Raw genomic sequence first — 230,686 nt, 5'->3', positions numbered from 1 at the left:
TTGAAAGTGCTTACGACAGCACAGAAGCAGCATATGAATTAAGTGATAAAGAAATTACTTTCACACTTGATGACATTGAAAATAATGATGCCGTAAGCACTAATCCTGATGCTCATGCTTTTATGGTTAGTTTTTTGGCAAATTCGAATTTAGGAATTCCGTCTAACTTTGAATATCAAAAAATGAGTTCTTTAGTTGGGATTAAATTTAACGAATCAGAGATTACTGAACAACCGATTTTTGATATAGCTTCTGTTGATTATGATGGATTAACTCGTTCTACTGTCAATCTTTTAAATGCAGTAAGTGAAGATGGCGTTACAGTCGGTTGGGGAAGCGCTCCATACGATAAAGTATCTTTTACACCTGATGGTGAAGATGATGCAGAAACGTGGTTTACTCATGAATTTATAGAACGTGGAATTGTAATAAGCGCTGATGGCAGTGTAAGTGTTGAGTTAGAGCCTGAGTTTAATGAATACGGTGGCACAAGCCGCGCTAACGATATTGTTAAAACTAACAGTGGTTATACCGTTGTAGGTAATATGTCTACAAGCATTCCAGATGACAGACAAGATAATATTGATGATAACTGTGATAATGAAGACGAACCTACGTCAGTATGTATCAACTTGTTAAATTCAAATATTACACGAGGCTTATTTAATAAGCGCGCTGTTAAATGGGAACTTGATGAATCACTTAATATCACGTCTGTTGAAGAGCTTGGTATGGCACTGACACCTGATGAAGGTGAAGCGGAAGATGATGCATTTACAAGTACTGCTTTAGCAGTGAACAGCAACGGGACAATTGTAGGTTCATCGAATACACGTTATTACAAAAATGACGATACAATTCTTACAATGCCAGTTTATTTTAAAGACGGTGCGGTTGTTGATTTTATTAATCAAGAAGATGACTGGCAGTCTGGTAAATCAATTGCTATTAATGATAACGATGTAATTACAGGTTATGCAACTAAACGTATTGAAGGTACTCTTCGTAATAAATTCTTTTACCATGATATAGCAACGGGTAGTACGGTTTTCCCTACTGATTACTTTTCAAGCTCAAGTTCTTACGGTAACGATATAAACAACCAAGGTTATATTGTAGGTGAAGGGGAAGTGGGTGTTTCTGATAGCTCGCGACTCAAAGAGGCCTTTATTTACAAAATTGGTGAAGACAAAATCACTAATCTAAACGATTTACTGCCTTGTTATGACACCGACGGTGAAACTGATTACGCTTATACTATGGTTGAAGCGACTGCTATCAACGAAAATAATGAAATATTTGGTACTGCGACTAAAACAGTTGAAAAGCTTGATTCATTAGGCGGTGTAGTAACTGATATTAATGGTGAAATTGAATATGAGAGTATTGCAATAGCAGTTAAACTAACGCCAATTGCAAATGGTGAAGTAGAAAGCTGTGCTCCAGTAGAAGCTGAAGTTTATGAGCGTAACTCTGCTAGCTTCCCTTGGTATACATTATTGTTATTACCACTGGTTGGCTTAAGGCGTGTATTTCGCTTTTAAAGTTTATTGATTATAAAAAAACCAACTTGATAAAGTTGGTTTTTTTTCGTCTATAATATTTTATTAGATTAGAATTGCAGCGATTATTTAGCTTTAACGCCACTAATTATTTCGTGATAACCATGCTTTTTTCACAGAGCGGCGCCAAATTATATCAATACCAAAATATCCTATAATTGATGCAATAGAAGCACATACTAATGAACCTAATAAAAATGCAGGACCAATTGTTTCTATACTTTCTAAAAACCAAGACCAACTTGCTTCAAATACAAAGTGTTGTTCTGGCTGATTAAGTATTAACGTACCCACTAAGTATGAGCCATAAAAGATAGGTGGCATGGTTAATGGATTCGTAAGCCATACTAAAGCAACTGATATGGGTAAATTAACCCTAAATAATATAGCACCTGCTGCGGCTAAAACCATTTGAAAAGGAACAGGGATGAAAGCAAAAAATAACCCAACCGCGAAGGCCCCTCGAGCTGAACGTCTATTTAAATGCCAAAGATTTGCGTCTTGCAAAAGTCGTCCAAATATTTTTAGTGATTTATGATGTCTAATTTTATTTGGATCAGGTAAAAATCTTTGGATCGTTTTTTTAGCCATTTAAAGCAACCATTTACATCAGTGTGGATAAGTCTTGGGTTTGTAATTGGCTGTGTAGCAACCGTGTTTTATTATCAAACTCTCGAATTTACAGTCTTCACAATTTTCATTGTAATAGTGAGCGCTTATTTTAAGCCGTTTTTAAACGTATTGTTAGGCTTTATTTGTGCAATTTGCTTTGTTGGTATGCATTTTTACCTTTTTTATAGTTTTGAAATACCAAAACCGAACGAAAAGTATGCACTTGATTCTACATTGGTTGTTGAAGAGGTTATTTCTGATAAAAAACCTCAGTATATCAAAGCCAAAATAGTGGCATTAGACGGGAGTAGTTTTTCGAATTTTAGAGCACCCAAAGCAATGCTCAGTGTTAATTCTGCACAGCCTTTTACAGTCGGGGATGAATTCTCTGCATTAATCCATTTAAAATATTTTCGCAGTAATAAAAATTTTAATGTGTTTGATACTGAACGTTATGCATTTATAAATAGAATATTATTTAAAGGAAAAGTTCTCAATAAAGAGCTTAATATAATACACAGCGATAAACAAAGCATCGTACTAGATTATCAAAACTTCATTAAAAATACCTATACAAATACAAGATTGCAGTGGCTCTATTATGCATTACTCAGTGGTGATAAATCGTTAATGAGCTATACAGATAAACAATTAATGCAATCACTTGGGTTAAGTCATTTACTAGCTATATCGGGCTTACATATTGGTTTGATTTTTAGCTTTGGTTATTTATTCATTCGATTTATCTGTACGAAAATAAACTTTTCAATTGGTCAATCATTTAACCTTACACTTTACTACAGTTCGTTCGGTTTTATAGCTGCATTAGTTTACGTATATTTAAGTGACTTTTTAGTATCAGCAACGCGAGCGCTAATTATGCTGGGTTGTTATTTGTTACTTTATTTTCTTGCTAAACAGCCGCTGCGTTGGCGTAGTATTTTATTTGCCTTGGTAATAGTGCTTGCTGTTAACCCATTTAATTTACTTAATCCAGGTCTGTATTTTTCATTTTTAGCGGTCGCTATAATTTTTACTGTTATTAATAAATTACCAATATTAAATACACGAATAAAAAACAAAATTATTGCGTTATTTGTTATTCAAGTAGCATTGTTTATCGGTTTATTACCACTTTCACTTTATTTTTTTAATGGCGTAAGTATTGCGGGCCTAGTGATTAACTTAATTGCGATACCGTTTCTTTCCATCATTATTTTGCCATTTTTGATTGTTTTTACATTACTGAGTACTTTTATAGATATAGGTAATTTAATACATTTGTTTGATACAGGGTTATATGCGTTATTTAAATTACTTTATGAAATACCCGAGTCGTTAAGATGGCTGACAACAGGACGAATCGAGTTAATATTCGTCATTTTTACCTATATTACTATGTTGATGATTTACTTCCTCCCCTATAAATTGCTCTCTTTTATTCCTTTAACAGTACTATTATTGAATAATCTTCTAAAAGAAAAGCCTAACTGGCAACTTCATGTGTTTGATGTTGGGCATGGTCTCATGGCATTAATTGAAAAAGATAACCAAGTGCTTATCTATGATTTTGGTCCAAGTTATTTTAATCGTTTTAGCCGTACGCGAAGTATTTTATTGCCTTATATAAAAGCAAATAATTTCACAGTAAAAACAGCGATTCTAAGTCATGAAGACAGCGATCACGCTGGAGGAATACAGCATTTTATTGAAGCTGGATTTGGGGAAACACTAAAGCAATTTCATCCTGAAAATACACTTAATGTGTGTGAAGTTCAAAATGTTGATTTTGTTGGTTTAAGAGTAGAAAGCTTTAGCACTAGAGGCTATGGGAATGAAAACGACGATTCATGCGTTGTTAGAGTATCGAGTAATACTCATAGTGTGTTATTTACAGGTGATATATCAAAATCCCGTGAAGCTTCTTTATTAGCGAATAATACACCGTTGAAAAGTACAGTCATGTTAAGCCCGCATCATGGCAGTGATACATCCTCAAGTGTTAATTTTATTAGTGATGTAGCTCCTAAAGTTGTGATTCATTCAAGTGCTTATAAAGGACAGTGGGAATTTCCCAAGCCAGTTGTTGTCGAGCGTTACAAAGCAATAAGCGCCGAGCAATTTACAACAGGCGTTGAAGGACAAATTAGTATTAAATTCTACTCAAACAATTTGGTCATAGAAACAGCAAGAGGGCAGGAAAGTTATTGGTTTATCAAAGATTGACGTTTAGTTTTATCTCATCGAAGGATACAATACAGGGAGTTACTGTATTTAGAGAGTGTTATGGATCAAAGTACTGCACAAATTTATAAACGTCTTGTCTCGTATGTTGGCGCATACAAAAGCGTCGCTTTTATCGCAATTGTTGGGATGATAGGCTATTCAGCAATGGATGCTTTATTCATTCAATTAATGAAGCCGTTTATTGATCAAGGTTTAAACCAGCGAAATACAGAAGTTTTAAAGTACGCTCCTTTTGTCGTTATCGCGTTAGTACTAGGGCGTGGTGTTTTTAACTTTATGTCTTCGTACTGTTTAAGTTATGTGGGCTCTCAAGTTGTACGCTCTTTACGCCAAGAGTTATTTGAGCACATATTGCATTTACCCGTTTCTTTTCATGACAAAAACTCAACAGGCGATTTAATTTCAAAAATCACTTTTGACACAGAGCAAGTTCAACAAGCAATTACTAAAGCGTTACTTATTGTTGTACGTGAAGGGGCCTTTGTTGTCTTTTTACTTGGTGTAATGTTTTATACCAGTTGGAAGCTCTCACTTATATTTTTAGTCATCATCCCTCTCGTTGCCATTATTGTAGCAGTTGTATCGAAACGTTTTCGCCATATTTCTAAAAGTATCCAATCAGCTATGGGGCAGGTTACACGTAGCTCTGAACAAATGCTTAGCGGACATAAAGTTATTCATGGATTTGGCGGACAAGACCAAGAAATAAACCATTTCTCAAAGATTAATAATCATAACCGCCAGCAGCGCATTAAAATGGATGCGACAAAAGCTTTAAGTGTATCAATTATTCAAATATTAGCTGCCAGTGCCATGGCTGTTATTTTATGGGCTGTATCTCTTCCATCAATGATTGATACGATTACCTCTGGTGACTTCATGGCATTAATTGCCTCAATGATGATGCTATTGCGACCGCTAAAACAACTCGCTAATGTTAATAGTGATATGCAGCGTGGTATCTCTGCTGCACAAAGTATATTTTTAGTTTTAGATGAAGAAATGGAAAAAGATACTGGCACCGTTTCAGTCGATAAAGTTAAAGGGTTAATTGAAGTTAAAAATGTAACTTTTAAGTACCCAACAAAAGATGAAGCCGTATTAAACGATTTGTCGCTAACGATTAAAGCGGGTGAAAGTATTGCCTTAGTAGGGCGCTCAGGCTCGGGTAAATCAACAATTTCTAATTTATTACCACGCTACTATGACCTAGAGTTACCGAGTGAAATATTACTTGATGGTATAGCCCTGCAGGATTATAAATTAACAGATTTGCGTCGCCAGTTTGCTTTAGTGTCTCAGCAGGTCGTGTTATTTAACGATACGATTGCTAACAATATTTGTTATGGCATAAAGCATGATGTGTCTGAGAAAGAATTAGAGCAAGTTGCTAAACAAGCGCATGTTTGGGAGTTTGTTAAAGACCTGCCAGAGCAATTAAACACCATGGTAGGTGAAAATGGTGTAATGCTCTCCGGCGGTCAACGTCAGCGTATAGCGATAGCACGTGCAATATTAAAAGACGCACCTATTTTGATTTTAGACGAGGCAACATCAGCACTTGATACCGAATCTGAAAAGCTTATTCAGCAAGCATTAGAAACGCTAATGAAAGATAAAACCTCAATTGTTATTGCGCATCGCTTATCTACAATCGAAAACAGTGACCGAATCTATGTTATTGATAATGGTCGTGTAATAGAAAGTGGCGATCACAATAGCTTATTAGCAAATGACGGTACTTATTCAGCCCTTTGTAAAATGCAGTTTGGTGATCAGGCGTGAGTAAAATAGAACAAAGCTGGTATAAACCATTTGGTCTAATTACTTTACTGTTATTACCATTAAGTGCTTTGTTTTGGGTTGTATCGTCATTTCGAAAATACTTATACAGCGCTAAAATACTTAAACCTTTTGAGTGCAAAACGCCTGTAATTGTAGTTGGCAATATAAGTGTTGGCGGTAATGGTAAAACGCCTTTTGTTTTGTGGCTGTATGGTCATTTAACACAGCAAGGTTTATCAGTGGGAATTATTAGTAGAGGATATGGTGGGCAATCAAAAAATTACCCGCTGTTAGTTACTGAGCTTGTAGATGCTCAGCAGGCTGGAGATGAGCCCGTACTTTTATACCATCGTTTAAAGTGCCCAATAGCGGTTGGGCCTAATAGACAACACAATATCGATTTATTAGAAAATAATTATACACTCGATGTTATTATTTCTGATGATGGAATGCAGCATTATAAAATGCCTCGTAGCATTGAGTGTTGTATTGTTGATAGTGAGCGTCGTTTTGGTAATGGCTTTGTTATGCCAGCAGGGCCACTTCGTGAAACAACTAAACGTTTGCAAAGTGTTGATATAGTAATTGAAAATGGTGGTGAGGCTAATAATAGCTACACATTACAAGTAAGTAATCTTCGCTTAGTTAACTCAAGCGATTATGCAAAAAGTAACGTAAGTGAAGCACATGCAATAAGTGCAATTGGGAACCCTAAACGGTTTGAAAACTCATTAGAAGCACAAGATATTACGTTATTATCGACTCATCATTTTAGAGATCATTATGCTTATACAGTAGATGATTTTGCCCAATTTGGTGATGATTGCATTATAATGACCGAAAAAGATGCCGTTAAATGTAAGTCCTTTGCAAAGCCTAATTGGTATTATTTACCAGTAGATGCACAACCTACCGATAGCGTAATAAACAAATTAAATTCAATATTAAAAGAAAAAGGAATACTCAATGGCCTTTGATACAAAATTACTCGAGATAATTGCGTGCCCTGTTTGTAAGGGAAAATTACGCTTTGACAGAGAAAACAACGAACTAATTAGCACAGCAGCTAAGCTTGCTTATCCTGTTCAAGATGATATTCCAGTATTACTTGAAAATGAAGCACGTGAGTTATCTTTAGAAGAGGTTGAAAAGTGGAATTCGTAGTTGTAATTCCTGCTCGTTTTGCATCGACCCGACTACCAGGTAAACCGCTTGCTGATATTTGTGGCAAGCCAATGGTTCAACACGTTTACGAAAAAGCATGTTTATCAGGTGCTAGTAAAGTAGTTATAGCAACCGATCATCAAAAAGTATTTGATGCAGTAAGTATGTTTACTAATGATGTAGTAATGACGCGTGAAGATCACCAGTCGGGTACTGAACGATTAGCTGAAGTGGTTGATTTCCTTAAACTTGATAGCAATACAATTGTGGTTAATGTACAAGGCGATGAGCCACTACTTGCACCAGAAAACGTATCCCAAGTTGCTGCACTATTAAGTGATTCAACAGCACCAATGGCAACGTTAAGTGTTGCTATTGAAGAACGTGATGAAGTATTTAATCCTAATGCCGTTAAAGTGGTTAGCGATATAAATAAAAATGCCCTGTATTTCTCTCGTGCAAGTATACCGTTTGATAGAAATACGATGATGGATGATAGCACTGCCCTTAATTTAGCCCCGTTTCAACGCCATGTAGGTATTTATGCGTACAGAGCGGGTTTTATTAAACAATATATAGAGCTGAGTGTATCACCACTAGAATTACTTGAATCACTTGAGCAGTTACGTGTTTTGTATCACGGTTATAAAATTAAAATAGAACAAGCTCAAATAGCCCCTCATGCAGGTGTAGATACGCCTGATGACTTAGCTAAAGTGATAGCGCATATTAAAAGTAAAAACGTGTGAGTGAGCAAGTAAGTAAGATATTAAAAGTTGTTTATACACATAACGACTTTTATATTTTAGAAAAGCCAGCGGGTCTTAATTTTCATTCTGAAGAGGGACCTGGCTTTGTTGTTTTAGCCGAACAACAATTATCGCAAAAGCTTTATGCCGTTCATCGTTTAGATAAAGTGACATCAGGGCTGATTATTTTAGCGCGAAACAAAGCCGCTGCGGCCACCTTTACTGTTATGTTTACTGAGCATGCAATTGCTAAATTTTATTTAGCGATTAGTGATGCTAAACCAAAAAAGAAGCAGGGGTGGATAAAAGGCGATATGGTTAAGTCTCGCCGTGGCTCGTTTAAGTTACTAACGAGTACACTTAACCCTGCAATCACCCGATTCTATTCTCTGAGTTATAAGCCAGGGTTTAGAGGGTATATTTTAAAGCCTTACTCTGGTAAAACACATCAACTAAGAGTGGCACTAAAAAGTGTGGGTGCAGCTATTTTAGGCGATGCAATGTATTCAGGCTCGCTATCAAATCGTACCTATTTACATGCATATGCATTGAGCTTTTTATGGCAAAGTGAACAAATACAGCTAACTTTATTACCCGATAATGGTGATGAGTATTTGGCGTTAATTAAACATCAAGATTTTCAAGCATGGCAATCACCATGGCAACTGGATTGGTAAATGAGCGAAAAAGTTACAGATATACGTTTTGGTGGTATTAAACGTTTATATGGTCATCAACAGTTTGATTGGCTTCAAGAAGCACATTTTTGTGTAGTAGGTATTGGTGGTGTAGGAAGTTGGACAGCAGAAGCACTTGCACGTACTGGTGTTGGTAAAATAACACTTATAGATTTGGATGATATTTGCGCCACTAACGTCAATAGACAAATTCACGCGTTAACGGGCACTATTGGTCAAGCTAAAGTCGATGCAATGAAAGCGCGCTGCGAGCTCATTAACCCAGAATGCCAAATTAGTGTAATAGATGATTTTATTACACTTGATAATATTCAAGAGCATATTCAAGGTTTTGATTATGTGATTGATTGTATTGATGCGGTTAAAGAAAAGGCGGCATTAATAGCGCATTGTAAACGTAATAAACTCCCTATAATTACAACCGGTGGTGCTGGCGGGCAAACTGATCCTAGCCAAATAACTTTTGGTGATGTAGCTAAAACTACGCAAGACCCATTACTTGCAAAGGTGCGCTATATTTTGCGCAAGCAATATAATTTTAGTAATAATCCTAAACGTAAGTTTAATATTGATTGTGTTTATTCAACAGAGCAATTGGTTTACCCAGGAAGCGATGGCAGCGTATGTCATGCTAAGCAAAGTGCTGATGGCACGATGAATATGGACTGTAATAATGGTTTTGGCTCTGTGACTATGATCACAGGAAGCTTTGGTTTTTTTGTTGCTGCTAAAGCTGTACGTAAATACCTAGATAAAAAACAACGCTCGCAAGCCTAGGATCTGCCTTGCCTAAATACCAAACAGACTGCTGCAATTTAACTTTGAAAGATCAACAGACCTTGGTTAACTAAGCTTGTGTTGTGCCATGGTTTGAATTTTTTCAACCATGGCTTTAATACCATTACCACGTGATGCGCTTAAGTGGCTGATAAGGCCTAGCTTTTCAAATTCTTCATACGCATTTTTATTCACTACCTGTTCTGGTGTGAGCCCGTTATAAAGCGCTAAAATAATAGCTAATAATCCTTTTACTATACGAGTATCAGAGTCACCTATTACAACAAGTGTATTTTCGGTTAAGTCAAATTCAACGAACATCCATACTTTGCTTTCACAACCAGAGACAAGTGCGTCATCAGTTTTTAAAACATCAGCTAAAGCCGGTAATGTTTTTCCTAAAAGCATTATTTCACGATATTTTTGCTGCCAAGCAGGTGCATTTTTTATAGATTCTGTGACTTTGTTAAACGTATTTGTCATGAGTTATCCTAATTAATTCTATTAAACTGGCGTTCAATCTAATAAAGCGATACATTTTTTTAGTGAATCAATGAATATATCTACATCTTTGTAGGTATTATAAAAAGAAAAACTCGCTCTTAACGTTCCATTAAGCCCTAAATGTGTCATTAACGGTTGCGTACAATGGTGTCCGCTTCTGACTGCAACCCCATATCCGTCAAGTAAAGTTGCCAAATCATAAGGATGTTCATCTTTAAAATTAAAACAGAGTGTACCAATATTGTCAGATAGGTTGCTGAATATGGTAATGCCATCCACCTTTACCAATTTTTGTGCCGCGTAACTAAACAATTCTTGTTCATATTGCTGTATTTGCACGTGATCCAATTCATTTAAATAATCTAAAGCGGCACCAAAGCCTAAAACTCCAGAAATATTTGGTGTGCCAGTTTCAAATTTTGCAGGCGCAGGGCGATAAGTGCTATGAGTTAAGTAAACTTTATCGATCATTTCACCGCCGGATTGGTAAATATCTAGCGTATTTAGCTCTTCATATTGGCCATAAAGTACACCTAAGCCTGTTGGACCAAGCATTTTATGGCTTGAGCAGACATAAAAGTCACAGTTTAATTCACGTAAATCGGGTTTTAAATGCAGTGCACCTTGGGCTCCGTCCACTAAAACAAGCGAATTCACCTCTTTTGCAGCTACAATTAGTGGCTTTAAATCAGTGATATTACCCAGTGTGTTCGATGCTTGTGTAATAGCTAATAAGGCAGGTTTTGTTTCTTTTATAAATTCACAGCATTGTTGGGTGTTTAGCGTGCCGTTATTATTTAGCGGCAGAGAGACTAATTTAGCTCCCGTCTGTTGGCTTACTAGTTGCCAAGGCACTATGTTTGCGTGATGCTCAAGCGGAGATATTATTATGGTATGACTTTCATCTAAGCGCTTTTTTAAGCCGTTAGCGACCAAATTTATGGCTTCTGTAGCACCTTTAGTCCATACAATCTCTTTACTTAAGACATTAAAAAACCTTGCAGTTTTATCCCGAACTTGTTCATAAGAATAAGTGGCCTGTTCGCTAAGTGTATGGCGTCCACGGTGTACATTTGCATTTTGAGACGTATAAAACTCAGTAATTGTATCTATAACTGATTGAGGCTTTTGTGAGGTTGCTGCTGAGTCTAAATAAACAAGCGGGCAGCCGTTTATTGTTTGATTTAATGTCGGGAAGTCTTTTCTAATTTTATTTATATCAAACTTTAAAGTAGGCATAGCTCATCTACATAGTGTTTTTAAGGCAGGGATTGTAATCGGTTTATGATAATTCTCAAGTGCTGTTAATAAAAAAGGCCGCAAAATGCGGCCTTTTAAACTAACCAGCGCTAATTAACGCTTGTCAGTTGATACGTAGTCACGTTGAGTGTAACCAGTATACATTTGGCGAGGACGGCTGATCTTATGACCAGGTTGAGATAGCATCTCATCCCAGTGAGTGATCCAACCAACAGTACGTGCCATTGCAAAAATTACAGTGAACATGCTTGTTGGAATACCAATCGCTTTTAAGATAATACCAGAGTAGAAATCTACGTTAGGGTATAGTTTCTTCTCTACAAAGTACGGGTCTTCAAGGGCAATTTGCTCAAGCTTCATAGCAATATCAAGAAGTGGATCTTGGATATTTAGCTCAGCTAAAACTTCATGACACGTTTGACGCATTACTGTAGCACGTGGGTCGAAGTTTTTGTAAACGCGGTGACCAAAGCCCATAAGGCGGAATGGGTCAGCTTTGTCTTTAGCTTTAGCAACGTATTCATCAATACGGTCCACAGAGCCAATCTCTTCTAACATGTTTAAACATGCTTCGTTAGCGCCGCCGTGAGCAGGTCCCCATAAAGAAGCAATACCAGCTGCAATACATGCATACGGGTTAGCACCTGATGAACCAGCAAGACGCACTGTTGAAGTCGATGCATTTTGCTCATGATCTGCATGAAGCATAAAGATTTTATCCATAGCTTTAGCAGTTACAGGGTTAACTTTATATTCTTCAGCAGGTACAGAGAACATCATGTGTAAGAAGTTTTCTGCGTAGCTTAAATCGTTACGTGGGTATACAAACGGTTGGCCAATGTTTGTTTTATAAGCCATTGCAGCAATAGTTGGTAACTTAGCAACTAGCTTAACTGCACTTGTTTTACGTTGTTCTGCATCAGTAATATCAAGGTCTTCATGATAAAAAGATGATAATGCACCCACTACGCCACAAAGCATTGCCATTGGGTGAGCGTCAAAGCGGAAACCTTGGAAAAAGTTAGCAATCTTCTCGTCAAGCATAGTGCTTGTAGTGATTTCATTCTTAAAAACTTCATATTGTTCTTTAGAAGGTAACTCACCATTTAAAAGTAAGTAGCAAAGCTCAATATAGTTAGAATCTTCAGCTAATTGCTCAATTGGGTAACCACGGTGAAGTAGTACACCTTTACCACCATCAATATAGGTGATTGCAGATTCACAAGAACCAGTCGACATGAAACCTGGGTCATAAGTAAAGTGACCATGTGAACCTAACGTACGTACGTCGATTACATCTTGGCCAGCAGTGCCTTGATAAATTGGAAGTTCGATTGGATCTAGTCCATCAATATGGACTGTGGCTTTTTTATCTGCCATCGCTATGTATCTCCTATTAAGATATCTATTCTGATTTTTAGATTTTAAAGTTCTGAAATCTGTTTTAAGCACATCTTCGCATTTTAACGTGAAAGAGGGGGTTAAAGTCAATTTTTATAAACATTATGCATATATGTATAATAAATATTCGGTATTAATTAAATATAATACTATTGGCTAATTCGCAAACATCTCTAAATAAACAAGAATTGTAAAAAGTCCTGTGGGTATATATACTAACGGTGGTTTTAAACCGTATTGTATTTGGGTAAACATATTCTTAACAGCTTAAAATTTACTGTTTTGTGAACTTTAACTATTTTGATACGTTTATTCTGATAGTTCCATCAGTAATATTTGGTGGGTTTTTAGAAAAACAAGTAGATGAGCTCCACTGTGAGCAAAGATGGGCAAGTAACTGTGAAAAAGCAAAGACCTGTAAATCTAGATCTAACAACTATATCTATGCCGGCAACGGCTAAAGCTTCAATTTTTCACCGCGTCACCGGTGTTGCATTGTTTTTTGCTTTAACGTTTGTCATTTGGGCTTGGTCTGAGTCTCTCTCTTCAGCTGAAGGTTTTGAATTCGTCAAGGGTCTGTTTAACGGATTCATTGCCAAATTTATAGCTTGGGGCACTGTTTCTGTATTAGGTTATCACCTTATTGGTGGCATCCGTCATATGATTATGGATATGGGACATTGGGAAGAACTTGAATCAGGTAACCTCAGCGCTAAAGTATCAATGGCTCTTGGTGTTGTGTTTGCCGTATTGGCAGGGGTGTGGATATGGTTTTAAATCAAGCAACTCTAAAACGTGATGGTGTACAAGATTTCGTATCTTTACGTACCACGGCATTAATAATCAGCGCGTACGCGATTTTTATTATCGGCTATTTTTTAGCGACGCCAGAAGTCACTTTCGAAGCCTGGACAGGCCTCTTCTCTAACCTAGCAATGAAAGGGTTTACTTTAATTACCCTTATTTGCATTATGGTTCATACCCGCATTGGCCTTTGGCAAGTTCTTACAGACTATGTTAAGTGTTCGAAGTTGCGTGCTGTTTTAGGTTTTGTTTTAAACCTAATGGCCGTTGCTTACGTAGCTATTGGTCTAATCGTATTATGGGGTGTTTAAGTGAAATATTCTGTTCGTGAATTTGACGCCGTAGTAATTGGTGCAGGTGGTGCTGGTATGCGCGCTGCTTTAGCAATTACAGAATCTGGCAAAACGTGTGCATTAATATCTAAAGTATTTCCAACGCGCTCACACACTGTATCTGCTCAAGGTGGTATTACAGTAGCGCTTGGTAATTCACACGAAGACAACTGGGAATGGCATATGTACGATACCGTTAAAGGTTCCGATTTTATCGGCGACCAAGACGCTATTGAATACATGTGTCAAACTGGCCCAGAAGCTATTACTGAATTAGAAAACATGGGACTACCATTTTCTCGTTTTGAAAATGGCCGTGTTTACCAACGTCCTTTCGGTGGTCAATCGAAAAACTTTGGTGGTGAACAAGCCGCACGTACTGCTGCTGCTGCTGACCGTACTGGTCATGCTTTACTTCATCTTCTATATCAACAAAACGTTAAAAACAAAACAAATGTATTCTCTGAGTGGTATGCACTTGACTTAGTTAAAAACGACAATGGCGATGTAGTAGGGTGTACAGCAATTGAGATTGAAACAGGTGAAATCACTTTCTTCAAATCTAAAGCAGTTGTATTAGCCACTGGTGGTGCAGGTCGTATATTCGCATCAACAACAAATGCTCACATTAACACCGGCGACGGTGTTGGTATGGCAACACGCGCTGGTATTTCTATGCAAGACATGGAAATGTGGCAGTTCCACCCAACGGGTATTGCAGGTGCTGGTACGCTAGTAACTGAAGGTTGTCGTGGTGAAGGCGGTTATCTTTTAAATAAAGATGGCGAGCGCTTCATGGAACGTTACGCACCAAACGCAAAAGACTTAGCGTCTCGCGATGTTGTTGCGCGTTCAATGATGACTGAAATCCGTGAAGGTCGTGGTTGTGATGGTCCTTGGGGTCCTCATATCAAGCTGAAACTTGACCATTTAGGTGAAGAAACGCTTAACCTACGTCTTCCTGGCGTATGTGACCTAGCTAAAACTTTCGCTCACGTTGATCCAGCTAAAGAACCAATTCCAGTAATTCCTACTTGTCATTATATGATGGGTGGTGTTCCTACTAACGTAAATGGACAAGCACTACAAATCGATGCTCAAGGCAACGAAAAAGTAGTTGAAGGTTTATTTGCTGTTGGTGAGATTGCATGTGTATCTGTACACGGTGCAAACCGCTTAGGTGGTAACTCATTACTAGATTTAGTTGTATTTGGCCGTGCTGCTGGTAACTTCTTAGGTAAATACCTTAAAGATGTTGAAGTGTCAAAAGCGGCTTCAGAGTCAGATTTAGAAGCGTCTCTTGCACGTTACAACCGTTGGGAAAATTCAACGGCTGGCCAAGGTGAAGATCCAGTTCAAATCAAAAAAGATCTACAGCAATGTATGCAGCTTAACTTCTCGGTATTCCGTGAAGGCGATTCAATGGCTTCAGGTCTTCAAGAACTTAAAGAAATTCGTGAACGTCTGCAACATGCTCGTCTTGATGATAAATCATCAGACTTCAATACGCAGCGTATCGAATGTCTTGAACTAGATAACTTAATGGAAACAGCTTACTCAACTGCAGTAGCTGCAAACTTCCGTACAGAAAGCCGTGGTGCACATTCTCGCTTTGACTACCCAGATCGTGATGACGAAAACTGGTTATGTCACTCAGTATTCAATCCTGTAACGGATGAAATGAGTAAGCGTGATGTAAACTATGCGCCTAAAACGCGTGAAGCTTTCCCACCTAAAGCACGTGTTTACTAGGAGATAGACGATGGCACAAGTACAATTTTCAGTTTATCGTTATAATCCAGATGTTGACAACGCTCCTCGTATGCAAGAATACACCTTGCAAACAGAGGAAGGTCACGACATGATGGTGTTAGATGCACTTATTCTTTTAAAAGAACAAGATCCTACACTATCTTTTCGTCGTTCATGCCGTGAAGGTGTGTGTGGATCTGATGGTGTTAACATGAATGGTAAAAATGGTTTAGCATGTATTACTCCTTTATCTACGCTACAAAAAAATGGCAAAGGTAAAATTGTAGTACGTCCGTTACCAGGCTTACCTGTGGTTCGTGACCTTGTTATTGACATGAGTCAGTTCTACACTCAGTACGAAAAAGTTAAACCTTATTTAATTAATGATCAGCCTGCAGCAGGCGAGCGTCTTCAATCTATTGAAGAACGTGATAAATTAGATGGGCTATATGAGTGTATTTTGTGTGCATGTTGTTCGACATCGTGTCCTTCGTTCTGGTGGAATCCAGACAAGTTCATTGGTCCAGCAGGCCTTCTTCACGCTTACCGTTTCTTAGCTGATAGCCGAGATACAGCAACTGAAGAACGTTTAGCGGATTTAGACGATGCGTTCAGTGTGTTCCGTTGCCACAGTATCATGAACTGTGTTAGCGTTTGTCCTAAGGGTCTTAACCCGACTAAAGCAATTGGGCAAATCAAATCTATGTTATTAAACCGAGCGGTTTGATTACTTAGTAAACGTAAGATGGCTAATACAGATTATTAGCCATCTTGTTATGATAACTATTAATTTCTGCGCTAAAGAAAAGGGCTTATAAATGCACGAAGGTGTGATGAAGGCATGGCTAGAATCTTCACATTTAAACGGCGGCAACGTTGCTTATGTAGAAGAGCTTTATGAAGCGTATTTAGACGATGCGACTTCTGTGCCAGATGAATGGCGAGAAGTGTTCGAACAATTACCTAAAGTTGATGGTGTGGATGTTGAAGTAAAACATTCAGAAGTTCGAACGCAGTTTGCACAGCTTGCAAAAAACAAGCATAGAGAAGTAGTGGTAGCAGAGGGTAGTGGCGGTGACCTTAAACAGGTTAAAGTTCTACAACTTATTAATGCTTTCCGTTTTCGTGGACACCAAAATGCAAACCTAGATCCATTAGGTATTTGGCAACGAGAGCGTGTACGAGATTTAGAGCTAGAGTACCACGACTTATCTTCAAGTGATTTTGACCGCGAGTTTAACGTAGGATCGTTTGCCGTAGGCCGCGATACTATGCCTTTAGGTGAACTATACCAAGCACTAAAAACTACATATTGTGGTTCAATTGGCGCTGAGTATATGCACATCACATCAACAGAGGAAAAGCGTTGGTTACAACAGCGTTTAGAATCTGTCCAGTCTAGGCCAAAATTCGAAAAAGACGAAAAGCTGCGTATCCTAAAAGGATTAACTGCTGCTGACGGACTTGAAAAATATTTAGGGGCTAAGTTCCCAGGTGCTAAGCGTTTCTCACTTGAAGGTGGCGATGCGTTAGTTCCAATGTTAAAAGAGCTTATTCACCGCGCTGGTGAAAGCGGCCAACAAGAAGCTGTTATTGGTATGGCTCACCGTGGTCGTTTAAATGTTCTTGTAAATGTACTTGGTAAAAATCCATCAGAGTTATTTGATGAGTTTGCTGGTAAACATAAAGAAACATTAAGTTCTGGCGATGTTAAATACCACATGGGTTATTCATCTGACTTTGCTACTAAAGGTGGCAATGTTCATATGGCGCTTGCGTTTAACCCGTCTCATCTTGAAATTGTAAACCCAGTTGTTATGGGCTCAGTACGTGCTCGTCTTGACCGCTTAGGTGACAGTTCTGGTATTAAAGCTTTACCAATTACAATTCATGGTGATTCTGCGGTTACAGGCCAAGGTGTTGTACAAGAAACGTTTAACTTATCACAAACTAACGCGTTTAGTTGTGGTGGTAGTATTCGTATTGTTGTAAATAACCAAGTTGGTTTTACTACATCTAAACAAGACGATGTACGCTCTACAGATTACTGTACTGACATTGCTAAAATGGTTCAGTCACCTATCTTCCATGTTAACTCTGATGACCCTGAAGCAGTTGCATTTGTTACTCAAATTGCACTTGATTTCAGAAACCAGTTTAAACGTGACGTAGTAATCGATTTAGTATGTTACCGTCGCCATGGTCACAATGAAGCTGATGAGCCTAATGCAACTCAGCCTGTTATGTACCAAAAAATTAAAAAGCACCCAGTTCCACGTTTAATTTACGCAGATCAACTTATAGCTGAAGGCTCTTTTTCTGAACAAGAAATAAAAGCACTTGCTGATGAGTACCGTAATGCATTAGACGAAGGCAACTGTGTTGTTTCAGAAATACAACCAGAGACATCACATTCTTCAGATTGGGCAAAGTATGTTGGCCATGAATGGGATGTTGATTACGATGCCAGCGTACCTGTTGAAGAGCTCAAAGCACTCGGTGAGAAAATCGCTTCTTACCCAGAGCAATATAAAGCACAGTCACGCGTTAAAAAGATTTACGATGATCGTAAATTAATGGCTTCTGGTGAGAAACCTCTAGATTGGGGTATGGCAGAAACACTTGCTTATGCAACAATCGCAACTGAAGGCACTGACATTCGTTTAACTGGTCAGGATTCAGGGCGTGGTACATTCTTCCATCGTCATGCTGTTGTTCACAGTCAATCAGACGGCGCTACTTATACACCTCTACAGCACTTAAGCGAAGATCAAGGTACTTTTGAAGTATTTGACTCTGTTTTATCTGAAGAAGCTGTTGTTGCTTTTGAATACGGTTATGCAACTGCAGAGCCTACTTCATTAGTACTTTGGGAAGCACAGTTTGGTGATTTCGCCAACGGTGCACAAGTTGTATTTGACCAATTCCTAAGTTCTGGTGAGCAAAAATGGGGCCGTTTATGTGGTCTTACAATTTTGTTACCACATGGCTATGAAGGACAAGGTCCAGAGCATAGTTCAGCTCGCTTAGAGCGTTTCCTACAACTATGTGCTGATCACAACATGCAAGTATGTGTTCCATCTACTCCTGCACAAGTTTACGCTATGCTTCGTCGTCAATCAGTTCGACCACTACGTCGTCCGTTGATTGTTATGACGCCTAAGTCGTTGCTTCGTCATCCTCTTGCAACTTCATCGCTTGAAGAGCTATCGCATGGTGTTTTCCATAATATGATCGACGAAGTTGATGATATTAACCCTGAGAAAGTTGAACGCGTTGTATTTTGTAGTGGTAAAGTTTATTACGAACTATTACAAGAGCGTCGTAAGCTAGAGCAAGATAATATTGCTATTGTTCGTGTTGAGCAGTTATATCCGTTCCCACATGACGAAATGCAAACAATTATGGAGCGTTACCAACACGTAACTGATTTTGTATGGTGTCAAGAAGAGCCACAAAACCAAGGCGCATGGTACTGTTCACAACATCACTTTATTGATGCAATCCCACAAGGTGCTAAATTAAAATATGCAGGACGTAAAGCGTCTGCATCACCAGCGTGTGGTTACATGTCAGTACATACTAAAGAACAACAAGCGCTCGTTGCCGACGCGCTTACTATAGAAAATAAAGGATAAGCAATGAGCACAGAAATTAAAGTTCCTGTTCTTCCTGAGTCGGTTGCAGATGCTACCGTTGCTACATGGCATGTAAGTGTTGGCGACAAAGTAACTCGCGATCAAAACTTAGTAGACATTGAAACAGATAAAGTGGTTTTAGAAGTTGTTGCACAGCATGACGGTGTAATTACAGAAATATCACAAGAAGAAGGTGCAACCGTACTTGGCGATCAAGTTATGGGTTTACTTGGTGATGCTGATGCAGCGCCAGCAAGTGAAGGTTCATCTAAAGAAGAATCAGCACCAGCTAAATCAGAAGACGCGCCAGCGGCGCAATCAGCACCAGCATCAGAAGGTAAAGAAGTGGACATTAAAGTACCTGTACTTCCAGAATCAGTTGCAGACGCAACAATTGCTACATGGCATGTACAACCAGGTGACGCAGTAACACGCGACCAAAACTTGGTAGATATTGAAACAGATAAAGTTGTTCTTGAAGTAGTAGCTCAAGAAGATGGCATCATGGGTGATATCATTCACAACGAAGGCGATACTGTACTAGGCGAGCAAGTAATTGGTTCGGTTAAAGCAGGCGGTGCACCAGCGGCTCCAGCTGCAAAAGCACACGAAACGCCAGCAGCAGATTCTAGCGAAAGTTCAGATGTGTTAACACCATCTGTTCGTCGTTTAATTGCTGAGAAAGGCTTAGACGCTTCTAAAATTAACGGCACAGGTAAAAATGGCCGTGTAACTAAAGAAGACGTTGATACGTTCTTAAAAGCACCAGCGCCAGCGGCTAAAAAAGCAGAAGCTTCTGCTCCTGCAGCACCGATGGGCGACCGTACTCAAAAACGTGTTCCAATGACTCGTTTACGTAAAACGATTGCTACACGTCTTCTTGAAGCTAAAAATTCAACTGCAATGTTAACAACATTCAACGAAGTGAACATGGAACCAATCATGAGCCTTCGTAAGCAGTACCAAGAAGTATTTGAAAAGCGTCATGGTATTCGTTTAGGTTTCATGTCTTTCTACGTGAAAGCGGTAACTGAAGCACTTAAACGCTTCCCAGATGTTAATGCATCAATTGATGGTGACGATATTGTTTACCATAACTATTTTGATATTAGCATTGCAGTATCTACTCCACGTGGTTTAGTTACTCCAGTACTTAAAGATTGTGACAAACTATCTGTTGCTGAAATCGAAAAGGGTATTCGTGAATTAGCACTTAAAGGTCGTGATGGTAAGCTAACGCTTGCAGATATGACCGGTGGTAATTTCACTATCACTAATGGCGGCGTATTTGGTTCATTACTATCTACACCTATCATTAACTTGCCACAGTCTTCAATTTTGGGTATGCATAAAATCCAAGACCGTCCGATGGCTGTAAATGGTAAAGTAGAAATACTACCTATGATGTATTTAGCACTTTCTTATGACCACCGTATCATTGATGGTAAAGAATCTGTTGGTTTCTTAGTGACTATTAAAGAGTTACTTGAAGATCCAACTCGCTTATTGCTAGATGTTTAATCTAGTTGTATGAAATGTAAGCTGTGAATGAACATTCACAGCTTTTTTTTTGCGCCTTTGGTCTTACTGGGGTTTTCATGTTAAGCCTTGGGATCTATACTAGGTGCGCAATTTGGGATAGTTGTTTATTTGAAAAAATATTCAGCTCTTTTAGTATAAAAAATTGGATAAAGCATCATGAATTTGCATGAGTATCAGGCAAAACAACTTTTTGCCGAATATGGTTTACCAGTTTCTCAGGGTTTCGCTTGCGATACACCTGAAGAAGCTGCAGCAGCTGCTGAAAAAATCGGCGGTGATATGTGGGTTGTTAAAACTCAGGTTCACGCAGGTGGACGTGGTAAAGCTGGCGGTGTAAAGCTAGTAAAAACTATCGACGAAGTAAAAGCGTTTGCAGCTAACTGGTTGGGTAAAAACCTAGTTACTTACCAAACAGACGAGAAAGGCCAGCCAGTAGCTAAAATTTTAGTTGAAAGCTGTACTGACATTGCTAACGAATTGTACCTAGGTGCAGTAGTTGACCGTGCATCTCGCAAAGTAGTTTTCATGGCGTCTACTGAAGGCGGCGTTGAAATTGAAACTGTTGCAGAAGAAACACCAGAGCTTATCCACAAAGCTGAAATTGATCCATTAGTGGGTCCTCAAGCTTACCAAGCACGTGAACTAGGCTTCAAATTGGGTCTTAACCCAGTACAAATGAAGCAGTTTGTTAAGATCTTTATGGGTCTTGGTAACATGTTTACTGATTTTGATTTCGCACTACTTGAAATCAACCCGTTAGTAATTACAGACGAAGGTAACCTTCACTGTCTTGACGGAAAAATCGGTATTGATGGTAATGCACTTTACCGTCAACCTAAAATCCGTGAGTTCCACGATCCATCTCAAGAAGATGCACGTGAAGCACACGCAGCAAGCTTCGAGCTTAACTACGTTGCTCTAGATGGCAATGTTGGTTGTATGGTTAACGGTGCAGGCCTAGCAATGGGTACTATGGACATCGTAAACCTACACGGCGGCAAACCAGCTAACTTCCTAGATGTTGGCGGCGGCGCGACTAAAGAACGTGTTTCTGAAGCATTCAAAATCATCCTTTCTGACGACAATGTTAAAGCTGTTTTAGTAAACATCTTTGGCGGTATCGTACGTTGTGACATGATTGCTGAAGGTATCATTGGCGCAGTTAAAGAAGTTGGCGTAAATGTACCTGTAGTTGTACGTTTAGAAGGTACTAATGCTGAATTAGGTCGTGAAGTTCTTAAGAACTCAGGTCTAGATATCATTGCTGCTGAATCACTAACAGACGCTGCTGAGAAAGTTGTTGCTGCTGCGGAGGGCAAATAATGTCTGTATTAATCAATAAAGATACAAAAGTTATCTGTCAAGGTTTCACTGGTGGCCAAGGTACTTTCCACTCAGAGCAAGCGCTTGAGTACGGTACACAAATGGTTGGTGGTGTAAGCCCAGGTAAAGGCGGTCAAACGCACCTTGGTCTTCCTGTATTCAACACAGTTCGTGATGCTGTTCAAGAAACTGGCGCAACTGCTTCAGTTATCTACGTACCAGCTCCTTTCTGTAAAGATGCAATCTTAGAAGCTATCGATGCTGGCATCGAGCTGATTGTTTGTATCACTGAAGGTATCCCTACGCTTGATATGGTTGACGTTAAAGTTAAACTAGATCAAACAGGTACTCGTATGATCGGTCCTAACTGTCCAGGTGTTATTACTCCTGGTGAGACTAAGATTGGTATCATGCCTGGTCACATCCACAAACCTGGTAAAGTAGGTATTGTTTCTCGCTCTGGTACTTTAACGTACGAAGCGGTTAAGCAAACTACTGATGCTGGTTTTGGTCAGTCTACGTGTGTTGGTATTGGTGGTGATCCAATCCCAGGTACTAACTTTATCGACGTTCTAGAAATGTTCGAAAAAGATCCACAAACTGAAGCAATCGTAATGATTGGTGAAATTGGTGGTACTGCAGAAGAAGAAGCTGCAGAGTACATCAAAGCTAACGTAACTAAACCTGTAGTATCTTACATTGCTGGTGTTACTGCACCAGAAGGTAAGCGTATGGGTCACGCTGGCGCAATCATCGCAGGCGGTAAAGGTACTGCTGATGAGAAATTTGCTGCATTAGAAGCTGCGGGCGTAAAAACTGTACGTTCACTTGCTGAAATCGGTAAAGCACTTAAAGAGAAAACAGGCTGGTAATTGCTTGTTTCCTCTGAAAAGGCCCGCTTATGCGGGCCTTTTTGTTATTGAGGTAAATTTAGAACGGATAACTAATATGCTGAAAAAAGCGTACAGACAAATCTTGTCGTTGTTTATTTATAGCCAGCTCGTTACATAATGCATGAATTGTTTTCTCTACTTGGTTCATAAAGCGGCCATAACCAATTTCATGTTTATCCTGCTGCGTTGCTACAATAACAAAATGTAGTGTTTCTACTAATTTTGTTGCTTCATAAAAATACTTAATTTGATTTTCATTTGATTCAACATCAAAGCTCAACTTTTGTAACTCTGCATTACCTTCATTTTTATCTATTTTACTGTTTCGGACAATGGGTATTGCGCCATTAGCTACCATTGCACCGTGTGTTAGTTTGTTTTGTTCACATGCGCGTTTAAAACTATCTGCAAAGTAATCATAAAACTTTTCCACATCGTTATTGTTCACCATTGTTTGAAACTGTGTTTTGATGGCCCGAGAAACCGCAATGGTAAATGTTGCGTAAGTCATTTCAGCATAGTCACTAGGAATATTACATTGCCTTGATTGATAACGAGGGTAGAGGCTTCTGAGTTTATATCCATAACTCTCTTTATTTCCCTTATCTTTAGCAAATAAATCGTAAGTTAGATGTTGGTGATCGCGAAGTTTAAATTGGGGCTGATTTATAAATAACTGTTCTTGGAGTAAGTTTAATACTTTTTGTACTCTATTGTGAAACAAAGCTGAGTTTGCACGTAAGTCTTCACCCGTGGCTAAAAACAAGAAACGTATTTTCTTGCTTTTTATATCTGGTAAGTAATAAATTTTATGTGCCTCGTGATAACGAGGGTTATAAAAAAACAACATCTGCTTGTCGGTTTCTAGTTGATATGACTCATCATGAAAGCGTACAACTGGTAGTTTATCGTTTGCTAATAAATGTACATTATGCAGTTCATACTCATCACAACATGCAAATAATTGACGTGCAATACGCTCGTAGCAACAGTTTATAGTGCTAAAGCTATTATAAAATGCTTCATTAGGTATTATTTCAGCCAATAAATAGTGGTTAGCGCGTGCATTAGTTGGAATATATACACGGTGTTGATTAAGTGTCGCCATCTTAGAATCCTTATAAAGTAGGTTATTTAGCTACTATAATTGGCTTTGATGACCTAAATGTTGCGTTAAAACAAATTTTATTCATAAACAATTGAACAAGTGGATTAAAGTTAATCAATATCTAAAATAAACCTTAATCTATTGCTGTATGTTATTGTATGTTTTTGTAATAATGCATTAGTTTTGTTATTACGTAATATTTAGAGGATCACACTCCTATGGCGGAAATTGAGAATCGCCCAAGTAACTTTATTAGAACCCGAATTGATGAAGACTTAGCAAGTGGCAAACATGCGACAACGCATACACGTTTTCCACCTGAGCCAAATGGTTTTTTACATATTGGCCATGCCAAATCAATTTGTTTGAATTTTGGTATCGCAAAAGACTACAACGGTTTATGTAACCTACGTTTTGACGATACAAACCCTGAAAAAGAAGACATTAACTACGTTAACTCTATTAAAGAGGATGTACAGTGGTTAGGCTTTAATTGGGATGGCGACATAAAGTATTCTTCTAACTATTTTGATACTTTATATGGTTACGCAGTAGAGCTTATTGAAAAAGGCTTAGCGTACGTTTGTTTTTTAACTGCAGACGAAGCACGACAGTACCGCGGTACATTAAAAGAGCCAGGTAAAAACAGTCCTTATAGAGATACTTCAGTTGAAGAAAACCTAGCGTTATTTGAAAAAATGCGCGCTGGTGAATTCAAAGAAGGTGAATGTGTACTGCGTGCTAAAATTGATATGGCAAGCTCATTTATGGTGCTTCGCGATCCAATTATTTACCGTGTACGTTTTGCTCATCATCACCAAACAGCAGACAAGTGGTGCATTTACCCAATGTATGACTTCACTCACTGTATTTCTGATGCGCTTGAAGGTATTACACATTCATTATGTACATTAGAGTTCCAAGATAACCGTCGTTTATACGACTGGGTACTTGATAACATTAGTTTAGAGTGTCACCCACAGCAAATTGAGTTTTCGCGCTTAAATCTTGAATACACTATTATGTCAAAGCGTAAGCTAAATGATTTAGTAGTAAATAACTATGTAGAAGGGTGGGATGACCCTCGTATGCCTACTATTGCAGGTTTACGTCGTCGTGGTTATACACCAGGTTCAATTCGTGAATTTTGTTTGCGTATTGGTGTAACAAAACAAGAGAATATGGTTGAAATGGGCATGCTTGAAGCATGTATCCGTGAAGACTTAAACGAAAATGCACCACGTGCAATGGCTGTACTCGATCCTGTTAAAATCGTTATTGAAAACTACGATGCAGATAAAGTTGAAACTTTATCAGTGGCTAATCACCCAAATAAAGAAGAAATGGGGCGTCGTGATGTTCCATTTACTCGTGAAATCTATATTGAACGAGAAGACTTTAAAGAAGAAGCGAATAACAAATTCAAACGTTTAGTACTTGATAAAGAAGTACGCTTACGTGGTGCTTATGTTATTAAAGCGCAGCGTGTTGAAAAAGACGAAAATGGCGAAATCACAACCATCTTCTGTACTTACGACAACGAAACACTTGGTAAAAACCCAAGTGATGGTCGTAAAGTAAAAGGTGTTATTCATTGGGTTTCAGCACCAGAGTCTATTACTGCAGAAGTTCGTTTATACGACCGTTTGTTTAGCGTACCAAATCCAGCAGCTGCAGAGGAATTTGAAACTACGCTAAACCCAGAGTCACTGGTTGTTTTACCTAATGCTAAATTAGAACCATCGCTTGCTAACTCGCAAGCAGAGCAGGGCTTTCAGTTTGAGCGTACAGGTTATTTCTCTCGTGATTCTAAATCAGAGAACGTTGTATTTAATCAAACAGTGGGTCTTCGCGATTCATGGTCTAAAACTCAATAAGTAATACCAATTCGCTTAATTAAGTGATCTATTTTGAGGCTGGAAAAACGTGTTGATAGCTAGGCAAAAAATTCGCTATTTAGTTATTCTAAATGAGCATTTTTTAACGCAGGTAACGACACGTTTAGCCCCGCAAAATGATTAAGTATTATTGTGGATTGGTATAATACTTAAAATATACCCAGGAATTACTGGGTATATTTATTACTATTGTCTTTTAGGCACAAAAAAACCTGCACTTAGCAGGTTTTTTTATTGCTTTTAAAAGCGGTATTAGCTGTTAGCGTCGCTAAATTCTTTACACGCTGCTTTATCATTACACTCACCGTATAAATACAAAGAATGGTTTGTAAGAGTAATACCATTTTCTTCAGCAATTTCTAGCTGACGACGCTCAATCATGTCATCTTCAAACTCTACTACTTTGCCACATTTCAAACATACTAAATGATCGTGGTGAGTGCTTCCTGAAAGTTCAAATACTGATTTTCCGCCTTCAAAGTGATGACGGCTTACAATACCCGCATCATCAAATTGGTTAAGTACGCGGTATACAGTTGCAAGACCAATTTCTTCACCTAGATCCAAAAGAATTTTGTAAACATCTTCAGCACTGATGTGTTGGTTATCTGGAGATTGTAAAATCTCTAATATTTTAATACGCGGTAAAGTTACTTTTAAACCGGCTTTTTTAAGTTCCAAGTTATGATCAGTCATTAAATCTGTCTCAATTTTATTTGGTTATACTAGACATCTTGCAAAGATGTACACGACACATTAGCAACAAACAGGATAACGTGCCTAAGCGTTAAGTGCAAAGAACAATTGATATATATTGCCTCTAAAGCTTAAAACGCTAACTGTTTGATAATTATTTAAACAGCTAGCGATATATGCAGTAAATTAGTCAGCTAATTCACTTAAACACATTTCTTCATATACTTGAGCAGACCATGCTTTAACACGTTGTTCTGTAAGCTCTGGTTGACGGTCTTCGTCGATACCCAAACCTACAAAGTGCTTATCATCAGCCATTCCTTTAGATGCTTCAAAGTCATAGCTTTCACTTGGCCAATGGCCCACAACAATAGCGCCACGTTCAGTAACAATATCGTTGATCATGCCCATTGCATCTAAAAAGTACTCAGCGTAATCTTCTTGGTCACCACAACCAAAAATAGCAACAAGTTTACCTTCAAAGTCTACTTCTTCAAGTTCTGGAAAAAAGTCATCCCAGTCACATTGAGCTTCACCGTAGTACCAAGTAGGGATACCGAATAAGATTAAATCAAATTCAGCAATCTCTTCTTTAGAGCTTTTTGCAATATCATGAACAGCCACTAGCTTTTTACCCAATTCTTTTTGGATCATTTTTGCTACGTGTTCTGTGTTACCTGTGTCACTTCCGAAAAAAATGCCTACACTTGCCATGGATTTAAAACCTTTTATGTATCAATAGCCAATCTTTCTTGTAAAATCGTTTCAATCAGCGCACTGCGGCTAATATTTTGTGCATCTGCCATATCACTCAATGCTTGATATAACTGCGATGAAACTTTAAATTCAACACGCTTTAAACCACGTGCTTTATCTCTTTTTATTTGATTACGTTTATTTACCTTTAACTGCATATCCCGAGAAAGGGGATTGGTCTTAGGTCTGCCTGGGCGTTTTTCGTATTCAAATAAATCGAGTGTAGTTCTATCTGTTTCTGACTTCGCCATGCTTAACCTACACCTGCGCCTTGCCAAAATACTTGAATAAGCCCTTTAGCAATAAAGCCTGAACAACCTAAAAAGAGCACGCCCCAAACAATGTATTGTCCGAACTTTGGTACATTGCCACTTTTTAGTACGTCTTTAATTGCCATGCCGATGAATATGAAAATACCGGCTAAGCCAAAATACAACCCTAGGGTATCAAATTCGTTAATTAACTGACTGACCATCAACGTATAACCTTTAAATTAAACGGCGCGTACTATAGCATATAAATATTCATATATTTAGTGCGCTGAATCAAAAACACGCGATTAAAATTGCTTTAAACCGCAGTTAAAAAGTCATTTATCGCTTTATTAACAGCAAGAGGCTTTTGAGCATGAAGCCAATGACCTGCGCCATGAATAATTTTAGCCTTGGTGTTTTTAAAGCGTGCTGTAATTGCAGTACGATGCTCGGGCAATATATAGTCAGAATCATTACCTTTAATGAAAAGAGTATCGCATAAACAAGAATTGTTTTCATTAACATTGGATGTGATTGTCGAATATTTTTCATCAAGCACATTTAGGTTAAATCGCCATGCAAAATGACCTTCTTCATTTTTGGCGAGGCTTTTAAGTAAAAACTGTCGAACCCCCAGCTCTTCAATATAAGGCTGCATAATTGCATCAGCTTGCTTTCTATCGTCTATTGACTGCGTTGAAACTGCTTTTAATGCTTGTAATATTTTTGTGTGGCGAGCAGGGTAACTAACAGGTGCGATATCAAGTACAACCAATTTATTTACCAGTTCAGGGTGTGTTAGTGCTAATTCCATTGCGACTTTCCCACCCATAGAATGTCCAACTAAATGTGCTTTATCTATGTTTAAATGTGCTAATAATTCAACAATATCTTGAGCCATTGCAGGGTAGTTCATTTCATCACTATGAGGAGAAAGCCCGTGGTTGCGTAAATCAACGTTAATAACATTAAAGTGTTCACTTAATGGTTTTGCGATTACATTTAGGTTTTCTAATGATCCAAAAAGTCCGTGGATCAAAATAACATTAGGGCCTTGCCCTTGTTGCTTGTAATTTAACTGCATACACGCCTCCTGAAAATTTCGCCATAGTTTGCCGAGCATTGCTCTAAAAAGCAAAAAATACAGCGACTATTTATTAAATTGGGCTTTTGTTCGTTAAATCAACAACAATCAAGTAAATATTAATATGTTTACGGGAGTGCTTGTTGTAACTCGCATTTCTGATTGGTTTGGGTATAATCACACGGGAGAAAAAAATGTGACCCGTAATGACAGGAAGAACATGAAACAAATCGACATAGACGACGAGTTATATCAGTATATTGCAAGCAATACGCAAAGTATTGGTGAAAGTGCATCCACTATTTTACGTCGTTTATTAAATCTGAACGGCGAAAAAATTCAAACCGCAAACGTAGAACTAACTCAAAATAATCAAACTGCGACTACGTCTACCGCCACATTAAAAAGCTCAGAACCACCTGCTGCTGAGACTTCAAAAAAACAAACGCCTGTAGCTCACGCACCCGTGAAGCAAAAAAGCGATAATGTTTTTAATGTATTAAATAAAGAAGAGCTGGCAATGCAAAAGGGTGTTGTTGGGCGCTTTTTGTTTATTTTAAGTGCATTTTACCGCACACATAAAACTGATTTTTCGGCTGTACTAGATATAAAAGGGCGTGACCGTGTTTACTTTGCTACTAGTAAAGAAGCCTTAGTAAATAGCGGTAGTAGTATGAACCCTAAAAACATAACTGATAGTGAATATTGGGTTATGACAAATTCTAATACAACGCGTAAAAAAATGATGCTTCATGAAGTTGCTCTTTGCCTTGGATATAGTGCAGAGCAAGCTGAAAAAATTCGCGATTACCTGTAAGGAAATATAATGGCTATTCACTCAGGCGCAGGCAAAACTGCTCCACAATCAGCACTGGTTAACGTACCTAAATTAGTATCTGCGTATTACTTAAACGAACCTGATCTTGAACAAAATCCAGAGCATTGTGTTGCTTTTGGTACATCAGGCCACCGTGGTTGTTCTTACGATGTTAAATTTAACGAGTCACACATTTTAGCGATTACTCAGGCTATTTGTGATTATAGAAAACAAAATGATATTTTTGGTCCGTTATTTTTAGGTAAAGACACACACGCACTGAGTGAGGCTGCATTTAATTCAGCTATTGAAGTTTTAGTTGCTAACGAAGTGCAAGTGATAACGCAAGAAAACGGTGACTTTACACCAACGCCAGTTATCAGCCACGCCATAGTTAGCCATAACAAGCTACACCCAAATGAGCTTGCAGACGGGATTGTTGTTACGCCTTCGCATAACCCTCCTGAAGATGGTGGCTTTAAATATAACCCACCTAATGGCGGACCTGCTGACACCGACGTTACTAAATGGATTGAAGACAGAGCAAATCAACTTTTATTAGAAGACTTGGTCGAAGTTGAGTTATTCCCATTCGCTAAAGCTTCACGTTCAGGCTTTATTCGCTACGAAGATTTAATGACTCCTTATATTGATGATTTAGCAAATATCGTTAATTTAAAAGCCATTAGCGATGCAGGTATCAAAATTGGTATTGATCCACTAGGTGGTTCAGGTATTAATTTTTGGCCTGTTATTGCTAAAAAATATAATTTAGATTTAACCGTTGTTAATGATGTTGTTGACCCACGTTTTGCTTTTATGCCACTTGATAAAGATGGCAAAATTCGTATGGATTGTTCATCACCTTATTCAATGGCGAACCTTATTGCATTAAAAGATGATTTTGATGTGTCTATTGGTAACGACCCTGACTACGATCGCCACGGTATTGTAACGCCAGATGGTTTAATGAATCCAAACCACTTTTTAGCAGTGGCAATTGATTACTTACTTAAACACCGTGATTGGAATGAAACAGTAGAGATTGGTAAAACACTGGTTTCTAGCTCTATGATCGATAAAGTAGCAGCGCGCAATAATCGAAAAGTAAAAGAAGTACCCGTAGGCTTTAAATGGTTTGTTGAAGGCTTAAGCAAAGGCAAGCTTGCCTTTGGTGGCGAAGAAAGCGCAGGTGCTGCATTCTTACGTTTTGATGGCTCTGTATGGTGTACAGATAAAGACGGCTTTATTATGGGACTACTTGCTGCAGAAATACTTGCAGTAACAGGTAAAACTCCATCAGCGCTATATAAAGAACTAGAACAAGAGTTTGGTTCTCCAATTTATAAACGCCTTGATGCACCGGCCTCAAGCGGCCAAAAGTCACGTTTAAAAGCATTGAGTGCTTCTGATGTTAAAGCAGATACACTTGCTGGCGAACCTATTTTGCAAAAACTGACTCATGCACCAGGTAACGATGCGGCAATTGGTGGTTTAAAAGTGGTCACTGAAAATGGCTGGTTTGCAGCGCGTCCATCAGGTACTGAAGATATTTATAAAATATACCTTGAATCATTTAAAGGTGAAGAGCATTTAGCGTTACTTGAAAAAGAAGCTAAAAAGTTAGTCGATTCTGTGATCAGCTAACACTGCTTAAACTATTTTAAAACGGCTGATTTATTCAGCCGTTTTTGTTTCTATACCTTTACCTTGTGCATATGTATGCATAAGAGTTGACTCTCACATTATTTTAAAGGGCTTATTACATGTCAGCCAATCCATCTTACTTAAATGAATTAAAACAAACGGGCGATTTTTTAACGCTTAGCCGTAATAACGAATGGCATTTAGATGCAGGTGAATTTGTTTTAGATAATGGAACTTGTGTAAATATACACGATACCGGTGTAATTGAGTTTCAACCTGCTGTCAAAACAAGCAAAGATGTAATTTATTCAAGCGCTGTACACGGTAACGAAACTGCGCCAATTGAAATTTGTGATGCGCTCATTAAACAAATTATAAAAGGTGAGCTAGTCCTTAAACAGCGTGTTTTATTTATTTATGGTAATCCACAATCAATTAATATTGGCCTGCGTTTTGTAGAAGAAAACTTAAATAGATTATTTAATGGTCACCATACAGTTGAAGGTGTACCAATGAATAATGAACGAAACCGCGCTGCAAAGCTTGAGCAATACGTAAGTGACTTTTATGCACGTGGCCAGCAAGGCAGTAGCCGATGTCATTACGACTTACACACTGCAATTAGAGGCTCTAAAAACGAAAAATTTGCTGTGTATCCATTTTTACATGGTAAGCCATGGAAAAAGTCACAGTTACAATTTTTATTGAGCTGTGGTGTAAATACCGTACTTATGATGAAATCACCCGCAACAACGTTTAGCTATTATTCGTCGTTTGTTCATGGTGCGGACTCGTTTACGGTAGAGCTGGGTCAGGTTAAGCCATTTGGCCAAAATGATATGGCCCGCTTTGAAAAAACAAAGCAAACATTAACTGCATTAATTAGCCAAAATGAAGTTAAATACCCTGATTTTAATGCAAGTGAGTTTGAGTTATTTGCAGTGCACCGCACAATTAATAGAACGCAGGATGATTTTAGTTTCCCTTTTTCTGATGATGCTGAGAACTTTACTGGCTTTGCGAAAGGTGAACTACTTGCAACCGACGGTGATACAGCGATTTACGCTGACGTTGAAGGTGAGGCTATTATATTTCCAAATGCGAGCGTAGCATTAGGCCAAAGGGCACTGCTTACCGTTATTCCAATGGATATTGATAGCAATTTCGTCTAATTAAACTCATCAGACCACTGGTGGCTTCAAGTTAACTATATGATTACTATTAATTAAAGTAACCGTATCGTTAACTTGCCACTTATTTAACCTGTATTTGCTTTTGTTTCGTCCCAGATGTGTTGAATAACACTTTACGTTAACGTAAAGTGTTGGCAGCTTTAATTAAAGATAGTGCAGATGTTGCAAAGTTTAACCAGCAACAATCACCCACAATAATAATTTAAAGGGGCACTGTTTTACCGACAACAAAAGAAGGTAGGTTATGAGTAATCCAAATAACGTATCGCTGAATATTAACCACGCGCTTGAATTTATTGATGGCCAAGCACTTAATATTCCAACCCTTAGTATTTTAACTGAGGACGGCGACATTCATCCTAGTGCAACCGCACCTGATATTTCAAAACATACCGCTATTAAGTTATATGAAACAATGCGTTTTATACGTTTGTTAGATGAACGTATGCAAGGCGCGCAGCGCCAAGGTCGTGTTAGTTTTTATATGCAATGCCTAGGCGAAGAAGCCGCAGTTACAGCCTCTGCTGCTGCACTTGATCAAGACGATATGATCATGGCTCAATATCGTGAACAAGCTGCACTACATTATCGTGGTTTTACACTCGATCAATTTATGAACCAAATGTTCTCAAATGAATTGGATTTAGGTAAAGGTCGCCAAATGCCAATCCATTATGGCTCTAAAGCGCTAAACTACATGACGATTTCATCGCCACTGGGTACGCAAATACCACAGGCCACAGGTTATGCATATGGTCAAAAAATAAAGCATATCGACGCTAAAACAGGTGAGCTTGCAAGCACAATTGATAACGTGACTATTTGTTACTTTGGTGAAGGTGCTGCATCAGAAGGTGACTTTCATGCGGGCTTAAATATGGCGGCTGTTCACAAAGCGCCGGTTATATTTTTTGCACGTAATAACGGCTATGCCATATCTACCCCTGCTGATGAGCAGTTTAAAGGCGATGGTATTGCGTCGCGTGGTGTAGGTTATGGTATTAAAACAATTCGTGTTGATGGCACAGATGCACTTGCAGTGTATGCAGCGACTAAAAAAGCACGCGAAATAGCCTCAACACAAGGTGAGCCTGTGCTTATTGAATCGATTGCTTATCGTTTAGGTGCGCACTCTACGTCAGACGATCCAAGTGGTTATCGCTCTAAAGATGAAGAAGCAAATAATCAAATCTGTCCTATTGATAAATTTAGAAAATGGTTGGTCAAGCAAGATTGGTTAAACGAAGAGGACGACATAAAAGCAAAAGAGTCGATTCGTGAAGAAATTTTAGCAGCGCTTAAGCGTGCTGAAGTTGTTGCCAAGCCTGCTTTAGAAGAATTGGTATCTGACGTTTACGATACTCCAATTCCGTTATTGCAACGTCAGTACGAGCAATTAAAAGAACATATAAAACAGCATCCAGATGCTTACCCAGTAACCGCAGGGAGAATTAAGTAATGGCTAAAATGAACATGCTCCACGCAATTAACTCTGCCCTCGATATTACGATGAACGAACACCCTCAAGCCTGTATTTTTGGCGAAGATGTTGGTTACTTCGGTGGTGTATTTAGAGCAACATCAGGCTTGCAAGAAAAGTACGGTAAGCATCGCGTTTTTAATACGCCTTTAACCGAACAAGGTATTTTAGGCTTTGCTAATGGTTTAGCGGCATTTGGTGCGCCTGCATTGGCAGAAATTCAATTTGCTGATTATATATTCCCAGCGTTCGATCAAATAGTAAATGAAGCCGCTAAATTTCGTTATCGCAGTGGTAATGAATTTAATGTTGGTAACTTAACTATTCGTACGCCTTATGGCGGTGGTATTGCTGGTGGCTTATATCACTCGCAATCACCCGAAGCTTATTTTGCACATACACCGGGCTTAAAAGTGGTTGTACCGCGTAACCCTTATCAAGCTAAGGGGTTATTACGTGCCTCTATTAAAGATGATAACCCTGTCATATTTTTTGAGCCTAAGCGTTTATATCGTGCATCAACAGGCGAAGTGCCAGAAGAAGATTATAGTATTGAATTAGGCACGGCTGAAGTAGTACAAGAGGGTACCGATATTACGCTTTTAGCGTGGGGTGCTCAAATGGAGATTATTGAAGAGGCAGCACAGCAAGCAAGCGAGCAAGGTATAAGCTGTGAAGTTATTGACCTTCGTAGTATTTTACCATGGGATGTTGAAACGATTGCTAAATCGGTTATTAAAACCGGTCGTTTAATCGTGAGCCATGAAGCGCCTATAACTAATGGCTTTGGTGCCGAAATAGCAGCAACAATACAACAAGCGTGTTTCTTGCATTTAGAGTCGCCAATTTTACGTGTATGTGGTCTAGATACACCATACCCGTTGGCACTTGAAAAAGAATACGTACCGGATGCACTAAAAGTGTTGGCTGCAATTAAACAATCAATGGATTTTTAGGGGGTACCATGGCGAAAGATTTTATATTACCCGATATTGGTGAAGGCATTGTTGAATGCGAAGTAGTTGAATGGCTAGTACAAGAAGGCGATACCGTATCTGAGGATCAGCCAATTTGTGATGTGATGACAGACAAAGCATTAGTACAAATTCCGGCAGTGCATGATGGCATTATTTCAAAGCTATATTATCAAAAAGGTGAAATTGCTAAAGTACATGCTCCTTTATTTGCTATGGATGTAACTGGTGATAGTACGAGTAATGAAGTAGTAGAAGAGCCAGTTCAAGCTGAAAATCAAGCTAACAACAATGCATCTGATGTAGTTGAGGACTTTATACTACCTGATATTGGTGAAGGTATTGTCGAATGTGAGATTGTTGATTGGTTAGTCGCAGAAGGCGATGAAATAGAAGAAGACCAAGCGGTTTGTGACGTAATGACCGACAAAGCATTAGTACAAATTCCGGCAAAATATACAGGCACAGTAAAAAAACTATATTACCAAAAAGGTGAAATAGCAAAAGTACATAGCCCGTTGTTTCAAATGACAATTGCAGGCAGTGCAGTAAAGCCAAATGTTGATATAAACCAAGCGGTCGTAAAGGCTCAAACTAATGCCGTCGCTGAAAAAGTTGCCCCAGTTGAAACGCAGCAAGCTGCAAAGGTTATCAATCAAAAAGCGGTTGCATCCCCTGCAGTTCGTCGTAAAGCACGTGAGCTAGATGTTGATTTAACCTGTGTACCAGGTAGTGGAAAAAATGGCCGTATTTACAAGCAAGATATTGAAGAGTTTGTAAAAGGCGAAGTGCCAAATACTATTGATACTTCACCGCTTAATAGCGATGCTTCTCAAAGTGCAGTACAAAACCAAACACAGAATCAAAGCGGTGGCGTACGAGTAGAGCAAATTAAAGGCATTAAAGCGGCCATGGCCAAACAAATGGTAGCTTCAGTTTCAACTATTCCGCACTTTACGTTTAGTGATGAAATAGACTTAACACAGCTTATAGCTTTGCGCAGCTCCTTAAAAGAGCAGTACAAAGCACAAGGCGTAAAGCTCACCATGATGCCATTTTTTGTAAAAGCACTCTCGCTGGCAATGAAAGAGTACCCTGTACTTAATTCAAAAGTGAATGATGATTGCTCAGAGCTTACCTATTATAACGATCATAATATTGGTATAGCGGTTGATTCAAAAATTGGCTTGTTAGTGCCTAATATTAAGTCGTGCCAGAGTAAGAGTATTGTTGATGTGGCTAATGATTTAACCCGCTTAACTCTCTCAGCGCGAGAAGGGCGTGTTGCCCCTGATGATTTAAAAGGTGGGACAATTAGCATTTCTAACATTGGTGCGATTGGCGGCACTATTGCGACCCCTATAATTAATAAACCAGAAGTAGCTATTGTTGCGCTTGGTAAACTACAGCATCTACCACGTTTTGACGAAAGTGGGCACGTTGTGAGTAAAGCGATAATGCAAGTAAGTTGGTCTGGCGATCACCGTGTTATTGATGGCGGAACGATTGCTCGCTTTAATAACCTATGGAAATCGTACTTAGAAAATCCTTCGGCAATGATGATGGCAATGAGTTAATAATATAATTGTTTAAACCTAGGGCGTGTTGATCTTTGATGATTGAATTTGCAGCAGTATGTTTGGTTTTTAGGCAAGGCAGAGCCTATGAAGAGTGGTTACTCCCCATAAGTAGGCGATAACGCAGCATAAATGCCAAACATGCGCTGCCCTTCGGGTTCTGCCTAGGGGCGATAAACTCTTTGTTGCTCGGTTTTTACTTAGCCCACTAGGTTACAAACCTCGCGCCGCGATTAAATCGCCCCTAGATTGAACAAATTACAATCCGCAAAGGTCAACACGCCCTAATAAAAAAACCAGCAATTTGCTGGTTTTTTGTTTTAAATGAGTCTGTTTTTATTTAAGATACAAGTGTTACTAAAAAGTAATAAAGTTAACCCTGTTAGGGAATATAAAAAATAACACTAAGGAAATTTCATGGAACATTATATGAACGCGCTTCGCAGCTACGCCGATTTTTCAGGCCGTAATCGCCGCAAAGCATTTTGGATGTTTTACTTAATCAACTTTTTAATCGCTTTAGCACTGGGAGTGGTTGATGAGCTAATGGGTGTAGCTGTGATTGGAACAATATATAGCTTGGCATTATTGATCCCTCAATTGAGTGCTGGCGCACGTCGCCTTCATGATACTGGTCGTTCAGGCTGGTGGCAGTTACTTTGGTTAGTGCCAGTAATTGGTTGGATTGTTTTAATTGTTTTTCTTGCACAAGACTCACATGAAGGTGAGAACGATTATGGCCCAAATCCAAAAGAACTAGCTGCAGAGCCAGCAGCCGTATAAATAAAATAAGTTAACATCCTAAAAGCTCAGCAATAGCTGAGCTTTTTTGTTTATGGTAATTTTAACTTAAAAAGTAAAGGCCATAGCCAACGGCCAAAGCAGGAATAGATGTATACACAGTCGCAATTACAGCCGCTTTAGGTGCCATTGCAATTGCAGGAAATAACGCATCACCATCATTAGATATTGCATTAGCAGTTAATGCACTAAAGGGAATAATGCCTTGAATATATAACGTAGTAACAATTATTTGCGGGCCACAACCTGGTAAAAAACCAATCACTGCAGCAATAAGTGGCGCTAAATAAGCATAATGTGCAAACCAGTTTTTTAAATCAAGCCCTGCAATATTTACTAAAATCTCAAACAACATAAACGATGCCACTACCCATGCGGTCACAAAGTGTGTGTCTTGAAGTACTTTAATAATTTTAGAAGGTGGATTACATTCATCGTCTTCTGAGGTTACTTCTTTATAGCTTTCACCTTTAGAAGAATACGCCCATATAGTTACAGTAAATAACGCCATTGCAGCACCAAAAATACTAATACTTGTGCCTGTGTATTTTCCAAATTGATCAAAGTTGACATTAAATGCAATTAAAAAAGCAATAATGAGGCTTGGAATAATAGCGAACATCCAAACGGGTTTGCTTATTTTAATTATACTAGTTGGCAATACTTTAACTTGGTGTTTTTGTTCTTGCTTTGTTGGGCGTAAAAAGTCTTTTGCATGAAGGGCGTTTACTATAACACCACAAAGCGTGCCTACTACTAAGCCAATAGCCATTATGGTTAAACCTTCAGTAGGGCGAGTGGCAAGGAGTAAAAATGCGGCATCTCCCATTGTAGCTGTTAAAACAGCAACAATAGCCCCAAAACTTGCTTGGCCTTTTGTAAACTGGGTAACCACTATTATTGCACCACCACATCCAGGAAGGGCACCTAAAACGGCAGCAAAAAATATTTCTAATACCGGCGATTTAGCACTTAAATAACTAAGTTCTAATTGAGGTAAATGCTCTATGGCGTAGTAATAAATTAATAATGTAGCAGCAACAAATACGCTAACTTGAAAAAAAGCATCGCTTAGTGCTGTTATTGTAATTTCACGAAGTGATGGCATAGCTAAGCATACCAACAAAAAAAGTGGTAATAATAAACGTTTATTTTGGCTAACAAAGCGTTTAGAAGCGGGCGTAATAAATCCTATTTGAGAGAGTAAAATCATACAGTGTTACCAATTAAATAAACTTAGTAACACTGTATATTTTAATTGAATGATAATCAATATCATTTGCATCTATTTAAATCGATTACTCTCTTTGAGTTTTTCGATGTTAAACTAATGCTACTTACGTTGAAATTCTGAGCTTGCATTCCACGTTGGCCATTGCTCTTGCTCCGAAATATCAAAGCCTACTTTATAAAACAATTGTAAGTCTTGAACAGCACCCGATAAATCCCATTCGTCACGGTAACGATCACATGGTTGATGATAACAACCGCGAAGTACTAAACTCATGCGTTTACGGTAATTAGCTGTTTCTTCATCAGCTGCGACTGTGCCACCGCCTGCGTACATGGCTGGAATGCCCATATTTGCAAATGCAAAGTGATCAGAGCGGTAATAACCACCAGATGATGGTTTAGGGTCGCCTGATATTGTTCTGCCTTGCTCTTTAGCTGCAGTTGCTAAAAACTCATCCATTTGTGATTTACCAATACCAACCACATTCATGTCTTTTACTTTGCCTAATAAATTTAAGCTATCCATGTTTATGTTAGCGACTGTTTTATTCGCTGCAATCACTGGGTTTGCTGCATAGTATTTAGAGCCAAGTAAGCCTTGCTCTTCAGCAGTTACCGCTAAAAATGTCATTGAACGGCTAGGGTGCTTAGGTAACTTAGTAAAGGCTTCAGCTACTTCAATTAGCCCAGCTGTACCCGTTGCGTTGTCATGAGCACCGTTATAAATTTGATCGCCTTTACGTGTTTTATCTGTACCTAAGTGATCCCAATGCGCCGAGTAAATAACATGCTCATTTGGTTGCTCACTTCCTGGTAACGTAGCGATAAAGTTATACGACACTGATTTTTTAATCGTATTTTTAACATTAACAGAAGCAGTTAAATCGCCCATATCAAGATGGTAAGCACCTTTAGCTGCGTTTTCTTTCGCAGTCTCAAAATCTAATCCTGCTTTAGTAAAAAGCTCTTTTGCTACGTCAGTTGTAACCCAGCCTTCAACGGCTACGCGGTCCATATTGTTGTTTTCTTTTTGAAAACCAAACTGCTCGCCACTCCACGAATTTTCAACAACCGACCATGGATATGACGCAGGTGCTGTTTCATGAATAATAATCGCACCTGCAGCACCTTGTCGACTTGCTTCTTCATATTTGTATGTCCAACGGCCGTAATAGGTCATTGCATCGCCAGTAAATAAAGCAGGGTCTTTTGTTGCAAAGCCCGGATCGTTAACAAGCATTACAACCGTTTTGCCCTTAACGTCTAAGCCTTCGTAATCATTCCAATTGTATTCAGGGGCATTAACGCCGTAGCCCACAAATACAAGTTCAGAATTTTCTATGCCTTCTTGTGCGCTAATGCGGCTGCTACCCATAACCATGTCTTTTTTATATTGATAGTCTTTACCACCAATACTAAGCACCATATTCGAATCAGCTTCTAAAGAAACCAATGGGACTTCTTGTAAGTAACTGTCGCCATTACCTGGTTTTAAACCTAAAGCTTTAAACTGCGCAGTTAAATAATCAAGCGTTAGCTTTTCGCCAGGTGATGAAGGAGCACGGCCACCAAATTCGTCCGATGCGAGTACTTTTACATGTTTAGCCAGTTCATCAGCTTGAATACTGTTATATCCATTTGTTACATCAGTCGGGGTAATACTTGTTGTTGCGCAACCTGCTAAAACAGCAGTAGCGAGGAGTGTGAGAGAGAAATAATGTTTCATGTCAGCTCTTTTTTTGTTTTAAGTTGTGATTAGTATATTAACTTCTATTAAGCAGAACCAGTTTTTGCGGTAAACTTCTCGTAAATTATAGGCATAAATTGTTAAAGGTTTAAATGAAGCGTTTTACTCCCCCCGAGCAGTGGCAAATCAGTAGTTTAGAAACAGGTGCATTTGCGCATTTACGTGAGCTATTTAAAGTTAACGAACTAACAGATTGGCCATCGCCGCAGTGGTTTTCTCCATTTTTAACTGCTATTAATGAGAATAATATTCCTATTACTTTTGAAGATGATGCAAAGGTAGACTTTGGCGAGCGGTATTATGAGCAAGTAATTTTTGAAACAGGTGTTGTACCTACACGCAGTGAAAACTGGCATGACTTATTTGGTGGGTTTATATGGTGTTTATTTCCTAAAACCAAAGCGTTAATAAACCATAGACATGTGCAAGATATAGCTGAGCATGGACTGCAACAGCGTACTAAGCATCGTAATGCACTAACGCTTTTTGATGAGTGTGGTGTTGTATTAGCTATAAGTGAGAGTAAATGGCAGCAGTGGCTTTGCGATCACCAATGGAAAACTGCATTCGTTGAACACAAACATGAGTGGGGTAAAACAATAAAACCTTTTATGTTTGGTCATGCTAATTATGAAATGCTAACAAAGCCCTATATAGGTTTAACGGGTAAAGCGTTATTTGTTTGTGTACCTAATGAAATATTTTGTAAAGATTTAGTAACTCAATACCAGTACCTTGACCAAGCCCTTTATGAGATGATTAGTACAGATAACTGCTTAGCCGATAACAAAAAGCTTTCACCACTGCCTTTATTAGGTGTGCCAGGCTGGCATGACGAAAACAAAGACGACTCTTTTTACAACAATACAGATTATTTTAGAGCGAAACGAAGGATGCGAACATGATAGAAGTTGCTGGGCTTAAAAAGAAATTCAAGCTAACTAAAGATCACAAAAAAAATAAAATAGACGACATCGATCCTCGTGAAGATAAAGACTACTTTCACTCAGTACGAGACGTTAGTTTTAGTTGCGCTAAAGGTGAGGTACTTGGATTGCTCGGCCCAAATGGTGCGGGTAAAACGACGACACTTAGAATGATTTCAACCGCGTTAAAGCCCGATGAAGGCTCAATAACTATTGCTGGAAACGATATTGTAAAAAAACCGCTACTGGGCCGTAAGTCTATTGGATTTTTATCAGGCTCTACGGGTTTGTATGGCCGCTTAACTGTAAAAGAAAACATAGAGTATTTTGCAAAGCTTCATGGCATGAACAAAAGCGATATAGCAACGCGTTGTGATGAGCTATTTACATTGCTTGATATGCATAAGTTTGTAGATAAACGGGCAGAAAACCTATCAACAGGTATGAAGCAAAAAGCAAATATTGCGCGCGCAGTTGTTCATCGCCCAGCAGTTGTGGTACTTGATGAGCCAACAACGGGCCTTGATATAATGACAACACAAACCGTTATTAAATTTATCAAAGGTTTAAAGGCGCAAGGGACGCCTGTTATTTTCTCAACCCATCATCTAGATGAAGTAGCCCTTTTATGTGACCGTGTTGCTGTAATTAACGAAGGTATTAGCTGTTTTGACGGAACAGTAGAAGAGTTTAAACAAGCAGGTAATAGTGATGAGCTTAACCAAGCGTTTATGAACATATTAACGGAGAAACATGATGTTTGAGGTATTTAAAAAGGAATTAAGAGAGTTATTACGCGATAAAAAAACGCTATTATTTGTCGTCGCGCTTCCTGTTGCTATATTTCCGTTATTGTTTGCCGTAATGGCATTTATAAGCTCGCAAGCTGCAATGGACGCTGAGCAAAAAGTAAACACTTACGCGATAATCAACGGTGAATACGCACAAGAGTTTACAGATAAAGTGTTTTATCACAAAAGTTTTGAGCTTTATAAAGGGGATAAAACCTTTAACAATATTGATGAGCTTAAAGCAGGTGTAATCGCTGGCGATATTGATATGGGTATTTATTTACCAAGTTATGCTGTGCAAACATTGGACGATGGAAAACAAAGCCAGTGGCAGGTTGTTTTTAACGATTCAAAATCTATCAACTTTTTATTCGAACGCGTTAAAGAGCTCGCAAAAGAATACAGTGACGTGCTGCAAACTCAAAAGCTAATCAGTTTTGGTATTGAAGAGTCTGTTCAAAAATCTATTCTTAATCCAATTGAAGTAATAAAAGTAGATACAGCCGATAAACGTGAAAACCTTGGCGAAAAAATTGGCGGGTTTTTACCTTACCTACTTATTCCATTAGTATTGATGGGGGCAACTTATCCCGCTATTGATTTAGGCGCTGGCGAAAAAGAACGCGGCACGCTAGAAACACTTCTACTTACACCTATTACGCGTACAGAGTTGGTGCTTGGTAAATTTATAACCTTGTTAACTACATCAATTGCCTCCACAACCATAACCGTCTTAAGTATGGGCTGTTGGATAGCATTGGCGCTCGCATTTGCCGATCTTGATTTTATTAAAGCCGCGTTTAGTACATTAGCAGTTACCGATTTACTGATGATATTTGTACTATTATTACCTGTTGCAGCTATATTTTCGGCCTTAGCTCTGGCTATATCTATCTATGCTCGCACGTTTAAAGAAGCGCAAAATTATATGGCACCACTTAGTATGGGCGTATTTTTCCCGATTATTATTTCAATAATGCCAAATATGGAACTTACTGCTAAAACAGCATTCATTCCTGTTACAAACGTAGCATTAGCAATTAAAGAAATAGTAAAAGGGACTGTTGATTACACATTTGTAGGCTTAATATTTTTAGCCACTGCAATCATTGCTGCTGGACTATTGGCATTTTGTGTTAAGTGGTTTAACAGAGAAGATGTGCTATTTAGATAATGTACATAAAGGGTTTTAAGAATATATAAAAGGTAGCTATTGCTACCTTTTATACTTTGAAGCGATTAATAGTTAAAATAGCTCATTTATTAATTTTGTAAGCCCATATTTTTTCACCCATTCATTTAAAATTCACATAAGGGTTGTGCTCTAAATAAAACTAATAATTTAGTCTTTTTATTATAAAAATTATAACGATAACTGATTAGTTGGAGGGTCCAATTCTCTCTTTAATACTCTATACTAATAACAATAAAAACTTATGGTGAAGGTAAATGTTAAAAAGGAATATTTTTTTGAATGTGACAAAAAATAATAAACTAATGCTCGTTGCAACAATAATATTTGTTCTTATAGCTTTACCATCTCTGTATTTGTTCGATCAAAAAGTAAGAAGTGATGTTTATAATTCAGCTCAAATAGAATTAAAGCGTGAACTTGAAACAAAAAGCCTTTCATTAAAAAAACATCTTAAAGACAGTGTTACCGCCATTCGCTTTTTAGATGCTACACCACCAATACAAGGCATTACCCGCGCTAAAGAAAATAAACTAATTGATCCCGTTCTTGGTACGCCAATAGATGTTTGGCAAGAGCGCTTAGCAAGCATTTTTACTGGTTTTATGCAGACCGATGACAGTATTTTGCAAGCTCGCTATATTATGCTCGAAGATGGTGGGCAAGAGATTGTTAGAGTTGACCGAAATCAACTTGGAGAGATCAATCGACTGCAAGGTCTGCAATTACAAAAAAAAGGTCAACGCGATTACATAATCAAAGCAAGCATGCTTGATAAGAAAAGTGTTTATATTTCTCCAATTAACTACAACCGTGAAAATGGACAGATACAAGAACCTTATATAAGCACTTTTCGTGTTGCTAAGCCTGTTTTTGATGAAAATAATAAAATATTTGCAATATTAGTTACTAATTACTTTGCGGATAAATTACTTGAAGATTTAACAGTTGAATCTCCACAAGGGACGCAGATTTACCTTATGAATAATGAAGGTGAATTTTTATATCATCCAAACCCTCAACTTCGATTCAGTTTTGAATTTAATAAAACTAAAACATGGTCTGAAGAATTCTCTACTGCAACTACCATGACAGACCAAGGCACTTTACCAATAAGTAATTATCCAGTGGCTTACACTTTAAAAAAACGAATTTCGTTTGAGGGTGATATAGCCATGCTACCTTTAGAGCTTGGTGTAAGTGTTGATACAAAAACATTGTTTGCAAAGGTGAATGAGAGACGTCAAAACTTTATTGCAATGTTGGTGGTGTTTTTTAGCATATTTTTAGTTATTGCTTTTTTATACCAACGTTTTATAAACCGTAAGCTGTTAATTAATTCTTTAAAAGAGCAAAACAATAAAGTAATAGAAAATTCTTTGGATGCTATTTTTACAATTGAGCAAAACGGGGAAATTGTTCACTTTAATAATACCGCTAAAGAGGTTTTTGGTAGTTCAATTTCAGGCACTAATCCTGATTTTGTCTCCCTGTTTAATTTAAACAACGCAGACACTAATTGTATACAAGAGACTATTACAAACGGTTCAAAAATGCCGTTTGAAGCAATCTACACAGATGGCAATGGCAACAAACAATATTTTTCGATTACGCTTAGCAGTATTTTTGATGTATATAATAATCGTTATCAAGTTGCGGCTATTTTAAGAAATATTAGTTCATTAAAAAATACGCAATCAGAGCTCGAAGCGTTAAACAGTACTCTGGAGCTAAAGGTTTCACAAAGGACCATTGAACTAGAGCGTGCAATTGACCAAGCATTAGCAGCAAGCCATGCAAAAAGTGACTTTGTAGCAAATATCTCTCACGAAATACGCACACCAATGAATGGCGTATTAGGGATGCTTGAAATGCTCAAAGAAGATGGCTTAACCGAACAACAATACCATTATTTAAAACTAGCAAATAGCAGTGCTAATTCATTGATGAATTTGATTAACGATATCCTTGATTTTTCTAAAATAGAAGCAGGTAAGCTTGATATTGATAATCATACATTTGATGTTGTGACAGTATGTAGCGATATGATTAGCTCTTTAGCGTTACAAGGGCAACGCAAAGGTCTTGAAGTATTTTTAGATACTAAAGATGTAGTAGACAGAATGGTTATTGGCGACAGCCATCGACTTAAACAAATTTTAATTAACCTAGTTAATAATGCGTTTAAATTTACTCATAGAGGTGAAGTAAGTTTAACTGTTGGCTCTAAGTACATTACTGACTCAAAGTTATTAATGAGCTTTACAATAAAAGATACCGGAATTGGTATAGCGCCTGAAAACATAGACAAATTATTTGAAGTATTTACGCAAGAAGACTCAAGCACGACCCGCCATTTTGGTGGTACAGGCTTAGGGTTATCTATATGTAAAAAGCTTGCTCAGTTAATGGGTGGTAATATTACGGTTATAAGTGAAAAGGGCGCGGGTAGTACCTTTACCGCAACAGTTGAGCTACACGTTGCACAAGAGAAAAAATTAAACACAGGTATAGAGCTTGCTACAAGTATCAACGTAGCTGCATTAATAGCGCGCGATAACGTTTATAAAAACGTATGCGACTTATTGTTATTAACCTGCAAAGTAAAAGCAGAAAACATTGTACGACTTGACTACTTTAGTGAGCACAAAGAGTTTGAAGCTGATTTATTATTAATTGATGATGAGCATCCTCAAATTGATGCGTTAATTGATTACTGTAAACAGTTTAATAAAAAGTATGTTTTAATTTTACGAGACATGGTGACAGATAAGCCAATCAAAACGGTATTACCTGAAGGCAGCCATATTTTAAATAAACCACTCACTCAAGATCAATTCAGTTATAAATTAGCCAGCTTATTTGGTGCTAGTAGTGACTGTATTATAGCGCCACCTAAAGGCTTGGAAGAGGAACAAGTAGAGCCTGACCTATCTGCTTATCATATATTATTAGTTGACGATAATATGATAAACATTGAAGTAGCAAAGGCGATATTAAAGCGTACTAAAGTAAAAATCACTTGTGCGTCAGACGGTGTAGAAGCATTAGAAGCATTGAGAGAAAACGAAGAGCAAGCTTTTGATGTTATATTAATGGATTGCCAAATGCCTAATTTAAACGGCTACGATACAACAAGTGAAATTAGAAATAGTAAGGCAGGGGTAGATTATACTTACATACCGATTATCGCTATGACAGCGAGTGCGATGGAAGGTGATAGAGAGCGATGTTTAGCTGCTGGAATGAACGACTACATTACAAAACCAATTAAACCAGAAACTTTAAAAGATAAGCTAATTACTTGGTTAAGTTAATCGTTTTTAAAATCAGCTGCTAGGCAGCTGATTTTTTTGGTTTGGTACTTGTTGTCGTATTAAAAGGCGTGTTAAGAATAGCTATGTCTGCGCTATCAAGTATAAATTGTGTATCTGACCAATGTAGTAATTCTATCTTTCCATCTTGCTGCTCTACAAGCGCAGTACAGCTCTCAATCCAATCACCATCGTTACAGTATATAATATCGTCATCCACTTTTATTTTGGGATGGTGAATGTGTCCACAAATAATACCATCTACGTTTTGTTTTTTAGCTTCATGAACTGCGGCATCTTCAAAGGCACTAATCGCTTCTCGTGCTTTGTGTACCCGAGCTTTTATCCATGATGCAAGCGAGTAGTAGTTACCACCAAATATTTTACGTATACGATTGGTCCAGCGATTTAAAAATAATAAAAAGTCGTATCCTGCATCCCCCGCAATACTAACAAGTTTGTTATAACGAGTCGCTGAATCAAAGTCGTCGCCGTGTATAAGTAAAAACCGTTTATTAGCTTTAGTGGTGTGAATAAACTGCTGGTGGATTTCAACACCAAATAATGTTTGATTTATATAGTTTCTAAACGCTTCATCATGATTACCGGGAATATAAATGACACGTGTACCGCTAGCTGCTTTTGTTTGTATGCAGTTTAATACTTCATAATGAGAAGGGGGCCAATAAAACTGTCGCTTCATCGACCATAAGTCAATAATATCACCCACTAAATAAAGTGTGTCAGATTCTACCGAGTTTAAAAAATCAAGTAAGTAATCAGCTTTACAATCTTTGTAACCTAAATGAACATCAGATATCCAAATGGCTGGATAATGTTGTTTTTTACGCAGTTGATTGTTTGTCATGCCCGTCATCCATAGTGTAATAATTAAACACTGTAGATAAATCTAATGACACTTATGAGACACTTTAGCGAAGCCTCCATGACAATTTATACCAAGGCACGTAATTAAAAGATTTCTATAAAGCTAGGAAAGGTGAGTCATTGAGCATCTATTATTACGCATTGCTATTAATCGCGCATAAAAAAGGCCGCATTTTAAATGCGGCCTTTTAGTCTATTTTGAGCGTGCGTGTTATTAACCTTTAACAGCCGCTTTAATTGCATCAATTGCTGTGTCTATATCAATCATTAGCTTTTCACCGGTGCGGCGGTTTTTAAGCTCAACTTTATTCTCGTCAAGGTTACGCTCACCAATCACCAGTGTAAATGGTACACCAATTAGCTCCATGTCATTAAACATAACACCAGGGCGCTCTTTACGGTCATCAAATAACACATCAAGACCTGCATCTTTTAAACCTTGGTAAAGGTTATTTGCAATATCAGGAATACGATGCGATTTGTGCATGTTCATTGGAACAATTGCTAAATCGAATGGCGCGATTGATTTTGGCCAAATGATCCCGTATTGATCGTTGTTTTGCTCAATAGCAGCAGCAACAATACGTGAAACACCAATACCGTAACAACCCATAGTCATGGTTTGGTTTTTACCGCCTTCGTTTAATACTCCCGCTTTCATCGCTTCTGAGTACTTGGTACCAAGTTGGAATATATGACCTACTTCAATACCGCGTTTAATTTGTAAAACGCCTTGGCCACATGGGCTCATATCGCCTTCAACAATATTACGAATATCAGCAACTTCGTAATCAGTTACGTCACGATCCCAGTTAATACCGCTGTAATGCTCGTCGTCTTTATTAGCACCGGCAACAAAATCAGCAAGGATATTAGCGGCTCTATCAACAATAATAGGCATAGATAAGCCGACCGGGCCTAAGGAGCCAGGTTTTGCACCAATAGCAGCAACAATATCTGCCTCTGTTGCCATTTCAAGCGGAGAGTCTACTAATGGGTGCTTTTCAGCTTTTAATTCATTTAAATCATGATCGCCACGAAGTACAAGCGCCACTAAACCACGTGCATCGTTTTCATTAGGTGCACCGTAAACAATTAAGGTTTTAACACCACGATGAGGTTTTACACCGTAATGCTTTTTAAGCTCATTAATTGTTTTAGCGTCAGGAGTAGGGAATGCTTTTAACTCTTTACTTGCTTCTGGGCGTGGATCGTTTGGCGCTAGTGCTTCTGCTTTTTCAATATTAGCTGCGTAATCACTGCCATCACTAAATGCAATTGCATCTTCGCCCGACTCAGCAAGTACATGAAACTCGTGCGATAGGCTACCACCAATAGACCCAGTATCAGCAAGTACAGGGCGGTAATCAAGGCCTAAACGCTCAAAAATGTTACAGTATGCTTTGTGCATCGCTTGATAAGTTGCATCTAAACACTCTTCACTTAAGTGAAAAGAGTAGGCATCTTTCATTGTAAATTCACGAGCTCGCATAACACCAAAGCGAGGGCGACGTTCGTCGCGTACTTTAGTTTGTACTTGATATAAGGTAACTGGTAACTGCTTGTAGCTGCTTATTTCTTTACGTACGAAATCAGTTATTACTTCTTCGTGTGTTGGACCAAGTGCAAACGTACGGTTATGACGGTCTGTAAAGCGCATAAGCTCAGGACCAAATTCATTCCAACGGCCAGACTCTTCCCACAAATCAGCAGGTTGAATTACAGGCATTAGCATTTCAATAGCACCTGCTTTGTCCATCTCTTCACGTACAATGTTTTCTACTTTACGTAGCACACGTAAACCAGAGGGTAACCAAGTGTATAAACCCGAAGCGACGCGACGGATCATACCGGCTCTAAGCATTAACTGATGCGATACGATTTCAGCATCTGATGGCGTTTCTTTAAGTGTTGCGAGTATATATTGGCTTGTACGCATGTTTTTTCCGAAATAGAGTAATTATGTTCTTTTAATAGAGCTTAAGTTTAACAGCGGATGCTTTTACACTAAAGCGCTAAGTGAGTTATTTAGTTTTTTTCTATGTTTGTTACTACGTTATGCTCGCCATTGACTTGCCAGCGAATATTATAATTGTACAAAGTCATACCATAGCTTTGCTCGCCGTCTTTTTGTTTTTTATAGGCAGGGCGGGGATCTTGTTTTAAAACATTAGCTATAAAATCATGTAAATCTGGGTATTGTGTTTGCGCATTAACAAACTCAATTGCCTGAGGGCTAAATTCAACCGTCATTTGTGTTTCTGGGCGTGTATCTGCAAAGCCAGCACTGGCGTCAAACATTGCATCTGAATAGGGTAAGTACGGTTTAATATCGATAATGGGTGTGCCATCAAGTAAATCAATGCCAGCGAGTAATAAACTAAGTTGTCCATTTTTATACTCGATACCTTCAAGTTTTACTGCGCTCATACCAATCGCGTTTGGTCTAAATGTAGCGCGGGTAGCAAATACACCTTTTCGCTCATTGCCACCTAAACGAGGTGGGCGCACCATAGCAGAATAACCTTTATCGGCCGTTTCATGAAAACGAAATAACAACCAAATATGAGTAAATTCATCTAAACCACGTACAAACTCTTCGCGATTAAAATCAGGTGCAAAAATAAGTTTTGCCTTGGCTTGTGGCACTAAACGAGGCTGCCTAGGTATAGCAAACTTTTGTTTATAAGGAGATTCAATGTGGCCAATAGCCGAAATGGTATAATCGCTCATAGTACTCGGGTACAAATAAAATAGAGCGCTATTCTACCTGCATTTAGTATTTATGGCATTAGTGTAAGTAAGTTTATTGCTTATAGACCAAGCGGTTCAAAATCATTTATTAGACTGAGTGGTTTATATTTTGTATTAATGTATTTAAAAAGGACCTAAAACAAAAAAGGGCAAGCTCATAAGCTTACCCCTCTCATACATGTTAAAGATTAATTAAAACATGTATTGAACTGATACAGATGCTACATCCATGTCTGGATCAATATCGTCATCAAGTTTGTAGCGTTCGTACTCTAAACGAAACTGTACATTTGTTGTAAGTGCGTATTCAATACCCGCACCGTAAAATGCATCACCACCATCTGTAGACGCTGTTACACCACCTACTGGTAAATCTTGTGTGTAATCTGCATCCCACTCAAGCCAACCGCCTTTTGCATATACCGAAAAGCTTTCTGTTATTGGGTAGCCCAAACGTGCGGCAAGCGATACGCCATCAATTTCAGCTTTGCTGTCTATATCACTTACTTCATCAAAGTTTTGATAAGCAAGTTCTAAGCTTAGGTATTCGTTAAACTGAGTACCAATATAGCCTTTAAGCATTTGTGCATCGTCGTCAAAGTCAGTGTCGTTGTCACTGTCTTCAAATTCAAAAGAATATTGACCGTAACCGATACCAGTATAAATACGTGGAGAATCGAAATCAGAAATGTCAGCGTGTGCTGCAGAGTTAAAACCCAGTGTTGCTAGTGCAATAGCTGAAAGAGAAAGTGTTTTAATCATTGAATAGCTCCTTTACAAAAAATAATCAAATGCTTGATTTCATTAATCAAACTTCAATTACTTACTTGCAGCGAGCGTGCCAATATTAAAATGGATTAAAAACACGCCATAATTAGTTCTTTTGTATTGGTTTTTACATTATTTAGCGTGTTTTATAATCAAAGTGAACTTTTGTGTAATCGTGTACTCTAAAATAAGTTGTATGTTTTACAAAGTATAATGAGTTTTTTACATAGCCTTACTTTATTTAAATTACTAATTAGACTTCGTGAAGTAAGTTTTCTGTTTCAATTGCTATTTCTTTCATTTTTATAGCGTAATTTTCTAATTTAATGTCTTCATCGGTCACTGCTTTAAACGAAGGCACTTCTATTGGGTAGCCCGTTTCATCCATTGCAATAAAGCTGATAACACAATGGTTTGTTTCAACCATATTTTGCGTTTTTGGATCGCCACACCTAACTTGAATAAATATTTGCATGCTACTTCTACCCGTATGGGCAATTTTAGCTTCTACTTCGACTATTTGACCCACTAAAATAGGGCGTCTAAATTTAACACCCGCAACCGAAACAGTTACGCAGTAATGACCACTCCAACCTGCAGCGCACGCATAACCTGCTTGGTCAATCCACTTCATGACGGCCCCACCATGAACTTTACCACCAAAATTAACATCAGTAGGCTCTGCTAAAAAACGAAAAATAACTTTTGACAACGGCATAAATAACACTCTTATTATTAAAACTACTATTAGCATAACGTAAAAAAGGGGCCGAAGCCCCTGCAATTTAGGATATGTTTATAATTTATATGTAAAAAACGTAGTTATATAGCTATACAGCGCATAATTTAGTTACATATTAGGATAATTTGGCCCACCTGCACCTTCAGGTGTTACCCATGTAATGTTTTGGCTTGGGTCTTTAATATCGCAGGTTTTACAGTGCACACAGTTTTGGGCATTAATAACAAACTCTTTATTGCCTGCAATTTCTTGTACTTCGTAAACGCCTGCTGGGCAATAACGTTGTGCGGGTTCATCAAATTTAACTAAATTTACGTTAATAGGAATTGACGCATCTTTAAGCTTTAAATGACACGGCTGTGATTCTTCGTGGTTAGTATTTGATAAAAACACACTTGAGAGTTTATCAAAGCTAAGGTGTCCATCTGGTTTTGGATACGCAATTTTGTCAGCGGCGTTAGCATCAACAAGGGTAGAGTGATCGGGCGTATTATCTTTAAATGTAAACGGTAAACCGCCATTAAAAATATTTTGATCAAGCGTGTTATACGCACCACCTAAAAATTTACCGAGCTTGTGCATTGCAGGGCCAAAGTTACGAGATTGATATAACTCTTTATATGCCCACGATTGCTCAAACGCAGTTTGATAATGAGTTAAATCGGTATTTGCCAACTCATTTTGCAATGCTTCAAAAATAACTTCAGCGGCAACCATTCCCGATTTCATTGCAGTGTGATTACCTTTAATTTTTGCAAAATTAAGTGTGCCTGCATCGCATCCTACAAGTAGGCCACCTGCAAAATGCATTTTTGGTAATGAATGTAAACCGCCCTTAGCAATAGCACGCGCACCGTAAGCAACACGTTCAGCGCCTTCAAGTACGTTTTTAAATACTGGATGGTGCTTCATTCGCTGAAACTCATCGAACGGGCTTAAATGAGGGTTTGAGTAATTTAAATCAACAATTAAACCCACAACAACTTGGTTGTTTTCACTGTGATACATAAATGCACCACCATTAGTATCGCCGCTAAGTGGCCAACCTGTACCATGAACAACTTTGCCAAGCTCATGCTTACTTTCATCAATTTGCCAAATTTCTTTAAAGCCTAAACCGTAATGCTGCGGCGATGAATCTGCATCAAGTGCAAACTCATTAATTAGCTGCTTACCTAAATGACCTCGGCAACCTTCGGCAAAAATAGTGTATTTTGCACGAAGCTCCATGCCTGGCATGTAACCGTCTTTTTCATTACCATCTTTGTCTACACCCATATCGCCAGTAATAATGCCTTTTACTGCTTCATCTTCAATTATTAAAGCGTGTGCGCTAAATCCTGGAAATATCTCTACGCCTAAGCTCTCAGCTTGCTCTGCAAGCCATCGACATACATTGCCCATAGATACAATGTAGTTACCATCATTATGAAATGTTTTTGGTGTAGCAAAGTAGGGGATTGATGTCGCTTTTTGCTCGTTATTAAACCAATAAATTTCATCGTTAGTTACTTTGGTTGTAACCGGTGCGCCAAGCTCTTGCCAATTAGGTAGTAGTTCATCCAAAGCTTTGGTTTCAAAAACAGCACCAGAGAGTACATGTGCACCTACTTCAGAACCTTTTTCGACTACGCAAATCATGCACTCTTGTTGTTTTTCTTGTGCTAATTGCGCGAGTTTAATTGCACTTGAAAGCCCAGCAGGGCCTGCACCAACAATTACTACATCAAATTCCATGGTTTCACGTTCGACCATAATAACCTCTTTATCTATGACGGACTTATTTGAATGTTTACTACGCATTTAAATAAGGTGTACAGCCTATTTATAACCTTGCAAATTAAACGTTACAGACTGTGAATAGTTAAAGGTTATTTTAGGTTGACGTTTACGTCAACAGGAAGTAGTCTAATTTCATAAAATAAATAGGTTGACGTGCACGTTACCTTGTAGGTTTAAATAATTATGGAGTTCCTATGAAAGTTCTCGTACCAATAAAAAGAGTGATTGATTACAACGTAAAAGCACGCGTTAAAAGTGATAACAGCGACGTTGATTTAACCAACGTTAAAATGGCAATGAACCCGTTTTGTGAGATTGCTATAGAAGAAGCAATTCGCCTTAAAGAAGCCGGTACCGCCACTGAAGTGGTTGCCGTAACTATTGGTCCAAAAGCATCACAAGAACAATTACGCACAGCATTAGCATTGGGCGCTGACAAAGCCATTCACATCGAAACCGATGAAAAGCTCGAGTCACTTCATATTGCAAAGTTACTCGCTAAAATTGTAGAGCAAGAAACGCCTGAACTTGTCATTTTAGGTAAGCAGTCAATTGACTCAGATAATAATCAAACAGGTCAAATGCTTGCTGCATTAACTAATCGCGGGCAGGGTACATTTGCATCAAAAGTAGTTATTGAAAATGGCAAAGTAAACGTAACACGCGAAGTTGATGGCGGGCTGCAAACGGTAGCACTTAACTTACCGGCGGTTGTTACAACTGATTTACGCTTGAATGAGCCTCGCTATGCATCACTGCCAAATATTATGAAAGCCAAACGTAAGCCGCTTGAAGTAATAGCAGCAGATTCGCTTGGTGTTGATTTAACACCGCGTATGCAATTAATAAGTGTAGAAGAGCCAGCTAAACGCACCGCAGGAATTATTGTTGAAGACGTAGCGCAGCTTGTAGAAAAATTAAAAACAGAGGCAAAGGTGATTTAAATGAAAACACTCGTAATTGCAGAGCACGACAACGGTGCCTTAAAACCAGAAACCTCAAAAACTATTAACGCCGCAGTAAAAATGGGTTTTTCTATTGATGTACTAATTGCAGGTAACAACTTAAGCGCAATGAGCTCACAAGTTGCCAGCATTGATGGCGTAGCTAATGTTTTAGTTGCCGATAATAGCGTTTATGAACATCAGTTAGCTGAGAGCATGAGCGATTTAGTTTTATCAATTAGCGACAACTACAGCCACATTGTTGCAAGTGCTACTACAACGGGCAAAAACTTTATGCCACGTGTTGCCGCGCTATTAGATGTTGCGCAAATTTCTGAAATTATCGCAGTAGTGGAAGCTGATACATTTAAACGACCTATTTATGCAGGTAATGCAATCGCCACGGTTAAATCACTCGACAGTAAAAAAGTAATTACTGTGCGTGCTAGTAGCTTCGATTTACAAGGTGAGCAATCAGCTGCTGCTATAACAAGTATTGATACAGTATCAGATTCACAATTAAGCAGCTTTGTAAGTGTTGAGCAAACCGAATCAGAACGCCCTGAGCTTACAGCAGCTAGTGTGGTCATATCGGGTGGTCGCGGTATGCAAAACGGCGAAAACTTTGCATTACTTAATGGTATTGCCGATAAACTAGGTGCAGCTATTGGTGCATCGCGTGCAGCAGTTGATGCAGGCTTTGTACCTAACGACATGCAAGTAGGGCAAACAGGTAAAATTGTAGCACCTAACTTATATATTGCAGTAGGTATCAGCGGTGCTATTCAGCATTTAGCCGGCATGAAAGACTCAAAAGTAATCGTCGCGATTAATAAAGACCCAGACGCACCTATTTTTCAAGTTGCAGATTACGGGTTAGTGGCTGATTTGTTTGAAGTACTGCCACAGTTAGAGAGTGCTTTATAGCCTTTAAATAAACAAACTTATTCTGGTTGAAAGCCGTGGTGCTCATTGAGTGCTGCGGCTTTTTTATACGGTTAATTCAAGACACAAAAAAACCAGCCAATTGGCTGGTTTTTACGGCTAACTTAGTATTAGTAAGTTGCGCTGCCTTTAGTACGAGGGAAGGCAATAACGTCACGTACGTTGCCCATACCTGTTACGTAAGCAACTAAGCGTTCAAAGCCTAAACCAAAGCCTGAGTGCGGCACGCTACCGTATTTACGTAAATCGCGGTACCAGCTGTAATCTTCTTTGTTTAAGCCCATTTCTTCTAAGCGTGCATCAAGCACATCAAGGCGTTCTTCACGTTGTGAACCGCCAATGATCTCACCAATACCAGGTGCTACAACGTCCATTGCGGCAACAGTTTTACCGTCTTCGTTTTGACGCATGTAGAATGCTTTAATGTCACGTGGGTAGTTTTTAATAACTACCGGTGCTTTAAAGTGCTCTTCAGCTAAGTAACGCTCGTGCTCAGACTGTAAGTCTACACCCCATTCAACAGCGTACTCAAACTTTTTGCCACAGTTTTTAAGGATTTCTACAGCGTCTGTGTAGTCAACTTGTGCAAAGTCTTTATCTACAAATTCTTCTAAACGCGTAATTGCGGTTTTTTCTACACGTTGTGCAAAAAATTCCATATCATCACGGCGCTCTTCAAGTACGGCTTTAAACACATACTTAAGCATGTTTTCAGCAAGTTTTGCTATGTCTTCTAAATCTGCAAACGCTACTTCAGGCTCTACCATCCAAAATTCTGCAAGGTGGCGAGATGTATTTGAATTCTCTGCACGGAATGTAGGGCCAAATGTATAAATTTTTGACATTGCAGACGCGTAAGTTTCGCCATTTAACTGACCAGATACAGTAAGGAATGCTTCTTTACCGAAGAAATCTTCGCTGTAATCAACATCGCCTTTATCTGTAAGCGGTAAGTTTTGCATATCAAGCGTAGATACACGGAACATTTCGCCAGCGCCTTCACAGTCACTTGCCGTAATGATTGGCGTGCTGATCCAGTAAAAGCCTTGCTCGTGGTAAAAACGGTGAATAGCTTGTGCTAAACAGTTACGTACACGAGTTACCGCGCCAATCATATTTGTACGAGGGCGAAGGTGAGCGTGCTCACGTAAGTACTCAATGCTGTGGCGCTTAGCCGACATTGGGTATGAATCTGGGTTTTCTACCCAACCTAACACAGTCACAGAGTTAGCTTGAATTTCGTAAGATTGACCTTGGCCAGCAGATTGAACTAAAACACCAGTAACCGACACAGAACAACCGGCTGTTAAGCTAGTAACTTCATCATAATTATTCAGTGAATTAGGAACTACCGCTTGAATAGGATCAAAACACGAACCGTCATGAACGGCTAAAAATGAAATTCCTGCTTTTGAATCGCGGCGAGTACGGATCCAGCCTTTAATTGTTACTTGGCTGTCTACCGCAACATTGCCTTTTAATAGCTCTGAAATCGCTAAATGGCTCATCTTCACTCCAATGATATAAGTTGCCTAACTATTTTATTTTAACTGTGCGCAACACGCGGGCATAAATTGCACATAAACGGCGCTGCACTTGAACCTTGTATCTTACCTAGTAAAGTTAAATAAAAAAACTATTGTGGGCAACTCTTTAAAAGTTTTTATGCATGCGGTTTATTTTTAAACAGTTTTTAGAGTTTAATTGCCACTATTATGATTTGTTGCTCTGAAATTTAATGATTTTGTGGCATTATTAACATCCAAACTAAATTAATATTTATTCACCCTTAAAAAATCGATGCTATGAAACAAGTTTTTATTTTACGAGGACTACCAGGAAGTGGTAAGTCTTACTACGCGCAAAGCCTTGCTGACGAATTAGGTGGAGCCGACGAAAGTCAGTATCTAATTTGCTCAACTGATGATTACTTTAATAATGAGCAGGGCGAATATCATTTTGATAAATTTAAGTTACCACAATTTCATAATTTAAATTTGGCGCGCTTTATAAATGCACTTGCTCAAGGCATTCCATTGGTGATTGTAGATAACACCAATATTAAAAAATGGGAATTTATAGCCTACTCTCAAGCTGCCGTTGCTTTAGGTTATCAAGTAAAAGAAGTGATAGTGGGTGAAGTAAAAGACAAAGCTATGCAGCACCTATACGCTAAACGAAACTCACATAATGTGCCGCTAAAAACAATAAGTAAAATGGCCTACATGTTTGAGTGGTAGTGCTGAATTTTAGACAGCACGTCTAAATTATTTTGAGTTATAGCATCAAAATGAGCAGTGATTTTATCATTGCTCCAATCTCACCAAGCTATATCTAGCAGCGTATTTATTGTTTTATCGTCAAATATAAAAACCTTCCATTGGTGAAGGATTATTGGGGTTTGGTCCGTTCATGGGGTTTCCTCTAATTAATTATGGACGTGTTACTTTTCAGCATATTTTTGTTTAATTGCTAAAATCTCTTCTTGCACTGCAAAAAAAGCATCCACTACTGCGGGGTCAAAGTGCTTCCCACTACCTTCTTTAATAATGGCAAATGTTTTTTCTTGTGAGAATGATTTTTTATAAGGACGTTTTGACGAGAGAGCATCAAATACATCAGCAATAGCAACTACGCGTGCTGCAATTGGAATTTCATTACCTTTTAAGCCATCAGGATAACCAGAGCCGTCCCATTTTTCATGATGTGAGCGGGCAATAATTTCACCGAGTTTAATAACCTCAGAATCAGAACCTGAAAGTATGCTAGCGCCTACAACGGTGTGCTGTTTCATTATTTCCCATTCTGCAGCATCTAATTGTCCTGCTTTTAGCAAAATGTGGTCAGGTGTAGAAATCTTTCCGAGATCATGCATTGACGCTGAAAATAAAATATTTTCAACTGTTCCCTCATCTAGCCCTACACTGCGTGCAACGGCCTCAGAATACAAACTCATGCGTTGAATGTGTGCACCCGTTTCTTCGTCTTTGTATTCAGCAGCTTTGGTTAGTCTATTAATTGTTTCTAGTGATGCGGCTTTAATGCTTTGCATTGCTTGCTTTAATGATTCAGTTCTTTGAGCAACTTCAGCTTCTAATTGTTTCTGATAATTTGTTCTTAAATCGTTATAGTCTTTAATCTTAAGAAGGGACTTAACGCGCGATAATAGCTCGTTTTTATCTACAGGCTTTGTAATAAAATCATCGCAACCAGCATCAATCCCTTTAACTCGCTCTTTTGTCTCTCTTAAAGCAGTAATAAGGACGATAGGTAATAGCTTTAATAAAGCGTCTTCTCTAACTCGGTGTGTTACTTCAAAACCGTTCATACCGGGCATCATTATATCAAGTAAAATAAGGTCTACAGGTTGTTGTGCTAAGATATCTAATGCTTGTTGGCCGCCAGTCGCTGTTACAGTTTTATATCCCTTGGGTTCAAGATAAGCTTGCATGAGTTCAATATTTTGAAGGTTGTCATCTACAACCAAAATTAAAGGGCTATCTTTCATTAACTTTTCCTGTGTATCAAGGTTTAAATAATTTTAGTCATTACTTTATATATAAACTTATTTGTTGAGCAAACGTGCGTGTATCTATAGGCTTAGAAATATACGCACTGTTAGGTATACACAGTAATTGGTCTATATCTGCGGGTAAAACAGAAGCGGTAACAAAAACAATAGGAATATCTGCCGTTTCTTTTTCATCACGCAAAATTCTAGCAACCTCTGTTCCAGACATATCTGGGAGCTGGACATCTAATATAATAATTTTTGGAGTTTCACGCTTTATTGTTAAAAGCGCATCTCTTGCATTCATAGCAGTGAATACTTCAAAATTTGCCATGAGTAAAAGATCTTCCTCTAGCAATAGGTTATTCGCATTGTCATCAACTATAACTATTTTGGTTTTCATTATGCTTTACCACAGACTTTTGTTTAATTGGCAAAGTTATACGAACCGATGTGCCTTTATTAACACCTTCAGATTCAATAACAAACTCGCCTCCATGCAACTTTACTAGACTTTTTGCGATTGGCAGCCCAAGTCCTGTACCTTCTGTTAATCTAGAATAGGGGGTTTCTATACGGAAAAAACCTTCAAATATTTTTTCCATATTTTCAGCAGCAATACCTATACCCGTATCCCAAATTATTATTTCTATTTCTGTATCAGTGTGTCGTGTTTTAACGCCAATTTGACCCTCATCGGGTGTGAACTTCACTGCATTTGAAAGCAAATTATAAAGTATCTGTTTAACCTTAAGGGAGTCAGCTTCAATTGGTGGCAAGTCATCAGCAATATCAAGACACATATTCAATTTTTTCTGGTTAGCTGTATCTGCTGTAAGCCCTGTAATTTCGTGCAATACTTGGCGTATTGGCAAATGCGAGATGGTGAGACTCATTTTGCCTGCTTCAATCTTTGCCATATCCAGTATTTCATTAATAAGTAACAGTAAATGTTTGCCGCTCACCAATACATTTTTAACATACTGTTTTTGTTTGTCATTTAAAGTGCCAAATGTTTCATCGTAGAGCACCTCAGAAAAACCATTTATAGAATTAAGTGGAGTTCTTAGTTCATGCGACATATTTGCTAAAAACTCAGATTTAACTCGAGCAGCACTTTCCAAGTCACTCGTTAGTACTTCTAGCTCTTTATTCGCTTTTACGAGTCCTTCTTGAATCGCGTTACGTTCAGTAATGTCCTCGATAGACAATAAAATAATACGATCTTTTGACTGAGTACGTTTAATCTGCCTTGCGTTGAGCAGCATTGTACGCCAACCAATTGTTTTAAAATTGTGCTCAACTTTATAATCATCAAAGCTCGTTTTTTGAGGCAATATGGTTTCTAATAATTCTCGAAGCTTGGGAATGTTCCATTGATTATTACCAAGGTTGTATATTAGTTTCCCAACTGTGTCTTTATGGTTAGCGCGAAAAAATTCATAAAATGAGCGGCTTGCTGTAACTACTCTTAAATGTTGGTCTAAAACAATCAGTGGTTCTCGAACCGTATTTACAATACTTTCGGAGTATTCTAACAGTTCTTGTTTGGTACTTATTTTATTCACTATCTAGATCCTTTGTACCATTAAGGGCTGAACAACTTTATAAACGTTTAAACGATATTTAAGGTTCAGCAATGCTTGAATATAGTTTTATTTTTGTAATACGTTCGCTAAAAGCAATGCTTAATAATGTGTTTTAATGTATGTGTGTGGTTTTAACTAATATAAAAGGCGTAACCTGATAAGTGATATCTGAGAGGAACTGTTTAACATTAATCTGTGTTCAGTAAACAGCAACAGCTGATTAATAGCAAGAGGTTCATAATTTAACCTGCATATTATTGTTGTTTATTGACTATAGTAAGTTTTTTAAAGTTAAAAAGTATTAGTTTTAAGCGAAATAGGGTTTTAACGGAGAACGTATTTAAACTGAATTTTGGGTCTAAATAGTAAGTATTGATGTAGGTATTAATGTTTAAATTAATGCCTACATCAATATTTTAATCAGTCTATAGATTTATAAGCCGCTAGTGGGTGCGAGGTACTTAGTGATACATGCACTTCGTCGCCAGGATTTACCACAACTTCATGGCTTACTCTGCTAGTTACAACCGTAGAACACGCAAGTTTTACAGCGCACAAGCGGCTGCCACCTTCAAAACGTACCCAAATTACTTCGCCGTTATTGCCAACACTGCTTTGTACAAGTAACACATCGTCTGGTCGAAGTAGTACATCAACGTCGCCACTTCCACAGTCAACGCCATGAGCGGGCGCATTACCAATTGAGGTAGTGGCTTGTCCTTGGCTAAATTGGCCGCTAATAAAGCTGGCTTCACCTAAAAAGCGTGCCACAAAGCGATTGTTTGGGGTACTAAAACAGCGCTCGGGTGTATCGATTTGCTGAATTTCGCCGCCTTTAAGCACACCAACGCGGTCGCCAACTGAGAGTGCTTCTTCTTGGTCATGTGTTACCCAAATAGCGGGTACTCCAGCGGCTTTAAGTGCGTTTCTAATATCCCAACGAAGCATGTCTTTAAGGGCGGCATCTAAGTTTGAAAGCGGCTCATCAAGTAATACAAAGTCAGGTTGGTGGGCAAGGGTGCGCGCAAGTGCAACGCGCTGCTTTTGTCCGCCAGAAAGTGTTGCTGGTTTTTTGTCTCTAAAATCGCTCAGTCCAAGTAGGTTTATCCAATACTCAGCAGGGGCTGTATCTTTTAATCTAAAGCAAATGTTTTGCTGTACGGTTAAGTGCGGAAATAACGCAAAATCTTGAAACACCATACCTACACTGCGTTTTTCAGGAGGTAGTGTTAATTTGGGAGTAGCGCGCCATTTACCCGTGTTTATTTCGCCTTCGCTAATAGGTATAAGGCCAGCAAGGGCTTGTAAAATTGTACTTTTACCACAACCTGTTGGCCCTACAAGCATAAGGATTTCGTTTTCACCCAGCGAAAAGTTTAAATCGCTTACTACGCGGTTACTGCCATAATCTATAGACAACTGACTTACAGATAGCATTGTTTCTTAAATCCTTAATGTTCAAACTGGTTGCGTTTTTCGCCAGACATCATAATAGCTAACCCGCAGGCAGATATCACTACTAACAATAATCCAGGAATAGCGGCGCGACCAAAATAGCCCGCTTCGTATACACGCCATAAATAAGTAGAGAGGGTTTCAAACCCTGTTGGGCCAAGTAATAGCGTGGCTTCGAGTTCGCGCATTGACTCTAAAAACACCAGTGCTGCACCGGCAATAATACCGCGCATAGTTAAAGGCAGTGTTATGCGAGTAAATACTTCACGTGGGCTTGCCCCTAATACGCGCGCAGATTTTACTAAGCTTGGGTCTAAGTGTTCGGTGCTTGTTCTAACAGAGCCTACTGCAAGTGGTAAAAATCGCAGCATGTAAGCAATAATAAGCAATCCCAGTGTTTGATATAAAAACGGCAACTGCAAACCACCGTAAACAAGCGCTGTGCCCATTACTATACCCGGAATACCAAAACCAAAGTAAGTAACACGCTCCATTATACGACCCGCTTTTCCATTCAGTGCGGCATGTGCAACAGGGATCGCAACGATAACAGCTACAATTGCCGCAATACCCGATGCATACGTAGAGTTCCACGCAATATTAAAATCAAATGAGCTAAAACCATCGCGAGCTAACCAAAGCGAAAATATAGCCAAAGGCAAGCCAATAGCAAGCAGTAAAACAGGTGCAAACGTAACAAACATCGCACTTAATTGTAATTTACTTGGAAATAAAATTAACGGGCGACCATGGCGCTCAGGCGCTGTTTTTATTTGTGATTCAACTAAAAGTAAAAAACCGACAATAACCATCAGCTGAAGTGAAAGCATTGCAGCGCGTCCTAACGCGAAGGCATTGTATTCAACGTAAATTACGCGGGTAAAGGTATCTAAGCGCATCATTGCCGGCGTGCCAAAGTCTGATAATGTATAAAGCGCGACTAACAAAGAGCCTGCTGCAATACCGTTAACTACGCGCGGTAATATAACTTTAAATATACTTTGCGTCATCGACATGCCTAGCGTACGCGCGGCATTAACCATGCTTGCGTCAAGGCTCAGTAGGGATGAGCGAGTTGTCATCATTACAAACGGGAAGGTATAAAGCGTCATTACAATGGCGGCACCTGTTAGGCCATACATTGATGGTGTTTCTATTCCTGTTAAGGTATTTATTTCGCCACCGGGGCCAAAAGCAGCATAAAGTGTAAATGCGCCAATATAACTGGGAATTGCCAGTGGGGCTGCAAATACAACCAGCCAGAGCTTTTTAAATGGTAAATGCACATACGCGCTAATAAACGCCAGTGGCACACCAATTAAAATAGATCCAAGTACCGTTAAACCCATTAACGATAACGTGTTACCTAAAATTTGGAGATTGTGGGTGTCAAACACTGAGCTTGCATCGCTTGCAAGCACAATTAATACATAAACAGGGGTAAGCGCAACAAGCGCTGTAAGCAGCGCCATTGGATAAGAGGCAGGTATTTTCATTACAATACGCCGCTGCTTCGCATCAAATCTATAGTAGGGCGTAAATCAGCTAGCTGTGTTAAATCCACTTTAGGTGGAGAAATATTAGCAAGTGACGGTAAACCCTCAGGTTGGGTAATACCATTTACTAACGGAATTTCGTACGCTTCACTGGCTAAGTAACCCTGTACTTCTTTACTTAGTAAGTAACGCATAAAGTTAGTTGCAAGCGGATCGTCGTTAAGCGCTAATACACCCGATGCATTAACTAAACAGCCCGCATCATTTTGTGTAAATGCTAAATCTAGCTTGGCATCAGGCTTACCTGATTTTAAACGCAGAGTGTAATAGTGATTTGCAAAACCAATATCAACTTCACCGCGCTCAACGCCCATAACAACACCTAGCTCGCCGGCGTATGTTTTAGCACGTTTTTGAATCTTTTTAAGCCACTTAGCGGTTTTGTCATCGCCTTCTAAAATTCGCATTGCGGTTACAAACGATTGAAAAGAAGCGTAGGCGGGTGCCCAGCCAATACTTAAATCGCTGTCGGCAATTTCCATAATACTTGTTGGAATTTGATCTTTAGTCAAACGCGACGTGTTATATGGCAATGTACGAATACGGCCAGTTACTGGTGCCCACTCTTTATATCTAAACTGTGGTTGTAACTGAGCAGATAAATCACCCGGGATAGGTTGTGCAAGGCCAGCATCGGTTACTAAACCAATCGCGCCTGAGTCAACTGCCCAAAATAAATCAGCGCGGCGAACGCCAGCTTTAGCTTCTGCAACAATGGTATTTGCTAAAGCAGCAGTAGGACCTCGGCGTATACCGAGTTTAAAGTCTGGATTTTTTTTCTGGATTGCTTGTAATACGTTTTCATACAAACCACCTTCGCCTCGACCTAAATAAAGCGTTAACTCGCCTTTAAGCTTTGGTAAATCGTCAACAGAAACAGGGTTTGCTATATCAGCGGCTAGCGCACGAGAAAGAGGCAGTGGCAATGAGCCAACCACCCCTAACGCAGCTAGGCCTTGAATAAAGGTCCTACGCTTCACTTAAAATACATCCTTACGAGCTTTTTCGGCTTTTTCTATTAAAACCTGAGCGCGGTCTAATTTTGTTTGCATGTCACTGATCACATCGCGTACTTCGTCTACGCTTTTGCTGTTTTTAATGGCTTGTGGCAGTGTTACGTTAAAGTCTTTTTCCAGCACTTCAACTAGTTTTGCATCTTGTTCAATAAGAGTACCTTCAACGCCTTCAAACAGGTGCAGATAAGTATCGTGAACAATTTCAGTTGCTTCGTCTCGTAAACGCTCAGCAAATTTAGCTACTACACGGTCTAATTTGTGCTTAATTTCATCAATTGTGGCACTTTGTGTCATTTGAGCTGTAGCGGTTGCTTTTACAGTGTCTAACAAGCCTTTTTGCTGGAATTTAGCAGCAAGCTTAACAGCCCCAAGGCCTTGCCACAAGGCTATGTTCATCGCTTTTTGCTGTTTACGAACTTCCTCAGCAGGCTCTTTATTATCAATGGCCATTTTTACGCCATAAAGACCCTGCCAAATAGAAGCGTATACTGGTACAAAGTTAGTTTCTATTGCACTGTGAAACTTAACTGATTCCCAATATTCAATTAAATCATCAGTTTTTACAGCTTTTGCGCCTTTAGTATCGTAGTCGCTTACCATGGTATCTACTTTGCCTACCATCCATTCTACTTCTTCTGCGTAACTTTTAAGGTTTTCTTGAAGATGATTAACATGCTCGCCAATAGGGCCGTTAGCTAATACTGGTTGAGCCATAAACGCCGAGGCTAGTAACAGGCTTGCACCTAAAGTTTTGGCTGGTTTAAATAGTAATTTCATAGCAAAGAAGTCCAAAAGGTAATTGTAAATGATAGACATTATCATATAGCTAATAGTTAACGAGATCAATAACCACAAACTCGCTTAATAGATAAAAACACTAAATGTAGCGGTAGGTTACAGCAAATAGCGCTATAACCTGTATTAGGGTTAGTTATTGAGACCGACTATTAAGCGTAATGCTTGCTTTTAATGGCATTATAAATGGCATCACACAGTGTTTTTATACTGGTGTCGTCACTTATATACGGTGGCATAAGGTAAATTAGTTTACCGAATGGACGTATCCATACACCTTGCTCTACAAAATAAGCCTGAATTTTAGCAACATCAACATTGCCCGCAGCCTCGTTGAGTTCAACAACGCCTATTGCACCTAAGGTACGTACATTGGCAACCGCATCTAGTTCACGGCATTTATTAAGTTGTTGTAGTTGGGTGTTTAGTTGCTTTATTCGTTGTTGCCAGTTTTGCTCAAGTAATAAATCAATACTTGCGCAGGCCGCAGCACAGGCAAGCGGATTACCCATAAAAGTAGGGCCGTGCATTAAAACACCTGCTTCACCTTCGCTTATGCCAATGGCTATTTTATCGCTAGTGATAGTGGCTGATAGCGTCATTGAGCCGCCAGTTAATGCTTTACCAATACACATTATATCGGGCTCTATATTGGCGTGCTCTACAGCAAATAATTTACCTGTACGGCCAAAGCCTGTGGCAATTTCGTCGCAAATTAGCAGTACGTTATATTGGGTGCACAATTTACGTACGCAGGCTAAATAATCAGGGTGATAAAAGTTCATACCCCCCGCGTTTTGTACAATAGGCTCAATGATAAAGGCGGCTACTTGGTTGTGGTTTGCTTTAAAGTATTCTTCAAGCTCTTGGGCTTCAGTTTGGTTAAACTCGCCCCCAAATTGACTAACCGGTGCAGGTACAAAAACGTGTTCAGGTAAAAAGCCTGAATATAAACTATGCATTGAGTTAACGGGGTCGCATACGCTCATGGCTGCAAAGGTGTCGCCATGGTAGCCCTTGTAAGGCGTCATTAGTTTTCGTTTTGTAGTAATGCCTTGGCTTAACCAATATTGCAGCGCCATTTTTATTGCTACTTCAACACTTACCGATCCGCTGTCGGCTAAAAACACTTTAGTTAAACTAGGCGGCGTTATATTTACTATTTTTTTGCACAGCTCTACCGCGCTGTTATGCGTAATACCGCCAAACATAATGTGGCTCATACAGTTGATTTGCTCAATCATGGCGTTATTTATAACAGGGTGATTATAGCCATGTATTGCGCTCCACCACGAGGCCATGCCATCGATTAATTGCTCGCCAGTTTCGAGGTGAATAATATTGTGATTAGCATGTGTAACGGGGTATACCGGAATTGGCTTGGTCATAGACGTATATGGATGCCAAATGTGCTCACGATCAAAATCAAGGTTAATCGTATTCTTTTTAGTCATATGTAAACTTTAACTTGGTGGGCTTCGTTGACAATGTTACTTCAACTCGTAGACTAAGCCAATATCACCGTTGAGAAAAAATAAGAGAGTATTATGGAACTTGCACCTGTTCGTCACGATTGGACCCACGCTGAAGTTAAAGCATTATTTGAAATGCCATTTAACGATTTACTGTTTAAAGCCGCATCGGTTCACCGTGCTAACTTCAACCCAAATGAAGTGCAAATTTCTACGTTGTTATCAATTAAAACAGGCGCTTGCCCAGAAGATTGTAAGTACTGCCCGCAATCGGGCCATTACCGAACAGATTTAGAACGCGAACGCTTAATAGAAGTAGAAAAAGTAGTAGAACAAGCACGCCTCGCAAAACAAAAAGGCGCTACCCGTTTTTGTATGGGGGCTGCATGGTCAGATCCAAAAGACAGAGACATGCCATACATTTCGCAAATGGTTAAAGAGGTAAAAGAGCTAGGGTTAGAAACCTGTATGACGCTGGGTAAACTCACAAACGAAAAAGCCCATGAACTTAGAGACGCTGGGCTTGATTACTACAACCATAACCTTGACACGTCTCCTGAGTATTACGAGCAAATTATATCAACCCGTACTTTTCAAGATAGATTAAATACCATTGACCACGTACGCGATGCTGGTATGAAAGTATGCTCGGGCGGAATAGTTGGTATGGGCGAGCAAGCAAGCGACCGCTTTGGACTACTTATGCAACTAGCTAATTTGCCACAACAGCCAGAAAGCGTGCCTATTAATATGCTCGTTAAAGTTAAAGGCACACCGCTTGAAAACGTAGACGATTTAGATCACTTTGAATTTATACGTACCATAGCAACAGCACGTATTATGATGCCACACAGTTATGTACGTTTATCGGCAGGGCGCAACGCCATGAACGAGCAAATGCAATCGATGTGCTTTTTTGCAGGCGCTAACTCAATATTTTATGGTGATAAACTACTTACCACCGAAAATCCCGACGCTGATGCCGATATGAACCTAATTAAAAAACTAGGCATGAACCCAGAAAAACGTCACGACTATTCAGACGAAGCAGTAGAAGCCTCGCTTTCATCGCAAGTAGCCGACAAAGCAACCTCTGAATTGTTTTACGAAGCGTAGGCTTATATCAATGCCTTTTGATTTTATAAATACGCATCTGCAGGCTCGCCAGCAAGATGCGTTACTTCGTAAACGCCACGTAGTACAACATGCAACAGCGCGCACCATAACGGTTAATAATAAAACCTATCTTAATTTTGCCAGTAACGATTACTTAGGTTTTGGTGATGTGGCTGTTAACCTTAATGACTCCCACGCATTAGGGAGTCACAGCTCAGCATTGGTTACGGGTTATCAGGCTCAGCAAAAAGCGCTTGAACAATACTTATGTGAGCAATTTGGTTATGGCGCAGCAATGCTATTTAACTCAGGGTTTAGCGCTAATAGCAGTGTAATTAAAGCGCTGTTTCAAGATAAAGCGGCTGCACAAAACAGCGCTATTTTTCAAGATAAGTTAAATCATGCAAGTTTGATTGACGGGGCTATGCACTCAAACGCGGCATTAGTGCGTTTTAATCACAACGACATGAATCACTTACGTTCACGGCTCGAAAAATCAAAAGCGCAAAACAAGCTAATTATAAGCGAAGGTGTGTTTTCGATGGATGGCGATACCGCGCCTCTTAAAGAATTACTCGCACTTGCAAAACAGCACAACGCATGGCTAATGATTGACGACGCACACGGCTTTGGTGCATTAGGTAAAACCGGTTTGGGTAGTTGCGAAGCGTTTATTACTCAAACGCTGCCAGATATATTAGTCATTACCTTTGGTAAAGCAGTGGCTAGTAGTGGCGCGTGTGTATTGGGCAGTAAACAGTTTATTGATTACATGCTGCAATTTAATCGCGATTACACGTATTCAACTGCTATGTCGCCACTTATGGCAAGTCACACACTTGCGCGTATTAAAAGCATAAAAACAGCTGATGATAAACGCGATAAGCTAAATGCCAATATTGCATTATTTAAGCAACTCGCTAAAAGCCATAATATTGCTGTAATGGAATCAAACACCGCCATACAACCCATTGTATTAGGCTGCGCTGAGCAAACGCTGCAAGCGGCAGATAAACTAAAACAACAGGGTATTTGGCTCACTGCAATTAGACCGCCCACAGTTGCACATAACACCTCGCGTTTACGCATTACTTTAACCGCCGCACATACCGAGCAATACATAACGCACTTAGTTAAGCATTTAGTAGGTGCAATAGCATGATTACTCAGCCAGTATTAAAAACAGACCTAGTGCAAACACAACTTGTAAAACCGTGCCTAGTAAGTAGCGATTCAAATAAAGAATTAAATAAGGAGCCAAATCGAGAGCTAAACAAGGAGCTTAAAAAGTCTACACAAAGTAAGTTCTCAAAGGCGGCGGCGAGTTATAACACCCATGCAAATGTACAAAAACATGCTGCGAGCGATCTATTTTCACTCATAAAACCAGGCTCTAATAAAAATATGCTTTGTGTTGATTTAGGCGCAGGGCCGCTTGTTAATACACTTACCTTACAAAGCGTATTTGAAAGCGTTGTGGCAATGGATTTGAGCTTAAACATGTTGCAAAGTAGTGATTTAACCACACCTAAAATATGCGCCGATATGGATAACTTACCGCTACAAGCAAACAGTGTTGATGTAATTTACAGTAATTTTGCAGTGCAGTGGTCTGCTAATTTTTCGGCTTTAATGCAATCGCTTTACAGCATATTAAAACCAGGCGGGCAGGCGTACATAAGCGCTGTGGTAGAGGGCTCACTTAACGAAATAAAAACAGCCTTTGCCGCGCTTGATTCTAACAGCCACATAAATACCTTTAATAGTGAACTGCATATAAACCAATCAGTCCAAAATGCAGGCTTTACTATTAATAGTGCTAAAAAACGTATTTACACCGATAAATACACAACACCTTTAAAAGCTATTGCCTCTATTAAAGCTATTGGTGCAACAACGCAAAACCATACTAATACGCGCCAAGGGCTACTTACCAAATCGGCGCTACAAAAAGTATGCAGTGCGTATCCGCTTATAAATAATAAAGCATGTGTGTCTTATCATGTGGTGCTGTTATCATTAGAAAAAAGCCATTACAAAAAAGCGATTAATTGCTTAAGTTAAAATTTAAACCAAAGTTAGATTCAGATCATAAGGCAAAGTAATGAAAGAATTTTTTATAACAGGCACCGACACCGATGCCGGAAAAACCCACGTTACCAGTTTGCTATTAAAGTTACTTGCCCAACACAAAAAACAAGCCATTGGCTTTAAACCCCTTGCTGCTGGCTGCGAAATGGCGTTCGATCAGCTGGTAAATGCCGATGCTCTAATACTAATGGAAAGCGCAACAGTCAGCGCTAAATACGACGTAGTAAATCCGTTTGCGTTTGCACCGCCTATTGCACCGCACATAGCAGCGGAGAAAGTTGGGGTGAGTATTACTGTAGATAAACTTAGTGATGCTTATAAAAACGTAAAACAACAGGGCGCTGACATTATACTTACCGAAGGTGCTGGTGGTTGGGCATTACCTATTAATAAAAACGATTATTTATACGACTGGGTTAAAGCAGAGCAACTGCCGGTAATACTTGTTGTTGGTATGAAGCTAGGTTGCTTAAATCATGCGTTACTAACCGCTGCGCATATGCAAAGTATGGGTATAAACTGCGTTGGCTGGATTGCAAACCAAGTCGATAAAAATATGGACGAATACCAAGCAAACCTTGATTCACTCAAAGCACGCTTACCGTTCCCAATACTTGCCATAAGCCCATACAGCGAGCAAACTCCTAAGTTACAAATATACAAAAGCTTGCTTAGTGCGTTATCTATAAACACTTAAGTGGTTTTAAAAAAGTTACTTTTTTAGGTAAATCTTGAAATAGTCAGCCTTAGTACACATATAAACGTTTATAAATACATAGCTTGCTTAAAGACAATGTTACTAAGGACATAACGACTATATGACGCACCCATTTATTGAAAGCTACGCCCCAGATGCGCACGTAAGCGCTGAGCCTAAAGCACTAAACTGTGGCTTACCTAAAAAACGCGTAGGCATAATAGGTGGGGGCACAGCTGGCGCCACAATAGCCATTAGACTTGCTGCGTTAGGGCTAGAAACTTACGTACTTGAAAAGAAAAAGTCGTTAATTGATGGCCCTCCAATGTGCCATTTGCATGCAGGTGGCAACTTATATCGTGAAATACCCGACGAAGACTGCATAGATTTACTCAAGCAATGTATAGATATTGCTCGCCTTTATCCTCACACCATCGATGTTCGCCCCACAGTATTTGCCGTACCTAAACGCGATGACGACTCACCGGAGGATTTATTTCCGCGTTTAAATAAATTAGTAAAAGCCTACAACGAGCTTATTGAACAAGACAGCGCTAATAAAGTATTAGGCGAGCCAGAGCATTATTATCAGTTATATAGTTATGAGCAAATGCTAAAGCTTGCTAAACAAAAACAAGTAGCCAAGCCCACGTCGTTAGATGAGTGGATGATACCCGTTGCTAAGCATTTAGATTTAAATAAGCTAAAGTTTCCGCTTATTGTTGCACAAGAATATGGCTGGAATATATTTCGTTTATCGGCTAGTGCACAACTCGCCCTTGCACAGTACAAACACGCTCATGTTTTAACAAGCACCAGTGTTAAAAACGTATCGCCAGTTATAAATACCAATAATGATAAGCAAACACTTAAATGGCACATTGAATACCAATCAGAGCCAAGCCTTGATGAACAACCTGATACTTCAACCAATACACAAGCCGATTCACAAACCATTGAGGTAGATTACCTAATTAATGCGTGTGGTTTTCAAACCGGTATTATTGACGACCTCGTTGGGGTAGATGTAAAACGCATGGTTGAATTTAAAGCCTCTTACATTACTCATTGGCAAGGTGCTGGTGGGCAAATACCCGAAATTATTATTTATGGTAACCGTGGCACGCCAGAGGGCATGGCGCAACTAACGCCTTACCCTAACGGGTATTTTCAAATACATGGCATGACTAACAACATTACATTGTTTAATGATGGCTTAGCTGATGCCACGCCAATGAGCGCACAACCTAAACTTCCCAATAAATACCTTCATTATATTAAAGATGGCTGGGACAAAGCAGCATTGCAAACACGTACCCAAACAGCAATTGATTATGTAGCCGAGTTTGTCCCTGCGTTTAAAACTGCTAGCACACAAAATAATGCCTTGTATGGCGGGCAACAAATCCCTGGGGATGACGACACCTTGCGCGTAGCCGATGTAAGTTTATATTCGCATATTAGTTACGCACGGGCCGAAAATGTTAAAGCATCGTCAACGTTAATAGCGGCAGATCAAATAGTGGGTGAGTTTATAAAATTGGGAATAATAAGTAGCGATCCTGCTGTAAATCATCACCGCAGTACCCACCAATGGTCGTACCTTAAACATAATAGCAGCGAAAAAATTGACGAAGTTGCACGCATATTGGCACACGAGCGTGGTTTTCCGATTGATATGGCAGAGCTTAATAACAGCTTGTAATAAGCTGATCAATAAAGAAACTTTAGTCTTAAATTTGATGTAAAACCCTTCTTAAAAAAATTATCAATAAACACATAAATAACACTTGTGTTATGACATAGTTTGTCACAGAATAGCGCTAACGTTATGACATAGTGTGTCATAACGCAGTGATTGCTTTAACCTAATTTAATTTTATGTTCGGTGATCAAACCTATTTTTGTGAGGACAATATGAAACGTATATTTTTGTTTTTATTAACTAACCTAGCGGTTATGTTGGTATTAGGTGTAGTGCTTTCAATAATAATGAGTGCGCTGGGCTTAAGCCATCGTAGCCTTGGCGGAATTTTACTTATAGCCACAGTATTTGGTTTTGGTGGATCGTTTATTTCGTTATTTATGTCGAAATGGATCGCTAAAAAATCAACAGGTGCGCATGTGATTACGCAGCCTCGAAACGAAACCGAACATTGGCTTGTACAAACGGTATCTGCGCAAGCACAAAAAGCAGGTATTAAAATGCCAGAAGTGGCTATTTACGACAGCCCAGAAATGAACGCGTTTGCAACGGGCCCAAGTAAAAACAACTCGTTAGTGGCAGTAAGCACAGGCTTAATGCACAACATGACCAAAGATCAGGCCGAAGCCGTACTTGCCCACGAAGTATCGCACGTGGCTAACGGCGACATGGTAACGCTTACGCTAATACAAGGCGTGGTAAACACCTTTGTAATATTTGCCGCAAAAGTACTGGCAGGCATTGTAGATAACTTTATTAATAGCGATGAGGAAGAGGGCGGCAGTAGCTGGACATACTTCTTATTCGATATGTTATTCCAAGTATTATTTGGTGTACTAGCAAGCATAGTGGTTGCAAGTTACAGCCGTAAACGAGAATTTGCAGCCGACAGCGGCGCAGCAAAACTAGTTGGTGCTGATAAAATGCGTTCCGCCCTTGAGCGATTAAAGCAAAACCATCCTTCGCAATTAGAAGGCTCAATGATGGCCTTTGGTATTGCAAGTGGCAAAGGTGTTGCTGAGCTGTTTTCATCGCACCCACCGCTTGATGCGCGAATAGACGCACTACGTAAGTAACTATGTAAGTTAGTAAATATTCTAAGCCAGCTTAACTGCTGGCTTTTTTATGTTTACGTTAAAATGCTAAAATCGCACGCACTGTATTTATATACAGTGTGTTATGTTGCTTTATAAAATCGTTACTTTTTTAAGCTATATGTGTTTACGGGGTTACTAGGTACGAGTAAACTAAAATACCTTAAAGTCAGCAATGCAGCTGGTTTTAATACTTAACATTTAATACTTAACAAGGACGGTTATTGTAGTGGAAAAGGTGCAACACACTAAAGAATGCATTATGTGCTTTAGCGCTATAGATTCACGGGCTAAAAAATGCCCGCAATGCACCTCACTTCAAGCTAAATATTCTAACTTAGAAAACAATCCCATTATTATTGGTGCATTAGCACTTAGTATTGTTGGTATTTTTGGGTTTATTTTTTATCAAAATATTTATGTAGCAGGGCTTAAAGACCAAGCACAAAAAAACTTAATCGCTAATGTAAGCCAAATTAATACTAAAAATGAAAACGATGCATTGTATGTTGCATGCATAGGGCAGGTAAAAAACGAGTCAAACTTTTCGTTTAAAAATATAAAGTTTAAGGTCGATTTTTTAACCGAGCAAAACACGCTAGTCGATACGTTATCAATAACCGACGAAGACCTAATTATACTTCCTAATGACTCAACAAACTTTAGAGTAAGAGGTATTGCGCAAAAACAAGCGGCCAGTTATAACAATTGCCAAGTAACAATAACCGATGCCTGGGCTTATAAATAACTTGTTGTAGTTATTTAAAGCTATTTAAAGTGTGAAATTAGTGAGTAAAAATAATTAAGAAAACCAACTCTAAGCTGGTTTTCTAGTATAAACAGTGATTACTGAGAAAGAATAATCTCAGTAATGCCCTCAGCAGATAGTATTTCAATCCAGTAGCCGTCAGGGTCTTTAATAAATGCTAAGCCTTTCATTGAGCCATCATCTGGTTTTTTAACAAACTCAACATCGTATTTTGCAAAGCGCTCACAGGCATCGTAAACATCCGGTACGCTAATCCCAATATGACCAAAGCCTTTAGGTTCTTGGTTGCCACTATGGTATCCTTCAAAGCTGTCGTCGTTTTCAGTGCCCCAGTTATGGGTTAACTCAATTAGCGCAGGGCGACGAAACACCCATTCTGCTTTAGTTTTATCATCACCTTGTGGCAATTCTTGCTCGTAGCCTAAAAAGTAAAGCGTAAACTTCATACCAGGAAAATCATACTTACCTAACAGCTTCATACCTAATACATTTTGGTAAAATTCGAGCGACGGCTTTGGATCTTTAATACGTAACATAGTTTGTTGCATAACAAAGCCCTGAGTGGCCTGTTCAACTTGTTCTGGAGATTCGTTATAGTTAGACATGGTGATCCTTTCAAAAATGATAAAGCGAAAATAAAGATATAATGCTTAAACCATCATAATCAACCGTAGTTTAAATTTAAACTGTCTAGGTCAAATCATATAATAAAAAACAAGGAATTTTATGGCTATAACTATAACCACAGGCACCATTGATGATGTAACCGCAGTGAGTGAATATATCCCTGAACTACTAACAGCCATTGATAGTGACACTTTACGTAACCGTTTAGAAAACAAAAAAGCATTGATATTAGTAGCACATAAAGAAGATACATTAGTTGGTTTTAAAATTGGCTATGAGCTATCTAATACACAGTTTTATAGTTGGCTTGGTGGAGTGCATTTTAACTATCGTAGATTAGGTATTGCTAAAAAATTACTTGTCCAACAAGAAAAGTGGGCTTATGAACAAGGTTTTACCAATATACACGTTAAATCGATGAACCGGTTTCCTCAAATGCTAACTATGCTAATCACTAATGGTTATCACGTTTGTGGCTACGTTGATAAACAAAGCACAGAGCTAAGTAAAATTAAGTTTGTAAAACAACTAACAAAGTAAATGCAGGCACTTTATTCATCGTTATTTAACTTAGTGCCATGTAGGGTTATAAGTAAAAGCTAATTGCCACCTTTAATAGCAAGGAACCTCTATGTTTTATGATGATATGCAGGGATTATTACGTGTACTTACAATAGGTGTACTGGGTTATATTGCACTGGTGTTTTGGCTGCGTGTATCGGGTAAACGTACGCTTTCAAAGTGGAACGTGTTCGACTTTATAGTCACCATTGCGCTGGGCTCTATATTGGCGTCTGTTATTATTTCAAAAAGTGTTCCGTTAGCTGAGGGCATACTCGCCTTTGTAGTATTAATAGGGCTGCAATATATTATTACGTGGCTTAGTGTGCGCTCGTCAAAATTTGCTGCGCTTATAAAAGCAAAACCCACGTTATTACTAAGTGATGGTGAATACTGCACGGCTGCACTTAAATCGCAGCGCGTAACAAAGTCAGAAATTCGCGCCGCTATTCGTGGCGCTGGTATACTAGCCATAGAAGATGTTGCCGCAGTAGTGCTAGAAACTGATGGCAGTTTTAGTGTACTTAAGCAAAATAACAGCGGGTTAAAAACCGCGTTAAGTGATGTAAGCGGGCATTAAATTAATACGCTAATAGTTATATTAACTAAGGCAGGTATATTACCTGCCTTATTTTGTATTAAAGTTTATTTTTATTTAGCGTGTTGCTCTAATAAACTAAAGGTAGGTAAGCGCCATTTAAAGCGTATTGATGCCATACGTATTAAGTAGCCAGCAACAAGGCTTACAATAATGCTAATATTATCGTCAATATTGTAATGGTGTAGCGCTAAGTATAAACAGGCAACAAGTAACGATACACTCGCGTATAGCTCGTTATGTAATACCAACGGCGCTTGGCGACATATTAAATCACGCAGTAACCCACCAAAAACACCTGTTACAACCGCAGCCACTACACAAATACCGTAATGCAGCCCCATATTTAGCCCCACCTGGCAGCCAATAATACTAAAGGCTGCTAAACCAAGGGCGTCTAGGCGCATAAATATGCCTTTAAATTTAACCACCCATTTAGCAAGCCACGTAGTAACAATACCTGCAATACAGGTAATTAATAAATACTCTGGGTGTTGTACCCACGTAAGCGGGTAATTGCCTAGTAATATATCTCGTACGCTACCACCGCCAATTGCCGTGGCGCTGGCTACCAGCACTACGCCAAACCAATCCATTTTCATTCGTCCTGCGCTAAGTGCGCCGGTCATGGCTTCTGCGGTAATACCAATAATATAAACAACGGTTAGTAACATGAGATAATCACTTAAAATACGTGCGTAAAAATAAGGTGTGGATTGTATAGATAAATTAAGTAAATAACGAATGAAAAATCGTACTAAAAACGGTTAATTCAGATAGAAATAGCTAATGACAAAACCTAGTGTAAACAAGCTGTTAAGCTAATCGGTGAGTGCGCGGTAGTTAATATTAATTAAAGGACATTTGGCCGCAAATTATAAAAAATAAATGGCATTAAACTTAAATACTGCACAATGCAAAACTGTTATAAATAGCGATTTAAAACAAACTCTAGGATCATTCTCTGATCCCAATTTGTGCGGGGTAAATAGTGAGCTTGTTATACGTATTAATTATTTGATGATTCAGCTTCTAACGCCGCCAACCATTGTTCACTATTAGCGCCAACAACACACTCTCCGTTTACGCGCATTGATAAACGCATCATGCAACGAGTTGATACATCAGAAAACGTTTCTTTTGGTAAAAACTTAACAGAATTTACTAATGCTTGGCAGTGAGGGGCGCTTTGCTCTTTAAGGGTATAGTAAACCCACTTACCTTTTTTTTCTAAAGTGAGTAAACCTGCTTTATGTAGCATTTTAAGATTTCGAGAAACGTTATATTGCGTATCACCAATAACATCCATTGCTTCAGCAACATTAATACGCTGGCCAGCATCAACAACTAACCAAAATAACCTTAATCGGGTAGGATCTGATAACGCCTTAAGCGCATCAATATACATTTCATCCATTATGTACCTTCTTGATAATAATAAAATACCATAAAAATTTACAAACGGATTATACCAGAGCCTAAATAAAATTTCCTCAAAACTAACAGGCGCTAAGGCTGTGCTTTAAAATTTTACGTCATCAAAAAGATAGTAAAAGCACCACTTAAAAGTGGTGCTTACTAACTTACATAATGTATTGAAAAATTACACCGCCTGTTACTGCAGTAGTTAATATAATTAATACAAATGCTAATACAGCCTTTCTTTTTAATACCGAAGAAACTAAAGCAATTTCAGGTAAACTTGCACCCGTACCACCTATTATCAGTGCTAAAGCAGGGCCCATACCCATACCTTTTAAAATCAGCACATTTAAAAGCGGTATAGCCATTTCTATTCTCAAATAAAGCGGAATACCAATTAGAGCAGCAATAATAATGGATTTTAAATCTCCGCCACCTACGTATTTTTCAACTAATTCAGCTGGTAAATAAGCCGCCGATAAACCACTAATTAATGCACCCAATAACACATACGGAATAATCCTTTTAAATAAAGATACAGCAAATTTTAAAACATTTTTAAACTTATCAGAATTCGTAGTGTGCAATATTGCGGCACTATCTGAACTGCAGTCTGAACTGCAGCTTTTGCCGTTTGTAGCCAGCTCTAACTCATCACCTCGTCTTACTTCATTTTTCCATGGTGATTTTGATATTAACCACCCACCTATAACGGCGGCACTAAAGGTTAGTGCTAAATATATAGCTGTAACTTTAAAACCAAATGCAGCATATATCATTGCTAGTACAATAAAGTTACATAAAGGAGCTGAAATTAAAAAGCTTAAAATAGTACCTAGCGATGTACCCATAGTAGCCATGCCCATGGTTACAGGTACAACAGCAGCGCTACAAAAGGGGGTTAACATGCCAAAACTAGCTCCCAACAGCGAACCCCACTTATCATGCTTTGTTAATTTTGCTTGAAGTTTGTCCTGCGGAACAAACTCCCTAATCAACCCTGTCAAAATAGAAACAGCAGCAATAATTAATATTAAGCCTCCACCAACATGAATAAATTCATCTAGTGCAACCATCATTTTATCTGTATTCACAATAACCTCTAATGTATAAACCAAGTTTGAGGTTGCAATATAATCATACAAGCACAATTGCGCAAGTGTGCTTATGTGTTTTATTTTAAAAATAAATACATACTTCTAAAATCTTTATTTAGAGCAATAGCTTATAACTTAATAAAAAGTGATGGTAATAAATTAGGAACGTGTGCTAATGTTAAATAAGGAGTATTAAAATTGGCTAAAAGAAGTTTTTAAAGGTAAGAGTAAAAATGAACAAAGGATTGTTAAAGTCGTGGAAAACCGACAAAGGTTTTGATTTTATTAAATCAGACACCCTAGAACACGACACGTTCATACACATATCAGCGCTCAAACACATGAGCCGTAAGCCTAAAGTTGGCGATACCATTTATTTTGAAGTTGCAACACAGCCCGACGGTAAAACCAAAGCAGTTAACTGCCGCATAGAAGGCGTTGCAGAGCTTAAAGCCCCTTATCAAAAACACAATAACCAGCCGTACCGCATTGCCAAATCTAATTTTGCCAGTAGCTTTTTAGACAAAGTCGCCTCAATAAGTATTATCGCCGTACTTGGCTTCATCGCAGTAAATAAATACAACCATTATAAAAGTAACGAGCAATTTAATAACCAAACACCTGTTATTACCAACGCCGATTTAGCCACCTTTGATGGGCAATACCCAAAAACCGTGATTCCAAAAAACACCCATAATTTTACCTGTGGCGGCAGGCAATATTGTACTGAAATGCGCTCACGCGATGAGGCGGTATTTTTTATTAATAATTGCCCGAACACAAAAATGGATGGCGATGGTGATGGAAAACCTTGTGAGAACGATTCACGGTTTTAGCGGCTAGGGCATTTATAAGTTTTGTAGTCAAAGGTTAAGTAAAGATAGGATTTATTGCATGCTGTATGTAAATACAGTAATGCGAGGTTTGCCCCATAACATTATCAAAAGTCGTTATGGGGTTAAATTACAAAGGTTACTGATTAGCAATTGTAATTATCTGTTTATAAATGAGTTGGTTGGTGTGATTATCGAACAACGTAATATACGCCGTTTTGGGTGTTATAAACCACCTAAATTGGGTTCAAGAAGCTGTTAGTGTTTTTTTTAAGTTTAGTCGTTCATAAAAGGATTTTGTAAAATGATTGATGATTTAAGTCTGAGTAAGAATGTACAGTTTTATGAGCTCAATAAAGCACTTACTGTAAAATCTATCGAAGATACATTCAAAGAAATATCTAAAGATCGTGTAGGTAACTATCTTAAAAATAGTTATCTTGTAAGAAAAAAATATACAACAGCAACTGGTAACAAAGTTATCTACTCCATTGTTTCATATAAGATTGAAGCTGAACCTTCATTTTTATTTGGTACTACGGTTAAAGAACAAAAGTATGCTTATCTGCTATTAATTGAATGTGGTGATGCCTTAGCTATTCTTAAGAAGTATGTCGATTCACCTGAAAAACATTTTTCTTCTTTTATAGGTGAGTATGATTATGAAAAGTTCTGTCATTTTCACGGTAAAAAAAATCCTAAATACGAAAGAGTTACCATGAAAAATATGAGTATTTCTAATGCTGTAATAAGATCTCGCTCATTAGAAGCAAAAAGCTTAAATGGAATACTTTCATCAAATTCATCTAGTCGATCAATCCCAAGCAATTTTAGAATGAAAGTCGGTGAAGACTCATACACTTTAACACCTAGCACTTCTAGAGTGAGCCATAGGGATAAAAAGTCATCATTTGATGGCTTAATTGATTGGGTTATTGAAATTAAAAATGAAATTAAAATAACTAACAATGAAAGTGAATTTCTTCGTAATTTTGCATCCCCGATATGTTTGAAGGACATTGTAGACTTAGGCCATCAAGTCGTTGCTATTCTCATCGATTTGAGTGAGATTGAAACAAAGCTTTCTAATGGCAGCGCTGTTTTAAGCAAGGCTGATGGTAGCCAATTAAATCAGAGAGAAATTAACAAACTTTTTAATCGACTTAAGTCACCTATTTTAATTGATGGCAGCTTATTGAAAGTAAAGTGGATTACTCTACCGGGTAAAGTTTCATACTCCAAAAATTTAATTACAATCAGAAATACTAATCTTGACAAGATTCTTGTTACTGAAAATGGTGCGGAAACCTATACTATTGGTAGCTATATAAACAAGGAAAAGCCGTTTTCTGCTGTGTTCGACTCACCAAATTATTCATATTATTCAAAGTCATGTTTTGAAGATAAACACTTAGTTAATAACATTCAGTCTATACTTAATATTTTTGATGATAGTTATAACTTTACTGGTATAGCAAGCGAAAAAGAGAAGCCGCATCCAGCCAATTTAACTAGGTTTCCAGATAAGTCTCTATTTAGGAAAGTAGAAGATCAATATTGTGTTCCTCATAATATCGTTATCTGTGATGACATGAATGACGAATGGTCTGATCATATTGCTATAGATAGCAATAGCGATATTCCGTCTATATCTTTTATTCATTCTAAATTTACTAAGAAAGATACATATGGCGCTAGTGCTTTTCATGACGTTGTTGCTCAAGCATTAAAAAACATTGGCCGAACTCAAGCTGAAAAGCAATTATTTAAGAATAAATATGATAATGAGTGGCATAAAAATTATGAAAAAACCAATATTAGTAGGGTCACTGGTGCCGCTAATTGGCAAGATTTAGAAGTGGCTTTAGACGCAGTAAATCAAAACCCTAACTCTATAAAGAAAATTGTACTTGCAACACCTTTTTTGAGTAAGGCTAAATTGGCTGGAGAATTAAACAAATTGGCTTTGGGTCAAAAATGTAAACCTCACTATGTGCAGTTAATTTGGCTTATAAATACGTTTATAAGTTCATGCAAAGATTTTGGAGTACAAGCTCACATATTGTGTAAAAAATAGACGCATCTGGTTGATTCAGCAGGACAAAAACTTTTAGTTTTCCTCCTGCGTTGCTAATTATAAACAACTATTTTTTGCTACTGATTGAGGCGTTAATTTTACGGAGGAAAGATTGGCTTATAATTTCGATAAATGGAAATCTAGAATGAGTGATCGCCAAGATCTTTCATCCTCTCTAGTCCACTTGACTCGTGGTGCAACTGTTGATGGGCAAGAGTTTACTCCAGTAGATGTACTACTTAAAATTCTTCGTGAGCGAACCATTATTGGTAGCACGACAGATAGCGGCTTTATTCGAGGAACTAGAAGAGCAGTGTGCTTTCAGGATGCCCCTTTATTTTCTATTGCACAAAATCTAAAGTTTGAGAAAGAGCTAAGACAAACGGGTGCAACTAGAAAACGTTATTCTGGCTGTGGCTTGATATTCTCAAAATATTATTTATTCCAAAATGGTTGTAAGCCAGTCATCTATGACAAAGTTGAGGATGGTGAGCAATACTTATCCGATAATGAATTATATAGGTTGGTTAAATTTGATCTATCCAATACAGACAGTCTTATTGACTGGACGCATGAGCGTGAGTGGCGTATTCCAGATAACTTCGAGTTTCGTATTGATTGGAGTGGTATTGTTCTAGAAACCAAAGAGGATTACCGTGAGTTCATTCAAAAGTCATTGATTGAAGAAAACGAATGTATTCTAGAAAGCGTCTGTGGAATTATTGTTCTTGATGCACTGCTAATGTAAAAAGACAGATTCTATATGCTAGGCATTTTCAGTTTAAGCTGAGTTTGGTGTTTATGTTGCAATGGTACTGGTTAGGTGGCTGGTACTTTAATTGTTACAACCCTAAACGTAAAACATCGGCGCATATATGTAATACACGCCGATGTTTATAACTTATTTAAATAAGTACATTACTTGTAAGGTATTTGGCCTTAGTCTGCTTTACGGTAAAGGCTTATTAAGCATATCGCTAAAAGTAACGTTGCAATCATGCCTGAAGCACCAGCAACAGCTGATGGAAGAAATCCATCACGACCAAAGGTAATTAAAATACCATTGGCAAGCACTGCAACACCGCCTGCTAGGGCTGTAAGGCCGCCGATTGCTTTGCCACCTTTAGCTAAGTACGACAGGCCAAATACAAGTGCTGCTAACCCTAATAGTACCTTGGCTGCGTAGTAAATCATGAATGATAGAGACACCACGCCACCAATTAAAGGTTGTGCGCCTTCTACTGTGCCTGCAACTTTGCCAAATGTTGAAAACAACGTAAGTCCAATGCTCACTTGTACTATGTTAAGTACTGCACTAAACGCGATAGCCGACCAGCCTAGTTGTGCGTTTTTTGCTTGCACCATAGCTGTGCCTGCAAAGGCAACAAGTAAAGTAAATACCAGTGCTTCTAGTCCCCAAGCAACCTGTCTTGAAAAACTAATTTCAGCACTGTAAAGGGCTGAATAAATACCCTGTGATATCGCCAATACCAACAATAACGATGCTGTAATTAGGGTGGTGCGTTTATGTGTAAATTCCATTATGGACCTCTTTTGATTTTATATTTGACGCTTTCAACAGCTGTTGCGGATTTGAATGTATCAAACTGCTTAGTATTTGTATTAAATAGCGTTTATCGTTGTAGGTATAAGACAGGTAAAGCGAGTAAATTATTTCACTTAAACCTTTAAAAATAATAATTAATAACAAACAGGCTCAGGCTTTTAATTAAACCTAACTTTGCAAAGCCGCTTTGGTTTAGCCATGCATGTATCTAAAAGCGCAGTGCCTCATGCCCTCTTAGTAAATCAACATTTAATTACCAAGAGGGCACACATTTTGAGTATGTGGTTAAACGGCTTATTACTTATGGCGTTAAGATAAAAACGTAAAATGAGACCAGTCACTTAACGCTGTAATAGTTTGTTCTGTGGGAGGGGCAACATAGATCAAACCTGCAATGGCAATAATTGAAGCTAGCGTAATTAGTTTATTATCTAAGTCAGCTATTTTTAAAGCGGTTCCGAAAGAGCGTTTAATGGTGACATTACTTAAATCTACACTGTAAATTTCATCCAGTAATAAATGAATTAATCCGCCGAGTAAAATAAACCCACCCGTTAACCAAGCAAAGACGGCTGCTTGTGTGGTTGATTGGTCATTCAGTTTCCATGTTACTTGAGTCGTTAATAGCGCGCATAACAGTATAAATAGTAAAGAGTGGCAACTACCTCTGTGTACTGTGATCCATTCAAAAATAGGTCTAATAATGTATTTCATAAATCCGTAAACCAATAACGGCACTACGATTAACTCGATAAAGCTAATTTCAATAATGAGCTCGGTGGTTATGTAATGCAGTACCAGTAATACAGCGCTCAGTGCAAATAAGTTAAAAATAGTATCGAGTGATGTTGAGTTATCTGAATCTATATCTGGTAATAGGCCGCCAATTGAGCCTAAAAACCAAAGCCAGAGTGCGCCCTTTAAATCGATATGGCCTGCAGATAATAAAGTGGCCGAGCCTAAGCCTGTGATGATTACGGCAGTATTAAGATGAGTATTGAAGTTTGCCATTGTATCTCTTTATGGGAAAAAGTAGGGCATTCTATCAATTGAAAAGTTTATTGTTCAATATTCTTTTTAATTAGATTTTTTATTACTTTGATTAATTGCTAATAGTACAATTTTTATTCTGTATTGTGGTTGGTGGTGCAATCATGTTGTAATTTTTTTGATAAAAATCAATAATACAGATAGTTTTTATTGTCTATTGGCCTTTTGTGTTTTTAATAAAAGCCTAGCTATCAACTTATATAAAACGGCTTAACTGGAATTCACATGAACCAAAATAGATATAAAGCATCGTTTCCTGCGCCTAATATTGGTAGTGACTATTTTGTCTCATCAACTTGGAGCAGTTATGGTTTCTGGGCTTTATTAGCACTGACTCCGCTTGCTCATTACATGATGTACTATACCGAAGATGGTCTAGCGCATGGGGAAGATTTAAACACTTTAGTGTATGTAATACTTGGTGCTATTACCTTGTTTGTTTTAAATATTGCAGCCCAATCTATATGTTGGTTAGGCAGGCTTTTGGCAGTGGTTTGCTTTAGCATTAGTCTGTTTTTTATATTATTGCTTATTTACCTCAGTGTATATTCACACTTTCCAATTGCTTATTTAGGTGCTATTTCTTATTTTGGGTTAGCGGCTTATTTTTATAATAAAGACTATTTGAAAGCCATAAAAACATTATAGCATTTACTATGTAGTTACTAATTCACGCCATCTAATTTTTTATATCGTCATAAAAGGCAACTTTCCCTCGGCCTGTTTCTTTTACGTGATAAAGAGTTTTATCACCGTTGTGCATTAATTGATGTAGTTCATTACCATCATATGGGGCTATTGCAATTCCTATGCTTGCACCCACTGCGCATGTTTTTGTGTTTGAAATACTAACCTGCTGTTGTAGCTCATTTAGTAAGGCGATTGCTTTTTGTTGTGTTGCCGTTTTATCGTAGGTTTTAATTTGCTGCGCAACAATAAATTCGTCACCGCCTAGGCGGATACACATGTCGTTTTTTTCGTGAAAAAGTGTTTTAAATCTGTGCGCTATTTCAATTAGCACTTTGTCGCCGGCTTCGTGGCCGTAGGTGTCGTTAATGGGTTTAAACTTGTCTAAATCAATCATCATAAGCACTAAATGTTCATTGTGTTTAATACATTCACGTAGTGCTTTTTTAAGGCGTTTTTCACCGGCGCGTCGGTTTAATAAGCCAGTGAGTGGGTCGTGATCGGCTTCAAAGCGGGTTTGCTGTTCGCGTTCTGCGCGCTCGGTTACATCGTGTAAAATTACTTCTACTAGCTGCTCTTGTTTGGGGTTTCGTTCGTTATCTCTTTGGTCTGTTAACCTTACAAATAAACAATGAAACCATACCGTTTTATAGCCAACTTTACACTCTACATCTAAGGTGGTTTGTGGTGGGTTTTTAGCAGAGCGAATATCTGCCAGTAGGCTTTGTAATTCGTCTACATTGCTAAGTAACTCAGGAAAATGCAAGGTTGGTAATTCTTCTTCACCAGGTACGGTAAAGTAATGTTTAAATGCAGGGTTAAAGGTGGTGATAATGTTTTTGTCATCGAGTAAACAAATACCTGCGCTGGCTTGTTCAAAAATAAGTCTAAATTTAGCTTCTAGCTCTTGAGTTTTTTTACGCAGTGTTTGCTCATTACTAATAGTTAAATGTAGCTCGTGCATTAAGGCATTTATACCTTGGGTTAAACGGCTTATTTCGTCCCGCTTGCCTTGCTTGAAGGTTAGCATTTTAAGGGTTTCTGGCTCGCTTGGATTTATTTTAGCAAAGCTGTCGGTTAGGTTTTGAATAGGCTGTGTAAGCCAGCGCTGAACTACCAGCGATACAAAAAATGCGATAACAATGGATTGAATCAGCATTAAGATAAATTCTTTTATAAGCGCTGACTGTGCTTGTTGTTCAATAAAGTTATCATCAGGGTATATGGCAAGTACACCTATAAAAGTGTCTTCTATAAAAGGGTGAACTAATTTAATTAAAACAGCTTCATTTTTTTTGTTAGTAGATCCTTTTGCTATAAATAAATCCATCTCTCCTTTAGGGTTTACTTCTCCTTCTAGGCTTGCGCCTTGCACTAAGTCGTTACTGAGTAGGCCGTTAATAATTTCTTGGCTTAATTCACGGTCGTTTAGGTAGGCTGCTATGGCGGCTGTTTTTTCCATTGTTTGCGCTAACTGTTGAACGAGTAAGTAATTTGTATTTTTTTTCTCTTTAAAGCCTGAGTAATAAGAGAGCATAGACGAGACTAAAGACACAACAATAGCAACTAACGCAATTGATATAGCGACGCGTATGTAGAGTTTTTGGCTAATAATTTTAATCAAATGTGTATACCACTTTTACTTCATCTGTAACTTGCGATAGCGGAATGTAGCCAATTGCAAATTGTGATGCTGCTATTTTGTTTATTGCGTCTTCTACCGATGTTGAAGGAGTGGGTGGCTTTGCGCGCCCTGAAAATAAAAGCCTTGCCCAATAAGCATTAATTTTTTGCTCATTTTTGTTGACCAGCTGCAGGTAAAAGTCGTTTTTTAATGTTGATTGCGCGGGCAAATCAAGCGGTTTTGAGGTCTCACCATCAGGGAAAGTTAAATACCTGCCCATGTAAATATCAATAATTTCTCGTTTTGATAATGCGTTAATCGCATTGCTTTTATTAACCACGACTACAAACTCTGTAGATTTAGCATAAAAGCTCATAAAAAGCAGGCACAAGGGCAGCAATGCAGTTATAAAAAAGTTGCGAGGGCTCATCATTAAAACACCATACTAGCATTTAGACTAAGTATATGTACTTTGTGGCCCTCATCAACATCTGAAGGGTTGCTAAGACTCCATAAGCCAGCGCCTTGAGGCTTTATATCAAAGCGGTCTAACTGGGCTTTTAATGCTATGCGCTCAGACAGTTGCCATTTTACGCCTACGTTAATTGAGTGTTGGTGAACATTGGTAACTTTAACAGCAGACTGACTGGCAACTGCGAGTTGTTGTATAGGCACTGAAAATTGCTCGGGAGTGCTTGGCGGAAAAGCAGGATCGTTTACTTTTATTACGTGATGTCGGTGTTTAGCCGCTGTAAAACCTGTATAAAATATTGCGTTATCTACACGGTAACCTGCACTAATGTAGCCACTAAGAACTGACGGAGCAACTATCCAATCGGATTCTGAAATACCCATCTCAGATTGGATTAGCCAATTGTTGTGATCGTAAGTAAGCCCAAATGCGGCGTATTCTATACTGTTGCCTTTGGTGTTAAATTTGTTTGATATTTTTTGCGCTTGCGGCCATATACTTTGTGGTATTGCGTTGAGTGCGGCTAAATACTCATCTAAGGAGGTTAACTTATAATCTCCAAAGTCTGACTTTGATAATGAAAAACGCATAGTCCAAGCATCTAAAGAGTAGGTTGCGCTAAAAGTTGTTAAGTTATCAAAATCAATAAAAAAGTCGTCATTATAGGCTTGTAGCTTGGCTGTTGTACTACCATAAGCAAGTTTTAAACGTAAAAAACCGTCGTTAATTGCTTTGCTGTATTCAACATCTACACCATCGAAATTTCCTGCAATGTTTGCAAACGAGTAGTGCGAATGAGGCGGGCGCACCCATAAGTAGGCATATCCTACGTAAGGGTATTCCGATAGTAAGTAAAGGTCACTATTTAACCTGCCTGCACGAATAGCCCAATGACGGGTAGGGCGATAGCGCACAAAGGCGAGCTCTAAAAAATTATCAAAGCTTTTAAAGGCATGATCTTGAATAACTACTTGAAACACAGAGTCCCAATTTTTGGCCAATGATATATTAGCCTGCCCACCTAAAATTGAATCTCGCGTTGCTGAAAAACCAGATTCGTTGACATTTGAATAACTCGATGCAAAGCCAATATCTGAATCGTCCGTGTAGCTGAGTGTTAAGGATGCAAAACCGCTAAATTGCACGTCTACTTCATCTGCATAGCTTTTATTAGCAGCGGAAATTACCAATATAGCTATGGCAATTGTACCTCGGAACAACATGTTAGCGCTTATTTTTATGATATAGATAGTAAAAAGATAGCACAGTTTATTAAATTACCAACTTAAGCATTACAGTGGCTTATCAATTAAATACAAAAAAAACATGACATCCCCCTAAATTTGTACTTTGTTAAGCGAAGTACTGGGACATAAGAAAAGCAAGGCGGAAAATTTGTGTTATCTATTGTTATAAGTGACGACAATATAGATTATGAATAGGGCGGTTTTTTGATATTACTAAATTTAAAACGTGTTGGTTACTGGATGAGCTTTATTTTTATAAGGCTGCTTAAATTAGGCAGCCATTTGTATTTAAAACGTTAAAAGCGATTATTTAAAATGGTGCATAACTATCATTTGGTTTGTTTGGGTTAGTCCAGCGCTGTTTAGCATCAACAGGAATGCGTGGTGCACCTTTTGCTGGTAATCGACCGCGCTCCCCATACAACCACAATACAAAGTTAGTTCGCTCGCCACTGGTAATAGGCTTGGCTGCGTGTGCAATATTGCCTCGATGTAACATGGCAGTACCAGGCTTAAAGGTAAGTGATTTAATGTCACCTGTGTACGGGTGATAAAAGTCCACTTGTGACCCTGTAAACTCTTCGCCTGGTAAGTTTAAGTTAATGTTAAGCGTTACAGCTGATGCGTCGGTATGTGGGCGAATTGACGAATCTGTATTTGGCTCATAATAAATTGAAAAGCCAAATGTTTGTGTATCAAACCCCATAACCTCCGGGAACAGCATACGTGAAATAGGGCGCATATAAGTGTTTAGTATTTCGTTATAAAATGCTTGAAAGCTTGGCGCGGCTAAATAACCTTCTGATCGGCTATCAAGCATGGCCCCACGGCGATTTAACACTATGCCGTATGGCGGGCGCATAGGAATTTGCGAATTCCATACTTGTTCTAAATATCCGCGTAATACAGCTAGGCGCTCAGGATCAAAAAATTGAAATTGAAACACATCAGGGGCTACTTCGTGTAATAACGCTTTTACGGTCAGCTCTTTTGATGGATCTTCCCATGCTTGCTTTACTGCTTCATGGAGGTTTTTATCAAGTAGTGTGTCGTCAAGCGTAAACGTTGAGCTATCTATTGATGTGGCTTCCCATTCGCTCCACGCGTTTGTAATTAGGTCAGTGTTGTTTATCCAAAAGTTTTGTACTGCTGGTTCACGGTAAAGCATGGCTTGTCGTGTTGGTAACTCTAGAGCACGCGCTAGTTGTAATTGGTTGGCAAACATTTTTGTGTAACTCCAGTTGTTGAATTTCGTTTATATCAATTTAGGAGTGCAATTTATTGCATTTGATTTAGTAGATAAACAGCCTGCTTTAGGAAACAGAATATACTATTTATTGATAATGAAAGTTTGTATACTTTTTGAAGCAGAGAAAGCTAGTTTTGTAGATAAACATAAGGCTGCACAATATGCAGCCTTATGTTTATGTAATTTAAGTTGCTTAATAAATACTAGTGAGTTGCTCTGTCGCCCCAAATTTCTTCTAGGCGGCTGTCGCGACCACAACGCCAACGATAAGTGTTGTATCGGATTGGATTGTTTTTGTAATAATCTTGATGAAAGCTTTCCCTCCCTTTTATAGGGTAAAAGGTGCTTGCGTTTAGTATAGGTGTAACCACAGTTTGATTAGGGAACTCGGCAACTACTGCTGCTTTTGTTTTTTCAGCTAATTTACGTTGTTCGTCGTTTTGTACAAATATAGCGCTTAAGTAACTAGGGCCTTTATCGCAAAATTGGCCTTTGGCATCAAAGGGATCAATATTAACCCAGTAATGATCAAGTATGCCCTGATAGCTTACTATGGCCGGATCGTAAGTAATTTCTACAGCCTCGTAATGGCCTTTATGATTACCATTGTATGTCGGGTTTTTAAGTTTACCGCCAGTAAAGCCCGATATTACATCGGTTACGCCTTCTAGCTTTTCAAAGTCACTTTCCATACACCAAAAACAACCTCCAGCTAGAACGGCTTTTTCGGTTTTAGCTGCATGGGAAAATGTACTAAACAAAATAACGGCAGATGTTAATGCAAGCGTAAGTGATTTTTTCATAAAATTATCCATCTGTACTGTGAGTTTATAAATACTTATAAAGTTAGACCCGCTAAGTGCTAATACAATTTCATTGTAGAGGGCTGGCCAACTTATCTATGGTGAAAAATATTGTACTTTGACAAGTTTTATAGGGATAAGGCTAGTAACAAGATCACTATTTAAGTTAGTAGCATGGTTTAATTGGGTTAGCCAAGTATGCGTTATTTAATGGGGTGTTGAATTATGCTTACGTGTTCATTAAAGTGACAACATTCGTGATATAAATTAGCAGGTGATAAATGAACCAGTTAACAGAAACATCAATAAGCTGCCCTTATTGTGGAGAAAGTATAGAAGTATTACTTGATGCAGCAGATATTGATGAGCAATACATAGAAGACTGCCAAGTATGCTGTAAGCCTATTTCGTTTGTGGTATTTGAAAATGATGACGAGCTAAACGTTAATGTTTACAGCGAAGACGATGCATTTTAACTCGTTAATTAGATAGTAGGCTGCAAAATTGCAGCCTTTTTACTGTGTATGTGTTTGGTTAGCTATTTTGCTCACGCGCTAATTGGTTAGGAAGAAGTTCTTCTACTATTTCGCGTGCTGGAAGCGTATAGCGTGTGCCGTCAAACATTACTGAGGTAAACTCGTTAATATTAGTAATGCCTGTTAAGGTCCAGCCTTCGCCGCGCTTTGGGCAATATACTGTGGTAGTGGGTTGTATTACTTTAAAATCGTCACTCATTACGTTCTCTTACTCTTTTTGCTTTAAAGATAATGCTTGTTAATGGGGTATGGTAAGTTAATAATGCGTGCCCATAAAGAGCTAATTTAACTAACCACTTAAATAAAATGTTTAACACCACAAAGCTTGAGCGCGTTACGCTACGTTCAGTTACCCACAAACACGCAGCGTGTTTATTTAATATTTTAAATCACCCGCACGTGTCAGAATTTAACGACTACGAAACACCACTTAGCAAAACGCAAATCAAACAATTAATACAAGATGATATTAGTGCATATTACGAAGGCGAAGTGATTAGAGTCGCAATTGAACATAATATATCTGGAAAGTTAATGGGTACTTGTGGGCTTTATAATTTAACCCCGTGTAAAAGTAGTGCGTTTATAGGATTTGAGCTGCATCCTGACTTTTGGGATAAGGGCGTAATGTTTGAAGTGGTGACCGGTTTTATTGAAACTCTAGTTAAGCATATTCCGCTTAAACATTTGTCTGCTGAGGTGAGTGCACATAATGCACGTTCCCATAATTTACTTATGAAACTGGGCTTTAGTTTAAGAGAAAATTCTATTTGGCATAAATCACTTTAACTCAAGACGGCAATTATAAGTGCTTATCTTTTTTCAATCCTCAATCCTTAAAGCTCAGTAAATAAAATACAAAAAATAGCGGCTTTCTATTATAGTTAAGCGTAAGCAAATGAATTTGTTACCCGTGTTTTATTAAACATTTACGCTTAACAAGGATTTTATATGCTAGAAAAACTCTCTCAAGATGCGCTTGTAATTTGGGCGACCATTGACCCAATAGGCACTATGGCGCTGTTTGCTGCGCTTACTTCTCATTTAACTGATCAACAACGTCGTAAAACTGCATTTAAAACGGTGCTTTATGCCGGGGGCGTATTATTGGGTTCTATTTTAATAGGGCAACTAATACTTAATGCGATGGGAATTAGGTTGGTGTCGTTTCAGTTAGGGGGCGGAATTATATTGTTTTTGTTTGGCCTGCAAATGATTTTTGGAAACGATTCTAACAAAGCCAAACAAGACCCCGACCACGATATAGCCGTGTTTCCGCTTGCTATACCTGCAACGGCGACTCCTGGCGCTATTTTGGCGGTAATACTACTTACCGATAACCACATACACCCAATTACTACTCAAATAGGCACAGCGCTTGTTACACTTGGTGTGTTGGGTATTACCTTAATACTGTTGCTGCTTTCGGGTAAAATTATTAAGCTAATTGGTACTGGCGGCGCGTCTATTTTAACGCGAGTGATGGGCATGATTTTAGCCGCGTTTTCGGTTGAGCTTATTATGACCGCGCTTGAAATAAAACAATGGGTTAAGCTCGATTAAATAACTCCTAAACATTGAAAGGAATGCCGTATGGCAATAAAAATAACAAAACACTATATTATTAATTTAAGTTTAGCCGTAGTCATTTTTGCTATTGGTATTTTAGCTATACGTTATTATAACCATTATGTATCGGCCTATACAGATGTAACAATTAACTCAAGCGTGCTTAATGAGTCGCGCAAAGTGTTTATAAGATTGCCCGCTAATTACAATCCTAAAAAAGCGTATCCGTTAATTATTAAAACCGATGGTAACTTTAATTTAGATACATGGGATAAAGCACTTACAAAACAAGCTAAGAGCGAAAAAGGGGATAAGGCTATATTGGTGTCTATTCCTAATTTGTTTTTTACAGATACACGTAATCGCGATTTAGTACCTCCTTATGCCCGCCAAGATGTAAATACACAAGCGCGTCCAGAGCATGAAACACTTATTGAACCAAATGGTGAAGCCGACAAGTTTTTAGCGTTTATTGAAACTGAGTTACTCCCTTATTTATCAGCAAAATATAAGCTTAGTAATAACCGTGTATTAAGTGGTTTTTCGGCAGGTGGTAGCTTTGTGCTTTATACACTGCATACAAAGCCTGAATTGTTTAATGGCTATTTTGCTTTTAGCCCAGCGGCTTGGTATGACGATATGACCGTAGTTAATAATTTAGAAGCGTTTTTAAGTGCTCAAGATAACAAAGTTAAATCGTCTACTTATTTATATCTTTCGGTGGGTGGGGCAGAGCATCCGCTAATGTTAAAAGCGTTTAGTAATTTAGAGGCCGTTTTAACAGCCAACCCTAACAATAACCTTGTGTGGCAAAGTGCTATAAACAAAGGTGCTGAGCATTCAGATAATCCATCAATTAGTGTGGCTAAGGCATTGGCTGGTTATAGTACGTTTATTAAAAAGTAGGTTAGATAGGTTTAAGCGACAACTGTATACATATACAGTTGTCGTTATTTCATCTATTTATGATAACGAATCAACTTTATAACACTTTACTTAGTTCAATATTATTAACGACTTACAAAAAAAGGTAGGTTTAAATTATTTTTTCACAGCAATCATATGCACTGTTTTTATATACAGCACATGACTATTGAATTAGAATACCGTCAGTACCCATGAGCATATACACATCTATTTGTTACTGGTTTTAATCAGCCTTTAGCCTTTGTGATCAGCAATAAGCAGTGTAAGTACTTTGCTATTTCAATATAGTTTCAGCATCTTTTTATACTCTTAATGCAGTTAATATAAATTGGCTGGTGGCTTTACAGTAAAAGAACACATCATACTAAATGTTACTATAAGGCTAAACTTAGCAATAGAGTCAAATTAGAAAAAAGTAATCAAAATAATAAAGCCTGCGGTAACTACATCCACTAAAAATATAAATGCCGAGTGTGGACTATGAGTGATTAATTAAAGTTTTCCTCGCTCATTTTAATGAGCAGCAAAATGGTAAACGTAAAAAATAGGGGCATCGTGAATGGTGCTATTACAAATTAAAAAAGCAGATACCAATTCGGCTGTTAATGCCTTTTTTGAAATAGCCTTAAATGCAAAATTGAGTATTGAAAAAAGTATGGACAAATAAAAAAAGCCCAGTTAAAAAAGTTAAAAGGGCTAAAAGGGTTGTGCTTAGGGAAGTTGTAGTCGTTTTATAAACTTATATTTAAAACTTATATCTAAAACCAAATGCTATGCCGTCATCTTCCGACTGCTCCATTTGTGCTTGTTGATCGTCGTTATCGCTTTCAAAGTCACTAAAGTCTTTACGCGCTTCTACGTAGGCAATAGTGTCTTCGTCAATTAAGTAGTGAAGGCCAATAACAGCAAACTGACGCTTAAATATATCGTCTGGGTCGGCGTTAAAGTTTGGCTGAATTACGTAATCATCACCGGCATCAAACACGTTGTAGGCAATAAAAGGGCGAAAATCGTTATCAAAGCGGTAAGATGCAAATGTTTCTACACCGATTGCGTCTTTAATTAAGCGACCAATGTTATCTGTGTCGTGGTTTTTATTTTTATTTACGTTGGCTGCAACGTATAGGCCGGGCTCATCAATGTTGCCCCACATAATACCTGCACCATAAATTAAATCTTCAACATTGCGAGTAGAACCATCGCCAAACGTTAAATCAAACTCACCACGGTTAACACCTGCTGTAAGTGTTAGCATGTCAGTTGGGGTATAAGTTACAGACGCACCAAATGTGTAATTAAATTCAACTTCTTGGGCTGCACTATCGCCAGAGTTCCAAAGTGCTTCACATTCTTCTTCTGAAATGTCGGTTACGTCACAGGTATAAAATTCGCTGTTTTTAAGCTGCGCTTGTACTGCAAAACTAAAATCATTATAGCTATTGCGGTACTGAACTAATTTATCTCCACGGCCAGTGCCATTAACAGCGCCATCGTCTTTGTTATAGGTGTAAACACCAGCCGCATTACCATCCCATACAAAGCTATTATTTGTGCCGTAAACTACGTCGTACCATGCACCCCATTGTTTACCAATGGTAAGTTGGCCATATTTTTCGTGCGAAAGCCCTGCGTAACCTAAACGGTTGTATAAAAACTCATCCTGGATAGACTCAAAACGGTTGTTATAAATAATATCGCTGCTGCCCACAGGGTTTACACCCCATTCTACGAGTGCGAGTGCAGTCCAGTCTTTCTTAAGCTTTCGGGTAAATCCAAAGTTAATGCGCGAGGTACCGTTAACAACTTCGGTTTCGTTTTGTGTATTAATTACACGCACATCAAGATATCCACCAACTTCAACAGTATTTTTGTCATCTTTGTATAATTCTACTGCCGAAACAGCGGGTGCGAATACAATACTTGCGCTAATAAGCGTCGCTAATTTTTTGCTCATCTTGTGTGTTGCCCTGTGTAAATTGGTCAATTTTTTACGTAGGTAAAAATTCAGATTCGAAGACTAACAAAGCAATAAACGGCTCAAAAGTGAAAAATACTCAATAAAATTAATCGTTAAACTTAACGGATATTCACTAAAGGTTAATTTTGTTTTTCAGGTGTTGCAAAAGTTTATGTTTTTAATGATTTGATAGGTAAATAGGATGAGGAATTAGCGATGTGTAAAAATTGTAATTTGAATTATTTTCATCTTGGTTAAAAAGTAGTAACTAGTGTAAAAGTTCTAAAAGTACTTTATTTTCATAAATATAACTTTTTATTATTATAGGGTGAACAAAAATGAGTTAAGTAGACACACAAACACGTTAAAAGTGTTTTTACTCTAATTTGTATCGTAATTTCTAATCTCTTATGCCTGTATGTAAAACATACTTTATGGATTTTAATTAGAATAAGTTGAATAAAAATTAACGAAACCATTAAATCTAATCCGTTATTTTTACTACTAACTACATAGCCATAATAAATGGCTAAAACGCAGTGGTTTGCTTTTAAACTTTCATAGAAAAACAGGCCATTTTGGTTTAAACTGCGCGCAATTTAAATACATCATTACTCCTTTGGAGGGTAGCGCTATTATTAGTACAGCTAATGTCACCATGCAATTTGGTGCTAAACCATTATTTGAAAATATCTCAGCAAAATTTGGCGATGGTAACCGTTACGGTTTAATCGGTGCAAATGGTTGTGGTAAATCAACATTTATGAAAATTTTAAGTGGTGAGCTTGAAGCGTCTTCAGGTAATGTAAGTACTGATCCTAACGAACGCGTTGCTAAACTTAATCAAGATCAGTTTGCCTACGAAGAATACTCAGTAATCGATACCGTGATTATGGGCCACAAAGAGCTGTGGGAAATCAAACAAGAACGTGATCGTATTTACTCTTTACCTGAAATGAGCGAAGAAGACGGTATGAAAGTAGCCGATCTTGAAACTGAATTTGCTGAAATGGATGGTTACTCTGCGGAATCTAAAGCAGGTGAGCTTTTATTAGGTGTAGGTATTGGCACTGACCAACACTTTGGCCCAATGTCAGAAATTGCACCGGGTTTTAAGCTGCGCGTACTACTTGCACAGGTGTTGTTTTCAGACCCAGACATTATGCTACTAGATGAGCCTACCAATAACTTGGATATTTACACCATCAAGTGGTTAGAAGACGTGTTAAATCAGCGCGACTGTACCATGATAATCATCTCGCATGACCGTCACTTTTTAAACTCTGTTTGTACACACATGGCCGACATTGACTACGGCGAGCTTCGTATTTACCCAGGTAATTATGACGAATACATGTTTGCAGCAACGCAAGCACGTGAGCAATTACTTAACGAAAACGCGAAAAAGAAAAACCAAATTGCTGAACTTCAACAGTTTGTATCTCGTTTCTCTGCTAACGCATCTAAAGCTAAGCAAGCAACATCGCGTGCTAAACGTATCGACAAAATCCAATTAGACGAAGTTAAAGCATCTTCACGCCAAACGCCGTTTATCCGTTTTGATCAAGAAAAGCAGTTATTCAGAAACGCACTTGAAATGACAAACCTAACACAAGGTTTTGACGACAATACGTTGTTTTCTGGACTTGAAGGTTTAGTAGAAGTTGGCGAACGTATTGCTATTATTGGTGAAAATGGTGTTGGTAAAACAACATTACTTAATACATTAGCAGGGCGCTTAGCCCCTAAAGCTGGTGAGTTTAAGTTCTCAGAAAATGCGAATATTGGTTACTACGCGCAAGATCACGCTGATGAGTTTGCAACCGACATGAACTTGTTTCAGTGGATGGAGCAATGGCAACAAGAAGGCGACGACGAGCAAGTGGTTCGTAGCTTCTTAGGCCGTATGTTATTCTCTCAAAACGATATTAAAAAATCAGTTAAAGTAATTTCAGGTGGTGAGCAAGGCCGCATGTTGTTTGGTAAAATTATGATGCATAAGCCAAACATATTGTTAATGGATGAGCCAACTAACCACATGGATATGGAATCAATTGAAGCGCTTAACTTAGCCCTTGAAGCTTACGAGGGTACATTGATGTTTGTTTCCCACGACCGTCAGTTTGTATCATCAGTTGCGACCCGTATTTGGGAAATTAAAGACGGTAAAGTTATCGACTTTAGAGGCAACTACGCAGAATACCTAGCGAGTAAAGAAGCTTAATTAGCTATTTACCCGTTAACTCTAAAAAGCCATGTTTAAACATGGCTTTTTTTTGTTTTTGTGAGTCGCAATTAAACTTGGTTTGGGTATAATACCCGCCTAAAACCGGACATAAGTCCGCTATTTTTAAAATACATTACTGAGGAGTATTTATGACTGTTGGCATTATTATGGGTTCTAAATCAGATTGGCCAACCATGGAACATGCAGCACTTATGCTAGAGCATTTTGGCATTAAGTACGAAACCAAAGTCGTGTCTGCACACCGCACTCCTCAATTACTTGCTGATTACGCAAGTTCAGCCGCAGAACGTGGTATTAAAGTTATTATTGCTGGTGCTGGCGGCGCAGCGCATTTACCTGGTATGGCAGCTGCTTTTACGTCGCTTCCTGTGCTTGGCGTACCTGTAAAATCAAAAGCATTAAATGGTGTTGATTCACTTTTATCTATTTGCCAAATGCCTAAAGGTGTTGCAGTAGGTACGCTTGCAATTGGTGAGCCGGGCGCAGCAAACGCGGGTTTATTAGCTGCACAAATTTTAGGATGTCAAAATCCAGAAATTTTTGCAAAAATTGAAGCGTTTCGTAAAGCTCAAACCGACACTATATTAGCTAATCCAAACCCTGCAGAGTAATAATGAATATTTTAATATTAGGTGCAGGGCAACTTGCACGTATGATGAGCCTTGCAGGCGCGCCGCTTAATTTAAACGTTGTTGCGTACGATGTAGGCAGTAAACAAATTATGCACCCGCTAACCGGTGACATTTATAACACGTCGCTTGAGCAAGCAATATCAAACGCTGATGCCATTACTGCAGAGTTTGAGCACATTCCTGATGATGTTCTAACCCTTTGCTGTAACAGTAATAAGTTTTACCCAGGTAAAGCCGCTATTAAAACCGGTGGCGACCGCTCGCTTGAAAAGGCATTGCTGGATAAAACAAACGTAACTTGTGCGCCGTACCAATTAATTACTGAAAAAGCGCATTTAGAACTTGCCGTTAAAACTCTAGGTAAACCACTTGTAATTAAAACATGCCAAGCGGGTTACGATGGAAAAGGCCAATGGCGTTTAAAATCGGATGATCAAATAGACGAAATTTGGTCACAAATGGCTGATTTTATTGCATCAGGTACTGAGCTTGCGCCACATACGATTATTGCTGAAAAAATGATCCCGTTTGATCGTGAAGTATCTATTATTGGTGCGCGCGATAAACACGGTAATGTTGCTATTTATCCGCTAACAGAAAACGAGCACACAAATGGTGTATTAACGCTTTCTGTTGCCGGTAAAAATAATCAAAGTGTTGAAGCTCAAGCAAACGATGCATTTACAAAAATAGCAAATGAGCTTAACTACGTTGGCGTGTTAGCTATTGAGTTTTTTGATGTACATGGCACGTTACTCGTTAACGAAATTGCACCGCGCGTACATAACTCAGGCCATTGGACGCAACAAGGTTGCCATTGCTCGCAGTTTGAAAACCACATGCGCGCTGTTGCAGGCTTACCGCTTGGTAATACAGAGCTTAAACACATTACCGCGATGATAAACGTATTAGGCCAACCAAGTATTCCAAGTGAAGTATTAAAAACGTTTGATGTAACGAGCCATTGGTACGGTAAAACAGCTAAGCCAGGTCGTAAAATGGGCCATATTAATGTATCAGCTGTTAATATGGGTGAGCTTGCAGACAAACTTGGTGAACTTACAGAGTACCTACCAGAGCAAGATTATCCTGGTATTTTAAAAACAGCTGCCAATTTAGTGCTCAGCGAATAGTTATCATACCTTTATATAAATACCGGCTTAAGCCGGTATTTTTTTGTCATAAAAATGGGCTTTGAATATGTAATACTGTTAAAGTCTAATTTTAAATTTGTGAAGTAAAACAATGAAACTAAAAACAATATCTGGCGTGCTAGCCATTACTGCATTATTTAGCTTAAATACATTTGCATCGGAATCTCTTCGTGTTGCAACTTTTAATGTAAGTATGGATGCAACTAATCACACGCCTAAAGGTGAGCAAGTTAAAAGTGATGCTTTAGTTAATGCACTTAAAGCTAACCACCAGCAAATTAAGAACATAGCGGAAATTATTCAGCGTGTTCGCCCTGATATTATTTTACTTAACGAATTTGATTACATCCCAAAAGCGCAAGGCATTGAATACTTTAATCAGCATTATTTAAATGTAGGTCAGCAAAAACAAGCCGCTATTAACTACCCTTACTCCTATATTGCACCTGTAAATACAGGCCTAGCTACCGAGTATGATTTAGATAACGATGGCAAAAAAAATGGCGTGATGGGCGATGCACAAGGCTTTGGCTTTTTTGAAGGGCATTATGGCATGGCTATTTTGTCAAAATACCCAATTAATTTTGATAAAGTAAGAACCCTTCAAACCTTTAAATATAAAGACATGCCAAATGCACAAATGCCTGTGATGCCTAAAACAGGTGAAAACTGGTATAACGCACAAGAATGGCAAACACTTAGACTCAGTTCTAAATCGTTTTGGGATTTACCTATTAGCGTAAATGATAAAACAATTCATGTTATTGCATCTCACCCAACACCGCCTGTATTTGACGGTGAAGAGGATAGAAACGGCAAGCGTAACCACGATGAAGTAAGGTTAATTGCCGATTACGTTTCAAATGCTAAGTATATTTATGACGATAAAGGCGAAAAGGGTGGTTTAAAAGCTCACTCTCGTTTTGTTATTTTAGGCGATTTAAATGCAGCCCCTGAGGGGGACAAAGCCCGTACGAATACCACCGACCAATTACTTAAAAACCCACTTATCAACGCAAGCTTTGTTCCAAAAAGCGAAGGTGCTAAAGAGCAGTATGATGTGCCTTATGCACAAAATTACAGTGCTAATTGGCAAGCCCGTGTTGATTACGTTTTACCGTCAAACTATGGTTTAAAAATTAGGGACGGTGGTGTGTTTTGGCCTACTAAAACGAGTAGTGAATATCGTTTAATTAAAGATAGAAACGCATCGAGCGATCACCGCATGGTTTGGCTTGATTTGGTAATTGAATAACGCCTATTAACAAGAGAAGCGCTAGTAAACAGAGCTTTACCCTGTTTAATGGCTATTTATCTTAAAAAATTGCAATAACTTAAGTGCTTCTGCTTAAATACGGCTTAATTATAATAACCGTATAGAAGCACTATGATTTTTAATTTTTCTTCATCTAAAACGTTAGTGGCCTTAGCTGTTGCCTCAAGTGTTATGCTTGCAGGTTGTAGCGCTACCGCTAACACCTCTTCAACACAGCAAAGTGCTTTACCAGCAAGTAAGGTTGCTGCGGTTGTGAACACGCCAGCAGATATCGGCTCACAAAAAATAACGCTAGAACAAGCAATGGCCGATCCTGATTGGATGGGCAATCAGCCAGAGAACGCTTACTGGGCTAGCGATTCGGCTACTATTATTTATGCTCAAAAAGAGCAAGGTAATACACTACGCAATTTATTTAGCCAATCTGTTACTAGCCAAACAGCAGAGCAGGTAGCTCTTAATAAACTTCATACTGTGGGTTCTAATAAAGCCGTTTATTCTAAAAATAAAACAATGGCGGCTTACACGTTTAAAGGCAATGTGTTTGTTAAAAACCTAAAAACCGGTGAACTTAAGCAAATTACAGCTACATCAGCAAACGAGTCTAAACCACAATTTTTAAATAATGGCGATTTAGTTTACCGCCAAGGCAATGTTTTTTTTAAAGTTGATTTAAAAACAGGCTTAACCACTGAGCTTGCTAACTTGAAACTTGCTGATGAGCCAAAAGGGATTGAAGAGCCAAGCACGTATATTGCTAAAGAGCAGCATAAACTGATTAAGTTTGTGGCGCTTCAACAAAAAAATAAAAAAGATCAGCAAGCACGTAATGAGCAAATTAATGAACAAAACGATTCAATTGCTAATACGGCTTACTACTTAGGTGACGGTAATAAAGTTGCAGAGGCTCAGCTTTCGCCAAATGGTGATGCGTTATTAGTCGTTGTACAAAAGCAAACAGATTGGCGTGGTGATGGCGATATTATGCCTAACTACATTACAAATGATGCAACCATTGAGCCTAAAAAAGCACGCCGCCGTGTAGCTGACGCTAAAGAAGAAACCTCAAAGCTTGTGTACATCAATTTAACTAACAAAGAACAAACTTCACTTAGCTTTAATACCTTACCGGGCTTTGACGAAGATGTTTTAGCCGCAGTTAAAAAAGAAAATTATGCACGTGATGGTAAAATATATAAGTCTAAAAAGGCGCCTCGTGGCATTAACCTTATTATGGACTGGGGTTTTGAGCAAAGCCCAATAGTATGGAACGATGACGGCTCGCAAGTGGCTATCATGCTCGAAGCATGGGATAACAAAGACCGCTGGCTTGCTACCGTAGATTTTAAAAACAACAAACTTGTGTCGCAACATCGCCTACATGACGATGCATGGATTGCTTATGCGTTTAACGATTTTGGCTGGTTACATAACTCAAACTCGCTTTATTACCTATCGGAAGAGTCGGGTTACAGCCAGCTTTATAAAAAACCAATTAACGGCAAAGCAACCGCGCTAACACAAGGCCAATTTGAAGTTTCTAACTTAACGCTTACCAGTGACAACAGCGCAATTTATTATAAAGCGAATGTTGAACACCCAGGTCTGTACGAAATTTACCGTGTTAACCCGCAAACTGGTAAGAGTGAGCAAGTTACTGACTTAAACGGCATGACTGATTACACGTTAAGCCCAGATGAAACTAAGTTACTCCTTAAGCACTCTACAATTACGATGCCTAATGAGCTTTATGTAGCTGACGCACAAGCCAATACAAAAGCAACGCGCTTAACTCATACAGTGTCGGATGAGTTTTTAGCTAAAAAGCTAACAGCCCCTAAAATTGTTGCTGTCCCATCTAGCCATACCGAACAACCAATATACGCAAAAGTGTACTACCCAGCTGATTATGTAGAAGGTGAAGTAGGTAAAAATCGCAAAGCAGTTATTTTTAACCACGGCGCGGGTTACTTACAAAACTCACATATGGGATTTTCGGTTTATTTTCGTGAATTTATGTTTCATTCATTGCTCGCTGATGAAGGTTACATAGTAATGGATATGGATTACCGCGCATCTAAAGGTTACGGGCGTGATTGGCGCACCGCGATTTATCGTCAAATGGGAACGCCTGAAACACAAGATTTAGCCGATGGCGTTAAATGGATGGCGCAAAATGCCAACGTTGATACCAAAGCAGTCGGCACTTATGGTGGCTCTTACGGCGGCTTTATGACCTTTATGGCATTGTTTACCGCGCCTGAGTTATTTCAATCGGGTGCGGCACTTAGACCTGTTACCGATTGGGCACATTACAACACGGGGTACACTGCTAATATACTAAACCATCCTGATGTTGACCCGATTGCGTATGAGCGCAGCTCACCAATTTATTACGCTGAGGGCTTAAACAAACGTTTACTCATTAATGCCCCAATGGTTGACGATAACGTGTTTTTTCAAGACTCAGTGCGTTTAGTACAGCGCTTAATAGAGCTTGAAAAACAAAACTTTGAAACAGCTATATTCCCTGTTGAACCGCATGGCTTTGTACAGCCTTCAAGCTGGTTAGACGAATACCGCCGTATTCATAAATTATTTAAAGAAACGCTTTAAGCTTTAATTATAAAAACAAAAACGCCGCATTGGTTTAGTTAACTAATGCGGCGTTTTTATTGGGTTGAACAAAATCTAACTTTATTTTTTCTTTTTAAAGTTCTTTTTAAAGAGCTCTATAACCAGTGGTATGGCAAGCAGAGTCCCGCCAATTACACCAATTAAATGTGCATCAATAGCCACAGTGGAGTTAATAAGCTTTCCTATATCAGCATTAGGGCCGCTAAATTGCTCAAACGCTATTTTAATCCATACGCCTATAAATAATAAATAACCCGACTTAAGCCCTACGGTTATATCTTTAACTGCGCCCCAAATAATTACACCATGCAGTAGAGCACTTAATCCGGTGTAAATATGTATGTTTGGGCAAAACCAATAAACACCGAGTCCACACCACAGTGCTAGCGCACTTGTATTAAAAGCGTAGCGAGTAGGGGATGTGTATTCGCCATGTAGTAACCATATTAGTAAAACACCACTGGCATTTAGTCCCAAATGAGCCCAATTAGCATGAACAAATTGGCTAGAAAAGATTCGCCACAGTTCGCCATCATCAATTAGGCTTCGGTTAAATTCAAGTAAACTATTTAAATCAAATGCAGCAAAAATGGTACTAAAAAGCAGCAAAATAATAGGCGGTGATATATAACGAGGTTGAATAGGTAAATTAAGCATTTTATTATATTTTTTTAGTCAAAATTTTTGCATATTGTGCCTGTTTAACTTTAAGATGCCAAATACAACTACGTAATTAAGTGTTTTTAGTATTTTTATGCATTTTAAACTTAACTCATTATTTGCCATTGGACTGTGCGCAGTATCACTGCCTTCATTAGCACAGCAAACAACTCAAATTGAAACTCGCGAACCTGAAGCTGCTACCGGATTAATCCATAAAAAAGTGGTGCAAGGTGATAAATACATGGTAGCTGCGGCAAATCCATATGCCTCAAAAGCCGGTCAGCAAATTTTAGCCCAAGGCGGCAGTGCCGTAGATGCTGCGATTGCTACTCAACTAGTGCTTACTTTAGTTGAACCGCAATCCTCAGGTATTGGCGGTGGTACATTTATGATGTATTACAACAAAGCTAACAATAAATTGACTAGTTTTGATGGCCGCGAAACTGCACCTGCAAATGCAGACGAAACGCTGTTTTTAGATAAACACGGTAAAGCCGTTAAATGGATTGAAGCCGTAGTAGGTGGACGCTCTGTTGGTGTACCCGGTATTTTACATGCCTTTGCAAGCGCACATAAACAATACGGTACATTACCGTGGGAAGCGCTTTTTAAACCTGCTATTGAACTTGCAGAGCAAGGCTTTGTAGTTTCGCCGCGTTTACATGGCTTATTAGCCCGCCAGTTAAACCCAGGCGTGTTGAGTATGCCGATTATTAACGAATACTTTTACCCAAATGGTAAATTAATTGAAGTAGGTAGCGTTAAAAAGAATCAACCACTTGCTGATTTGTACAAAGACATTGCCAAGCAGGGCATTGATGCATTTTACAAAGGCGAAAATGCAAAACAAATGGTTAATGCGGTACAACACTCTAAAATTGCCCCTGGTAAATTAAGTGTGCAAGATTTAGCAGATTACAAAAGTAAAGAACGCGATGCGGTATGTATTCAATACCGTGCTTATAACGTGTGTTCTATGGCACCACCAAGTAGTGGCGGCGTAGCAGTACTACAAATGCTTGGCTTGCTTGAACATAAAGATATGAGCGCACTTAAGCCAAACGGCGAAAAGGCGATTCATTACTTTAGCCAAGCTTCGCGTATTGCATTTGCCGATCGCGATATGTACATGGGCGATCCCGATTTTACTCAAGTACCTACACAAGAGCTCCTAAACAAAGATTATATGGCCTCACGCGCTAAATTAATTACCGAAACAGACCAAAAAGCGGTAGCTGGTAATCCTGTAGGGTACTTAAGTTATGCAATGGATGATTCATACGAATTACCTTCTACCTCACATGTATCTATTGTAGATAGTAAAGGTAATGCCGTTTCGATGACCAGTTCAATTGAAATGGCGTTTGGCTCTACGGTTATGGTTAATGGCTTTATTTTAAATAACCAATTAACTGACTTTTCGTTATCGCCACGTAAAAATGGCAAGCTTGTAGCAAACCGTGTAGAGGCCGGAAAACGCCCGCGTAGCTCTATGTCACCGGTAATGGTATTTAATAAAGATGGTAGCTTACGCTTAATTGTAGGCTCACCTGGTGGTAGCCGTATCATTGATTACGTTGCACAAGTTGTTGTGGGTGTTATTGACTGGAATTTATCAGCGCAAGACGCCATTAACTTACCGCGTACAACAAATCGTAACGATTATACCAGCCTTGAAAAAGGCACAGCCATAGAAGCCATTGCGCCTGCACTTACCAAACGCGGCCACAATGTACGTATTATTGATTTAAACTCAGGCTTACACGCAGTTGAAGTTAAAAATAATACCTTATATGGTGGCGCTGATCCGCGCCGTGAAGGTGTTGCGTTATCTGATTTAACTGATAATAACGCCACTATCAAATTTTAAATTATGTATAATATACATGCGGGCAGTGAAGCCCGCATGTATTTTCTCTCAATGGTCTGACTAGCTTAATTGTCGTTGCAATTAAACCTCTAACACTGATAATGACAGATCATAACTTAAGACTCCGTTAAAGCCTGGAAATATGACAACTAATACTGATCCTAACTACTTATATATTCATCATTCTGGCCCTGGCCTAATTGAAACACCGCTATTAAATAAAGGCAGCGCCTTTAGTAAAAAAGAACGCGAAAATTTCAATCTTGCTGGTTTACTTCCTCCTCGCTTTGAAACAATAGAAGAGCAAGTTGAGCGTTGTTATCAGCAGTATTCTAGCTTTACCGACAACCTTAATAAGCATATTTACTTACGTGCGATTCAAGATAACAACGAAACACTTTACTACCGTTTAGTACGTGACCACCTTGAAGAAATGATGCCAATCATTTACACACCGACAGTGGGCGATGCTTGTGAAAAATTCTCAGACATTTATCGCAGCGCACGTGGTTTATTTATTTCGTATGAAGATCGTTACCAAATTGACGACATTTTACGCAACGCTACCAAAGGTAAAGTAAAAGTTATTGTTGTAACCGATGGCGAGCGTATTTTAGGCCTAGGCGATCAGGGTATTGGTGGCATGGGTATTCCAATTGGTAAATTGTCACTTTACACTGCGTGTGGTGGTATAAGCCCAGCATACACATTGCCTGTAATGCTTGATGTGGGTACTAATAACGAAAAGCTTTTAAACGATCCTATGTACATGGGCGCACGCCATAAGCGTATTGCTCAAGACGAATACGATGAGTTTTTAGATTTATTCATTAAAGCGGTTAAACGTCGCTGGCCGAATGTATTACTTCAGTTTGAAGATTTTGCACAGCCAAATGCAATGCCATTACTTAAGCGCTACCGCAATGAAATTTGTAGTTTTAACGATGACATTCAAGGTACTGCGGCTGTAACAGTCGGTTCTTTACTTGCTGCGTGTCGCGTTAAAAATTCAACCCTAAGCCAACAAAAAGTAGTGTTTGTGGGCGCAGGCTCTGCTGGTTGTGGTATTGCTGAGCAAATTATTAGCCAAATGGTTTTTGAAGGTATTTCAGAAGCTCAAGCGCGTAGCCAAGTATTTATGGTTGACCGTTTTGGTTTGCTTTCAGAGGGTATGGAAGGCTTACGCGATTTCCAACAAGCACTTGCACAACCTAAAGGCTCTTTAAGTGATTGGACATACAGCGGCGAGTACGCATCACTGCTTGATGTTATGCACTGTGCTGAGCCTGACATTTTGATTGGTGTTTCTGGTCAACCTGGCTTATTTACAGAACAAGTAATACGCGCTATGCATGCCGGTTGTGAACAGCCAATTATTTTCCCATTAAGTAATCCATCTAAGCAAGTAGAAGCGCATCCTGCTGATGTGATTAAGTGGACTGACGGTAAAGCACTTGTTGCCACAGGTAGCCCATTTGATCCTGTTGAGTACAATGGCGAGACGTTCCCAATCCCACAATGTAACAACAGTTATATTTTCCCGGGTATTGGTTTAGGTGTTATTGCCGCTAAAGCGACGCGCATTACAGATGCTATGTTAAGTGTGTCTAGCGAAATGCTTGCAGAGTCGTCGCCGCGTGCCAACACAGGTAAAGGCAGTTTATTACCAGCCCTGACTGAAATTGAAACGCTAAGTAAGCGTATTGCATTTGCCATTGCTAAAAAAGCAATCGAAGAGGGCGTTGCTCTTGAGATTACGGATGATGCGTTATGGGCAGCAATCGACAAAAATTACTGGTTACCAAAATACCGTAACTATAAACGTTGTAGTGTTTAATTAGGTTTATACGTAATTAAAAATAAATAACGTTGTAGGCATAGTTACAACGCTTAACAAAAAACAGGCAATTGCCTGTTTTTTTGTGCTTGTTCATATTTAATTAACCACGTACGGTGTTTACTTGCTTTTACATAATTAAAGGATCGACTTAATGAAAACACTGACTCTTGTTTTAGGTAGTGCACTGGCTTTAAACGTACTTAGCTTTGATGCACTTGCGGCAGCGACTCCCGATGCTCCTCATATTTATGTTAAGGGCGAAGCGACTCTTACTACAATGCCGGATTACGTACAGCTAAGTGTAGGTATTACCGAAGTTGATAAAGACTTAATTGCTGCTAAAAATAAAACCGACTTAACTATCGCCAAGGCAATTAAGCTCGTAAAAGAGATTGGTGTTAAAGAGGGAGATATAAACGCAGGGCAAATTTCAATAAACCGTGATAGCCAATACAACCGCACTACCGGTAATCAAGAATTTAAAGGCTTTAAGGTTTCTCGTACGTTAACAGTAAAACTCAGTGATATAAATAAATACCCAGAGTTACTACAAAGCTTAGTTAACAACGGTATTAACGAAATTAATCAAACGCAATTTTTAGCAAGTAACTATAACGAGCTGCATAAAAAAGCGCAAAAGTTAGCAATTAAAGACGCACGGGATGCTGCAAAAGAGTTTAGTGACGATTATGGCGTTGACTTAAAAGGATTGTACAGCGCATCACTAAGTCCACTTAATGTGCAGTCGCAGCCGTACATGCGCGCAGAAAAAGTAATGATGGCTGATAGCGCACCAAGTAACTATGTACCTGATGCCTACCATGCTGGAGAGATTAAAGTTACTGCCTCAAGCTATGCTGTGTACTACATAGATTAAAATATAGGTTCTTCCTAGGGACGATTAACTCTATGTTGCTCGGTTTTTACTTAGCCCACTAGGTTACAAACCTCGCGCCGCGATTTAATCGCCCCTAGATTGAACAAATTTCAATCCAAATAATTCAACACGCCCTAGTGGTGCCCAAAACGTGCCACCAACTTCTCACCTTGCTCTTGGCTAATACGCGCTATTGAGTTAAGCATATTAGTTACTTCGCGTCTGTCGTATTCATTAGTTACATGTTCATTTATGTCATCAACAATTGCATTTAAATAATTAAATAAACTGTTGCGTGCATCGGTATCTTTATGGGCTACAAACAAAATATTTTTGAATGCCTCAAGCACGTTTGTCATTACGTATGCATCGCCTTTTGCGTAATTACGAAGCGGCGTAAAGTTGTCGTGTAATAACTCATCAAAGCTTGTTTCATGAAGGTATAGCAATGGGGCATTGTCACTGTGCTTAAACGAGTAGTTAATATCGTTAATTGAAAGCCGTTGAATAAGTAAAATGCTCAGCATATCAATTGATTTAACCGCAGTACCTGGATCGTTTATGCCCGGGCTCATTGCTTTAACCGCAATTTCTGATATTTGCGTCAACCCATAACGATAATGATCGCTGATGTACTCTTCTATATAAAAAATAAAGCAGTCGAGAATTTTATTTATCAGCTCTTCATCGTTTGCTATATCTTTATTACATTTTAAAAACGGGTAACCTTTAACTGTAAAATAGCCTTGGTTAACAGAGATATACACTTTTATATCTTGCTCTGCCAAAATGGCACACAGCTTATCGGTATGTACGCCTTTGTAATATCCTTCTGTTTTACTGCTAACCGAATGCCATTTGCTAAAGTCTGGAAAGTCTTCAACTGGGTTCTCTTGTTGTCTTTGTATTATTGTTTTAATTTCGTTTTTAGTTTGGCTAAACAACCCATTTAACACGTTATCAACTTGAATAGCACGTGAGATTGAATGTATAAAAAATACAAACAAACCTAATGAAATCAATCCAAAAATAAGTGCAAACAACACACCTATTGAAGGAATTGCCGTACTGCCACCATCAAGCTTATTAATATTTATAAGCATAATAATAGAGTAAATTATGCTGCCTAAATAAAAGCCCAAAACCATTTGGTGTGATTTACGCGTAATAAGCCCTGGCACTACGCGGGGCGATAAACTCGCACTGGCCGAATTTAAAACCACCATTACCATCGAAAAACTAAACACGGTAAGCGAAATAATACTCCCCGCTAAAGTGCTTAAAATAGTCCGCGCGTTTTCGGCGCTATCTACAAGTACAACCGATATAAATGACTTGAGCTGCTCAACAGGTGCTAAATATTCAACCGACATAGTAATAATGGCAAATACTAAAAAGCCCACTGAAAGCATCGAAGGGTAAAAGCCAATACTGTTAATCATTTCACGGTAACTGTCGGCTACTTTACGAGGTACAAACATAAAATCCTTATGTATTTTCTACTAACTTAATACCTCTAGCTTAGCATAGGCAATTATTAAACTTCTGATAATGCTGCTCAAATTTATGTGTTATTATCACGCGCACAATAATAGAGCGCATATTTATGCGATAAAAATAACAGGAAAACGCCGTGATCATTTCAACTTATGCTGCATTACTCGCATTCTTTTACATTTATTTAAGCTTTAACGTAATAAAAGTGCGCCGTGCGGAGCAAATATCACTTGGTGATAACGGTAATGCAACGCTACAACGTGCTGTGCGTGCCCACGCAAATTTTATGGAATACGTGCCATTTGCTCTAATTTTGCTTTTTTTAGCAGAGTACCAAGGGCTTGCTAGCCATTACTGCCATATATTAGGTGGCGCGTTATTAGTAGGGCGTGTGTTTCAAAATTTAGGCATCGTAGAAAAAAGCCTTAAATATCGCCAAATTGGTACTATTACTACATTTTTAGTCATGATTATCAGCGCCTTTGTATTACTAGTAACACGCGGCTAATTAAAGAAAAGTTAATGAGCAAAATATTTATAATAGGTTTACCACGTACCGGCACAACTAGTGTGTGCCATGCATTTTTAGAACTTGGCATTACAACAGCGCATACCGCGTATACTAATGCCTGTTTTGAAAATGCCAGTGCGATTGCCGACACTCCCATATTTAACGATTTTAAAGCGCTTGATATTCATTACCCAGACTCTAAGTTTATTTATTTAGAGCGCGAACTTGATGCATGGCTGCCTTCAATAAAACAGCTTTTAACGCGTATGCACACTAATTTAACGCGCGGCGACGGGGGCTTTAATATTCATATAAAGCGCTGTTATTTAAATACGTTTAGTGAGCTTTCGCTTGATAATATTAGCGACGATAGTTACTTAGCTCACTGCTATAAAACACATTTTAACGATGCTCACACGTACTTTAATAACCGTGACAACGATTTTTTATCCATTGATATAGCAAAGCCCGATAGCTACAAAAAGCTATGCGATTTTTTAGCATTAAAAAGTGATAAAACTGATTTTGAAAAAATGAATATGGGCGGCAAAGTTACCGCGTGGAACGATATTAAACACCCGTTAAAAGTTGAATCCACCGCTAAAGGGCGCATAGATAAATTACTGCCTTACAAGATTTTTTAAATCAAATACGTTAAAATCCCCGCATTATTATTTAAGTTGTACAGAACATGTTTGAATTAAAATACCACACCCCATTTGAATGGACCGAAGTTGTCCTTGCTGACTTTAATACTTTTTTACAAGACCATGCCGCTGCAGAAAAAAAAGCATCGGGTATGGCTATGTCTATGCTTTCGCATTACCCAGACAAACGTAAATTAGTAAAAGCCATGACCGACTTAGCATTAGAAGAATTAATACACTTTAAACAAGTGCTTAAGTTACTTTTAGAGCGCGATGTAAATTTAGGTGACGACAAAAAAGATCCGTACATAAAACAAATACGTGCACTGTTTAGACATGGTCGTGATGGTTTTTTAATGGACCGATTACTGGTTGGTGGTGTAATTGAGGCACGTGGTCACGAGCGTTTTTCTTTAGTTGCACAAGCACTTCCTGAGGGTAAAGAAAAAGACTTTTATGTTGCGATTGCCAAGTCAGAAGAAAAACATAAAAACCTTTTTGTAGAGCTTGCTTACGAATACTTTGATAAAGAAGAAGTAGATACTCGCCTAGAAGAGTTACTTATAGCAGAAGCTAAAATCTGTGAAAGCATCCCATTTACAGCTGCTTTGCATTAAATAAAACTAGCGCAGAGCCTATTTTATTCGCTTTGCGCCACCTACCTCTACTCTCATTTCTTGGTTAAACCCTTCATGAATTATTGATTTGCAATTTGCGAATCAAAATAATAAAACACACTTTCACACATCTTAATATATTGATAATAAAGCTAAAAGCGTTTGGTCTCATACTTGCTACCTATAGATTAAGCAAATTGAGGGAAAGGCTTATGTTAAAATTTACTTTTATACTATTACTAATATCTTTTAGCGCCGTAGGCAGTGAAAGTCATTTAGATTATATAGAAAATGCAAATGGTGAGCGGGTACAAAAAGTATCACACTTAGTTAAATGGACACATACTCGCTTTGTGTTTACCCGTGATATTTCGCGTATAGCACTTGGTCACGAAACAACGCTTGATGTGAACGTGGTTAATGGTCGCGAGCTACTAATTTTAGCTAAAAAGTTGGGCCGTACATCTATGATGGTGTGGTACGACGATAAAAGCTCGGAAACATTTTTACTTGGTGTTACCGAAGACTATAGCGTACTGGAAAATGCCTTAAACGATATTCACCCTGACGTGCAACTAACCATAGCACCTGATCGCCATGCTGTTGTATTACGCGGTGAAGTACCTACTATAAATTATCGTCATGCCGCTTATGAAGCTGCAAAAAACTATCTATACGCCAGTAGCTCACAAGCATCACAACCTGTTATTACCTCAAACCCTAACCAAGGAATGTTTAATTCTCTCGCTCAACGCCTGCAAGGATTGGGTAACGCAAACGGTGGTACCTCTCAAAACTCGAGCAAAGTCGCTATTATTAATTTAATAAAGGTAACTCAAGCACCCAAGCCAAAAGAAGAACGTATTAGCGAAGTGATTAAATCAATGGGCGCAGATAAAGTGACCATTAAACGCATCTCGGTTGATGAGCTATCAAATGACGACAACGATGTATTTTTACTGTCAGGCTCTGTAAAAAACCAGATAGAGCTAGTGCGCTTATTAAATACAATTAATAAATTATTCGAACCAGAACAAGCATTACAAACTCAGGGTTCTCCCCTTGATCCTAATAATTTAATGGGCGGCGCAACGCAGGATAAAAGCGCAGGTATTGAAGTACTTGCCAACGAGTCAGGCGGTTTAATAAATGATGCTACATCAGGGTTAAACTTAAGTAATGTAAGTTCTAATATTGCAAGAGCAACGTTGCTTTCAGTGGCTGGCGGTAAAGTTTTGTCGAGCATTGAAGTTGAAGATTTACCTCAAGTGCGTGTGTCGGTGCAATTATATGAAGTAAATCAACGTAGATTAAAGCAATGGCGCCCAGATATTAGCGTGCTCTCTAATGGGTATGAAAAAGAAGCGGGATTGTTTGGTCGTGACGGTATGACTGAACGCGAATCAGGCTCTGCAACAATAGAAAATGCGCTGCAATTAATTGGCGGTCAATTAACTAATAACTTACAGCTTTCTACCTCACAGTTTGCCATTGATATGTTGTTTTCATTACTTGAACAAGAAGGTATTTCTCGAACGCTTTCTCGCCCTACAATTACGGTTTTAGCCGGTGAAAGTGCCGTATTTAAGGTCGGTGGAGAAGTACCCGTACCTACAAGTTATAGCCCTTCAGGAATTACAAGCGGGCAGCAAGGTAGTAGTGGTTCGGTGTTTAGCGGTACAGAATTTAAATCATTCGGAGTTGAATTAAATGTACGCGCCATGGTTGACGACAAAGACAGAATCACACTTGATCTAAACCCAGTAATTTCGCTACCCGATACCACGTTAACCGCCGAAATTGCACAAAGCACAGGCAGCAGTTTGAACAGTAGTGCATTTAATACACGCAGCATGCAAACATCAACGCGTTTAAAAGACGGACAACCTCTTATTATTGGTGGCTTGATTAGCACCGATAACAATGCAAGCCACGACTTTGTACCTGATGGCAACGGCAATAGCATGCTAGGAAAGTTAAGTGAAACAACCAGTAAAAGTGAAAACAACCGCGAGCTTATAATTGTTGTAACTCCAAACCTGGTGCGTGAGCCAATTAATACCTTACGTTCGTGGGAACAGGCAAATATAGACACCCAGATACTTAGCTATATACAGGAGCAAGGGCTATGAAAATACTTTATATAATTTTACTGCTTACTTTATCGGGTTGCGCTCATATTGATTACAAGCCAACAGTAAATCCTTACAACGCGCTGGGTGACATAGTTAAAAAATACCAATTAAATGCCCAACCATTAAAGTGCGAAGGCATTAATGCAAGTGACTGTTTGAACCTTGTGCATGAGGTGAATCAGTTAATGCTTGAACACCCCGATAACACGGCAATACTTTCAATATCGGCATATGTACTTTATAAAAGTGGCCGTGCTAACCAGTCTCAACAGGTTATAAACACTTTGCTTAATAAAGCTAACCCGCCGTTAAACGCAATTACTTTAGGAGTCACTTTAGCAATTGAGCAAGGTAATTTAGCTAAAGCGAAAAGCATTGCCCAATACGGCGTCGATGTTTTTGGTACACATGCTTCACCATACCTGCAAATGGCCTCTATACATTATGCCCAGGGCAACTACGTTGTAGCTTCAAACTATTTAGAGCTTTCGGTTAAGTTTGGTTTAAATAGCACCGCCTACTTTTACCATAAAGGGCTAATTGAAGAAGCTAATACCAATAATTTATTGGCCTGTGGCTATTATGAGCAAGTTTTACGTGTCGAACCCACACATCAAAAAGCACTTGCTAGGCGCGGTAAACTCTCTGTTTTAGGTAATTGTTATTCTTAAGGCCTTCGGGCCTTTTTTTATACCTAAAATTTGGCATTATTAAGGAGCCAAAACCACTTTATTATTTATCAAAAATAGTAGTAAAGCTTACGCTAATCATCAGTTTTATAAGTTACCCCACAAGACTGCTTCTAATATTTACCCTTTTTTGAACACCTATTAGTTTTAATAATTTAACAGAACGTCTCTAGCAATAAGTATCTAAAAATTATTTTTTAATATTGATTTGCATTTTGCAAATCAAAAGTAAAAACAGCTAAAGAGTAAATAATAAAAACACACTAACCGACTGTATTTAGAGGACTTAATTAGTTGGCATGGTCCTCGCAATATATAAAGTGAGCATAAGCTCTTCTAATTTAAAGGCTACGATTATGAAAACTATTAAACATAACTTAAATAGCAAAAAGCAAAAAGGTTTTGTACTAACGTCAGAGCTAATCATTCTTTCTACTTCAATGGTAGCGGCACTTGTAATTGGTTTATCTACATTACGTGACTCGGTAACCAGCGAACTTGAAGATGTAGCTGAAGCAATTGGCTCACTTGACCAAAGCTATGTATTTGACGGGATGATTAACGCCGAAGGCACAGCTGAAGTGTCTGGCTCAGGCTTTGTAGATTCAGTTGATGTGTACGCAGGCGATGGTAGTTCATTCACTTTTGTTGCATCAGACTTTAGTGAAAATGCGGCACTTATTAGTGCAACACCAAGTGGTGATGCTGCAACACGTACAACGGCAGGCGGTTCACAAGGTAACTAAGTTTGAATACCAAGCTTAAGGCTCACTGCCACAAAAGAGTGGCAGTGAAAGTTACTCTGGAGGAATATTATGAAAAGTAAAAGTAACAAAGGCGCAACCACAGCGGCTCTCACATTACTCATCACCTCTGGCATGTTAGCTTCCGCTTTGGGTATTAGACAGGTAAACGATGAAAATAGCGTAACAGCCTGGGTAGTAAACAAAAATATGTCGGCCGGTCAAACAGTAACCGTTCACGATGTAGAGCAAAAAAGTATAGATCCAAGTAACTATTCAAATATTGCACTGAGCGTTCAAAACCCACGTGCATTAATTGGTCAAAAATTAGCAACTAATAAAATGGTTGAACAACCATTATTTGACACAGATTTTATTAGAGCGAAAAGCCAAAATTTATCAGAAGCCATACCAGCAGGGCGTGTTTTATATACTTTAAAACTAAACACCTTAGATATTCCGCTTTCGCGTATACACAAAGGTGACCGACTCGACATAGTCGCTAAAACTAATCGTCTAGTAAGAACAGTTGCCCGTGATGTACAGCTCATTGGTGTTTCAAAAGGCCCTAAATCGCAAGCCGAAAAAAATGGCGTAATGGATAACTTAGCTAAAGAGTCTAATTCTGCTACAGGCGGTGTTTCGTTAGTCCTTGCGGTACTTCCAAAAGATGTTTATTCGTTGGCGGGTATAGATAATGCCGACAAAGTTTCAATTATTGTGCATAGCGCTTATGACATTGAACAAGGTCGTTTGCAAAACTTTTCACGCTTACAAACCAGTCGCACAATCGAAGTGGTTAAAGGCGTTAAAAATGAAGCTGTATATGTAGCTAAGTGAGTTTTTATGTTTAATTTATCAAGCAAACATGAAGAAGTTCAAACCAGTTTAAGTACCTTTGAAGAGCTTAAAAAGCTATTGCACGATGCCGTTATCGAAGAGTACGAACAAGAACCAACCGCGCTTTTATCAAGTAATGTTCTCGAAAAAATCTCTGCATTGTGCAGTGAAATTCCACAATTTAATCAATCTTCATTTAACCAACATCAACAAGAGCAGGTTGTTCAGGCTGTATTTGATGAAATTCAAGGCCTAGGTCCTATTGCACAGTTTATGCTGGACGATCAGGTAAGTGATATTTTAATAAACGACACGCAAGATATTTGGATTGATAAACAAGGCAAACTACTTTGCACAGCCAGTAAGTTTGATGACGAACGCCATTTACGCCGATTTGTTGATCGCTTACTTGATGGCTGTGGCCGACAAGTCAATGCGCTTATGCCGATTGTTGATGGCAAACTAAAAGATGGTAGCCGAGTTCATATTATTGTACCGCCTGCGTGTACCAGCGCCGCGATTGTATCGATTCGTAAATTTAATCATAAAAAAATAAACGATGACTTTTTAGTTAATAACCATTTTTTAGATAAAAACATCTTATCATTTTTAAAAAGCGCAGTTAAAACAGGCGTTAATATTTTAGTGTGTGGCAATGCAGGTGCAGGTAAAACCTCATTATTAAACGTACTTGCTAACTCAATTAACCCAAATGAACGAGTTGTAACCATTGAAGAAAGTGCTGAGCTTAATTTGCATCACAACCACGTTGTGCAATTAGAAGCCCACGACACAAACAGCGATGGTAAAGGTGCAGTAAGCCTAAGAGATTTAGTAAAAGCAGCCCTAAGAATGCGCGCAGATAGAATACTTGTAGGTGAGGTACGCTCTGGCGAAGTAATCGATATGCTCCAAGCAATGAACTGTGGTCACCAAGGTTCGATGACGACCATACATGCTAACAGCGCAAATGATGCCGTTATTCGTTTATCTACTTTAGTGCAGTTACACAATGCACAACTGAGTGATACACATACAAGTTCGCTAATTGCGTCTAGTATTCAACTTATAGTGCATGTTTCTCGCTCAACTAATGGCACCCGAACTCTAAAAAGTATTGGTGAAATTAAGCGTGTTAATGGCGGCGCACATTTCAGCCCGCTTTATAGTATTAACGAAGCAGAGCCTGTTCAAAGTGAGCTAATAGATAACTCAAGTGTTATTGAGTTTATGAAAGGCCAAGGCGCAAATGCAAAAGAATTAAAAGCATTACTGCACAATAACCCGGAGGCTAACAATGACTAAACTTGATTATTTATTAGCTATAGCGGCGGTTATTACTTTTGTACTTGCAGCTAGTGTGTTGGTTTCTTTGTATGCTAAAAATAAAAGTAACCAGAGCGCTAAAAAAGTAGATATTTTAGAAGAAAAAGACGTCCTTACTTTGTCACTACGAGTACTAGGCTTAAACATAAGTAACGCTTGGTTTATAAGCATGGCGTGCTCGCTCTCTAGTAGTTCATGGTTTTTAGCTAAATTATATTACCCTGAGGCATCAACCAGCGCATTTATTATTTCAATCGTGGTTTTTGTAACCTGTTTTATAACTGTGATTGACTTGGCTCATTATAAATTAGCAAAATTTGAGCATCATTTTTTAGAATTTATTGAAACCGTACAATCGTGTTTAAGTACGGGGCTGTCGCTACAACAATCAATGCAGTTTGCTGATGAACATGCTGACCCATACATAAAAAAACAAAGCTCTTTGCTATTACAACGCATGAGCATGGGTAGTGATGCCGAAACGTCGTTTGCTCCGTTAATTGAAAGATACAACTGCGAGACCGTAAGATTATTTGCTCATAGCATCATCACACATACACAAAGCCAGTGCGATTTAACTGACATGCTAAAAAGCGTATGCAACATGATGTCGCTTCGGACCCTCGACCGCCAACAGCTAAAAGCAAAGCTTTCGGGTACTAAGTACGCTGCTGTATTTAGTGGTTTTTTACCTTACGCACTAATTCCTTTATTTAGCTATACCGATCCAACCTGGTTTGAACCTTTATTAAACGATCCTAATGGGATTGCATTTATAACGGTTGCGCTTCTTTGTCAGCTATTTGGTTTTTTATGGCTACGCCTTAGCTTAAGGGTAACATTATGATTGATATACTTTTACTTATCGGACTTTTAGTAAGTATGGGCTCGTTTATCCATATTCATAGGCAATCTCTTAAAGTCGAATTAGATAAACCCGATACTAAAAACATTAATTGGTACCCGCTAATCATCATCTCTAAACGTCAATTAAGACAAGCAGGAATACAAATTAATAAAATATTAATAAGCCTGTACTGCTTTAAAGTGGCTGCTACTTTTAGTGCATTTACGGTTATAGAACTAACAGGGTATGAGCTGAGCCAATCGATTAAATTATTACTGTGTTTTGTGTGTTTTTTTGCACCCGAATGCTGGTTTTTATTACGTAAAAACCAACGTAAAACCGTTATAAATAATAGCTTAGAGTTTTTTTTACGGGTGTTACTGGTTTACATGCGCGCTGGATTTTCACTAGAGCGTTCATTTGCACTAGCAGTTGATCATGGATTAAGTCAAAAACACCCATTATACAAAGAGCTAAAGTTATTTTTATTCGAACTAAGCGCAGGTAAAGATCGTGAATTTGCATTTAATTCACTTTTTGAAAGAACCGGCGTATTAGGAATTAAAAAACTCGCAAACTTAATGTTAATAGGGTCAAAACTTGGTACGCCACTTATCCAAGCAGTAGAGGCTCAACTTGAAGGCCTAGCTTTAAAAAAGAACATTTTACTCGCTAAAAAGGTAAACAAAAAAGCGATGCACACAACCTTTCCCATTATCTTAATTTGTTTTCCGATGTTTTTGGTATTGGTGTTTTTTCCCGCAGCATTACAAGTAATGAACGTACTTAAAATGCTTGTAGAAGTGTTATAGGAGCCTGATATGAAAAAGCATTATCAACAAGGGTACATACTTACTATTGAGCTTATATTAATTATAACTATTTTAATTATTGGCTCAATTGGTGGGGTGATTTTAGTAAGGGATGCCCTTATTAAGCGCCATCAAACTAAGGTAGATAATCAAATTACTGTAGTTGATGCTAATAATAGACCACTCGGTATTGCAGTAAGTTTTGATGAGCACCAAGCACCACTCATTTTTTATACAGATCGTGGGGCAAACAACACGTACAGGGCATTAATAGGCATAAGAGATGATAGGTTTACCTCGCGGGAAGCTGTTTATTACGATGCTCCAAATTGCCAAGGTAACCCGTGTTTAAAGGGCTTAAGCGACGAAGCAACAGACAGCCAAGGTGTGAGTAAACTAAATAATACCGGTAATGTAAGTTATATAAATGCGCTGCAGCAAGGTCCAAATTATGCAATAGGGCAGTTAGGTAACACCGTTATTGGTCAGTTATTAAGAAGTACGCCACAACAATGCCCTGCTAATAGTGAACAAATTCTATCTCGTTATGTATCGCAAAAAGTAGTAACAGGCTCACCTTGTGAAAACTTTGAAATAGATAAGCAACCGGCCGACAGCAGTTGTTTAGTTGGAGTGACTGCTTTGGGTCGTCCACTTGTAGGGACCGATGGTCGAGAGTTGGCGGTATCATGTGACACATGTCAAACAGGGTACGAATCGCAAGGCGACATACTTGATTTATACTTACCTGAAGTAGAATCTCTTTTAAAAGATGCACTTAAAGCACTTAAGTTCGTTGGAGTTGCAGTTGGAACAAACTTTGACATAGAGCTTGGCACAATCTGCTGCCCAGAAGGTACACGCTTAGAAGAAGATGAAAACATTGTAGAGACACTCGTCTTCACTATTTTACAAACTACATTTGAGCTCGCTGGTATCGATTTAGTAAATAACCTTATCATTAGTGAAACACTGAGCTTAATAGGGATTGAGCCAGGCATTACATATTGCAAAACATCACTTAATTTAGTTAATGCAGAACAAGTAATTAATATCACCACAGGCGAACCTGCACTTAGTAGCTTAACACCACCATTTAAAGTTTTACTGCCAGTACATAGCGGTCAAAACAGTACAACGTGGATACATACTCCCCCAAAAGGGGAAGGAGAACGTCAATGAACGCCTCAAATATATTTACCTCACATGCTAATTTAGCAGATACACCAACTGATGAAATATCAACAGAAATTAAAGAAACGCTAACGCTATTAAAACAGTTTTATGATGTTCCAATTGTTAAATTTATCGATTTTAGAGAGGTTTATTCAGAGCAGTTAATAACCTGCAACGATATAGAAAGCGTCGAAAATGAGTTATTAAGCTATCAACAACGCTGCACACAAGAAAAACTATATTTATTTGAAGATACTTTTTTTGATGATGTATCAAACAACACGCACAAATTAATTCGTTTTTATGCACAATATCCAATTTATAGTGTCACTAATAAATTAATTGGCGTAGTGCTGATGGCTGATTTAGCACCTAAAACATTAATAGGTTCACAAAAAGATCAGTTTATTTCATTTGCTCAATTATTGCAGACACAGTTAAATAAAAATTCAGATTCAGTAAGTAATCAAATTACTAATCCTGTGAAAAAAAATTATGGGGAAAAGTATATTCATGTATTTAGTTTAGCGCCCGTGGCATTCTTAATTGCATTAGTATTATGCTCATTCACTGCATTACTGCTTTATACTATAGAAAAAAAGGAGCTGCAAAGTAATTACAATGAACAAACTCAGCAATTACGTAAAACGTTATTCAATGCTTTAGAGCGATTTGATAATCAAGGATTATATATATCGCAAAAAGATTTAGTTATCGCAGGCTTTTTACAAAGCCAAAATAGCTATACAAAAGAGCAACTTAATGATTTAGTACAGAGTCAGGTTTCACAAAGCTTAACTTATAAAGGGTATGTTGTATTTGATTCTGAGTATAACCAACTTGCACTTTGGTCAAAAAATAATTTTGATTTAGCCGCGTATGGATTTAAAAACTGGTTAGAAAAATTCAATAATAGAGCGAATAAACAAGCAGTAGAAGTATTTACTGTTGCAGATACGGCCTTCTTAATTTCTGAAATAAAAATTAAACAAGGTTCTATTTATACACTTACAGCATTTGATTTAAGTAAGTTTTTAAAAGCCGTTATTGGAAAATTAAACACTGAAAATTATAACGTTTTTATAGCAACACCACAGTTTACTTTAGGAAAACAAGGAGAAGTAAACCCCAGTATAATTAAAAATAGTATTAGCGCTTTAAGCAGTCGTTTTCCACCTACTTGGCGTTTACATGTGCAACCAATGAATAAAATAGTACGTCCACAAATAACTAAATATAGCCTAATTAGATTAGGACTGATCGCCTTTTGTGTATTCGCATTCGTGTACTATTTTTTACGTTTGCCTAGGCGCTTACACAATGAAATAAAACAAAAAAATCAGTTAATACTTAATAGGGAAGAGCTATTTTCAAGTTCTCTTGATGCATTGCCACATGGGTTTGCTATTTTTAATAGCCACGAATTTCCTGTGATTACTAACAATGCATTTAATCTTTTATTTGCACAGGTGAATAAACAAAACAGTCAGCTATCGTATAGCCAGCTGATAAGTATTGCGCAACAGCATAATATTATAAATCATTACCATGAGCATCATAAGCTTGATGATGATCGTAACCAATTAATAGATATAGGTTTTACAGACGGGAAGTGGATAACTGTATTACAAAGACATACAGATTTTAATGGTTTTGTTTGCTACTTTAGAGATGATACAGAGGCACATCAAAAAGAATGTTTACTCGCTGATGTTCTCGAAAAATCTAAACAAACAAATCAATTAAAAGAAAAATTTGTTTCAAGGCTTAGCCGTCAGTTAAAAACACCTTTATCATCTTTAAAGTCATTAATTGAAATATCTAAAGATCCAATAAGCTTTAACGAATTTAAAAACAATGTGGGGAATATCTCTGATGTGTGCGACCAGCTTGAAAGTGTGATTCAACAGCTAGTAAATATAAATAAATCAGAGATAGGTAAGTTAAAGCTTCAAGCCAAAAACGTAAACCTAAAGAAACTGATCAATAATAATATGTCAATTTTAACGAAAGAGGCTGAAAATAATAAAATAGTTTTGAAAAATAATATTACATCAGAGTTAACGGTAGCAAGCGATGAAAAGTTAATTTCTCAACTGGTTATTCAGTTAGTTACTGAGGTTTTGGATTCATCAAATAATACAACGCTTTCAATTGACGCTCAGATTAAAAAAGAAAGTACGCGTAATTACTTAAACCTCGACTTTTCATTAAGTAATTTAATCAACACTAACCATTTTATAACTGAACTTAAAAGCATTTCGGGTGATGATATAACGCGCTTTATAGATGATAAAGACTTATCATTAGAGTTAAAGTTTTTTATCTCGATATTTAAAATGCTTGGTGGGAAAGCGATAATTATTAGCAGTAGTGCCAATAAAACGACGATATCACTTTCTATGTTGGTAAACCTAGCGAGTAAACAAAACAAAGATGATGAACAAGAAGTATTAAACAGTCCATTAATAACTACCGATTTAGTAAATATTAATCCATTAACTAATGAAGAACAAAACACACTATTACTGGTTGATGACGATCCACTGGTTGAAATTGTTATTAGGGCAATGCTAAAAAATGAGAGCATTAAAATAGATTACGCGCGCAGTGCTATAGAAGCAATGTTGATGGTATCTCAAAACAGTTACGACATTATTTTAATGGACATAGTAATGCCAGAATTATCAGGAACTGATGCTATGTTAAAAATTAAAAAACACAGTGATAATTCTAAAACTAAAATAATTGCACATACATCGACACCCGATCCAGAATCTAAATATGTAAACCAGGGCTTTGATGACATGCTATTAAAACCTGTAAAACAAGGCATATTAATAAACCAAATAGCACGTATTTTAAAAAGGTAATCCGCTATACCAACCGCCTTACATAAGAGGTCTATTTAACGAGAAAGAATTAGCGCTACAACTTAGTAAGTTTTATATCTAATTTCTTTATTTGAAATTTTAACAACATTATAAAGTTATTTTACTCGTTAATTTGTTCAAAAAGTTATAGCGGTTGGTATTAAAAATTAGCAGTAATATATTACTGAAAAGTAATAAGGTAAAAAATGAATAACACTATTGGAAATACAGCGGAAGTTATCGGGTTTAATAAAGTAAAGCCTATAAATAAAACTACACGACTACTTTTAGTCGATGATGATTTACTAATAGAAATTGTAATAAGAAAAATGCTTAAAGAAGAAAACATATTAATAGATTTTGCATCCAGTGCAATAGAGGCGCTATTGATGGTTTCACAAAATATTTACGATATTATTTTAATGGACATAGTCATGCCACAGTTTACAGGCACAGACGCAATGCTAAAAATAAGAAAGCACGCTGATGCATCAGCAACGAAAATTATTGCGCATACATTTAGTGAAAACGAAAATAGTAATAATAAATATATAAAGCTGGGATTTAATGGTTTGTTATTAAAGCCAGTTAAGCAAAGTGTATTAATTGAAAATATTAGATCTTTCTTAAAGTGATTAATACCAATAGTAGGGCGGTTCGCTGTTTATTACTTACTAAAAACTATTTAATAAGAATAATTTCTTCAAATTATTAGCAACTTCGCTTTTGTAATTGTTGCATATATAAGAGTAAACGCTTCACACTTCATAAAGTGGTTTAACAATCACAATTATCAAACTCTATAATAATAAAAAACAAATAAACTTACTTAGCCTTAAGCTCAGGTATCACAAGGGTTTAACTTTTAAAACATTAAGATTTTTTAATAACTAAAAAATACTCATCTTGGGATGGAATTTGCTTTATAAGGCTATATTCCAATTTTATAGTTTACTAAACATTATAATTTTTAAAATTAACGAGGCACAAGCATGAGCAAAACACAGTACGTTACAGTAGAAGGTCATCAAATTGCTTATCAAGAAATGGGACAAGGTACACCTTTATTATTGATACACGGTATTCCGACAAATAAATTTTTATGGCGAAATGTGATGCCAAAACTTGCATCAAAATATCGGGTAATAGCACCAGATTTACTTAACTTTGGTGAATCAGATATGCCAAGTAACACTGATGTATCTATAAATGCGCAATGTAGAATAATGTGTAAGTTTATAGAAGAGCTCGGTATTTCTAAAGTTAATATTGCTGCACATGATATTGGTGGTGGTGTTGCTCAATTAATGGCTGTAAATCATCCAGATAAAGTAAACGGGTTGGTTTTACTTGATAGTGTATGTTTTGATTCTTGGCCAATACCAGAATTTGAACCTTTACTAGAACCAGGCGTAGAAGAAAAAACATCTGTAGATGAATTTGTTGATACATTAAGAGATTTCATGCCCAAAGGTGTTTACGACTCGAACGTAATGACTGAAGAGTTGATGAAAATATACTTAACACCATGGAGTAATGAAAAAGGAAAAGCCGCTTTATTTAGTAACATGCGCAGGCTCAATAAAGAATATACCGAAGCTATTGGAGGCGACCTTAAAAGCTTACCTCATGAAACACTCATAATATGGGGTAAAGAAGACAAGTTTCAAAAGCCAAAGTATGCACCAATGTTAGAAGAAGCAATTCCAAATTCGTCATTGGTTTGGATAGATAAAGCCGCACATTGGGTTATTGATGAACATCCAGATAAAGTGTCTGAGCTTATTAGTGATTTTATGAATGATAAAACATTCTAGTGAATTACTAGGCTTATTAAAAAGCTATTTATTTCAATACGTTAAGTTTTATTGGGTAAAGTAGCGAATAGGCAATTATTGTAATACCGCTTGATTATATTAATAACTAAGCGGTATTTTTATATGTTCAATAAGCTAATACCGTAAATGGGTAAGGCACTAACAATTCAGATAAGTAGGTTAATGCTTATTAAATAGTCAAAATACCGCGTTTATACGTTAATTAATGAAGGTGAGTAACTTAGTTATGTATTTATTTGTACTATTTAACATAATATAAATTATAGGTAGTTAATGTGTATATAGAAAGAGCGCTAAATGCGCCCTCGTTATGTCCAATACTAGACGGTATCGGACATTAAGTGTTTTTATTACAATAACTAGTATTACTAATACAGATACTTTATTTATCAATTTGTTTAATCAATACTAAGTAAACGCTCAGCTGTATATTCGTTAGTAATTAATCCACTGATCATGTTTGACCTTACTGCGCCCAAAATGGCTAACACTTTTTCTTCACCAGCAGCTATCGCATAAATCTGTTTGTTAGCATTTGTTTTTAATGGCGTACTTGCTACACGCTGATTAACTGTGCAATCTAAAAGCTTACCGTTTTTATCAAACACCCAACTAATCATTTCACCAACAGCACCCAGATCTTGTAACTCTTTAAGTTCTTGAGCATCAATAAAACCATCTATATGTAATGGCGACTTTTCACCTAAGCTACCAATACCCACAAATGTTACATCGGCATCTTTAGCGAGTTTTAAATTACCGGTAATATTTTGTTGTGCGTGTAACTGTTCTTTTTCTTCAATGCTTCTTGGTAAAACTGGCAATGGCATTGGATAATGTTTTGCATTGGTGTGCTCGGCCATTCTTACTACAACATCATAAGGTGAAGCCGATCCATCCAAAGCCATATTACCTAGCATGGCTACAATTTTATGTTGCGGACAATCGACAGTTCTTAGCTCATCCACACATGAACGTAAAACTCGACCGGTTCCCATAGCAAGTACTTTGGGTTGTTCTGATTTTAAATGACGTTCTATTTCAGCCGCGCCAGCTTGAGCCAAACCTAATGTAGATGAAGGTTCTGAGGGATCGCTCGGTACAACTTCACACGAATCTAACCCAAAACGGCTTTTTAATTTTTCGGCCAAATCCATACATTTAGCAATCGGGTGGTCAAGTCTAACTTTAATTAATCCTTGGCTCACAGATAATGCGACCATTCTTTGTGCAGATTGACGAGATATATTTAGCTTTTTAGCAATTTCATCTTGTGTATTACCGCCAACATAATATAACCACCCTGCTCTGGCTGCATCATCTAGCTTTCTAATTTCTGTATTTGATAGCTTTACCACGTAAACCTCTTAAAATAGAAGGAAAACTAAGTCCTTATTTTCATTACATAATTTTAATTATATGTGCTGCTATATAAGTTATTTTATTAATTTTGGAGTATCTATTTATCAATAACGTTTTTGTTATTTATAGTTGTAAATATACCATTCCTTAATAAAAAATACCTAGGTTTCATAGGATTATGTAATTAGAATTTAGTTAATAGCACCTTTATAAAGGTGCTATTTAAGGTAATTAAAGATTAGCTCTAGCGAATTGTTAAACCGTTATTATCAAACTTTAATACTTTATCAGCCGGTGCGCTTAGGTAAATACTGTCGCCATATTTTAACGGACAATCACCATCTGCTTTTACTGTTACGGTCCCTTTGCCTTCAATATTTATATGTAAAAAGCTCTCCGATCCTAAATGTTCAATTACACCTACAGTACCAGCCCACGTTCCTTGCTCAGTAGAGAGTGTTATATGCTCTGGTCGTATACCAATACAACTAACATTCGCATCTTCATTTTTTGGATCATCTATAAAATTCATTTTTGGAGAGCCAATAAAACCAGCTACAAATTTGTTTACTGGGTTTTTATAAAGCTCTAAAGGTGTGCCTACTTGTTCAATAATACCGGCATTAAATACCGCGATTCTATCTGCCATTGTCATAGCTTCAACCTGATCGTGCGTAACATAAATCATTGTTGTAGCTAAACTTTTATGTAATTCAGATATTTCTAAACGCATATTTACACGTAGTGACGCATCAAGATTTGAAAGCGGTTCGTCAAATAAAAATGCCGAAGGCTGACGTACAATTGCACGCCCTATCGCTACACGCTGACGCTGACCGCCCGATAATTGCCCAGGCTTTCGGTCTAAATAATCGGTCAAATTAAGAATTTTAGCGGCGTTAGCAATTTTACTTTCGATTTCTGCAGGGCTAACTTTGGCTCTTTTTAAAGGAAAAGCAATATTATTACGCACGGTCATATGCGGATATAACGCATAGGACTGAAACACCATTGCTAAGCCTCTTTTTGCAGGCGGTGTTTTTGTAGCGTCAATGCCGTCAATTTCTATATTACCACTGGTTGTATCTTCAAGACCTGCGATCATACGAAGTAATGTAGATTTACCACAGCCTGATGGCCCAACAAATACGATAAACTCACCGTCTTTAATTTCTAAGTCGAGTGGTTTAATTACGTTAACTTCATCAAAGTTTTTAGTGACTTGTTTTAGTGTGATGCTGCCCATGTGTATTCTCCTATTTTACTGCGCCGAAACTTAATCCACGCACTAATTGTTTTTGACTAAACCAACCAAGTATTAAAATTGGCACAATGGCCATGGCAGATGCTGCCGATAACTTAGCGTAAAATAACCCCTCAGGGCTTGAGTAACTGGCAATAAATGCCGTTAAAGGTGCAGCATTTGCAGCGGTTAAAATAAGTGTCCAAAATGCTTCGTTCCACGACAAAATAACATTTAACAATAGCGTTGAGGCTATACCCGGTAAGGCTATTGGTAATAAAACATGGAATATTTCTTCACCAATAGTTGCGCCATCCATACGTGAAGCTTCAAGTATTTCGTTTGGTATTTCTCTAAAGTAGGTGTACAGCATCCATACCATTATTGGTAAGTTAATGAGTGTCATTACAATTACTAAACCTAATTTTGTATCGAGTAGCGCAAAGTCACGAAACAATAAATAAATCGGAATAAGTACGCCTACTGGCGGTAACATTTTGGTAGAAAGCATCCACATTAATAAATGCTTAGTTTTTTTAGTTTGTACAAAAGCCATAGACCAAGCTGCAGGTACAGCAATTAATAAACCCAGCAAACTTGAACCTAGCGATATAACTACAGAGTTCCAAAAATGGTTAAAGTATGGCGAACGCGACAGTACATCTCGGTAATTTTCGAGCGTCCAATCAAACGCATATAAGCTTGGACTTGCTGAAATTGCTTCAGCTTCCGTTTTAAAGCTGGTGATTAACGTCCATAAAATTGGAAAGAAAATCATGCCGCTTATTGTCCATGCTGCAATGGTATAAATTAGTTTGGAACGACGGCTATTTTTTATAGTCATAATTAACCCTCCAAGTTTTTGCCAATTAAGCGCATTAAAAATATAGCGACTATATTTGCAATAATAACTGCAACTATGCCCCCTGCCGAACCACCGCCTACATCAAATTGAAGTAGTGATTGCGTGTAAATTAAGTACGTTATATTGGTCGACGAATAACCAGGACCACCGCTGGTTGTAACTAATATTTCGGCAAAAATTGACAGTAAAAATATAGTTTCGATTAAAATAACAGCGGTTACAGCGCGCGATAAGTGCGGCAAAACGATGTAAAAAAACTTACTAAATGGCCCAGCTCCGTCTAAATCAGCCGCTTCTAATTGTTCACGGTCTAATGATTGTATTGCTGTTAGCAGTATTAATGCTGCAAATGGTAACCACTGCCAAGACACAATTATGATGATTGAAAATAACGGCATTTGAGCAAAAAAGTCGATAGGTTCAAAGCCAAGCCAAATCGCAAAATGTGCAAATAAGCCATTAACTGGGTTCATTAGCATGTTTTTCCATACCAATGCCGACACAGTTGGCATTACAAAAAATGGGGCTAGTACCATAATGCGAACGTAATTTCGTCCCCATATTGCTTGGTCTAGTAAAATAGCTAAGCCAATACCACCACAAATAGTGATAAGTAAAACCCCAGTTACTAGGTAAAGCGTGTTAAAAAATGATTCAAAAAAAGCCGGATCAGTTAGAAAAAATTCATAGTTTAAAAAGCCTACAAACTCTTTATCCCCTGGAACGAGTAAGTTGTAATCAATAAATGAAAAATACAGTGTCATACACAGCGGAACTATCATCCAAGCAAGTAATAAAATTACACTAGGAAGAAGCATAAACCGAGCAAGCGTGCGCGAGTTAGTTGTTGCCATAAAGGTGACCTTAAAAAAGCCAATTCTATTTACTTGTTAACTATCAAGTGAAAATCAGAAACCCTTGATAGCGTTTATAACTAACAAGTAAATAGAATTGACATAAAATATTGGGTAAGTTTGAGTACTTACCCGCCCATTACATGCTATTTAGGATAGCGAGCTTTACGCATTGTTCGCTCAACGAGGTGCTGAGACGTACTAAGCGCTTGCTTAACGGTCATTTGGCCAGTTAATGCTGCTGAAAATTGTTGCCCAACAGCTGTACCAATTCCTTGAAACTCAGGAATAGCAACAAACTGAATACCTACATAAGGCACTGGTTTAACTGTCGGATTTTTAGGATCTGCAGATTGAATAGAATCTAAGGTAATTTGTGCAAACGGTGCTGCATCCATGTACTTTTGATTACTGTAAAGTGATTTACGTGTACCTGGCGGTACTTTTGCCCAACCTTTTTTGTCGGCTACAAGTTGAGTGTATTCTTTAGATGTTGCCCAGCTAATAAATTTCATTGCGGCATCTGGTTTTTTGCTGCTTGCCGGTACGGCTAAAGTCCAAGACCATAACCAGTTACCGCGTTTACCCAGACCGTTATCTGGCGCAAGTGCAAACCCTACTTTATCGGCAACTTCTGAGTCTTTTTTGTTAGTAACAAATGCGCCTGCAACGGTTGCATCAATCCATATACCACATTTTCCGGTTTGAAATAGTGCAAGATTTTCATTAAAACCGTTTGCAGATGAACCAGCAGGACCAGATTCTTTCATCACATCGACATAATACTGAAGGGTATTTTCCCACTCTGGGGTATTAAACTGAGGTTTCCAGTTTTCATCAAACCAACGCGCACCAAACGAATTTGCCATGGATGTAATAAGCGCAACGTTTTCGCCCCAACCTGCTTTACCACGCAGACAAAGGCCATAAACACCTTCTTTTTTATCTGTCATCGCTTTAGCAGCTTTGCGTATAAAGTCCCATGTTGGGGCTTTAGGCATTGTCAGCCCTGCTTTTTCCATTAAGTCAGTGCGGTACATAACCATTGAGCTTTCGCCATAAAATGGCGCAGCATAAAGTTTGTCATTAATCGTTAAACCACTTCGAATTGCCGGAATTAAATCGTCTAAATCGTAGTTTTCACCTAAATTATCCAGCTCTTTTAGCCAATTTTGCTTGCCCCAAATTGGTACTTCATAAGTACCTATGGTCATAACATCGTATTGGCCGCCCTTTGTTGCAACATCGGTAGTGACACGTTGGCGAAGGATGTTTTCCTCTAGAGTAACCCATTTTAGGTCTATATCTGGGTTTTGGCTGGTAAAGTCACTGCTTAATTCTTTCATGGTGATCATGTCACCATTGTTAACAGTCGCTATTGTAATTGTTTCTTTTGCCGCAGCGCCCATGCTTATAAAGCCACACGCGAGCATAATTAATTTATTTTTCATCGGGTATTCCCCATACACGTTATGTTTTAACAAGTGCTATTAAATTTCAATCTATTGCCAATTCTATTTATGGCAGTTTTAACGCATAAAACTGCCCGCAAAGTGCCTTTTTAGGTCCTTTGTTTAAATAGTTAGACTAGTTGGATAATGATTTAAAATTTAACAGATATTTCAGAAGTGAAGCCGTCAAATCCTTTACCGATTTGGCCGCCCGAATTAACCCCTTCTTCTTGGTTAACATACTCAACTTTTAAAAGCGTTTTATCGTTAAACCAGTAACCTGCGGCTACTTGAATACGCTCTACTGTGTTGTCTGTTTGTTCAATTAAGTCGGAAGTGTTTTCGGCTTCTGCATAACGAGCCGCTACATATAGCTTTTTAGGAATAATATATTGTTGTGCTTCAAACACGAAGTACTCAACCGATGAGTCGCCTTCTATTACACTGTTTGAATCAAAAGTAGTGCCATTTTCATCTGCTATACCGTTTGTACCAAAGTAGGTAATACCGGCAACTGCATTACCAGCGGCATCTGCAAACGTGTAGTCATCAGATGATTTACCAACCATAAAAATTAAGCTAGTTTCGTCAGATGGTTGATAAGCTAAGTTAAGCTGGATGATTGATTGCTCAAGCCCTGGCATTGCGCCAACGTGGGTGTCACGCTCATTCGAAGGTGACGCTGAGAAATTATAGTTTTCACCATCGCCAAAGCGATAGTTTGTTGTGGTTACACCATCAAGACTTGCTACGCCATTTTCAAAACGTAACTGGTCGCCTTGATTGGCTTTTAATAAGTTTAAACCTGCTTTAAAGCCACCTTCAAATTCTAGAGTACCTTGAAGTCGGTAGTTGTAACCTCTGTCTTCTTGAAAGGCTTCACCGAAACTTGAAGTCGTAATGTGACCTGTAACATTATAAGCACGTACTACACCACTATCGAAAGTTTCGCTGTAACTTAGCTGTGCACCGTTTTCTGCGGTTGCGTAATCGGTAATACCATTACCAATAAGTGCATTACTTTGGTTATCAGCGCCGTCTTGAAAACCTTTAAATTGAAAAGGCGACCCACCAATGTTACCTAAACGCAGTGTTAAATTTGCGTTTTCTTTTGGTGTGCCATAAAGGCCTAGTAAGTCAAATTCAACACCTGCAAAATCGTTGTGAAATGAAAAGTCACGATCTTCGCCACCAAAGTCATTAGGCTCTTCTGCAATATCTATATCGGCAGTAATGAACTCGTTAATATGAAATTTAAGCATTAGATTTGCTCTAATACGGCCAAAACCTGATTCTTGTTCTTCATCTTCTGGACGAAATGCGCCGTCTTTAGCCTGAATTGACTGAAAGTTTTGCATTAGTAAAAAGTCTACGTCAACGCGATCTAAATATTCAGAAATATCAGCCTGTGCTGGAGCCGATGTAGCCATAGCTGCCGCTATGAGAGAAATTGCAAATTTAGTCTTTTTATTATTCAACATAATAAGCTCTTTATTTAGTGTGGTGTGTGATGCCAACTTTATTAAATTGCATTTTCATTTAATGAAATTGGTATTAATTCAGTGTGTATAGATGAGGCTGGCTGAGCAAAACATTAAATGGTTAATGAAATTGCACTTGTGAGCATAAGCCCATCTGGTGAGCATAATCACAGAATGGATTTAGAAGGTCAACGATTTTTTATTACAAAACGTTTACAAAAAATCGAATTTATATGTAAATATTTTTGAATCAATAAGTTAAGTAGCAAATTTGTTACATCAAATTTTGATGGAATGTTGTATTGGATTAAGGGATTTCTTATGAATACGTCATTATTGTTCAATACAATTAATAAAAATATAAGTTAGTAGAAGACATAAAAGCAGGTAATCCTTTAAAAATAGGCTGTTTGGCAACCTATAAACAGTTTATTTATTAGTGTTTTTTAAGTAACGTTCTTGAGCTTATGATGGGGTTAGCTTAGTATTAAAGCACTTAGATGTATTCAAAATAGAAGTAACCTACATATGGAATTTGTTCGCCCGCTAGAGCCCATCCTCATTATTGATGACGTTAAGGAAATTCGTGATTATCTAAACCAAATTTTAACGGACTTAGGGTTTGAAGATATATTAGAAAGTGCTGATTTTAGCTCTGCCAAACCTATTATGGACAATAAACCGCCAGGCGTTATATTTGTAGATGTAGATTTACCGGACTCTAACGGTGCGGAGATATTGGAATACATTAATAGTGCTTACCCGCACACTCATGTTGTTATGTGTTCGGGCCACAATAGTCTCGAAAACGTACAAAACACGTGGGAAATGGGCGCTAAAGGTTTTATTGCAAAACCTTTCAATACAAAAAAAGTAGACACTGTAATGAAGCGTCTTGAAATAATAGAATGATAGAAAGGTTAGCATGCATAGTACTGTTACTGCGATTATAGAAGATCTTTCGAGTGTTATATTTGGTAAACAACAACAAATAAAACTGGCACTTACATGCTTATTTAGCGAAGGGCATTTACTCATTGAAGATTTGCCTGGCATGGGAAAAACCACTCTTTCTCATGCATTGTCAGCTGTGTTAGGTTTATCGTATCAGCGTATACAATTTACCAGTGATCTTCTGCCTGCCGATATTTTGGGTACTAATGTATTTAATTCTACCGAGCACAGTTTTACGTTTCATAAAGGCCCTATTTTTAGCCAAGTTGTTTTAGCTGATGAAATAAACCGCGCAGGGCCCAAAACACAAAGTGCGTTGCTTGAAGCAATGGAAGAGCAACAAGTAACAGTTGATGGAAAAAAATATACGCTGCCAAATCCATTTTTTGTGATTGCAACACAAAACCCGCTTTACCAATCAGGTACCTATCCGTTACCTGAGTCGCAATTAGACCGTTTTTTAATGCGTATTAGCTTAGGTTTTCCACCTAAAGAAGCCGAAAAACGCTTAATTTTGAATATGCAAAAACGAGATTACAGCCAATTACCTAAGCGTATTAACCAACAAGAGTTAGCGGCAATTCAAACCCAGATAAGCCAAATTACTTTAAGTAGCCCGGTTATTGACTACATTATAGAGCTTGTTAATTACACACGCACAAGCAACGCTTTTGCATCATCGTTATCACCTCGTGCTAGTATGGCTCTGGCTAAAGCGGCTAGGTCGTGGGCCTTTATTGATGGTCGTGATTTTGTAATGCCAGAAGATGTTCAAGCTGTATTTGCAAGTGTGTGTCAGCATCGATTAGGTTTGCATAACGAGTCAGGTGAAGCGCAAGTAAATGATATTTTAAAAAACGTTTTAGTTCCGGTATAAATTTTTATGCCAAAAAAAACAGCTAAGCGCCCTTCTTTATTTAAGTCATTTAAGCAAAGTGTATTTAATAAGTTATTAAAAAATAAACATTTAAAAAACTCAATTACACTTGAACACAGAACAATTTATGTATTGCCATCATCCCTCGGTTGGTACTTTGTAATTGTTGCTATTTTAAACTTTGTAATGGGCATTAATTATCAAAATAATTTAATTTTAATAATGTCTTATCTTATGTTTGTGGTAATGATTATTGCTGTATTAATGGGCTACAGTAACGCTAAAGGCTTAACAGTTAAATTTAAAGATGCATTTAACAGCTACGCTCCTCAAAAACCGAGTATTATATTTGAATTACAAAGCCCTTCTGTTACCCAATCTATTAATTTAACATATCAAGATAGTGAGCAAACTCACAAACATACCGGCCAAGTTGATAGTAAACCTCAGTTACTTACACTCAACTTACCCTACAGCTCACGCGGTAAGTACTCAGTGCAACGTATTAAAATAGCGAGTAACTATCCCTTTGGTTTGATGACTGTTTGGAGCTACATTCAATTACAAGAAGATATATTTGTATACCCGTCGCTTGAACAAGTACACAGTGATGCGCATGTTTCTATGCTTGATGAGCAAGCCGATAAAGGTATTTCTACACAATCTGGTAGCGAAGAGTTTGAGTCTCTTATCCCACATTTACCTGAAATGGGGTTGCAAAGAGTGTCGTGGAAGCATTACGCAAAAACTCAGCAGTTGTTAGTAAAAGAGTTTGTAGACTTTAAAATAGCAAATGCGCTCTTCGATTTTACGTTAATGAATGGAGATACAGAACAACGCTTAAGCCAATTATGCTTTTTAGTGTGTGAAGCAACCGAGAAAAACACCCCTTTTATGTTAAAGCTACCGAATAAAACAATAAATACAAATACCGGACAGCAACATAAGCAGCAATGCCTAAAATTACTATGCTCATTTAATGGTGATGTGTAATGGACATACTTAAAAATGAAAAAGTAATAAATTATTCGCTGTCTTTTATATATGCATGTTTGATTGTATTTTTTGTATCACATTTACCGCTTGTTTTTGTTGGTGTACTTACACTTATTTGTGCATGGAGCTTTTACATAACGCTAAGTAATAAACCAAAGCCAAATGCTTGGCTGGCAAATATACTCGCAGGTGTGTCATTAGGTTTAATGCTCTACACAGTAGGCATGTCGGATACGGTTATTTTATTTGTGGCTATGCTGCTACTTGCTAGTTTATTTAAGCTGCTGCAGGCTAAAACCAAAAAACACTATCATGTAATTACAACGCTTACGTTTTTTTCACTCTCATCGGTGTATTTATTTAACCAAAGCATTTTAACGACTTTAACTGTAAGTTGTTTATACATATTAAACTTTGCAGTACTTGGCCTACTCGAGTCCAAACATAATTTAAAAATCGCCTCTAAGCAAAGTGGTAAATTGCTACTTTTAGCGCTTCCTTTAGCTATATTTTTACTGCTTTTTTTACCAAAAATGCCCGCCTTTTGGCAGCTTCCTGGGCCTAAGCTTGCTAAAACAGGGCTTTCTGAACAAGTCGATCCATTCGATATTGCAAAGCTTTCAAACTCAGATGAACTTGTGTTTAGAGCTAAATTTAACGAAGAAAAACCTGTAGCGCCTTATTATTGGCGAGCAATAGTCCATGATGAGTTTAATGGTAATGCGTGGCTTACGTCTGACTTTTTAAAATATAATAATGTAAAAACAAATACGCAGAGCGAAAATGATGAGCAACTTATTGCAAGCTACTCAGTTATTGCAGAGCCTGCTACACAAAAATGGCTCTATGGTTTAGCGTATTCCAGTAGTAACTCACCAAATGTTGAAGGTAATTCGCTAGGTTTATTGCGTAAAAAAAGTCGCCAAGCTAAAAACTTACAATACGATGTAAATAGCTTTAACTTCACAGCTTTACCGCTTGGCGAATTTGAAGAAAAACGCTACAAATACCTCTCCAATAAAAAGAATGTAAAAACATCATCACTTGCTAAAAACTTAAAGCAAAATACACATTCTGACCGCGATTTTTACAATAGCTTATTACAGTACTTTGCAGGTACGGGATTTACTTACACATTAACACCCACTCCTATGAGCGGCGATAACACCATAGATCAATTTTTATTTGATAATCAACGTGGCTTTTGTGGCCACTATGCCAGTGCCGCCGCGTACATTTTTAGAACCGCAGGTATACCCGCTCGACTAGTAAGTGGCTATTTAGGCGGTGAATTAAACCAAGATAATAATACGCTCACTGTTCGCCAGTACGACGCACATGCTTGGGTAGAAGTATATTTACAAAACGAAGGTTGGGTTATTTTTGATGCAACCGCTGTTGTCGCACCAGAGCGTTTAAATGGCTCACTTTCGCAAAACGAAGAGCTGAATGACGAATTTAAAAGTAATCTTGATTTTGGTTTAGTGAGTTTAAGTAATTTCCCGGCTATTAATTGGTTAAGGTTGGAACTTGAAAACCTCGATTATCAATGGTCTAGCTGGGTACTTGGTTTTGACGAAGAAAAACAAAATGATTTTTTAAAATCAATTTTTGGTAGTAAAAATATTTGGCTTGTACCATTAATGGTTTTACTAACAGCTGGTTTTTGTTTTATAGGTTATTTTATTTATTTAAACTTACCAAAACGCCCAGCTAAATTAGCGCCTATGGTTAAAGAGTTTTATGAAGTAAAAGCATGGGCTAAAAAACAAAAAATAAATATACCCGATAATTTAACACCGAGTCAGCAGTTAGACTTTTTTGCTGATCAACTTCCTCGTTCTGCACAATCTATAAACACTTTTAGGCAGTTATTTAACCAAGTACGCTATGGTAAAAAACCTTTTACGAAAGAGCGTAAAACTCAGGCTAAAGATCTGATAAAATTAATTAAAATTTCCAAATAGAGAATACTATGAATGCTGTTGTTATAGGCGTTATTTTAATGCTCGGGCTATCTCTGGCTCGCGTTAACGTCATTGTTGCCATGATCATAAGCGCGTTAGTTGCAGGTCTTACTGCAGGCTTGGGCATAAAAGAAAGTGTTGATGCGTTTAATTCTGGCCTTTCAGCTGGAGCTGAAATTGCACTAAGTTATGCTATGCTCGGCGCGTTTGCCGTTGCTATTTCTAAGTCGGGTTTAACACGCATTCTCGCTGATAAGCTACTTGCTAAAGTAAATGCAAAAGGCAGCGGTAATGAAACATTTTTAAGTTACTTCATTTTATTAATTATTTTGGGTTGTGCAATTTCTTCGCAAAACTTAGTCCCTGTACACATAGCGTTTATTCCTATTTTAATCCCGCCGTTACTCGTTGTTTTTAATCAGCTAAGATTAGACAGGCGTGCTATAGCGTGTATTTTAACATTTGGATTAGCAACGTCTTACATGGTGCTTCCTTATGGTTTTGGGGGGATTTACTTATATTCTATTTTGCACAAAAACCTAGTTGATAACGGCCTAGACATTGTAAATACCCAAGTCCCTGTGGCGATGATAATTCCTGCATTAGGTATGTTTATTGGATTACTTATTGCGGTATTTATTACTTACAAAAAACGTCGCGAATACACCGAGCTCCCATTAACAACTCAAAGTAAATCGGCTGAAGTCGAAAACCCTAAAAAAGTAATGATTGTCGGGCTTTTTGCAGTACTTGCCTCACTTGTTGCACAAAACCTAAGTGGCTCAATGATTTTAGGTGGCTTAGTAGGTGTAATGATATTTAGTGTTTTTGGTGTAGTTAAGTGGGAAGAAAACGGCGACGTATTTAGTAAAGGCGTTGCGATGATGGCCATGATTGGCTTTATTATGATATCGGCACAAGGTTTTGCATCGGTTATGCAAGCCACTGGCGATGTAGCAAGCTTAGTTCACAGCGCAGCCGCCCTTTTTGATGGTAATAAACCTTTGGCCGCCGGTGTTATTTTGTTAGTCGGGTTATTAATTACAATGGGAATTGGCAGTTCGTTTTCAACAGTGCCTATTATTGCAACTTTGTTTGTTCCTTTATGTTTAGACCTTGGGTTTTCTGTTATGGCTACCGCTGCGCTTGTTGGTACTGCGGGCGCTCTAGGTGATGCAGGCTCCCCTGCTTCAGACTCAACGCTTGGCCCAACATCGGGTTTAAATGCCGATGGCCAGCACGACCACATTAGAGACTCTGTTATTCCAACGTTTATTCACTTTAACATTCCGCTGCTGATATTTGGCTGGATTGCAGCAATGGTACTTTAAAAAGTATTTATGTAAGTTTAATAAATGTAATTAAAATCTAAATATAACCAAAAAGGTATGTTAAAAGCATACCTTTTTAGTATCCAAATCCAACAACTCTCCCCCCTATCAATCCCCCCCAGTTTGACTACTTTCTTTTAGTTAATACTAACTCTGTTGTTGAGGTTATACTTTATGAATATTTAGTATGATGTGTTCTTTTAATGGGGTTATATAAGCACCAATTAAGGTGCTTATATAAATTTACTTTAGCGCATATTCAAAACTTTAAGTTAATCAAAACCATAAATCATTTTATCGCATACTACCGGAGTTGGTCTGTGGTTATCATCAACTGCTACAAACGTAAAGCTGCCACTAATGGCTGAATGCTTATCGTCTTTGTGCATAGTTTCTAATAGTATATCTACATCAACTTTTAAGCTGGTGTTACCTACATGCACTACTTTAGCTATTAACTCTGCAAAAGTACCTGCTGGTATGGCTTCTTTAAAGTCGACTCTATCAGAAGATATAGTTACCAAAGGCTTACGGCAAAAACGAGTCGCTGCTATAAATGCCACTTCATCCATCCACGCCAGTGCATCACCACCAAATAAAGTATTGTGATGATTAGTACGCCCTGGAAACACGGTTTTAGTTACCGATGTGGTTGAGTCTTCAATACGCTGAGCAATTATTGCATCGCGATTTACGTCAGTCATAATCTCTACTTTTTGTTTGCTAATGTATCTTGCATTAGTAATGCAGGATCAAGGCGTTCGCCTTTCCAGTTAAAACGCCAATCTAGGTGAGGACCTGTTACACGCCCTGTTGCACCAATTTCAGCCACTTTGTTACCTTGCTCAATTTTATCACCCACTTTTACATCAAGCTTACTTAAGTGAATGTAAGTTGAGGTAATACCATGGCCATGATCAATAATTAATGTACCACCTGAGTAGTATAAATCAGGTTCAGCAAATACCACGGTACCACTTATAGGCGCGTAAACAGGAGAGCCTGTTTTATTGGCAATGTCTAAGCCAAAGTGCGGACGACGAGGCTCACCATTAAAATAGCGCTGACTACCGTAAACACCCGATATGCGCCCTTCTGCAGGCTTTAAAACAGGGTCTAAAAAGTACAGTAAATCAGAGTCTACTTCTCTGGCTTTTCGCACAGCAACTGCTTCGCGGCTTATACGCGCACTAACTTCTTTTGGCGGAGATACATATTTTTTAGCTACGCCGGTAATTTTATCAATTTTATATTCGCGCTTAGTGATAGCTAGCGGCTGAGAATGCGATTTACCATTGTTATCTACCCATTTTAAAGTATGAGTAGTTTCAGCGTCACGACCAAAACCAAATACAAAATCACCCTTTGGTGAAAGTTTTAAGCTTTTGCCATCTAAGCTTACTGATTTAGCGTTTTCTAGCTTTCCAGTAACTAAACCGCCTTGTGTTAAATGTCCTTTTAACTCAAGCGCCATAGCACTAAAGCTAGCAGAGGCAACAAGCGCTGTTGCTAAAAGTGTTTTAAACATAACTAATCGATCCTTTTCCAACACCTTCATAAGCGGTTACTTTCACTGCTTTTTCTGGATATTGGGCTTTAATTTGGGCAGCTACATGTTCTGCAATACATTCTACAGTGGTATCTACTGGCAAAATGTCGCAACGAGACTCGCTAATAGCCATTTCAAAATAGCCTTGTGCCGATGTATAAGCAAAACATACATCACCCGCTTTTGCTGTTATGTGTTTTAAATCAGCTGCGTTAATTTGATCTTCACTGGTGGCTAAGTAAATATCTTCCCACTTTTGAGACCATTCTTTTTGCAAGCGCGGCATAGAGATACCATCTAGGCTAATACCAATTTGAGAACGATGCCCATGAATAATACGCTGGCAATTACCGTCATGCTTTTTAAGGCCATGGCTGTAATGATAGTAAAAACTTTGGCTGTGTTCAGGCTTAAGAGACAGCTCAATTTTTTCAATGTTATCTGGTAGCTTCGGTAAAATAGTCGCAATTAAAAATTCGGTAACCGATTCAACCGTTACTTCGTCTGCGTTAATCATGCAATAAGCTTGATGAGGAGCGCTCATAGCTAAGTGATTATTTTCACCAAATGTACAGTCGAGTGTTTTATGCTCGTCAAATTCAGATACAGTGCCATTAAGCCCTGTAGGAATTGCTAAACGGTGATCAATACACTCATCTATAATGCCTTTAATTTGCTTTTTAACTAAACCAAAGTCTAAAACCATAGACTCTTCGTTAAGTTTACCGTGCAAAGTTAAATCAACAATCCAGCTCTCGCCAACGGCGCCGCGTTTGTTACATAAGTAAGAAAAATCAATCACAGTTAGTGAGTTAACAAAAAGGATCATAAACTTCCTTTAGACTGGTTATAAGACAGCGTTAATTATAATGATTTCTGATTGTAATTGCGCGGTTTTATAGTGCAAAAACCAATCGCGTTGATTGATTGATGATTTAATATGCAATATTTTGATTTTTTAACTGCTCCGAGTTGTTTAGCGTACAAGTGTACGCTAAAGTACTTGGCAATTTCTAAGCGAAGATAAGTGTTATGGAACCTAAAAATAGCTATACAAAAGAAGAGTTGATCCTGTGTGGTCAAGGTGAAATGTTTGGTGAAGGTAACTGCCGTTTACCAAGTGACAACATGTTAATGATGGATCGCATTACCTCTATTACTGCTGATGGCGGTATTCATGGGAAAGGCGAAATTGTTGCTGAGCTTGATATTGACCCTAGCCTTTGGTTTTTCGATTGTCATTTTAAAGGCGACCCAGTAATGCCAGGTTGTTTAGGCTTAGATGCTATGTGGCAACTAGTTGGTTTTTACTTAGGTTGGTCTGGTGGCCCTGGTCTTGGCCGTGCGCTAGGTGTGGGTGAAGTTAAATTTACTGGCCAAATTTTACCAACTAATAAAAAAGTAACTTACCGCCTTGTAATGAAACGCGTAATTAAACGTAAATTGTTCATGGGCGTTGCAGATGGCACTGTAGAAGTAGATGGCCGAGTAATTTATGAAGCAAAAGATTTAAAAGTGGGCTTGTTCCAAGACACTAGCGCGTTTTAATTTTTAAATGCGTACAAAAAGGCCTCCAACGTGGAGGCCTTTTTGCTTAAATTCGATTATTGATTTTAGGTTTTGTACATGTTGCGGTTTTCAATCGCTTCACGCCAACCTCCTAACCACTCTGATTTGGGATCTACTTGTTGATAAGGGCATAGCTCTTTTGAGCGACCTGCTAAACCTGCTTTAAAACCTTGAGAATGAGCTCTTTCTAAACGATCTCTTTTCTGTCTCTTCATCGGTAATATCCTCACCTTTTTATTTGTATATTGTGTAGCATTAGTGAAATCTACATTTAATGAATAGTTAATAAAAATGTAAAATTCAAATCGTAAAAGCAATTAAATTGTTTGACTTTAACTAAGCTGCTGATGCAAAAATGAATTAACATTTAAAAAAGTAAGTGGTCATACAACATTTAATTTGACCGGTTTTATGCTAAATAAAATGCGACTCAATAATCGCTAAAAAGCACTTATGTGCTTTATTTGTGACCGACTAATATTGACTAAGTTCCAAACAAAAATGTAATCGTGACACTTTTATTTCAGTTATTTTTATTCACCCGATTTGCATTCTTTTTGAACAATTAAATATTATACTTGATTATTTAAAGTCGATCGGTCTAATATACGTACATGAACAAAAATACATCAACACCAATACGCCGTGGTCGCCCACCTAAAATAGCCAGAGAGAACGCCGATACCAAAGCGTTACTTATTCGCACGGGCCTAGAAACCCTAACTGAATTTGGCTTTAGCGCCACGGGGCTCGATACTATTTTAAAAAAAGCGGCTGTACCCAAAGGCTCTTTTTATCATTACTTTAAAAGTAAAGAAGCCTACGGCATTGCCCTTGTTGATGCATACGACAGTTACTTTATTGCAAAGCTTACCCATTACCTACAGCAAGAAGATGTACCACCACTTGAGCGAATCGTTAATTTTACCCAAAGCGCAATTAAAGGAATGAAAAAATACGATTACAAACGTGGCTGTTTAGTAGGTAACTTAAATCAAGAGCTTAACCATTTAAGTGATGGGTTTAAAACCAGATTAATGCAAAGCTACACCGCTTGGCAAAACCAGGTAGAGGTTTGCTTAAACCAAGCTAAGAAACAAGGCACTATTGCAAGCCATGTAAATACAAAATTGATGAGTGAGTACTTTTGGATTGGCTGGGAAGGTGCGGTTATGCGCGCCAAGCTCACAAAATCAAATACTCCACTTACTTTATATACAGAAATGTTTTTACGCGCATTACTAACCTAATGCGTTTTTATTTACCAATTAAAAGACGATCGGTCTAAAAGGATATCCCATGAGTAACCCAATTAAAGCCATTGTTATTAATAAAGAAGATAATACCTACAGCGCCTCATTATCGACTATCGAAAATAGTGATTTACCAAACGAAAACGTCTCAATCGACGTGCTATACAGCACACTTAACTATAAAGATGGTTTAGCAATTACTGGTAAAGGCCCCGTTGTACGCAGTTTTCCTATGGTGCCAGGTATCGATTTAGTGGGTACGGTTACAAATTCCACCAGCGATGAATTTAAAAATGGCGATAACGTAATATTAAACGGCTTTGGTGTAGGCGAAAAACATTGGGGCGGGCTTGCTCAAAAAGCGGCACTTAATAGCGATTGGCTAATCCCCTTGCCTGCAGGTATTTCTCCAAAACAAGCGATGCAAATAGGTACCGCTGGTTATACCGCTATACTAAGTGTTATAGCTCTTGAAAAACAAGGTATAACCCCTGAATCTGGCGAAATACTGGTAACAGGTGCCAATGGTGGCGTAGGCAGCTTTGCTATTTATTTATTAAACCAGCTTGGCTACAACGTAACAGCAGCTACGGGTCGATTAGATCAAAGTAAATATTTAAAAGAGTTAGGTGCTAAACAGGTAATTGACAGAAACGAGCTTTCAAATCCGGGTAAGCCTTTACAAAAAGAGCGTTTTGCAGCGGCAATAGATTCAGTAGGTAGCCATACACTTGCCAATATTTGTGCATCACTAAAGTATGGGGGTGTAGTAACCGCCTGCGGACTTGCCCAAGGCATGGATTTACCTGCCTCAGTTGCCCCATTTATATTACGTGGTGTATCACTAATAGGCATTGATAGCGTAATGCGCCCTAAAGCCGACAGAATTGAAGCGTGGGATCGTTTAGCAAAATTAGTTAGCGCTGATTACCTAGATAAAATTTCGACTGAAATTTCACTAGAACACGTAATTGATAACGCAGAGCGACTAATGCAAGGCAAAATTCGCGGTCGTGTTGTAGTTAATTGTCAAAGTTAAGCTATTTACTCTGTTAAAGCCTCGTTATTAAATTTATAATGCAATTTGTATTTTAATAACGAGGCAACACCTATGAGCAACCAAGAACTTTTCAGTAATAATCCACTGCAAGGCGTTAAATTAGAACAAGTGGTTGAAGAGCTGGTTGAACAATACGGGTGGGAGCTCCTACACGCTTATTTACAACTTAACTGCTTTAAAAACAATCCTGATATAAAGTCAGCGGTTAAATTTTTACGTAAAACACAATGGGCACAAGAAAAAGTAGATAACTTTTACCTTTATCGCCTAAAAAACTTACCTAGACCTGATGATGTGCAATACGAATTACCGCCACGTGATCGCGTGATCCCAGCTGATCATAAACCTGGTGAGCCATGTGAGTTAAGTTTTAGTGATGCAAAACGTATTATGGAAAAAAAAGCATCAAAGCAACGTGCTCGCGATCGTAAACAACGCTCTAATTCTAGTAACCCTTGGGGTAACTAAACACGCTAATTTAATTTTGTAGAGCTATTTTAAATGGCTCTACAACTCTCTTTTATTAATTTTTATTACATCCACACCATATAGCTAACAAATAGAAATCAATACCCTCGGTTTTTCCAAAAATCTGTTTCAGTACGCTCTACCTCTAATGCCACCTTAAAAGTTTTATCAGCAATAATTTTCCCATTTAGCTCAATCGTCATACGCCAATCACCCAATTTATTCTCTATTGGCAACCAAAGCGTGTCGCCTAAATAAAAGTTCCAATCACTGTTTTTAACGTATACATCACCTTCAAAGGGGGCCATTACATCACCGTCACTGTCTGGAATATCTGGATGGTATATACAATAGTGAAGCTTTTCGCCTTTACCCTTTTTAATATTTACGATTAAGCCAAACTCAACATCTACCTCAGCTATTACATTTGTTGTAAATTGCTCTATTTGTGGCAATGCTTTACTTTCGCTGTCCCACTTAGAGTAAATACCGTGACTTTGTAACGTCACTACAGGTTTTGTTTTAGCCATTAAGGTAACCTTTTATATTAGCTATTTTTGCATTAGTTTAACTTTTTGAAATTTTAAAATAAAACACAATCCAATAAAGTTAAATCTCAACTTAGCTTTAATACTTCGCCTATTTACATCATTGCTAATTTGTCATCATTGTTTACACACTATTTGCACAATTGCTGATTATTGTTTAAGTAACTTAATTGATCAGGTAAGCAGCAATGAAACTACACGCACTTAATATTAAAAACTCAAATAGGGTAAATGCTATAAAGCTAAGCACCTTGGCTCTAGTTGTTTCATCGTTAGTTGCTTGCGGAGGTGGAGAAGGCATAGTTGATACCTCAACAACTACAGATTCATCTCAAAGTATCACAGATAACGGTACAGGTACGAGTAGCTCAACCCAAGGCGTGCTTTGTGAATATAGCTACAGTGAATATAACGAGTCAGAATCAGTACAAGCCACCAGCGCTGCAGATTGGTCATGCACAGGAACTACACGCGACTTAGTCGCTAATGGCATACCTGATCACGAAGTAGGTACATTCCCTAATGCCGATAACCCAAATACTATTTCTGAACAATCAGTAAATGAAAGCTACACACTTGAGCCTGTAGAGACAACACAAGCAACCATGCTTGGTGGCCCTCGCGGAATGATAGGCGTTGTACTTAACGGCATTAAAATAGACGCCGGCACAGGCGGAAGTTGCGATGATTCAGGCACCGATTGCGATTTAGGCGACAACAGCGGTAATTGGAATATAGAAGCCTTAAGCCAAGACACGTTTAGTTTTGGAACAGACGACAACAATGCACACGTACAACCCGATGGCACATATCATTATCATGGTATGCCTGAAGGCTTTGTAGCAATGCGAGGTGGTAATAGCTCCACTATGACTCTAATAGGCTGGGCAGCAGACGGCTTTCCTATTTATGCACGTTACGGCTATTCAGACTCAAATGATGCAACTTCAGCGCTAACCGTAATGACCGGTAGCTACCAACACATAACATCTTTAAGCGCAAACCGCCCTTCTACCGATATATACCCATTAGGTACATTTGCACAAGATTGGGAATACGTAGCAGGCTCTGGTGATTTAGATGAATGTAATGGCCGCGTTGGCGTAACACCTGAGTTTCCTCAAGGGATATACCACTACTACGCAACAGACACTTATCCGTTTTTTCAACGCTGCGTTAAAGGCGAAGTTTAATTAGGAGTAAGTTATGCCTTATATGAAAAATTATCTGTTAAGTGTGTCAACATTGGGCTTATTGAGCACATCAACATTAGCAAATGCGCATTTAATGGTTGCAGATCACGGTACGCTGAATTTTGTTGATAATAACGTGTTTATTGTGCTTTCAATCCCTATGTCGGCTTTTAAAGGGATTGATGAAAACAAGGATGGCAAAGTGTCAATAATTGAGTTTAACGCTCATAAAAAACTAATAACTAAGCGAGTTAAAAAGAACGTTTATTTAGCGGATCATCAGTATAAATTTACTATTGACGGACTTTTGCTAAACCCAGAAGCGTCGCATAAACATAAAAGCGACAATATAGACCAAGTAACCATTACTGGGCGCTACTCTTTGCCAAGTAAACTAACCAAAGTTAACTTTAACGTTAACCTATTTAGTAACAATGAGCACAAGCAGCATTATCAAATTACAGCGACTAATAAAACGCAAAAGCTAACTCATCAATTTGAGCTATCACCAACGTCGCCCTTTAGTAAGGTGTTTAATAATTAGTAATACTTACCTAAATAATTAAGTGGCAAAGAGTACAAGTTAAACCAATTTGTGCTCTTTTTTATCTTTGTCTTCTTATTTAATACTCTTTAGTGAAGGGTTCTTTCTATAAAGATACAAGCTTGGGATTTTTAGGAAAATAATTCTCTTGTTGCTGCTCACATAAACTAAACTCACGGGTGTTTTTATATGGCAACTTCATAAAGCCCGCAACACCCACGTCCGTAATATTTACCGCGTATTGCATAAGTTTATTTAGTAAACGTTTAAACTCAATCTCTTTGCTCGAATCGAGTAAGCGGTAGTAATGGTGAATCTTCATTCTGTCGGGCAGTGCTTCAAAAATAATACACCCAGTATGATGAATTTGGTTAAGCTCAAATACGCACTTAATAACTTTTTTAGGTAGCTGTAGTTGCTCATCAGGGTCTTTACCGTCTTCAAAGTATGAATGCGGGCGGGTTATGTCGTTTGCTTTCATGCTTACAACTTCGTATTCAAGCTCTGGTAGGCTATCAAACTTAAATGCACCGGTGCCATCTCGCTCTAGTTGAATGGTTTTACGGGCATCAAACAAACAACACTTAAATAACCCTTTTTGATTAATCGCTTGCGCAAGCATCACTGTGTTATTAATCGCATCACTAAAGGCATCACCCAATGATTCGTCATGCATAATTAAAGACGATTCAACAAACATTGACTCATCCTTCCAATGAAAACTAAGCCCACCTACTACAGGGTACTTAGCTAATCGGCTTATTGATGCTAAAAATGCTTTTTCGGTATCGCCTGTATCAAACAAAAACTCTTTATAATAGCGGTCAAGTTGCGCGTCGTTTATATCTAGTAATTGCTGGTTATGATCGGCTTGGCGTAAAAACTGTTTTCGTGAACTATATACCACCGTGTCGGGCTGCTCGTCGTTGCCATACCAAAAAGGGATATCTGCTTTTCTTTGTTTTTTATCAAGCTCAGGTAAATACATTTTGGCCATAGTTGTAATGTTACGCATAAAGTAATCACCAGCACCATCACGTATGGCCTTACTTTTTGACAGCATGCCATCAATCACCTTAGCCAGCTCTTTTGGGAGCCCTAAGCTGCTTGCAGGGATGGCTTGTGCACCAAAGCGACACGACTGCGCCGATGCTAGCGCATACAGCGTGGCGGCTACACCTTGTTCGTCGAATCGTGGGGATGATTGCTCTCCCGACATTTGCGCTTCACCAATAAAGTACACATCGCCCATACGGGCATTCGTTGTGCTTAAATCGCCCGACATTAAATCCATAAAGTTACTCGCAACAGGGTTACCATCACTATCGAGCTGTGCATACACAGAGCTGCCCCAATCCACTAACGAAAGCGCATTAGTGTTTGCATCCCAAACAAGGTTTGAAGGTTTTATATCGCCATGCACTATAGGTTGTGGGCTAACGCCATTTTTGTGACTACGTAAATCAATTAATACATTACGTAACTTAACAGCTAGCGCCATTATTTGCGCGGCACTAAAGCGCCCTGTTTTAAGCGATACTTTTTCAAGGTCCTCTCCAATGGCGCGAGCCATCATTAAAATCCCTTGTTTTTTAATTCGCTCAAATGCATAAAAGGTAGGCACTAAGGGGTTATTAATTTGCGAAAGCATATACGCTTCGTCTTCTAGGCGATCGCGTACACTTTGGGCAAGTGTAATACGCGAAAACTTAAATACCCAAGGTAAGCCGTTATCGTCATCACCTGCAAACACAAAACCAAAAGCACCCGAGCCAATCATTTCAACGTTTTTGTAGCCCAGCAGTGTTAGCTGCTTAATACAAATATTAAGCCACTGTCGGTGTTTTTTAGCATCGCGGTGCGAAAGCAAATAAACAGATTGCTCTTCGTTGATATAAAAATTGCGGATTTCTTTGGCTTTCAATACAGGTACTCAAATTTATAAAACTAACCAATTATTAGTTTTATGTAATGAGATTACAATAGGTTAAATAAGAGTTTTGAAATCGTGGAATAAAACAGCGCTAAAGTAGCGCCAGAACAGTAAATTTAAGTGTAAACGTTAAAGCTCAAAGTAAGCTTTTACAATGCACTGTATATAAATACAGTGCATTGCTTTTTGCTAACTTTCTATAACACGAAGCTGCTTAATTGATGACACAGCTATGTGCGTTTGATAATAATATTTATTAGTGGCTCTACCACGGCTCATAAAATCGATAGTTACTCGTTTAGCTTCGCCTGTTACTTCTATTGTTTTATCAATAAAAAAGGTGTCTGCTGGTTGTCCGTATTTACTTTGAAGCTCTGCTACCACATTAGGCTGTATTGATATCGTAATAGAACGCCTGTCGCGATAATCAGTTTCGGTATTTAAATACAACCAACTCCCCTGAGCCCCCGCCGCTTTAATATGAAACTGGTAAGTGCCAGCAACACCCTTTGGTGCACTTTGCTCAGTTAAAGCGATAAGGTTCATATTTGCTGCCGTACTTTGGCTCATTTCAATTTTATGGGGAACAGAACTACATGCACTAAGCGTTAGCACACTTAGTAAGGCTAGATATTTCAAGACACAATTTCCTTGTTTCTTACACCAATTCGCATAATTCAGTGATCTATTTTGAGACAAGAAAATCGTGTTGAGAACACAGCAAAAATTTCGTTATTGAGTTGTTCTATATCAGAAACTTTTAATGCAGTTAGCGATTTAATCCCTTAAATTGATTAACTATTATTGCGAATTGGTATTATGCATTATTAAAAATATGTAGCGTTAATGATACCACTATATGCAGCCATGTTTCTATAATCAATCCAAACAATTAGTTAGCGGGTATTAAGGCGCATTGCGCTGAGAAGGATCTGTTTTAAAGCTTTTTAGCAAACTTTGCGGGTCAACCACCTCGGTATGCTCTTTAGCAGCCTGCGCCCACCATATTAGTTGGCCAAACGTGCGTGAGAAGTAATTAAACCACGATGATTGAATCTCTCCGGCAACAGGTTTGCCATCCTCACTAAACACATCTTGCGCTTTTGGCACGTGGATCATAGCCGATACCGGCAAACAGCCAAGTTCAGATAAAAATGTGCGCATACTAATGGCCGCTCTTACGCCACCCCACTGTCCTGCAGAGTAAGTTACTATTGCACTTGGTTTATACGAAAATAGTGAGCTACCAAAATGATTAAGTAAGTCAGCGAGGGCTGGACTCATGCTGTGATTGTACTCAGGGCTAATCATTATATAACCATCTGCGGCTTTAATTTTATCAGCTAAAAGAGTGAGCTCTGTAGGTGCATTATTTTTAGCGTATGCAAAGTGTGGTTTAAATACGTTTTCGCTAGGAAAATCCAACGTATCAATTAGCTCAAACTCATGATCGCCAAAATGCTCTGTTAAGCATTCTATACAAGTCCTAGAAACCCTTAAGCCTAAGCGAGCTGGTTTTGGTGGAGTGCTATCGCGTACTGTGCCTAAAAATACTAAAAACTTCATATGTAATTATCAACTGTGTTTAAACGATAGCTAAACACTAACATTTTTTAGTTATTGTGTATTACACATACGCATTGTTTATTGATTCAAAGCATAATAATTAAATTTAAAACTGAAATTTAGCAACAACCGCGCCGTTAAACATATTTTATCGTGTGTTAAATTCACTCGCTTGCATACTTTTTACACATTTGACCAGTAATATGCCACAGTATAAGTACGCCAAAACCTATACCGAAAAGGATACAAGTAATGGGCTTAAAAAATTTTAGCGCATGTGCAATCATTGTTACCGCAACAGCTTTAACTCTAAGTGGTTGCAACGACTCATCTACTAACAAAAATACCGAGCAAGTCAGTAGATCACTTAGTGAGGCGCAAAAAGCAAATCAATCAATAAAGCTATCTATGTTCAAACAAGAGGCTTTTATTACAGAGCCTAAAATTGTTGATTGTGAAACCCAGCAAGGTACTAAAACAACCTGTTATGAGTTTACTACATCAGGTGCACCAGCAGGCAGAGAACCTGGCCCATTTTGCCCTCGCAGCACAACAGACGGAGCTGATGTATCAGGTACTTGGTTTGATAAACAAGGTAAAGGAGAGCTAGTTGACTTAACTGGCGACTTTATTCTTAAGTTAGATGAATACTACGGCGATGAAAAATGGGTATTGTATGACGCAAAAACAAATAAAGTTCGTTATACAGCAACAAAAGAATCTTGCTCAGGTGCTGCACGCCCAGATGTAGAAGAACAATACAAACAAAATTGTATTGAATGCGAGCTATCCTATTTAGAAGATAATTTTTCGCTTACGTATTTAATTCCAACTACACCAATAGTGAGTAAAAAATCCAGCCGTTTACATACCGTGGGCTTAGCGCTTGATGGTACTGAACTTTCAGGCCCTGCACCTATAAATGCTATTTTGGGCAGTTATACAATTGCAGCATTTGACGACTGCGGTGGGCATATTAACCTGCACCAAGGTTATCACTATCATTCAACAACCGGATGTACCAATTCAGCTCCAAGTACTGACGGACACGCCCCTTTAATAGGTTATGCCGTTGACGGTTACGGTATTTACGCAATGAAAGATGCACAAGGCAATGAAGAGTCACTCGACGAATGCCGTGGTATAACAGATGAAACCAGAGGCTATCATTATCATGCTGCCAGCCCGAGCGAAAATTTGTTTATTGGCTGCCTTCATGGTGAGTCAGTAAGAGCAGCTGGTGGCCCGCCGCCAGGCAATAAACCACCACCAAAGCATTGAGAAAATTATGTCTATTAAATATAAGTCACTGTTTGTTTTACTTGCTCCTTTATTATTACTTTTAAGTGTTTATACGGCAGCACATTCTCAGCCACTTAATCAAATAGCAGTGAAAGCATGCTTTGAAAAGCAAAAGTCACAATCGTGTCAGTATCAGGGTGGGCATAACGACTTATATATAGGAAGCTGCCAATATATGGCTGATGACTTAATGTGTGTTCGTAATCAACCCATTCAAAAAGTTGATAACAAAGAAAGTAAAACGAATAACAGCAATGACAGCCACGAACATCAAAATAAGCATCTTAAGTAGTTTTAAGAGTTAAGAGTTGTGGGTTTTGTATCATACCAATTCGCTTAATTAAGTGATCTATTTTGAGGGTAGAAAAACGTGATGATAGCTAGGCAAAAAAACGCGATTTGGTTGTTCTCGGCAATTGCTCCTGCATTGCTCTACCTTCTTCATCTATGCAGTCGTAAATGAGAATTTTTTAACTCAGGTAGCGACACGTTTAGCCCCGCGAAATGTTTAAGTATTATTGCGAATTGGTATTAGGTGCAGTAAATTTACTGCACCTAATTAATTTAAACCGTTACGATTAGTATTGATAACTTAGCCCTACACCACCCCAAAATATATTTCGAAGTGTCTCGTCACCTGCAAAGCGTTTCTCATCTTTATTAACTGCAATGCTATAGCTTGAATATGTGTATAGGGCTAACTGATTAAAAAGCTGATACGACAAGTTTGCAGTAAACTTAACGTTGTTTACTCCGTTGTGCCCATCACTAACATACCCCGCATTAAACCCCACGCTTGATTGAATATCTACTGATAGTAAATCGTTAATATAAAAATCTTTTTTTACTGCCATCTCCAAAAATGTACCGCTGGCATCAAATGAATGATAAACACTACTTAATAATTGAATATCGTCCGCATAAAAATACGCAACGTCGAGGCTTAGCTCATTATCGTGAGCATCAATGCCTTCTTCGTGAGCTTTAATATAGTTATAGCCTACATACATCTCTATCTGCTCAGATAAGTGAGCGGTATAAATAACATTTAAATTAAGCTCTGAATAATCACTACTAATACCTTTGGCCGCCCAAGGGATCACCGCAAAGTTTTTATAGTTAACCTCAGTAGCAATTGATGCAATACCATTACCGGAAAGGTTATCTCGACCTTCGGTAACATATCGGCTCTCCCATAATGGGTGAATATGTAAATCAAACTCTTTATTTTTATAATTTACGTCAGTATGGGTATGCTTAATATTTCCGCCTACGCCCACTTCAAGCTCTTGATAGTGTTCTTGTGTTTTTGCTTGTGCGTAAGCTGTATTTACTCCCGCGAGAGTCGTAATAACAAATACATATTTTAAATAGTGAGTCATTTATTAAGTCCAAAACCATCATAAATGGTAAAAAGTGGCGCATAGTATTGTTATAAAACGTGTTAGCGCAATAAATAGATGCATATATATTGTTTTATTTATTAGATTTTGAAGTATTTACTAAGTATTACCCATAAACTACAAGTTGCAATTAGCTCGGGTTTTAACCAACAAGCCAAAGCCTTATACGCACCGAGCAATGCTCTAGCAGGTACTTAATTTAATAGCTAAAATGATAGTTATAGTACTCACGGTGAGGTGTTCCCTATTGCAAAAACAGGAAAAGTATAAGTAGGAAGTGTAAAAAAGTGCGATAAAGGGGAAAACTATAAGCAGCAATAACTCATTAAGCTGCTTATTATTTTTAAAATTATTAACCTAATTTGTTTTTCAGTTTAATGACTTAAATAAGCCATAACGGCAATGAGTGCAACATAAAAACCAAAACCGAGTAAGAAGGTTAAGTCGACTCTTCTAGCTTTACTCGCTTTATAAGATGCAAAGTCTTTAAACTCGCTTTTATACAGCCCAAACGTAACCACTTTTAATAGTAGCCAACCGGTCGAGTAAAATAAAAAGCTCAAGCCAGTATCAACTATTAGCCAAATAAAAATCTCAAATGCAATACTCATTAACTATGTCCATTAGTTTGGAATACAAAAACTATATCAGCTATGTGTTTAAAATACAGCCAGCTAAGTTAATTAAGGTGTAACAGTAAATTTCGTTAAACCTATTAGCTGACCTGATTCGGTGATTACTTTTACCTGCCACTTACCAACAGAGTCGCTAGGGAAATTTACCTTGTGGGTCCACGCTCTATAACCTAGCTCTCTCCCGCCATTTATATTTAACGTGATCCGATCAACTTCTTTTTTATTATGAAGCCACACATGAAATATTTTTTCATTTAAGCCTCTTGGTGCTTTAACAGCGGTCCAACTATATAAACCTTGATGATGCAGTGTATAAGAGTCTAACTGTTTAATACTCCCTACGGGCTTTTTATGTTGTAAATCAACTTCATGAGCTAACGTAATATCGGTTAGGCGCAGCGCTGCCGGAGGCACATAGCTTCTTAATTGCCACACAGCAGTGCTCAAAGCACATAAAATCAATACAAGAATAGGAAAACGCCACCAGCGCGCATTAGGCATTAAATTGTTTAAACTCGGAAGAGTAACCACTACAGCCGTTACAAGGGCTGCAGCTAAACTTTGGCTCGTTGTAAGGTTTAACAAAATAGGTAAGGTAACAAGTAAAACAACGAATAAAGCAAAGTTATGAAACACACTAAATAGCGTACGGTTTTTAGCAAGCTTCTTATAATAAAAAGGGTCGATTACCGATATAACCGCACATAACACAATGAGGGAGGTAAAAAATGCTTGAGGATGGTCCCACTGCGTAACCGCTAAAAAAAACGGCAAAGCAAAAAATAGACTTTCTTGTTGCACCATTTGTAGAGCAAAACGCATTACATTAGGAGATACAGCCACACCAAATTTTTCTTCTACTTTGTCTCGTAGCCAATTATCAATAATTAGCCACAACCAACTAATAAGTAAAAATATCGCAATAACTTGCGAAAAAGACTCTTTTCTATCTACAAGTGCAAAGCTGGCAACACCCGACAAAAACGCCAACACAGCCAATAATCCAGGCCGCTTTTGCATCGCGCTTATAAATTTAGCGATTATATTTTTACAGTAATCCATGTATAAGTGTTTCCGTACGGGTATGTACTTTATTATTTTTATTCAGAGTATGATTAGTTTAACCAAGTTTAAATGAACAACAGATAGACGGATGGATTTAAACGCGTTATTTACCAGTAAATCAAACTAACCGTTTTAATTAAATAAAAGCCCGGCATAGCGCGTCATTGGTACGTTTATTAATTTTTGTAACGCGTAAGCCTTAGCAAGTAATTCATCCTCACTAAGTGCAGGCATTTTATTGTTAAAAGCGAACACAATTTTATTACCGCCTTCAATAATAAAACTAAGAATCTTTCCTGCAAATTCTTTCTCAAGTAGTTGATCAAACGCTTCCCTCTGCCCAACTTTGGTATGGCAAATATTAAGTACTAAAACACCATCAAAAGTGAGCGCATTTTTACAATAGCGTAAGTAAGATGATTGCACCTGATCTGATTCCATCCCTTCTGAGCTGTATAAATCAGAAAAAATAACGTCCGTTTTTATCTGCGTGTTTTTCATGTAGCTTGCCGCATCATCAATGTGAATAAACAAACGTTCTGACACAGGAACTTCAAAATATTTTATAGCCATATCAGCAACGGCTTTACGGTATTCAACGGTATGTATAGTCAGTGCAGGAAACGCATGATAAAGACTTTTTGCTATAGAGCCCGCCCCAAGCCCCATTATCATCGCGGTTTTTAAATTGGGTATAAAAAAAAGCGCAGCCATCATAGCTTGCGTATAAGCTAAGCTTAACCCGTTAATATTATTTAATTTAATACAGCTTTGATAAATTTTTCCGTCAAAGCTGAGAATTAGATTCTTTTTTGTTTGATATACATAAACAGGGCCATGCTCATCAATAGTTGATGCAATACAAGTGCCTTTGATATCCACGAATACTCAATAGGTGAGGTGATGAAAAACGAGTATAACTTAGTTAACGTACTACCATTGCTACTAATATGGCTAATAACGCTTTTATTAATTTACAAGCATTTATACGTACTCAAAAAAGTCGGTTTATCATTTAGGTTAGATGAGCTGAAGTATCTGCCTTTATAGCTAATTAAAACTTATCCAGTGATGAATTTTAGTATAAACAACGACGAAACATACTAAAAATTTGGCTAATGTACTGTTATAGCTATAAAAAAAACCTTTGAATATTCCTCATGTTCAACATGAATAAAGTGCACACCAAAACAATAGAAGTCTAAACGGCTAAGCATCCATCCTTTATTTTTACCGATTTGTGCCTTTTTTCCGTCAATTGCTACGTAATCTAATTTAACAATAATGATTAATGAATATGACTCATGTTTTATGTGAAATTAAACCGTTTTTCTTCATATCCCAATCAACGTATAAATTACTCATCCCTAGCGCTAAACACTATTTAACAACTTAAAGCCGCTGAATACCTAAACCAGCTAAGTAAGTTGCAAGGCTAATAAAGCGCAAAGCATCAATCAGGTTTAAATTATAAAATTGGATATAAACACGATGAAAAAAGATTTTACATTTAATATTAAGAGCGTTTCACTCGACGAAAATTATCATCCATCAACTAATACACGTATCACAACCAACTTTGCTAATTTAGCCAGAGGTGAATACCGCAAAGCAAACTTGCGTAACGCCTTAAACATGATTAACAACCGTTTTAACGCCCTAGCCCACTGGGATAACACCAAGGGTGAGCGTTATGCTGTTGAGCTTGAAATTATCTCTGTTGAAATAGGTATTGAAGACGGCGGCGAAAGCTTCCCCTCTATCGAAATATTAAAAACAAATATTGTTGATCATAAAACAAATAAACGCATTGAAGGCATTGTAGGAAACAACTTTTCATCGTATGTGCGCGACTACGACTTTAGCGTACTCCTACAAGAGCACAATAAAGGCAAGTCTCAATTTAGCATTCCAGATGACTTTGGGGTTTTACATGGCAAACTATTTCAGTCATTCGTAAATTCGGATACATACAAACAAAACTTTAAAAAACCACCGGTTATATGCCTAAGTGTGTCAGATAACAAAACCTACAACCGCACTGAAAACCAACACCCGGTACTTGGCTTTGAATACGAGCCAAATGAATCGTCTTTAACTGAGCAATACTTCAAAAAAATGGGCTTGCAGGTACGTTACTTTATGCCGCCAAATAGTGCAGCGCCTTTAGCATTGTTTTTCTTTGGTGATTTACTTAATGATTACAGCAATCTTGAGCTTATAAGCACCATTAGTACGATGGAGACGTTTCAAAAAATCTACAGACCAGAGATTTATAATGCCAACGCAACAGCGGGTAAATCATATAAACCAAACTTAAAAAACTTGGACCACTCACTAACGCAAATTGTGTATGACCGAGAAGAGCGCGGCAAGTTAGCAAACGAGCAAGGCAAGTTTGCGCAAGAGCATTTTATCAAGCCGTACCAAAGAGTTCTTGAGCAATTCTCTACTAGCTATCTGTCATAACAACTAATAGCAACAACCAGTAATAACGCGCTTAACGATACGTTTAATAATTAACTAAAATATACGGCATTATTTATTATGAAAAAATTACTACCTACATCTACCGCTGGCAGTTTACCAAAGCCTTTATGGCTTGCAGAGCCAGAAACACTTTGGTCACCTTGGAAATTACAAGGTGACGAATTAACCCAAGGAAAACACGACGCCCTACGCTTGTCATTATTCGACCAACAACAAGCAGGTATTGATATTGTTAGCGATGGTGAGCAAACAAGGCAGCATTTTGTAACTACATTTATAGAGCACCTAAACGGTGTTGACTTTGAAAAACGTAAAACAGTAAAAATTCGTGACCGATACGACGCAAGCGTACCTACAGTTGTTGGCCCTGTGAGCCGCCAAAAGTCTGTGTTTGTTGAAGACGCTAAATTTTTACGCAAGCAAACCAATCAACCAATAAAATGGGCACTACCAGGCCCAATGACCATGATCGACACGCTTTACGACGATCATTATAAAAGCCGCGAAAAACTAGCATGGGAATTTGCCATAATACTCAATCAAGAAGCAAAAGAATTAGAAGCCGCAGGCGTTGATATTATTCAATTTGATGAGCCCGCGTTTAACGTATTTTTTGATGAAGTGAACGACTGGGGTATTGCCTGTTTAGAGCGCGCAATTGAAGGGCTTAAATGCGAAACCGCGGTGCATATTTGCTATGGCTACGGCATTAAAGCCAATACAGATTGGAAAAAAACACTCGGCAATGAATGGCGACAGTACGAAGAAGCATTCCCTAAGCTTCAACAATCTAATATCGATATTATCTCACTAGAGTGCCATAACTCGCATGTACCAATGGATTTACTAGAACTTATTCGCGGTAAAAAAGTAATGGTAGGCGCAATTGATGTAGCAAATCACACTATCGAAACGCCAGAAGAAGTAGCTAATACGCTACGTAAAGCACTGCAATTTGTAGATGCCGACAAACTCTACCCGTGTACAAACTGCGGCATGGCTCCACTACCTCACCATATAGCCAGAGGTAAACTAAATGCCTTGAGCGCTGGGGCTGAAATTATAAGAAAAGAGTTATTAAAAAAGAACTAGAAAAGTAGCTTTAAAATACAAATTGTAAACAATAACAGCTGTCGCACCATGCCATGGTTAAACCCATAAACATGGCATGATGTGCTAGTTAAAACCTACAAAAGAACAAAGTTTAGGTAGTTATTTAATTTTTTTATTAAAAAGCTCTAGCCTGTTTTTTGAAAAATCGATAACTGCTTGGTATTGAGTAAAAAAGGGAGAGCCTAACAAACCATGTACTCCCTTTTCACCACCCGCGACCTGAACATGGTCAAGATTAAGTGACACAAAGTCTGGACTTTCAAACAAGGCATTTCCAAACTCAATTGAATGAACTTCTATATCCCCCATAGCGTGATCCGAAGTGCCCAAGCCTGCTGCATTCTCAACATTGAGTATTTCTTCAATGCCTAACTCACTTAGGCATGCCCTGTCTAAAACAGATGTCCCAGCGCCAGTATCTAAAATAAAACGTAACAATTTACCGTTAATTTTAGCTTCAACAATTTGGTGGCCTGTTTCTGATATTTCAAACTCAATTACAGTTTTGCCTTCAGATAAATTCATATACGTTCCTTGTTAGATTTTATTTAGGTGTTGGAAAACGAATACACCCTACGATGAATCGACTTATTTAGCGGCTTTAAAACGCAGAGTCTCACCACTTTTAAAATTTGCAATTAATAGCTAAATGTTACTAGTCGTCCACCTCAGGGCGTGTTGTTATATGTACATTAATTCAAGTCTATTTCAGGGTGTTCTTTAATCCCGTACATTTTTTCCATTATTTTTAAGTAAAAATCTAAAGAGGGCATATTCATTTCTTCACGCCGTTTATCTACATTAGTTTCATCTTCTATAGGGCTAAACACAACTTTACCTTCACTCACGTCAGCTTGAGTACCATAGATTTGTTTCTTTCCTTGTGCAATAAGAGCTCTATCAGTTAAAAGAGCGACTTGTTGTCCGCTAACACCTTCGCCATTCAAATATGATTGCTTTAAATAAGGAAGCATTTTTACTTTAAATGCAACATCAGGTGAATGCTGGATGACTAAAAATGCTGCTCCAACTCCTTTAACTCCGACTAAATCCCTTGTTACCCAATGATGCTTTTTAATGATAGCTTTAAGTTTTCCTGTATTACTTTCATCTATTTTCATCATTTGTTCTAGGAGTGCTTTAGGCGGGTTTTGCCACCCAGCTTCTCCTATTTTGTTTCGAATATGTTGATCTTCAATTTCCATTTCAATTAGTTCTTTTTGCAGAGGAAGGTTAATTTCGGCAAAAGAATAAAAAGGTATAATCAACAGTAAAAATAGGTAACGCATCAACTGAACTCTCCTTGTACATATAACGCCCCGATATGGGGCGCAAAATGCATGGCTATAATTAGCGAGGTACGAGCGCAGCCATGCTTTTTGCGTCCTTACCATTATTGGCTTGCTAGGTACACTTTGCACCTAGCCAAAATATAAACTAAATAGTGGTAAACCAAAAATATAAGTTATACCAACACCCGTTAATGAAATACCAAAACTAACAAACCAAACTAACGCTGAACCGCGAATAAATGATGAGTCAGTACTTTCTAATTGCCGTTTGGCCCAAGCGTTATAGTAGTGAAATACAAAGAACCCACCAAACGACAATGTAATACCAAGGATTACATAAAGCCAAAGATCAAAAGTAGTTAATTCAATCACAAATATTTTTGCCTACATCAATAGATTTCATGTGTACCTAACGAGCCTGTAGATTAACTCGTTTCTATTTGTTTTTATTGATAATCAAACCATAGCTGAGTTCCTATTTTGGTTCAATTGATTACTGTATTTTTACGCAAAATATAGAAGTGTTTGATATTGTTTTAATTGGCGTTTTGGACGGGATTACGGGTGTTTGAGTGGCTTTTATTTAGGGTAAAAGGGCTTACCCTTCTTAATGCATCGTGTTTTGCAGCTTTTCTATATTATGAACAAGGCAATACAGTTGCCGCAGTGTAAAGTAAAGGCATTCACTTTTGTTTGACCCCGTAAGGTCAATTTATTCATGCCTTTGTTCACTGTAATGTTCCGCTTTTTATTTAAAGGAATGTAGTGGTCAACTAATTTTGGCCACAGTTTTAGAATCTTGGTATCTAACCTCAGATTCATTTGGTGCTAAACCTGCATTATAATGATGTGGTCTAACATTGTTGTAATATCCGTTGATATAATCACTCACACTATATTTAGCTTCTTCAAAGTTTTCATATCCAACTTTTGGCATCCACTCCGTTTTAAAGCTTCTAAAAAATCGTTCCATTGGCGCATTATCCCAACAATTTTCGCGCCGACTCATACTTTGTTTGATTTTATAGCGCCATAAACGTTGGCGATACTTCAAGCTTGTATAGTGGCTTCCTTGGTCTGAGTGAAACATCAGTCCTGTCGGTTTTCCTCTGCTTTCATACGCGAGTTCAAGCGCTTTTAGCGTTAAGTTAGTATCTGGCGACAATGACATTGCCCAACCAACGACTTTGCGTGCAAATAAATCAACAACGACCGCTAAATAAGCCCAGCGATTACCTGTCCAAATATACGTCACATCACCGCACCACACCGTATCCGGCTCAACAACATCAAACTGCCTATCTAGAAAATTCGGGATTTCAAGGTGCTCATTACCACCTCAAGGTGCTCATTACCACCGCGTTTATATTGATGTTGTGGTACTTGGCAGCTCTCTAGTTTTAGTTTAACCATCAGCTTAGCGGCGCGATAACGGCTTAATTCAAAACCGTTATTCGTTGCAATTGCTGCGATTGTCCGTGCCCCAGCCGAACCGCCACTCATTGCATGTATTGCTCTAACTTCAGCCTCTAGCCTTACTTGTTCTGGTGTCGGCGTTGTATCCCTTATAGCCCAATATTTATAGCTGCTACGATGCACATTGAATACGTTACACAGCACGCTAATTGGGTAACGCTCTCGTTGATTTAGTTTCTCAATTAACGAGAATTGTTCAGGGAGTCGGACATCAAGAGAGCGGTAGCCTTTTTTAATATATCCTTTTCTAATTCGATGCGTTGGATTTGCTTTTTAAGTTCGCGGATTTCAATTTGTTCGGGCGTCATTGGCGAAGCCGATGGTGGCTGGCCATTACGCTCTTGCTTTAATTGAGTAACCCACTTACTAACGGTTGATTTACCCACACCCATCGCTTTGGCTGCTTCTTCTTGAGTATAACTTTGGTCAACTACAAGCTGAGCTGTTTCTAATTTGATTGCTGCAGAATACGTTGCACGTTTTAATTTCGTCATTTTTTCACCCAAATTTGTATGCTTATCAGCATAACATTTCTTTCTTAATGGGTGGCCAAAATCACTGTACCACTACAGAAAGCCGGTTCGATACAGCCGAGTCGTTTGCGATTCTTTAATAAACAGATATCGTCCCGATTGGGCTGTCTATTGTTACTTTCATTTTGTCTACATAGTTCAGCTTTTTGCGTGATTCATTATTTATAATAATGCACTCTTCATACTGTTTTTGTTGGCTTTTTTCCTAAGAATTAGGATGGGTGTCATCCTAATCATTATTCTTTCGAAACTAATTGGAAACATACTTCTCTCTCTAAAAATTCAGCTTACCCAAACACTTTTCCTATGTAGATAAGATCTTCAAAATTTAGGATGGGTGTCTTGTTTATTTTTTGTTTATTTTTTTACTAAGCGGCGCGAAATTGTTGCCTAAAATTGCGAGGAACGAAGCTAGCCAACTGTTTAGTTGTCCGTTTGAGTAACTTGTTAGTTGCCTTTTGCAAACTGCCAAAAGTCTCTGTTTGCATATAAAACCCAATTTAAACTTTTTGGAACCATATAGAAATAAAGAATTTCTGTAGAGCTTTGAAAAGCATTAAAATTAGCCCAGTTTAAATCTAGCTGTTCAGTTAACCTTTTAGTTAAACCTGAATCTTTGTATATGCGTTCGAAAGACTCAAAGACAAACACAGTATCCTTATTTTGATACTCTAATAGATTTGAGAAAACCTGATTAAATTGATCTTCAGATATCCAAGGCTTCAATTCTGAATTGGAGTTTTTAGTGATTCCCCAAGAGTTAGAAGTAAGCTTTAATTCTTGGTCATTTTCAGTATCGATAATCGATTTCAAATCATCAAAATTCAACTGTGACTCCTAAGGCAACTAACGCTTTGCATATGGGGATTTTAGGAGTGCTTTTCCAGCGAGTAAAATTCCCACCATGATGCACTTGTTATAACTAAACAAGACAGCCACTCTATTTTTAATCTGGCTATTCACTTTTAGGTTGAGAATTTATCTTTTAATATTGGGTTACTTTTATTTCATCCATTAAATAAGTCATTAGCACGTTAAAACCTGAATTACACGCATGATAATAACTACATAATTGCAGTTATAGTGTTTACTGAATGGTTTTACTGAGTAGCTTAAGTATTATGCGAGTAGCTTAAGTATTATGCGAGTAGCTTTTCGCAGTTGCTAATATTTGATCGCCGTTTCCGCTTTAAGTTTTCACAGTAACTTGCTTGTGAAGTGGGCCTGCCTACTGCACCATGAAATACGCGCGTAAATTGCGTAGTCAGTTTTAACCAGTTCTCTGGGGAGATATTAAGCCTTTCTAACAAAGGTAGGTTCATGTTATCAATATACCCACGTTTATCCTCTCGTATTATTCGCCCTGTTAGCTCAACAAGTTCAAGGTACGATTTAAGCTCAAACGGCAGTCCTTTAGGCATAATCTGACGTGGCATACCTGCAAAACGTAGTAACTGTTTAGGCTGTTTACCTTCTGTCGCGCATGTTAAGCGCTTTTGTACACTGGTATGGTCTGACTCTTCTGGTGTGTTAGCCATTTTAGCCCTAATGGGATTTAAATCGACATAGGCCATACACGCTGCAAGTGCTGCTTCATCTAGTAATGCTTGCGATTTGAATCTACCCTCCCAGAATCGTCCTGTGCAGTTATCTTCTTTATTTGCTCTGCGCGCAATGTCTTCATTTAACAACCGCATAAACCAGCTAATACTTGCTAGGCGTTCGCGGTATTGTTTAACCGTTTGGTTGAAAAAGATGAGTTCAACTTTACTTAGCTTTTCACCTTGTACATATTTTTGCGTTAACAATGTGCCTTTACAGAGTTTATGCCAGCGAATAACAATCGCTTTATCATTCAGCCTGTTTGCTTTCTTATCATCTACATATAGTACCAAATGGGTGTGATTACTCATTACGGCATAAGCACATACATCAATACAAAATACCTTTGCTAATTCAAGCAGCTTATCTTCAACCCACCCTCGCCGATGCTCGTAAGACTTCCCAGTAAAGTGGTCTTCACCACACAAAAATGCACGACGAACACACCGTGAAATACAATGGTAGTATTTTGTATCAACCAAACTTACTTGACGCTTTCTTGCGATTGCCATAAGACACCCTGCCTGTTTTTTGCACTAATTAAAACGTAGTCTTTAATTTTAAAAAGAGCAAAATTTAGGATGGGTGTCTAGTTTATTCTATAGGATGGGTGTCTAGTTTATTCTAGTAATTGAGCGAGGAGTTCTAGAGGGCATGTGAGGCCTCCACGATTTATAATTACAATCTTGGTCTAGGAATCTATCAATGTGGTTTTCAAGCCCATTATCCATGCCTCTTTTTGCCATATACTCTGCAGCATCGAAATGGTTTCGTATTACTGCTATAAGCTCATCATTTACGAATGGGAGAAGTGAACCCTCACACTTATAATGATCTATGCTCTCTTGCTGAGTTGCATCTCTGGTTGACCAAGACTCATAAGCAGAATAGAAAATGTTAACTACAGGTAAACTCATAAATCCCTCGATATTAATATATATGGAGTATTTAGCCCTATAACGCCCGCATAAGCTGCGGAGCATGTTGGACGCTTTTTTGCGTCATTTTCTTTTAAGCAAAAAATCGGACAATGTGTGACGTCAGATTTAATGCGCTTGTATGGATAATAAACCCATAAATTAATTAATACTTTAACCTAGTTCGGGTAATGTGAGGCCCAAGCTTTGGCTGCAACCAAAGCCTTTTATACAGTAGTTCGATTGATTGAAGGCTCCTCTATTGAGAGACCGATAACAAGAAAGAACGCTGTATAAACTCCAAGCATTAAACTCGGATAGTCAACGGGGCCTCTAGCCCGAATCGCAAGGCAGGGTCAGCTTATTATGAATACACTCAATAATCAAAATGAAATTAACGTCGGTGTCGATACAGGTAAAACTCAACTCGATATTTACATCCGACCGTTAGATATATATTTCACCGTAGAAAACAATGACGGCGGCATTAAACACGCTATAAAAACACTAAAAAAGCACCCAATAACGCGTGTTACTATTGAAGCAACTGGGCGCCTTGAACACCCCTTTATTATGGCGTGTGCTCAAGCGAATATCCCTTTCGTTGTTGCTAATCCCGTTAATATTAAACGTTTCGCAGGTGCAATCGGCCAAAAAGCAAAAACAGATAAACTTGATGCGCAGCTCATCGCTCATTTTGGTGAAGCAATAAAGCCACCACTCTCATCTTTAAAGCCAGAGCAGATGCGCTTGATGAGTGATTTACTTTCTAGAAGAAGGCAGTTAATGGATATGCAAACGATGGAGAAAAATCGTTCACAGATAATGCCAAAAACAATATCATCGCTAATAAAGCCTATCCTGACGGCATTAAAAAATCAGATTGACAAAGTAGATTTGAAACTACAAAAACTCATCAAAGAATGTGACGAATATAAGGTCAAGAATGACATTATTCAAAGTGTGCCTGGCGTTGGGAATGTTGTCGCATTTAACTTACTTAGTGACATGCCTGAGCTTGGGTGTGTAAACAATAAAGAGGCTGCATCACTGGTTGGTGTTGCACCATTTAATCGAGAAAGTGGTGCTTATCAGGGTAAACGGATGATACGAGGTGGACGGCCAAAAATTAGAACCGCAATGTATATGGCAATGATGTCAGCTATCCAATGTAACCCTAAATTTAAAACTATTTATCATCGGCTAGTCGCGGCAGGGAAACCTAAAAAAGTGGCTATTATTGCCTGTATAAGAAAGCTTATAGTAATCATAAATTCTATGGTGAGGGATGGTGTCATGTGGGATCCTAAAATGGTTTGTAATTAGGAATTGACACCATAGTCACTTGTTATATTTACAACTCGATCATGTCTGCGATTTGATAACCAAGATTGGTAATTCTAAATACTTCACCTTTATGACCACGATCATCAATTAAACCTTCATTCTCTAGCTCTTGGATAGCTGATTTCCAGCGAGCAACCTCTCTAGGTTCTTGTGAGGATATTAAATTTTTACCATTTGTTTGAACGTCATCACCCCCGATGTAACTTAGAGACATAATTGTGCCGCCACTATCGAGACTAGCTTCTTTAAGTAATATACGAGCTTCGTTTGATAACTTTGGAATTGAAGTATTTGATTCTACTATTTCGTTTTGAGTTAAAAATGATTCACTTACATCAATTTGAAATAAAGCGTGTTCATTAACTTTAAGCTGAAGGTGTCGGTAGAATTTTTCTTTAAAATCAGAGTGGCTATCATAACCTTCATATAAACCACGAGATTGACAAGATTTTTTGAACTTACTTAGTTCAGAATATTGGTCAGGATCAACGGTATCCATTACGACGGGCTGACTAGAAAAATAAAGCATTGCGGGCTTATCAGCCGCTATATGTTTTTCTATTTCTTCAACAGTCCCACTAGCGTACTCAGTAGTGGCTGTTCCAATACGAGTCCAGAAAACACCGACGAGAAAATCACATTTATCTAAAATTTGATTGTTTATAATTTCTTGAGGAGAGGCGCCCATTTCTGGAGATGAATGAGATTCCCATCCAACAGGTAACAAAACAATATTTCGTGATTTCGAATGAACAGCGTTCCATTCATAAATCACATCGCGAATAATCGTTCTTTCAGATGCTACATCTCCTGGTGAAGCAATCATCACATTGAATACTTTAGCTTCGTAACTCATAACCTGAACTCTCCTTGTAAATTTTCCTACTTTAATGACTTGTTATATGCCGTAATCTCGTTCCACTTTGGATATACGAACCTTGAATGAATCATACCAAGATTTACGTCCTGTTTTTTGAGCATCTAAGTGTTCAGAGTTAGCTTTCCAGCTTTTAATTGAATCTAGATCTGCCCAGTAAGAAACAGTAATGCCAACATCTTCTCTTGCTGATTCTATACCCAAAAAACCTGGTTGTTGCTGTGCAAGCTCAACCATCCTATTTGCCATATCACCATATCCATTATCACCTTCTGTTCGTGTTGAAGTAAAAATAACAGCAAAATATGGAGGTTTAGGTGTAATAGCGATAAGTGACATTGGTACTCCTAGGCACATAACAATTTTGTCTACGACATTTGTCGTTTTATAAACCGACAAATGTCCATATATTACAGTGCATTTATCTTAACCATCAAATAAACACCTGTAAACAATTAGTTAACTGGAAATTATTTTTAATCAATGCACAAATGCACCGAAATGGTGGAGATCAGTAATATTGGACAAAACAACAAGCACTGTCTATATATACAGTTAACTTTTACTAGAGATTCATATCATGAAATCATCTTTTTTAACTATGATAGCCGAACAAATGTATCTAAAGCGTTATGCTAAAAGTACTATTAAAGCGTATTTATACTGGATAGCTTCGTTTATTCGATTTAACTCTATGAGGCACCCAACAACGATGGGAGATAATGAGGTCGAACTTTTTTTAGCTTTTTTAAACTCGTTTAGTCAACAAACAAAATGTTGCTCCTAACACTCAAACACAAGCCTTAAATGCGTTGAGCTTTTTATTTAAAGAAGTGATTAAAAAGCCATTCTCATTAGGTTTTATTAAGAGCAAACGAGCAACTAATTTCACAACAAATTTCCAACGCCGTTATCAGTCCTTTTAAGATTATAAACTCCCCAATTTAAAACAAAAAAGCATAACCCAAAGAGCTATGCTTTTAATCAACCTTAATCCAGTTCGGTTTACAAACGAATGCCGCCGTCTATTTCAACCACGCGGCCGGTAAAAAAGTCGTTTTCGATTATGTATTGTGCAGTATGGGCAATTTCGTCGCTTTCGCCTAAGCGCCCTACTGGCGTTACCGCGAGCATACGTTGTTTGGCTTCGGGCTTCATGGCGTCGGTCATGGCGGTGCTTATAACACCTGGTGCAATAGCGCCTACACGTATACCAAAACGACCAAGTTCTTTAGCCCATGTGGTGGTAAGTGCTACTACGCCTGCTTTTGATGCCGCGTAGTTTGTTTGGCCTATGTTACCTGCGCGCGCTACGCTCGACATATTGACTATAACGCCGCCTTTGCCTGATTCAATCATGTGGCTTGCAGCTTCCCGCCCTGCTAAAAACACACCTGTTAGGTTTACATCAATCACTGATTGAAATTGCTCAAGAGACATTTTTTTAACGACTTTGCCGTCTTTAGCCTTTATAAACATGCCGTCGCGTAAAATACCGGCGTTGTTTATTAGCACCCCAATGTGGCCAAAATCGCTGTTAATGGTATTAAATACGTTTTCTACTTCGCTCTCATTTGTTACGTTTGCGGCATAACCTTTAATATTGCTAGTTACACCTTCAAGCTGTGTTAATTGCTCGCATGCTGTGTTTAATAAGTCTTGTGCCATATCTATTAGAGCAATGTTAGCACCCATAAGTGCAAACTTTTGCGCCATTGCAAAGCCTAAACCTTGTGCGCCACCGGTTATTACTACCGTGTTATTTTTAATATCCACGCGTTGCTCCTACTTAGAAAACAGTTTAAAAATGGCACTAAAGTCATCACTACCCGCACCTTGGTGTTGTAGCATAGTGTATAAATTTTTAGCCATTGAACCCATAGGGGTTGATGAATTACTTTGCTGCGCGGCTTCCATGGCAAGCCCTAAATCTTTAGCCATTAAATCAACCATAAAGCCTGGTTTGTAATCATTACTTGCAGGGGCTGTATCCATTACACCTGGGCAAGGGTTGTAAAGTTCAAGCGTCCAGTTACGGCCCGAACTTGCGGTCATAATGTCGCTAAGTACTTTAGGATCGAGGCCGTTGTTAATACCCATTTGCAGTGCTTCGCTGGTGCCTGCCATTAAAATGCTAAGTAGCATGTTATTACATATTTTTGCTACTTGCCCTGCGCCAATATCGCCTGCATGAAATATGTTTTTACCCATATCACTAAGCACTGTATTTGCTTTATCAAACGCGGCTTTTTCGCCGCCTACAATAAAAGTAAGTGTGCCTGCGGTTGCCCCTGCAACGCCGCCCGATACCGGTGCATCTACAAAGCTTATGCCTTGTTCGCCAAGTGCAGTGCCTACAGTTCGTGCTGATTCTGCATCTATTGTTGAGCAATCAATTACTAATGTATTTTTGCTCAGCACATTAATTAAACCGCTGTCGTCGTTATTTCCTAAATACAGCGATTTAACATGCTTGCCTGCAGGTAACATACTAATAAGTACGTCAGCATTGGTTGCGCACTGCTTTGCATCTACTGCTGCTTTTGCGCCTTTGCTTGCAAGTTCATTTACGACCGACTGGTTTAAATCGAACACACTCACATTATGTCCAGCTTTAATTAAGTTAGCCGCCATTGGGCTGCCCATATTACCTAAGCCGATAAAACCAATATTGAGTTTAGTCATCGTCTTTCCTTTATTTGTGTGTTGGCGTGTCTAAGCCATTGAGTGGGTGGTTTTCACCAAAGCGATTAGCAAAAAAGCTGTCGATTATTGTTTGTGGTACATCACTAAGAGTTTTGTACTGCCAATTAGGCGCGCCGTCTTTATCTATTAATAACGCTCTTACGCCTTCTTGAAACTCACCTACTTCGCCAGCACGAACCGACATACCCAGCTCCATTTTAAAACACGTTAATAAGCTTTTGCCTTTACTTGTTTTTAATTGCTCACTAACGAGTGCGCAGCTTAGTGGGCATCCGTGTTTAAGTGACTTTTGGGCGCGTTGTAGCCATTTATCGTCAGTAGCTAGAGCTAAAATATAATCAACTTGCTCCTGCAAGGTTGTAAATTCACCCAGCTTTTGAATGGTTGATAAGTTAGCTTTTATATTGCCTTTTGGCATACGCGCAGATTGGTTGTCTAAATCGGTTAATAACTTAGTTAAACGCTCATGATTTAAACTTGCGGTTTTCCCCCACTTTGCAGTTAAAATTTGCTCAAGCATGGCATCATATTTAGTGCTGTCGATGAAGTGATCGGCAAGTGATACAAAACGCGCGTCGTCGCAGTTAATTGATGCCGACGTTAACCCTAAAAATAGCCCCACACTTTGTGGCATTTTATGTAAAAAGTAACTGCCGCCTACATCAGGGTATAAACCTATGGTTTGCTCTGGCATGGCAATGCGTGATGTTTCGGTTACGACGCGGTGGCTAGCACCGGCCATTAGCCCTAAACCGCCGCCCATTACTATGCCGTTACCCCAAACGAGGATAGGTTTATCAAAGGTATGAATAAGGTAATCAAGCTTATACTCAAGCGTAAAAAACTCTTCAACTAAGCTTGTTGGTTTACCTTGCGCCATTGCATGATGAAGGCTTACAACATCGCCGCCTGCACAAAATGCTTTATCGCCTGCGCCTTTTAACAACACCATTGCAATAGCATCATCGTCTTGCCAAGCTCGCAATTGCGGTTCAAGTAATTTGATCATCTCAAAATTAAGTGCATTTAAGGCTTTTGGCGCGTTGAGTGTAATGAGCCCAATTAAACTGCCATTTGCTGCAGTTGCGGTTTCAAATACCACGGGCTCATCGGCGCTATTTAATACTGTTAAAGCACTCATTAGCCGTTTACCCAGTTAGCGCGGCGTTTTTCTAAAAAGGCATTTACGCCTTCTTGTTGATCTTCGGTATCAAATAAACCAACAAATAACTCGCGCTCAAGAGGCAATACACTTGCCATTGGTTGATGGCGCCCTTTTTGAATCAATGTTTTACATGCTGCAACTGAGGTGGGGCTTTGATCGGCCACTTGGTTGGCAAGTTTTAGTGCTGCCGCAAAGCTTTCACCTTGTGGTACTACTTCTTCTACTAAGCCAATTTGCAAGGCTTTATCAGCTTTTAAGCGCTCGCCGCATAAAATCATCCGTTTTGCCCAGCCTTCGCCTACAAGCCATGCTAAATTTTGTGTGCCACCAGCACAGGGTAATAAGCCAACTTTAGCTTCAGGCAATGCCATTTGTGCTTGCTCTTCTGCTATGCGAATATCGCACGCAAGGGCAACTTCTAGCCCGCCGCCCATTGCATAGCCATTAATGGCCGCAACCGACACGCCTCTAAAATTAGTAAGCGCTTCAAATGCTTCACCAAATACACGCGACATATCGGCGGCTACGCCTTTATCGCCACCTGCAAATACGTTTAGGTCGGCACCAGCGCTAAAAAACTTCTCGCCTTCACCAGTCAGTACTAAGGCGTAAATATTTTTGTTATTATTAAGCGCGTTAACGGTATTTTTTAAATCAACTAGGGTGTCTTTTGTCCAGGTATTTGCTGGCGGGTTAGACATAGTTAAAATAGCAACATGACCTTCGGTTGTAAGTTCAATACTCGGATTAGATTTAGATTCTGACATACATTGCTCCTTATAAAACGTCGCTTGCAGACTCAGCCAAAATACGGCGCGCAATAATTACACGCATAATTTCGTTAGTGCCCTCTAAAATTTGATGAACGCGTACATCACGTACATGGCGCTCAAGCGGGTATTCTTTTATGTAACCGTAACCACCATGAATTTGCAGTGCGTCGTTACACACAGTAAAGCCAACATCGGTAGCAAAACGTTTAGCCATGGCGCAGTAAGTGGTTTTTTCAACGTCGTTATTATCAAGTTTAAATGCAGCAAGCCTTACCATTTGGCGCGCAGCTACAAGCTCGGTGTTCATATCGGCAATTTTAAATTGCAATGCTTGAAACGCAGCCAATGGTTTACCAAATTGTGTACGTTCTTTTAAATATTCACGGGCTGTATTAAGCGCCGCTTGCGCTGTACCAATTGAACATGTGGCAATGTTAATTCGACCGCCATCAAGGCCTTGCATCGCAAATTTAAAGCCTTCGCCTTCTGCGCCTAACAAGTTATGCGCAGGAATGCGTACATCTTCAAAGCTAATTAGGCGTGTAGGTTGTGCGTTCCAACCCATTTTTTCCTCAGCTTTGCCGTATTGCACGCCTTTTGCGTCGGCAGGCACTACAAATGCCGAAATACCCGCAGCGCCTTCGCCGCCTGTACGTGCCATTACCACTAATACTTCGGTTTCGCCAGCGCCCGATATAAACATTTTTGAGCCGTTAATAACGTACTCATCACCCTCAAGCACTGCTTTGGTTTTAAGTGATGCGGCGTCTGAGCCCGAGCCTGGCTCTGTTAAACAGTAAGAGGCAAGTAACTCGCCCATGACTAATTGCTCTACGTATTTGTCTTTTACGGCATCGGTACCAAAACTTGCTACCATCCAGGTGGCCATATTATGAATGGTCAACATGGCCGTTGTTGCGGTACAACCCATAGCAAGTTGTTCAAAAATAATGCTCGAATCTAAACGAGATAAACCAAGGCCGCCTGCTTCCTCTGGCGTGTATAAACCACAAAAACCAAGCTCGCCCGCAGCTTTAATCGTGTCTTTAGGAAAAATATGTTCGCGATCCCACTTTGCTGCATGGGGCGCAAGTTCTGACTCGGCAAATTGGCGTGCTGTTTGAGCAAAGGCTTGTTGATCTTCTGATAAGTTAAAGTCCATGGTAGACCTCTTTAATTGTGTTAGTTGTGTTGTTAGTGTGTCCCGTCACAGGGATAGTTTGTGACGAGCGGCGAAGGCTTATGTGTGTGTTGTGTGTGAAGTAGCCTTCGCGCCCATCTTTTTTATTAATTATTCTTTTATTTACTCATTTTTTAATTACGATTATTTTAAGTTAATGCTCATATTTGGACCCGACGCAATTTCGTCTTCAAACCAACGTGATGTAATCGTTTTAGTTTCTGTGTAAAAACGAATACCTTGTTTACCGTACGTGTGTGTATCGCCATAAAACGAGCCTTTCCAACCAGTGAACGAAAAGAACGGAAGTGGCACCGGAATTGGCACATTAATACCTACTTGGCCTACTTCAATTTCGTGTTGGAATTTACGAGCCACTGCGCCGCTTGAGGTAAATAACGAGGTACCGTTACCGTAAGGGCTGTCGTTAATAAGTGCAATTGCTTCATCAAGCGTGTCTACAAACATACACGCTAGTACTGGACCAAATATTTCTTCTTTATATAAATCCATTTCTTTGGTTACATCGGTAAATAACGTTGGGCCAACCCAGTTACCTTGCTCATACCCTTCAACCGTAAAGTCAGAACCATCAATTAAACAGGTAGCGCCTTGCTCTTTACCACCAGCAATAAGTGATAAAATACGTGCTTTTGCTGCTTTTGATGTTTGTGGACCGTATGCCGCATTTGCATCATCCCACACGCCTGGGCGTACATTTTCAAAGCCGGCTTTAATTTCATCTACCCACTCACTTGCTTGACCTACAAATACAGCAACCGAAATACCCATACAACGCTGGCCAGCAGCACCGACCGATGCGCCTACTAAGTTATTTACAACGTGCGATTTACTTGCATCAGGCATAATAACCATGTGGTTTTTAGCGCCAACACAGGCTTGCACGCGCTTAAGGTTTTGCGTGCCTTTAGAATAAATATAAGCACCTACACCACACGAGCCAACAAACGAAATAGCGCGTACTGCTTTATCTTCTAGTAAGCGGTCTACTTGTGTTTTTGTACCGTGAACAACTTGTAATACGCCTTTTGGTGCACCGGCTTCAATAAATAGCTCTGCTAAGCGCATTGGAGTAAGTGGGTCTTGCTCAGACGGTTTTAAAATAAAGGTGTTACCACACACAATAGCCAGCGGGAACATCCAAAGTGGGATCATTGCAGGGAAGTTAAACGGAGTAACACCTGCACATACGCCAAGTGGCTGCATGTAAGAATACGTATCGATTTTACGCGCTACGTTTTCCATTGTTTCACCCATCATTAATGATGGTGCGTTTGCTGCTTGTTCTACTACTTCAATACCACGCCAAACATCGCCTTTTGCATCTTCAAATGTTTTACCCAATTCGTGGCAAATAATGGTAGCAAGCTCATCATGATGTTCTTTTAATAGCGCAGCGTACTTCATCATAATGCGAGCACGTTCAGTAATAGGTACGTCTTTCCATGTTTTAAACGTCTCAGAAGCTGAGGCAATTGCCGCGTCCATTTCTGATTCTGTGGTACATGGCACTTGTGCAAGTACTTCTTGAGTTGCTGGGTTTATAACATCGATAAGCTCTTTTGATGCTGATTGAATAAATTCGCCATTAATAAGTAGTGGTACTTGGTGCATGATTAAATCCTAGTGTGTGAGTTGTGTGTTCTCTTTTAAAATTGGTAGCGCCGCTTTGTTAGTATTATTAGTGCAGCGCATTTATAGTTATTCGTACAGCTTTCTTATAACTATTAAATACCTAGTTAATACGCTTCTACGGCCATAGCAACCGCTTCACCGCCACCAATACATAAAGACGCAATGCCTTTTTTAAGGCCTCGGTTTTTAAGGGCATGAATAAGCGTTACTAAAATACGCGCGCCGCTTGCACCAATTGGGTGGCCAAGTGCACATGCACCGCCATTAACGTTTACTTTGCTTTCATCAAGTTTTAACTCGTTAATAGCCAGCATGGTTACCATGGCAAATGCTTCGTTAATTTCCCAAAGATCAACATCGTTTACAGCCCAACCTGCTTTTTCAAGCACGCTGTTCATAGCCCCTACTGGCGCTACTGTAAATTCACTTGGTTTTTGAGAATGCGTGCTGTGCGCCACAATTTTACAAAGCGGTGTTAAGCCCTGCTCTTTTGCTTTTGATTCGCTCATTAATATAAGCGCTGCGCCACCATCTGAAATTGACGATGAATTAGCCGCTGTAATAGTCCCGTCTTTTTTAAAGGCTGCACGTAAGGTAGGAATTTTTTCTGGGCGGGCGTTACCTGGTTGCTCATCAATCGATACTGTTACATCGCCTTTGCGTGTTTGCATCGTATGCGGTGCAACTTCGTTATCAAAGCTACCATTTTGTATCGCGGCTTTAGCTTTACTTAATGAGCCTAATGCAAACGCATCCATTTGCTCGCGGCCAATGCCGTATTCGTCGGCGGTGTCTTGTGCAAAACAACCCATAGCTTTGTTGTCGTAAGCATCTTCAAGGCCGTCGCTCATCATGTGATCTTTTATTTCGCCATGTCCCATACGCATACCGCCACGCGCTTTTGGTATAAAGTACGGTGCGTTTGTCATGCTTTCCATGCCACCGGCAATAGCAGATTGGATAGAGCCTGCTTTAATTAAATCGTTTGCAAGCATGGCCGCTTTTAAACCAGAGCCACATACTTTGTTAATTGTTGTAGCGCCAGTGCTAAGTGCAAGGCCTGCTTTTAACATTGCTTGGCGTGCGGGTGCTTGTCCAAGGCCTGCTGGTAATACACAGCCCATAATTACTTCGTCTATTGCATCATTAGCTAAACCAGTTTGTGCAAGTGCGCTGGCAATGGCGGTAGCGCCAAGCTCGGTAGACTGCGCATCACTTAACGCTCCCATAAAACCACCCATTGGGGTGCGTTTTGCTGCTACAATTACCACTGATTCTAAAGTCATAACTAACTCCATTGTATTTATATGCAAATAGTTGTTAGTATATTTGCTCTATTAATTTAGTATTCATTTATTATTTAATACCCTTACACAATACTAACGTTTACGCCAACGTCAACTAAAAACAGCTTAATTTTTAGTTTTATAAGTGTAAGGATTATTTTCCATCGGTTACGCTTCACTGACAAAATAAAAATAACCCATTGAATATTAATAATATAAATCAACACCTCGCTTAAACATCCCTTTATAAATAGTTTCAAATCACACCAAGCTTTACCTTTACGTAAACTTCACTTATATTGGAGTTATTCGAATGAGGTAAATACAATTATGAAACCAGATAATCAAACAAACTTTGCAAGCTCAGCCAAAATGCCGGCCAGTAATGAACAAACATTTAGCATTAGCGAACTCGCTAAAGAATTTGACATTACAACCCGCTCTATTCGCTTTTACGAAGACCAAGGGTTAATAACGCCAGAACGTAATGGTCAAACCCGTATTTATTCAAAACGCGATAAAGTGCGTTTAAAACTAATATTACGTGGTAAGCGCCTTGGCTTTACATTGGCCGAAACCGGTCGTTTGTTTGAACTGTACGACGCAGATAAATCAAGCGCTAAGCAGTTGGTTACTATGCTTGACCTTATTTCAGAAAAAAAAGCAGACCTATCTCAACAAATGGACGACATTAAAGTTGTTCTTATGGAGTTGGTGACGGCCGAGCGCCGCTGTAGAGACACGCTTAATAAAATAGACGAGTAAGTTTATTTTTAAAATAAAAACACACTGACAACACACGTCACACAGGAATGAATCATGAGCACTATTTCACTATATAAAGAAATGAACTTTGGCCTTGGCGAAACCGCCGATATGATCCGCGACCACGTAAATAGTTTTGCAAGTCAGGAGATTGCCCCGCTTGCTGAAAAAACGGACTTAGATAACGCTTTTCCAAATCAACTTTGGACTCAAATGGGCGAAATGGGCGTACTAGGTATGACCGTATCTGAAGAACTTGGCGGCGCCGGTTTAGGTTACTTAGAACATGTTATTGCTATGGAAGAAATTAGCCGTGCTAGTGCCTCTATAGGGTTAAGCTATGGAGCACATTCAAACCTGTGTGTTAATCAAATTAACCGTAACGGGTCACAAGCTCAAAAAGAAAAATACTTACCTAAGCTTATTAGTGGTGAGCACATTGGTGCTCTTGCAATGAGCGAGCCTAATGCGGGCTCTGACGTTGTATCGATGAAACTCAAAGCCGAAAAAAAAGGCGATAAGTACATTTTAAACGGCAACAAAATGTGGATCACCAATGGCCCAGACGCACACACGTTAGTTATTTACGCTAAAACAGATTTAAGCGCCGGCGCTAAAGGCATTACCGCGTTTATTGTTGAGAGCAACTTTCCTGGTTTTTCAACAGCGCAAAAGCTCGACAAACTGGGCATGCGCGGCTCAAACACCTGTGAGCTAGTATTTGAAAACTGCGAAGTGCCAGAAGAGAATATTTTAGGTAACTTAAACGAAGGCGTTAAAGTACTTATGAGTGGCCTTGATTACGAACGCGTAGTACTTGCAGCGGGCCCGCTTGGCATAATGCAAGCGTGTATGGACATAGTGGTACCGTACATTCATGAGCGTAAACAGTTTGATACCCCTATTGGTCAATTTCAGTTAATTCAGGGCAAAGTAGCCGACATGTATACACAAATGAATGCTGCGCGTTCATACGTATACACGGTAGCTAAAGCGTGTGACCGAGGCGAAACCACCCGTAAAGATGCAGCCGGTGCAATTTTATACGCCGCTGAGCTTGCAACTAAAATGGCACTTGATGCGATTCAAATTTTAGGTGGCAATGGCTACATAAACGAATACGCAACAGGTCGCCTTCTTCGTGACGCTAAATTATACGAAATTGGTGCAGGTACATCCGAAATTCGCCGCATGCTTATTGGCCGCGAACTTTTCACAGAAAGCCGTTAAGGATTAAACCATGACTATTTTAAAATCGAGCGTTAATCCTCACGATCCAACGTTTGTGCAAAACCATAAAAATATGTCAGCGCTGGTGGATGATTTACGCAGTAAAGTAGCAACAATTAGCCAAGGCGGAGGCGCTGCATTAAAAGATCGCCACGAAGGCCGTGGTAAATTATTAGTACGCGACCGCATAAATACATTAATTGACGAAGGCTCACCGTTTTTAGAAATTTCGCAATTTGCAGCCTTTGGTGTGTACGAACAAGCAATACCTTGTGCAGGCGTTGTAGCCGGTATTGGCCGTGTTAAAGGCGTTGAATGCATGATTATTGCAAACGATGCCACGGTTAAAGGCGGTACATATTTTCCGCTTACCGTTAAAAAGCATTTACGCGCACAAGACATCGCAGAGCGCTGCCACTTACCGTGTATTTATTTGGTGGATTCCGGCGGTGCAAATCTGCCAGAGCAAGATGATGTATTTCCAGATAAGCTGCATTTTGGTCGTATTTTTTACAATCAAGCCCGTATGTCGGGCAAAGGCATTCCACAAATTGCTGTAGTCATGGGCTTATGTACCGCAGGTGGTGCGTACGTACCTGCAATGGCCGATGAAAGCATTATTGTAAAAGATCAAGGCACTATATTTTTAGCAGGTCCGCCCCTTGTAAAAGCAGCAACCGGCGAGGAAGTAACAGCCGAAGAGTTAGGCGGCGCCGATGTGCACTGTAAAATTTCGGGTGTTGCCGATCACTACGCTGAAAACGATGCTCATGCGCTGTCTATTGCGCGCCAATGTATTGAGCGTATTAATTACACACGCCCTACAGCCCCTCTTCTAGATGATGTAAAACCACCCCGTTACGATATAAACGAGCTTTACGGCATTGTAGGCACCGACCTTAAAAAGCCGTTTGATGTACGCGAAGTAATAGCGCGCACAGTGGACGACTCATCATTTGATGAATTTAAACGTTACTTTGGTGAAACGCTGGTCACCGGCTTTGCCAATATTTATGGCAATCCTGTTGGCATAGTGGCTAATAACGGTATTTTATTTAGTGAGTCGGCGCAAAAAGGCGCGCACTTTATTCAACTGTGTGCTCAGCGCAATATTCCTTTAGTGTTTTTACAAAATATTACCGGCTTTATGGTGGGTAAAAAATACGAAGCCGAAGGCATTGCAAAGCACGGCGCTAAAATGGTGATGGCGGTTTCGTGTGCTGACGTGCCTAAATTCACAGTACTTATTGGCGGCTCTTACGGCGCAGGTAACTACGGTATGTGTGGCCGCGCATTTGAACCAACTATGATGTGGATGTGGCCTAATGCCCGTATTTCGGTCATGGGCGGCGAGCAAGCAGCCGGTGTAATGGCGCAAGTTAAACAAGATGGTTTAGCACGCAAAGGCCAAAGCATGAGCGAGCAAGAAATCAGTGATTTTAAAAAGCCAATTATTGATCAGTACGAAGAGCAAGGTCATCCGTATTACGCAAGTGCACGCTTGTGGGATGACGGCATTATAGACCCTGCCGATACGCGTAATGTATTAGGGCTTGCGTTAACGGCTGCTAATAACGCACCAAAACGTGATTCGAAATTTGGCGTATTTAGAATGTAACCGGAGCGCAAAATGTCAGTAACACTACAAATAACAAAATCTAATGTGGCTGTACTTGTGTTAAGTCGCCCAGAAAAAAGAAATGCATTTAACAGTGAAGTAATACACGAACTTATTCAGTGTATTGAACATGCAAATACGCTTGATATTCGTGCTTTGGTTTTAAAAACTGAGGGTAAACACTTTTCAGCAGGCGCCGATTTAGCCTGGATGAAATCAATGGCTGATAACAACTATGCCGATAACCTAGCTGATTCAATGCAATTAGCTAAGTTGATGCAGGTATTGGCAAGCTCGCCCCACCCTACAATTTGTGCTGTGCAAGGTGCTGCTTTTGGTGGTGCACTGGGCTTAATTGCCTGTTGCGACATAGCCCTTTGTAAAGACGATGCGCAATTTTGTTTAAGTGAAGTAAAGCTGGGTCTTATTCCGGCGGTTATTAGCCCGTATGTCATTAAAGCCATTGGTGAGCGCGCTGCTCGCAGGTACTTTTTAACGGCTGAAGTGTTTGATGCACATACTGCTAAGCAACTTGGTTTAATTCATCAAGTAACCGGTAATTTAGACTGTGCACTCGATAATATGCTGCAAACACTGATTGATAACGGACCTGTTGCAGTAAAAGCCGCAAAAGCATTAATTAACGATGTAGCAAATAAACCAATAACCGATGAACTCATTGAGCTTACCGCAGAGCGTATTGCAAAAGTTCGCGTATCTGAAGAAGGTCAAGAAGGGCTAAGTGCTTTTTTTGATAAACGCCCACCCGCTTGGCAACTGTAGGATTGATTATGAACACACAACGATTACAAAAAATACTGATTGCCAATCGTGGAGAAATTGCGTGCCGTGTAATGCGCAGCGCAAAACAAATGGGCTTAACCACGGTCGCGGTTTATTCTGATGCAGACAAACATGCCCAGCACGTAAAAATGGCTGACGAGGCTTACCATATTGGTGCCGCGCCAAGTAAAGATTCGTATTTAGTAGCAGACAAAATTTTACAAGTTGCCAAAGACTGCGGCGCTGATTGTATTCATCCAGGCTATGGTTTTTTATCTGAGAACAGCGAATTTGCTAAAGCCTGCGAAGCTAATAACATTGCTTTTATAGGGCCACCAGCAAGCAGTATTGAAGCAATGGGGTCTAAAACCCGCGCTAAAGAAATAATGGCAGCTGCTAATGTGCCATTAGTACCTGGTTATTATGGCGATAAACAAGACCCTACTTTTTTACAAAGTGAAGCTGAAAAAATTGGCTACCCTGTACTAATTAAAGCCGCCTTTGGTGGCGGTGGTAAAGGCATGCGCGTTGTGCAAAAAGCAAAAGACTTTATGAGCGCACTACAAGGTGCGCAACGTGAAGCGATTGCCGGTTTTGGTGACGATTTAGTATTGCTTGAGCGCTACGTTAACCAGCCTCGCCATGTTGAAGTGCAAGTATTTGCGGATAACCATGGTAACTGTGTTTATTTAGGCGATCGTGATTGTTCTTTGCAACGTCGTCATCAAAAAGTAATTGAAGAAGCCCCTGCTCCGGGTTTATCTGACGAACTACGCAAAGAAATGGGCGAAGCGGCTGTGCGTTGTGCATTGGCTATAAATTATAGAGGCGCAGGTACGGTTGAGTTTTTACTGTGTGGCGATGAATTTTTCTTTATGGAAATGAATACGCGCCTTCAAGTAGAGCATCCAGTGACCGAAATGGTTACCGGTGTAGATTTAGTCAATTGGCAAATTAATATTGCGGGTGGGCAAACACTGCCACTGACACAAAGTGATATTCAATTGCAGGGTCATAGCTTTGAAGCGCGTATATACGCAGAAGATCCAGCTAACGACTTTATCCCGTGCTCTGGCACTATTGAAGCGCTACATACACCCCTTAACAGCGAATTTGTACGCATTGATACAGGCATTGCACAAGGCGACGAAATTAGCCCGTTTTACGATCCGATGATTGCAAAACTTATTGTGCACGACGACAATCGCGAACAAGCACTGAGCCGCTTACAACAAGCCCTTGAGCAATTTCATTTAGCGGGTTTTAGCACTAACATTGGCTTTTTACATAATTTAGCAAGCCACCCTACCTTTAAACAAGGTGCGCCAAGCACACACTTTATTGCAGAGCAAGGCGACTCGTTAGTTGCGGTTGACGAATCGTTATTACAAACGAGCCAGCTTATTGCTGCTTTTGCATATTTAGAATCGCTGACTAGCACCCAAAATGCGCAAAACAGTGCAAGCCCGTGGCAACAACTGAGTGGTTTTACACTCAATGCACCACAAGCAATTAAAGTCCCTTTTTCCGATTTTCAGCTAAGCGCTATAAAAACGACAGCAGGCTACAGTATTACGCATAACGAGCACGTATTTAACCTACAAGGCACATTAAATAATAATTTGTGCAGTGTATTTATTAACGGCAAAAAACATAGCGCGCACGTAACTACGGTAGGTAATAATACTGTTGGCAATATTGTCACTGTTATGAATAAAGCACTGCAAACTAAGCTTGAACTAGTTGATAAGCATTATATTAGTTCGCATGAAAGTGAAGCACTACCACTTGCCGCCCCGCTCAATGGCACGGTAGTAAAACACTTAATCGACATTGGTAGCACAATTACCAAAGGCGATGCGGTTGTTATTATCGAAGCCATGAAAATGGAATACACGCTTAACGCACCACACGACGGCATTTTAAAAAGCTACTGCTTTGGTGAAGGCGAATTAGTAACGCATGGTGCTCTGCTTGCTATAGTAGAAGATACAACTGAGGAAGGTGCATAATGAGTGCCTTTCCAAGTAAAGTACGTATTGTTGAAGTTGGCGCGCGAGACGGCCTACAAAACGAAAAAACAGTAAGCACAGCCGATAAAGTAGCGCTTATTAACGCCCTAAGTGCTGCAGGTTTAAAAGATATTGAAGCGGGCGCGTTTGTCTCCCCTAAGTGGGTGCCACAAATGGCTGACTCAGCGGATGTAATATCAGCCCTTGATTTACCCAATGTAAATTTAAGCGCCCTTACACCTAACTTAAAAGGTGCACAAGCAGCGCACGCTGTTGGTATTAAAGAGTTTGCTATATTTACAGCTGCGAGTGAGTCGTTTTGTCAAAAAAATATCAACTGCTCAATAGACGAAAGTATTGAACGTTTTAGCGAAGTAATGGCGTTTGCTAAAGCGAATAATATTCGCGTACGTGGTTATGTAAGCTGTGTGCTAGGTTGCCCTTATGAGGGTGAAATTGACCCACAAGCAGTACTAAGTGTATCGCAAAAGCTATTAGATTTAGGCTGTTACGAAGTAAGCCTTGGCGATACCATAGGTGTTGGCACCGCAAAAAAAGTAACGCAATTAATCGAGTTACTTTTAACGCACATTGATAAAGCCAAGTTGGCCGTGCATTTTCATGATACATATGGCCAAGCGCTCACAAATATTTACGCAGCTTTAAGCCTAGGTATTACAACGGTTGACGCGGCAGTTGCGGGCCTTGGTGGCTGTCCTTATGCTAAGGGGGCGTCAGGAAATGTTGCCACCGAAGATGTAGTTTACTTACTGCAAGGGCTTGGCATTGAACACTCAATTGATTTACAAAGGTTAAGTGACGCTGGCTGGGAGATAACCAAAGCACTTGGTAAGCAACCTGTGAGCAAAGTATCTGTGGCACTGCACACAAAATAACCTGAGCTCTGGATAATAAATCTATCTCGAGCAGCTATTTTCAGCACTAACTGCGTTGAATTTACTTGCAATAGGCCAGCTATTGACGCGTAAATTCGCCTTGTTTTCACTGAAAATCTCTGGCTAGAGAAAATAAATTTAAATATCACCCTGATTCATATGTTAGTAAATCTATTAACCAGAGTTCAGGTTAAATAGCTATCTTATGAAATGATGATTAAAGATAGTTAACAACAAATAGCACACAATGAGGAGAGACTCATGGCCGGTTTTGATAAGGTAGTTTCTAGTTACGAAGCTGCAATGGAAGGATTAAAAGACGGCGATACTATTATTGCCGGTGGTTTTGGTTTATGTGGTATTCCTGAGGGCTTAATTAAACAAATTAAGCACATGCAAACAAAAAACTTAACCGTAGTATCTAATAACTGTGGTGTTGATGACTTTGGTTTAGGTATTTTATTACAAGACAAACAAATTAAAAAAGTAGTTGCCTCGTACGTTGGCGAAAACGCCCTATTCGAGCAGCAGTTATTAAGTGGCGAAATTGATGTAGAGCTTACGCCTCAAGGTACACTAGCTGAAAAAATGCGTGCTGGCGGCGCGGGTATACCTGCGTTTTACACCGCAACCGGTTACGGTACTCCTGTGGCTGAGGGTAAAGATGTAAAAGAGTTTAATGGCCGCCCGTATATTTTAGAAGAATCTATAACGGGTGAATTTGCTATTGTTAAAGCGTGGAAAGCCGACCGCTTTGGTAATTTAGTGTTTAGACACACCGCCATGAATTTTAATCCAATGGCGGCAACAGCGGGTAAAATTACCGTTGCCGAAGTAGAAGAAATTGTAGAACCGGGTGAGCTTGAGCCAAGCCAAATTCATACCCCGGGTATTTTTGTAAATCGCGTTATTAAAGGCAGCTTTGAAAAACGCATTGAACGTGTAACAACACGAGATTAAGCAGGAGCATAATTATGGCATTATCACGTGAACAAGTTGCAATGCGCGTTGCACAAGAACTTCAAGATGGTTACTACGTAAATTTGGGCATAGGAATTCCGACACTCGTCGCAAACTATGTACCAGATGATATTGAAGTTATGTTACAGTCCGAAAATGGCCTTTTAGGCATGGGCCCGTACCCTACTAAAGCAGAGCTAGACGCCGATATGATTAACGCGGGTAAAGAAACCGTGACAGCAGCCACAGGTGCAGCCATATTTAATAGTGCAGATAGTTTTGCCATGATACGGGGTGGTCATGTAGACTTAACCGTTCTGGGTGCATTTGAAGTTGACCAGAACGGCAACATCGCATCGTGGATGATCCCTAAAAAGCTGATTAAAGGCATGGGTGGCGCGATGGATTTAGTCGCTGGCGCGAAAAATATTATTGTTACTATGACCCATGCAAGTAAGCATGGTGACTCTAAACTATTAGAAGCCTGCTCTTTACCGCTTACTGGCGTTAATTGCGTAAAAAAAATAGTAACAGATTTAGCCGTATTAGAAGTTAAAGACGGCGCATTTCATCTATTAGAACGTGCTCCGGGCGTATCTGTTGATGAAATCATTAGTAAAACAGCAGGTAAATTACTTGTTGACGGTGAAGTTCCAGAAATGGTTTTTTAGGCTTTAGCTTAAAATAACGCTTTACCCTGTACCGACCTCATTCCCAGTGCCAATGGCGCTGAGTTACCCAAAATCCCTCGCAAGAGGGATTTTTTTTATCTTTTGTCATTATTTTTACCGTCATTCATACATCTGTAGTAAATTTTATCTATAATACAAATATAAATTAAATGTAAGCGCTTAGATTCTTTGCACTATTTTGTGGATAGCCTGCACCCTTTTTGTGAACTAGCGTTAATTTTATTTTTAACCTATTGATATTTAAACATTAAATAGTTGGTTCAAATTTTGCCTAAGTAAGGCGTCTCAATAAATTAAATAATTCTGGAAAACATGCAAACTCCTATTCGTGGCCTTCGCTCTTTTTGCTTTGCCGCAAGAAGCCTAAGTTTTAAGCATGCAGCTAATGAGCTGTACTTAACGCCGTCTGCGGTAAGCCATCAAATAAAACAACTTGAAGAACAACTTGGTATTGAGCTTTTTCAACGTAAAACGCGTTCAATTAGCTTAACCACAGCGGGTAAAAACTTTTTTGATGCTGTGTCTCCTATCATCACAATGTTAGAGAGCACCATTAATGAGTTTAGTCAGATGCAGCAAAATACAAATTTGACGATTACCTTGCCTGAATTTTTTGCCAGCGAACTACTCATGCCTAAATTAAGTGAATGGACGTCAGAACACCCTAATATAAACCTGCAAATGGACACGCTTAAAACACGCAAAGAATTAACGCGTCATAGCGATTTATCTATTGTATTGTCCTCAGGTAAACCTACTGAAGGGTTAGCGACTGAGTTGTTTAACCTTGAATATATTCCTGCATGCAATAAAAAATTGCTCGATCAGTGGAGGGACGATCATCGTCAAGCCCTTAACCAAGTTCCGCTAATCTTGCACAAAGCTCGCCCTTGGGCTTGGCATCAGTGGGCCGAAAAAGCAGGGATTGATGACTTTTCTCCTTCGCAGATTATTCAAATAGATAGCATGTTTGGTGTAGCGCGTGCAGCGCAGCAAGGCATGGGCATTGCACTTATCCCACTGCCTATTAGCCAAAGCTGGCTAGATGAGCAATGGCTTTACAAGTTATTCGAACAGCCTTTAACAACTAAAGATAAATACTATTTAGTGCAGCACGAATCAAGCACGCCTAATCACCCGCTTGATTTGTTTGCGAAGTGGGTTGTAAATACGTTTAGAAAAATTCAAGAATAATCCCCTATTAAGTGAGTTCAGTAATACAACCTACTCTGTGTTGTATTACTGAACTCGTCTAATACCAACCTGCATAAATCTTTGATCAACTTAACGAATTAAATTGCACTATTACGTCGTTAAAAATTTTTTATTTACGACTGCATGGATGCAGGAGGTAGAGCAATGCAGGGAGCAATTGCCGAGAACAACTAGATACAAAAATTTTTGCCTAGTTCTAGCGTAATTTTCTTAACGTTAAATAGACCCCATATATAAGCAGATTGGTATAACTCCCTGCAAATTTGAATGATATTTTTTAATTAAATACATAAACTTAGCGCCATGTATTAGACTAAAGTCTATAGTTTAATTTTTTTCACTCATTGGTTTCGTTTTTATCGTTTGTCGAAAATAAAGTTAAATATTAAAGTTGCTTTATCAGCTCAAAACAACTTAGTTAAATTGTTTCTTAAGAGCAATAAATGCAACCTTTAGAGTTCTAGTAACTCAAACGTAGCAGTGAAAAGAATCTTATATTGTGTGTGTAAGATGTTGTCAGTGTGAAAAAGCGGTTCAAGTTAGGTGGTGACTTGGCTTGAACTGTTTTTATTTTTGGCGCAAACCACATGGTATGCAATACAAAGCTACCAAAGCGTAGTAAACAGAATCTTTATATTGTGTGTGAAGATGTTGTCAGTGTGAAAAAGCGGTTCAAGTTAGGTGGTGACTTAGCTTGAACTGTTTTTATTTTTGGCGCAAACCACATGGTATGCAATACAAAGCTACCAAAGCGTAGTAAACAGAATCTTTATATTGTGTGTGAAGATGTTGTCAGTGTGAAAAAGCGGTTCAAGTTAGGTGGTGACTTGGCTTGAACTGTTTTTATTTTTGGCGCAAACCACATGATATTCAATACAAAGCTACCAAAGCGTAGTAAACAGAATCTTTATATTGTGTGTGAAGATGTTGTCAGTGTGAAAAAGCGGTTCAAGTTAGGTGGTGACTTAGCTTGAACTGTTTTTATTTTTGGCGCAAACCACATGATATGCAATATAAGTTTAATACTTTTAAAAGCACCGTAAGTTATAACTTACGGGGCTTTTTTAGTTAATTTTTAATTTGATATTCTTTTTTTAATTTACTTATTTGCACTTTATGTGAAATCAAGAAGGTATTAAATTTCTTGATTATGTCAGGGTAGTCAATCGACGATAATAAAAAGGCTTGTAAATCTGTCGGCAATTCGTTTTGAAAATAAACAGGTCGGGTTAATTTAAAGTATTTTTGGAGGTTATAATTTAATACATCGTTAGAAATGTAAATACACTCCACCCGCTCTTTTAAAAGCAACTCTATTAATTCAATTACGTTAGCTGTTTCTATTAACTCAACGTTTTCATTATTCATTAACGGTTTAAAGCTTTGAGGCGTAAACCCTCTTACCGTTGCAAAACTAATGCATTCATCAATAGTGATATTTTTATTTAAACTCGCAATGCCCGTTTTAGTCACAACGGTTGGCTGCGAATAAATAATTTTATTTACATCAATAAATGAAGCTTTGTAGCTTGGTTTCCAGCTAGGGTTATCTGGATACTTAAAGTCGACATGGCGATGTTCCACAAATTCTTTGTAAAGTCGATTAATAGGTAGTGTGTAAAACTCAAACTTAAAGTCATGCTGCTGGGCAAACAAGGTAAGTAACTTTTGACTGAAACCATAATAGTCGCGGTTATCAGCCCCACTACCATCGTAGTATGGAAGGTATTCTATATTCTCTACGCCTACTACGTAATGAGTCGCTGATTTAGCGTTGTTTATTAAAAGCAGTAAAGCGAATGGCAAATATATTAACTGCGTTGCTATTTTTTTTAATTGATTCATTAATAACCTAAGTAATATTATTGACGATTAGCTGCACGCTTAAATTTTAACAAATTTGCAAAGATTATGATAAGCCTATTTTGTTTTATGCAAAAAAAAGCCTGATTAAAATCAGGCTTCGCAAAGAAAGGGTTTAGCTTTTATCTCTCGGTACAAAATCAAGGACTGTTGCATTAATACAGTAACGATCGCGACCTCTTGGACCTTCACCTGGAAATAAATGTCCTAAGTGTATGCCTGTACTTTTAGAGCGAAGCTCAATGCGTGTCATCCCCCAGCTGCTATCGTCGTGCTGTGTTACGTTGTTTTTTACAGGATGAGTAAACGACAACCAACCAGTACCTGAGTTAAACCTATCGCTTGTATCAAATAGTGGCTCGCCACTTAATTTATCAACAAAAGTGCCGTCTGGTGTATTTTTAAACTCTTTGTACTCTTTACAGTAAGGTCTATCTGTTCGTGCATCAAATGCAACTTTATAAGCATCACTGTTACCTAATTTAAAAGCGCCTAATGCTTTATAAAACTCTTCAGGCGTTGCATAACCTTGACGGCCATATACCTCAATACCATTTTCTAAAAACAAAATGGTCGGTGTTGCCCACGTGGCTGACTTAATAGTTAAATCATCAAGTTGGTCAGCATGGCGAAACGACATTGGTATTGTCCCTTTGTAATCATTTGCGACTGCTTTTTTAAACTTTTCACAGTATGGGCAGTATTCACGTGAATCTAAGACTACGATTTGTTTCCCTGATAATAAAGCCGTGTTATCTACTTTTTCTACAGGTGTTTTATTAAAAACAACACCGGTAGAATGATCGGGACAATAGCCATTAGGGTTCTTTTCTAAATAATTTTGATGATACTCTTCTGCCGATACAAAACCTTGAAGCGGTTTAATAACTGTTTCAATTTTGCCATAGCTTGCATCAGTTAAAAGCTGCTGATATTGCGATTTAACTTGCTCAGCTACTTTAGCTTGTGCATCAGTAGTCGTTAATACAATTGAGCGATATTGAGTACCAATGTCGTTACCTTGGCGATTTTTTTGTGTAGGGTCGTGACTTTCAAAATAGTTTTTTAAGAGATCTTCTGCTGAAATTATATTGCTGTTATACATAACTTGTACAACTTCAGCATAATTGTTCTCGTCAAAACGACGAGACTGATCAGTAATATTTCTGTAGGTAGCTTTAAAGCCATTGCCGTCAGCGTACCCCGATTCAGCATCAATAACGCCATTAAGCGCTTCGTAGCGTTTTTCGGCTCCCCAAAAACAACCCGATCCAAGTACAATGGTTTCTACATGCATGGTGGCTTCTACATTACTGTGCTCAACCTTTTCCATAGATAAAGCAAAGCTGCCTGCGCTAAATATAATAGCAGCGCCTGATAAATATAATAAATGCTGGTGTTTCATAAAGTACCTCTTAAACAAGTGCGTGCTAACTAAGACCTCCTTATCCTAATTTTCATTTCAACCTAATTACTTATTTAGTACGAAACGTATTAAGTTTTGGTCCTCAATAAGTTAAATACGATTAATTGAATATAAAAACACTCTTAAAGTAAGTTGGGCAATAAACATAACCACTTAGTCGCAATGGTGTAAATAAATTAATAAAACTGTGTTACGTTTAAATAATGTTGTACAAATAGGTTTATTTAATGAAGCCAGCTCCTCATATTTATGCATTAACAAACAGTAGTTTACTGTTTGATGCATCGCATTTAGACGCTACAGATAGACTCTCTATTCAAAAGAAAATTTGGGCTTTAGCTAGCCACTGTAAAAGCACTGATGAATTTAGCGATTTAGTGCCAGCCATGAACTCGCTCACTCTTTATTTAAAATCAGATAAACACTTAAATAAGTGGGTACAAGTGCTACCTTCGCTGTGGAATGATATTAAAACGAGTACTTTTAAGGGGCAGCATCACTTAATCAAAACCTCATACAAGGGTGAGGACATTAATTACGTGGCTCGCTATCATAATTTAAGTGCCGATGAAGTTATTAATATTCATAGTAAAACCAAGTACTACGTTTTATTTTTAGGCTTTCAGCCCGGTTTTGCTTACCTACATGGCTTAAATGAGCAATTACATACACCAAGACGTGATGAGCCACGTACTAGGGTTCCTAAAGGTTCTGTTGCGATAGGTGCTGCACAAACCGGCATTTACCCCGCAGATACCCCAGGTGGTTGGCATATAATAGGCCATACAGATACTGCTTTGTTTGATTCGACCTCTGAGCAACCTTGTTTAATTCAACCAGGCGATACGCTTGAATTTGTTCCGCTCGTTAATAAAGGAGCAAATCATGATTAAAGTACTTAAAAGTGGTGTATTACTTACAATTCAAGATTTTGGCCGTGAGGGCTACCGCCATTTAGGTGTAAGCAAAGCGGGCAGCCTAGACCCTTATGCACAAATAATTGCTAATAGATTACTTAACAATAACGACAATGATGCCGTTTTAGAAATAACTGTGGGTTTTTGCGAACTGGAATTTACCTGCGACACAGTAATTGCGCTTCATGGTGCAGATTTGCAAGCAACCCTTGATGGACATGCAATTTATCCTGGTTGGACATACACAGTAAAAAACAAACAAGTCCTAAGTTTTGCTACTGGTAGAGCAGGCTTAAGAGCTTATTTAGCAGTGAAAGGCGGTATACAAAATGCTGAGGTTATGGGTTCTAAGTCTACAGATTTAAACGCATGTTTTGGTGGTTTTGAAGGTAGATCTCTCACCACTGGTGATGAAATACCTATTACTCCTTATTATGGAGAGTTTATAAAGGTAGGCGCAATTGCTCCCGCCCAGCGCAAGCTTATACGACTGCACCCAAGTCCTCATGCCAACTTATTAGGCGAGCCTTTACTTAACAACTTTGTATCTACCCCATTTAAAGTTAGTAGTAACAGCAACCGAATGGGCGTAAGGCTTGAGCATAAAAATAATTTGGGGCATTCGCACTCTTTGCCATCATTAGGGGTGAGCCCTGGGAGTATTCAATTACCACCAAGTGGAGAGCCAATTGTGTTACTAAATGATGGCCAAACCACAGGGGGCTACCCTCTGTTAGGGACTGTTATTGAAGCCGACTTACGTCAATTTGCACAATTTAGACCTTTAGATACTGTTGAGTTTAAATATGTAACGTTTGAAGAAGCAGCAAAGGCGAAGCAGAAACTTGACGGACACCTACATCAATTGAGCCTTGCACTTAAAAATAACCTATAAAATATTCTAGAATCAACACGCCCTAGATTTTAAAAATAGGTACCATGTAATAAAGGTTCAAATTCAGACGGCCGTTACCTTACTCGCCGTTAATATTATTTTAATGTATAGCTTGGTGTTTAATGACTAAATCAACTTCTACTATGCCGTGTGTATTAATAACTGGCTTTGCTCCTTTTGGTGGCGAAGCTATAAACCCTTCTTGGCAAGCAGTGCAAAAACTTGATGAAACTATCATCATGAAACACAAAATATGCACACTAGAACTTGCCTGTGAATTTAATACGTCTATCAGTCAGCTTATAAACGCCATTGAGTCGCACAATCCGGCGGTTGTTTTATGTATAAGCCAAGCTGGTGGGCGCAGCGAAATATCAATTGAGCGTATTGCAATAAACGTTGACGATGCACGCATTAAAGACAATGCAGGTAAGCAGCCTGTCGATACACCAATAGAAAAAAATGGCCCTGATGCCTATTTCACAAACTTACCAATAAAGCGCATGTTACAAGCATTGCACAACAGCAATATACCTGCTGCCATTTCCAATACGGCAGGTACGTATGTATGCAATCACGTTATGTATGGCCTTATGCATTACATAAATGATCACTGCGCTGTAATGAAAGGTGGCTTTGTGCATATTCCTTATTTACCAAGCCAAGCTGTGCACCACAATGGCGCACCTAGCATGTGTGAAGACACTGTTATTAACGCGCTAAAAGTGATGATTGCACAAGCTTTGAACAATAATAACGACGTAAAAATAGCAGCAGGCACCACGCATTGACCACTTTGGTGCGGTTACATATAACTTGGTGCATAAATTATTCTTAATTAATTGTAAAAGCTATGTGACTTGAGTAATTTTTTCTGATAAAACAAGGTTTCGCAGCACAGCAAATTGGCTTTGCTGCACACATAATAGGAATGAGGAGTTACTATGTGTTCAATTTTTGGGGTATTAGATATTAAATCTGATCCCGCTCAATTGCGTACCCAAGCAATTGAAATGTCAAAGCTGCTTAGACACCGTGGCCCAGATTGGTCTGGTGTATATGCATCTGAAAAAGCTATTTTAGTACATGAGCGTTTAGCTATTGTTGGTGTATCAAGCGGTGCACAGCCTTTATACAATCCTGAAAAAACAAATATTTTAGCGGTTAATGGCGAGATTTATAATCATAAAGAACTTGCAGCAGAGCTAGATGTTGATTTTACTTTTCAAACTCAATCAGACTGTGAAGTTATTTTAGCGCTTTATAAACAAAAAGGGCCTGACTTTTTAGATGATCTAAATGGCATTTTTGCATTTTGTTTATACGATGAAGAAAATGACGCTTACTTAATTGGCCGTGACCATATTGGTATTATCCCGCTTTACACTGGTCACGACGAGCACGGTAACTTTTACGTTGCTTCTGAGTTAAAAGCACTTTCTCCAATTTGTAAGCATATTGAAGAATTTCCACCAGGGCATTACCTGTACAGCAAAGATGGCAAAATGACACCTTATTACAAGCGTGATTGGGAAACATTTGATGCAGTTAAAGATAACAGCGCACAAGCACAAGACGTTAAAGATGCATTAGAAGCGGCCGTTAAACGCCAGCTAATGTGTGACGTGCCTTACGGTGTATTACTTTCTGGTGGTTTAGACTCATCGGTTATCTCTGCTATTACCCAGCGTTTTGCTGCAAAACGTATTGAAGATAACGACGAAAGCGATGCATGGTGGCCTAAGTTGCATTCTTTTTCAGTAGGCCTTGAGGGTTCACCTGATTTAGCCGCGGCCCAAAAAGTAGCTGACATGATTGGTACTATTCACCACCCTATCATTTTTACCATTCAAGAAGGTATTGATGCACTGCGTGAAGTGATTTACCACATTGAAACGTATGATGTAACAACGATTCGTGCCTCTACACCTATGTACTTAATGGCTCGCCAAATTAAAGCGATGGGCATTAAAATGGTGTTATCTGGCGAAGGTGCTGATGAGCTATTTGGTGGTTACTTATACTTCCATAAAGCCCCTAACGCACAAGAGTTTCATGAAGAGCTAAACCGTAAAGTATCAAAACTGCATATGTTTGACTGTTTACGTGCTAATAAATCAATGGCAGCATGGGGCGTTGAAGCACGTGTACCGTTCCTTGATAAAGAATTTGTTGATGTTGCTATGCGTATCAACCCTGAAGCCAAAATGTGTAAAGATGGCAAAATTGAAAAACACATTTTACGTGAAGGTTTTGATGGCTACTTGCCTGATGAAGTGCTATGGCGCCAAAAAGAGCAATTTTCAGACGGTGTTGGTTACAGCTGGATTGATACGTTAAAAGAGTTTGTAAATGAGCAAGTGAGCGATCAAGAGCTTGCAAATGCTAAATTTAAATACCCTATTAATACGCCAGATTCAAAAGAAGCTTACTACTACCGTACTATTTTTGAATCGCACTTTCCGGGTGATGCATCAGCTGAATGTGTGCCGCATGGTAAATCGGTAGCGTGTTCGACTCCTGAAGCACTTGCATGGGACGCATCGTTCCAAAACAATGCAGATCCATCAGGTCGTGCTGCGGGCGTTCATAACGACGCGTATGCAAGCAAAGGATAACACTCTTTTTTTAACGAAGCGTAAGCCCAAATGGCTTACGCTTCGCTTTATAAAACTCACTTCCACCGAATCTGTTTTTTATAGCCCTGCAAATAACTTAAAAGGCTCTAGTGCTTTAATTGTTATTTATAAAATTGGGTTAACATCAAAAACAATGCAATATATTGCATCACAATCAAACCACCCTGCTACCGTATTTTTAAATGAAAATGAGATAACTAAACGCCATTGTAATATTCGCTGGTTTAACCAAACAAGTGAAATTAAACGCTGTGGGCATGGTACTTTAGCGGCCGCTAATTTTTTAATAAAGTATTTTGGTTATTGCCCTGAAGTATTTACATCAATGAGTCATGAGCGCTTTACTATAAGAGTAAAAAAACAACGCGCCCAGTTGTTACTAAAAAGTATAGAGCCAAAAAAAAGCGAATTAGCTAAAGGTGAGTTAAAAAGTGTGTTTTCAACCGCAATAAAAGCAGCCTACAGTACCGGTGATAAAAACGGTTATACGGTTGTATTATTTAATAAAGAATTTAATGAAGAATTTAGTAAAGACGTTGAAAAAGACGATTTAAAAAGCTTACATGTTGATTTTAAGGCTTTGAGTAAACTCCACAAAAATGCAGTTATAGCGCTTAGTATAAAAAATAAAGACAAGAAAAATGCCATAACGCATTTTAGATATTTTGCCCCCCAGTTTGGAGTAAATGAGGACAGTGCAACGGGCTCTGCGGTATCTGTTATTGCCCCCCTGCTATTTAGACTATACGGTTTAAATAAAGCTAAACTTATACAGAAATCAAATAATGGCGCATTGCTAAGCTATGAGCTTAACAATGCTAAAGTTGTCATTTACTAGGGCGTGTTGACCTTTGTGGATTGAAATTTGTTCAATCTAGGGGCGATTAAATCGCGGCGCGAGGTTTGTAACCTAGTGGGCTAAGTAAAAATCGAGCAACAAAGAGTTAATCGTCCCTAGAAAGAACCCTAAGGGCAGCGCATGTTTGCCATTTATGCTGCGTTATCGCCTATTTATGTGGAATAACCACACTTCATAGGCTCTGCCTTGCCTAAAAACCAAACATACTGCTGCAAATTCAACTATCAAAGATCAACACGCCCTAAACATATTAAGTAAACGTTTAAAGCGGCCTTAATAAACACAGAGCAAAATAGTTACTATCGTCTTGCCATGTTTGCTCTAACTTTAAATTAGCTTGCGCTGCAAGCTGCTTAAACGACTCGAGCGTGTACTTGTGAGAGTTTTCTGTATGGATACTTTCGCCTTCTATAAAGTCTATTTGCTGATCATTTATAATCACGCTTTGAGTACAGTTACTTACTAAATGCATTTCGATACGGCTATGGTGCTCATTAAAGCGTGACTCGTGGCTAAAGTTATCCAAATTAAATGTGCCGTTTAGCTCGTTATTAATACGTTGTAGTAAATTTTTATTAAAAGCGGCGGTGATTCCCGCTTTATCGTTATATGCATCAAGTAACACTTGGCGCTCTTTTACTAAATCAACTCCAATTAGTACATAACCGTCTACACCGCATAAGCGATGGAAATTATTCATAATTTCTATGGCTTTAACTGGGGCAAAATTACCAAGAGTAGAGCCCGGAAAGTACACCAAATTGGTTTGACTATCTAAAGCGGTGTCTTTGGTTAGCTGTTTAACCATTTGGCTATGTGTAAAGTCTCCTAGTAATGGCGAAATTGCCAAATCTGGAAATAACGGTGACAAATGTGCAAGTGAATAACTGAGCATCTCCTCAGAAATTTCAAACGGTACGAAGGTTTTTACGTTTGCCATGTGCGCTAATAAATACGCGACCTTTTTACCCGAACCACACCCAGGCTCAATAATAGAAAGGTTTTCAGGTAGCATTTGAGCAATTGACTGCGAGTATTGCTCTAAAATAGACAGCTCCGTACGTGTAACATAATACTCTTGTAAGGATGTTATTTGCTCGAATAATGCAGCACCTTTATCATCGTAAAAATACTTACACGGAAGCGTTTTTTGTTGTTGAGTTAATCCGCTTATCACGTCGTTTAAAAATTCAGTGTCGGTTATGTTACTTTGTTTAATCGCTGTTACTTGGCTCATACTATATCCTTAGCTAGTCTTATCCCGCTGCACATCCACGCTTGATGTGGGTAATAAAAATTTCTGTATGTTTGTCGTAAATGGTTTTGAGGGGTAAACACACACCCGCCCCGTAACACCATTTGGTTATTCATAAATTTACCATTGTATTCCCCTGCTACTCCTTCAATAGGCTTAAAACCGGGGTATGGCAAATATGCACTGTTTGTCCATTGCCAACATGAATCCGTTAACTGCTTTATTTCAGTATCATCTTTTGCTTGTTGTGGTGTTAGGTAGTTATTATTAGTGTCTGTTAAAGGTGTATTTTTAGCTGCATATTCCCATTCGAACTCTGTAGGCAAGCGAGCCCTTACAAAATTAGCATAGGCGCTGGCCTCAAAATAACTAACATGGCTGATGGGGGCACTTAAATTTAAAGGCTGCAATCCATAGTGTGTAAACTCAAACCATTCGTTATTTATGCAATGCCAATATAATGGATGCGTTAAACGAGTGTTTTGAATATGCGCCCAACCGTCGCTTAACCAATATTGTGGATTGCTATATCCACCGGCATTTATAAAGTCTAAATATTCACCATTAGTGACCAATCTATTAGCAAAACTGAATGGATGAATTAGTACTTGGTGTTTGGGGCACTCGTTATCATATGCAAATTCATCGTCGGCATTTGTGCCAATATTAATAATGGCTTGTTCAAAATTGATAAAATTAAGGGGTTTAATATCAGCTGATTTTTTTTGGCTATTTAAAAGCGATGTTTTATATTGAGGAAATATTGGATTTACTGAAAAGTTATATTTGATGTCCATAAGCATTAGTTCTTGATGCTGTTGCTCGTGGTGTAACCCAAGTTCAATAATATCTTTAATGTGCGGGTTAACGTCAGTCTTAAGTAATTCAATCACGCGGCTATCTACATGTTCTCTGTAAGCTAGCACTTCGTCTAAACCTGGCCTAGATAAGCTTCCTCTGTTTGCCCGTTTAAATTGCTCTCCAATCCCATTGTAGTAAGAATTAAAAAGCATTTTATAGTGAGGGTTAAACACTGCGTACTGTTTACAATGAACACTAAGTAAAAACGTTTCAAAAAACCACGTGGTATGCGCTAAATGCCATTTAGTAGGACTGGCATCAGCCATAGCTTGTAATTGGCAATCTTCTACAGTGAGTGGTTCAATAATAGCTAGGCTTTCGTCTCTAACGCTGCAAAAGCGTTTAACAAGTTCGTTTTGATTGGTATCGTTTGTAACGCTTTCACGCATAATAGTATTAATCCTTTGCCTATCTATTTATAAAATATAGCTTAGGGCATGCTGAGCTTTTTGGATTGAAATTTGTTCAATCTAGGGGCGATTAAATCGCGGCACGAGGTTTGTAACCTAGTGGGCTAAGTAAAAACCGAGTAACAAAGAGTTAATCGTCCCTAGAAAGAACCCAAAGGGCAGTGTATGTTTGGTATTTATGCAGCGTTATCGCCTATTTATGGGGAATGACCACACTACATAGCCTCTGCCTTGCCTAAAAACCAAACACACTACTGCAAATTCAATCGCCAAAATTCAACATACCCTAATGTTGTGTTAAATCATATTCATATTACAACTTGATTAAAGATGCTTATCGGCTTATAAATTTATAATAGCCTTGAAGAGAAATTTGCTCTTTGCTAGCCGGCTTTTGATTATTTTTATTTGCATGCAAGCATGAAAAATAACGCATAAGCTGTTACCGAACCGCTAAGCTATAAAACTAGGAGCGATTAAATCGCCCCTAGATTGAACAAATTTCAATCCAGAAAGATCAACACGCCCTAATATTTAAGCATTAATTAAGCTACTTAAAAATGATCTTTTTTTACTTAACCAAGTAAATTAATACTTTTAATAGCAAACTAAATTTTAACGTTCACTGAATTTTTAAATTTAGGGCTTTTAAATGAAAGAATCATGAATTTGGCCATATAAACAGCGTTTTAAATACAAATTCATTTACATTTAATATTTAACTCATACACTACTAGCTGTATGATCACGCTTCAAATTAGTTAGTCTTCAAATAATTACGGTATTACTTTTTACCTAATATTTAAAGACTAATGTAATTCGATATGACGCCGAATTTATTTTGGCTTGTTAGGACAACTAAAGAGGTATTGCATGAAGGAAAATCATGACAAATATAGTATTGACAACACGGATTACACCGTAGGTCAGGACAACGTACAAAAGTGGGGATTTGATATTCACAACCCTGTTTTTGGAACTAGTGCGGGCCTGATTGTCATCTTTTTAATCGCCATACTTGTTACCGACCCACAAACTGCAAAAACAGCGCTTGATAGTATCAAGACCGATATTATTAATAATTTTGATGCCCTATTTATGTGGGCTGCTAACTTCTTTGTACTCTTTTGTTTAGCACTTATTGTTTCTCCTTACGGTAATATTCGCCTTGGTGGTGATGACGCTAAACCTTCTCACTCTCGCGTTTCATGGCTTGCTATGTTATTTGCTGCGGGTATGGGTATCGGCCTTATGTTTTGGGGCGTTGCTGAACCAGTTGCTTACTTTACTGGTTGGTACGAAACACCGCTTAATGTAGCCGCTAATACACCAGAAGCTGCAAAATTAGCAATGGGCGCAACTATGTTTCATTGGGGTCTTCACCCTTGGGCTATTTACGCAGTTGTTGGTTTATCTCTTGCGTTTTTTACCTATAACAAAGGTTTACCGCTTTCAATTCGTTCTATTTTTTACCCTATATTAGGTGATAGAGCGTGGGGGTGGCCTGGTCATATCATTGATATCTTAGCTGTACTTGCTACGTTATTTGGCCTTGCAACATCTTTAGGTTTAGGTGCGCAGCAAGCTTCTGCAGGTATTAACCATGTATTTGGTACAGAAGGTGGCATTGGCTCTCAAATTTTAGTTATTGCGGGTGTAACACTTTTAGCCATAGTCTCTGTGGTTCGTGGTATTGACGGTGGTGTGAAGCTACTAAGTAATGTAAATATGCTAATTGCGTTTTCATTATTATTGTTTGTATGTTTAGTAGGCTTTGCCGTAGCAATGGGTAATGTACCAACTACCGTGATGGGCTATGTAGAAAATATTATTCCATTGAGTAATCCTCACGGTCGTGAAGACGAAACATGGATGCATGGTTGGACTGTGTTTTACTGGGCTTGGTGGATTTCCTGGTCACCGTTTGTAGGTATGTTTATCGCGCGTGTATCACGTGGTCGTACAATTCGTGAATTCTTAATTGCGGTTTTACTTATCCCTACTCTAGTTACTGTTTTATGGATGTCTATTTACGGCGGTATTGCGATTGATCAAGTAGTTAATGGTGTTGGTGCGTTAGGCACTAATGGTTTAACTGAAGTACCTTTAGCTATGTTCCAAATGCTTGATGAATTACCTCTATCTAATATTTTATCGTTTATTGCAATTTTATTAGTGTTGGTATTTTTCATTACGTCATCTGACTCTGGTTCATTAGTAATTGATTCAATTACAGCTGGCGGTAAAATTGATGCACCGGTACCACAACGTATATTTTGGGCATCGGTTGAGGGCGCAATTGCAGCTGCTTTACTTTGGATTGGTGGCACACAAGCAATTGAAGCACTACAAGCAGGCGCTGTCTCTACAGGGTTGCCATTTACTATTGTATTATTATTTATGTGTTTAAGCTTAGTTTTAGGTTTACGAACTGAGCCTCGCCCAGTTAAATAATATTTCTAGTAAGTAATACTTTTAATTAGTAACGAAAACGCCGCAATTTTTGCGGCGTTTTTTTGTTAGGTCATTAAAAGCTAGAGCCACAGCTCTGAGATTGGAGTATCTACACGATAATGATAACTCAGCTGCGCTTGTAAAAGTTCTGCTGTAGCAAGTGCATCCGTTAACGCATTGTGATTTTGATATGCTGGTAGGGAATAACGCGCACGGCAATCTGTTAGCCTAAGAGAGCCTAATTTTGTGTTAAACAATCGCCCTAATAACCCCTGCCTTGCTTTTAGTGCTCTTTTTTCTATTTCCATTGTATCAACAAGTGCAAACTCAATACCTTCTTTAAGCCTTAACAATAACGCATTATTTAAAAAGTGACGTTCTATTGCTGCATAATGCACCACGACAACTTTACCACTGAGCGCTTCAAGTAAAGGCTCTATAATTTGATTAAAGTCGGGGGCGTCGTCCACCTCAGAGTGCGTTATTCCATGTATTAAAATAGACTCTTCATGAAGGTTTCGCCTAGGCTGCACAACCCAATGCCGACTGTGCTTACAATAAATGCGCTCTAAATTGAACGGCACTAAACCAACACTCACTATATCGTCGTTTTGGCTATTTAAGCCTGTTGTTTCAAAATCCATTGCTACAAAAGGCACGTCTTTTATTGCAGCTTTGTCTTGATTATAAGCACCCGCATAAAAGTGTTTTAGGAGTTTATTTTTGGTGCTATTGGCAAGCTCGTTATACCTAGCTTGCCAATCAATTGCTTTATGATTACGCGGATTCATAGGCTACTTCACACCAGAGTTTGCTGTGTAGCTAAATTTTAAATAGCTTTGTGCTTTTTCTAAAATGGCGAACGCCTCTTTTAAGTTTCGTTGCTCGAACGGAGAAAGTAAATGTGGATCTAAGTCGTTATCGGGCTCTTCGCCCTTCTCTATTTGCCACGCTTGATGGCGAATTCGCATCATGGCAATATACTCAAGTGCATCACGTAAATCTTGCGCTTTACCCTGTGGTAAAAGTTTCGCTTCAATAATGTCTTCTAGCCGCTCAAACGAATTTTGTTTACGCGAACCAATAGCTAATGCGTGCACGCGAATAACATCAGAAAGAGGTGCAGTCCCTCTTCGCTTTAAGTTCATTGAACGCTTATGTTGGCCATTATGCTCCATAACAAAGCCTTTAAAGAAACCAAGTGGAGGTGTTCTATTTCTAGCATTTGCTGCCATATTAGCTAAAAATACGCGATTTACTTTACTTTGTTTTGCTATAAATATTTTAAGCTCGTCGGCCCACTTGGTTTTACCCCACACACCGTCTAAGTCAAAAAATATAGAACTATTAAGCAGTGCTTGTGGTTTTGGCTGCGCTATCCAATCTGCAAATTGATCGAACCACTGTGAGCGAGTTTTACGCCATTTTTTAAACGACGCCATAATTTCTCCATCACAGTAGGTGTAACCACACTGCGCTAAACCATCACACACAAAATCGGCAATATTTTGAAAATACGCGTTATGTTTTTCGTCGTCGTAACTGTCATCTAAAATAAGCGCGTTGTCTTGATCGGTTACAATTAGTTGCTCGTCTCGAGCCATTGAGCCCAGAGCAATAAAACAGTAAGGCACAGGAGGTGGCCCAAACTTTTCTTCTGCTAATACAAGTAGTCTTTGTTTAAATGTACGCCCTATAACAGCCATGGCTGTACCAACCATGTGTGAGTTTGCATCTTCATTCACCATACGAACAAACACATTGGGCAATTGGCGTGCATAATGCGCCAAATCCTCTATTGTTTGTTGAGCCAGTATGCCACGTACAAGTAATAAGCTACTTTGGGATTCATAACGCAAAATATCAGAGAGGGAGATAACGCCTATTGGGCGTCTTTTTTGTACTACTGGCAAATGATGTAAGTTATCTCTAAGCATGGCCAATACGGCTTCGAAAATATAGTCATTAGCATCTAAAAGCACTAAATTAGTGGACATAATGTCTTTTGCTTGCGTGTTAAAGGCAAGGCCTTTAGCCACTACTTTAGTGCGTAAATCCCTATCGGTTATTATACCAACTACTTGTCCGTCATCTTCTTCTGGGTCATCATTTATGGGTTTATTTACATCGGTTACCAACACTGACGATACCGCCTCTTCGGTCATTAATTTAGCGATATCTTGTATCGTAGAGGTTGCATCTACGGTGACTACATCTCTGTGTATTAATGATTTTACCTTCGCGGTTGTCAGGTCATTGCCATCGGCTTGCTCGACAATAGCTTGATGCAAACGCACGTTACCGTCTGTTTCGAAGTAATCAGCAAACGCATCAAACTCATCACAGTAACGATTAAATAGCTCAACATTTATGCAATAAACTAACGTATCTTCCAGAGCAGTTGCAGGAAAACGCACCTTACGGTTCATCAATAAACCCATTTGACCAAATATACCTGCGGTAGCCAAACGATTGTACAGCTCGCCATTTCGGCGATACATTTCTACAGAACCACTTCTAATTACATACAAATCAGAAATGTCTTGTCCAAAACTCAAGATATCTGTTTTTGCTCTAAAATAAGCCACTTCTACTTGTTGAGCTAGCTCATTAAGCGCTTTTTGAGGTAAGTCATCAAAAGGAGGATGTTGTGCTAAAAATTGTGCGATTTCAACTTGTTCGGCTTGCATAAATCCCTTCCTGTATGCGCATTAAAATGACTAAATCTATTTTGCAGATTAACACTATCATCGGGGTGTGAAAACAATTACTGCACAATTTTGGGCACAAAAAAAGAGCCTAAATAGACTCTTTAAATGTAATACTTATTGTAAGAATTTATTTACCGCGCTGAGCGTCTTTTTGGGCTTTTTTAGCTTCTTTACGTTGTTGTAAAACAGCTTGTGCTTCATTACCAATATGGCCTTCACCACGCGCTTGCGCTAATTCTATTTGCTTTTGGCGCTCTGCAAAACGTGCGCGTTGTTCGTCCGTAACTTCTTCAATACAATGATGACAAGAGACGCCTTCCATGTATTCAGGCTTTAACTTTTCGTCTTCTGTAATTGGCATACGACACGCGTGGCATTGATCATAAGAACCTTTTTGTAAGTCGTGATCAACCGCAACGCGATTATCAAATACAAAACACTCGCCTTCCCACATGGTTTCTTCTTTTGGCACTTCTTCTAGGTATTTTAAAATACCGCCTTCAAGGTGATAAACTTCATCAAAACCTTGCTCTTTCATGTAGGCTGTCGATTTTTCGCAGCGGATACCGCCAGTACAAAACATCGCCACTTTTTTGTGTTTTTCAGGGTCTAAGTTTTCTTTTGCCCACTGTGGAAATTCACGGAACGTTTTAGTATTTGGATCGACCGCATTTTGAAATGTACCAATTTCAATTTCGTAATCATTACGTGTATCAATTAAAATTACTTCAGGGTCAGATATAAGTGCGTTCCACTCATTTGGCTTTACATAGCTACCCACAACTTTAAGCGGATCTACGCCTTCAACGCCCATCGTTACAATTTCTTTTTTTAGTTTTACTTTAGTGCGGTAAAACGGACATTCATCGTCGTAAGATTCTTTTGTAACGATGTTTTTTAAATTTGGTTGCTCATCTAGCCATGCTAATAAGTTGTCTATCCCTTCACGTTTTGCAGAAACAGTGCCGTTTATACCTTCGGCAGCGAGCAATAAAGTACCGCGTACTTCATTTGCTTCCATCACTTCTAGTAATGGCTTACGGATAGCTTCAAATTCAGGTAAACCTACAAACTTATACAGCGCACATACTACAAAGTGATCGCCCGTTACATTATCTTTATGAACAACAGTCATTATATTTCCTATTTTGCCTTGTTAGCCAATATTGGCGTTTACCGAATCGTAAATCCGGCGCATATGGGGCGCGTATTTTACGCTTTTTTAGTTTAATTGCAAAAAATAGCGCTATAGATTGGTTTTTACTGTTAGCGACCTAGCTGTGTAAGCTATAATGCGCTAATAAATTTATAGAGTTAATTTGCTCATTTTGGAGAAACACACATTGCAGTTTACTGATCTTGGGATTGATACACGCCTTGAAACACAATTAGCACATCAAGGGATCACCCAGCCCACCGATATTCAAGCGCATGCAGTGCCTACCGCACTTGCAGGGCATGACATTTTCGCTCAGTCTAAAACTGGGTCGGGCAAAACCTTGGCGTTTTTATTACCTGCTGTACAAAGGGTTATGAAACAAAAAGCACTCAGCAAACGCGATCCTCGTGTACTTATTGTTGCTCCTACGCGTGAGCTTGCTACGCAAGTATTTACTCAGCTGCGTTTATTAATTGCTGGCACAGCTATTAAGGCAGTTAAAATACTTGGCGGCGAAAACTTTAATGACCAAATAAAAGCACTTAGAAACGACCCACAATTCGTAGTTGCTACACCTGGGCGTTTAGCTGATCACATTACAAAACGCTCATTGCAATTGAGTGGACTAGAGCTGCTTATTTTTGATGAAGCCGATCGTATTTTAGATTTAGGCTTTACCGAGCAGTTAAAAATGATTAACGAGCAAGCTAATCACCGTTTACGTCAAACGTTATTGTTTTCTGCAACACTTGACCATGCACAAGTAGATGCACTATCACGTAACCTATTAAAAAAACCAAAGCAAATTACGCTAAGTGCAGCAAATGAGCAACATAGCGATATTAAACAAACGTTATACCTTGCCGATCACCTTGATCATAAAGAAGCGCTATTAGAGCACTTTTTAAATCAAGATGATGTTGGTCAATGTATTATCTTCACAGCAACGCGTTCTGACACGAGCCGTTTGAGTGAAGCGCTTAATGCTAAAGGCTTCAAATCTGTAGCGCTTGCTGGTGATTTAACGCAAAACAAACGTTTAGATATCATGGATTCGTTTAGTCGCGAAAACTTTAAAATATTGATCACCACCGACGTTGCATCTCGTGGTTTAGATTTGTTGAGCGTAACGCACGTTATTAACTTTGATTTACCAAAACACGCTGAAGAATATGTACACCGCATAGGTCGTACAGGACGTGCTGGCTTTAAAGGAAATGCAATTTCATTAGTTGGCCCAAAAGATTGGGCAAGTTATTTAGCTATTAAAGCATTTTTAAATGACGAATTAAAATTTGCGAGCATAGAGAGCTTAAAAGCTAAGTTTAAAGGTTTAAAAGAGAAAAAACCTGAGGCAGCGTGGGACAAATCTAAAGAAAAAGCCGCCGCTGTTAAAAAGCCTGCATTTAAACGCAAAGCTAAACCTAAAAAGCCTACAGCACCAATTAAAGCACCGATGAACATTGATGGCGATACACCAATGCGCCGTAAAAAAAAGCCTGAGCAGGAATAATTATGAGTTACCTAGGAACCACACAAACATTATTTGTAAAAGAAGTGAGTAACGAAGGTGCTTACTTAGACGGCCATGATTTAGGTGAAGTATTTTTACCAAAACAAGAAATAAAACATGAGCTTGAAGCGGGCGATAGTATTAGTGTATTTATCTTTTTAGACAATGCTAATTTAGCCACAGCAACAATAAAGAAACCACATGCTCAAGTTGGCGAGTATGCCCTACTACGCGTTAAAGAAATAAATAGTATTGGGGCATTTTTAGATTGGGGCCTTGAGAAAGATGTGCTTGCACCTTTTAATGAACAAAAGCCACGCATGCAAGAAGGCCATTCTTATTTAGTACGTCTGTACCTTGATAATGCAAGCCAACGTATTTGTGCCTCAAACAACTTTAATCGTTTCCTATCAAAAGATGAGCCGCAATATACTCACTTACAAGAAGTGGATTTAATTGTTGCTGGCAAAACAGATATTGGCTACAAGGTATTAATTGAAGAGTCGCACTTCGGTGTTGTTTTTTACAATATGGTATTTAAAAGCTTATTTGTGGGTCAAAAGCTTAAAGGCTATATTCAAAAAGTACGTGACGACGGAAAAATTGATGTTGTACTAGAAAAGCCAGGTATGGGAAAAGTAAGTGACCTTGGTGAAACTATTATGCAAAAGCTTAAAAACGAAGGCGGTGTTATTCCACTTGGTGATAAGTCTGATCCTGAAGCAATAAAAAAGATGTTTTCTACAAGTAAGGCTAATTATAAAAAAGCAATTGGTGGCTTATTTAAACAAGAGTTAATAGATATTGAAGCGAAATCCATTCGCTTAAGATCTTAATTATAATTGGCTGTAATTACTAATATTACCTGTTTGTAATTAACCTAAAATATATTTATAAGGCAATGTACATTGCGTATATTGCCTTGAATAATCAAGCACTTCAACTTCCGACTCAAGATTGAGCGGTGCCAAACGAAAAACCTTTTTTTCACATTCTGTTTTTTTATCATCAAGCTTTGATATACATTCACTAACGCTTACATGCTGAGATATGAGTGTATCTTCATTTTTGTAACACAGATGATGAGCATAATCTTGCATTGTTTTTTTAAAATCAAACATATCGACTGGGTACGTTGGAATTGTATCTGTAACGGTTGTTACACCATCGTATGCTTTATTAGAAAAAACGTACTTATTTACTGAAAAACCCGCAATAACAATTATTATAGAACCAAAAAATAACTTCAAAACAAACCCCTACTACATTTTGATTTTATTAATGTAACATAAAACTCACATAAGGTAAGGGGTTTTAGCACTATATGACTGCTTATTGTTAAATTAAGCTATAGAGTTATTAACATCACTAAGCACTTTTACAGGATTATCTGCTTGAGTAATCGGTCTGCCTATAACTAAATAGTCACTTCCTGAATCTATAGCTTGCTTAGGAGTCATTATACGCTTTTGATCACCCGCATCACTCCCTTCAGGGCGTATACCAGGCGTAACAAGCTTAAAGCTATCACCTAACTCTGTTTTTAAAGCTTTTGCTTCTTGTGCAGAGCACACAACACCATCAAGCCCAGCTTCCTTTGCAAGCTTAGCTAAATAGATAACTTGCTCTTGAGCTGATTTATCAACACCTAAACGCTTAAGCTCTGTTTCATCCATACTTGTTAATACAGTAACAGCGATAAGTAATGGCGCTTTGTCACCAAATTGCTCTAGAGCCGATTTAGCTTTGCTCATCATTTCAAAGCCACCAGAAGCATGAACGTTTACCATCCACACCCCCATTTTAGCAGCTGCAGTAACCGCTTTAGCTACTGTATTAGGAATATCATGAAACTTTAAATCTAAGAAAACATCAAAACCTAAATCAATTAACTCTTTAACAAATGCAGGTCCAAAATAGGTAAACATTTCTTTGCCGACCTTGAGACGGCAAGTATCAGGAGAAAGTTGTTTAACAAAGTTTAAAGCAACTTCTTGATCATCGTAATCTAATGCAATAAGAATTTTTTTTGAGTGTTCGAAAGACATAACTATCCTAGTGAATGGCAGTAAAGTTATTAATTATGGGGTTATTAAAATCCGTCTAAGCCTCGACTTGGAACAATGGTTTCCCAATGCTTACAAGAAGGGCAGTTCCAATATATGGTGTAGCTTGTAAAACCACAATGCTGGCATTGAAAATCTGGTTTTGTAGCAATATAAGAGGTTACAAGCTTATCAATTTCATCAAGTACTTCTTTAGTATTTTTATTTTGGTCACCCATTAATTGCAGTAAAAAACTAAAACCACGAATAGTAGGTTGACGTTTTAAGCTATCAGTTAAAAATTCAAAGGCTTGCTTGGTGTGACCTTGCTCAAGTAATGCTTGGCAATGCTTTATTTTAATTAACACTCCGCCCTTCTCTAACAAGTCACTGACTAACTCGTGAAATTGATGCGTCAAATTCAATTGTTTATAACTGTGTGCAAGCTCATCAATAAATAACGGAGCAAACAAGGTAAATTGAGAGACAAGTTCACGCCAGTAATAAATAGCTTTAACGTAATCTTCTTTTGCGTAAGCAACTAACCCTAACTCGTAAAGCGGACGCACGGCTTTATAATTTAAGCTAATCGCTTTTCTCATTAGTTGGGGTGTATTGTCACTTAAAGCTGACTCACAATAAAAATTAGCAATTGCTTTAAATTGCTGTTCTTTTGAAAATAGTTCGCTATGGGCTTCAAACATGTTGATGCCTTTTTCCCACTCACGGGTTTGCGAATATAAAGTGATAATAGGGTCCAGCGCTTCTACATGTCCTGCTTTAACTAACCAAACTAAGTGCTCTTCCGCACTATCTAGTAGTCCAGCCATTATATAATCTTCGGCTAGTTCTAAACGGCTAGTTGCAGCTTGTTGTTCATTTAAGCTTGGGTGTTTTAATAGAAGTTCATGAATTTTTATTGCGCGGTCTAATTCACCTCTACGGCGAAACATGGTGGCAAGTGTAGAATAGTGTTCAACCGAGTCGGCTGAAACTTCAAGTAAGTTGATTAAATGCTCTAAGCCTTGATCTTCTTCTCTATCGAGTAGAAATTTTAAGCCTTTACTATATTCAGAAGTGATCTGACGATTAAGTTGATGAGCTTGGTTTTTAGCACTGTTTTTACCCATAATCCAACCGTAACCAGCGGCAACAGGTAATAGTAAAAACAAAAGCTCAATCATAATTAGGTGTCTTTATTCGCGGCAAGCTTTTTTTTATCTTTTTCAGGCGCTAATTGCTTTTTTAAGCGGTAGTTTTGCCACTTTAATTGCGAAAACAATTTAAAGCTAATAAAACAACCAATCAAAACACCTAATAAAAAGCAGATACTTATTATTACAGCTAAAGGTAGTGTATTACTGGCTATAATGTAATTTACTTGTACTAACTGTGGGTTTTGTGACCCTAATACAAATGCACTTATAAGGCATAGTGCAACCAGAATAATTTTTAATACCTTGAACAAGTAACTACTCCACTAAGTTAACTAGGCAATGCTTTCATTCACGCGGTCGCGTAATTCTTTGCCTGGTTTAAAATGAGGTACATGCTTTCCTTCAAGCTCAACTGTATCGCCAGTCTTAGGATTACGACCTGTGCGAGGAGCGCGGAAATGCAAAGAGAAACTACCAAAACCTCTGATCTCAATACGATCTGAAGTAGATAATGAGCCGGCCATTTGTTCAAGAATTTCTTTTACAGCATTCTCAACATCTTTCACTGGAACGTGTGCGTGTTGTTCCGCAAGTATTTCTATCAATTCTGACTTAGTCATAGCGTTTCCTTAAAAAGAGATATAGGAAGGGCAAAAAATGCCCTTCCAACTAAAAACTAATTATATATTAGTCTTTTTGTGCATTTGCGAAAGCAGCTGCCATTGCGTTTTCAAACACTGGCTCTTCTTTCTTAAGCTTCTCTAGTACTTCTTTCTCTTCTGCTTCGAAAAGAGCTTTTACAGATAAGCTTAAAGTGCGGTTCTTACGATCAACACCAACGTATTTAACTTCAATCTCGTCGCCTACAGAAACAACAGTAGTTGCATCTTCAACGCGCTCTTGAGCGATATCAGCTACACGGATGTAACCTTCAACGCCTTCGATAAGTTCAACAGTTGCGCCTTTCGCATCAACTTCAGTCACTTTACCTTTAACAATAGCACCTTTTTTGTTTGCATCAAGGTAGTTATTGAATGGGTCAGCTTCGATTTGCTTAACACCTAGAGAGATACGTTCACGCTCTGGGTCAACTTGCAATACGATAGCAGTGATTTCGTCGCCTTTCTTGAATTCACGTACAGCTTCTTCGCCAGGTGTATTCCAAGAAATGTCTGAAAGGTGTACAAGACCGTCAATACCACCGTCAAGACCGATAAAGATACCGAAGTCAGTGATTGATTTGATCTTACCAGTAACTTGATCGCCTTTGTTTTGTAGACGAGCAAATTCCTGCCAAGGATTAGCAATACATTGCTTAAGACCAAGAGAAATACGACGACGTTCTTCGTCAATTTCTAAAACCATAACTTCAACAGTGTCGCCAAGGCTTACAACTTTTGAAGGATGGATGTTCTTGTTAGTCCAATCCATTTCAGAAACGTGTACTAAACCTTCAACGCCTTCTTCGATTTCCACGAAACAGCCGTAATCTGTAAGGTTAGTAACACGACCAGAAAGTTTAGAACCTTCTGGGTAACGACCAGCGATAGCTGCCCATGGATCTTCACCAAGCTGTTTAAGGCCTAGAGAAACACGAGTTTTATCTTTGTCGAATTTTAGAACTTTAACTGCGATTTCGTCGCCAACATTAACGATTTCTGAAGGGTGCTTAACACGCTTCCAAGCCATATCAGTAATGTGTAGTAGACCATCAACACCACCAAGGTCAACGAATGCACCGTAGTCAGTAAGGTTCTTAACGATACCTTTAACTTCTTGGCCTTCAACAAGGTTAGCAAGAAGCTCTTCACGTTCTTGTGAGTTTTCAGATTCGATAACTGCACGACGTGAAACAACAACGTTGTTACGTTTTTGGTCAAGCTTGATTACTTTAAATTCAAGTTCTTTGCCTTCAAGGTGAGTTGTGTCACGTACTGGACGAACATCAACAAGTGAACCAGGTAGGAAAGCACGGATTGAATCAACTTCAACTGTGAAACCGCCTTTAACTTTACCGTTGATAACACCAGTAACAGTCTCTTGCTCTTCACATGCTTTCTCAAGACGGATCCATGCTTCGTGACGCTTAGCTTTCTCACGAGAAAGGATAGTTTCACCGAAACCGTCTTCAATTGCATCTAGTGCAACATCTACTTCGTCGCCTACAGCAACTTCTAGTTCACCAGCAGCATTTTTGAACTGCTCTGCAGGGATAGCACTTTCTGATTTAAGACCAGCATCTACAAGTACAATGTTATTCTCGATAGAGATTACTGTACCTTTAACGATAGAGCCTTGCTCTGCTTCAAAACCCTTTAAGCTTTCTTCAAATAACTGCGCAAAATTTTCTGACATACGAATATACGTCTCATATATTAATACCAATAAGCAACCATGCTGCATGGGGTTGTTAAAATAGCACTGGCATCCTGCTGGCGCATAAAATGTGTTTAGCTTCGTTTAGGAAGCTTACCTTCAGAGATAGCAATATCCAATAAAGTTATTACCTTATCAAACACTTGCTGTGCATTAAGATCGCTAGTATCGATCTCAATAGCATCCTCTGCAGGTACAAGCGGAGCAACGGCACGATTCATATCGCGCTCGTCACGAGCTTGAATGTCCTGTAATAGACCACTTAGTGTAACATCAAGGCCGCGCGTATTCAACTCAACAAAGCGTCTACGAGCACGCTCTTGTGCACTTGCTGTTAAATATATTTTTAACGGCGCATCTTGAAAAACCACAGTGCCCATATCACGGCCATCGGCAATTAAGCCATTTTCAGTGCGAAATGCACGCTGGCGACGTAATAACGCTTCACGAACGCGAGGTAATGCTGCAACTTTTGAAGCCGCAGCGCCTACTTCTTCATTACGAATAGTAGTGGTGACATCTTCGCCTTCTAAAATAACTTTTCCTGCATTAGTTTGGCTATCTACCAAAAACTGCACATCTAAATTTGCAGCAAGCGGGACAAGCCCTTCTTCATTGTCTAATGCAATTTGGTGATGAAGTGCAGCTAAAGATAAAACACGATAAATCGCACCGCTATCTAATACATCCCACCCTAACTTGTCGGCTAACAAGCGACAAACAGTTCCTTTACCTGAACCACTTGGGCCATCAACGGTGATCACGGGCATTAATAACGCCTGCATTTAAAACCTCCTGCAATGCACACCTAAATAAACCGCGACATTATACGTCAGTTATTAAAATATATCTGCTATTAGTGTGTAACTTTTGTAATTACTTCTAATTAGCTTATTCACTGACTGACGCTAAAACATTGAAAAATGTAGGAAATGTTTTATAGGTACACTTTGGATCATTAATTGTTATTGGCTTTCCACCAACGGCAACCATTGCAAAACACATGGCTATACGGTGATCGTCGTAAGTATCAACAGCAACATCATTAAATGTTTCAGGTGGGGTGATCTCTATAAAATCTTCACCTTCTACAACCTGTGCGCCTACTTTACGAAGCTCAGTTGCCATTGCATATAAACGGTCTGTCTCTTTTACTCGCCAGTTATAAATGTTACGAATGGCTGTTGGGCCTTTGGCAAAAAGAGCAACAGTTGCAAGAGTCATGGCTGCATCAGGAATTGCATTGGCGTCAATATCCACGCCTTTTAATTCGCCTTTGCGAACAACTAAACGTTCATCATACCAATCAATTTTTGCGCCTACTTGCTCCATTACTTTGGCAAAGCCTATATCACCTTGAACCGATTTAGCGCCAACGCCCTTAATTTCAATCTCACCGCCTGCAATTGCAGCCGCAGCAACAAAGTAAGAAGCAGAAGATGCATCGCCTTCAACCATTATGCGATCTAATGATTGATATTGTTGACCACCTTTAACTTTAAAAGTTGCATAATCACTGTGCTCAACATTAACCCCAAAACGTGCCATTACATCAAGTGTAATATCAATATAAGGTTTAGAGACTAAAGTACCTTTAATAGTTATTGTTGTATCACCGTTAAATAATGGCGCTGCCATTAATAGAGCGGTTAAAAATTGACTTGAAATACTGCCGTCAATTTCAACTTCACCGCCTTTTATTTGGCCACCCACAATTTTAAGTGGTGGGTAGTCTTTGTGCTTTGTATAAGTAACATCACCACCCAATGCTTGCAGCGCGTCAACCAAGTGCCCTATTGGGCGCTCTTCCATACGTGGCTCGCCTATTAGCTCGTACTCACCAGCAACGGCAGCAAGTACTGCCGTTAAAGGTCTATAAGCAGTACCCGCATTACCTAAAAACAATGGCTCAGTCGGTGTATTAAACACACCACTAACACCCTCTACGGTGGCTACAGTGCGTTCATCATTTAAAGTTACATTTACACCTAATAACTTTAAGGCGCCCAGCATATGGCGTATATCGTCACTATCAAGTAAGTTTTCTACAACGGTAGTACCGCTTGCAAGTGCTGCTAATAATAAAATTCTGTTCGATAGACTCTTTGAACCTGGTAGGGTTACTGTGCCATTTACTCTAGAAATAGGTTCTAAACGAAGCTGCTCCATTAGCTGTGCTCCTTTGCAAAAGCAGCCATAAAGTCTACAAGTGCTTGAACACCTTCAATAGGCATTGCGTTATAAATACTTGCGCGCATACCGCCCACAATTCTGTGGCCTTCAAGAGCAAGTAACCCTGCATCTTTAGACTGAGCAACAAACTTATCATTTAAGCTTTCATCATTAAGCCAAAACGGAACATTCATACGTGAACGGCAATGTTTAGCTACTTTATTGGTATAAAAGCTCGATTCATCAATAAAGTCATAAAGTAGCTGCGCTTTAGCAATATTTTGAACTTCCATCGCTTTTACGCCACCATTACTTTCAAGCCATTGAAATACTTCAGCAGCTAAATACCAAGCAAATGTAGGAGGCGTGTTAAACATGCTGCCTTGTTTTGCTTCTAATGCGTAATCTAAAATGCCTGGCTTAGGTAAGCCTTCACGCTCAAGTAATGTTTTACGAACAATAACGATTGATATGCCCGACGGGCCGATATTTTTTTGCGCACCAGCGTAAATTAAATCAAATTTATTAACGTCTATCTCGCGTGATAAAATAGTTGACGACATATCAGCAACGATCGGTGCAGTTGGGTGGCTTGGTACATCAAAAATTTCTAAGCCGTCAACCGTTTCGTTAGGGCAATAGTGAATGTAAGATGCATCTTCTGGTAACACCCAATCAGCAACCTGTTTAATAGAAAACTCGCCATTGTCATCATTACGCACATCAATAGAGGTTGCTTGAGTAAACTTGTTGGCCTCGTCTGTTGCACTTTTTGACCACACGCCGTTTTCGCAATAAACCGCAACTTTGCCTTCTTGGTGTAAATTTAATGGCACAGCACTAAACTGACCACGACCACCGCCATGCATAAACAGCACTTCAAATTCATCACTGATATTCATTAGACGACGAAGGCTGGCTTCACATTTAGCTGTAAGGGCTAAAAACTCTTTGCTACGATGGCTTATTTCCATCACAGACACACCTAAATCTTGCCAATCTAGAAACTCTTTTTGTGCTTTTTTCATAACCGCTTGCGGAAGCATAGCTGGCCCCGCACAAAAATTATATTTACTCATTACCTTTGCCTCATTCCAGTAATTTAACTACTAAGCATGAACGCTCAATACCCACCCACTAAACCTTTGAATTTTAGTGAGTGAATATAACTTCACACCCTATTAATTTTTTTCAACAACATTAAAAAAAGCGGCCAAGGCCGCTTTTTCAATATCAATTATTCTGAAGGAGGATTATCATCCGCTACTTCATCAATAACCGTATCTACAGTTTCAACGTCTTCAATATCAATCAAGTCACTTTCTGTAACTTCAATCTCTTCTATACGTTGTAAACCAACTACTTGCTCTTCGTCAATAGTTCTGATCAAAATAACACCTTGGGTGTTACGTCCAACCGTAGAAACTTCATTAACGCGAGTACGTACTAAGGTACCACGATTTGAAATAATCATAATTTCGTCGTTATCATCAACTTGTACAGCACCAACAACAGCACCGTTACGCTCACTCACCTTGATAGATACAACACCCTGTGTTGCACGGCTCTTAGATGGGTAATCTTCTAGTTGTGTACGCTTACCGTAACCATTTTCAGTTACCGTTAAAATAGCACCGTCAGTTTTTGGTACAATTAACGATACTACGCGTTGATCATCGGCCATTTTAATACCACGAACACCTGTAGCAGTACGACCCATTGGGCGAACACCTTTGAAACGAATCTCAGGGTTACCTTCTTCGTCTAATACTGGGTTACCGTTTTCATCAACAACTGTTGTTTCTTCAGCTTCTTTAAAGCGTACAACTTTACCTGCATCAGTGAACAACATAATTTCGTTGCTACCATCGGTAATATCAACCCCAATCAGGCTATCGCCATCATTTAAGTTAACAGCAATAATACCGCTTGCACGTTGACGACTGTAAGCCGTTAATGGTGTTTTCTTAACTGTACCAAATGCTGTTGCCATAAAGATGTATTTATCTTCTGCGTACTCGCGTACTGGCAATATAGCAGTAATACGTTCATCAGCTTCAAGTGGTAACAAGTTAACAATTGGCTTACCGCGCGCTGCACGACTCGCTAGTGGTAACTGATACACTTTAAGCCAATATAAACGACCGGCCGTAGAGAAACACAATATAGTATCGTGTGTATTTGCAACTAATAGACGCTCGATGAAATCTTCATCTTTCATCTTCGTTGCTGACTTACCTTTACCACCACGACGCTGTGCTTCGTAATCAGACAATGCCTGATACTTCACATAACCTTCGTGAGAAAGCGTTACTACTACGTTTTCTTCAGTAATTAAGTCTTCAAGGCTGATATCGTGAGCAGCTGCATTAATTTCAGTGCGACGCTCATCACCATATTGCTCTTTAATTTCAACTAGCTCGTCACGTATAACTTCCATTAAACGCTCAGGAGTTGCCAAAATATAAAGTAGTTCAGCAATTAGTTCTAATAACGCTTGGTATTCGGTCAGGATTTTTTCGTGTTCAAGGCCTGTTAGCTTATGTAAACGCAAATCAAGAATTGCTTGAGCTTGTTGCTCAGAGATATAATATTGACCATCGCGAATACCAAGTTCGCTTGCTAACCAATCTGGACGAGCAACATTGTCTTCACCTGCTTTTTCAAGCATACCTTGTACATTACCTAATTCCCACGGACGCGCTGTTAAAGCAATTTTAGCTTCAGCAGGTGTAGGGGATTTACGAATAAGTTCAATAATTGGGTCAATGTTTGCAAGCGCAATCGCTAAGCCTTCAAGCGTGTGTGCACGGTCACGGGCTTTACGTAAATCAAATACTGTACGACGAGTTACTACTTCACGACGGTGAATAATAAACTCTTCTAACATTTCTTTTAAATTGAAACATTTAGGTTGGTTATTAATTAGCGCAACCATATTCATACCAAACACAGTTTGTAACTGAGTTTGTGAATACAAGTTGTTTAAAATAACTTCGCCTACGTCACCACGTTTAATTTCAATAACGATACGCATACCGTCTTTATCTGATTCATCACGTAGCGCACTAATACCTTCAATTTTCTTATCTTTAACCAGCTCAGCAATTTTTTCAATTAAACGAGCTTTATTAACTTGATAAGGAATTTCGTGAACGATGATTGTTTCACGGCCTGTTTTTTCATCGGTTTCGATGTCGGCGCGTGCACGCATGTACACTTTACCACGGCCAGTTAAGTAGGCTTGTTCAATACCCTTCTTACCGTTGATAATTGCAGCCGTTGGGAAATCAGGACCAGGGATATAATCCATTAACTCTAAAATAGTTAAATCTGGATTTTGAATAAGTGCCAAACAACCATTTACAACTTCAGTTAAGTTATGTGGTGGTATATTTGTAGCCATACCTACTGCAATACCTGATGAACCATTCACTAATAAATTAGGAACTTTCGTTGGTAAAACATCAGGGATGAACTCAGTGCCATCGTAGTTAGGAACGAAATCAACCGTTTCTTTTTCAAGATCGGCTAATAACTCATGCGACATTTTAGCCATACGTACTTCTGTATAACGCATTGCCGCTGCTGAATCACCATCAACCGAACCGAAGTTACCTTGGCCATCTACTAGCATATAACGCAGTGAGAATGGCTGAGCCATACGAACTATCGTGTCATAAACTGCACTGTCGCCGTGTGGGTGGTATTTACCGATTACGTCACCGACCACACGGGCCGATTTTTTGTAAGGCTTGTTCCAGTCATTACTAAGCTCGTTCATTGCAAACAAAACGCGGCGATGAACAGGTTTTAAGCCGTCACGTACGTCTGGTAATGCACGTCCTACAATTACGCTCATTGCGTAATCTAAGTAGGAGTTTTTTAACTCGTCTTCAATATTGACTGGCAGAATTTCATTGGCGAGATCAGTCATTTGATATCACATTCCTTCAGTATCAGCTCTCAACAACCCGGTATTGGGTATTAAGAGTATTGTTATTATTTCTAACAGCCATGCTATCACAATTAATTTTAATTTACAGGCGCAAAACTTTGCGATTTATCAATTTAGCCCTATATAATGGCCTCAGATTGACGAGGAAGTATTTTATGACCGAACATCAAAATGTAGATCACGCAGAAATAGCAAAATTTGAAGCCATCGCCGAGCGTTGGTGGGACCTAGACGGAGAATTCAAACCTCTTCACGAAATTAACCCGTTACGTTTAGACTTTATAGCAAACAAAACGCAAGGCTTATTCGATAAAGAAACACTCGATGTTGGCTGTGGTGGCGGTATTTTAAGCCAAAGCATGGCGCGCATGGGCGCAAAAGTAACTGGCATCGACATGGGGCAAGAGCCTTTAACTGTTGCTAAGTTGCACAGTTTAGAAACTGGCGTAAATGTAGATTACATAAAAGTGCCAGCAGAAGAGTTTGCATCGCAACACCCAGAGCGCTTTGATGTAATAACCTGTATGGAAATGCTTGAGCACGTTCCCGACCCAGCATCTATCATTCATGCCGTAGCTGCACTTGCCAAACCAGGCGCAGACGTGTTTTTTTCAACCCTAAACAAAACACCTAAGGCATATTTATACGCCATTGTTGGCGCTGAAAAGCTTTTAAAAATGGTCCCTGAAGGTACACACGACCATAAAAAGTTTATAAAACCTGCGCAGCTTATTGCATGGGCAGAGCAAGCGGGTTTAAAAGTTCGTGCAAGTACAGGCCTTTCTTATAATCCACTATCAAAGCAATATACGCTCAATAGTGACGTTAGCGTAAATTACATACTGTACTTTGAGAAGTTAGCTTAATGGCTAACTCTCAAGCCCCCCTCTCCCTTATTGAGTACGATGCATTTTTATTTGATCTAGACGGCACTCTACTCGACACCGCTGATGATTTAGGTGCGGCTTTAAATGCAGTTCTCATTAATAATAAAATAGAGCCTGTTAGTAGTGATGTATACCGCCCTGCGGCATCTAACGGCGCAGGCGCATTATTAGAGACTGGTTTTAAAGAGTTATGGGACACACAACCTCAAAGCGAACTTATTAAGCAATTAGTTGACGAATACGCTGCAAACATAGCAAATCACACGCATTGCTTCAGCGGTGTTGAATCGTTGCTTATTGCCCTTGATCAGAAAAAGATCAAATGGGGGATCATGACTAACAAACCGGGGTTTTTAACTGATCCTTTAGTGGCAGCAATTCCCGCATTGAAAAATGCTAGTGTAGTAATAAGTGGCGACACCTTAGCTGAAGCTAAGCCATCCCCTTTACCGCTGCTATACTGTGCAAAGCTTATGGGAGTGCAACCAAAACGCTGTTTGTACATTGGTGATGCACAGCGAGACATACAAGCAGGCAAAGCCGCAGGTATGCGCACAGCAACGGCACTTTGGGGCTACATACCAAGTATTGATGAAGCCAACAGCTGGAATGCTGATTTTAACTGGCAAAGCCCAATTGATGGTTTTAACCATATATAGTGCCATGTTAATTAATAAACACTATATATTGTGATTGTGTTAGTTTTTACGCAAAGCTTGCTGATAAAAAAAGCAGTCAAAATTTATTTTTAAAATGCGTAAATTTAGCAGATCATTAGTTGATTTTTGCATATTTCAACTTAAATGATTGTTCGAAGGTGAGTGTCTACTAACACAAATACGTTATCCCGAAGTTATCCACAAATAGGGGCAATTATGTCCCTTGCAAAACAACTCAGACCACACTATCTTGTGATCTCTAAATTGAACAACACCAGATATTGTGGCCAAATGTTATTCAATTAAATTCGCAAATATGGCGAAACTTATAATAAATGAGTATATACCTTGCCCCGGCGAGGTATAAAGCATTGGTCAAAATACATAATTCCCAAGGAATACAGGCAAATGAACCAACAGTTATCTGTAAGCAAACGTGACGGGCGTAAAGAGCCTCTTGATCTGGATAAGATCCATCGCGTTATTGAGTGGGCCGCCGAAGGTTTAAACAACGTTTCGGTTTCGCAAGTTGAATTAAAGTCGCACATTCAGTTTTACGACGGTATTCGTACTAAAGACATTCACGAAACCATCATTAAAGCAGCAGCGGATCAGATTTCAAAAGAATCGCCTGATTACCAATACTTAGCTGCACGTTTAGCTGTATTCCATTTACGTAAAAAAGCGTACGGTCAATTTGAGCCACCACGTTTATTTGACCACGTAACAAAAATGGTTGGCGATAAACGCTACGATGCTCATTTACTAGTAGATTACACAGAGCAAGAGTTAGATGAGCTTGATGCATACCTTGATCATTCTCGCGATCTTAACTTTAGCTACGCTGCTGTAAAGCAACTTGAAGGTAAGTATCTCGTTCAAAACCGTGTATCGGGTGAAATATACGAAAGTGCACAGTTTTTATATATTTTAGTTGCGGCAAGCTTATTTTCAGATTACCCACGTGAAACACGTACTGATTACATTAAACGTTTTTACGATGCAGTATCTTTATTTAAAATATCTCTACCAACGCCAATTATGTCGGGTGTACGTACGCCTACTCGCCAGTTTAGCTCGTGTGTATTGATTGAATGTGGCGACAGCCTTGATTCAATCAATGCAACGTCGTCAGCTATTGTTAAATACGTTTCACAACGTGCGGGAATTGGTATTAATGCAGGTAGAATACGTGCGCTAGGTAGCCATATTCGTAACGGCGAAGCGTATCACACAGGTTGTATCCCTTTTTATAAGCACTTTCAAACAGCGGTTAAAAGTTGTTCACAAGGTGGTGTACGTGGCGGCGCAGCAACATTATTCTACCCGCTTTGGCATTTAGAAGTAGAGAACCTACTTGTACTTAAAAATAACCGTGGTGTAGATGACAACCGCGTTCGTCACCTAGATTACGGCGTACAGTTTAATAAATTAATGTACTCTCGTTTAATTAAAGATGATTACATTACATTATTTAGCCCATCAGATGTACCTGGCCTTTATGATGCATTTTTTGAAGACCAAGCTGAGTTTGACGCACTTTACGTTAAATATGAACAAGACGAATCTATTCGTAAAAAACGCATTAAAGCCATTGAGCTTTTCTCTATGTTTGCGCAAGAGCGTGCAAGTACTGGTCGTATTTATTTACAAAATGTGGATCACTGTAATACACACAGCCCATTTATTTCTAAAGTTGCGCCAATTCGCCAATCTAACTTATGTTTAGAAATTGCATTGCCAACTAAGCCACTTAATAACGTGAATGACGAAGAAGGCGAAATTGCCCTTTGTACACTTTCTGCGTTTAACCTAGGTGCAATAGAGTCACTTGATGAGCTTGAAGAGCTAGCTGAACTTGCAGTACGCGCACTTGATAACTTACTTGATTTCCAAGACTACCCTGTACCGGCTGCTAAAAATGCAACTATGGGTCGTCGTACACTAGGAATAGGCGTAATTAACTACGCATACTACCTAGCTAAAAACGGTAAGCGTTATTCTGATGGCAGTGCTAATGCATTAACACATAAAACCTTTGAAGCTATTCAATATTACTTAATGAAAGCATCAAACGAGCTTGCTAAAGAGCGTGGCGCATGTCCTAAGTTTAACGAGACAACGTATTCACAAGGTATTATGCCAACAGATACGTATAAACGTGATTTAGATAAAATTTGTGATGAGCCACTTCATCTTGATTGGGATACACTACGTGCAAGTATTAAAGAGCACGGTATGCGTAACTCAACACTAAGTGCGTTAATGCCATCAGAAACATCGTCGCAAATCTCTAACGCAACTAACGGTATTGAGCCACCACGTGGGCATATTAGCGTTAAAGCAAGTAAAGACGGTATTTTAAAACAAGTTGTTCCTGAGTATGAGCGTTTAAAAGATCAGTACGAGCTACTATGGGACATTCCATCAAACGATGGTTATTTACAGCTTGTTGGCATAATGCAAAAATTTGTTGACCAAACAATTTCTGCAAATACAAATTATGATCCAAACAAGTTCGAAGGCGGTAAAGTACCTATGCAAGTCTTGTTAAAAGACTTACTAAGCGCGTACAAACTAGGTGTTAAAACCTTGTATTACCACAATACTCGCGATGGCGCCTCAGATTCACAAGAAGATGCTCCAGAAGTGGAAGATGACGATTGTGAAGGCGGCGCGTGTAAAATTTAACTGCTGATTTTTATTTTAAGCGGGCATTTAGCCCGCTTTTTCTGATAGTTTTTTGAGTGATAAACATGTCTTATACTACTTTTAGCCGAAACCATAATAACCAAATGCAAGAGCCAATGTTTTTTGGCCAAACTGTAAACGTATCTCGTTACGACCAACAAAAATACCCAATTTTTGAAAAGTTAATTGAAAAGCAACTGTCTTTCTTTTGGCGTCCTGAGGAAGTAGATGTAAGTAAAGACCGTTTAGACTTTCAAGCATTACCAGATCACGAAAAGCATATATTTTTAAGCAACTTAAAATACCAAACACTGCTTGATAGTGTACAAGGTCGTTCGCCAAACGTGGCTCTACTTCCAATTGTATCGCTACCAGAGCTTGAAACATGGATAGAAACGTGGGCGTTCAGTGAAACAATTCACAGCCGCTCATACACGCATATTATCCGTAACGTAACACAAGCACCTGAGCTTATTTTTGATGACATTGTTAGCAACGATAAAATTAGCGAACGTGCTGATGCCGTAACTAAATACTACGATGACTTAATTAACTCTGTATCGCTTTACAACTTATACGGTGAAGGCAAACACGAGATTAACGGTAAAACAGTTATCATTAATTTATTTGAGCTTAAAAAGAAACTTTACCTGGCTATGATGTCGGTAAATATTCTTGAAGCGATTCGCTTTTACGTAAGCTTTGCATGTTCGTTTGCATTTGCTGAGCGCGAGCTAATGGAAGGTAACGCTAAAATCATCAAGCTAATTGCACGCGATGAAGCACTTCACCTTTCTGGTACTCAGCATATTTTAAACATCATGCAAGACGGTAAGGACGACCCAGAAATGGCGATTGTTGCTGCCCAGTGCCGCGACGAAGCAATTAAAATGTTTGTTGATGCTGCAGAGCAAGAAAAAGAGTGGGCCGAATACTTATTTAAAGATGGTTCGATGATTGGCTTAAATAAACATATTTTATGTCAGTACGTTGAATACATTACCAATGCACGTATGACTGCGATTGGTTTGCCAGCACAGTTTGAAAACAACAGTAACCCTATCCCGTGGATAAACTCGTGGTTAGTGTCTGATAACGTGCAAGTAGCACCACAAGAAGCAGAAATAAGCTCATACCTTGTTGGTCAAATTGACTCTCAAGTTGATGCATCAGAATTTGGTGATTTTGATTTATAATGAGTGACAAGTCTACTGCAAGCATAACGCTTGCAGAAAACAGCCAGTGTATAGAATTTATCGCTGGCTGCCCTTCTCTTCTACACTGCTTAGAATCCATGAAAATAGACGTCGCATTCCAATGCCGTGAAGGTTATTGCGGCGCTTGTAGAGCAACTTTAGTGTCAGGCAGTGTTGAGTATAACGAAGAGCCACTTGCGTTTGTACGCGAAGGCGAAATACTGTTGTGCTGCTGTAAACCCAATGGCAATGTAAGTATTGATCTGAAATAAAAATCAATACTTACATCTATCGTTTATTAAACTTATCAATAGTGTGGAACGAACCGGTAATGTCCGGTAATTTTATAATCAAAAAGCATATCGCTTTTGTGCGGACCACGCCCTATATTATGCACAATAAGTGGGTTACCCGTATCTTGAGATAACTCATTAATCACCATACCTATATGAGGTAAATTACCTGGTAACATCCACGTTACTATATCGCCGGTTTTATAATCACTCACTTTGTTGGATTTACTCAATACGTTTGCATGGCGCTCAAAGTAAGCTTGTAAATTTGGAACACGTCGATGATCTATATTTTTATCAGGCTTAGTTAAGCCCCAAATACGTTTAGATGGATACAGCGCAAAGTTTTTTTGCATGTCTTCATGCACGAGTTTCTGTAAATCAACACCTAACTTTCTATAACTTCTAATTATTACATCGGTGCACACACCTATATTTTTAGGTACATCCCCACCAGGGTAGCCAATAGAGCGATAAGCGCCGTCGTAAGTCACATCATGAGTTGTACGCTCAAGCAGAGCTGAAACAATATCTTCTTCAAACGATGCTGCATTACTATTTATACACGCTAAAGTAAGTAGACACCCAATAATTCTGTACATATAAACTCCTTTAAACCTAAAATTGAGTTACAGCGTTTGGGCTACGTGCCTAAGAACGTCTATTTTATTGCCTTTACTTGCAAATTGCGTATCCAGCGCATATGCCATTTTTTCAAGCGGAGCGTCGTTGTATCCTACATGTTGGATTTCGCTAATGTAACGCATCATAAACGCGTCTGGACCAAGTTTAAGCCACTGCGCTACATGCACAAGCTCATGAAAATGAACCCTCAAATCTTTTGCAACCTCAGGAAGTAGATAATAGGTATTTTTATACGTTATACCCGCCGCGTCCATATCGACAAAATCACCTAGGCCCATTTCTCGCAGACCCGCAAAGTCTGGCTTTGGTATTTGGTCTACAACAACGTAATACGCGTTTTTTAAAAACTCGGTAGGATAAAACCCATCAAATTCATTGCTGAATTTATCACAACACACTTTTTGACTATTGTATTTTAAATTTGTAGCGTCAATCCAACTTTCTATTTGTTCTAGCAAAGCTTATCTCCTAAAGTACAAATGCAACACACCATGTGTAAACCTTAATCTAATATTGTAGTAAATTTTTTAACTAGCACTTTTACTATTAACACCTCGCAACTAGCTAAGAAAATAGAACGCATTAAAAACTAAACAAAAAGCGCTTAATCAAAATTATCATATAAGCATAACCGGTCTATAAACAGTAAAAACCTTTTTTATACTTTTTAAAGTGTTATTATTTGTAACTAAAATAGTAACACTTAAAATCATGTATAATTTTACTAATATACTCTTTCGTATGAAAATAATGCGTTTCAGTCCCATTGTCTTACTGGTCATATTAAGTAATACAGTAAATGCTGAAAATATAAAACCGTTCACATCAGATGGCTGTAGTGCTTTTCCGGATGGCACCACAAAGGATAAAAAGTTGTGGCTTGCATGTTGTAAAGCGCACGACTACGCCTACTGGCAAGGTGGCACTTATTGGCAACGTTTAGAAGCAGATAAAGCCTTGCAACAGTGTGTTATTGAAGCCGGCGAAACGAGTATAGCGAACCTTATGCTTGTTGGAGTTCGATTTGGTGGCAGTCCTTATATACCATCGACTTTCAGATGGGGCTATGGTTGGCCCTATCCTAGGTTATATCAAGCATTAACAGCTGATGAAATTAAGCAAATTGCTGCTTTAAAAACGGTATCAACTCAAACCAATTAACACATTGTGAAAAACTGGGTTGTGCAAATAATATCAAAAGGAATTGAATCACTATGCTTATACTGCTAAGTATCATTTTAACTTTGTTTCCAACGGTAATATCTTATTTTGTTTCACGTAATTATGCTAAAAAGGCTAAAGCAACTAATAAAGGTGCTTACATCAGAGCTGTGCTTTGGTCTAGTGTTTTCTCGTGGACACTATTTGCTGCTGTTGGGCACGGTGCAATCATCTTCCCTTTACCTTCAACATTTGCGGTCGTGTTATATGTGTTTTCATATGACGAACGTGGTATCTATTTTCATCCTCACATCTTTTTAAGCCCAACGATTCCAATAGCCGTTTATTTAATAAGCTATTTCAAATACAAAAAAGCGGCCAATAAAGAGCTAACGCCCTAGCCCACTGTTGGCTCATCAGTATCTTGTAAGTCCTGCTGTACACTTCTTTGCTGTGAAACTACAACGTTATTATCTGAATATAAATGTGTAAATAACAGGTCTAGTAAATTAATAAAGCGTCATTACCAAAAATAACGAGTTTACCTATGCCCCTAGATATACAAAAAAGCCTTAAAGTAAAACCTGCTCACATCGTCTCATTTATTGTGTTTTTATTAGTTTCAATATCTACGTTTACCGCTCAAGTATATGCCGCTGATGCTGTATGGCCTTCAAAAACCACTTACAAATATGCAAATGTAAACGGTAAAAAGATATTTTACCGAGAAGCTGGCGCGCAGCATAAGCAAACCATTGTACTTTTACATGGGTATCCGTCGTCTTCACACAGCTACCGAGAATTGATCCCACTCTTATCAGGTCGTTATCATGTGATTGCACCTGATTATTTAGGCTCTGGTTATAGCGCACGCCCAAACCCAGAAACTCAAAAATATACTTTTGAATTACTAGCTCAATACGTTGAAGTGTTACTAACAACACTTAAAGTAAAGCGCTACAGCCTTTATATACAAGACTTTGGAGCTCCTGTGGGCTTTAGAATGTTGTTAAATAACCCAAATAAACTTGATGCACTTATTGTACAAAATGGTAATGCGTATTTAGAGGGGTTAACCCTACCGAGGCAAGCGTTTTTTAAAGCCGCGAATGAGGACAAATCACAAGCGCAGAGTGATAAAATTTATTCGTTCACGTCTAATAAAGCCATTATTAATAAGCAATATTTACGAGACGTACAAAGTAACCCAGAAGTAATGAGCCCTGATAGCTGGACGCACGATCTTCACTTTTTACAAACTAAATCCGATAGAGTAATTCAAGTACAATTGCTACAAGATTACTACAATAACCTTCTCGACTACCCTAAATGGCAAGCTTATTTACGCAAGTACCAACCAGCAACATTAATTGTATGGGGCAAAAACGACCCTGCGTTTATAGCCGCAGGCGCTAAAGCATATTTGAAAGATGTACCGAACGCTGAAATACATTTACTCGATTCAGGACACTTTAGTGTTGAAGAAAAACCAGTTGAGATTGCAAAGTACATTGTGAACTTTATGGATAAGCTATAAATAGCGGAAATAAAAAAACGCTGAGGGTATAAACCATCAGCGTTTCATTAAATTGTATTAACTTAAGCTAAATCCAAAGAAATAGTATTTAATATGGGTAACTGTCAGATCAAGTCTGAGCTAGTAAATTTTAAGTATTTAACCTTCTTCTTCAATAAGTGATTCTAGTAGATCGTGTATTTCAGCTTTAAGCTCTTTGTCTTCTATTTTATTAGCACTAACCTTAGCATTTTGAAGATTTTTAATAGCCTCGTCTTTTTGACCAAGTTCTAGCTGCAGTGTAGCCATTGAAAAAGAAACTGATGACATGTGATCTTTGTTATTAATCGCAACAGACTTTTCTAATGCTTTTTCATAAGTCGTGATTGCCTCTTCTAGCTCTTCGGTAAAATCAGCTAAAGTTTCCCATTGTACTGGGTGATCTTTTGAAGTGTTTTCGTTTTCAATACAAATCGCTTTTAATTGAGCAAATAAAGATTCAAATTTTTCTCGGTTATTTTTGTTAGCCGCCGCCATTAAATCTTCTGCTAGGTCATGTACCGCTTTATATATTTTTGTATTCATCATCACTGGTTATCCTTTAGTGCAGCTAAACTAATTTACTGACTCAATTTAGCTAAAATGTATCATTACAGTCATTATAAAATGTATTTAAACAACTGATTTATTTAATTTGGTGTATATCGTAATAATACATTAATAATGAACATCGCGTAGGCGTTAAACACACTGTAATTAAACTTTATCGCAATTACTCTTAGTAACCTCACACACTGAATAAACTTGCAACCCAATCCAACGTAAAGATAGTCGTAAACACTTTAAGTGCAATGACAACTATAAATAATAAGATGATTGCCGCTTTGGCTTTACTACTTTTGAGGTTGTTCCAATATAATAACTTTGCATTAAATTCTGTTTTTAACTTAGTAACAGCTTCTTTCATAATTACATCCTACTTAGGTATCCCGCTCAGCAACATTTAATAACTACACAGCTGCCCAAGCAGGTTTCATAATATTTTTCGCCACCTTAGAGTAAAGCATTAAATAAAGCCTGTACTATATAAAATGTAACAAGGGGTTTTAACTTAAGTTATTGTATCTAACTTTTTTACACACCCAAAAAGCAAACAATGGGGCAATTCAGTAGAGCGTTAATAATAAATTTGGTGCTACACTAATAGCTAACTTAAATGTGTTAACAGCCAACTAAATTAGCAAATTATGAAAGAGTGTAACCAGTGTGGTAAATGCTGTATTAAATATGGTGGCGGCGACTTAAGCGCAACGAAAGAAGAAATAGATTTATGGGAGCTCTTTAACCCCGAAATTTATGAGTACGTTAAAAACAACGAAATTTGGTTTGACCCAAAAACAGGCTTAAGACTTCAAGTGTGCCCATTTTTAGAAATTGCGCCTAAAAAGGAGCCTCTCGCTAAAAATATGTATACCTGCAGTATTTACCTTGACCGTCCAGAAGACTGTCGCCACTACCCTAGCCTTATTTCAGAGATGATCCGCGACGAATGCGAAATGATTGAATCTATAGATATAACAAACCAGACAAGAGCGCAGCATAAACTAGATTTGATAATGATAGATAGCCGCTCTTAAATACCTAGATAAACCTGCAGCGCTATGAGTCTCGCACTTAAATAAATAGGTATTTCTATTAACATACCTATTATTATAATTTTATAAAATTGGTTTAATCGTCATTTTTAGATCATTCATCGCAAAACACAAAGTTATACTATAACATTGTTGATTCACTGACTTTGCGGTGTTATATTATATCACAACATAATAACCGCGAACCAATATATCCATGACAAAGTTAACATTAATCTCCTCTGCTATTTTTTCTGTTTTATGTTCTCAATCAGCTTTGGCTGCCACTGTTACTGGTAAAGTAATGGATGATAAAAATCAACCAATTAAAAATGCCTCAATTCATGTGCATGGTAAAAACCAAAGCGTTAAAAGTAATGATTTAGGCGAATTTGCTATAGAAATCGATGCAAATAGCCAATTACATATTAGTAAAGACAACTACGTAGACTCTCGTATTGCTGTTAGCGAATCTTCAAATAATCTGTCTGTGTCACTTAAACCAACATCGGTTGAGACAGTGGTTGTTTATGCCTCTGCACTTCATAAAAATAGCCTCGAGATGATATCGCCAGTAAGCGTGCTCTCAGGTGATGAATTAAGAAATAAATCAAAACCAACTCTTGGTGAAACTCTAAAAGGTTTACCAGGCGTAAATGCAAGTTACTTTGGCCCTGTATCATCAAGCCCAATTATTCGTGGTTTAGATGGCCCTCGCGTTAAAATCACACAAAACGGATTAGATGCCAGCGATGCATCACGCATTGGCCCAGACCACGCAACATCAAGCGACAGCCTAGCAGCAGAACAAATTGAAGTATTACGTGGCCCAAGTACCCTACTTTATGGCTCTGGTGCAATTGGCGGTGTTGTTAACGTGGTTGATAACCGCATCCCTACAGACAATATCGACGAGCTTACGGGTGCTGCTGAATACAGCCACGATACAGTGTCAAACTCAAACACAGTAGCTGCAAAACTTGAAACAGGTAATGAAGGCTTTAACTTTCATTTTGATGGCACTAAGCGCAGTGGCGATGATTACCAAACACCTACCTTTACTATTGCCGACGATGATGGCGATGTAGAAACAGAGAATTCTGTAGAAAACACATTTATTGATAGCGAAACACTTAACTTTGGTACCAGCTATGTTGGCGATCATTTAACGATTGGTTTTTCGTACGGTAGTATTGATACCGATTACGGTATTCCTGGGCATGAGCATCATCACGATCACGAAGGTGAAACTGAAGAAGAGCATGCAGAACATGAAGACGAAGCAGCTGAAGAGCCGGTTTACGCACATTTAGAGCAAGATCGTTGGCAAGGGCTTGTAAGTTACGCCCTTCATAATAACTGGATTGAAACCATCAACCTACGTGTTGGCTACACAGATTACTCGCACAGCGAAATTGAAGATGGCGAAATTGGTACTACTTTTAAAAATAAAACGACTGAAGCACGTTTAAATGTAGAGCATAAGTTTGCTGATTGGCACGGAATGATGGGCTATCACTACAGCGATTCTGACTACGATGCAATTGGTGAAGAAGCCTTTACACCCGCAAGTGTAACTACAACTAACGCATTATATTTACTAGAAGAGCGTGAATTTGGCGACGTTACAATTGAACTTGGCGCACGTGTTGAAGATTACAAAATTGAAAGCCAAATCACGGCACACGAGCATAGCCACGATGAAGTAGAAATAGATCACAGCGACGAAGAAACCATTGGGTATAATGAAAGTTTTACCAATTTAAGTGCCTCTGCTGGTGCCATTTGGCAATACAAGCCGGGTCATAGTATCGCTACGAGTATTTCTCATTCAGAACGAGCACCGCTTTCGGCAGAACTTTTATCTAACGGTTTACACATTGCAACTGGCACGTACGAGCTAGGCCTTGGTTACAATATTGAAGATAATGAAGCGCATTTTGAGCCAGAAAATATCAAGCAGGAAACTTCAACAAACTTAGATTTAAGCTTTAGACGCTTTAGCGGTGATTTTGGCTACACCGTTAACTTTTTCTATAACGATATCAAAAACTTTTATTTTCAAGAAAATACGGGTTTAGTTTACGATGAAGAAGATGGTTTAGAATCAGCTATTGGTGCACATGACGATGCTGTTGCGGTTTATCAGTTTACAAGTAAAGACGCAGAGCTTTATGGAATTGAGTTTGACGCGCATTACCAAGTAACACCAAGCGCTATGGTTAAAGTATTTGGTGACTCAACTCGTGCAAAACTAAAAGACGACGAAGGTAATTTACCACGTATCCCTGCTAATAAATTAGGCTCTGAGTTACAGTACGATTTAGGTGACTTACAACTAACATTAACGGGTACTCATTACTTTGATCAAAACGATGTAACTGCCTTTGAAACTCAAACTGATGGCTATACGTTATTTGATGCACAAGCTAATTACCAATTAGGTTTAGGCAGTGTCGATGCACAGCTGTATATAAACGTTGATAACATTACTGATGAGTTAGGTTTTGTACATAGCTCATTTATTAAAGATAAAGCACCACTACCTGGCAGAAACTTCCGCTTTGGTGTTCGTGGCTATTTTTAATAATTAAAAGTAGTTTTAGTTTATAAACCGCATTTTATTAATGCGGTTTTTTTATTTTTAGAATATATAATATCGTTCGGCAATAATACTTGATCAATTCAAGGGATTAAACTTTGCGCTAACTGCGTAAAAAATTATGAAATACGACTGCATGGATGCAAAAGGTAGAGCAATGCAGGAGCAATTAGTGATAACAATTAGTTAAAAAAGCTTTTGCCTTGTTATCAACACTATTTTCTTAGCGCAAAATAGATCACTTAATTAGGGTCTGTTGATCTTTGCGGATTAAAATTTGTTCAAACTAGGGGGCTATTTAATCGCGGCGCGAGGTTTGTAACCTAGTGGGCTAAGTAAAAACCGAGCAACAAAGAGTAAATAGCCCCTAGAAAGAACCCTTTGGGCAGCGCCTGTTTGGCATTAATGCTACGTTATCGCCCATTTATGGGGAATAACCACACTACATAGGCTCTGCCTTGCCTAAATACCAAACAGACTGGTGCAAATTTAACCTTGAAAGATCAACAGACCCTAATCGAATTGGTATAAAACACTTAGATTACAGACACAAAAAAGCCGTATTCAGATTGAATACGGCTTTTTAAACTCTTAATTTTAAAATTTATTTAAATTAAGAAATGATTTCGTGTAGTTCAACATCAAATACAAGCGTTGAGAAAGGTGCGATTGCAGCACCTGCGCCACGTTCACCATAAGCAAGCTCATGAGGAACGTAGATACGCCATTTAGTACCTACAGGCATCATTTGTAATGCTTCAGTCCAGCCTTTGATCACGCCACCAACTGGAAATTCAGCTGGTTGACCGCGCTCGTATGAGCTATCAAACACAGTACCGTTAATTAGTGTACCGTGGTAATCAACACGTACTGTAGACTCAGCTGTTGGCTTTTCGCCTTCGCCAGTCGCTAGTACTTCATATTGAAGACCAGACTCAGTTACTGTGATTTCAGGACGTTTTGCGTTTTCTTCTAAGAATGCAATACCTTCTGCAGAAAGTACTTTAGATTCTTCTTCACGACGAGCTTGGATCTCTTCGTTAATCTTTTCGAATGCAGCTTGAATCTCAGGGATCTCAACTTGAAATGCGCTACCAGCGTACGCATCTTTCATGCCTTCAAATACTGAATTTAGGTTTAAGCCTTCAAAAGGATTAGACTTAAGTTGCTCACCCATTTGTAAGCCAATACCGTAACTTGCTTTTTCAGCATCTGTAGTAAAATTATCTGACATAATGTGTTTTTCACGTTTTGTTAGTTAAAAGACACGTATATGCTATCACAAAATAAACCCCGTTTGGGGCTAGTTTTTGCTGAGTTTTAGCTTAATTAGGCCAACAATATAACTACAAAGCGGTAAAGTGGATAAAATTCCAACAAGTAAAGGAATAGCTAATAATCCAGATTCACCAGACAATAAAAATGGCACTGCAACTAAGCCTACTAAACCAATAAAAGCAGAGCCAATTACTGGCCAATGTTTATCATATTTAGTAATAAGATGGGCAGCCAAAATATTAAAACCAAGACCATAAGCAAAAGCGGTAATTAATGGATATTCTGGTTGTGCGTCGACCGCCATTTTTGCCAACAAGCTAATAGCACTTTGATAGCAGTAACCAAATACCACCCATAATAAAAGATGTTTTATTAATTGCTGTGAGGTTGATAGGTTCGTTGCTTTAGTCATTAATTAAACTCCACAAAGCAAAAAACCGCCTATAAGGCGGTTTTTTTAAATAATGGTGGAGAGATAGGGATTTGAACCCTAGATGGGCTATAAACCCATGCCGGTTTTCAAGACCGGT

Annotated in this window: 210 protein-coding genes, 1 tRNA gene and 4 pseudogenes (2 of these 215 cut by a window edge); 115 read left to right on the top strand and 100 right to left on the bottom strand. The window is 38.6% G+C overall.

What is annotated here, in order from left to right:
• Window positions 1–1,544: the 3' portion of a DUF3466 family protein gene (locus JG479_RS08425; RefSeq protein ID WP_182695654.1), read on the top strand. 214 nt of this gene lie to the left of the window's left edge; 1,544 of the gene's 1,758 nt are visible here — the last part of the coding sequence; its start codon lies beyond the left edge, outside the window; it ends in the stop codon at window positions 1,542–1,544.
• Window positions 1,545–1,646: 102 nt separating this feature from the next.
• Here the strand turns inward: JG479_RS08425 and JG479_RS08420 are convergent, their stop codons facing one another.
• Window positions 1,647–2,153 carry a DUF2062 domain-containing protein gene (locus tag JG479_RS08420; RefSeq protein ID WP_024595571.1) on the bottom strand — a complete coding sequence of 169 codons (507 nt, stop codon included), beginning with the start codon at window positions 2,151–2,153 and terminating at the stop codon, window positions 1,647–1,649.
• On the opposite strand from JG479_RS08420, the gene JG479_RS08415 reads away from it, so the two are divergent.
• From JG479_RS08415 to tcdA, 7 genes are read left to right on the top strand one after another with little or no spacing between them, the layout of a single operon-like run.
• The gene (locus JG479_RS08415) at window positions 2,133–4,400 is read left to right on the top strand and encodes a DNA internalization-related competence protein ComEC/Rec2 (protein ID WP_200218650.1); all 2,268 of its coding nucleotides are present in this window, start codon (window positions 2,133–2,135) and stop codon (window positions 4,398–4,400) included. The genes JG479_RS08420 and JG479_RS08415 overlap by 21 nt on opposite strands.
• 60 nt (window positions 4,401–4,460) lie before the next feature.
• Window positions 4,461–6,206 (top strand): lipid A export permease/ATP-binding protein MsbA, encoded by a 1,746-nt coding sequence (msbA, locus tag JG479_RS08410; protein ID WP_138489121.1) that lies wholly within the window; start codon window positions 4,461–4,463, stop codon window positions 6,204–6,206.
• Window positions 6,203–7,183, top strand: coding sequence for a tetraacyldisaccharide 4'-kinase (gene lpxK / locus JG479_RS08405; RefSeq protein WP_154903048.1), 981 nt, complete (start codon window positions 6,203–6,205; stop codon window positions 7,181–7,183). Before msbA ends, lpxK begins: the two co-directional genes overlap by 4 nt.
• Complete coding sequence (locus tag JG479_RS08400; protein WP_002961789.1) at window positions 7,173–7,370, top strand: Trm112 family protein; 198 nt, start codon at window positions 7,173–7,175, stop codon at window positions 7,368–7,370. The genes lpxK and JG479_RS08400 overlap by 11 nt, the downstream gene beginning before the upstream one ends.
• Window positions 7,358–8,119, top strand: a complete 762-nt coding sequence (gene kdsB, locus JG479_RS08395) for a 3-deoxy-manno-octulosonate cytidylyltransferase (RefSeq protein WP_165743201.1) — start codon at window positions 7,358–7,360, stop codon at window positions 8,117–8,119. Before JG479_RS08400 ends, kdsB begins: the two co-directional genes overlap by 13 nt.
• The gene (locus JG479_RS08390; protein WP_200218648.1) at window positions 8,116–8,796 is read left to right on the top strand and encodes a TIGR01621 family pseudouridine synthase; all 681 of its coding nucleotides are present in this window, start codon (window positions 8,116–8,118) and stop codon (window positions 8,794–8,796) included. Before kdsB ends, JG479_RS08390 begins: the two co-directional genes overlap by 4 nt.
• Window positions 8,797–9,594: a tRNA cyclic N6-threonylcarbamoyladenosine(37) synthase TcdA gene (gene tcdA / locus JG479_RS08385; RefSeq protein WP_002961793.1), complete on the top strand. Its 798-nt coding sequence runs from the start codon at window positions 8,797–8,799 to the stop codon at window positions 9,592–9,594.
• A gap of 66 nt (window positions 9,595–9,660) precedes the next feature.
• On the opposite strand, the gene JG479_RS08380 is transcribed toward tcdA, so the two are convergent.
• The 3 genes from JG479_RS08380 to JG479_RS08370 all read right to left on the bottom strand — a co-directional run bounded on the left by JG479_RS08380 (window position 9,661) and on the right by JG479_RS08370 (window position 12,738).
• The gene (locus JG479_RS08380) at window positions 9,661–10,077 is read right to left on the bottom strand and encodes a SufE family protein (protein ID WP_002961794.1); all 417 of its coding nucleotides are present in this window, start codon (window positions 10,075–10,077) and stop codon (window positions 9,661–9,663) included.
• A gap of 33 nt (window positions 10,078–10,110) precedes the next feature.
• Window positions 10,111–11,337: a SufS family cysteine desulfurase gene (locus JG479_RS08375; protein WP_182752034.1), complete on the bottom strand. Its 1,227-nt coding sequence runs from the start codon at window positions 11,335–11,337 to the stop codon at window positions 10,111–10,113.
• 114 nt (window positions 11,338–11,451) lie between these two features.
• Entirely contained in the window at window positions 11,452–12,738 is a 1,287-nt protein-coding gene (locus JG479_RS08370) for a citrate synthase (protein WP_002961796.1), read from the bottom strand.
• 420 nt (window positions 12,739–13,158) lie between these two features.
• Between JG479_RS08370 and sdhC the strand changes: the two genes are divergently transcribed.
• The 8 genes from sdhC (at window position 13,159) to sucD (ending at window position 23,022) form a co-directional block, all read left to right on the top strand.
• Window positions 13,159–13,536, top strand: coding sequence for a succinate dehydrogenase, cytochrome b556 subunit (gene sdhC / locus JG479_RS08365; RefSeq protein ID WP_122975019.1), 378 nt, complete (start codon window positions 13,159–13,161; stop codon window positions 13,534–13,536).
• The gene (sdhD, locus tag JG479_RS08360; RefSeq protein WP_002961798.1) at window positions 13,527–13,874 is read left to right on the top strand and encodes a succinate dehydrogenase, hydrophobic membrane anchor protein; all 348 of its coding nucleotides are present in this window, start codon (window positions 13,527–13,529) and stop codon (window positions 13,872–13,874) included. Before sdhC ends, sdhD begins: the two co-directional genes overlap by 10 nt.
• A complete protein-coding gene (gene sdhA / locus JG479_RS08355) occupies window positions 13,875–15,647 on the top strand; it encodes a succinate dehydrogenase flavoprotein subunit (protein ID WP_002961801.1) in 1,773 nt (590 codons plus the stop codon).
• 10 nt (window positions 15,648–15,657) lie between these two features.
• Window positions 15,658–16,374, top strand: coding sequence for a succinate dehydrogenase iron-sulfur subunit (locus tag JG479_RS08350; protein ID WP_002961804.1), 717 nt, complete (start codon window positions 15,658–15,660; stop codon window positions 16,372–16,374).
• Window positions 16,375–16,465: 91 nt separating this feature from the next.
• Window positions 16,466–19,285, top strand: coding sequence for a 2-oxoglutarate dehydrogenase E1 component (gene sucA, locus JG479_RS08345; RefSeq protein WP_033021680.1), 2,820 nt, complete (start codon window positions 16,466–16,468; stop codon window positions 19,283–19,285).
• A 3-nt stretch (window positions 19,286–19,288) separates the two neighbouring features.
• On the top strand, window positions 19,289–20,806 hold the full coding sequence (gene odhB, locus JG479_RS08340; RefSeq protein ID WP_002961807.1) for a 2-oxoglutarate dehydrogenase complex dihydrolipoyllysine-residue succinyltransferase: 1,518 nt from the start codon (window positions 19,289–19,291) through the stop codon (window positions 20,804–20,806).
• Between the two features lie 177 nt (window positions 20,807–20,983).
• A complete protein-coding gene (gene sucC, locus JG479_RS08335) occupies window positions 20,984–22,150 on the top strand; it encodes an ADP-forming succinate--CoA ligase subunit beta (protein WP_002961809.1) in 1,167 nt (388 codons plus the stop codon).
• A complete protein-coding gene (gene sucD / locus JG479_RS08330; RefSeq protein WP_002961811.1) occupies window positions 22,150–23,022 on the top strand; it encodes a succinate--CoA ligase subunit alpha in 873 nt (290 codons plus the stop codon). The genes sucC and sucD overlap by 1 nt, the downstream gene beginning before the upstream one ends.
• A gap of 58 nt (window positions 23,023–23,080) precedes the next feature.
• On the opposite strand, the gene JG479_RS08325 is transcribed toward sucD, so the two are convergent.
• A complete protein-coding gene (locus JG479_RS08325; RefSeq protein WP_200218645.1) occupies window positions 23,081–24,151 on the bottom strand; it encodes a DUF3083 family protein in 1,071 nt (356 codons plus the stop codon).
• Between the two features lie 218 nt (window positions 24,152–24,369).
• Between JG479_RS08325 and glnS the strand changes: the two genes are divergently transcribed.
• Window positions 24,370–26,028 (top strand): glutamine--tRNA ligase, encoded by a 1,659-nt coding sequence (gene glnS, locus JG479_RS08320; RefSeq protein WP_002961815.1) that lies wholly within the window; start codon window positions 24,370–24,372, stop codon window positions 26,026–26,028.
• Window positions 26,029–26,301: 273 nt separating this feature from the next.
• On the opposite strand, the gene fur is transcribed toward glnS, so the two are convergent.
• The 5 genes from fur to JG479_RS08295 all read right to left on the bottom strand — a co-directional run bounded on the left by fur (window position 26,302) and on the right by JG479_RS08295 (window position 28,839).
• Window positions 26,302–26,745 (bottom strand): ferric iron uptake transcriptional regulator, encoded by a 444-nt coding sequence (fur, locus tag JG479_RS08315; RefSeq protein WP_002962922.1) that lies wholly within the window; start codon window positions 26,743–26,745, stop codon window positions 26,302–26,304.
• A 186-nt stretch (window positions 26,746–26,931) separates the two neighbouring features.
• Complete coding sequence (gene fldA, locus JG479_RS08310) at window positions 26,932–27,459, bottom strand: flavodoxin FldA (RefSeq protein ID WP_007586856.1); 528 nt, start codon at window positions 27,457–27,459, stop codon at window positions 26,932–26,934.
• A gap of 14 nt (window positions 27,460–27,473) precedes the next feature.
• Window positions 27,474–27,752 (bottom strand): LexA regulated protein, encoded by a 279-nt coding sequence (ybfE, locus tag JG479_RS08305; protein ID WP_002962928.1) that lies wholly within the window; start codon window positions 27,750–27,752, stop codon window positions 27,474–27,476.
• A 2-nt stretch (window positions 27,753–27,754) separates the two neighbouring features.
• Window positions 27,755–27,976 (bottom strand): DUF2788 domain-containing protein, encoded by a 222-nt coding sequence (locus JG479_RS08300; protein WP_002962930.1) that lies wholly within the window; start codon window positions 27,974–27,976, stop codon window positions 27,755–27,757.
• Between the two features lie 95 nt (window positions 27,977–28,071).
• Window positions 28,072–28,839: an alpha/beta fold hydrolase gene (locus tag JG479_RS08295; RefSeq protein ID WP_002962931.1), complete on the bottom strand. Its 768-nt coding sequence runs from the start codon at window positions 28,837–28,839 to the stop codon at window positions 28,072–28,074.
• A gap of 220 nt (window positions 28,840–29,059) precedes the next feature.
• Here JG479_RS08295 and seqA point away from each other — a divergent pair, with 220 nt between their 5' ends.
• The 7 genes from seqA to JG479_RS08260 all read left to right on the top strand — a co-directional run bounded on the left by seqA (window position 29,060) and on the right by JG479_RS08260 (window position 37,310).
• A complete protein-coding gene (gene seqA / locus JG479_RS08290) occupies window positions 29,060–29,656 on the top strand; it encodes a replication initiation negative regulator SeqA (RefSeq protein WP_200218643.1) in 597 nt (198 codons plus the stop codon).
• Window positions 29,657–29,665: 9 nt separating this feature from the next.
• Window positions 29,666–31,303, top strand: a complete 1,638-nt coding sequence (gene pgm / locus JG479_RS08285) for a phosphoglucomutase (alpha-D-glucose-1,6-bisphosphate-dependent) (protein WP_002962933.1) — start codon at window positions 29,666–29,668, stop codon at window positions 31,301–31,303.
• Window positions 31,304–31,422: 119 nt separating this feature from the next.
• Window positions 31,423–32,475: a succinylglutamate desuccinylase gene (astE, locus tag JG479_RS08280; protein WP_149602584.1), complete on the top strand. Its 1,053-nt coding sequence runs from the start codon at window positions 31,423–31,425 to the stop codon at window positions 32,473–32,475.
• Between the two features lie 265 nt (window positions 32,476–32,740).
• Window positions 32,741–33,955 (top strand): thiamine pyrophosphate-dependent dehydrogenase E1 component subunit alpha, encoded by a 1,215-nt coding sequence (locus JG479_RS08275; protein WP_193226497.1) that lies wholly within the window; start codon window positions 32,741–32,743, stop codon window positions 33,953–33,955.
• Window positions 33,955–34,932, top strand: coding sequence for an alpha-ketoacid dehydrogenase subunit beta (locus JG479_RS08270; protein WP_002962936.1), 978 nt, complete (start codon window positions 33,955–33,957; stop codon window positions 34,930–34,932). The genes JG479_RS08275 and JG479_RS08270 overlap by 1 nt, the downstream gene beginning before the upstream one ends.
• Before the next feature lie 8 nt (window positions 34,933–34,940).
• Window positions 34,941–36,527: a dihydrolipoyllysine-residue acetyltransferase gene (locus JG479_RS08265; protein ID WP_200218640.1), complete on the top strand. Its 1,587-nt coding sequence runs from the start codon at window positions 34,941–34,943 to the stop codon at window positions 36,525–36,527.
• Between the two features lie 417 nt (window positions 36,528–36,944).
• Complete coding sequence (locus tag JG479_RS08260) at window positions 36,945–37,310, top strand: DUF805 domain-containing protein (protein ID WP_138489106.1); 366 nt, start codon at window positions 36,945–36,947, stop codon at window positions 37,308–37,310.
• A gap of 61 nt (window positions 37,311–37,371) precedes the next feature.
• Here the strand turns inward: JG479_RS08260 and JG479_RS08255 are convergent, their stop codons facing one another.
• Both JG479_RS08255 and JG479_RS08250 read right to left on the bottom strand, forming a co-directional pair.
• Window positions 37,372–38,541: a putative manganese transporter gene (locus JG479_RS08255; RefSeq protein WP_200218637.1), complete on the bottom strand. Its 1,170-nt coding sequence runs from the start codon at window positions 38,539–38,541 to the stop codon at window positions 37,372–37,374.
• 120 nt (window positions 38,542–38,661) lie between these two features.
• Window positions 38,662–40,287 carry a M28 family metallopeptidase gene (locus JG479_RS08250; protein ID WP_200218633.1) on the bottom strand — a complete coding sequence of 542 codons (1,626 nt, stop codon included), beginning with the start codon at window positions 40,285–40,287 and terminating at the stop codon, window positions 38,662–38,664.
• Window positions 40,288–40,400: 113 nt separating this feature from the next.
• On the opposite strand from JG479_RS08250, the gene JG479_RS08245 reads away from it, so the two are divergent.
• The 4 genes from JG479_RS08245 (at window position 40,401) to JG479_RS08230 (ending at window position 46,534) form a co-directional block, all read left to right on the top strand.
• Complete coding sequence (locus JG479_RS08245; RefSeq protein WP_039487953.1) at window positions 40,401–41,213, top strand: DUF3025 domain-containing protein; 813 nt, start codon at window positions 40,401–40,403, stop codon at window positions 41,211–41,213.
• Window positions 41,210–41,998 carry an ABC transporter ATP-binding protein gene (locus JG479_RS08240; protein WP_165743220.1) on the top strand — a complete coding sequence of 263 codons (789 nt, stop codon included), beginning with the start codon at window positions 41,210–41,212 and terminating at the stop codon, window positions 41,996–41,998. The genes JG479_RS08245 and JG479_RS08240 overlap by 4 nt, the downstream gene beginning before the upstream one ends.
• Entirely contained in the window at window positions 41,991–43,199 is a 1,209-nt protein-coding gene (locus JG479_RS08235; protein WP_200220326.1) for an ABC transporter permease, read from the top strand. The genes JG479_RS08240 and JG479_RS08235 overlap by 8 nt, the downstream gene beginning before the upstream one ends.
• Before the next feature lie 323 nt (window positions 43,200–43,522).
• Window positions 43,523–46,534, top strand: a complete 3,012-nt coding sequence (locus JG479_RS08230) for an ATP-binding protein (protein ID WP_442793209.1) — start codon at window positions 43,523–43,525, stop codon at window positions 46,532–46,534.
• Window positions 46,535–46,553: 19 nt separating this feature from the next.
• Here JG479_RS08230 and JG479_RS08225 read toward each other — a convergent pair whose 3' ends face one another.
• The 6 genes from JG479_RS08225 to JG479_RS08200 form a co-directional block, all read right to left on the bottom strand.
• Window positions 46,554–47,399, bottom strand: coding sequence for a UDP-2,3-diacylglucosamine diphosphatase (locus tag JG479_RS08225; protein WP_039487950.1), 846 nt, complete (start codon window positions 47,397–47,399; stop codon window positions 46,554–46,556).
• A 234-nt stretch (window positions 47,400–47,633) separates the two neighbouring features.
• Window positions 47,634–49,358: a proline--tRNA ligase gene (locus JG479_RS08220; RefSeq protein ID WP_138489103.1), complete on the bottom strand. Its 1,725-nt coding sequence runs from the start codon at window positions 49,356–49,358 to the stop codon at window positions 47,634–47,636.
• Between the two features lie 89 nt (window positions 49,359–49,447).
• The gene (gene tsaA, locus JG479_RS08215; RefSeq protein ID WP_039487947.1) at window positions 49,448–50,152 is read right to left on the bottom strand and encodes a tRNA (N6-threonylcarbamoyladenosine(37)-N6)-methyltransferase TrmO; all 705 of its coding nucleotides are present in this window, start codon (window positions 50,150–50,152) and stop codon (window positions 49,448–49,450) included.
• 213 nt (window positions 50,153–50,365) lie between these two features.
• Window positions 50,366–50,935 carry an outer membrane beta-barrel protein gene (locus JG479_RS08210; RefSeq protein WP_002961225.1) on the bottom strand — a complete coding sequence of 190 codons (570 nt, stop codon included), beginning with the start codon at window positions 50,933–50,935 and terminating at the stop codon, window positions 50,366–50,368.
• A gap of 259 nt (window positions 50,936–51,194) precedes the next feature.
• A complete protein-coding gene (locus JG479_RS08205) occupies window positions 51,195–51,659 on the bottom strand; it encodes an acyl-CoA thioesterase (protein ID WP_200218627.1) in 465 nt (154 codons plus the stop codon).
• A gap of 132 nt (window positions 51,660–51,791) precedes the next feature.
• Entirely contained in the window at window positions 51,792–53,438 is a 1,647-nt protein-coding gene (locus tag JG479_RS08200) for an electron transfer flavoprotein-ubiquinone oxidoreductase (RefSeq protein ID WP_200220308.1), read from the bottom strand.
• Between the two features lie 221 nt (window positions 53,439–53,659).
• On the opposite strand from JG479_RS08200, the gene JG479_RS08195 reads away from it, so the two are divergent.
• Both JG479_RS08195 and JG479_RS08190 read left to right on the top strand, forming a co-directional pair.
• Window positions 53,660–54,409, top strand: a complete 750-nt coding sequence (locus tag JG479_RS08195) for an electron transfer flavoprotein subunit beta/FixA family protein (RefSeq protein ID WP_182715514.1) — start codon at window positions 53,660–53,662, stop codon at window positions 54,407–54,409.
• Window positions 54,410–55,336 (top strand): electron transfer flavoprotein subunit alpha/FixB family protein, encoded by a 927-nt coding sequence (locus JG479_RS08190; RefSeq protein WP_200220307.1) that lies wholly within the window; start codon window positions 54,410–54,412, stop codon window positions 55,334–55,336.
• 128 nt (window positions 55,337–55,464) lie between these two features.
• On the opposite strand, the gene asnS is transcribed toward JG479_RS08190, so the two are convergent.
• Window positions 55,465–56,862, bottom strand: coding sequence for an asparagine--tRNA ligase (asnS, locus tag JG479_RS08185; RefSeq protein WP_002961230.1), 1,398 nt, complete (start codon window positions 56,860–56,862; stop codon window positions 55,465–55,467).
• A gap of 297 nt (window positions 56,863–57,159) precedes the next feature.
• Between asnS and JG479_RS08180 the strand changes: the two genes are divergently transcribed.
• Entirely contained in the window at window positions 57,160–57,594 is a 435-nt protein-coding gene (locus JG479_RS08180; RefSeq protein ID WP_002961231.1) for an ATP-binding protein, read from the top strand.
• 203 nt (window positions 57,595–57,797) lie between these two features.
• Here the strand turns inward: JG479_RS08180 and JG479_RS08175 are convergent, their stop codons facing one another.
• From JG479_RS08175 to bioA, 8 genes are all read right to left on the bottom strand, one after another.
• The gene (locus tag JG479_RS08175; RefSeq protein WP_149602594.1) at window positions 57,798–58,862 is read right to left on the bottom strand and encodes an HD domain-containing phosphohydrolase; all 1,065 of its coding nucleotides are present in this window, start codon (window positions 58,860–58,862) and stop codon (window positions 57,798–57,800) included.
• Window positions 58,863–58,902: 40 nt separating this feature from the next.
• A complete protein-coding gene (locus tag JG479_RS08170) occupies window positions 58,903–59,268 on the bottom strand; it encodes a response regulator (protein ID WP_039487942.1) in 366 nt (121 codons plus the stop codon).
• The gene (locus JG479_RS08165) at window positions 59,243–60,433 is read right to left on the bottom strand and encodes a sensor histidine kinase (protein ID WP_039487941.1); all 1,191 of its coding nucleotides are present in this window, start codon (window positions 60,431–60,433) and stop codon (window positions 59,243–59,245) included. Before JG479_RS08165 ends, JG479_RS08170 begins: the two co-directional genes overlap by 26 nt.
• A 441-nt stretch (window positions 60,434–60,874) precedes the next feature.
• Window positions 60,875–61,891 (bottom strand): ABC transporter ATP-binding protein, encoded by a 1,017-nt coding sequence (locus JG479_RS08160; protein WP_149602595.1) that lies wholly within the window; start codon window positions 61,889–61,891, stop codon window positions 60,875–60,877.
• A gap of 14 nt (window positions 61,892–61,905) precedes the next feature.
• Entirely contained in the window at window positions 61,906–63,405 is a 1,500-nt protein-coding gene (locus tag JG479_RS08155) for an ABC transporter permease (RefSeq protein ID WP_200220306.1), read from the bottom strand.
• On the bottom strand, window positions 63,405–64,445 hold the full coding sequence (locus tag JG479_RS08150; RefSeq protein ID WP_096793161.1) for an extracellular solute-binding protein: 1,041 nt from the start codon (window positions 64,443–64,445) through the stop codon (window positions 63,405–63,407). The genes JG479_RS08155 and JG479_RS08150 overlap by 1 nt, the downstream gene beginning before the upstream one ends.
• Window positions 64,446–65,258, bottom strand: coding sequence for a hypothetical protein (locus JG479_RS08145; protein WP_200220305.1), 813 nt, complete (start codon window positions 65,256–65,258; stop codon window positions 64,446–64,448).
• Window positions 65,259–65,428: 170 nt separating this feature from the next.
• Entirely contained in the window at window positions 65,429–66,730 is a 1,302-nt protein-coding gene (bioA, locus tag JG479_RS08140) for an adenosylmethionine--8-amino-7-oxononanoate transaminase (protein WP_200220304.1), read from the bottom strand.
• 93 nt (window positions 66,731–66,823) lie between these two features.
• Between bioA and bioB the strand changes: the two genes are divergently transcribed.
• The 7 genes from bioB (at window position 66,824) to JG479_RS08105 (ending at window position 74,199) form a co-directional block, all read left to right on the top strand.
• Complete coding sequence (bioB, locus tag JG479_RS08135) at window positions 66,824–67,864, top strand: biotin synthase BioB (protein WP_002961242.1); 1,041 nt, start codon at window positions 66,824–66,826, stop codon at window positions 67,862–67,864.
• A gap of 10 nt (window positions 67,865–67,874) precedes the next feature.
• On the top strand, window positions 67,875–69,026 hold the full coding sequence (locus JG479_RS08130) for an aminotransferase class I/II-fold pyridoxal phosphate-dependent enzyme (protein ID WP_200220303.1): 1,152 nt from the start codon (window positions 67,875–67,877) through the stop codon (window positions 69,024–69,026).
• The gene (locus JG479_RS08125) at window positions 69,023–69,928 is read left to right on the top strand and encodes a methyltransferase domain-containing protein (RefSeq protein WP_200220302.1); all 906 of its coding nucleotides are present in this window, start codon (window positions 69,023–69,025) and stop codon (window positions 69,926–69,928) included. Before JG479_RS08130 ends, JG479_RS08125 begins: the two co-directional genes overlap by 4 nt.
• A gap of 40 nt (window positions 69,929–69,968) precedes the next feature.
• A complete protein-coding gene (gene bioD, locus JG479_RS08120; RefSeq protein ID WP_096793156.1) occupies window positions 69,969–70,652 on the top strand; it encodes a dethiobiotin synthase in 684 nt (227 codons plus the stop codon).
• Between the two features lie 121 nt (window positions 70,653–70,773).
• A complete protein-coding gene (locus JG479_RS08115) occupies window positions 70,774–72,357 on the top strand; it encodes an FAD-dependent oxidoreductase (protein WP_200220301.1) in 1,584 nt (527 codons plus the stop codon).
• 212 nt (window positions 72,358–72,569) lie between these two features.
• Window positions 72,570–73,433, top strand: coding sequence for a protease HtpX (gene htpX, locus JG479_RS08110; RefSeq protein WP_002961248.1), 864 nt, complete (start codon window positions 72,570–72,572; stop codon window positions 73,431–73,433).
• A 247-nt stretch (window positions 73,434–73,680) separates the two neighbouring features.
• Window positions 73,681–74,199, top strand: a complete 519-nt coding sequence (locus JG479_RS08105; RefSeq protein WP_234047892.1) for a hypothetical protein — start codon at window positions 73,681–73,683, stop codon at window positions 74,197–74,199.
• Between the two features lie 98 nt (window positions 74,200–74,297).
• On the opposite strand, the gene gloA is transcribed toward JG479_RS08105, so the two are convergent.
• The gene (gene gloA / locus JG479_RS08100) at window positions 74,298–74,825 is read right to left on the bottom strand and encodes a lactoylglutathione lyase (RefSeq protein ID WP_200220300.1); all 528 of its coding nucleotides are present in this window, start codon (window positions 74,823–74,825) and stop codon (window positions 74,298–74,300) included.
• Window positions 74,826–74,946: 121 nt separating this feature from the next.
• Here gloA and JG479_RS08095 point away from each other — a divergent pair, with 121 nt between their 5' ends.
• Both JG479_RS08095 and JG479_RS08090 read left to right on the top strand, forming a co-directional pair.
• Window positions 74,947–75,387 (top strand): GNAT family N-acetyltransferase, encoded by a 441-nt coding sequence (locus JG479_RS08095; protein ID WP_197120959.1) that lies wholly within the window; start codon window positions 74,947–74,949, stop codon window positions 75,385–75,387.
• A gap of 91 nt (window positions 75,388–75,478) precedes the next feature.
• On the top strand, window positions 75,479–75,988 hold the full coding sequence (locus JG479_RS08090) for a DUF421 domain-containing protein (protein ID WP_197120960.1): 510 nt from the start codon (window positions 75,479–75,481) through the stop codon (window positions 75,986–75,988).
• Window positions 75,989–76,059: 71 nt separating this feature from the next.
• On the opposite strand, the gene JG479_RS08085 is transcribed toward JG479_RS08090, so the two are convergent.
• The 3 genes from JG479_RS08085 to JG479_RS08075 form a co-directional block, all read right to left on the bottom strand.
• The gene (locus tag JG479_RS08085; protein ID WP_007586765.1) at window positions 76,060–76,680 is read right to left on the bottom strand and encodes a trimeric intracellular cation channel family protein; all 621 of its coding nucleotides are present in this window, start codon (window positions 76,678–76,680) and stop codon (window positions 76,060–76,062) included.
• A 335-nt stretch (window positions 76,681–77,015) separates the two neighbouring features.
• The gene (locus JG479_RS08080; RefSeq protein WP_200220299.1) at window positions 77,016–77,423 is read right to left on the bottom strand and encodes an ArsR/SmtB family transcription factor; all 408 of its coding nucleotides are present in this window, start codon (window positions 77,421–77,423) and stop codon (window positions 77,016–77,018) included.
• A gap of 166 nt (window positions 77,424–77,589) precedes the next feature.
• Entirely contained in the window at window positions 77,590–78,522 is a 933-nt protein-coding gene (locus JG479_RS08075; RefSeq protein WP_234047891.1) for a permease, read from the bottom strand.
• A gap of 236 nt (window positions 78,523–78,758) precedes the next feature.
• Here JG479_RS08075 and JG479_RS08070 point away from each other — a divergent pair, with 236 nt between their 5' ends.
• From JG479_RS08070 to JG479_RS08060, 3 genes are all read left to right on the top strand, one after another.
• Entirely contained in the window at window positions 78,759–79,361 is a 603-nt protein-coding gene (locus JG479_RS08070) for an excalibur calcium-binding domain-containing protein (RefSeq protein WP_200220298.1), read from the top strand.
• 301 nt (window positions 79,362–79,662) lie between these two features.
• Window positions 79,663–81,435, top strand: a complete 1,773-nt coding sequence (locus JG479_RS08065; protein WP_200220297.1) for a hypothetical protein — start codon at window positions 79,663–79,665, stop codon at window positions 81,433–81,435.
• 145 nt (window positions 81,436–81,580) lie between these two features.
• Window positions 81,581–82,183: a hypothetical protein gene (locus tag JG479_RS08060; protein ID WP_200220296.1), complete on the top strand. Its 603-nt coding sequence runs from the start codon at window positions 81,581–81,583 to the stop codon at window positions 82,181–82,183.
• Window positions 82,184–82,374: 191 nt separating this feature from the next.
• Here JG479_RS08060 and JG479_RS08055 read toward each other — a convergent pair whose 3' ends face one another.
• Window positions 82,375–82,977 (bottom strand): hypothetical protein, encoded by a 603-nt coding sequence (locus JG479_RS08055; protein ID WP_002962652.1) that lies wholly within the window; start codon window positions 82,975–82,977, stop codon window positions 82,375–82,377.
• Window positions 82,978–83,311: 334 nt separating this feature from the next.
• Entirely contained in the window at window positions 83,312–84,013 is a 702-nt protein-coding gene (locus JG479_RS08050) for a metal-dependent hydrolase (RefSeq protein ID WP_200220295.1), read from the bottom strand.
• Window positions 84,014–84,277: 264 nt separating this feature from the next.
• Here JG479_RS08050 and JG479_RS08045 point away from each other — a divergent pair, with 264 nt between their 5' ends.
• A complete protein-coding gene (locus JG479_RS08045; RefSeq protein ID WP_039487900.1) occupies window positions 84,278–84,700 on the top strand; it encodes a hypothetical protein in 423 nt (140 codons plus the stop codon).
• Window positions 84,701–84,731: 31 nt separating this feature from the next.
• Here JG479_RS08045 and JG479_RS08040 read toward each other — a convergent pair whose 3' ends face one another.
• The 5 genes from JG479_RS08040 to msrA (JG479_RS08020) form a co-directional block, all read right to left on the bottom strand.
• On the bottom strand, window positions 84,732–86,363 hold the full coding sequence (locus JG479_RS08040) for a sensor domain-containing diguanylate cyclase (RefSeq protein WP_200220294.1): 1,632 nt from the start codon (window positions 86,361–86,363) through the stop codon (window positions 84,732–84,734).
• Window positions 86,356–86,796 (bottom strand): hypothetical protein, encoded by a 441-nt coding sequence (locus tag JG479_RS08035; RefSeq protein WP_200220293.1) that lies wholly within the window; start codon window positions 86,794–86,796, stop codon window positions 86,356–86,358. Before JG479_RS08035 ends, JG479_RS08040 begins: the two co-directional genes overlap by 8 nt.
• Entirely contained in the window at window positions 86,796–88,058 is a 1,263-nt protein-coding gene (locus JG479_RS08030) for a hypothetical protein (protein ID WP_200220292.1), read from the bottom strand. The genes JG479_RS08035 and JG479_RS08030 overlap by 1 nt, the downstream gene beginning before the upstream one ends.
• A 334-nt stretch (window positions 88,059–88,392) precedes the next feature.
• The gene (locus JG479_RS08025) at window positions 88,393–89,307 is read right to left on the bottom strand and encodes a 2OG-Fe(II) oxygenase family protein (protein WP_200220291.1); all 915 of its coding nucleotides are present in this window, start codon (window positions 89,305–89,307) and stop codon (window positions 88,393–88,395) included.
• A gap of 227 nt (window positions 89,308–89,534) precedes the next feature.
• Entirely contained in the window at window positions 89,535–90,134 is a 600-nt protein-coding gene (msrA, locus tag JG479_RS08020) for a peptide-methionine (S)-S-oxide reductase MsrA (protein WP_039487894.1), read from the bottom strand.
• A gap of 281 nt (window positions 90,135–90,415) precedes the next feature.
• Here msrA (JG479_RS08020) and JG479_RS08015 point away from each other — a divergent pair, with 281 nt between their 5' ends.
• Window positions 90,416–90,610 (top strand): CPXCG motif-containing cysteine-rich protein, encoded by a 195-nt coding sequence (locus JG479_RS08015; RefSeq protein WP_002962627.1) that lies wholly within the window; start codon window positions 90,416–90,418, stop codon window positions 90,608–90,610.
• A gap of 58 nt (window positions 90,611–90,668) precedes the next feature.
• Here the strand turns inward: JG479_RS08015 and JG479_RS08010 are convergent, their stop codons facing one another.
• Window positions 90,669–90,869 carry a hypothetical protein gene (locus JG479_RS08010; protein ID WP_002962626.1) on the bottom strand — a complete coding sequence of 67 codons (201 nt, stop codon included), beginning with the start codon at window positions 90,867–90,869 and terminating at the stop codon, window positions 90,669–90,671.
• Window positions 90,870–90,976: 107 nt separating this feature from the next.
• On the opposite strand from JG479_RS08010, the gene JG479_RS08005 reads away from it, so the two are divergent.
• The 3 genes from JG479_RS08005 (at window position 90,977) to JG479_RS07995 (ending at window position 93,145) form a co-directional block, all read left to right on the top strand.
• On the top strand, window positions 90,977–91,459 hold the full coding sequence (locus tag JG479_RS08005) for a GNAT family N-acetyltransferase (RefSeq protein WP_200220290.1): 483 nt from the start codon (window positions 90,977–90,979) through the stop codon (window positions 91,457–91,459).
• Window positions 91,460–91,621: 162 nt separating this feature from the next.
• A complete protein-coding gene (locus tag JG479_RS08000; RefSeq protein ID WP_033029579.1) occupies window positions 91,622–92,233 on the top strand; it encodes a MarC family protein in 612 nt (203 codons plus the stop codon).
• A 30-nt stretch (window positions 92,234–92,263) separates the two neighbouring features.
• On the top strand, window positions 92,264–93,145 hold the full coding sequence (locus tag JG479_RS07995) for an alpha/beta hydrolase (RefSeq protein WP_039487887.1): 882 nt from the start codon (window positions 92,264–92,266) through the stop codon (window positions 93,143–93,145).
• 766 nt (window positions 93,146–93,911) lie between these two features.
• Here JG479_RS07995 and JG479_RS07985 read toward each other — a convergent pair.
• Complete coding sequence (locus JG479_RS07985) at window positions 93,912–95,120, bottom strand: porin (protein ID WP_188160771.1); 1,209 nt, start codon at window positions 95,118–95,120, stop codon at window positions 93,912–93,914.
• 637 nt (window positions 95,121–95,757) lie between these two features.
• Here JG479_RS07985 and JG479_RS07980 point away from each other — a divergent pair.
• The 5 genes from JG479_RS07980 to JG479_RS07960 all read left to right on the top strand — a co-directional run bounded on the left by JG479_RS07980 (window position 95,758) and on the right by JG479_RS07960 (window position 103,049).
• Complete coding sequence (locus tag JG479_RS07980; RefSeq protein ID WP_076914937.1) at window positions 95,758–97,347, top strand: ABC-F family ATPase; 1,590 nt, start codon at window positions 95,758–95,760, stop codon at window positions 97,345–97,347.
• Window positions 97,348–97,499: 152 nt separating this feature from the next.
• Window positions 97,500–97,982 (top strand): 5-(carboxyamino)imidazole ribonucleotide mutase, encoded by a 483-nt coding sequence (gene purE / locus JG479_RS07975; RefSeq protein WP_002962540.1) that lies wholly within the window; start codon window positions 97,500–97,502, stop codon window positions 97,980–97,982.
• 2 nt (window positions 97,983–97,984) lie between these two features.
• Complete coding sequence (locus tag JG479_RS07970) at window positions 97,985–99,136, top strand: 5-(carboxyamino)imidazole ribonucleotide synthase (RefSeq protein ID WP_200220289.1); 1,152 nt, start codon at window positions 97,985–97,987, stop codon at window positions 99,134–99,136.
• A 112-nt stretch (window positions 99,137–99,248) separates the two neighbouring features.
• On the top strand, window positions 99,249–100,412 hold the full coding sequence (locus JG479_RS07965; RefSeq protein WP_200220288.1) for an endonuclease/exonuclease/phosphatase family protein: 1,164 nt from the start codon (window positions 99,249–99,251) through the stop codon (window positions 100,410–100,412).
• A gap of 132 nt (window positions 100,413–100,544) precedes the next feature.
• The gene (locus tag JG479_RS07960; RefSeq protein WP_200220287.1) at window positions 100,545–103,049 is read left to right on the top strand and encodes a S9 family peptidase; all 2,505 of its coding nucleotides are present in this window, start codon (window positions 100,545–100,547) and stop codon (window positions 103,047–103,049) included.
• A gap of 81 nt (window positions 103,050–103,130) precedes the next feature.
• Here JG479_RS07960 and rrtA read toward each other — a convergent pair whose 3' ends face one another.
• Entirely contained in the window at window positions 103,131–103,727 is a 597-nt protein-coding gene (rrtA, locus tag JG479_RS07955) for a rhombosortase (protein ID WP_200220286.1), read from the bottom strand.
• Window positions 103,728–103,824: 97 nt separating this feature from the next.
• Here rrtA and ggt point away from each other — a divergent pair, with 97 nt between their 5' ends.
• The 3 genes from ggt (at window position 103,825) to JG479_RS07940 (ending at window position 108,320) form a co-directional block, all read left to right on the top strand.
• Complete coding sequence (gene ggt, locus JG479_RS07950) at window positions 103,825–105,603, top strand: gamma-glutamyltransferase (protein WP_200220285.1); 1,779 nt, start codon at window positions 103,825–103,827, stop codon at window positions 105,601–105,603.
• A 142-nt stretch (window positions 105,604–105,745) separates the two neighbouring features.
• Complete coding sequence (locus JG479_RS07945) at window positions 105,746–107,440, top strand: NAD-dependent malic enzyme (protein ID WP_149592354.1); 1,695 nt, start codon at window positions 105,746–105,748, stop codon at window positions 107,438–107,440.
• A 154-nt stretch (window positions 107,441–107,594) separates the two neighbouring features.
• Window positions 107,595–108,320 carry an SIMPL domain-containing protein gene (locus JG479_RS07940; protein WP_193226419.1) on the top strand — a complete coding sequence of 242 codons (726 nt, stop codon included), beginning with the start codon at window positions 107,595–107,597 and terminating at the stop codon, window positions 108,318–108,320.
• Window positions 108,321–108,454: 134 nt separating this feature from the next.
• On the opposite strand, the gene JG479_RS07935 is transcribed toward JG479_RS07940, so the two are convergent.
• A complete protein-coding gene (locus JG479_RS07935) occupies window positions 108,455–109,801 on the bottom strand; it encodes a DUF2254 domain-containing protein (protein ID WP_193226418.1) in 1,347 nt (448 codons plus the stop codon).
• Window positions 109,802–109,953: 152 nt separating this feature from the next.
• Between JG479_RS07935 and JG479_RS07930 the strand changes: the two genes are divergently transcribed.
• The 14 genes from JG479_RS07930 (at window position 109,954) to JG479_RS07865 (ending at window position 124,850) form a co-directional block, all read left to right on the top strand.
• Complete coding sequence (locus tag JG479_RS07930; RefSeq protein WP_002962524.1) at window positions 109,954–110,325, top strand: MAPEG family protein; 372 nt, start codon at window positions 109,954–109,956, stop codon at window positions 110,323–110,325.
• Between the two features lie 14 nt (window positions 110,326–110,339).
• Window positions 110,340–110,972 carry a sulfotransferase gene (locus JG479_RS07925; RefSeq protein WP_200220284.1) on the top strand — a complete coding sequence of 211 codons (633 nt, stop codon included), beginning with the start codon at window positions 110,340–110,342 and terminating at the stop codon, window positions 110,970–110,972.
• A 47-nt stretch (window positions 110,973–111,019) separates the two neighbouring features.
• Entirely contained in the window at window positions 111,020–111,592 is a 573-nt protein-coding gene (locus JG479_RS07920; RefSeq protein WP_002962521.1) for a tRNA-(ms[2]io[6]A)-hydroxylase, read from the top strand.
• 212 nt (window positions 111,593–111,804) lie between these two features.
• Window positions 111,805–113,724 carry a pilus assembly protein N-terminal domain-containing protein gene (locus JG479_RS07915; protein WP_039487865.1) on the top strand — a complete coding sequence of 640 codons (1,920 nt, stop codon included), beginning with the start codon at window positions 111,805–111,807 and terminating at the stop codon, window positions 113,722–113,724.
• Window positions 113,721–114,398 carry a tetratricopeptide repeat protein gene (locus tag JG479_RS07910; protein ID WP_138489063.1) on the top strand — a complete coding sequence of 226 codons (678 nt, stop codon included), beginning with the start codon at window positions 113,721–113,723 and terminating at the stop codon, window positions 114,396–114,398. The genes JG479_RS07915 and JG479_RS07910 overlap by 4 nt, the downstream gene beginning before the upstream one ends.
• A gap of 374 nt (window positions 114,399–114,772) precedes the next feature.
• On the top strand, window positions 114,773–115,162 hold the full coding sequence (locus tag JG479_RS07905) for a hypothetical protein (protein ID WP_039487863.1): 390 nt from the start codon (window positions 114,773–114,775) through the stop codon (window positions 115,160–115,162).
• 69 nt (window positions 115,163–115,231) lie between these two features.
• Window positions 115,232–115,999 carry a hypothetical protein gene (locus JG479_RS07900; protein ID WP_002960857.1) on the top strand — a complete coding sequence of 256 codons (768 nt, stop codon included), beginning with the start codon at window positions 115,232–115,234 and terminating at the stop codon, window positions 115,997–115,999.
• Between the two features lie 6 nt (window positions 116,000–116,005).
• Complete coding sequence (locus tag JG479_RS07895; RefSeq protein ID WP_039487860.1) at window positions 116,006–117,304, top strand: CpaF family protein; 1,299 nt, start codon at window positions 116,006–116,008, stop codon at window positions 117,302–117,304.
• Window positions 117,297–118,172, top strand: coding sequence for a type II secretion system F family protein (locus JG479_RS07890; protein WP_002960861.1), 876 nt, complete (start codon window positions 117,297–117,299; stop codon window positions 118,170–118,172). Before JG479_RS07895 ends, JG479_RS07890 begins: the two co-directional genes overlap by 8 nt.
• Window positions 118,169–118,984 carry a type II secretion system F family protein gene (locus tag JG479_RS07885; protein ID WP_149602627.1) on the top strand — a complete coding sequence of 272 codons (816 nt, stop codon included), beginning with the start codon at window positions 118,169–118,171 and terminating at the stop codon, window positions 118,982–118,984. Before JG479_RS07890 ends, JG479_RS07885 begins: the two co-directional genes overlap by 4 nt.
• A gap of 9 nt (window positions 118,985–118,993) precedes the next feature.
• A complete protein-coding gene (locus tag JG479_RS07880; RefSeq protein WP_200220283.1) occupies window positions 118,994–120,166 on the top strand; it encodes a hypothetical protein in 1,173 nt (390 codons plus the stop codon).
• Complete coding sequence (locus tag JG479_RS07875; protein ID WP_149602629.1) at window positions 120,163–123,033, top strand: ATP-binding response regulator; 2,871 nt, start codon at window positions 120,163–120,165, stop codon at window positions 123,031–123,033. Before JG479_RS07880 ends, JG479_RS07875 begins: the two co-directional genes overlap by 4 nt.
• A gap of 206 nt (window positions 123,034–123,239) precedes the next feature.
• Window positions 123,240–123,668, top strand: coding sequence for a response regulator (locus JG479_RS07870; protein WP_002960870.1), 429 nt, complete (start codon window positions 123,240–123,242; stop codon window positions 123,666–123,668).
• A 357-nt stretch (window positions 123,669–124,025) separates the two neighbouring features.
• Window positions 124,026–124,850, top strand: coding sequence for an alpha/beta fold hydrolase (locus JG479_RS07865; protein ID WP_200220282.1), 825 nt, complete (start codon window positions 124,026–124,028; stop codon window positions 124,848–124,850).
• 419 nt (window positions 124,851–125,269) lie between these two features.
• Here JG479_RS07865 and JG479_RS07860 read toward each other — a convergent pair whose 3' ends face one another.
• From JG479_RS07860 to JG479_RS07835, 6 genes are all read right to left on the bottom strand, one after another.
• Window positions 125,270–126,229: a sugar-binding transcriptional regulator gene (locus JG479_RS07860; RefSeq protein ID WP_002960874.1), complete on the bottom strand. Its 960-nt coding sequence runs from the start codon at window positions 126,227–126,229 to the stop codon at window positions 125,270–125,272.
• Window positions 126,230–126,477: 248 nt separating this feature from the next.
• Complete coding sequence (locus JG479_RS07855) at window positions 126,478–127,479, bottom strand: ABC transporter ATP-binding protein (protein WP_149602631.1); 1,002 nt, start codon at window positions 127,477–127,479, stop codon at window positions 126,478–126,480.
• Between the two features lie 10 nt (window positions 127,480–127,489).
• Complete coding sequence (locus tag JG479_RS07850) at window positions 127,490–128,320, bottom strand: carbohydrate ABC transporter permease (protein WP_039487848.1); 831 nt, start codon at window positions 128,318–128,320, stop codon at window positions 127,490–127,492.
• 2 nt (window positions 128,321–128,322) lie between these two features.
• A complete protein-coding gene (locus JG479_RS07845; RefSeq protein WP_002960879.1) occupies window positions 128,323–129,195 on the bottom strand; it encodes a carbohydrate ABC transporter permease in 873 nt (290 codons plus the stop codon).
• Window positions 129,196–129,341: 146 nt separating this feature from the next.
• Window positions 129,342–130,646, bottom strand: coding sequence for an ABC transporter substrate-binding protein (locus tag JG479_RS07840; RefSeq protein WP_007377152.1), 1,305 nt, complete (start codon window positions 130,644–130,646; stop codon window positions 129,342–129,344).
• Between the two features lie 152 nt (window positions 130,647–130,798).
• Complete coding sequence (locus JG479_RS07835) at window positions 130,799–132,127, bottom strand: hypothetical protein (protein WP_002960881.1); 1,329 nt, start codon at window positions 132,125–132,127, stop codon at window positions 130,799–130,801.
• A gap of 528 nt (window positions 132,128–132,655) precedes the next feature.
• On the opposite strand from JG479_RS07835, the gene JG479_RS07830 reads away from it, so the two are divergent.
• The 5 genes from JG479_RS07830 to JG479_RS07810 are packed head-to-tail and all read left to right on the top strand — an operon-like array spanning window position 132,656 to window position 138,252.
• Complete coding sequence (locus JG479_RS07830; protein WP_002960883.1) at window positions 132,656–133,039, top strand: response regulator; 384 nt, start codon at window positions 132,656–132,658, stop codon at window positions 133,037–133,039.
• Between the two features lie 13 nt (window positions 133,040–133,052).
• Complete coding sequence (locus JG479_RS07825) at window positions 133,053–133,958, top strand: AAA family ATPase (protein ID WP_002960884.1); 906 nt, start codon at window positions 133,053–133,055, stop codon at window positions 133,956–133,958.
• Window positions 133,959–133,964: 6 nt separating this feature from the next.
• Window positions 133,965–134,951: a DUF58 domain-containing protein gene (locus tag JG479_RS07820; protein WP_200220281.1), complete on the top strand. Its 987-nt coding sequence runs from the start codon at window positions 133,965–133,967 to the stop codon at window positions 134,949–134,951.
• Window positions 134,951–136,921 carry a transglutaminase family protein gene (locus tag JG479_RS07815; protein WP_200220280.1) on the top strand — a complete coding sequence of 657 codons (1,971 nt, stop codon included), beginning with the start codon at window positions 134,951–134,953 and terminating at the stop codon, window positions 136,919–136,921. Before JG479_RS07820 ends, JG479_RS07815 begins: the two co-directional genes overlap by 1 nt.
• An 8-nt stretch (window positions 136,922–136,929) precedes the next feature.
• A complete protein-coding gene (locus tag JG479_RS07810; protein ID WP_182715472.1) occupies window positions 136,930–138,252 on the top strand; it encodes a Na+/H+ antiporter family protein in 1,323 nt (440 codons plus the stop codon).
• Window positions 138,253–138,524: 272 nt separating this feature from the next.
• Here JG479_RS07810 and JG479_RS07805 read toward each other — a convergent pair whose 3' ends face one another.
• Genes JG479_RS07805 through JG479_RS07795 form a run of 3 tightly spaced genes read right to left on the bottom strand, consistent with a single transcriptional unit; the run spans window position 138,525 to window position 140,630 of the window.
• Window positions 138,525–138,956, bottom strand: coding sequence for an acyl-CoA thioesterase (locus tag JG479_RS07805; RefSeq protein ID WP_002960891.1), 432 nt, complete (start codon window positions 138,954–138,956; stop codon window positions 138,525–138,527).
• A 5-nt stretch (window positions 138,957–138,961) separates the two neighbouring features.
• Window positions 138,962–139,780, bottom strand: a complete 819-nt coding sequence (locus JG479_RS07800; RefSeq protein ID WP_200220279.1) for a M23 family metallopeptidase — start codon at window positions 139,778–139,780, stop codon at window positions 138,962–138,964.
• On the bottom strand, window positions 139,773–140,630 hold the full coding sequence (locus tag JG479_RS07795) for a 6-carboxytetrahydropterin synthase (protein ID WP_039487832.1): 858 nt from the start codon (window positions 140,628–140,630) through the stop codon (window positions 139,773–139,775). Before JG479_RS07795 ends, JG479_RS07800 begins: the two co-directional genes overlap by 8 nt.
• Before the next feature lie 203 nt (window positions 140,631–140,833).
• On the opposite strand from JG479_RS07795, the gene fabA reads away from it, so the two are divergent.
• The gene (fabA, locus tag JG479_RS07790) at window positions 140,834–141,349 is read left to right on the top strand and encodes a bifunctional 3-hydroxydecanoyl-ACP dehydratase/trans-2-decenoyl-ACP isomerase (protein ID WP_002960896.1); all 516 of its coding nucleotides are present in this window, start codon (window positions 140,834–140,836) and stop codon (window positions 141,347–141,349) included.
• A gap of 65 nt (window positions 141,350–141,414) precedes the next feature.
• Here the strand turns inward: fabA and rmf are convergent, their stop codons facing one another.
• Window positions 141,415–141,585, bottom strand: coding sequence for a ribosome modulation factor (gene rmf / locus JG479_RS07785; protein ID WP_002960897.1), 171 nt, complete (start codon window positions 141,583–141,585; stop codon window positions 141,415–141,417).
• Window positions 141,586–141,984: 399 nt separating this feature from the next.
• Here rmf and acuR point away from each other — a divergent pair, with 399 nt between their 5' ends.
• The 3 genes from acuR to JG479_RS07770 all read left to right on the top strand — a co-directional run bounded on the left by acuR (window position 141,985) and on the right by JG479_RS07770 (window position 144,151).
• Window positions 141,985–142,620 (top strand): acrylate utilization transcriptional regulator AcuR, encoded by a 636-nt coding sequence (gene acuR / locus JG479_RS07780; protein ID WP_200220278.1) that lies wholly within the window; start codon window positions 141,985–141,987, stop codon window positions 142,618–142,620.
• A gap of 49 nt (window positions 142,621–142,669) precedes the next feature.
• Window positions 142,670–143,662: an acrylyl-CoA reductase (NADPH) gene (gene acuI, locus JG479_RS07775; RefSeq protein ID WP_200220277.1), complete on the top strand. Its 993-nt coding sequence runs from the start codon at window positions 142,670–142,672 to the stop codon at window positions 143,660–143,662.
• Window positions 143,663–143,734: 72 nt separating this feature from the next.
• On the top strand, window positions 143,735–144,151 hold the full coding sequence (locus JG479_RS07770) for a VF530 family DNA-binding protein (protein WP_002960902.1): 417 nt from the start codon (window positions 143,735–143,737) through the stop codon (window positions 144,149–144,151).
• A gap of 98 nt (window positions 144,152–144,249) precedes the next feature.
• Here the strand turns inward: JG479_RS07770 and JG479_RS07765 are convergent, their stop codons facing one another.
• Window positions 144,250–144,681 (bottom strand): DUF3859 domain-containing protein, encoded by a 432-nt coding sequence (locus JG479_RS07765; protein WP_197121899.1) that lies wholly within the window; start codon window positions 144,679–144,681, stop codon window positions 144,250–144,252.
• A gap of 206 nt (window positions 144,682–144,887) precedes the next feature.
• Here JG479_RS07765 and JG479_RS07760 point away from each other — a divergent pair, with 206 nt between their 5' ends.
• Complete coding sequence (locus JG479_RS07760; protein WP_200220276.1) at window positions 144,888–145,892, top strand: YHYH protein; 1,005 nt, start codon at window positions 144,888–144,890, stop codon at window positions 145,890–145,892.
• A gap of 13 nt (window positions 145,893–145,905) precedes the next feature.
• Entirely contained in the window at window positions 145,906–146,436 is a 531-nt protein-coding gene (locus JG479_RS07755) for a hypothetical protein (protein ID WP_200220275.1), read from the top strand.
• Window positions 146,437–146,542: 106 nt separating this feature from the next.
• Here JG479_RS07755 and JG479_RS07750 read toward each other — a convergent pair whose 3' ends face one another.
• From JG479_RS07750 to JG479_RS07740, 3 genes are all read right to left on the bottom strand, one after another.
• Window positions 146,543–148,360, bottom strand: coding sequence for a protein kinase domain-containing protein (locus JG479_RS07750; protein ID WP_200220274.1), 1,818 nt, complete (start codon window positions 148,358–148,360; stop codon window positions 146,543–146,545).
• A gap of 198 nt (window positions 148,361–148,558) precedes the next feature.
• Window positions 148,559–149,008 (bottom strand): hypothetical protein, encoded by a 450-nt coding sequence (locus tag JG479_RS07745; protein WP_197237227.1) that lies wholly within the window; start codon window positions 149,006–149,008, stop codon window positions 148,559–148,561.
• 267 nt (window positions 149,009–149,275) lie between these two features.
• Complete coding sequence (locus JG479_RS07740; RefSeq protein WP_200220273.1) at window positions 149,276–149,935, bottom strand: NADPH-dependent FMN reductase; 660 nt, start codon at window positions 149,933–149,935, stop codon at window positions 149,276–149,278.
• Window positions 149,936–150,187: 252 nt separating this feature from the next.
• Between JG479_RS07740 and JG479_RS07735 the strand changes: the two genes are divergently transcribed.
• Window positions 150,188–151,216, top strand: coding sequence for a YHYH protein (locus JG479_RS07735; protein ID WP_200220272.1), 1,029 nt, complete (start codon window positions 150,188–150,190; stop codon window positions 151,214–151,216).
• Between the two features lie 7 nt (window positions 151,217–151,223).
• Window positions 151,224–151,529, top strand: a complete 306-nt coding sequence (locus JG479_RS07730) for a hypothetical protein (protein ID WP_200220271.1) — start codon at window positions 151,224–151,226, stop codon at window positions 151,527–151,529.
• Window positions 151,530–151,815: 286 nt separating this feature from the next.
• Here JG479_RS07730 and JG479_RS07725 read toward each other — a convergent pair whose 3' ends face one another.
• The 4 genes from JG479_RS07725 to JG479_RS07710 form a co-directional block, all read right to left on the bottom strand.
• Complete coding sequence (locus JG479_RS07725; RefSeq protein WP_200220270.1) at window positions 151,816–152,619, bottom strand: hypothetical protein; 804 nt, start codon at window positions 152,617–152,619, stop codon at window positions 151,816–151,818.
• Between the two features lie 395 nt (window positions 152,620–153,014).
• Window positions 153,015–153,251, bottom strand: coding sequence for a hypothetical protein (locus tag JG479_RS07720; RefSeq protein WP_182675841.1), 237 nt, complete (start codon window positions 153,249–153,251; stop codon window positions 153,015–153,017).
• A 72-nt stretch (window positions 153,252–153,323) separates the two neighbouring features.
• Window positions 153,324–154,337, bottom strand: coding sequence for a DUF5924 family protein (locus JG479_RS07715; RefSeq protein ID WP_200220269.1), 1,014 nt, complete (start codon window positions 154,335–154,337; stop codon window positions 153,324–153,326).
• A gap of 135 nt (window positions 154,338–154,472) precedes the next feature.
• The gene (locus tag JG479_RS07710) at window positions 154,473–155,222 is read right to left on the bottom strand and encodes an ATP-binding protein (protein WP_200220268.1); all 750 of its coding nucleotides are present in this window, start codon (window positions 155,220–155,222) and stop codon (window positions 154,473–154,475) included.
• Window positions 155,223–155,831: 609 nt separating this feature from the next.
• Here JG479_RS07710 and JG479_RS07705 point away from each other — a divergent pair.
• Both JG479_RS07705 and JG479_RS07700 read left to right on the top strand, forming a co-directional pair.
• Complete coding sequence (locus JG479_RS07705) at window positions 155,832–156,809, top strand: DUF1852 domain-containing protein (RefSeq protein ID WP_200220267.1); 978 nt, start codon at window positions 155,832–155,834, stop codon at window positions 156,807–156,809.
• Between the two features lie 78 nt (window positions 156,810–156,887).
• A complete protein-coding gene (locus JG479_RS07700; RefSeq protein ID WP_200220266.1) occupies window positions 156,888–157,922 on the top strand; it encodes a methionine synthase in 1,035 nt (344 codons plus the stop codon).
• Window positions 157,923–158,042: 120 nt separating this feature from the next.
• Here JG479_RS07700 and JG479_RS07695 read toward each other — a convergent pair whose 3' ends face one another.
• The 7 genes and pseudogenes from JG479_RS07695 to JG479_RS07670 form a co-directional block, all read right to left on the bottom strand.
• The gene (locus JG479_RS07695; RefSeq protein WP_200220265.1) at window positions 158,043–158,468 is read right to left on the bottom strand and encodes a retropepsin-like aspartic protease; all 426 of its coding nucleotides are present in this window, start codon (window positions 158,466–158,468) and stop codon (window positions 158,043–158,045) included.
• 167 nt (window positions 158,469–158,635) lie between these two features.
• Window positions 158,636–159,232, bottom strand: a complete 597-nt coding sequence (locus JG479_RS07690; protein ID WP_008136411.1) for a DUF6624 domain-containing protein — start codon at window positions 159,230–159,232, stop codon at window positions 158,636–158,638.
• 132 nt (window positions 159,233–159,364) lie between these two features.
• Complete coding sequence (locus JG479_RS07685; protein ID WP_096793069.1) at window positions 159,365–159,607, bottom strand: hypothetical protein; 243 nt, start codon at window positions 159,605–159,607, stop codon at window positions 159,365–159,367.
• 235 nt (window positions 159,608–159,842) lie between these two features.
• Window positions 159,843–159,976, bottom strand: a pseudogene (locus JG479_RS20285) (transposase); the annotation flags it as partial.
• A gap of 28 nt (window positions 159,977–160,004) precedes the next feature.
• A pseudogene (locus tag JG479_RS07680) lies at window positions 160,005–161,205 on the bottom strand (IS3 family transposase).
• 486 nt (window positions 161,206–161,691) lie between these two features.
• Window positions 161,692–162,072: a hypothetical protein gene (locus tag JG479_RS07675; protein ID WP_169043615.1), complete on the bottom strand. Its 381-nt coding sequence runs from the start codon at window positions 162,070–162,072 to the stop codon at window positions 161,692–161,694.
• A 311-nt stretch (window positions 162,073–162,383) separates the two neighbouring features.
• Window positions 162,384–163,358: a transposase gene (locus JG479_RS07670; protein ID WP_039489709.1), complete on the bottom strand. Its 975-nt coding sequence runs from the start codon at window positions 163,356–163,358 to the stop codon at window positions 162,384–162,386.
• A gap of 771 nt (window positions 163,359–164,129) precedes the next feature.
• Here JG479_RS07670 and JG479_RS07665 point away from each other — a divergent pair.
• Window positions 164,130–165,089, top strand: coding sequence for an IS110 family transposase (locus JG479_RS07665; protein ID WP_200220264.1), 960 nt, complete (start codon window positions 164,130–164,132; stop codon window positions 165,087–165,089).
• Window positions 165,090–165,117: 28 nt separating this feature from the next.
• Here JG479_RS07665 and JG479_RS07660 read toward each other — a convergent pair whose 3' ends face one another.
• Both JG479_RS07660 and JG479_RS07655 read right to left on the bottom strand, forming a co-directional pair.
• Window positions 165,118–165,966: a DUF4062 domain-containing protein gene (locus tag JG479_RS07660; RefSeq protein ID WP_200220263.1), complete on the bottom strand. Its 849-nt coding sequence runs from the start codon at window positions 165,964–165,966 to the stop codon at window positions 165,118–165,120.
• Between the two features lie 42 nt (window positions 165,967–166,008).
• Window positions 166,009–166,326 (bottom strand): antibiotic biosynthesis monooxygenase family protein, encoded by a 318-nt coding sequence (locus tag JG479_RS07655; protein WP_200220262.1) that lies wholly within the window; start codon window positions 166,324–166,326, stop codon window positions 166,009–166,011.
• Between the two features lie 241 nt (window positions 166,327–166,567).
• Here JG479_RS07655 and JG479_RS20225 point away from each other — a divergent pair.
• Window positions 166,568–166,871: pseudogene (locus JG479_RS20225) on the top strand (phage integrase N-terminal SAM-like domain-containing protein); the annotation flags it as partial.
• Window positions 166,872–166,992: 121 nt separating this feature from the next.
• Here JG479_RS20225 and JG479_RS07640 read toward each other — a convergent pair.
• The 7 genes from JG479_RS07640 to JG479_RS07610 all read right to left on the bottom strand — a co-directional run bounded on the left by JG479_RS07640 (window position 166,993) and on the right by JG479_RS07610 (window position 174,753).
• A complete protein-coding gene (locus tag JG479_RS07640) occupies window positions 166,993–167,763 on the bottom strand; it encodes an SDR family oxidoreductase (RefSeq protein WP_200220260.1) in 771 nt (256 codons plus the stop codon).
• A 9-nt stretch (window positions 167,764–167,772) separates the two neighbouring features.
• Window positions 167,773–168,672, bottom strand: a complete 900-nt coding sequence (gene mmsB, locus JG479_RS07635) for a 3-hydroxyisobutyrate dehydrogenase (RefSeq protein ID WP_200220259.1) — start codon at window positions 168,670–168,672, stop codon at window positions 167,773–167,775.
• Between the two features lie 10 nt (window positions 168,673–168,682).
• Window positions 168,683–169,834, bottom strand: coding sequence for an enoyl-CoA hydratase/isomerase family protein (locus JG479_RS07630; RefSeq protein WP_200220258.1), 1,152 nt, complete (start codon window positions 169,832–169,834; stop codon window positions 168,683–168,685).
• Window positions 169,834–170,625 (bottom strand): enoyl-CoA hydratase, encoded by a 792-nt coding sequence (locus JG479_RS07625; RefSeq protein ID WP_169060213.1) that lies wholly within the window; start codon window positions 170,623–170,625, stop codon window positions 169,834–169,836. The genes JG479_RS07630 and JG479_RS07625 overlap by 1 nt, the downstream gene beginning before the upstream one ends.
• Before the next feature lie 10 nt (window positions 170,626–170,635).
• Window positions 170,636–171,793, bottom strand: a complete 1,158-nt coding sequence (locus JG479_RS07620) for an acyl-CoA dehydrogenase family protein (protein WP_138489023.1) — start codon at window positions 171,791–171,793, stop codon at window positions 170,636–170,638.
• A gap of 162 nt (window positions 171,794–171,955) precedes the next feature.
• A complete protein-coding gene (locus tag JG479_RS07615) occupies window positions 171,956–173,446 on the bottom strand; it encodes a CoA-acylating methylmalonate-semialdehyde dehydrogenase (RefSeq protein WP_200220257.1) in 1,491 nt (496 codons plus the stop codon).
• 125 nt (window positions 173,447–173,571) lie between these two features.
• Window positions 173,572–174,753, bottom strand: a complete 1,182-nt coding sequence (locus JG479_RS07610) for a thiolase family protein (protein ID WP_008135263.1) — start codon at window positions 174,751–174,753, stop codon at window positions 173,572–173,574.
• Window positions 174,754–175,083: 330 nt separating this feature from the next.
• Between JG479_RS07610 and JG479_RS07605 the strand changes: the two genes are divergently transcribed.
• The 9 genes from JG479_RS07605 to JG479_RS07565 all read left to right on the top strand — a co-directional run bounded on the left by JG479_RS07605 (window position 175,084) and on the right by JG479_RS07565 (window position 184,903).
• Window positions 175,084–175,518, top strand: a complete 435-nt coding sequence (locus JG479_RS07605; RefSeq protein ID WP_008135264.1) for a MerR family transcriptional regulator — start codon at window positions 175,084–175,086, stop codon at window positions 175,516–175,518.
• 54 nt (window positions 175,519–175,572) lie between these two features.
• Entirely contained in the window at window positions 175,573–176,748 is a 1,176-nt protein-coding gene (locus JG479_RS07600) for an isovaleryl-CoA dehydrogenase (RefSeq protein ID WP_200220256.1), read from the top strand.
• A 10-nt stretch (window positions 176,749–176,758) separates the two neighbouring features.
• On the top strand, window positions 176,759–178,366 hold the full coding sequence (locus JG479_RS07595; protein WP_200220255.1) for a carboxyl transferase domain-containing protein: 1,608 nt from the start codon (window positions 176,759–176,761) through the stop codon (window positions 178,364–178,366).
• Between the two features lie 12 nt (window positions 178,367–178,378).
• On the top strand, window positions 178,379–179,149 hold the full coding sequence (locus tag JG479_RS07590) for an enoyl-CoA hydratase/isomerase family protein (RefSeq protein WP_200220254.1): 771 nt from the start codon (window positions 178,379–178,381) through the stop codon (window positions 179,147–179,149).
• An 8-nt stretch (window positions 179,150–179,157) separates the two neighbouring features.
• Window positions 179,158–181,161, top strand: coding sequence for an acetyl/propionyl/methylcrotonyl-CoA carboxylase subunit alpha (locus tag JG479_RS07585; protein WP_200220253.1), 2,004 nt, complete (start codon window positions 179,158–179,160; stop codon window positions 181,159–181,161).
• Complete coding sequence (locus JG479_RS07580) at window positions 181,161–182,057, top strand: hydroxymethylglutaryl-CoA lyase (protein WP_200220252.1); 897 nt, start codon at window positions 181,161–181,163, stop codon at window positions 182,055–182,057. Before JG479_RS07585 ends, JG479_RS07580 begins: the two co-directional genes overlap by 1 nt.
• Before the next feature lie 261 nt (window positions 182,058–182,318).
• A complete protein-coding gene (locus JG479_RS07575) occupies window positions 182,319–183,017 on the top strand; it encodes a CoA transferase subunit A (protein WP_008135270.1) in 699 nt (232 codons plus the stop codon).
• A gap of 14 nt (window positions 183,018–183,031) precedes the next feature.
• Window positions 183,032–183,688: a CoA transferase subunit B gene (locus tag JG479_RS07570; RefSeq protein ID WP_039489749.1), complete on the top strand. Its 657-nt coding sequence runs from the start codon at window positions 183,032–183,034 to the stop codon at window positions 183,686–183,688.
• Window positions 183,689–184,021: 333 nt separating this feature from the next.
• On the top strand, window positions 184,022–184,903 hold the full coding sequence (locus tag JG479_RS07565; RefSeq protein ID WP_002961883.1) for a LysR family transcriptional regulator: 882 nt from the start codon (window positions 184,022–184,024) through the stop codon (window positions 184,901–184,903).
• A 1,089-nt stretch (window positions 184,904–185,992) separates the two neighbouring features.
• Here JG479_RS07565 and JG479_RS07560 read toward each other — a convergent pair.
• Window positions 185,993–186,769, bottom strand: a complete 777-nt coding sequence (locus JG479_RS07560) for an amino acid ABC transporter substrate-binding protein (RefSeq protein ID WP_200220251.1) — start codon at window positions 186,767–186,769, stop codon at window positions 185,993–185,995.
• A gap of 133 nt (window positions 186,770–186,902) precedes the next feature.
• Window positions 186,903–188,192 (bottom strand): peptide-methionine (S)-S-oxide reductase MsrA, encoded by a 1,290-nt coding sequence (gene msrA, locus JG479_RS07555; RefSeq protein WP_039489755.1) that lies wholly within the window; start codon window positions 188,190–188,192, stop codon window positions 186,903–186,905.
• Between the two features lie 248 nt (window positions 188,193–188,440).
• Between msrA (JG479_RS07555) and pxpB the strand changes: the two genes are divergently transcribed.
• The 6 genes and pseudogenes from pxpB (at window position 188,441) to JG479_RS07525 (ending at window position 193,502) form a co-directional block, all read left to right on the top strand.
• A complete protein-coding gene (pxpB, locus tag JG479_RS07550; RefSeq protein ID WP_200220250.1) occupies window positions 188,441–189,106 on the top strand; it encodes a 5-oxoprolinase subunit PxpB in 666 nt (221 codons plus the stop codon).
• Complete coding sequence (locus JG479_RS07545) at window positions 189,099–190,025, top strand: biotin-dependent carboxyltransferase family protein (protein ID WP_149602675.1); 927 nt, start codon at window positions 189,099–189,101, stop codon at window positions 190,023–190,025. Before pxpB ends, JG479_RS07545 begins: the two co-directional genes overlap by 8 nt.
• Window positions 190,026–190,059: 34 nt before the next feature.
• Window positions 190,060–190,155, top strand: a pseudogene (locus JG479_RS20280) (5-oxoproline transporter, DUF979 family subunit); the annotation flags it as partial.
• Window positions 190,148–190,816, top strand: a complete 669-nt coding sequence (pcp, locus tag JG479_RS07535; protein WP_200220249.1) for a pyroglutamyl-peptidase I — start codon at window positions 190,148–190,150, stop codon at window positions 190,814–190,816. The pseudogene JG479_RS20280 and the gene pcp, both read left to right, overlap by 8 nt.
• A gap of 153 nt (window positions 190,817–190,969) precedes the next feature.
• Window positions 190,970–192,643, top strand: a complete 1,674-nt coding sequence (gene asnB, locus JG479_RS07530; RefSeq protein WP_200220248.1) for an asparagine synthase B — start codon at window positions 190,970–190,972, stop codon at window positions 192,641–192,643.
• Window positions 192,627–193,502, top strand: coding sequence for a PhzF family phenazine biosynthesis protein (locus tag JG479_RS07525; protein ID WP_200220247.1), 876 nt, complete (start codon window positions 192,627–192,629; stop codon window positions 193,500–193,502). Before asnB ends, JG479_RS07525 begins: the two co-directional genes overlap by 17 nt.
• Window positions 193,503–193,785: 283 nt before the next feature.
• On the opposite strand, the gene egtD is transcribed toward JG479_RS07525, so the two are convergent.
• Both egtD and egtB read right to left on the bottom strand, forming a co-directional pair.
• Window positions 193,786–194,760 carry an L-histidine N(alpha)-methyltransferase gene (gene egtD / locus JG479_RS07520; RefSeq protein WP_200220246.1) on the bottom strand — a complete coding sequence of 325 codons (975 nt, stop codon included), beginning with the start codon at window positions 194,758–194,760 and terminating at the stop codon, window positions 193,786–193,788.
• On the bottom strand, window positions 194,757–196,028 hold the full coding sequence (gene egtB, locus JG479_RS07515) for an ergothioneine biosynthesis protein EgtB (protein WP_200220245.1): 1,272 nt from the start codon (window positions 196,026–196,028) through the stop codon (window positions 194,757–194,759). The genes egtD and egtB overlap by 4 nt, the downstream gene beginning before the upstream one ends.
• A gap of 894 nt (window positions 196,029–196,922) precedes the next feature.
• Here egtB and JG479_RS07510 point away from each other — a divergent pair.
• The gene (locus JG479_RS07510) at window positions 196,923–198,503 is read left to right on the top strand and encodes a BCCT family transporter (protein ID WP_007376589.1); all 1,581 of its coding nucleotides are present in this window, start codon (window positions 196,923–196,925) and stop codon (window positions 198,501–198,503) included.
• An 80-nt stretch (window positions 198,504–198,583) separates the two neighbouring features.
• Here the strand turns inward: JG479_RS07510 and JG479_RS07505 are convergent, their stop codons facing one another.
• The 3 genes from JG479_RS07505 to trhO all read right to left on the bottom strand — a co-directional run bounded on the left by JG479_RS07505 (window position 198,584) and on the right by trhO (window position 202,349).
• Window positions 198,584–199,294, bottom strand: coding sequence for a 3'-5' exonuclease (locus tag JG479_RS07505; RefSeq protein ID WP_024595068.1), 711 nt, complete (start codon window positions 199,292–199,294; stop codon window positions 198,584–198,586).
• Between the two features lie 3 nt (window positions 199,295–199,297).
• Window positions 199,298–201,193 (bottom strand): DUF294 nucleotidyltransferase-like domain-containing protein, encoded by a 1,896-nt coding sequence (locus JG479_RS07500; protein WP_039489770.1) that lies wholly within the window; start codon window positions 201,191–201,193, stop codon window positions 199,298–199,300.
• 148 nt (window positions 201,194–201,341) lie between these two features.
• Entirely contained in the window at window positions 201,342–202,349 is a 1,008-nt protein-coding gene (gene trhO, locus JG479_RS07495; protein ID WP_002961191.1) for an oxygen-dependent tRNA uridine(34) hydroxylase TrhO, read from the bottom strand.
• Between the two features lie 208 nt (window positions 202,350–202,557).
• Between trhO and JG479_RS07490 the strand changes: the two genes are divergently transcribed.
• Both JG479_RS07490 and JG479_RS07485 read left to right on the top strand, forming a co-directional pair.
• Entirely contained in the window at window positions 202,558–203,886 is a 1,329-nt protein-coding gene (locus JG479_RS07490; protein ID WP_182715358.1) for a DEAD/DEAH box helicase, read from the top strand.
• Window positions 203,887–203,888: 2 nt separating this feature from the next.
• The gene (locus JG479_RS07485) at window positions 203,889–204,722 is read left to right on the top strand and encodes a CvfB family protein (RefSeq protein ID WP_002961188.1); all 834 of its coding nucleotides are present in this window, start codon (window positions 203,889–203,891) and stop codon (window positions 204,720–204,722) included.
• A gap of 39 nt (window positions 204,723–204,761) precedes the next feature.
• Here JG479_RS07485 and JG479_RS07480 read toward each other — a convergent pair whose 3' ends face one another.
• From JG479_RS07480 to gyrA, 10 genes are all read right to left on the bottom strand, one after another.
• Window positions 204,762–205,136, bottom strand: a complete 375-nt coding sequence (locus JG479_RS07480) for a hypothetical protein (RefSeq protein ID WP_200220244.1) — start codon at window positions 205,134–205,136, stop codon at window positions 204,762–204,764.
• 93 nt (window positions 205,137–205,229) lie between these two features.
• Window positions 205,230–205,934, bottom strand: a complete 705-nt coding sequence (gene pyrF / locus JG479_RS07475) for an orotidine-5'-phosphate decarboxylase (protein ID WP_002961184.1) — start codon at window positions 205,932–205,934, stop codon at window positions 205,230–205,232.
• A gap of 44 nt (window positions 205,935–205,978) precedes the next feature.
• Complete coding sequence (lapB, locus tag JG479_RS07470) at window positions 205,979–207,115, bottom strand: lipopolysaccharide assembly protein LapB (protein WP_039489778.1); 1,137 nt, start codon at window positions 207,113–207,115, stop codon at window positions 205,979–205,981.
• A gap of 2 nt (window positions 207,116–207,117) precedes the next feature.
• On the bottom strand, window positions 207,118–207,399 hold the full coding sequence (locus JG479_RS07465; protein WP_039489780.1) for a lipopolysaccharide assembly protein LapA domain-containing protein: 282 nt from the start codon (window positions 207,397–207,399) through the stop codon (window positions 207,118–207,120).
• A gap of 21 nt (window positions 207,400–207,420) precedes the next feature.
• Entirely contained in the window at window positions 207,421–207,708 is a 288-nt protein-coding gene (gene ihfB / locus JG479_RS07460; RefSeq protein ID WP_002961178.1) for an integration host factor subunit beta, read from the bottom strand.
• A 67-nt stretch (window positions 207,709–207,775) separates the two neighbouring features.
• Complete coding sequence (gene rpsA, locus JG479_RS07455) at window positions 207,776–209,443, bottom strand: 30S ribosomal protein S1 (RefSeq protein ID WP_002961176.1); 1,668 nt, start codon at window positions 209,441–209,443, stop codon at window positions 207,776–207,778.
• A gap of 95 nt (window positions 209,444–209,538) precedes the next feature.
• Window positions 209,539–210,249 (bottom strand): (d)CMP kinase, encoded by a 711-nt coding sequence (cmk, locus tag JG479_RS07450; RefSeq protein WP_039489782.1) that lies wholly within the window; start codon window positions 210,247–210,249, stop codon window positions 209,539–209,541.
• Between the two features lie 106 nt (window positions 210,250–210,355).
• Window positions 210,356–211,633 carry a 3-phosphoshikimate 1-carboxyvinyltransferase gene (gene aroA, locus JG479_RS07445; protein ID WP_039489784.1) on the bottom strand — a complete coding sequence of 426 codons (1,278 nt, stop codon included), beginning with the start codon at window positions 211,631–211,633 and terminating at the stop codon, window positions 210,356–210,358.
• Window positions 211,633–212,715 carry a 3-phosphoserine/phosphohydroxythreonine transaminase gene (serC, locus tag JG479_RS07440; RefSeq protein ID WP_033021486.1) on the bottom strand — a complete coding sequence of 361 codons (1,083 nt, stop codon included), beginning with the start codon at window positions 212,713–212,715 and terminating at the stop codon, window positions 211,633–211,635. The genes aroA and serC overlap by 1 nt, the downstream gene beginning before the upstream one ends.
• Window positions 212,716–212,873: 158 nt before the next feature.
• On the bottom strand, window positions 212,874–215,573 hold the full coding sequence (gyrA, locus tag JG479_RS07435) for a DNA topoisomerase (ATP-hydrolyzing) subunit A (RefSeq protein ID WP_002961163.1): 2,700 nt from the start codon (window positions 215,571–215,573) through the stop codon (window positions 212,874–212,876).
• A gap of 176 nt (window positions 215,574–215,749) precedes the next feature.
• Here gyrA and ubiG point away from each other — a divergent pair, with 176 nt between their 5' ends.
• The 5 genes from ubiG (at window position 215,750) to yfaE (ending at window position 221,299) form a co-directional block, all read left to right on the top strand.
• Entirely contained in the window at window positions 215,750–216,460 is a 711-nt protein-coding gene (gene ubiG / locus JG479_RS07430; protein WP_002961162.1) for a bifunctional 2-polyprenyl-6-hydroxyphenol methylase/3-demethylubiquinol 3-O-methyltransferase UbiG, read from the top strand.
• Window positions 216,460–217,140 (top strand): HAD family hydrolase, encoded by a 681-nt coding sequence (locus JG479_RS07425; RefSeq protein WP_002961161.1) that lies wholly within the window; start codon window positions 216,460–216,462, stop codon window positions 217,138–217,140. The genes ubiG and JG479_RS07425 overlap by 1 nt, the downstream gene beginning before the upstream one ends.
• Window positions 217,141–217,548: 408 nt before the next feature.
• Complete coding sequence (gene nrdA, locus JG479_RS07420) at window positions 217,549–219,831, top strand: class 1a ribonucleoside-diphosphate reductase subunit alpha (RefSeq protein WP_002961160.1); 2,283 nt, start codon at window positions 217,549–217,551, stop codon at window positions 219,829–219,831.
• Between the two features lie 65 nt (window positions 219,832–219,896).
• Window positions 219,897–221,027 (top strand): class Ia ribonucleoside-diphosphate reductase subunit beta, encoded by a 1,131-nt coding sequence (nrdB, locus tag JG479_RS07415; RefSeq protein ID WP_002961159.1) that lies wholly within the window; start codon window positions 219,897–219,899, stop codon window positions 221,025–221,027.
• Window positions 221,027–221,299, top strand: a complete 273-nt coding sequence (gene yfaE, locus JG479_RS07410; protein ID WP_039489790.1) for a class I ribonucleotide reductase maintenance protein YfaE — start codon at window positions 221,027–221,029, stop codon at window positions 221,297–221,299. Before nrdB ends, yfaE begins: the two co-directional genes overlap by 1 nt.
• A 35-nt stretch (window positions 221,300–221,334) precedes the next feature.
• Here the strand turns inward: yfaE and JG479_RS07405 are convergent, their stop codons facing one another.
• Together JG479_RS07405 and JG479_RS07400 are read right to left on the bottom strand one after the other, a co-directional pair.
• Window positions 221,335–221,922 (bottom strand): DUF1287 domain-containing protein, encoded by a 588-nt coding sequence (locus tag JG479_RS07405; RefSeq protein WP_200220243.1) that lies wholly within the window; start codon window positions 221,920–221,922, stop codon window positions 221,335–221,337.
• Between the two features lie 27 nt (window positions 221,923–221,949).
• Window positions 221,950–222,423, bottom strand: coding sequence for a hypothetical protein (locus JG479_RS07400; protein WP_200220242.1), 474 nt, complete (start codon window positions 222,421–222,423; stop codon window positions 221,950–221,952).
• Window positions 222,424–222,715: 292 nt separating this feature from the next.
• Here JG479_RS07400 and JG479_RS07395 point away from each other — a divergent pair, with 292 nt between their 5' ends.
• The 3 genes from JG479_RS07395 to JG479_RS07385 all read left to right on the top strand — a co-directional run bounded on the left by JG479_RS07395 (window position 222,716) and on the right by JG479_RS07385 (window position 224,663).
• Window positions 222,716–223,126 carry a hypothetical protein gene (locus JG479_RS07395; RefSeq protein WP_193226363.1) on the top strand — a complete coding sequence of 137 codons (411 nt, stop codon included), beginning with the start codon at window positions 222,716–222,718 and terminating at the stop codon, window positions 223,124–223,126.
• A gap of 53 nt (window positions 223,127–223,179) precedes the next feature.
• On the top strand, window positions 223,180–223,527 hold the full coding sequence (locus tag JG479_RS07390) for a hypothetical protein (protein ID WP_149602761.1): 348 nt from the start codon (window positions 223,180–223,182) through the stop codon (window positions 223,525–223,527).
• 146 nt (window positions 223,528–223,673) lie between these two features.
• A complete protein-coding gene (locus JG479_RS07385) occupies window positions 223,674–224,663 on the top strand; it encodes an alpha/beta fold hydrolase (RefSeq protein WP_200220241.1) in 990 nt (329 codons plus the stop codon).
• Between the two features lie 138 nt (window positions 224,664–224,801).
• Here the strand turns inward: JG479_RS07385 and JG479_RS07380 are convergent, their stop codons facing one another.
• Window positions 224,802–225,230, bottom strand: a complete 429-nt coding sequence (locus tag JG479_RS07380) for a hypothetical protein (protein ID WP_002961147.1) — start codon at window positions 225,228–225,230, stop codon at window positions 224,802–224,804.
• A 199-nt stretch (window positions 225,231–225,429) separates the two neighbouring features.
• Entirely contained in the window at window positions 225,430–225,609 is a 180-nt protein-coding gene (locus JG479_RS07375) for a hypothetical protein (RefSeq protein WP_002961145.1), read from the bottom strand.
• Between the two features lie 280 nt (window positions 225,610–225,889).
• Here JG479_RS07375 and JG479_RS07370 point away from each other — a divergent pair, with 280 nt between their 5' ends.
• Together JG479_RS07370 and JG479_RS07365 are read left to right on the top strand one after the other, a co-directional pair.
• On the top strand, window positions 225,890–226,279 hold the full coding sequence (locus JG479_RS07370) for a YkgJ family cysteine cluster protein (RefSeq protein ID WP_149602763.1): 390 nt from the start codon (window positions 225,890–225,892) through the stop codon (window positions 226,277–226,279).
• Between the two features lie 214 nt (window positions 226,280–226,493).
• A complete protein-coding gene (locus JG479_RS07365; RefSeq protein WP_149602764.1) occupies window positions 226,494–228,863 on the top strand; it encodes a TonB-dependent receptor in 2,370 nt (789 codons plus the stop codon).
• A gap of 628 nt (window positions 228,864–229,491) precedes the next feature.
• Here JG479_RS07365 and JG479_RS07360 read toward each other — a convergent pair.
• The 3 genes from JG479_RS07360 to JG479_RS07350 form a co-directional block, all read right to left on the bottom strand.
• Window positions 229,492–230,112, bottom strand: a complete 621-nt coding sequence (locus tag JG479_RS07360) for an FKBP-type peptidyl-prolyl cis-trans isomerase (RefSeq protein ID WP_002962890.1) — start codon at window positions 230,110–230,112, stop codon at window positions 229,492–229,494.
• A gap of 69 nt (window positions 230,113–230,181) precedes the next feature.
• Window positions 230,182–230,568: a hypothetical protein gene (locus JG479_RS07355; RefSeq protein ID WP_200220240.1), complete on the bottom strand. Its 387-nt coding sequence runs from the start codon at window positions 230,566–230,568 to the stop codon at window positions 230,182–230,184.
• 53 nt (window positions 230,569–230,621) lie between these two features.
• A tRNA-Ser gene (locus tag JG479_RS07350) sits at window positions 230,622–230,686 on the bottom strand; it runs 26 nt beyond the window's last position.

Source organism: Pseudoalteromonas sp. LC2018020214, from assembly GCF_016598755.1.
GTDB lineage: Bacteria > Pseudomonadota > Gammaproteobacteria > Enterobacterales > Alteromonadaceae > Pseudoalteromonas > Pseudoalteromonas distincta.
The sequence above is the reverse complement of the archived record's forward strand: the minus strand, read 5'-3'. Positions and strand labels throughout refer to the sequence as shown.

What these genes read in the sequence shown, in the direction of transcription:
- JG479_RS08420 (WP_024595571.1), bottom strand. Translation starts at nt 2,153, where the DNA reads ATGGCTAAAAAAACGATCCAAAGATTTTTACCTGATCCAAATAAAATT.
- msbA (WP_138489121.1), top strand. Translation starts at nt 4,461, where the DNA reads ATGGATCAAAGTACTGCACAAATTTATAAACGTCTTGTCTCGTATGTT.
- JG479_RS08400 (WP_002961789.1), top strand. Translation starts at nt 7,173, where the DNA reads ATGGCCTTTGATACAAAATTACTCGAGATAATTGCGTGCCCTGTTTGT.
- tcdA (WP_002961793.1), top strand. Translation starts at nt 8,797, where the DNA reads ATGAGCGAAAAAGTTACAGATATACGTTTTGGTGGTATTAAACGTTTA.
- JG479_RS08380 (WP_002961794.1), bottom strand. Translation starts at nt 10,077, where the DNA reads ATGACAAATACGTTTAACAAAGTCACAGAATCTATAAAAAATGCACCT.
- JG479_RS08375 (WP_182752034.1), bottom strand. Translation starts at nt 11,337, where the DNA reads ATGCCTACTTTAAAGTTTGATATAAATAAAATTAGAAAAGACTTCCCG.
- JG479_RS08370 (WP_002961796.1), bottom strand. Translation starts at nt 12,738, where the DNA reads ATGGCAGATAAAAAAGCCACAGTCCATATTGATGGACTAGATCCAATC.
- sdhD (WP_002961798.1), top strand. Translation starts at nt 13,527, where the DNA reads ATGGTTTTAAATCAAGCAACTCTAAAACGTGATGGTGTACAAGATTTC.
- JG479_RS08350 (WP_002961804.1), top strand. Translation starts at nt 15,658, where the DNA reads ATGGCACAAGTACAATTTTCAGTTTATCGTTATAATCCAGATGTTGAC.
- sucA (WP_033021680.1), top strand. Translation starts at nt 16,466, where the DNA reads ATGCACGAAGGTGTGATGAAGGCATGGCTAGAATCTTCACATTTAAAC.
- odhB (WP_002961807.1), top strand. Translation starts at nt 19,289, where the DNA reads ATGAGCACAGAAATTAAAGTTCCTGTTCTTCCTGAGTCGGTTGCAGAT.
- sucC (WP_002961809.1), top strand. Translation starts at nt 20,984, where the DNA reads ATGAATTTGCATGAGTATCAGGCAAAACAACTTTTTGCCGAATATGGT.
- sucD (WP_002961811.1), top strand. Translation starts at nt 22,150, where the DNA reads ATGTCTGTATTAATCAATAAAGATACAAAAGTTATCTGTCAAGGTTTC.
- JG479_RS08325 (WP_200218645.1), bottom strand. Translation starts at nt 24,151, where the DNA reads ATGGCGACACTTAATCAACACCGTGTATATATTCCAACTAATGCACGC.
- glnS (WP_002961815.1), top strand. Translation starts at nt 24,370, where the DNA reads ATGGCGGAAATTGAGAATCGCCCAAGTAACTTTATTAGAACCCGAATT.
- fur (WP_002962922.1), bottom strand. Translation starts at nt 26,745, where the DNA reads ATGACTGATCATAACTTGGAACTTAAAAAAGCCGGTTTAAAAGTAACT.
- fldA (WP_007586856.1), bottom strand. Translation starts at nt 27,459, where the DNA reads ATGGCAAGTGTAGGCATTTTTTTCGGAAGTGACACAGGTAACACAGAA.
- ybfE (WP_002962928.1), bottom strand. Translation starts at nt 27,752, where the DNA reads ATGGCGAAGTCAGAAACAGATAGAACTACACTCGATTTATTTGAATAC.
- JG479_RS08300 (WP_002962930.1), bottom strand. Translation starts at nt 27,976, where the DNA reads ATGGTCAGTCAGTTAATTAACGAATTTGATACCCTAGGGTTGTATTTT.
- JG479_RS08295 (WP_002962931.1), bottom strand. Translation starts at nt 28,839, where the DNA reads ATGCAGTTAAATTACAAGCAACAAGGGCAAGGCCCTAATGTTATTTTG.
- seqA (WP_200218643.1), top strand. Translation starts at nt 29,060, where the DNA reads ATGAAACAAATCGACATAGACGACGAGTTATATCAGTATATTGCAAGC.
- pgm (WP_002962933.1), top strand. Translation starts at nt 29,666, where the DNA reads ATGGCTATTCACTCAGGCGCAGGCAAAACTGCTCCACAATCAGCACTG.
- astE (WP_149602584.1), top strand. Translation starts at nt 31,423, where the DNA reads ATGTCAGCCAATCCATCTTACTTAAATGAATTAAAACAAACGGGCGAT.
- JG479_RS08275 (WP_193226497.1), top strand. Translation starts at nt 32,741, where the DNA reads ATGAGTAATCCAAATAACGTATCGCTGAATATTAACCACGCGCTTGAA.
- JG479_RS08270 (WP_002962936.1), top strand. Translation starts at nt 33,955, where the DNA reads ATGGCTAAAATGAACATGCTCCACGCAATTAACTCTGCCCTCGATATT.
- JG479_RS08265 (WP_200218640.1), top strand. Translation starts at nt 34,941, where the DNA reads ATGGCGAAAGATTTTATATTACCCGATATTGGTGAAGGCATTGTTGAA.
- JG479_RS08260 (WP_138489106.1), top strand. Translation starts at nt 36,945, where the DNA reads ATGGAACATTATATGAACGCGCTTCGCAGCTACGCCGATTTTTCAGGC.
- JG479_RS08255 (WP_200218637.1), bottom strand. Translation starts at nt 38,541, where the DNA reads ATGATTTTACTCTCTCAAATAGGATTTATTACGCCCGCTTCTAAACGC.
- JG479_RS08250 (WP_200218633.1), bottom strand. Translation starts at nt 40,287, where the DNA reads ATGAAACATTATTTCTCTCTCACACTCCTCGCTACTGCTGTTTTAGCA.
- JG479_RS08245 (WP_039487953.1), top strand. Translation starts at nt 40,401, where the DNA reads ATGAAGCGTTTTACTCCCCCCGAGCAGTGGCAAATCAGTAGTTTAGAA.
- JG479_RS08240 (WP_165743220.1), top strand. Translation starts at nt 41,210, where the DNA reads ATGATAGAAGTTGCTGGGCTTAAAAAGAAATTCAAGCTAACTAAAGAT.
- JG479_RS08235 (WP_200220326.1), top strand. Translation starts at nt 41,991, where the DNA reads ATGTTTGAGGTATTTAAAAAGGAATTAAGAGAGTTATTACGCGATAAA.
- JG479_RS08230 (WP_442793209.1), top strand. Translation starts at nt 43,523, where the DNA reads ATGCTCGTTGCAACAATAATATTTGTTCTTATAGCTTTACCATCTCTG.
- JG479_RS08225 (WP_039487950.1), bottom strand. Translation starts at nt 47,399, where the DNA reads ATGACAAACAATCAACTGCGTAAAAAACAACATTATCCAGCCATTTGG.
- JG479_RS08220 (WP_138489103.1), bottom strand. Translation starts at nt 49,358, where the DNA reads ATGCGTACAAGCCAATATATACTCGCAACACTTAAAGAAACGCCATCA.
- tsaA (WP_039487947.1), bottom strand. Translation starts at nt 50,152, where the DNA reads ATGAGCGATTATACCATTTCGGCTATTGGCCACATTGAATCTCCTTAT.
- JG479_RS08210 (WP_002961225.1), bottom strand. Translation starts at nt 50,935, where the DNA reads ATGATTAAAACACTTTCTCTTTCAGCTATTGCACTAGCAACACTGGGT.
- JG479_RS08205 (WP_200218627.1), bottom strand. Translation starts at nt 51,659, where the DNA reads ATGCCGTTGTCAAAAGTTATTTTTCGTTTTTTAGCAGAGCCTACTGAT.
- JG479_RS08200 (WP_200220308.1), bottom strand. Translation starts at nt 53,438, where the DNA reads ATGGTCGAACGTGAAACCATGGAATTTGATGTAGTAATTGTTGGTGCA.
- JG479_RS08195 (WP_182715514.1), top strand. Translation starts at nt 53,660, where the DNA reads ATGAAAGTTCTCGTACCAATAAAAAGAGTGATTGATTACAACGTAAAA.
- JG479_RS08190 (WP_200220307.1), top strand. Translation starts at nt 54,410, where the DNA reads ATGAAAACACTCGTAATTGCAGAGCACGACAACGGTGCCTTAAAACCA.
- asnS (WP_002961230.1), bottom strand. Translation starts at nt 56,862, where the DNA reads ATGAGCCATTTAGCGATTTCAGAGCTATTAAAAGGCAATGTTGCGGTA.
- JG479_RS08180 (WP_002961231.1), top strand. Translation starts at nt 57,160, where the DNA reads ATGAAACAAGTTTTTATTTTACGAGGACTACCAGGAAGTGGTAAGTCT.
- JG479_RS08175 (WP_149602594.1), bottom strand. Translation starts at nt 58,862, where the DNA reads ATGAAAGATAGCCCTTTAATTTTGGTTGTAGATGACAACCTTCAAAAT.
- JG479_RS08170 (WP_039487942.1), bottom strand. Translation starts at nt 59,268, where the DNA reads ATGAAAACCAAAATAGTTATAGTTGATGACAATGCGAATAACCTATTG.
- JG479_RS08160 (WP_149602595.1), bottom strand. Translation starts at nt 61,891, where the DNA reads ATGCTATCTGTAAGTCAGTTGTCTATAGATTATGGCAGTAACCGCGTA.
- JG479_RS08155 (WP_200220306.1), bottom strand. Translation starts at nt 63,405, where the DNA reads ATGAAAATACCTGCCTCTTATCCAATGGCGCTGCTTACAGCGCTTGTT.
- JG479_RS08145 (WP_200220305.1), bottom strand. Translation starts at nt 65,258, where the DNA reads ATGAAATTACTATTTAAACCAGCCAAAACTTTAGGTGCAAGCCTGTTA.
- bioA (WP_200220304.1), bottom strand. Translation starts at nt 66,730, where the DNA reads ATGACTAAAAAGAATACGATTAACCTTGATTTTGATCGTGAGCACATT.
- bioB (WP_002961242.1), top strand. Translation starts at nt 66,824, where the DNA reads ATGGAACTTGCACCTGTTCGTCACGATTGGACCCACGCTGAAGTTAAA.
- JG479_RS08130 (WP_200220303.1), top strand. Translation starts at nt 67,875, where the DNA reads ATGCCTTTTGATTTTATAAATACGCATCTGCAGGCTCGCCAGCAAGAT.
- JG479_RS08125 (WP_200220302.1), top strand. Translation starts at nt 69,023, where the DNA reads ATGATTACTCAGCCAGTATTAAAAACAGACCTAGTGCAAACACAACTT.
- bioD (WP_096793156.1), top strand. Translation starts at nt 69,969, where the DNA reads ATGAAAGAATTTTTTATAACAGGCACCGACACCGATGCCGGAAAAACC.
- JG479_RS08115 (WP_200220301.1), top strand. Translation starts at nt 70,774, where the DNA reads ATGACGCACCCATTTATTGAAAGCTACGCCCCAGATGCGCACGTAAGC.
- htpX (WP_002961248.1), top strand. Translation starts at nt 72,570, where the DNA reads ATGAAACGTATATTTTTGTTTTTATTAACTAACCTAGCGGTTATGTTG.
- gloA (WP_200220300.1), bottom strand. Translation starts at nt 74,825, where the DNA reads ATGTCTAACTATAACGAATCTCCAGAACAAGTTGAACAGGCCACTCAG.
- JG479_RS08095 (WP_197120959.1), top strand. Translation starts at nt 74,947, where the DNA reads ATGGCTATAACTATAACCACAGGCACCATTGATGATGTAACCGCAGTG.
- JG479_RS08090 (WP_197120960.1), top strand. Translation starts at nt 75,479, where the DNA reads ATGTTTTATGATGATATGCAGGGATTATTACGTGTACTTACAATAGGT.
- JG479_RS08085 (WP_007586765.1), bottom strand. Translation starts at nt 76,680, where the DNA reads ATGTTACTAACCGTTGTTTATATTATTGGTATTACCGCAGAAGCCATG.
- JG479_RS08080 (WP_200220299.1), bottom strand. Translation starts at nt 77,423, where the DNA reads ATGGATGAAATGTATATTGATGCGCTTAAGGCGTTATCAGATCCTACC.
- JG479_RS08070 (WP_200220298.1), top strand. Translation starts at nt 78,759, where the DNA reads ATGAACAAAGGATTGTTAAAGTCGTGGAAAACCGACAAAGGTTTTGAT.
- JG479_RS08065 (WP_200220297.1), top strand. Translation starts at nt 79,663, where the DNA reads ATGATTGATGATTTAAGTCTGAGTAAGAATGTACAGTTTTATGAGCTC.
- JG479_RS08060 (WP_200220296.1), top strand. Translation starts at nt 81,581, where the DNA reads ATGAGTGATCGCCAAGATCTTTCATCCTCTCTAGTCCACTTGACTCGT.
- JG479_RS08055 (WP_002962652.1), bottom strand. Translation starts at nt 82,977, where the DNA reads ATGGAATTTACACATAAACGCACCACCCTAATTACAGCATCGTTATTG.
- JG479_RS08050 (WP_200220295.1), bottom strand. Translation starts at nt 84,013, where the DNA reads ATGGCAAACTTCAATACTCATCTTAATACTGCCGTAATCATCACAGGC.
- JG479_RS08045 (WP_039487900.1), top strand. Translation starts at nt 84,278, where the DNA reads ATGAACCAAAATAGATATAAAGCATCGTTTCCTGCGCCTAATATTGGT.
- JG479_RS08035 (WP_200220293.1), bottom strand. Translation starts at nt 86,796, where the DNA reads ATGATGAGCCCTCGCAACTTTTTTATAACTGCATTGCTGCCCTTGTGC.
- JG479_RS08030 (WP_200220292.1), bottom strand. Translation starts at nt 88,058, where the DNA reads ATGTTGTTCCGAGGTACAATTGCCATAGCTATATTGGTAATTTCCGCT.
- JG479_RS08025 (WP_200220291.1), bottom strand. Translation starts at nt 89,307, where the DNA reads ATGTTTGCCAACCAATTACAACTAGCGCGTGCTCTAGAGTTACCAACA.
- msrA (WP_039487894.1), bottom strand. Translation starts at nt 90,134, where the DNA reads ATGAAAAAATCACTTACGCTTGCATTAACATCTGCCGTTATTTTGTTT.
- JG479_RS08015 (WP_002962627.1), top strand. Translation starts at nt 90,416, where the DNA reads ATGAACCAGTTAACAGAAACATCAATAAGCTGCCCTTATTGTGGAGAA.
- JG479_RS08010 (WP_002962626.1), bottom strand. Translation starts at nt 90,869, where the DNA reads ATGAGTGACGATTTTAAAGTAATACAACCCACTACCACAGTATATTGC.
- JG479_RS08005 (WP_200220290.1), top strand. Translation starts at nt 90,977, where the DNA reads ATGTTTAACACCACAAAGCTTGAGCGCGTTACGCTACGTTCAGTTACC.
- JG479_RS08000 (WP_033029579.1), top strand. Translation starts at nt 91,622, where the DNA reads ATGCTAGAAAAACTCTCTCAAGATGCGCTTGTAATTTGGGCGACCATT.
- JG479_RS07995 (WP_039487887.1), top strand. Translation starts at nt 92,264, where the DNA reads ATGGCAATAAAAATAACAAAACACTATATTATTAATTTAAGTTTAGCC.
- JG479_RS07985 (WP_188160771.1), bottom strand. Translation starts at nt 95,120, where the DNA reads ATGAGCAAAAAATTAGCGACGCTTATTAGCGCAAGTATTGTATTCGCA.
- purE (WP_002962540.1), top strand. Translation starts at nt 97,500, where the DNA reads ATGACTGTTGGCATTATTATGGGTTCTAAATCAGATTGGCCAACCATG.
- JG479_RS07970 (WP_200220289.1), top strand. Translation starts at nt 97,985, where the DNA reads ATGAATATTTTAATATTAGGTGCAGGGCAACTTGCACGTATGATGAGC.
- JG479_RS07965 (WP_200220288.1), top strand. Translation starts at nt 99,249, where the DNA reads ATGAAACTAAAAACAATATCTGGCGTGCTAGCCATTACTGCATTATTT.
- JG479_RS07960 (WP_200220287.1), top strand. Translation starts at nt 100,545, where the DNA reads ATGATTTTTAATTTTTCTTCATCTAAAACGTTAGTGGCCTTAGCTGTT.
- rrtA (WP_200220286.1), bottom strand. Translation starts at nt 103,727, where the DNA reads ATGCTTAATTTACCTATTCAACCTCGTTATATATCACCGCCTATTATT.
- ggt (WP_200220285.1), top strand. Translation starts at nt 103,825, where the DNA reads ATGCATTTTAAACTTAACTCATTATTTGCCATTGGACTGTGCGCAGTA.
- JG479_RS07945 (WP_149592354.1), top strand. Translation starts at nt 105,746, where the DNA reads ATGACAACTAATACTGATCCTAACTACTTATATATTCATCATTCTGGC.
- JG479_RS07940 (WP_193226419.1), top strand. Translation starts at nt 107,595, where the DNA reads ATGAAAACACTGACTCTTGTTTTAGGTAGTGCACTGGCTTTAAACGTA.
- JG479_RS07935 (WP_193226418.1), bottom strand. Translation starts at nt 109,801, where the DNA reads ATGTTTGTACCTCGTAAAGTAGCCGACAGTTACCGTGAAATGATTAAC.
- JG479_RS07925 (WP_200220284.1), top strand. Translation starts at nt 110,340, where the DNA reads ATGAGCAAAATATTTATAATAGGTTTACCACGTACCGGCACAACTAGT.
- JG479_RS07920 (WP_002962521.1), top strand. Translation starts at nt 111,020, where the DNA reads ATGTTTGAATTAAAATACCACACCCCATTTGAATGGACCGAAGTTGTC.
- JG479_RS07915 (WP_039487865.1), top strand. Translation starts at nt 111,805, where the DNA reads ATGTTAAAATTTACTTTTATACTATTACTAATATCTTTTAGCGCCGTA.
- JG479_RS07910 (WP_138489063.1), top strand. Translation starts at nt 113,721, where the DNA reads ATGAAAATACTTTATATAATTTTACTGCTTACTTTATCGGGTTGCGCT.
- JG479_RS07905 (WP_039487863.1), top strand. Translation starts at nt 114,773, where the DNA reads ATGAAAACTATTAAACATAACTTAAATAGCAAAAAGCAAAAAGGTTTT.
- JG479_RS07900 (WP_002960857.1), top strand. Translation starts at nt 115,232, where the DNA reads ATGAAAAGTAAAAGTAACAAAGGCGCAACCACAGCGGCTCTCACATTA.
- JG479_RS07895 (WP_039487860.1), top strand. Translation starts at nt 116,006, where the DNA reads ATGTTTAATTTATCAAGCAAACATGAAGAAGTTCAAACCAGTTTAAGT.
- JG479_RS07890 (WP_002960861.1), top strand. Translation starts at nt 117,297, where the DNA reads ATGACTAAACTTGATTATTTATTAGCTATAGCGGCGGTTATTACTTTT.
- JG479_RS07885 (WP_149602627.1), top strand. Translation starts at nt 118,169, where the DNA reads ATGATTGATATACTTTTACTTATCGGACTTTTAGTAAGTATGGGCTCG.
- JG479_RS07880 (WP_200220283.1), top strand. Translation starts at nt 118,994, where the DNA reads ATGAAAAAGCATTATCAACAAGGGTACATACTTACTATTGAGCTTATA.
- JG479_RS07875 (WP_149602629.1), top strand. Translation starts at nt 120,163, where the DNA reads ATGAACGCCTCAAATATATTTACCTCACATGCTAATTTAGCAGATACA.
- JG479_RS07870 (WP_002960870.1), top strand. Translation starts at nt 123,240, where the DNA reads ATGAATAACACTATTGGAAATACAGCGGAAGTTATCGGGTTTAATAAA.
- JG479_RS07865 (WP_200220282.1), top strand. Translation starts at nt 124,026, where the DNA reads ATGAGCAAAACACAGTACGTTACAGTAGAAGGTCATCAAATTGCTTAT.
- JG479_RS07855 (WP_149602631.1), bottom strand. Translation starts at nt 127,479, where the DNA reads ATGGGCAGCATCACACTAAAACAAGTCACTAAAAACTTTGATGAAGTT.
- JG479_RS07850 (WP_039487848.1), bottom strand. Translation starts at nt 128,320, where the DNA reads ATGACTATAAAAAATAGCCGTCGTTCCAAACTAATTTATACCATTGCA.
- JG479_RS07845 (WP_002960879.1), bottom strand. Translation starts at nt 129,195, where the DNA reads ATGGCAACAACTAACTCGCGCACGCTTGCTCGGTTTATGCTTCTTCCT.
- JG479_RS07840 (WP_007377152.1), bottom strand. Translation starts at nt 130,646, where the DNA reads ATGAAAAATAAATTAATTATGCTCGCGTGTGGCTTTATAAGCATGGGC.
- JG479_RS07835 (WP_002960881.1), bottom strand. Translation starts at nt 132,127, where the DNA reads ATGTTGAATAATAAAAAGACTAAATTTGCAATTTCTCTCATAGCGGCA.
- JG479_RS07830 (WP_002960883.1), top strand. Translation starts at nt 132,656, where the DNA reads ATGGAATTTGTTCGCCCGCTAGAGCCCATCCTCATTATTGATGACGTT.
- JG479_RS07825 (WP_002960884.1), top strand. Translation starts at nt 133,053, where the DNA reads ATGCATAGTACTGTTACTGCGATTATAGAAGATCTTTCGAGTGTTATA.
- JG479_RS07820 (WP_200220281.1), top strand. Translation starts at nt 133,965, where the DNA reads ATGCCAAAAAAAACAGCTAAGCGCCCTTCTTTATTTAAGTCATTTAAG.
- JG479_RS07815 (WP_200220280.1), top strand. Translation starts at nt 134,951, where the DNA reads ATGGACATACTTAAAAATGAAAAAGTAATAAATTATTCGCTGTCTTTT.
- JG479_RS07810 (WP_182715472.1), top strand. Translation starts at nt 136,930, where the DNA reads ATGAATGCTGTTGTTATAGGCGTTATTTTAATGCTCGGGCTATCTCTG.
- JG479_RS07805 (WP_002960891.1), bottom strand. Translation starts at nt 138,956, where the DNA reads ATGACTGACGTAAATCGCGATGCAATAATTGCTCAGCGTATTGAAGAC.
- JG479_RS07800 (WP_200220279.1), bottom strand. Translation starts at nt 139,780, where the DNA reads ATGTTTAAAACACTTTTAGCAACAGCGCTTGTTGCCTCTGCTAGCTTT.
- JG479_RS07795 (WP_039487832.1), bottom strand. Translation starts at nt 140,630, where the DNA reads ATGATCCTTTTTGTTAACTCACTAACTGTGATTGATTTTTCTTACTTA.
- fabA (WP_002960896.1), top strand. Translation starts at nt 140,834, where the DNA reads ATGGAACCTAAAAATAGCTATACAAAAGAAGAGTTGATCCTGTGTGGT.
- rmf (WP_002960897.1), bottom strand. Translation starts at nt 141,585, where the DNA reads ATGAAGAGACAGAAAAGAGATCGTTTAGAAAGAGCTCATTCTCAAGGT.
- acuR (WP_200220278.1), top strand. Translation starts at nt 141,985, where the DNA reads ATGAACAAAAATACATCAACACCAATACGCCGTGGTCGCCCACCTAAA.
- acuI (WP_200220277.1), top strand. Translation starts at nt 142,670, where the DNA reads ATGAGTAACCCAATTAAAGCCATTGTTATTAATAAAGAAGATAATACC.
- JG479_RS07770 (WP_002960902.1), top strand. Translation starts at nt 143,735, where the DNA reads ATGAGCAACCAAGAACTTTTCAGTAATAATCCACTGCAAGGCGTTAAA.
- JG479_RS07765 (WP_197121899.1), bottom strand. Translation starts at nt 144,681, where the DNA reads ATGGCTAAAACAAAACCTGTAGTGACGTTACAAAGTCACGGTATTTAC.
- JG479_RS07760 (WP_200220276.1), top strand. Translation starts at nt 144,888, where the DNA reads ATGAAACTACACGCACTTAATATTAAAAACTCAAATAGGGTAAATGCT.
- JG479_RS07755 (WP_200220275.1), top strand. Translation starts at nt 145,906, where the DNA reads ATGCCTTATATGAAAAATTATCTGTTAAGTGTGTCAACATTGGGCTTA.
- JG479_RS07740 (WP_200220273.1), bottom strand. Translation starts at nt 149,935, where the DNA reads ATGAAGTTTTTAGTATTTTTAGGCACAGTACGCGATAGCACTCCACCA.
- JG479_RS07735 (WP_200220272.1), top strand. Translation starts at nt 150,188, where the DNA reads ATGGGCTTAAAAAATTTTAGCGCATGTGCAATCATTGTTACCGCAACA.
- JG479_RS07730 (WP_200220271.1), top strand. Translation starts at nt 151,224, where the DNA reads ATGTCTATTAAATATAAGTCACTGTTTGTTTTACTTGCTCCTTTATTA.
- JG479_RS07725 (WP_200220270.1), bottom strand. Translation starts at nt 152,619, where the DNA reads ATGACTCACTATTTAAAATATGTATTTGTTATTACGACTCTCGCGGGA.
- JG479_RS07720 (WP_182675841.1), bottom strand. Translation starts at nt 153,251, where the DNA reads ATGAGTATTGCATTTGAGATTTTTATTTGGCTAATAGTTGATACTGGC.
- JG479_RS07715 (WP_200220269.1), bottom strand. Translation starts at nt 154,337, where the DNA reads ATGGATTACTGTAAAAATATAATCGCTAAATTTATAAGCGCGATGCAA.
- JG479_RS07705 (WP_200220267.1), top strand. Translation starts at nt 155,832, where the DNA reads ATGAAAAAAGATTTTACATTTAATATTAAGAGCGTTTCACTCGACGAA.
- JG479_RS07700 (WP_200220266.1), top strand. Translation starts at nt 156,888, where the DNA reads ATGAAAAAATTACTACCTACATCTACCGCTGGCAGTTTACCAAAGCCT.
- JG479_RS07695 (WP_200220265.1), bottom strand. Translation starts at nt 158,468, where the DNA reads ATGAATTTATCTGAAGGCAAAACTGTAATTGAGTTTGAAATATCAGAA.
- JG479_RS07690 (WP_008136411.1), bottom strand. Translation starts at nt 159,232, where the DNA reads ATGCGTTACCTATTTTTACTGTTGATTATACCTTTTTATTCTTTTGCC.
- JG479_RS07670 (WP_039489709.1), bottom strand. Translation starts at nt 163,358, where the DNA reads ATGGCAATCGCAAGAAAGCGTCAAGTAAGTTTGGTTGATACAAAATAC.
- JG479_RS07665 (WP_200220264.1), top strand. Translation starts at nt 164,130, where the DNA reads ATGAATACACTCAATAATCAAAATGAAATTAACGTCGGTGTCGATACA.
- JG479_RS07660 (WP_200220263.1), bottom strand. Translation starts at nt 165,966, where the DNA reads ATGAGTTACGAAGCTAAAGTATTCAATGTGATGATTGCTTCACCAGGA.
- JG479_RS07655 (WP_200220262.1), bottom strand. Translation starts at nt 166,326, where the DNA reads ATGTCACTTATCGCTATTACACCTAAACCTCCATATTTTGCTGTTATT.
- mmsB (WP_200220259.1), bottom strand. Translation starts at nt 168,672, where the DNA reads ATGACTAAACTCAATATTGGTTTTATCGGCTTAGGTAATATGGGCAGC.
- JG479_RS07630 (WP_200220258.1), bottom strand. Translation starts at nt 169,834, where the DNA reads ATGAGTGCTTTAACAGTATTAAATAGCGCCGATGAGCCCGTGGTATTT.
- JG479_RS07625 (WP_169060213.1), bottom strand. Translation starts at nt 170,625, where the DNA reads ATGTCAGAATCTAAATCTAATCCGAGTATTGAACTTACAACCGAAGGT.
- JG479_RS07620 (WP_138489023.1), bottom strand. Translation starts at nt 171,793, where the DNA reads ATGGACTTTAACTTATCAGAAGATCAACAAGCCTTTGCTCAAACAGCA.
- JG479_RS07615 (WP_200220257.1), bottom strand. Translation starts at nt 173,446, where the DNA reads ATGCACCAAGTACCACTACTTATTAATGGCGAATTTATTCAATCAGCA.
- JG479_RS07610 (WP_008135263.1), bottom strand. Translation starts at nt 174,753, where the DNA reads ATGACTTTAGAATCAGTGGTAATTGTAGCAGCAAAACGCACCCCAATG.
- JG479_RS07605 (WP_008135264.1), top strand. Translation starts at nt 175,084, where the DNA reads ATGAAACCAGATAATCAAACAAACTTTGCAAGCTCAGCCAAAATGCCG.
- JG479_RS07600 (WP_200220256.1), top strand. Translation starts at nt 175,573, where the DNA reads ATGAGCACTATTTCACTATATAAAGAAATGAACTTTGGCCTTGGCGAA.
- JG479_RS07595 (WP_200220255.1), top strand. Translation starts at nt 176,759, where the DNA reads ATGACTATTTTAAAATCGAGCGTTAATCCTCACGATCCAACGTTTGTG.
- JG479_RS07590 (WP_200220254.1), top strand. Translation starts at nt 178,379, where the DNA reads ATGTCAGTAACACTACAAATAACAAAATCTAATGTGGCTGTACTTGTG.
- JG479_RS07585 (WP_200220253.1), top strand. Translation starts at nt 179,158, where the DNA reads ATGAACACACAACGATTACAAAAAATACTGATTGCCAATCGTGGAGAA.
- JG479_RS07580 (WP_200220252.1), top strand. Translation starts at nt 181,161, where the DNA reads ATGAGTGCCTTTCCAAGTAAAGTACGTATTGTTGAAGTTGGCGCGCGA.
- JG479_RS07575 (WP_008135270.1), top strand. Translation starts at nt 182,319, where the DNA reads ATGGCCGGTTTTGATAAGGTAGTTTCTAGTTACGAAGCTGCAATGGAA.
- JG479_RS07570 (WP_039489749.1), top strand. Translation starts at nt 183,032, where the DNA reads ATGGCATTATCACGTGAACAAGTTGCAATGCGCGTTGCACAAGAACTT.
- JG479_RS07565 (WP_002961883.1), top strand. Translation starts at nt 184,022, where the DNA reads ATGCAAACTCCTATTCGTGGCCTTCGCTCTTTTTGCTTTGCCGCAAGA.
- JG479_RS07560 (WP_200220251.1), bottom strand. Translation starts at nt 186,769, where the DNA reads ATGAATCAATTAAAAAAAATAGCAACGCAGTTAATATATTTGCCATTC.
- msrA (WP_039489755.1), bottom strand. Translation starts at nt 188,192, where the DNA reads ATGAAACACCAGCATTTATTATATTTATCAGGCGCTGCTATTATATTT.
- pxpB (WP_200220250.1), top strand. Translation starts at nt 188,441, where the DNA reads ATGAAGCCAGCTCCTCATATTTATGCATTAACAAACAGTAGTTTACTG.
- JG479_RS07545 (WP_149602675.1), top strand. Translation starts at nt 189,099, where the DNA reads ATGATTAAAGTACTTAAAAGTGGTGTATTACTTACAATTCAAGATTTT.
- pcp (WP_200220249.1), top strand. Translation starts at nt 190,148, where the DNA reads ATGACTAAATCAACTTCTACTATGCCGTGTGTATTAATAACTGGCTTT.
- asnB (WP_200220248.1), top strand. Translation starts at nt 190,970, where the DNA reads ATGTGTTCAATTTTTGGGGTATTAGATATTAAATCTGATCCCGCTCAA.
- JG479_RS07525 (WP_200220247.1), top strand. Translation starts at nt 192,627, where the DNA reads ATGCAAGCAAAGGATAACACTCTTTTTTTAACGAAGCGTAAGCCCAAA.
- egtD (WP_200220246.1), bottom strand. Translation starts at nt 194,760, where the DNA reads ATGAGCCAAGTAACAGCGATTAAACAAAGTAACATAACCGACACTGAA.
- egtB (WP_200220245.1), bottom strand. Translation starts at nt 196,028, where the DNA reads ATGCGTGAAAGCGTTACAAACGATACCAATCAAAACGAACTTGTTAAA.
- JG479_RS07510 (WP_007376589.1), top strand. Translation starts at nt 196,923, where the DNA reads ATGAAGGAAAATCATGACAAATATAGTATTGACAACACGGATTACACC.
- JG479_RS07505 (WP_024595068.1), bottom strand. Translation starts at nt 199,294, where the DNA reads ATGAATCCGCGTAATCATAAAGCAATTGATTGGCAAGCTAGGTATAAC.
- JG479_RS07500 (WP_039489770.1), bottom strand. Translation starts at nt 201,193, where the DNA reads ATGCAAGCCGAACAAGTTGAAATCGCACAATTTTTAGCACAACATCCT.
- trhO (WP_002961191.1), bottom strand. Translation starts at nt 202,349, where the DNA reads ATGACTGTTGTTCATAAAGATAATGTAACGGGCGATCACTTTGTAGTA.
- JG479_RS07485 (WP_002961188.1), top strand. Translation starts at nt 203,889, where the DNA reads ATGAGTTACCTAGGAACCACACAAACATTATTTGTAAAAGAAGTGAGT.
- pyrF (WP_002961184.1), bottom strand. Translation starts at nt 205,934, where the DNA reads ATGTCTTTCGAACACTCAAAAAAAATTCTTATTGCATTAGATTACGAT.
- lapB (WP_039489778.1), bottom strand. Translation starts at nt 207,115, where the DNA reads ATGATTGAGCTTTTGTTTTTACTATTACCTGTTGCCGCTGGTTACGGT.
- ihfB (WP_002961178.1), bottom strand. Translation starts at nt 207,708, where the DNA reads ATGACTAAGTCAGAATTGATAGAAATACTTGCGGAACAACACGCACAC.
- rpsA (WP_002961176.1), bottom strand. Translation starts at nt 209,443, where the DNA reads ATGTCAGAAAATTTTGCGCAGTTATTTGAAGAAAGCTTAAAGGGTTTT.
- cmk (WP_039489782.1), bottom strand. Translation starts at nt 210,249, where the DNA reads ATGCAGGCGTTATTAATGCCCGTGATCACCGTTGATGGCCCAAGTGGT.
- aroA (WP_039489784.1), bottom strand. Translation starts at nt 211,633, where the DNA reads ATGGAGCAGCTTCGTTTAGAACCTATTTCTAGAGTAAATGGCACAGTA.
- serC (WP_033021486.1), bottom strand. Translation starts at nt 212,715, where the DNA reads ATGAGTAAATATAATTTTTGTGCGGGGCCAGCTATGCTTCCGCAAGCG.
- gyrA (WP_002961163.1), bottom strand. Translation starts at nt 215,573, where the DNA reads ATGACTGATCTCGCCAATGAAATTCTGCCAGTCAATATTGAAGACGAG.
- ubiG (WP_002961162.1), top strand. Translation starts at nt 215,750, where the DNA reads ATGACCGAACATCAAAATGTAGATCACGCAGAAATAGCAAAATTTGAA.
- JG479_RS07425 (WP_002961161.1), top strand. Translation starts at nt 216,460, where the DNA reads ATGGCTAACTCTCAAGCCCCCCTCTCCCTTATTGAGTACGATGCATTT.
- nrdA (WP_002961160.1), top strand. Translation starts at nt 217,549, where the DNA reads ATGAACCAACAGTTATCTGTAAGCAAACGTGACGGGCGTAAAGAGCCT.
- nrdB (WP_002961159.1), top strand. Translation starts at nt 219,897, where the DNA reads ATGTCTTATACTACTTTTAGCCGAAACCATAATAACCAAATGCAAGAG.
- yfaE (WP_039489790.1), top strand. Translation starts at nt 221,027, where the DNA reads ATGAGTGACAAGTCTACTGCAAGCATAACGCTTGCAGAAAACAGCCAG.
- JG479_RS07405 (WP_200220243.1), bottom strand. Translation starts at nt 221,922, where the DNA reads ATGTACAGAATTATTGGGTGTCTACTTACTTTAGCGTGTATAAATAGT.
- JG479_RS07395 (WP_193226363.1), top strand. Translation starts at nt 222,716, where the DNA reads ATGCGTTTCAGTCCCATTGTCTTACTGGTCATATTAAGTAATACAGTA.
- JG479_RS07390 (WP_149602761.1), top strand. Translation starts at nt 223,180, where the DNA reads ATGCTTATACTGCTAAGTATCATTTTAACTTTGTTTCCAACGGTAATA.
- JG479_RS07385 (WP_200220241.1), top strand. Translation starts at nt 223,674, where the DNA reads ATGCCCCTAGATATACAAAAAAGCCTTAAAGTAAAACCTGCTCACATC.
- JG479_RS07380 (WP_002961147.1), bottom strand. Translation starts at nt 225,230, where the DNA reads ATGATGAATACAAAAATATATAAAGCGGTACATGACCTAGCAGAAGAT.
- JG479_RS07375 (WP_002961145.1), bottom strand. Translation starts at nt 225,609, where the DNA reads ATGAAAGAAGCTGTTACTAAGTTAAAAACAGAATTTAATGCAAAGTTA.
- JG479_RS07370 (WP_149602763.1), top strand. Translation starts at nt 225,890, where the DNA reads ATGAAAGAGTGTAACCAGTGTGGTAAATGCTGTATTAAATATGGTGGC.
- JG479_RS07365 (WP_149602764.1), top strand. Translation starts at nt 226,494, where the DNA reads ATGACAAAGTTAACATTAATCTCCTCTGCTATTTTTTCTGTTTTATGT.
- JG479_RS07360 (WP_002962890.1), bottom strand. Translation starts at nt 230,112, where the DNA reads ATGTCAGATAATTTTACTACAGATGCTGAAAAAGCAAGTTACGGTATT.
- JG479_RS07355 (WP_200220240.1), bottom strand. Translation starts at nt 230,568, where the DNA reads ATGACTAAAGCAACGAACCTATCAACCTCACAGCAATTAATAAAACAT.